The sequence below is a fragment of the Streptomyces sp. NPDC005878 genome (assembly GCF_040629815.1).
In the GTDB taxonomy this organism is placed as follows: Bacteria; Actinomycetota; Actinomycetes; order Streptomycetales; family Streptomycetaceae; genus Streptomyces.
On sequence record NZ_JBEXWK010000010.1, the window covers coordinates 57672 to 225967 of the forward strand.

The following is a 168296-nucleotide window of genomic DNA, read 5'->3' on the forward strand; positions in this document are numbered from 1 at the left end:
CACATCGCCCGGGAACAGGAGCCGACCCGATGAGCACCACCGACCTGGCCCGCCCCCGGGTCCGCACGGCCCCGCAGAGCACCCCCGCCTCCCGGATGAAGGCGCTCGCCCGCGCCGAACTCACCCTGCTCGGCCGCAACAAGGCGGCGATGTTCACCGCCCTGGTGCTGCCCGCGATGCTCACCTTCTCCATGAGCTCGGCGGTCGACGGCATGGACATGGAGGACAGCGGGCTGACCGTCGGCACGGTCCTGCTGCCCGGCTCGCTCGGCTACGTCCTGCTCTTCGCCGTCTACTCGGCCCTGACCGGCGTCTTCGTCGTACGCCGCGAGGAACTCGTCCTCAAACGGCTGCGCACCGGCGAACCCCGCGACCTGGAGATCCTGGCCGGTGCCTCGCTCCCGGCGGTGACGCTGGCACTCGTCCAGTGCGTGCTGCTGGCGGCCGGCTGCACCGTGGTCCTGGACGTCGCCGCACCCCGGGCGGTGTGGCTCGCGGTGGCCGGGCTGCTGCTCGGCGCGCTGCTGATGTGCGTCCTCGCGGCGGCGACCGCGGCCTTCACCCGCTCCGCGGAGGGCGCGCAGATCTCCGTGATGCCGATGCTGCTCCTGTCGATGGTGGGCTCCGGCATGGTCGTACCGGTGGACCTCATGCCCGACGCACTGGCCTCGGTCTGCGAACTGCTGCCGCTCTCCCCGGCGATCGACCTGATCAGAGGCGGCTGGACGGGCGCGCTCGACGGCGCCGACATCCTCGGCCGGCTCGCCACGGCGGTGGCCTGGACGCTGCTCGGCGTGTTTGCTGTACGCAAGCGGTTCCGCTGGGAACCGCGGCGCTGACACGGGGGGACGGACGGGGTGCTCGGTCGGATACGCCGGATGGGCGGCTGGCGACGGCGCTGGCAGGAGCGCAGCAGGATCCAGAAGATGGACCTGTACACGCGCAACACCATGAAGGCGATGCTCTGGTTCTTCCTGCTGACCTGGGGCGCCCTTCCCCTGCTCGCGGCCGGTCCGCGCGGTGCGCTGAACACGGCGCTCGGCGCGGCGCTGCTCGCCGTGAACGTCATCCAGTGCGTGGTGGGCACCCGCCGGATCGACCCGGCCTACGACGACTACCTGGGTCACAGCGCCTTCGCCCGCCGGCTGCTTGCCGCCCCGGCGGTCCTGCTCGGCGCCGGCACCGCACTGCTCACGGCGGTCGCCGCCACGGACGCGGACAGCGTCTTCCCGCTGCTCCTGGCCGATGTGCCGATCGCGCTGATGATCCCGTACGCCCTACTCGTGCCGGTCCGCACCTTCCTGCTGCACTGCCTGGGCTACGCGGTCCTGGTCGCCGCCTCCTTCGCGGCCGCCGGGGCGCGGGGCGTGGACCTGCTCGCGCCGCTGCCGACGGTGGTGATCGCGGGCGCCCTGATGCTGGTCACGGTCCGGCCCGGCGCCTGGGGGCTGCGCAACATGTGGCAGGCCGAGGAGGCCAGGGACGTCCAGGCGCGTCTCGCCGTCGCCGAGGAACGGCTGCGCTTCGGGCGGGACATGCACGACGTGCTCGGCCGCAACCTCGCGGTGATCGCCCTCAAGAGCGAGCTGGCCGTGCAGCTGGCCGAGCGCGGCCGGCCGGAGGCGGTGGCCCAGATGATCGAGGTCCAGCGCATCGCGCGCGAGTCGCAGCGAGAGGTACGGGAAGTGGTGCGCGGATACCGCGAGGCGGACCTGGGCGTCGAACTCGACGGCGCCCGGGGCGTGCTGGAGGCGGCCGGGATCGACTGCACGGTCACCGGCACGACCACCGGGCTGCCTCCCGGGGTGCAGTCGGCGCTCGGCTGGGTGGTGCGCGAGGCCACCACCAACGTGCTGCGGCACGGCAACGCGCGCGGCTGCGCCATCCGCCTCGCGGCCGAAGGACCCGCCGTCACCCTGGTCGTGGAGAACGACGGCGTGTCCGGCCTCGCCCCCACCGCCCCCGGCTCGGGCCTGGCGGGACTGCGCGAACGGCTCGCCCCGATGGGCGGCACGCTGGAGGCGGCCCGCTCGGGGACCCGCTTCCTGCTGACCGCGACCGTGCCACTGTGCGGCGCGGCGGATCCGGCCGAGGAGCTGACCGTATGACGACGGCCGAGGGGCGGGCGGTGGAGCCTGTCCGGATCCTGCTCGCCGACGACGAGCATCTGATCCGGGGCGCGCTCGCCGCGCTGCTCGGTCTGGAGGACGACCTCACCGTGGTCGCCGAGGCCGCCTCCGGGCCGGAGGCGCTGGCGATGGCCCGGGCCCACCGGCCCGATGTGGCCGTCCTCGACCTCCAGATGCCGGGGGCGGACGGTGTGAGTGTCGCCACATCCCTGCGGGCCGAACTGCCCGGCTGCCGCACCATGATCGTGACGAGCCACGGGCGGCCCGGCCACCTCAAGCGGGCGCTCGCGGCCGGGGTGCGCGGCTTCGTACCGAAGACGGTGAGCGCCCGCGGACTGGCGGAGATCATCAGGTCCGTGCACGCCGGAAACCGCTATGTGGACCCGGAGTTGGCGGCCGACGCGATCTCCGCCGGGGACTCCCCGCTCACCGCCCGCGAGGCCGAGGTCCTGGAGTTCGCGGCCGACGGGGCGCCCGTCGCGGAGATCGCGGAGCGGGCCGGGCTCTCCCAGGGAACCGTCCGGAACTACCTCTCCTCGGCCGCCTCGAAGCTCGGTGCGGAGAACCGTCACACGGCGGTGCGGCTCGCGCGCCGCCGCGGTTGGGTATAGTTAGCTGCGCGCTACGGCGCATGCGGACGTGGCTCAGTTGGTAGAGCATCACCTTGCCAAGGTGAGGGTCGCGAGTTCGAATCTCGTCGTCCGCTCAGTGAGAAGAAGCCCCCGGTCTGGTGGCCGGGGGCTTCTTCGTGCGCGCGGTCAGCTCCAGCTGGTGCCGGTCAGCTGCTCGTACGCCTCCAGGTACTTGGCCCGGGTGGCGTCCACGACCTCCTGCGGCAGCGGGGGCGGCGGCTGCTCGCCGTGGCGGTCCCAGCCGGAGGCGGCGGAGGTCAGCCAGTCGCGCACGAACTGCTTGTCGTACGAGGGCTGCGCGCGGCCCGGCTCCCAGGTCTCCGCCGGCCAGAACCGCGAGGAGTCGGGCGTGAGGACCTCGTCGGCCAGGACGAGCCGGTCCTCGCCGTCGACGGTCTCGAAGCCGAACTCGAACTTGGTGTCGGCCAGCACGATCCCGCGCTCCCGGGCGATGTCACGGGCCCGGCCGTAGACGGCGAGCGTCGTCTGGCGCAGCAGCGCGGCGGTCTCCGCGCCGACCTGGCGGGCGACCTCCTCGTAGCTGACGTTCTCGTCGTGGTCGCCGACGGCCGCCTTGGTGGCGGGCGTGAAGATCGGCGCGGGCAGCTCCGAGCCGTTGCTGAGCCCCTCGGGCAGGGCGAGCCCGCAGACCGTACGGGACTCGTCGTACTCCACGAGGCCGGAGCCGGTGAGGTAGCCGCGCGCCACGCACTCCACCGGGACCATCCGCAGCGACTTGCAGATCAGGGTGCGCCCGGCCCAGTCGGCGGGGGCGCCGTCGGGGAGGTCGGTGGAGAGCACGTGGTGCGGGACGAGGTCGGCCAGCCGGTCGAACCACCACAGCGAGAGCTGGGTGAGCACCCGGCCCTTGTCGGGGATCTCGGTCGGCAGCACCCAGTCGTACGCGGACATCCGGTCGCTGGCGACCATCACCAGGTCGCCGGCCTCGTTCCGGTAGAGGTCGCGGACCTTGCCCGTGTGGAGGTGGGTGAGGCCCGGGACCTGAATCGGCTCGGGCTTTTCTACAAATCCGGACACGGTTCCTCCGCGTAGATTGATCCAGGAGCGCTTCCGATTCTCTCGCACGCGACGAGTACCCGGCGACGGGGGTTCGTCCCGTCGCCGGTCCCGCCAGTCCCGCTGGTCCTGTTAGTCGCGTTTGCAGATCCGGTCGAGGAGATTGGCGGTGGCGCGCTGGATGCGGGGGTCGGTGTGGCCGGGCCGGTCGAGCGCCGGGGACCAGGCGAAGGTGCCGGAGGCGAAGACCAGCGCGCCGGAGGGGGCCCGGTAGAGCGAGGTCTCCTGGTGCCGGACGGCGCCCTCGCTGTCGCGGTACGGCGAGTGGGCGAGCAGGATGCGGTCCTGGTGCTCGGGGAGCGCGGTGCGCGGGTAGTAGCGGTCGGCCTCGCCCGCCACGAGCCCGTCGATCTCGTCGCCCTCGCCCGCGCCGGTGGCCTCCCAGAGCCAGTGCTTGGCGTTCCGCACGACCAGGGGGGACGGCTCGGGCACCCGTCCCGCGTACTGGATCCCGAGCAACTGCTGCTCGGCCCGGGCCACTTCGCGCCACAGCGCCGGCTTGCCGGGCCCGCGCCGCTTGCGGCAGGTCAGCAGCCGGTCGGGGACCCCGGAGGGCGAGGGGGCGAGGTCGACCTGCCAGTAGAGCGTGTTGGCGGAGAGGAACACCAGGGAGGTGCCGTGCTCACGGGCGAGCTCGACCGTGCGGCGCATGGGGGCCGACCAGTACTCGTCGTGGCCGGGGAAGACCAGGCCCCGGTAGCGGGTGGGGTCGACGCGTCCGGCGTGCAGATCGCGGGTGTCGGCGTAGGCGAGGTCGTATCCGTACCGCTCGGCCCAACGGATGAAGTCGTACGCGTGCCCCACGTGCAGTGGCAGGCCCGCGCCCGCGTAGGGCCGGTCGAAGGAGACGGTGACGGCCGCGTCCTCCTCTCCGAGGAGGCGCCCCTCGCCGTCCCACGCGTGGTAGAGCGAGGCGCCGGTGCGGCCGTCCTCCGGGAAGAGGTTGTAGGCCTGCCAGGTGATGTCGGGGAGCAGGAGCAGCAGATCGGCCGGGTGGTTGTCGCGCACGGTGAACGGGATGTGCGACCGGTACCCGTCGAGGGTGGTGAGCACGGCCACGTACGCGCCGAGCGCGGCGGACGAGGGGACCTGGTAGCGCCAGGAGAGCCACCAGTGGTGGCAGGAGACGGTCCGGTTGGCGGTGAGCGGCGCGGGCTGCACGATCCCGGCGAGCCGGGGGCTGGTCGCGACGTGGGCGGCGCCGTCACCCCCGTAGTGCCCGATGCGGTAGATGTCGACCGAGAACTGCTGCGGCGGGTCGACGGTGATGTGGAAGTCGATCGCCTCGCCGGGCGCGACGGCTCCCGTGGAGGCGAACCCCTTGATCTGCTTGCGTACGTCGTCGGCGGTACGGGGTCCGGACGCCCGCCCCAGACCGAGCCGGGCGGGCTCGACGTACCAGGGCACGACGTGCCCGGTGTCGTCGAAGTAGTGCTCCCCACCGCGCAGCCAGGGCAACGGCCCCTGTCCGAAGGGATCAGAGACCGCGTGCGCGAGCGCCCCCGACTCCCACCGCCGGATCTGCTCCGCCCCCATACCCCTTCCCTCCTTCACTCCCCCGCCTCCTTGACTCCACCGGTCAGCGGCCGGTCTCCAGCACATCACATAACGCACGCACTCCGTCACTGTTCGTCGCGAATTGACGGGATGTGGAGGTCGGGGTTCCGGATACGGCGGTCCTGGCGGGCGCCGGGCCCCGGGGATTGCGGGGCGGGGCCGTGGAGGGGCTGCGGCCCGCAGACCCCGCCCCGGGGCCGGGGCGCAGTCCCGGGGCGGGGTGCAGCCCCGGGGCGGGGTGCAGGGGGCGCCGCCCCCGTGAGGGGTGCGGGGCGGAGCCCGGTGCAGCGTGCAGGGGGCGGCCAGCCCGGTGCACGGGGGTTGCGGCGAAGTCCCGTAAGGGGACTGGGCCCGCAGCCCCCGGCCGGGGCCGAGGGCGCAGCCCCGAGGCGGGGTGCAGGGGGCGCAGCCCCCGCGCAGGGGCCCGGGCGGAGCCCCGTAAGCGAGCCCGGGCCCGGAGCCCCCAGCCGGGGCCGGGGGCGCAGCCCCCGAGGCGGGGTGCAGGGGGCGCAGCCGCCGCGAGGGGTGCGGGGCGGAGCCCCGGAGCAGGGGTGCAGGGGGCGCAGCCCCCGCTTGGGGGGGCCGGGGGCGTAGCCCCCGGGGGCCACCCTTGCCCCCGGAGGGTTTGGGGAAGGGGCGGGGAGGGGCCAAACCCCCCTCACACCAGCCGCACCGGCTTCTCCGCCCGAACCCCCACCCCCACCAACCACCGCCGCAACGGCTCCACATCCCCCTCCTCCAGCAGCGCCAGCACCCGCGCCCCCAGATCCCCCTTCCGCTCCCCGTCCACCAGCAGCGCGGGCCCGTCCAGCCAGTCCAGCCCGGGCGCCGCCCCGGCCGTGTCGACCGCCGCGCAGCACACCATCGCGGTGACGTGGTCGGCCAGCAGATCCCGTCCCGTACGCGGCGGCTGGAGCGGGAAGAGCGGGACGCAGTCGCCCCATAGATCGGCCGACGGCACCAACGGGCCTGCCGCCGCCGCCTCCACGGCGACCTCGGCCTCGATCCCGGCCGCCAGCGCCGCCCCGTCCTGCCCGGCGCCCGTCAGATGCTCCAGCACCCGCGCCAGCGTCGGCGCGGCGGGCGCGGCGGGCTCCGCGCCCGGTGCCGTACCCATCCCGTCCAGCACCCGGTGCAGCCGCGCCGCCTCCGCGCGCCACTTCCGGTCGACGACTTCCTCCGGGTAGTGCTGCCACTCCACCGGCGACCAGTCGGGCCCGGGCTCGGCCGGACCGCCGTGGAAGAGCCGGGCCGCCAGCAGCGAGGCCGCCTCGTCGGCCACCCCCGGCTCCTCCAGGAGATCGCACGCGGGCCGCTCCCCGAGTCGGGACGCGAACCCCTCCGCCAGCCGGTCCCGCCGCGACAGCTCGGTCAGCGCCGAGACCACCCCGGCGTCCAGCCGGGACGGCCAGCGCCCCATCCGCCAGGCCGGGACTGCCACCCGGGTGAGCAGCCGGTCCCAGCCCGCGTAGGCGAGCCCGACCTGCTCCTGGGCGACGATTCGCAGTCCGTAGTCCACGTCCTGGGCCCGCTCGGAGGCCGCCGCGGCGACCCCCCGCTCCATCTCGGCGGCGTGCGTCCGGCAGCCGCGCAGCAGCAGCCGGGCGACGGGCCCGACGAAGCAGAGCACCAGCCGCGCCCCCCGCCGCGCGCCGGGCCCGCTGGTCACGGCGACCGCCGCGTCCAGACCCCGGACGAAACGGCGGGCGGAGGCTATGTCGGGCTGCGCGGACGGTCCGGTGCCGGCGACCACGGGCGCCAGGATGGCCCGCAGCTCCCCGACCCGCATCCACCACAGGAACGGAGAGCCGATGACGAGGACGGGCGCGGCGTCGGTGCGGCGCCGCATCCCGGGTATGCCCCGCAGGGCACCCCGGATCCCGCGGGCGCCCGGCCCGCGCGCACCGGCGCCGCCGCGCCCGCCCCGTACGGAATGGGCCGGATGTGTGCGGTCCTCCAGCCAGCTGTCGCAGTCCGGGGTCAGCGCTATGGCCGAGGGCGCGGGCACGTCGAGCCGGTCGGCGAGGTCCCGCACCAGCCGGTACAGATCCGGCGCCGAGGACTCGGCCAGCTCGACCGTCGGGGAGAGGGCGGGCCTCGCCCGGACGATCACGGCCGTGACCGCGGCGGCGGCCAGCAGCACCACGGCCGCCGCGCCCGTCACCGCCCAGCGGGCCGTGTCCCAGCCGCGTCCGTCGATCCGGCCCTGCACGTCCGCGACGAGCAGGACCACGGCGACGGCGGCCGGCAGCAGAGCCAGGGCCAGCGCCCTGCTGCGTACCCGCAGCACGGCCAGCGCCCGCGAGCGCGCGGACCGCGCGCCCGCCTCATCACCCATCCCGGAACCGGACACGGCCGGACGTCACCCCCTCTGCCCTGCGTCGGCGTTGCTCACTCCCCCACTGTGGCACCCCCCACCGACATCGCAATGCCGGTGACCCAAGTGCCGGACCGCTCCCGCCGCACCCTAGTTGCGCCCCCGCCACCCGTCATCCGGATGGCCCACCCGTCACTCGATGGAATGGCTTTGGGGTGGGGTTGGGGTCGGGAACGAGCCTCGGGAAGGGGGTGGGCAAGGTCGGCAGGGCCGGCCATGGGGCCGGGGTTCGGGGGGCGGCGGGTCGCCGGCGCCGTCCACCGATGAAAAGGCCCGGGGCGCGGCCCCGGCGGGGTACCGCGCCCCGGGCCGGGGCCGGGGTGGCGGGCGCGTCACGCCTGCGCGTCGGCCGCCTTCCGGGCGATGTCCGTACGGTGCTGCGAGCCGTCCATCCGGATGCGTCCGAGCGCCGCGTACGCCCGCTCCCGGGCCTGCGCCAGGTCCGCTCCGGTCGCGGTGACCGAGAGGACCCGTCCGCCCGCGCTCACCACCGCGTCGCCCTCACGCCGCGTCCCCGCGTGCAGGACGTACGCGTGCGGCGCGTCCACCTCCGCGACCTCGTCCAGACCGTCGATCGGGTCGCCGGTCCGGGGCGTACCGGGGTAGTTGTGCGAGGCAACGACGACCGTGACGGCGGCGTCGTCGCGCCAGGCCAGCGGCGGCTGCGCGTCCAGCGTCCCGTTGGCGGAGTGCAGCAGGACGCCCGCGAGCGGCGTCTTCAGCCGGGCGAGGACGACCTGGGTCTCGGGGTCGCCGAAGCGGGCGTTGAACTCGATCACGCGCACCCCGCGCGAGGTGATCGCGAGACCCGCGTACAGCAGACCGGAGAACGGCGTGCCGCGGCGGCGCAGTTCGTCGACGGTCGGCTGGAGCACGCTCGCCATGACCTCGTCGACGAGCTTGGGGTCGGCCCAGGGCAGCGGCGAGTACGCGCCCATGCCGCCGGTGTTGGGGCCCTCGTCGCCGTCGAGCGCGCGCTTGAAGTCCTGCGCGGGCTGGAGCGGCAGCACGGTGACGCCGTCCGTGATGGCGAAGAGCGAGACCTCGGGGCCGTCGAGGAACTCCTCGATGACGACCCGGTCGCAGACCAGCGCGTGCGCCCGCGCGACCTCGACGTCCTCGGTGACGACGACGCCCTTGCCGGCCGCGAGACCGTCGTCCTTGACGACGTACGGCGCGCCGAACGCGTCCAGCGCCTCGTCGATCTCGGCCGGGGTGGTGCACACATAGCTGCGGGCGGTCGGCACACCGGCGGCGGCCATGACGTCCTTGGCGAACGCCTTGGAGCCCTCCAGCAGCGCCGCCTCGCGCGAGGGGCCGAAGCAGGGGACGCCCACCGCCCGTACGGCGTCGGCGACCCCGGCGACCAGCGGCGCCTCCGGGCCGACGACGACCAGGTCGGCGCGGAGCGAGGCCGCGAGGCGGGCGACCGCCTCGCCGTCCAGCTGGTCCACGGGATGGAGCTCGGCGACCTCCGCGATCCCGGCGTTGCCGGGGGCGCAGTGCAGCGCCGTCACGTCGGGGTCGAGGGACAGGGAACGGCACAGGGCGTGCTCGCGGGCGCCGCCGCCGATGACAAGGACCTTCACGGCAGCCAGCCTAGCCGCCGTGGCGGATCCTCCCTCGTACGGGTCGCCGAACCCCGGGCCGCTACTCGTTCGTATATTCCTCCACCACCGTCGCGCCGAGCTCGCGGACGATGAGGTCGTGGCCGGAGAGGGCGTTGTCCACCAGGTCCGGGTCGTCGTCCTCCGGGACGTCGTCCTCCGGGCGCACCGGCGGGGGCTCCTGGGCCATGGGCGCGGAGTGGGAGTCGTGCGGGGCCCGGGACCCCTGCGGTCTCGGGGGCGGGGAGCCCTGCGGCGACTGCTGTACGGGAGCGGGGGCGGCCGGGGCGGGGGCCGTGGGCTGCGGGCGGGAGGGGGCGGGGGCCGCGAAGCCGCCGCCCTGCGTCCCGTAACCACCGGGGTTGCCGCCGCCGCCCGAGCCGCCGAAGTTGCCCGCCGCGGCCGGGGGCTGGGAGCCGCCGGACGGGTCGATGATCGCCTCGACCTTCCACTGCACCCCGAAGCGCTCGCCGAGCACTCCGCGCAGGACTTCCTCGCTGCCGCTGCTGGCGAAGTTGTCCCGGGCCCCGGCGTTGATGAACCCGAGCTGGAGGGTGGTGCCGTCGAATCCGGCGACCTGCGCGTTCTGGCTCAGCAGGATCCAGGTGAAGCGGCGCTTGTTCTTCACGGCCTCCAGGATGTCCGGCCACATGTTGCGTACGTGGACGGCGCTGCCGGGGTTGGCGGCGGGGGTGGGCGCGGGGGCCGGGGCCGATGCCGGGGGCTGCGCGGAGGTGGCGGGGGCGGCGGGGCCCGCGCCGCCGGAACCGGAACCTCCGGCCCCGGGCCAGGCACCGGGACGCTGGCCCCCTCCACCCTGGGCACCTCCACCTTGACCGGTGCCGCCATGGCCGGTGCTGCCCTGTCCGGTACCGCTCTGTCCGCCACCACCGAGGGCGGCCGCACCGGGCCAGGCGCCCGGGGCGGGGGCCTGGGGGGCGGGCGCGGCGGCGGGTGCGGGCTGGGCCTGGACCGGCGGGGCGACGGGGGCGGGCGGCTGGTCCTGGACGGGCGCGGTCTGCGCCGGCGGGGCGGCCGGAGCGGGCGCCTGCGGGGCGCGCGCGGCGGCCCGGGCGGCTTCGGCGCCGCTGCCGGTGCCGGTGCCGGCCTGGACCGTGGGCGGCATCGGCGGATGGGCCCCGGCCCCCGGGACGTACCCGATCGCGGGGCCCGCTCCCGCTCCGGCCTGGAAGTGGGCGCCGCGCTCCAGCCGGTCGAGCCGGGCCTGGAGCGAGCGCTCGTCGTCGTACGCGGCGGGCAGCAGCACGCGCGCGCAGATCAGCTCCAGCTGGAGCCGGGGCGAGGTGGCGCCGCGCATCTCCGTCAGCCCCGTGTTGACGAGGTCGGCGGCGCGGCTGAGCTCGGCGGCGCCGAAGACGGAGGCCTGGGCCTGCATGCGCTCCACGACGTCGGCGGGCGCGTCGATGAGCCCCTTCTCCCCGGCGTCCGGCACGGCGGCCAGGATGACGAGGTCCCGCAGCCGCTCCAGCAGGTCGGCGACGAACCGGCGGGGGTCGTTGCCGCCCTCGATGACCCGGTCCACGACCTCGAAGGCGGCGGCGCCGTCCCCGGAGGCGAACGCGTCCACCACGGAGTCGAGCAGGGAGCCGTCCGTGTAGCCGAGGAGGGCGGTGGCCATGGCGTACGTCACACCGTCCTCGGCGGCGCCGGCGAGGAGCTGGTCCATGACGGACATCGAGTCACGCACGGAGCCGGCCCCGGCGCGCACGACGAGCGGCAGCACACCGTCCTCGACGGGGATGCCCTCCTGCCCGCAGACCTCGCCCAGGTACTCGCGCAGCGTCCCGGGCGGGACGAGCCGGAAGGGGTAGTGGTGGGTCCGCGACCGGATCGTCCCGATGACCTTCTCGGGCTCGGTGGTGGCGAAGATGAACTTCAGGTGCTCCGGCGGCTCCTCGACGACCTTCAGCAGGGCGTTGAACCCCGCCGAGGTGACCATGTGGGCCTCGTCGATGATGTAGATCTTGTACCGGCTGCTCGCGGGCCCGAAGAAGGCCTTCTCGCGCAGCTCACGGGCGTCGTCCACGCCACCGTGGGAGGCGGCGTCGATCTCGATGACGTCGATGGAGCCGGGGCCGTTGCGCGCGAGGTCCCGGCAGGACTGGCACTCGCCGCACGGAGTGGGCGTGGGCCCCTGCTCACAGTTCAGACAGCGGGCCAGGATCCGGGCGCTGGTCGTCTTTCCACAGCCGCGCGGCCCGCTGAACAGGTACGCGTGATTGACCCGGTTGTTCCGCAGCGCCTGCTGCAGCGGGTCGGTGACATGCTCCTGCCCGATGACCTCGGCGAAGGACTCCGGGCGGTAGCGGCGGTACAGCGCAAGGGACGACACACCTACGAGGTTATCGGGGCGGACTGACAACCCGCCCCGCGAAGCCGCCCCGGCCGCCCCGCGAAGCCGCCCGGCCGGTCCGGGGGGGCAACCCTGGCCTGTCCGGGAGCCACCCTGGCCGATCCGGGAGCCACCTCGGTCAGTGCCGCGAAGCCGCCCTCACCGGTCGCCCGGCCGCCGTCCCGCCCTGCGGGGGACGGCACTCCAGGGTTTCCTCCGCCGGATCCCGCCCCTGCCCCCGCACACGCAAGCGCCCCTCACGCACCCGCCAGAGCCGACCTACCCTTGCTGCCTTCCGGCCCTGGGGGAGTTCAGTCAGATAGCGCCACGTGAGGGGCTCCGCACAGGGTACCCGATCCCTGACCGGGGGACGAGTTCGCGAGCACCCCTCAGCGTCTTGTATTGTTTGCGGCGGAGGATTCGCCTAGTGGCCTAGGGCGCACGCTTGGAAAGCGTGTTGGGGGCAACCCCTCACGAGTTCGAATCTCGTATCCTCCGCCAGTGCCTCACCGGGCACGATGTCGAAGGGCCCCGCTGCTTGCAGCGGGGCCCTTCTTCGTTGTCCGGCTCACCGGCGACCCGTGAGTGGGACCCCTGACGGGGGCAAGGGCGAGAGTCTGTCGAGGCGCGTGCCATGGCCGCCGCGACCGACGTCCTCCGGGTGACCGCCCCGATCCGCCCTCCACCGGCCCCCTGTCACTCAAAGCTGCAATGACATCGACCGAGTGTTACGCATCGCTGTTATTCAGACAGTCTCAGAGGCATCATTAGGTCATGGACAACGGTGCTGGAGCCCCGTCTCCACCTCCGCCTTCGGCCCTGCCGAAACGGCACAACGCGGTGCTCCGGCTGTTCGACGGCCCTCTGTACCGGGACTGGATGTTCTGGATGGCCGTCGGCTGGGGGCTTTTGGCAGCGGTCTCGATCCCGACCAGCGATCGACCGAGCTCCATCCCGATCTGGCTGAACACCCTCCTTGCCGTGGTCATGTTCCTGATCCTGTTCGGCGTGCTGCCTGCCTGGCTCCGGTTGCTGTTCCGGCGGTGGCGGTGGCGGGTGCGGCAGCAGCACGATCGACGCGGGGATTCCTCACTGCCACCGGCCCGGACTGTGGGGCCACCCACGGCGGAACCCTTCGACGCCGGCAGACCGGCGCCGCCGCCCCTCGGTGACGCCTCGCAACGCTCGCGTCCTTCCAGGCAGTTCTCCCCGTCACGCCCCACCACCCCGCCTGTCGACCTCACACGGCCGGCAAGCCACGAGCGCCCTCCGCCTACGTTCCAAGCCCTGGCGACCGCTCGGGCAACCCTGCCCCACCCCGTCGCCCGCGCTGTACGCACGCTCCAGCGGGCGCATACCCCCAAGGACCAGTACGAGGCAGTCCTAGAAGCCGCCGAGATCCTTGCCATCACCCTGGCAGTCACAGGGGTGTCGCTGCTTCGAGGACAGATCGATGGCCGGGTCCCCGGCGACGACAGCCAACGCGAACGGGCGCGGCAAGGTCTGTGTGAGCTTCAAAAACGCATCGTCCAGGGACATGGCGCAACGTTCGGTACGTGGACGCACTGGCTCACTCATCACCTGGCACCCATCGCCGACACCCAGCCCGACCTCGTTCCGGGCCTGCGGAAGGCCCTTCGTGACGACGGGCAGATCCCGGGGATCCTGACAGACCTAAAAGCCCTGCAGGATGAACGCAACCGCGCATCGCACGGCGACAAACCCCGGAGTCCACAGGAGTCCGCCCTGCGCGTGACCGAATGCGCACCGCGACTTGAAAGGGCCCTGGGCAAGGCCGGCTTCCTCATCGCCACGCCGTGGCTTCTCAGCGTTTCGTGCAGCTATCGGCCCAGTTCACGAACCTTCCACGTAGACATGCAACGCGTGACGGGTGACCACCCCGACTTCGAGAGCCAGTCCTTCACCTGGGCAGAGCCCGTCGCCAATGACACGTTCTACGTCCTGAGTCCGGAGGGGCCGCCCCTGTCCCTGGCCCCCCTCGTAGCCAGCCGCCTGTGTACGCAATGCAGGCAGATGGAGGTCTGTTACGCCTCATCGGTCGACAGGAGGACAGGGACTCCGATATTCAAGAGTTTCGACCGGGGGCATGAGATCGCTGTCCCCGAGCTGGGCGATGAGATCCGCGCGCTGCCCTACTGCTGACGCGTAATGGCCATGACGTTCCCGCCAGGTCATTGGTCGCAGCAGGCGCGCGTCTCCGACAGCGACCGGCCCCACCGCCCGCACCGGTCGGCATCGCACAGGGCCTCCCCCGGCGGCCCCGAGAGGTCACGCCTCCGGTACGTGCAGCAGCTTGTCCGGGTTGCGGATCGCGTCCACGGACGTGATCCGGCCGCCGTCCACCGTGATCGCCACGATCGTGCGGGCCCCGTCCCAGTGGTGGAGGGCGAGGCCGGGCGCGCCGTTGACGTGGGCGAGGCGGAGGCCGTCCGGGGGTACGTGCGCCCGGGTGAGGGCGACGATGCCGCGTGCCACGCTGTCCGCGCCGCGCACGATGCCGTGCAGCGCCGTCACCTTGCCGCCGCCGTCGCCGCGCCAGACCACCTCGGGGTCGAGCAGCGAGACCAGCCGCTCCAGATCCCCCTCCTGGCAGGCCTTGCCGAAGGCGCTGACCAGCTCGCGCTGGCGGGCGTATCCGGCCGGGTGGTGCGGGCGGCTGGCGTCGACGTGGCGCCGGGCCCGGGAGGCCAGCTGGCGTACGGCCGCCGGGGTGCGGCCCACCACGCCCGCGACCTCCTCGAAGGGCAGCCCGAACACGTCGTGCAGCAGGAACGCGGTGCGCTGGGCGGGCGACAGCTCGTCCAGGACGATCATCAGGGCCATCGACACCGACTCGTCGAGCGTCACCCGGTCGGCCGGATCCTGCTCCGCCGGGGCGTGCTCCACCAGCGGCTCGGGCAGCCAGGTGCCGACGTACCGCTCGCGCCGCACGCGGGCGCTCCCCAGCGCGTCCAGGGCGAGCCGGCCCACGGTCGTGGTCAGCCAGGCGCGCAGATCGCGGACGGCGCCCGGGTCCTCCAGGCCCCGCAGCCGCAGCCACGCCTCCTGGACGCAGTCCTCGGCCTCCGCAAGGCACCCCGTCGTCGTGTAGGCGACCCGCAGCAGCCGGGGCCGCTCCCGCTCGAAGGCGCGGGCCAGTCCGTCCTCGCCGGACAGCGGCCCGCGCCCGGCCCCCGCGCTCACCGCGTCCCCGCGACGCTCGCCCAGACCTGCTCGGTCCGCAGCCACTCCCCGAAGGACATGGTGCCGCGCACGTCCGGCCGCTCGATGGTGAGCGCGCCCGCCCGCAGCGCCTGCCCCGTACGGCCGGGCAGCGGCACCGGCATCAGGACGGCCTTGCGGCCGGTGACCGCCCGCCACACCCGGGCCATCTCGCGCACATCGGTGTCCTCCGGGCCGCAGATCTCGATCCGCCCCCGGTGCGGCACCCCCTCGGCCACGTCCGCGACCACCCACGCGGCCTCCATACAGGCGACCGTGCGCAGCCGTGCCCGGGGCACCGGCACCACGCCCCACTTGGCGGCCGACGCCAGCGCCGAGGCGAGCAGCTCGTGGAACTGGGTGGCCCGCACGATCGTCCAGGGCACCCTGCCCTCCCGGACGACCCACTCCTGTTCGGCCTTGACCTGCAAATACCCCATCGGCACCATGTCGCAGCCCACGATCGAGACGCATACGTGGTGCTGTACGCCCACCGCCCGCGCGGCGGCGAGCAGCCGCCGCGTCCCGTCCACCAGCGTGCGGGACGCCCCCTTGGACGACCCGTGCGCGTTGGAGGCGTCCACCACGACGTCGCACCCCGCAAGGGCGTCGATCAGCCCCTCCCCGGTGGTCAGGTCGACCGGGTACTCCCGGGACCTGCGGCTCAGCACCCGTACGCGGTGCCCCCGCGTACGCAGCTCCTCGGCGACGCGGCTTCCCAGCGTCCCCGTCCCTCCCGCAATGGCGATGTCCATGTCCCTAGGACGACGCGCCGGGCCCGGATGTGACAAGGGCGTACCGCTCCCCCGGTCCGATGGCAAGCGTTCCACTAGCTGTGCAGTGCACCGGGCGTCTCGGAGTGCCCCTCGGGCTCCAGCTGGAGGGTCGAATGGGCCACGTCGAAGTGGCCGCCGACGCAGGCCTGGAGGCGGCCGAGCAGGTCGCCGTACCCGTGCGCCAGCGCCTCGTCGGTCACCACGACATGGGCGGTGAGGACCGGCATCCCCGAGGTGACGGTCCAGCCGTGCAGATCGTGGACCGCCAGCACCCCGGGCTCCTCCAGCAGATGCCGGCGCACCTCGGCGAGGTCCACGCCCCCCGGGGCCGCCTCCATCAGGACGTGCAGGGCGTCGCGGAGCAGTCCGTACGCCCTCGGCACGATCAGTACGCCGATCACCAGCGAGGCGACCGGGTCGGCGGCCTGCCACCCCGTCAGCAGGATGACCAGACCGCCGATGATCACCGCGACCGAGCCCAGCGCGTCGCCGAGGACCTCCAGATAGGCGCCGCGCAGGTTCAGGCTCCGGTCCTTGGCGTCCCGCAGCAGCCACAGCCCCACCAGGTTCGCCGCGAGCCCGCCCACCGCGACCGCGAACATCAGCCCGCCCTCGACCTCGACGGGCTCGCTGAACCGTCCGGCCGCCGACCACACCACCCAGCCGAAGACCGCCACGAGCAGCAGGGCGTTCAGGACGGCCGAGAAGATCTCCACCCGGACGAAACCGAAGGTGCGCCGGGGCGTGGGCGCCCGCTGGGCCAGGGTGACCGCGCCGAGCGCCAGCGCGACCCCGACCGCGTCGGTGAGGCTGTGCGCGGCGTCGGCGAGCAGGGCGAGCGAGCCGGAGAGCAGCGCGCCGGCCACCTGGATGAGGGTGATGGACGCGCTGATGCCGATCGTCCACAGCAGCCGGCTGCGGAACGTGCCGCTCAGGGTGCCCGCGGCCCAGGGCACCGGTTCGTGGTCCTGGCCCATACGGCAGAGTCGATCACGCCCCTGACGGCCCCGCCACCGGTGCCGCCGGGTGCCCCGCCACGAGCTGGGCGAACCGCAGCGCGGCCGTGCCGAGGCCGCCGGCGCCGAGCACCGAGGGGACCACGTTCGGCAGCGACCCGCCCCGCAGCGCCTCCTCGCCGTAGCGGCGCGCGCCCCGGTGCCAGTGGAGGATCCCGGCGATCCAGTCCTGCCACTCCCGGATGTAGGCGTCCAGCGCCGCCCGCCCGTCGGCGTCGAGCGCGAACTCCTCGTACAGCAGCGGGACCGCGTGCTCCTTGAGGTGCTGGAACTGGCGCAGCCGGGAGCGCACGAGGTCGTCCACGACACGTACGGCCGCCGGGTAGTCGCAGCCGAAGAAGCGCTGCACGACCAGGAGCAGGTTGTGCAGCTCCCCCTCGTACTCGATCTCCTTCTGGTACGAGAAGAAGTCGTTGATCAGCATCCCGTAGTCCATGACGGCGTTCTCCAGGGCCGTCATCGTGCTCGACCGGAACAGAGCCTCGGGCAGCGCGTCCCCCTGCCGCATCCTGCCCAGGGCGGCGGTGAGGTGGGAGCCGAAGGTGAACCGGCGCATCTCCAGGTAGTCGACCGGGTCGGGGATCCGGTGCTGGTGCTGGTTCAGCAGCTCCCACAGCCAGCTCTCCAGCATCGCCTCCACCGCCTCGCGGAACTCCTGCCGTCCCCGCGGTGACATCGGGTACGCCGTGCGCCGCCAGAGATCGGCGAGCGACCGTTCCATCGGGGTCACCGCGAGCGCCGCCCCGGCGGCCGGGTCCACGGGGTCCATCACCCGCAGCAGGCGCTCGTGCGCCAGGCGCGCTCCGGTGAGGTCGCCCGAACGCCCGTACCGCAGCGGGTAGTAGTCGTCCCCGTACGTCCCCCAGGTCAGCCACTCGGCGTGCAGTTCCAGCTCCTCGGGGGTGGCGTCGGGGTCGAGGCCGGCCGAGCAGAGCGCGAAGTCGTAGCCGAGGAGCTTCTGTTCGTCCCAGATGTCGTCGAGCAGTCCGTGCCGCCCGGCCCAGGCGACGGACCGCTCTCGCGCGTCCTTCCAGTGCGGGCTGAGGGTGAGGGGGAAGGGAACGTCGAAGTCGGGGAGCACGGACGGGCCGACGCGCTGGAACGGCACATGGGTGTGGCTGCGCAGCCGGGCCGCCGCGGGGCGCCCGAAGAGGTTCCGCACGTCCAGCGCGGAGGTGCCGAGGACCCCGGCGACCGCCGGCTCGCGCCCGCGCGCCTCCTCGTTCATGTACCGGCTGGAGCGCATGTGCCACTCGTGGCCGCCGGACTGCCAGTCCTGGAGGCCCTTCACGTACGCGGCGATCCGCGCGCACTCCTCGGGGTCGAGGCCCTTGTCCAGGCAGAGCGCCGGGACCTCGGTGAGCGCGGTGTTCTCGAACTGCTGGAGGCGGGAGGTCAGCAGGTCGTTGACGGTCTCGGCGGCCTCCTGGGTGGTGCACCCGAGGAAGGTCTCCAGGACGAGGACCCCGTTGCTCAGCTCCCCCTCGTCCTCCACCTCCCGCTGGTAGGAGAAGAGGTCGTTGCGCAGGTGGACGCCGTCGGCGAAGGCGTCGGTGAGCACGCGCAGGGGCCGGGAGCCGGCCACGGCGGACGGGATCTCGGCGTTGGCCGCGTACTCGACGATCCCCGCCGACCAGGGGGCGCCGCCGACCTTCCGCCGCATCTCGATGTACTCGACCGGGTTGGCGATCCGCCCCTCGTCGATGTTGACGAGCTCCCACATCGACTCGTCGAGGAGGTTGCGGGTGGACTCGGCGAACCGTTCCCGCCAGCCCTGCGACATGCTCGGCACGGTCCGCGCCCACAGGTCGGCGAGCCCCGCCTCCACCGGGTTGGCGGGCTCCGGGAAGCCGTCCGCGAGATCCATCGGCATGAACGCCGGCAGCCGGTCCAGATACGCCCGCGCCCCCGCGAGGTCCTGGGTCCGTTTGAACTCCTCCAGGAAGTGGTCGTCGAAGAAGAACACCCACACGTACCAGTCGGTGACGAGGGAGAGGGCTTCGGCGTCGCAGTCGGGGTGGGTGTACGAGCAGAGCAGCGCGTAGTCGTGGGCGTCGAGGTCGCGCTGCTCCCAGACGCCGGACCCCTCCAGCATGCCCCTCTCGCGGGCCCACGCGCGGGAGTGGACCCGGGCGGCCTCCAGATGGGGATTGAGCCGGGCCGGGTACGGCATGTAGAAGTCCGGCAGAACGAACGGCTGCGTCACGGGTTCCCCTCCTGATACGACCAGTTGGCCGACTCCAGCAGTACCCGGGGTGGCGGTCGGAAGTCCGGTGGGGCGGGGCCGCGTCATACGAACGTGTGAGTCCCCGCCGAAACCCGAACGGGGTGCGGATTCGGTGCGGGGGGCTGCTCGCGCAGGGCCCGGACTTCGACTGCGGCCCGGTGGACGGTTGCTCACGCAGTGCCCCGCGCCCCCTTTTGGGCCCGGACTTCGACTGCGGGCCGGTGGACAGCCGGTCGCGCAGTTCCCCGCGCCCCTGATCGGCCGGAGGTTCGACTGCGGGCCGGTGGGTGGTTGCTCGCGCAGTTCCCCGCGCCCCTGATCGGCCGGGGGTTCGACTGCGGCCCGGTGGACGGCTGGTCGCGCAGTTCCCCGCGCCCCTTGAGGGGTCGGTGGTCGTCTGGGGGTTGTCTGTGGCTTAGCGCGCAGTTCCCCGCGCCCCTGGGCCGTTAGGGGCGCGGGGAACTGCGCGAGCGGTCCGGGACGGTCCGCAGGGGGACGGCGGGCCCGGGGCGGAGCCCCGCTTCGCCCCGGGGCGGAGCCCCCTGTCGCCCCCGGAGGGTTTCGGGAAGGGGCGGGGTGGGGGCATCCAAACCAGTGGCTCAGCGGCGCCGCCTCCGCGTCCCGAACAGCGATCGCGTGATCTCCCGCCCCAACTGCGACCCCACAGACCGCGCCAGCGACCGGAACACCCCACTCCCCACCACCTGCTCCGCCAACGACTTCTCCCCCTTCCCCCGAGGCACCTCCGCCGTTTCCGGCACCTCCGGCACCCCCGCCGCAGGCGGCACCTCCGCCAGCTTCTCGAACGCCGACTCCCGGTCCACCGCCTCCGCGTACCGCCCGTACAGCGGCGAAGCCCGGACCGCCCGGTCGAGTTCCTCCTCCGGTACCGGCCCCATCAGCGACCCCGGCGCCCGCAGCCGCGTCGCCGCCACCGGCGTCGGCGCGCCCTTCTCGCTCAGGACCGTGACCACCGCCTCGCCCGTACCGAGCCCGGTGAGCACCTCCTCCAAGTCGTACGGCGACTTCGGGAACGTCCGTACCGTCGCCCGCAGCGCCTTCTCGTCGTCCGGGGTGAACGCCCGCAGCGCGTGCTGCACGCGGTTGCCGAGCTGGCCCAGCACATCGGAGGGCACGTCCTTCGGCGTCTGCGTCACGAAGAAGATCCCGACCCCCTTCGAGCGGATCAGCCGCACCGTCTGCGTGATCGACTCCAGGAACGCCTTCGACGCCCCGCTGAACAGCAGATGCGCCTCGTCGAAGAAGAAGACCAGCTTGGGCCGGTCCACGTCCCCCACCTCCGGCAGCCCGTTGAACAGCTCCGCCAGCAGCCACATCAGGAAGGTGGAGAAGAGGTGGGGCTTGTCCTGGACGGCCGGCAGCTCCAGTACGGACACCAGCCCCCGCCCGTCCGGCGCAAGCCGGAGCAGCTCGCTCACGTCGAACTCCGGCTCGCCGAAGAACGCGTTCGCGCCCTGCTGCTCGAAGGCGGTGATCGCCCGCAGGATCACCCCGGCGGTCACCGACGACAGCCCGCCGATCCCCTTCAGCTCCGGCTTGCCCACGTCGGAGACGAGGAAGGCGGTGACCGCCTTGAGGTCCTTCAGGTCGTACAGCTCCAGGCCCTTGGAGTCGGCGTAGTGGAAGATCAGGCCGAGCGACTGCTCCTGGGTCTGGTTGAGCTGGAGCACCTTGGACAGCAGCACCGGTCCGAAGCCGGTGACCGTGGCCCGCACGGGAATGCCGGTGCCGATGCCGCCGAGCGCGTAGAACTCGCAGGGGTAGCCGGCCGCCTCCCACTCCTGGCCCACCTCCGCCGCCCGCTGCCGCACCTTCTCGCCGTCCTGGCCGGGCGCGGAGATCCCGGAGACGTCGCCCTTCACATCGGCGAGGAAGACCGGCACGCCGTTCGCGGAGAGCTGTTCGGCGATGAGCTGGAGCGTCTTGGTCTTGCCGGTGCCGGTGGCCCCGGCGACCAGTCCGTGCCGGTTGAGCACGGCCAGCGGGATACGGACCGGCGCCTCCGGGTGGCAGTGCCCCTCCCAGAGCGCGGCGCCGAGCTCCAGGGCGGGGCCGGTGAAGGCGTACCCGGTGGCGATCGCGGCGACGGGAGGCGGAAGCGCGACGGAGGAGGCGTCGCCGGGGGGCGCGTCGCCGGACGGGGCGGCGGAGGCGGCGGCGTCATCGCTGTCGGTCATGGCGAGCCCCCAATGTCGGGAATGCGGCACTTGCCCAAGGATCGCACTCCCGCACCATGGCTGCGCCCGGAGCCGCTTGCCCGGTAGGCTTTCCGTGTGATCTTCAAGCGCATCGGAAGCGGGCGGCCGTACCCCGACCACGGCCGGGAAAGCACCCGGCAGTGGGCGGACGTCGCGCCGCGCCCGGTCCGGCTCGATCAGCTCGTCACCACGAAGGGTCAGCTCGACCTGGAGACCCTGCTCGCGGAGGACTCCACGTTCTACGGCGACCTCTTCGCGCACGTCGTGAAGTGGCAGGGCGACCTCTATCTGGAGGACGGGCTGCACCGGGCGGTACGGGCGGCGCTCCAGCAGCGCCAGGTGCTGCACGCGCGCGTCCTGGAAATGGACTGACGGGCCCTCTCCGGCCACCCGCCGAGGGCCCGCGCAGACCGTACGGACCGGTCCGTACTGATCCTTTCGGGCTCTTTACCGCTCATACGGGCGCTATCCATTGATCATTTAGTAGGCATCGTCACCGGGCCGCACTACGCTGCGCACATGAGCATGCTCACTCCCCCCGGCATGGGCGGAAAGTACCGCATCACGGGCGACAAGTACCCGCGGATGCGTCGCCCCCGCCGACGCGGCCGGCTTCTGCTCGCGGCCGTCGCCGCCGTCGTGGTCCTCGGGCTGATCGGCTGGGGGACGGTCCAGCTCATCGACGTCTTCGGTGGGTCGGACGGCGCGAAGAAGAAGACGGCCGGCGCGAAGCACGACTGCACGCCGCGTCCATCGCCCTCGTCCTCCCCCTCCGCCGCCCCGGCCGCGGCCGCCGCGCTGCCCAAGCCCGCCCAGATCACGGTGAACGTCTACAACGCGACACCGCGGGGCGGGCTGGCCAAGGACACCGCGGACGAGCTGAAGAAGCGCGGCTTCGCCATCGGCAAGGTGGGCAACGCCCCGGCCGAGTACGACAAGAAGGTCACCGGGAACGGGATACTGCTGGGCGCTCCCGGGGCGACCCGGGGTGCCTTCTCCGTCCTGGGGACGCAGCTGAAGGGCGCGGCCCAGAAGACGGACGCCCGGACGACTCCGGACGTCGACCTCATCCTGGGCTCCACCTTCCAGGCGCTGGACCCGGCCCAGCAGGCGGCGACGGCCCTGTCCGCCCTCGGCAAGCCCCTCCCGGCCCCCACCACCTGTTAGCCCCGCGCGCGGGCAGCGGAAAGCCCCCCGGACCGGTGAACGGTCCGGGGGGCCTGCCGGGGGCGGCGCCCCCGGGAAGAGCCCGGCCGGCCAGTCGGCCGTCCCGTACGTGCCGGCTAGTCGGCCGTCCCGTACATGCGGTCCCCCGCGTCGCCGAGACCCGGCACGATGTACCCGTGCTCGTTGAGCCGCTCGTCCACCGACGCCGTCACCACGGTCACCGGCGTCCCCGCCAGCTCCCGCTCCATGACCTCGACGCCCTCGGGCGCGGCCAGCAGGACGACCGCCGTCACGTCGTCCGCGCCGCGCCGGATGAGCTCCTTGATCGCGGCGACCAGCGTGCCGCCCGTGGCCAGCATCGGGTCCAGGACGTAGACCTGGCGGCCCGAGAGGTCCTCCGGCATGCGCGTCGCGTACGTGGAGGCCTCCAGGGTCTCCTCGTTGCGGATCATGCCGAGGAAGCCCACCTCGGCGGTCGGCAGCAGCCGGACCATGCCGTCCAGCATGCCCAGGCCGGCCCGCAGGATCGGGACGACCAGCGGGCGCGGGTACGAGAGCTTCACGCCCGTCGTCGGGGTCACCGGGGTCTCGATGTCGACCTGCTCGGTGCGCACGTCGCGCGTGGCCTCGTACGCGAGCAGGGTGACCAGCTCGTCGGCGAGGCGCCGGAAGGTCGGCGAGTCGGTGCGCTTGTCGCGCAGGGTGGTGAGCTTGTGGGCGACCAGGGGGTGGTCGACGACGTGGAGACGCATAACCCCACAGTAACCGGGCCGACGGCCCGCCCGCGCCGTGAGCGCTGGCATCAAACCACCCACCCGGGGGAAGGTGGGAGGGACTGACACACCCGGGGCGGTGCCCACTCATGACGGACAAGCAGCACGACAGGGACGAACACGGCGACGCGCGGCCCGAGACCGACGCGGAGCGGCGGCGCCGGCGCGCCCAGTTCCTGCGTGAGCTGCACGAGGCCAAGGCCCTGCGCGACCGCGTCCAGCCCCGCCGCGCCCGCGCGGCCCGTATGCGCCAGGCCATGCGCATGCGAACCTTCCGCTGGTGACCCAGAACCGGACCAGCGCGGCGCCGGGAGAAACGCAACCGCGGAAGAACTCTCGCAACGGCGTTGTTTCTGCAACGATTCCAGGGAAGCCACGGCCGGGGGGACCCCCAACCGGCACGCCTATGACCAGTGGGAGAGTCACGGTGTACTTCGCCGCACTGCTCGCGCGCACCGAAGACGGGTGGGAAGCGAGCGACACGGAGCTCGACGATGTGGAGACCCTCGCCGATCTCGCCGACCTGGCCCGGGAGGCCACGGCCGACGGGGCCGACGACACGGTGCTCGTCTTCATCGAGCAGGAGGATGTCTGGTTCGGCGTCGTTCGGGTGGACGGCGAGGAGGATCCGCGCATCTACGTCTCCAACGCCGCAGCCGCCGCCCGTTCCTCGTACGGGGAGATCCTCCTCACCGACGAACTGCTCGGCCGGGATCCGGCCGCCGACGACAGCGTCGTCGATCTGGACGCGCTGGACCTCGACGGCACGGAGGACGGCGACCTCGACGAACAGGAGGAACCGGACGACGAAGCCGTGGAGGCCCTCGACCCGGTGCCCGCGGGCCCGGTCGGGGACACCGCGATCCTCGCCGACCTCGGCGTGAGCGAGGGCCAGCTGCTCACGCTCGACACGGACGCGCTGGTGGAGATCGCCGACGTGCTCGGAGCGGCCGAGGTGCTGGAGGCCGTGCGCTAGTGGCCGAGGCGCACGATCCCGTACGCGACCCCTGGGCGGAGCCGATGCGGACCGCCCTGGGGGAGGCCGGGCGGGCCGCGCTGGCCGGTGACGTGCCGGTCGGCGCCGTCGTGCTGTCCGCGGCCGGCGAGGTGCTCGCCACCGCCCACAACGAGCGGGAGGTCACCGGCGACCCCACGGGGCACGCGGAGATCGTCGCGCTGCGGCGGGCGGCCGGGAGGACCGGCGAGTGGCGGCTGACCGGGTGCACGCTCGTGGTGACCCTGGAGCCGTGCGTCATGTGCGCGGGCGCGCTGGTGCAGTCCCGGGTGGAACGGGTCGTGTACGGGGCGCGCGACGAGAAGGCGGGCGCGGCCGGGTCCCTGTGGGACCTGGTGCGCGACCGGCGGCTCAACCACCGCCCCGAGGTGATCCAGGGCGTCCTGGAAGAGGAGTGCTCCCGTCAGCTGACGGCGTTCTTCCGGGAGCGCTGAGGGGCCGCCGGCCGGGCGCGGACGGGTCGTCGGCGGGGCCGCGGGAGGCCCGTGACCCACGTCTCACCCCGGCCGCCGCCCACGGATTTCAAACCACGGGCCACCTTGGGCTAAGCTCTCTCTCGGTAGCGTGTCCGAGCGGCCGAAGGAGCTCGCCTCGAAAGCGAGTGTGGCGCAAGTCACCGAGGGTTCAAATCCCTCCGCTACCGCTCTTGGAAGGGCCCCGACGGTGTCGGGGCCCTTCGTGCGTCCCGAGGGTCGTTCCCCCGGGGACGCGTGGTGCTCGTGGGCCGCGCGGGTCCTTGCGAACAAGGTGGGGACGGGGGAACGGGTGTTGGTTAGACTCACGCGAGCGCACAGGGGAGCCGGGGAGGGTGCACGCACGTGGACGTGAAGAAGGTGCTGCTCTACTGCGCGGTCGTCTTCGTGCTGTACACGATCATCACCTCGCCCGTGGAGGCCGCGGGGATGGTCCAGACGGGGTTCGTGGGGATCTCCTCCGCCGCCAAGGGCATCGGCCAGTTCATGACCGAACTGGTCCGCTGAGCCGCACCGCACGGCTCGTACGATCGGCGCGGGCGCTGACACGTACGTACGGCAAGGAGCACACATGATCCGCCATCTGGTCCTCTTCAAGCTCAACGAGGGCGTGGCCCGCGACGAGGCGCGGGTGGCCGCCGGGGTGAAGGCGTTCGAGGAACTGGACGGGCTCGTCCCCGAGCTGAGGTTCTGGGAGTGCGCCTGGAACATCACCGACCGGCCCATCGCGTACGACTTCGCCATCAACTCGGCGGTCGAGGACGCGGACGCGCTGAAGCGCTACATCGAGCACCCGGCCCATCAGGCGGCGGCCGCGCGGTGGCGCGAGTTCGCCACCTGGGTGATCGCCGACTACCCGTTCTGACCGGCCGCGCGACAGGGCCCCGCACCACCGGGTGCGGGGCCCTCCGCATGCCCGGGAACGGGCGCCGGGTGGGGTTTATGCCCAACTTGCCCCCAACACGTGGTTATACGGTGCTTGCACACAGTGGACATGTCTTGTGATGCTATGACCGCTTTTGACGGATGAGTCGACGATGGTTCGACCGAAGTTGACCGCGACCTTGACCACGCAGTGACCTCAAAGGGGTGGCGTTGACCGTGCCGGCCAGTACCGCACCTCAAGTGCCGCCCCAGAACGAGCCCCAGGAGGCCGTCGAGAGCCACCGGGTCCCCGTCCGCACCAGCAGCCGGGGCGCGGACACCCGGGCGCTCACCCAGGTGCTCTTCGGGCAGCTCAAGGGCCTGGAGCCGGGCACGCCGGAGCACCACCGGGTGCGCGGGGCGCTGATCGAGGCGAACCTGCCGCTGGTGCGGTACGCGGCGGCGCGCTTCCGCTCCCGCAACGAGCCGATGGAGGACGTGGTCCAGGTCGGCACGATCGGTCTGATCAACGCCATCGACCGCTTCGACCCCGAGCGCGGGGTGCAGTTCCCGACCTTCGCCATGCCGACGGTGGTCGGCGAGATCAAGCGGTACTTCCGCGACAACGTCCGCACCGTCCACGTCCCGCGCCGCCTCCACGAGCTGTGGGTGCAGGTCAACGGCGCCACCGAGGACCTGACGACGCTGCACGGCCGCTCGCCGACGACCGCCGAGATCGCCGACCGGCTGAAGATCGGCGAGGACGAGGTGCTCGCCTGCATCGAGGCCGGGCGCTCGTACCACGCGACGTCCCTGGAGGCCGCCCAGGAGGGCGACGGACTGCCGGGTCTGCTCGACCGGCTGGGATACGAGGACCCGGCGCTCGCCGGCGTGGAGCACCGGGACCTGGTCCGCCACCTCCTCGTACAGCTGCCCGAACGCGAGCAGCGGATCCTGATGCTGCGCTACTACAGCAATCTGACGCAGTCCCAGATCAGCCAGGAGCTGGGCGTCTCCCAGATGCACGTGTCCAGGCTGCTGGCCAGGAGTTTCGCCCGACTGCGATCCGCAAATCGAATCGAGGCGTAACCGGATCGGGTGATCCACCTTTGGGTGAACAATCCGCGAGTGAAATCGGCGCACCCCCTGCTAACTGCGCGTATCCGTGCCGGACTTGTCGACATGTCACTACAGCGTGTTGCCGACTTGTGACATTCTGCAGGAACCGCGTTTGCCGCAGCTCCGCCTCCGGTATTCAGGTGGAGGCTGCGTTCCTCCGATGGTCGTGGCCACCGCGACCGTCCGCGACCTCAAGGGGGTGGCATGTCCGCAGAACAGGGCAGCTCAAAGGTGCAGGTACTGACGCTCATGAAGAGCGTGCCCGCACCCGATGTGCCGATGAGCTCGGAAGTCATCGACATCTGCGCCGTGCCCGGCTCCCCCGAGGCGCTCGACTCCGCGGGCCCCACGGCCCCCCTCACCGCCCCCCGGCGGGAGGCAGCGGGCACCCCGGGCTCCCACGAACCGCTGGACACCCGCACGCTCTCCCGCTCCCTGTTCCTGCGGCTGGCCGCGCTGGGCAGCGCGGAGAGCCCGGAGCGTACGTACGTACGCGACACCCTGATCGAGCTCAACCTGCCGCTGGTGCGGTACGCGGCGGCGCGCTTCCGCTCCCGCAACGAGCCGATGGAGGACATCGTCCAGGTCGGCACGATCGGCCTGATCAAGGCGATCGACCGCTTCGACTGCGAGCGGGGCGTGGAGTTCCCGACCTTCGCCATGCCGACGGTGGTCGGTGAGATCAAGCGCTTCTTCCGCGACACCTCGTGGTCGGTCCGGGTCCCGCGCCGCCTCCAGGAGCTGCGTCTGGCCCTGACCAAGGCGAGCGACGAGCTGGCCCAGAAGCTCGACCGCTCCCCGACGGTTCCGGAGCTCGCGGCGGTCCTCGGCGTCTCGGAGGAGGACGTGGTGGACGGCCTCGCGGTCGGCAACGCGTACACGGCCTCCTCGCTCGACTCCCCCTCCCCCGAGGACGACGGCGGCGAGGGCTCCCTCGCGGACCGCCTCGGCTACGAGGACGCGGCCCTCGAGGGCGTGGAGTACCGCGAGTCCCTCAAGCCGCTCCTGGCCAAACTCCCGCCGCGCGAACGCCAGATCATCATGCTCCGCTTCTTCGCGAACATGACGCAGTCCCAGATCGGCGAGGAGGTCGGCATCTCCCAGATGCACGTCTCCCGTCTGCTGACCAGGACGCTGGCGCAGCTGCGGGAGGGCCTGATCGCGGACTAGGCACCGGCTGCCCGGCGGCTCCGTTCACCCGGGGCCGCTCCTGCGGGGCTGCTCCGGCCGGGCCGCTCCTGCGGGGCGCCCGGTCCCGGTCCCGCTGCCGTGTTCCCATTTGACGGGTCGTCAGCAACACTGGCCCGATGCGACGTGCTGCGTTGATCGGCGTATCGGCGGCGGCCACACTCGCCCTGGGCGGGGCGCTGGCCGCCTGCGGCGGGGAGGGCGGAAGGCCCTATGTGGCCGTGGGAGCGGCCGGTTCCGGACCGGAGGCCACGCCGAGCGGCCCCGTCCCGCCCCACGGCGGGGTGGAGCTCATCCCGCTGGACGGGGCCGGGGAAGCGGGCGCGCCCCGGCGGGACGGGGCCGCACCCGGCCGTTCCGCCCCCGGCGACCCCTCCGCCCGCGACGGCGGCCGCGCCCCGGCGCCCGGCGGAGGCACCAGGGGTGGAGGCGGCAGCGCCCCGGACGGGAGTACGACCGGCCCGGCACCCGGCGCGGGCGGTACGGGCACCACGGGCGGAGGCGGCACCAGCCGGACTCCCGGCGGAGGCGGCACGACCGGAGGCGGAGCCCCGGGAACCCCGACAGGCGCAGGCACCGGCGGCACAGGCACAGGCACGGGCGGCGGCACCGGCGGCCGCGCGGACGGCGGCACCGGAAGCACAGGGAGCACCGGGAGCACCGGGAGCACCGGGAGCACCGGAAGTACGGGGAGCACCGGAAGCACCTCCCCCGGCCCCCCGGCTCCCGCCCCCGCCGCCCTGACGGTCGGCGTCCCGACCCGGACCCCCGACCCCACCGCCCGCTGGTGCGAATCGGTCACCGTCCCGCTCCGCAACAGCGGCGGCACCCCCGTGGTCGCGGGCACGCTCACCTTCGCCACGCACGTCATCGGGCTGCTCGGCGTCGACTGGGCCACCCTCACCTCCACCCGGCCCCTCGCCCCCGTCCCGGCGGGCGCGGCGGCCTCCCGTACGTACCGGGTCTGCGTGGACGCCTGGCGCGTACCGCTGGGCATGCACATCGAGACCCGCTCGGTGACCGCCGACTGGCGGTGACCGAACGGGCCTCGAAGGGGTACCGGAAAGGGCGGACCCGGCCCGGAGCGGGCTCGGCTCCGCAGGGGCTCAGCCCAGCGCGAGCCAGGCGACGCCCGCCAGGACGGCGAGGACGAGGACGACGCCCACGATCAGGCCGACGCGCGGACCGGCCGGCGTCGCGGCGGGGGTGGCCGCCTGGCGGCCCTGCGGGGCGCCCTCGTCGACGAAGGCGCGGAACATCTGCGTGCTGCCCGCGGGGTCGTAGTTGCCCTCGGGGCCCGGGGTGTTGTGTGCCATGCACCGGACCCTAGCGAAGTCCCGGGGTCCGCCCAACCCCCGCCCCCGCGCACGCGGGCACGCACACCTCGCGCTCACCGCGCCCGCACACCGGCCGCCCACCCCCGCCGGAAGGCCCGCACCCGCACCCCGACCCGCCCTGACCTGCGCATTGACTTCCCACATGCGAACCCTTTGCGCTTACTTTGCCCGGTCCCCTGCCGATTCACTTGCCTTCAGCAACCAATCACCTCTATGGTTGCCCTAAGCAACAAGATCAGCGGAGCAGTGTCGCCCGGACCGGAGGAGCCCGATGGCCGCGCAGAGCCACTACGAGGAGCTCGCCCGACAGCTCAGCGCCATCGGGGCCGTCAAGCGCGGGCTCGGGCGGATCCTGCCGGCCGAGTGCCCGGCCGGCTCGGCCGCCGTGCTCACCCTCCTCGGCCGCCACGGCGAGATGCGCATCAGCAGGCTCGCCGAACTGCTCGACGTGGACATGTCGGTGACCAGCCGCCATGTCACCCATGTGGCCGCACGCGGCTGGATCGAGCGCGACCCGGACCCGCTGGACAAGCGCTCCCGCATCCTGCGGCTCACCCCCGCCGGCCGGGACATGCTCGACGAGCTCGGGCGGCGCACCGCGGAGATGTTCGCCCGGACCCTGCGGGACTGGTCCGACGAGGAGGTCGGACAGCTGAACGTCATGCTCGCGCGGCTGAGAGAGAGCTTCGACTGCCGCGAGGAACGTTTGATCCATCCCGCGCCGCTCACCCGTACACCCGCCGCGCGACAGGCGTAACGGCCCACCAGACGCAGAAGAGAAGGAAGTTCATGGCTACATCCACACCGGCCGGTGTGCGGGACGGCAGCACCGCCCAGGGCGGGCACCCCCACCAGGGGCCCGACGGCGGCGCGCCGATGACCCACCGGCAGATCATGGAGGCGCTGTCCGGGCTGCTGCTCGGCATGTTCGTCGCCATCCTGTCCTCGACGATCGTCTCCAACGCCCTTCCGCAGATCATCGGCGACCTGGGCGGCGGTCAGTCCGCGTACACCTGGGTCGTCACGGCCTCGCTCCTGGCGATGACCGCGACCACCCCGCTGTGGGGCAAGCTCTCCGACCTCTTCAGCAAGAAGCTGCTGGTCCAGATAGCCCTGGTCGTCTACGTCAGCGGTTCGGTGGTCGCCGGGCTCTCCCAGAACGCGGGCATGCTGATCGCCTGCCGCGTCGTCCAGGGCATCGGCGTCGGCGGTCTCTCCGCGCTCGCCCAGATCATCATGGCCGCGATGATCGCCCCGCGTGAGCGCGGCCGGTACAGCGGCTACCTCGGTGCCACGTTCGCGGTCGCGACGGTCGGCGGACCGCTGCTCGGCGGCGTCATCACGGACACCGAGTGGCTCGGCTGGCGCTGGTGCTTCTACGTGGGCGTGCCCTTCGCGGTCATCGCCCTGATCGTGCTCCAGAAGACCCTGAAGCTGCCGGTGGTCCGGCGTGAGGTCAAGGTCGACTGGGCGGGCGCGCTCTTCATCAGCGCGGCGGTCTCGCTGCTGCTCGTGTGGGTGACGTTCGCGGGCGACAAGTACGACTGGATCTCCTGGCAGACGGCCGCGATGGTCGGCGGCTCGGTGCTGCTGGGCGCGCTCTTCGTGTACGTGGAGTCGCGGGCGTCCGAGCCGATCATCCCGCTGCGGCTCTTCCGCAACCGGACGATCACCCTGGCGTCGCTGGCCTCGCTCTTCGTGGGTGTGGCGATGTTCTCCGGCACGGTGTTCTTCAGCCAGTACTTCCAGCTGGCCCGCGGCGAGTCCCCGACCATGTCCGGGGTCCTGACCATCCCGATGATCGCCGGTCTGTTCGTCTCCTCCACGGTCTCCGGGCAGGTCATCACCAAGACCGGGCGCTGGAAGGCGTGGCTGGTCAGCGGTGGTGTGCTGGTGACGGCCGGGCTCGCGCTGCTCGGCACGATGCGGTACGACACCGCGTACTGGCAGCTGGCGATCTACATGGCGCTGATGGGCCTGGGCATCGGCATGATGATGCAGAACCTGGTGCTGTGCACGCAGAACCAGGTCTCCGCGGCCGACCTCGGCTCGGCCTCGTCCGTGGTGACGTTCTTCCGCTCGCTCGGCGGTGCGGTCGGCGTCTCCGCCCTGGGCGCCGTGATGGCGAACCGGGTCACCCACTACGTCAAGGACGGCCTGGCCGACCTCGGCCCCAAGGGCGCGGCTCTCGCCCAGGGCGGCGGTGGCGGCGGCATCCCGGACCTCGACAAGATGCCCGCGCCGCTGCGGACGGTGGTGGAGAGCGCGTACGGCCACGGTGTGGCGGACGTCTTCCTCTACGCGGCGCCGTGCGCCCTGCTCGCCTTCTTCGTGACGCTGTTCATCAAGGAGGTCGCGCTGAAGTCCCGCGCGACGGCCCCGGCGGCGCCCGCGGAGCAGGAGAAGGCCCCGGCCTCCTAGAAGCTCGGGTGTCCCGAGCGGAGGCACCCGATACCGGGGCGGCGGGCAGGGGACGGCCCGTCGCCCCACTCCCCCGCGAAGGGGCCCACGCGCGATGCGCGTGGGCCCCTTCGTGCTACCCCTCCCGCTTCGCCTCGATCCCCGCGATCAGCAGGTCCAGCGCGAAGACGAAGTCCCGCTCGCGCATCTCCGCCACCGTGTCCCCGCCCCGGGCCTCCATGAGCTCCTCCGCCATGGCGAACTGCTCGTGCAGCTCGGGACGTTCGCGTACGGTGCCCATCGCCTGGGCGAAGTACTCGTCCTCGGTGACCCCGGCCTCCGCGCACCGCGCGACGAACTGGCCCTCGATGGTGCCGAATCCGTACACGAACTGGAACACCGCCGCCAGGCCGCCGGTCACCCCGTGCTGCGGCAGTCCGCTGCGGGCCATGACCGTCTGGGCGGCGACGGAGAAGGCCAGGAAGTTCGGGCCGATGTTCAGATAGCGGCCCATCAGCGGGGACACCCAGGGATGGGCGACGAGCATCGCCCGGTAGCCGACCGCCAGGGCGCGGATCTGGTCGCGCCAGTCGGCGTCCTCCTGGTCGACGTCCGGGACCGGCACCTCGGCGGCGACCGCGTCCATGGCGAGCTCAAGGAGGTCGTCCTTGGTGTCCACGTACCAGTACAAGGACATCGCGGTGACGCCGAGCTCGGCCGCGAGGCGCCGCATGGAGAACTTCGCCGCGCCCTCGCTGTCGAGGAGCCGGACCGACTCCGTGACGATCCGGTCCCGGTCGAGCGCGGCGGCCGGCTGCCCGGCCCGCCGGGTCCGGCCCGCGGACCTGCCGGCCGTCAGCCACACGCTGGTCCGCATCGGGTTCTTCGCGCGCTCGGCTGCCGACACCATGGCGTGCCCTCCTCGTCGGGTCGTCGGACTGTACGTACACCTGTCGTACGCCGTTCGTGCCGCATCGGCCACAGCGGCCGGCGGAATGTCATCCTCCGCCGGCCACCGCTCCGATGCTATGCCGCGGGCGCGGCCTGCGGCGCGGGCGCCGGGGCCCCGTCGCCGCCACCGCGTTCCGCCCGGGCCAGCAGGGCCGCGGCGAGCAGGCCGCCCGCGAGGACCGCCACCGCGCCGACCAGCTGACTGGTCTGCAGGCCCGAGGCGAACGCGTCCGAGATCCGGGCGCGCTCGGCGTCACCGTCGGCCGCCGCCAGCGCCGCGGGAAGCGAGGCCGCGCCCACTACGGACGGGACCAGCGCGGCGAAGCGGGAGTTGAGGACCGCGCCGAGCACGGCCACGCCGAGCCCGTTGCCGAACTCCGCCAGGGTGCCGTTGACGCCCGCGCCCACGCCCGCCTTCTCCGGCGGGATCGCGCCCATCAGCGTGTTGGCCATGGCGGGCATCGACACGGCGATGCCCGCGCCCATCACCACCAGGCCCAGCAGCATCCCGCTGTAGTGCTCACGGCCGAGCAGCGCTATCGCCGCGAGGCCCGCCGCGTTCGCCGCCATGCCCACCGCGATCGTGCGGGGCGTGCCCAGCTTGGGCAGCAGCCGCGCGCCCACCCCCGCCACGTTCAGCACGATCACGCTCAGCGCCAGCGGCGCCGTGCGCAGCCCCGCCTCCAACGGCCCGTAGCCGAGCACGAACTGCAGGTGCTGGGTGAGCAGGAAGAGCGAGCCGCCCATGCCGAAGGCGACCAGGATCGAGCCCGCGACCGCGCCGGTGAACCGCTGGTTGCGGAAGAAGTGCATGTCCAGCATCGGGTACGGGACCGACAGCTCCCAGCGGGCGAACGCGGCCAGGAAGACCAGGCCCACCACGGCCGGGACCAGCACGTGCGCCGAGGTCCAGCCGTGGCCGGGGCCGGAGATGATCGCGTACACCACGCCGGTCATCCCCACCGTGGAGAGCACCGCGCCGAGCAGGTCCGGCCGGTCGCCCAGCGGGTTCTTGGACTCCGGGACCAGGGCGAGCACGGCCACCAGGCCGATCGCCGCCACGGGGATGTTGACCAGGAAGATCGCGCCCCACCAGAAGTGGTCGAGCATGACGCCGCCGATCAGCGGCCCGGCGGCGAAGCCGAGCGAGTTGACCGTGGCCCACAGCCCGATGGCCTTGACCCGCTCCTCGTCGTCGAAGATCTGCACGACGACGGCGAGGGTGGTGGTCATCAGGAGCGCGCCGCCGACGCCCATGCCCGCGCGGGCGGCGATCAGCTGCCCGGCGCTCTGGGAGAGTCCGGCCGCCAGCGATCCGAGGCCGAAGAGGGTGAGCCCGGCCGCCAGCATCTTCTTGCGGCCGTACCGGTCGGAGGCGCTGCCCGCGGTGAGCAGCAGCCCGGACTGGACGAGCGAGTACGCGTTGATCATCCACTGGATGTCGGCGGTCGAGGCGCCGACCGAGGTGGTCAGGGAGGGGATCGCGACGTTCAGGACGGTGTTGTCGAGCAGCACGGTGAGCTGCGCCAGACAGATGACACCCAGGATCAGCCAGCGCTGCGGGTGCCTGGTGGGGGCGGCAGATGGGTCGGCGACCGGGGCCGTCATGCGGGGCTCCTAGGTGAGTTGTACAGCGTATGAGGACGTTGTCGTACACCGTAAGGGCGCTTCTTGTACGGCGTAAAGGGCTTTTCCGGGCCGGGGTGCCCACGGGCGCCCGGGCCCGGTCGCGCCCGTACGCCAGAACGCCGGTGGGTCGGGGTCCGCACCCCGGCCCACCGGCTCTTTTCCCGTACCGCGCGCTCCTACGTCACCGGCGCCGTCAGGTCGTAGAACGTGGCGGAGCCGACCGTCACCTTCTGGAAGGAGGCCTCCACCCAGGTGGCGATGGCACTGCCGGTCGCGGCGCCGCCGGGGCCGCCCCGGCCTCCCATACCGCCGCCGGAGATGAAGTAGTGGATCCTCCCCTCGGCCACGTACGCCTTGAACCGCGCGAGCGTGGGCGAGGGGTCGCTGCCGTTGAAGCCGCCGATCGCCATCACGGGCCTGGCGGTGGCGAGTTGGTAGCTCGCGGCGTTCTGGGAGCCGATCGCGGCGGCCGCCCAGGTGTAGTCGTCCGCGTCCTCCTTCAGCAGCGTCTTCGCCCGGGCACCGACCTGGGCGCCGTTGAGCAGCCCGCCCATCCCGCCGGGCCCCCCGCGCTCGCCGCGACCGGCCGCACCGCCGGGGAGCTGGGCGTTGCCGGGGAGCTGGGCGTTGCCGGGGAGCTGGGCGCCGCCGGGGGGCTGGGCCGGGCTGCCGTTCGGGCCGCCCTGGGGGGCGCCGCCCCTGGACGCGCCCGCCGGGCCCGCCGTGACGATCGAGCCGGTGTGGCCGGTGTCCAGGGTGCTCATCGTGTACGCGAACGGCCCGGCCAGCGAGGCCGCGAGCCCCACCCCCGCCGCCCCCAGCGCCAGCCTGCGGTCGAGCCGTCCCGCCAGCATCAGCCCGACGGCGGCGGCCAGCCCCGCGACCAGCACCGTCCGGCGCAGCCACGGCAGGTAGTCCGGCGTACGGCCGAGCAGGACGGACGACCACCACGCCGTCACCGCCACCGACGCCCCCAGCGCCGAGGCCGCGGCGATCCGGCTCCGCTCCTCCCACAGCACCGTGACCCCCATGCCGACCAGCGCGGCGATGTACGGGGCGAGGGCGACCGTGTAGTACTGGTGGAAGATCCCCGCCATGAAGCTGAAGATCCCGGCCGTCATCAGCAGCGCCCCGCCCCAGGCCAGGAACGCCGCCCGCGCCGTGTCGGTGCGCCTGCCGCGCCAGGTGACCACCAGGCCCGCGACGAGCAGCAGCAGCGCGGCCGGCAGCAGCCACGAGATCTGGCCGCCCACCTCGGCGCCGAACATCCGGCCGAGGCCGGTCGAGCCCCAGCCGCCGCCTCCCCGGCCGCCAGTCCCGCCGCCCACACTGCCGGTCTCGTCGCCGTTGATCCGGCCGAGGCCGTTGTAGCCGAAGGTCAGCTCCAGGAAGGAGTTGTGCTGCGAGCCGCCGATGTACGGACGCGAGGACGCGGGCCACAGCTCCACGGCCGCCACCCACCAGCCGCCGGACACCACGGCCGCCAGTCCCGCCAGGGCTAGCTGTCCGAGCCGCCTGCGCGGCGGCGCCGGCGCGCACACCGCGTACAGCAGGGCGAGCGGCGGCAGGATCAGGAACGCCTGGAGCGTCTTGGTCAGGAACGCGAAGCCGACGGCCACACCCGCCCACACCAGCCACTTCGTCCGCGCGTCCTCCAGCGCCCGCAGCACGCAGTGGACGGTGACGGTCATCAGCAGCGCGAGCAGCGCGTCCGGGTTGTTGAAGCGGAACATCAGCGCGGCGACCGGGGTGAGCGCCAGCACCGCGCCCGCGATCAGTCCCGCCGCCGGGCTGAACCGGCGCCGTACCGCCGCGTACAGCACCGCCACCGTGCCGACGCCCATCAGGACCTCGGGAAGCAGGATCTGCCAGGAGCCGAGGCCGAAGAGCCGCACCGAGAGCGCCATCGGCCACAGCGCGGCCGGGGGCTTGTCGACGGTGATGGCGTTCGCGGAGTCCAGCGAGCCGAAGAACATCGCCTTCCCGCTCTCGCCGCCCGCCTGGACGGCCGCCGAGTAGAAGGAGTTGGCGTAGCCGGAGGCGCTGAGGTTCCAGAGGTAGGCGAGGAGGGTGAGCAGGAGGAGGCCGAGGAAGGCGGGGCGCACCCAGGCCGGGTCGGTGGCGCGCCCGCGCCACAGCCGCACGGCGGCGGGTCCGGGCCGGACCGAGGCGAACCCCTCGTGCGCGTCGGCCGGGCGGGAGGTCGTGGTCATCGGGTGGCGTCCTTCTGGTGGGGGAGCACAGGGGCGCGGTCCGGGAAGACCCAGGCGCGGAAGAGCAGGAAGCGCAGCACGGTGGCGGCCAGGTTCGCCGCCACCAGGACGGCCAGCTCGGTGGAGTGCGAGGGGTCGCCGCCCGCCGCGTCCAGGGCCGCGAGGGAGCCGCTGGTCAGGGCGAGCCCGATCGCGAACACGACGAGCCCCTGCGCCTGGTGGCGCATCGCGCGCTCCCGGCCCCGTACGCCGAAGGTGAGCCGGCGGTTGGCGGCGGTGTTGGCGACGGCGGAGACCAGCAGGGCGGCTGCGTTGGCCCCTTGGGGTCCGGTGCCGGCCCGGAAGAGCGAGTAGAGGCCCAGGTAGAAGAGGGTGGAGAGCGCGCCGACCACGCAGAAGCCGACGAGCTGACGGGTGAGCCCGCCCGGAACGCCGCTGAGGGCACGGTCGCGCGGGTCGTCCCCGAAGGGGCGCGCGAGCCGGTCCAGGGGGAGCGCGCCGACGGCGAGGGCGCGCCCGATCCGCCACACGCCCTTGAGATCGTCGGCCGCCGTCCGGACCAGGTGGACGGTCGAGTCCGGGTCGTCCACCCAGTCCACCGGCACCTCGTGGATCCGCAGCCCGGCCCGCTCGGCCAGCACGAGCAGCTCGGTGTCGAAGAACCAGCCGGTGTCCTCCACCATCGGCAGAAGCCGCTCCGCCACCTCGCGCCGTATCGCCTTGAACCCGCACTGGGCGTCCGAGAAGCGCGCCGCGAGCGAGGACTTGAGGATCAGGTTGTAGGCGCGCGAGACGAACTCCCGCTTCGGCCCGCGCACCACCCGCGAGGCCCGGCTGAGCCGGGAGCCGATCGCCAGGTCGGAGTGGCCCGAGATGAGCGGGGCGACCAGGGGGAGCAGCGCGTTCAGATCGGTCGAGAGGTCGACGTCCATGTACGCGAGCACGGGCGCGTCCGAGGCCGACCACACGGCCCGCAGCGCCCGCCCGCGCCCCTTCTGCTCCAGCCGGACATGGCGTACGCCCGCGATCTCCCGGGCCAGGCGCGCCGCGATCTCGGGGGTGCGGTCGGTGGAGGCGTTGTCGGCGACGGTGATCCGGAACGCGTACGGGAAGGTGCGGGCCAGGTGCTCGCCGAGCCGGCGCACACACGGCTCCAGGTCCTTCTCCTCGTTGTGGACGGGGACCACCACGTCGAGGACGGGCCCGCCGGCCGCGCCGACGGGCAGGTGCTCACGGGCCGGCAAGGTGCCCACGGAGATGTCGGTTCGCATGCCCCCGACCCTCGCGAGGACCGCTGTCACACCTGTGTGGTGCGACTGTGGGAGGGCTGTGAGTGCGGCGGGGGATGGGGGGTGGGGTGGGCCGGGTTGGCGGCGAGGGCGCGGGCGGGGGCCGGGGCGTGGGCCGGGGTGGGGTCCGGGGTGGGGTCCGGGGTGGGGTCCGGGTTGAGGCGCGGGTGGTGGGCCGGGTCGAGGCGCGGGTGGTGGGCCGGGTCGTCGTGCGGGTGGTGGGCCGGGTCGTCGTGCGCCGGCAGGCATACGGTGAAGACCGTGCGGCCAGGAACCGAGCGCACCGCGACCGTGCCGCCGTGCGCGGCCACCACCGCCTGCACGATGGCGAGCCCGAGGCCGGTGGAGCCGTGGGCGCGGGAGCGGGAGGCGTCGCCGCGCGCGAACCGCTCGAAGACGTGCGGGAGGAGGGCGGGCGGGATGCCCGGCCCGTCGTCCTCGACGTCGAGGACGGCCCACGCGCCCCGGCGGGCCACGCGCGCGGTGACGGTGGTGCCGTCGGGCGTGTGCGTACGGGCGTTGCCGAGCAGATTGACCAGCACCTGGTGGAGCCGGGGGGCGTCGCCGAGGACGGAGACGGGGGCGCCGGGCTGGGATCCGGGCAGGGATCCGGGCAGGGATCCGGGCAGGGATTCGGGCAAGGATCCGGGCGGGGATTCGGGGTCTCCGGACAAGGGCAGGTGGCCGCGCGGCGCCGGGGCGTGGTCGGCGGGCGGAGCCGGGAGCTCCAGGCGCCAGTGGTGCGCCTGACCGGCCGCCCGGGCGTCGCTCACCGCGTCCACGACCAGCGGGGAGAGATCAGTGCTCTCGTACGAGAGCGGGCGTCCGGCGTCGAGCCGTGCGAGCAGCAGCAGATCCTCCACCAGCCCGGTCATCCGCCGGGCCTCCGCCTCGACGCGCCCGAGGGCGTGCCGGGTCGCGGGCCCGACCTCCTCGGTACCGCGCCGGGTGAGCTCCGCGTACCCCCGGATGGAGGCGAGCGGGGTGCGCAGCTCATGGCTGGCGTCGGCGACGAACCGCCGTACGCGCGTCTCGCTCTCCTGCCGCGCGGCCAGCGCCGAGCCGACGTGCCCCAGCATCCGGTTGAGCGCCGCGCCGACCTGTCCGACCTCGGTACGGGGGTCGGCCTGGGCATCGGGGACCCGCTCGTGCAGGGCCACCTCGCCGCTGTGGAGCGGCAGTTCGGAGACCCGGGTGGCGGTCGCGGCGACCCGGCGCAGCGGACGCAGGGCCACCCCGACGATCGCGGCACCCGCGATCCCGGCGGCGACCAGTCCGGCGGCGGTCACCGAGACGACGACCAGGATCAGCGTGTTGACGGTCGACTCAAGATCCTTCAACGGGAAGCCCAGCAGGGCCGAGCCGTCCCTCGACCACTGTGCCCGGTACGAGCCGAGGCCCGGCACCGAGACGGTGTGGACACGGTCGTCCCTGGGGACCGCCGCCAGCGCGGCGATCTGGTCGGCGGTGAGCGCCTTCGGGTCCGGCCGGGCCGACCCGGGCTCGCCCCGGACGCTGATGGCCCCGGCGGCCTGCCCCTCGGGCCCGGTGCGCAGCCCGACCGTGCCGAAGGGCTGGCCGGGCGCGGAGACGAAGCCCGCTCCGGTCCCGGCGTCGCTGGGCAGGACGTGGTGCGTGCGCTCGACCGCCGGCCGCAGCGCGTCGTCCAGCTGCCGCTGGAGGTTGGAGCGCATCCCGATGACCGTGACCGTACCGATCACGGCGGCAACGACCGCGATCAGCGCGACGGCGGAGACGACGAGGCGGGTGCGGAGGGTCCAGGGCCGGGAGGGACGGCGGGCGAGCCGGAAGGTCCGGCGGGCGAGCCTGGAAGGGCGGCGGCCGGACCGGGAGGGGCGGCCGCGCTCACTCACCGGGCTTGATGAGGTACCCGGCCCCTCGCCGGGTGTGGATCATCGGCGTCCGTCCCGCGTCGATCTTCCGGCGCAGATACGAGATGTACAGCTCCACCACGTTGGCCTGGCCGCCGAAGTCGTACGACCAGACCCGGTCGAGGATCTGCGCCTTGCTGAGCACCCGGCGGGGGTTGCGCATCAGATAGCGCAGCAGCTCGAACTCGGTGGCGGTGAGGTGGATGTTGACCCCGCCCCGGGTCACGTCGTGGCTGTCCTCGTCGAGGGTGAGGTCACCGACGACGAGCAGCGACTCGCTCCGTACGGCCGCGCTGCCGGAGCGGCGGATGAGCCCGCGCAGCCGGGCCACCACCTCCTCCAGCGAGAACGGCTTGGTGACGTAGTCGTCGCCGCCGGCCGTCAGCCCCGCGATCCGGTCCTCGACGGCGTCCTTGGCGGTGAGGAACAGCACAGGCACGTCGGGGAGTTCGCGCCGCAGCCGCCCGAGCACGGCGAGCCCGTCCATGTCGGGCAGCATGATGTCGAGGATCACCGCGTCGGGCCGGAACTCCCGGGCGGAGCGCACCGCAGCGGCCCCGTCCCCGGTGCTGCGCACCTCCCACCCCTCGTAACGCAGCGCCATGGACAGCAGCTCGCTGAGCGGAGCCTCGTCGTCCACGACGAGCACCCGGACGGCGGTCCCGTCCGGCCTCAGCAATTCGGTACGCCCCTGCGGGGAGGTGATGGTCATGCTCACCACCCTGTGAGCCGCCCCTGAGAACGTCCTTGCGCGTTCCTGTGAATTCCCTGAGAAAGAGGGGCGTTCAGGGGGCGGGGGCGGGGGCAGGACCGGGGGAGCCGGGGTCGGGGGAGCCGGGGCTGGGGTGGGCGGGGCTGGGGTGGGCGGGGTGGCTGGGGTGGCCGGTGTCCGGGAGGCCGAAGAGGCGCGCGCCGTTGTCGTGGCAGACGCCCCGCAGCCACTCCTCCCCGAGCCCGAGCCGTTCGAGGGACTCGAGCTGGTGGAGATAGCCGTACGGGATGTTGGGGAAGTCCGACCCGAGCAGCACCCGCCCGCCCAGGTCGCGCAGCCGGGGCAGCGCGTCCGCCGGGAACGGCGCGAACCGCTCGCCGAAGTCGGTGAACGCCATGGTCGTGTCCAGCAGGACCCCCTCGTACGCGTCGGCGAGCGCCAGGAAGTCCCGGTACTCCGGCATCCCCATGTGTGCCACGACCAGCCGCAGCCGGGGATGCCGGGCGAGCAGCCGCGCGATGGGCTCCGGCCCGGTGTGCCTGCCGGGCGCGGGCCCGGAGCCGCAGTGCACGACGACGGGCACGGCCGCCTCGGCGAGCACGCCCCACACCGGGTCGAGGAGCGGGTCGTTGGGGTCGTAACCCCCCACCTGGACATGCGCCTTGAAGACCCGCGCCCCGGCGCCGAGCGCCTCCTCGACGTACGCGCCCGCCCCCTCCTCCGGGAAGAAGGTGGCGGTGTGCAGACAGCCGGGCGTGCGCCGCGCGAAGTCGACGGCCCAGCCGTTGAGCCACCGGGCCATGTCCGCCTTGTGCGGATAGAGCATCGCGGTGAAGGCGCGCACCCCGAACTCCCGAAGGATCTCGATGCGCCGCGCCTCCTCCTCGCGGTACGCGATGGGCCACTCCACGCCGGTGAGGGGCCCGGCCGAGTCGAAGTAGGCCCACACCTTCTTCAGGACGGGCTCGGGCATGAAGTGCGTGTGCACGTCGACGAGTCCGGGCAGACCGAGCCGGGCGGAGAACTCCCGGACGAGAACGTCTTCGGCTTCACCGACCGGCAAGGCTGTCCCCGTCGCGTCCTGCCTCACCGCTGTCGCGCTGGAAGCTGTAGCTCCGCTCGACCTTGGCGACATGACAGCTGTAGCTCTCGTACCACTCGGCGCGCCCGCGCCGCTGGGCGCGCTGGTGCTCCAGGCGGGAGCGCCAGGCGGCGATGGCCTCCTCGTCGCGGAAGTACGAGACGGTGATGCTGAGGCCGCCCGGGTTGCGGGCGTTCTCGTGGCCGAGGTAGCCCGGTATCTCCTTGACGAGTGTGTTCATGAGGTCGGCGGTCTCGCCGTACCCCCCGTCGTCCTCGGTGCGCAGGGAGCTGAACACGACGACGTGGTAAGGCGGTTCGATGCCGGCGATGGGACGGGGCACAAGGTGATCGCTCATGGGCCCCACCCTCCGCTGTCATTGGTGAACGTGTCCATACCCCTTACTCGAAGGGATCCAAAAGGGATCCAAGTCTTGACCTTGAGACGTCAGAAGAGCTGGTCCTGCACGTCAGGGGGGCGCAGGACCCGCACGGGTACGGTGATGCCGCTGTCGGCGGGGGCGGCGGCGAGCCCCCATCCGCTCATGAGCCGGGTGTCGAGGACGAGGACGCGCCCGCCCGCCGCCTCCAGGTGGAGATCGGGCCCGGCGACGGCGAGCACCCGCCCGCCGACGACCCCGTCGGGCGCCAGCTCACGCACCACGCCGTGCGCGGGCACCAGGGCGTCGAGCCCGAACAGCGCCCCGTGGTCGACGACACGGCACGGCAGCGCTTCCAGCGACTCGGGCCACCCCCCGAGCGCGACGGCCCGCCCGTGCAGCGCGCACACCTCGTCCGCGCGCTCCTCGACACCGGGGAGCGAGGCCCGTACGACCCTCTTCTGCTCGTACGAGACACGATCGGGCACCCCGAGCGCGGCCCGCAGCAACTCCTCGCACCGCCGCGCGGCCATCAGCGGCCCGCGCCCCAGCCAGGAGAAGCAGACGGCCCCCTGCTCCCGCAGCCGCGCGCCTCCCCGCTCCTCAGCGGTGATCCCGACCTTGACGAGCCCGCTCCCGAACCAGGCGAGATAGACCCGGTAGACCCGGGGATCCTCCGGCACCCCATCGGCGGCGACGGACCCGACCCGATCGAGCCGCGCACACTCCGCACACCGTGCCTGAGCACTCCCCCGCCCCACGACGAGCCCCCCGGGACACGGATTCCCCCGCGCCCCCACACACCCCCGCTCCCCCACCACCCGAAACCCGACGCCCCCACCCCGCACCAGGGAACTGACCCGCCGATCCCCCCACTCCCCCACCCAAACGAGCCCAGCCCCACCGTCCCCCCACCGAACCCCACCACTACGCCAGACCCCAGCCATGTCATCGACGGTAGCCCGGCCCACTGACACCGGGGCGAGCCTGTGGACAAGCGGACACAAGCGAACACACGAAAAAGGCCCCCCGGATCTCTCCGGGGGGCCTTTCGCTGTGCACTCGGCAGGATTCGAACCTGCAACCTTCTGATCCGTAGTCAGATGCTCTATCCGTTAAGCTACGAGTGCTTGTTGCGTTGCTTCCCGGTTTTTTTCTTCCCGGTCGGCGTTGCGGGAACAACATTACATGACCTGCGCCGTCACGCGAAATCCATTAGCCCCACCCCCTCTGACCTGCGGAAATACCCTCACCGAGGCGTGGGCGGGGGAGCGGGCCCGGTGGGCTCGATGTGCCCGTAACAGGGGAAATGTGACCGGGGTCACCGGATCAGGTGGCCTGGAGCGCGGAGATCGGGTGTCGCGGTCGCATGGGGCGGGCGGCGAGCCGCGGGCTGGCAGAAGGCAGAGGGCAGAGGGCGGCGCAACCGAGCCCCGCCCATCCGGATACGGCGGCAGCCCTACCCGAGCACCCTCGCGGCCCCGCCCGGAAACGATCGAGCCCGGAAACGACCGAAGCCCCGGCCGTGGGGCCGGGGCTTCGGGTTGAGCTGGCGGAGGCGGAGGGATTTGAACCCTCGATGGGCTTTAAGACCCAAACCGCATTAGCAGTGCGGCGCCATAGACCGGACTAGGCGACGCCTCCAGCACACCCTCTCGCGTACGCGAGTGGTGCGTGCAGATGATGACACAGCCTTGCTCCGCGTCACCAATCGGACCCCACGGTACTAGGCAGGTGGGCGCCAGGGCAAAGCGTTAGGCGGCCCACGTTTTCCGGGTGCGGGAGCGCGGCCGACCTGCGGTCCGTCCCGGGACCGGGGGGCGAAAGGGCGGCGGTCCGGCGCGGTCTCGCGGGGCCGGCCACGCCGCCGGCCGGCGGTCCGGGCGCAACGCGCGGGGCTTCGGCGCGTTAGGCATGCCGAATCCGTCCCGCCCCGGTGGGGCCGGACCCACCCCGTCCACCCCGTGGAGCCCGCATGCTGCGTCGCCTCGTCGTCACCGCGCTCGCCACCGCCGCCACGGCGGCGCTCGCCACCGCGCCCCCGGCCCTGGCGTCCGCCCCCCTGCCGCTGCCCTCGCTCCCCCTCCTCGGTGGCCACGACCAGGAGCCCGTCCCGGACCACCTCACGGTGAGGATCGCGCACAACGGGGAGACGGACGGCACGTACGAGCTGGAGTGCCACCCGCCCGGGGGCGACCACCCGCAGATCCTCCAGGCGTGCGACCGGATGGAGAAGCTCACCGGTTGGGGCAAGGATCCGTTCGCGCCCGTCCCCCCGGAGGCGCGCTGCACGATGATCTACGGCGGCGACGCCACCGCCCGCGTCACCGGCAGCTGGGCGGGACGGCCGGTGGACGCCAAGTACAACCTGCGCAACGGGTGCGAGATCAGCCGGTGGAGGACCCTGGTCCCGGTTCTGCCCGGACCTCGGTGAGCTCCGGGTGACGGTGAGCCTCTCGGTAAAGCCCCCGGCGAGCGACCCGGTGCGCGTCTCCCTCGGAACCCCGATGAGCGTCCCGGCGGAAACCCCGGTGCGTGCCCGGTGAATGTTCCGTGAGGGCTCGGACGGCGAGACGGTGAGCGTCCCTACGGGGCGCCCGAAGCACGCGGCCCCGGCACGCCAGCCGGACGCGCCCCACACCGTCGGCGCGATCTCCTGGCATACGCCGTGGTCACAGAAGATTGGTGAGAGCTCCCCCTCATCCGCCGTCGCGCGCCCATCCCCTGCCTTTAGACTCCCTCCCAGTGACAGGCCGCAAGGTGCAGTGGTTCAGGGAGGAAGCGTCGTCGTGAGCAGCAGGCCATCCCGAGGCGCTGCTCGCCTCGCAGCCATACTTGACGCCCTTCCGGACGGGCTCGTGCTCGTCAACTGCAACGGCACGGTCGTCAACGCGAACACCATCGCCCTGGAGATGTTCGAGTCCCCGGGGACCGGGCTCGTGGGGCGGGGCGTGCTCGACCTGCTGCCCTCCTTCGACTCCAAGCTCATCCCGGGCTCGATGCGCCGCCCCGAGTCCGAGGACGAGCAGGGCCGCACCAAGCCGACCCGGATGGTGGCCCGGCGCACCGACGGCAGCGAGTTCCCCGTCGAGGTGACCAGCGCCAACCTGGAGGACGGACGCGACGCGTACGCCTCGCCGTCCTCCTCCTACGGAAGCGGCGGCGCGCACTACTCCGGCGACGAACTCCTCATGATCGTCGTCCGTGACCTCTCCGGCACCGTCGACACCGAGGCGGAGCTCGCCCGTTCGCAGCGGCAGACCGAGATGATCCTGCGCGCGGCCGCCGAGGGCGTGGTCGGCACCGACACCGAGGGCCGTGTCGTCCTGGTCAACCCGGCCGCCGCGCAGATCCTCGGCTACCGCGCCAGCGACCTCGGCGGCCAGGAGCTGCACCCGCTGGTGCTGCACTCGCGCGCCGACGGCGAGCCGTTCCCGTACGAGGGCAGCCCGCTCGCCGACACCCTGAAGTCCGGCCGCAAGCACCGGGTGCGCAACCAGGTGCTGTGGGCGAAGAGCGGCGCCGCCGTGCCCGTCGACCTGACGACCGCGCCCGTACGGGACGGGGATCTGCTGGTCGGGGCGGTGATGACGTTCACCGACCGCCGCCCGTACGAGGAGCAGGCCAAGAAGCACGCGGAGGTCCTGGAGCGCGAGACCTCCCGCTACGACGCGCTCTCCGCACGCCACCAGCAGCTGCTCTCGGTGCTCGGCGGTTCGCTGCGCGGGCCGCTGGACGAGCTGCGCCGCGAGCTGTCCACGCTGGCGGCCGACGACGCGGGCCAGCTGTGGCCCGAGGCCAATCAGGTGCTGCACCATCTGGCCGCCGGGTACGCCCGGATGACCACCCTCGTCGACAACGTCCTGGCCTTCCAGCGGCTCGACTCCGGTACGGAGGAGCTGAAGAAGGCGAAGGTGCTGGTCGGAAACGTGGTCGCGGCGGGCGTCGAGGGCGCCGTGGAGCTGATCGGGCCGGGCCGGGCCCAGTTCGCCGTCCACGCGCCCCCCATCGAGGCCGAGATCGACCCCGTACGGCTCTCCACGGCGCTGGCGCACCTGGTGGCGGACGTGGCGGGCGTCGACGCCACGGGCAACGCCCCGGTCGCCGCCGGGGGATACATGGACTCCACGGTCGTCGTCGCGGCGGCGGTCCGCGGCGACGTCGTACGCATCGAGGTGCGCGGGCCCTACGCCGGGGGCGATCCCGTCCACGAGCCCATCGTCCAGGGCATCGTGCGGGCCCACGGCGGTGTGCTCCAGACGGTCGAGGTGCCGGGCATGAGCGGCAGCGCGTACGTCCTGGAGGTCCCGCTGGGGCAGGGTGCGGGCTCGGTGCCCGAGCCCGCCGCGGCCGAGGTCGCCCTCGTCGCGGCGCCGGAGCCGGCCCAGCCGTCCGGCTCGGGCCGCCGCCGCGCCCGGCGGGCCTCCACGGACGCGTTCCTGGCGAGCCCCGTCGAGGAGGAGAAGTCCCCGACCGGCCGCCGCCGGGGCCGCGCCCAGGAGGACCAGCGGCCCGACCCGTCCGCCGCGTCCCCGGCCGCACTCGAACGCATCCCCGCGCAGCAGGCGGGCGAGGGCGGCGGTCCGGGTTCCGGTGAGGGTCCCGGCGGGGTTTCCGTTACGGGGCGGGGCACCCCGGGTGGGGGCCCGTCCGGCGGCCCGGGAGCGGGCGGTGCGCCGGCCGGCCCCGGTGCTCCGGTCCTGCCGGGCACCCCGGGCGTCCCCAATGCCCCGGGCGTGCCGGGTGCGCCCGTTGCCCCAGGTATGCCGGGTGCGCCCGGTGCCGGACCGGCCGGCGCCGTGCCCCACAACTCCGCCGGGGGTACGCCGGAAGGCGCTTCCGGCGCCCATCCCTTCGGGCCCGGCGGCCCGTCCGGCGGGACCCCGAACGGCCCGGCCGTCGGCATGCCCGGCACCGAGGCCGCCCCGGGCGGCGCGCAGCCGTACGCTGCTGGCAACGGTCCCACCGGCGCCCCCGGCGACGGGACTTCGGGCAGCCCGGCCGGACCCTCGGGCGACACGGGCGGCTCCTCCGGGACGGGGCGGCGGCGCGGGCGTCCCAGCCCCGCCGAGGGGAGCGCCGCGCCCTCCGAGGGCTCGATCGTCACCGCCGCCGAGAGCGCCCGCCAGCCCGGCACCGGGCGGCCGGCCGCGCTGAGCGAGACTGTTCCGCCGCAGGGCATGGCGACCGACCCGGCCGCTCCCTCGGGCCGCCGCGCCCGCCGCGCCCTGCCCGCCAGTGGCGGCGAGGCGGTCCCCGACGCGGACGGGCAACCGGGGGACGCGCGCGCCGCCGACGCGGGGCCCGGCGGCCGTCGTGCCCGCAGGGCTCTCGCGGCCGCCCCGGAGGCCGAGGAGGGGACCGTGCGCACGGCGTTCGCCCTCCCGCCCGCCGACGCCGACCGCCCGGTCCCGCCCGAGGGTTTCGCTCCGCACGGCCCGGACACCGCGCGGCCCGCCGGACCGGCCGACGCCGACCGCTCCCGTGCGGCCGGTCCCGGCAGGCCCCTGGGGCTGCCCGGAACGGCGCCCGGCCAGGGCACCGGCATCCCCGCGGACCCGAACCGGCCCGGGGTCCCCGACCCGCACCAGCCCCTCCCGGCCCCGTCGGCCCCGGCCCACCGCCCGCTGGCCAACGGCCCCGGCGCCGGACCCGCCCCGGCCCACCGCCCGTTGGCGAACGGGCCCGCCCAGGGCCGCCCCGCCGGCCGCCCGCACCACGGCGCCGTACGCAACGACGACGTCGACGAGCACACTCCGCCGCAGCCGCACCCCGTCGAACAGCCGCCCGCGTGGGCGGTCGGCGGGGCCGTTCCGGCGAACGGGCCGGAGACGGCGGGCGGCACCTCGCCGCAGCCCGCCCGTCAGCCGCTGCCCGCCGAGGCGGCCCCCCTGCCCGACGACGCCTCCCAGGGCCGCGCGTTCAGCGTGCGCACCCTCGGCCAGGGCGTGCCCTTCGTCCAGCAGCCCTCCGGCCCCTCCGGCTCGGGGCGGCGCCGCAAGCTCGGTACGCCCCCCGAGGGTGAGCGCCCCGCCGGGACCACCGAGGCCGAGCGCCCGGGCCCGTCCCCCACGTCGCTGCTCTCCCCGCCCTCGGAGGGGCAGGGGCGGGCGTACGCCATAGGGGCGCCGGACAAGGGCGCCGAAGGTCCCGAGCCGCTGGACGGGCCCGGGGGAGCCGTGGAGGTCGCCAACCGGCCGCACCCGCAGCCCGTCGACGACGAGCTGCCGCCCGAGCCGCTCGACAACCCGCGCCGGCTGCTCGTCTGGCCCGCGCCGGACGTCTCCACCCAGCAGGCGCTGAGTGACCGCGGCTATCGGCCGGTGGTCGTGCACTCCCGCGAGGAGGTGGACGCGCAGATCGCGGCGTTCCCGGCCGCGCTCTTCGTCGACCCGCTGACCGGGCCCATCACCCGTACCGCGCTCCAGTCGCTGCGGCAGGCGGCTGTGGCCGCCGAGGTGCCGGTGCTGGTGACGGCCGGTCTGGGACAGGCGACGCGCGAGGCCGCGTACGGCGCCGATCCGGCCGTCCTGCTGAAGGCCCTCGCTCCCCGCGACAGCGAGCAGCACCCGCCCCGGGTGTTGCTGATCGAGGAGCACGAGGAGATCGCGCTCGCCCTGACGGCCACGCTGGAGCGGCGGGGTATGCAGGTCGCGCGGGCCGCCACCGACACCGAGGCCGTGACGCTGGCGGGCCAGATGCGGCCGAACCTGGTCGTGATGGACCTGATGCAGGTACGCCGCCGCCGCGCCGGGATCGTCGACTGGCTGCGGGCGAACGGGCAGTTGAACCACACGCCGCTCGTCGTCTACACCTCGGCGGGGCTCAACCAGCCCGAGCTGCCGAAGCTGTCGGCGGGGGAGACGGTGCTGTTCCTGGCCGAGCGCTCGACGAGCGCCGAGGTCCAGGGCCGGATCGTCGACCTGCTGGCGAAGATCGGCACCAACTAGGGCCGGTACGGACAGAGGTGGGGGCCGGTGGGTGTTTCACGTGAAACATCGACCGGCCCCCGCCGCGTTCCGCCTCACCGGGGCTCACCGCCCGGACCCTCGGGACTCACCGGAACTCCCTGGGAATCGCTGGGAGCCGCTGGGAATCGCTGGGAATCGCTGGAGCTCACCGGGCCGCTCAGGGGGCATGTTTCACGTGAAACATGCCCAGGCGGCCCGGCTCGCCGGGCCGCCGTGTCAGCGCAGCTCGGTGATGTCCAGCTCCCCGTCCGCGTACTGCTTGCGGATCACCTTCTTGTCGAACTTCCCCACGCTCGTCTTCGGCACCGACGCGACGATCGTCCACCGCTCCGGCAGCTGCCACTTGGCGACCGACCGGGCGAGGAAGTCCTTGAGGGCCGCGTAGTCGGCGCTCGCCCCCGGCTTCAGGACGACCGTGGCCAGCGGGCGCTCGCCCCACTTCTCGTCGGGGACGGCGACGACCGCGGCCTCGGCGACCTCGGGGTGCGCCATCAGGGCGTTCTCCAGATCGACCGAGGAGATCCACTCCCCGCCCGACTTGATGACGTCCTTGGCGCGGTCGGTGAGCGTCAGATAGCCGTCCGGGCTGATCACACCGACGTCGCCGGTCTTCAGCCAGCCGTCCTCGCTGAACTTGTCGGCGGGCCGGAAGTCCTCGCCGCCCGCGCCGCCGTAGTACGCGCCCGCGATCCAGGTGCCCCGGACCTCCAGTTCACCGGCCGACTCGTTGTCCCAGGGCAGGATCTCCCCGCCGGGACCGGTCAGCCGCGCCTCGACGCCCGCCGGGAAGCGGCCCTGGGTGACCCGGTAGGGCCACTCCTCCTCGGCCGAGAGGCCGGCCGGCGGGTTGGCCATGGTGCCCAGCGGCGAGGTCTCGGTCATGCCCCACGCTTGACAGAGCCGGACGCCGAGCTTGTCGTACGCCTCCATCAGCGAGGGCGGACAGGCGGCGCCGCCGATGGTCACCTTCACCATCGAGGAGAGGTCCTTGGGGCGCGCGGTGACCTCGGCGAGCAGGCCCTGCCAGATGGTCGGTACGGCGGCGGCGTGGGTGGGCTTCTCACGCTCGATCATCTCGGCGAGCGGAGCGGGCTGGAGGAAGCGGTCCGGCATCAGCATGCTGACGCCGGTCATGAAGGTCGCGTGCGGCAGCCCCCAGGCGTTCACATGGAACTGCGGCACCACGACCAGCGTCGTGTCCTTGTCGGTGAGGCCCATCGACTCGGCCATGTTGACCTGCATCGAGTGCAGATAGACCGACCGGTGCGAGTAGACGATGCCCTTGGGGTCGCCAGTGGTGCCGGAGGTGTAGCACATGGCGGCGGCGGTGTGCTCGTCCAGCTGCGGCCAGTCGTACGAGGCCGGGCGGCCCGCGAGCAGCTCCTCGTACTCGTGCACCTGCGGCCCCGCGCCGTCGATGTCGTCGAGCAGCGAACGGTCGCCGGGCCCGGAGACCACGATGTGCTCGACGGTCGGCAGATGCGGCAGCAGCGGGGCGAGCAGTGGCAGCAGCGAACCGTTGACGATGATCACGCGGTCGGCCGCGTGGTTGACGATCCAGATCAACTGCTCGGCCGGGAGCCGCAGGTTCAGCGTGTGCAGGACCGCGCCCATGGAGGGGATCGCGAGGTACGCCTCAACGTGCTCGGCGTTGTTCCACATCAGGGTGGCCGTCGCCTGACCGTCCTCGACCCCGAGCTCGCGCAGGCCGTGCGCCAGCTGCGCGGCCCGGACGCCGATCTCGGCGAAACTGCGGCGCCGTGGCTCCGCCTCGCCGGTCCAGGTCGTGACCTGCGACTTGCCGTGGATCGTCGACCCGTGGGTCAGGATCCGCGAGATCAGCAGCGGTACGTCCTGCATGGTGCTCAGCACGGCGGCCTCCCGGGGGCGCTACGGTGCGCCACGTGGCGATAAGGGTGTGCCGATTCTGCTCACGTACCGCGCGGTATGTCACTACCCGGAGGTAAGGAATCACCCACGAGACCAAGGTCACGCGGTATGCGGACCCCCGCGCCCGCTACCGGTGGCCCGGATCCCGGTCAGCGGACCGGGGCGAGCTCCGGGTCCTCGCGGAGCTTGCCCAGCGCCCGCGAGACCGCGCTCTTCACCGTGCCGACCGAGACCCCGAGGACCTCGGCGGTCTGCGCCTCGCTGAGGTCCTCGTAGTACCGCAGCACGACCATCGCCCGCTGCCGGTCCGGCAGCTTCATCACGGCACGCCACATCGCGTCGTGCAGGACCTGCTGGTCGGCCGGGTCGGGCTCCGGCACCGACTCCGGCTCGGGCAGCTCGTCGCAGGCGAACTCGTCCACCTTGCGCTTGCGCCACTGCGAGGTCCGGGTGTTCAGGAGCGCACGGCGCACATAGCCGTCGAGGGCGCGGTGGTCCTCGATCCGGTCCCAGGCGACGTACGTCTTGGTGAGGGCCGTCTGCAACAGGTCCTCGGCGTCGCTCGGGTTCGCGGTCAGCGAGCGTGCGGTACGCAGCAGCACGGGGCCTCGGGCCCTCATGTACGAGGCGAACGACGGGTACGGCGTCGCCGCCCGGGAGGCGCTGTTGCAGACAGGCGTGGTCATACCTCCACGCTAGGAGCGCCCGCTACGCCACGGATCGGCCCCAGGTCGCGAAGCGGGGTCCCTCTCAGGTTGTACGGGTAGGGGTGGCTGGACCTCCTGAAGGTGGAGGAGGTCCCTGGGCTCCTCAGGGTCGGAAGCGGGCGACCGGGGCATCCACCGTGTTCCGGTCCACCACGAGCCGCCGCCCGCCGTGCGTCTCGGTCACGTTCCCCGCGTACTGGTGGATGCGCCGGTGCGGGCTCCACGCGTCCGCGTGCAGGGTCGGCTCCCCGTACAGGGAGGGCCCCGAGCCCCACCGCGCGAACCACATCACCGACGGCAGGTCGGACTGCCCGGCGCGCCGGGCCTGCTCCATGTGCCGTACTCCGGAGGCCGCGCTGCTGTAGAACCCGGGCAGGAAACCCCGGCCGCGCACCTCGCGGTTCCATGCCCGCACGAACGCCAGCGTCGTCCGGGCGCACGCCGCGTTGTTCGCGTCGTACGCCTCCATGTCCAGGTAGAGCGCACTGCCCTGCTGGATGCCCAGCTTCCCGGCCGCCTCGGCCGCCTCCCTCCCCTCTGCCCGGCCCTGGGGGGCCGAGTCCGCGCTCATCCGCACCTTCCGCTTCGCCTGCGACCGTACGCACGGCGACTGCGAGCCGACGAAGATCGGCAGCACCCGCCAGCCCATCCGGTCCACGTCCGTCAGCCAGCTCCGGTTGAGGTGGTGCTGGACGGGGCAGCCGCGGCCGCGCCCCCCGAAGTAGACACCGACCCCTCGGTACGACGACGAGGACCGCCAGGCCTTCATCGTCGCCAGCGGTGGCGCCTGGCAGGTGTCGAACGCCGCCCCCTGGTAGTGCACGGCACGCGCCAGCACCGCCGGGCTGTCCACCGAGTCCGCCGGAACGAAGGCGGCTCCGGCGACGTCGGCCGCGTCTGCCGCGTCGGTCGCGTCGGCCGCGTCGGTCTCCGGAGCCGTCGCGACCGGAGCCGTCGCGGCCGGAGCCGTCGCGGCCGGAGCCGTCGCAGCCGAGGCCGACGCCGCCGCCGCCGGGACGTCGGGTGTCGGCGCCGCCGACGCGGACGGACTCAACGTGAGCAGAGCGGCGAGCGTGGTGGCCACGGCGAGCGGTGGCGTGACGATGCCCAGATACCAGGGCCGGATCGATGTAAGGCTGTGCATAGGGTGAGTGAAAGGCCGTCAGCTCGCGACGGCCACCGCTCGCCCCCGTGTCTCAGCCGTCCGTGCAGGAGATCATCCTTCCGTGTACGGAAGTTCAGCCGTCCGCGCTCAGGATCAGCCCTGAAGTCGGCACACCCGTCCCGGCCGTCACCAGCACGCGTCCGGCGTCCGGTATCTGATTGGCCGCCAGCCCCCTGACCTGCCGGACGGCCTCCGCTATCCCGTTCATCCCGTGCAGATACGCCTCGCCCAGCTGTCCCCCGTGCGTGTTCAGCGGCAACGCGTCCGCCGCCACGAAATCCGCCGCCTCCCCCTCCCCGCAGAACCCGAACTCCTCCAGCTGCATCAGGACGAACGGGGTGAAGTGGTCGTACAGGATCGCCACGTCGATCTCCGCCGGAGTCAGCCCGGACGTCCGCCACAGCTGGCGCGCCACCACTCCCATCTCGGGCAGCCCGGTCAGGGAGTCCCGGTAGAAGCTCGTCATCCCCTCCTGTCTGCGACCGGCCCCCTGCGCGGCCGCGGTGATCACGGCGGGCGGCCGGCGCAGGTCCCGGGCCCGCTCGGCCGTGGTGACGACGATCGCCTGGCCGCCGTCCGTCTCCTGGCAGCAGTCCAGCAGCCGCAGCGGCTCCACGATCCACCGTGAGGCGGCGTGGTCGGCGAGCGTGATCGGCCTGCCGTAGAAGTACGCCGCCGGGTTGGTCGCCGCGTGGCGCCGGTCGACGACGGCCACCTGCCCGAACGCCTCCGGCGTCAGCCCGTACGTGTGCAGATAGCGCTGGGCGGCCATGGCGACCCAGGAGGCCGGGGTGAGCAGCCCGAACGGCAGCGACCAGCCGAGCGCCGCACCCTCGGCGGAGGGCTCACGGTGCCGCACCCCGGACCCGAACCGGCGCCCCGAACGCTCGTTGAACGCCCGGTAGCAGACGACCACTTCCGCCACCCCCGAGGCCACCGCGAGCGCGGCCTGCTGAACGGTCGCGCACGCGGCCCCGCCGCCGTAGTGGATCCGCGAGAAGAACGACAGCTCGCCGATGCCGGCCGCCTGCGCCACGGTGATCTCCGGGCTGGTGTCCATGGTGAAGGTGACCATGCCGTCGACGTCGTCGGGGGTGAGCCCGGCGTCGTCGAGCGCGGCACGCACCGCCTCCACGGCGAGCTTCAGCTCGCTGCGCCCCGAGTCCTTGGAGAACTCGGTGGCCCCTATCCCGACGATCGCCGCCTTCCCGCCGAGCGAGTCGGCCCGCCGCACGCTCATACCGCCGCCTCCCCCGCGCCGCCCGTCCCCGGCCGGGGGAGGGCGACCGTGACGGTCCCGGTGACGTGGGGGCCCAGCCGGTTCGCCCCCAGCACCCGCACCTCGGCCGTGCCATCCTCCACGGCGGTGACGGTGCCGGTCAAGGTCAGGGTGTCGTCCGGATGGTTGGGTGCCCCCAGCCGTATCCGTACCGCGCGCAACCGCGCCTCGGGGCCGAAGTGATCGGTGATGTACCGCCCGACCAGGCCGTTGGTCGTCAGGATGTTCATGAAGATGTCCGGGGCCCCCTTCTCCCGGGCGAGCACCGCGTCATGGTGCACGTCCTGGTAGTCGCGGGAGGCCACGGCCCCGGCGACGATCAGGGTCCGGGTGACCGGGATCTCCAGCGGTGGCAGCTCGTCTCCCGCCTTCATGCCGCGCCCTCCCCTCCCTCGACTCGTTGGGCTTCTTCGGTTCCTTGGCTTTCTTGGGCTCTTCGGTTGCTTGGCCTTGTTCCGCTTCTCCTGAGCCTTCTGATCCTTCCGGTCCCTCTGCTCCCTCTGCTCCCTCGACGAGCAATCCGCCCAGCTCCTCCAGCAGTTCGGCGCCGCACCCCAGATACGCGTCGATCTGGCGTCCCCAGAGGAAGTGCCGGTGCACCGGGTGCTCCAGGTCCGCGCCGAGCCCCCCGTGCAGATGCTGGCCCGCGTGGACGACCCTCCTGCCCGCCTCGGACGCCCACCAGGCCGCCGTGAGCGCGTGCGTGCGGTACGGCAGCCCCCGGTCGCGCCGCCACGCCGCCTCGTACGAAGTCACCCGTATCGCCTCGGTGTCCATGTACGCGTCGGCCGCCCTCAGCTGGACCGCCTGGAGGGTGGCGAGCGGCCGCCCGAACTGCTCACGGGTGTTGGTGTGCTCCACCGCGCGGGCCAGCGACCCCGCGCACACTCCCGTCTGGAGTCCGGCGAAGGCGGTACGGGCGGTCGCCAGCACGTCCTCGTAGGCGCCGGGTCCCGGGCCGCCGACCCGTTCGCCCCGGGCTCCCGAGAGCGTGAGCCGGCCGGCCGACCAGGGCGCCGTCGTCTCGACCCGTTCCGTCACGGTCCCGGGTGCTCCCATCCGTATCCACCACAGGGCCCCCTCCCCGTCCGCCACCAGGACGTGTGTGGCATCGCGCAGCCAGGGGACCACCGGCACCACTCCGGTCAGCTCGCCCCTCGGGCCGCCGTCGGTCGAGGCCCGCACCGCCGCGTGCGAAGGGAAGGCGCCGGTCGCCACCGCCGTACCGTCCCTCAGAGACGGGAGCAGCCGGTCGCGCTGGTCCGGGGAGCCGTGAGCGGCCAGTGCCAGGACTCCGTAGACGCAGCTCGCCGCGAACGGCGCCTGGGCGGTGGTCCGGCCCTGCTCCTCCAGCGCGAGGACCAGTCCGAGCAGCCCCGTCTCCTCGACGGCCCCGGGCAGCCCGGCACCGCACAGGGCCTTCCACAGCTCGGTGTCCGACCCGGTCCCGGCGGCGGTGAGGCGTTCATGGGTGGCGAGGTCTCCGAAGATCTCCCCGGCCAGCTCGCGGACCGCCGCCTCCTCCTCGGTGGGGGTGAAGTCCATCAGCCACCCTCACTCCCTCGGAACACCGGCAGTTCCAGGTCCTCGTCCACCCGGAGGAACTCCAGGCGCACGGGCATCCCGATGCGCACCTTGTCGTACGGCACGCCCACCACGTTGCTGATCATCCGCACGCCCTCGGCCAGTTCGATCAGGCCGACCGCGTACGGAGCATCACCGTCGGCCCCACCCGTGCCGGGCTCGGCGAATCCGGGGAAGCGGGGGTGGTGCATCACGACGTACGAGAACACCGTCCCGGCGCCGCTCGCCTCCACTGTGTCCCATTCCGCCGCCCCGCAGCCGTTGCACCCCGGCAGCCAGGGGAAGCGCAGTTCGCCGCAGCCGGTGCAGCGCTGGATCAGCAGCTTGTGGGCGGCGGCGCCGTCCCAGAATCCGGTGTTGTCCCGGTTGACGACCGGTCTCGGGCGCCGCCCCTCGGGGGTGCGGCGGGCCGGGGCGTACTTGAGGATCCGGAAGCGGTGCGTGCCCGCGAGCTCGCCGTTCGCGCGGACGTCCATCCGCGTGGTGACGAAGTGGCCCGTCCCCAGCTTCGTGGTCTTCTGCTCCGAGACCGTCTCGATCACCGCGTCATAGGTGATCCGGTCTCCCGGGCGCAGCTCCCGTAGGTACTCCTGCTCGCAGTCGGTCGCGACCACCGAGGTGAAACCGGCGCCGTCGAGCAGCGCGAACAGCTCGTCGTGGGCGCCCGAGCGGTCCGTGTGCCCCGAGAGGCCGCCCATCGTCCAGGCCTGGAGCATGGTGGGCGGGGCGATCGCGTCCGGCCCCCGGTACGCCGGGTTGGTGTCGCCCATCGCCTCGCACCAGTGCCTGATCATCGGCTCGTTGACCAGGTCCTTGCCGACGCCCTCGCGCGCCGCCGACCGGCCCTCGTACGCCTTGAGACGTCCGTACAGCCCACCCGTGTCAGGGGGCGCGGCCCGCTCGCCCGGGTCCGGGTGCACGGCCCGCTCGCCCGGGTCCGGGTGCACGGCCCGCTCGTCCGGGTCCGGGTGCACGGCCCGCTCGTCCGGGTCGGGGTGCACGGCCCGCTCGTTCCCGTCCGCGATGCGCCCCCGCGAGCGCGTGGACACGTCCTCGGCCATCTACCTGCGCCCCCTCTTCATCCCGAGCCGCATCGTCGCGACGATCTCCCGCTGCACCTCGCTCACCCCGCCCCCGAACGTGTTGATCTGCGCCGCGCGGTTCATCCGCTCCAGCTCCCCGTCCCCCACGGCGCCCGGCGACCCTCCCCGCAGCAGCGCCGTCTCCCCCGAGATCTCCTGGCACATTCGATACGTCTCGACCGCCGATTCCGTTCCCGCGAACTTCACCCCCGCGGCGTCCCCGGGGGCCGGTGAACCGGCCCCCACGTCCCCCACCAAACGCCAGTTGAGCAGGCGATTCGCCGCCAGCCGGGCATGTGTCTCGGCGATCCTGAAACGCACCCACGGCGCGTCAACCCTGCGCCGCCCAGTCACCGGATCGGGGGTACGGGCCCGGTGCAGCGCCGCCTCGAAGAACGCCTCGGCCTGCATGCCGATCGCGGCGAGCGCGACCCGCTCGTGGTTGAGCTGGTTGGTGATCAGACCCCACCCGCCGTTCTCCTCCCCGACCAGGTTCGCGGCCGGAACGCGGATCCCGTCGTAGTACGTGGCCGTCGTCGTCAGGCCGCCCACGGTGTGGACCGGGGTCCAGGAGAAACCGGGTGCGTCGGTCGGAACGAGGATGATCGAAATGCCCCGGTGCTTGGGCGCCGCCGGGTCCGTACGGCAGGCGAGCCAGATCCAGTCGGCGTTCTGGGCGTTGGAAGTGAAGATCTTCTGGCCGTCGATCAGCCAGTCGTCCCCGTCCCGTACGGCCCGGGTCCGCAGCGAGGCGAGGTCCGTCCCGGCGCCCGGCTCGCTGTACCCGATCGCGAAGACCAGCTCGCCGGCGAGGATCCGGGGGAGGAAGAACGCTTTCTGCTCCTCGGTCCCGTAGCGCATCAGCGTCGGCCCGACCGTGTTGAGCGTGACCATCGAGACGGGGGCGTCGGCGCGGTACGCCTCGTCGAAGAAGACGAACTGCTCGTCGGGCCCGCGCCCCTGGCCGCCGTACTCGACGGGCCAGCCGAGCCCCAGCATCCCGTCGGCGCCGATACGGCGGAGCAGGGCGCGTTGGGCCGCGGGGTCGTCGGCGCAGCCGGGGCCGGCCGGTCCGGGACCGGTGGGGCCGAGGCCGGTGGGACCGAGGCCGGTCGGACCGAGGCCGGTCGAGTCGGCCCCCGTGGGATCGCCGTCTTCACGGTCGCCGCCCTGCGAGGCTTCCGCCCGGCCCCTGCCCTCCGCCATGACGGTGCGGAAGTAGGAGCGGAGTTCGGCACGCAGGCGTTGCTGGCGTTCGGTCGGGGCGAGGTGCACGGCGGCGGCCTCCGGGGTCCGGACGTACGCGTACGAGTCGGGGTTTCTGACTGTCCGTCAGATACGACGCCCGTGTCAATGCCCGCGCTGCCGCGCCCCCGCCCCCATCGCACCCGCGCGGGCATCCACGCGCGCGTGGGCGAACTCACCCGGCCGCCCCCCGCCCGCGGACGCGCGACCGCCCGGGCAGCCGCGCCGCAGCGCCGCCACCCGGGCAGTCGTCACCCCACTGACCCCGACCCCGAGGGGCCCCGGCTCACCAGAGGTTGGTGAAGTTGACCGACACGTTGTCCTGACGGATCGCCGTGAAGGCGGAGCCGTTCACCTGGGCGGTATTGCTCTGGTTCGAGGCGCCCGACCCCACGGCCTGCTGCTGTGTGGTGGACGAGTTCCCGTTGTTGTTGTGCCCGACCCCGCTCCCGCTGATGGTCGCCACTGCCGCGTTCGATCCGTGGTCCGCAAAGGAGCCGTTGTCCGCGGTGGCGACTCCGGTGAAGAGCCCCACGGCGAGAGGCAGTGCGGCGGCGGCGGCGATGACGCGGGCGGTGCGGATGCTTGCCATGTCTTTTCCTCCAGGAACCAGAAGTACGGCTTTTTCCAGGGAAGTTGGCCGACCGCCCTGGAAGCTGCTGCGGCGTCGCGTCATCAGAGTTGCCCACCGAATCCCCGGCGAACCAGCCCAGTCGGCGCGTTTCGCCCGCAAGCGTGAGGACTTGTCGATAAACCACCAACTTGCTTTCAAAGGTCCCGGAAGATGTTTATCGGCCCAGGCGCACCCCGCCGCACACCGGCCCAGCAGGGAGGAGAACCGTTTCAGCACGCTTTCGGCCAAACTTCCGCGCCACCCGGCCGCCACCTGGGCGCCGGGCACGCGTTCCCCGCAGGCCACAGACCCACCACCCGCCCCGCCCGAATCGGCGTCCGTGCAGCCCAAGCCCTCATTTCCGGTCACGAGCCGATCCCGTCACCGTCCCGTCCCGGCCACCCTTCGGTCACTCTCCGCTCTCATCCGAACCCGGATCCATTCCCGCTTCCCTTTTTCGAACACTCGTACGAACATAGAAGGCATGGCCACCATCGACCGGCATGCCTCCACCCTGGCCCTCGCCCACGCTCTCTCCGTCGCCGAGCGCGGGCTCCCCGTCATCCCGCTGTCCCGATCGAAGCTCCCCGCGCTGCGTTCTCCGCACCACGGCGAGCCGCAGCCCGCGCTCTGCCGGGGCGAGTGCGGGCTGCCCGGGCACGGGGTGCACGACGCGACCACGGACCCGGTGGCCGTACGCGCGCTGTTCGCGGCCGCGCCCTGGGCCACCGGGTACGGCATCGCCTGCGGCCGCCCGCCCCACCACCTCATCGGCATCGACCTGGACACGACGAAGCCGGGCCACGCGGAACCGGGGCCGGCCGACGTTCCGGGGGGAGCGGCGGCGGGATCGGTCCCGGGGTCAGCTACGGGATCCGCTCCGGGTTCGGCTCCGGGGGCTGTCGCGGAGGCGCGCGTAGGGGCGGCTGAGGGGACGGCGGAAGAGGCTTCGGTCCCGCCCCAGCGCGACCGCCGGGCGGTGCGGCCATTGCCGCCTTCACCGCCTTCACCGCCCTCGCCGCCTTCGCCCTTCATGCCGCACACGGCCGATCCGCCGCCCGAATCGGTCGCGGCCCTGCAACACCTCGCCCTGCGGCACCTGTTCACGATTCCGGAGACCGTCGTCGTGATCACGCCGAGCGGGGGACGGCACATCTGGCTGACGGGACCGCCCGACCGGGTCGTCCCCAACTCCGCGAGCCGACTCGCGCCCGGGATCGACGTGCGGGGCGCCGGCGGTTATCTGGTCGGCCCCGGCTCGCTGACCAGCAACGGCGTCTACCGGCTCGCCCCGGGCACGGCCCATCTGGCGCCCGCCCCCTGCCCCGGCGCGCTCCTCGATCTCCTCACGCCCCCGGCGCGCGCCCACCACTCCCGGGCGCACGGTCCGGACCGGGGCCACGGGCTGGTCCAGTTCGTCCTCGCCGCTCACGAGGGCCAACGCAACACCCGCCTCTTCTGGGCCGCCTGCCGCGCCTACGAGAACGGCATCGGCGAGGCCCTGGCCGACCCCCTCACCACCGCCGCGGTCCGGACCGGCCTCACCGAGCGGGAAGCCCGGGCGACCATCGCGTCAGCGGCGCGGCTGACGACGGCGTACTGAGGACGAGGCGACGGTCCCGGACGTTACGGGTTAGGGGCGCTGCCCATGGGCCGACGCCCCTTACACGCCGACGCCGACGCTGGACCGGCATCTCAGCCCGTATGACCCGGGGCGCCCACCTGACGAGGTGCCGCGCGACGAAAAGAGGTGCCCCGGATGTCCGGGGCACCTCTTTTTCACGGGCCGTACGACCCGCGCACACGCGGTGGGTGTGGGATTTGAACCCACGGTGACATCGCTGCCACGACGGTTTTCAAGACCGTTCCCTTAGGCCGCTCGGGCAACCCACCCTCGCCCCGGGCCGGCCGACCGGCGGCGGGGCTGCTACAGCCTAGCGGAGGGGTCCTTATGGTGCGGAGGCCCGGCCGGGGGATGGACCAGGCCTCCTTGGGCGGTGCCGAGTTCGCCCCTCGGGCGGCGCGGTCAGCTGTCGCCCATGCGCTCGCCCAGGGTGACCGTGACCGTCGCCTCCTTGCCGTCGCGCTGGTACGTGAGCTGGACCTGGTCGCCCGGCTTGTGCGTCCAGATCTCACTGATCAGCGTCGGGCCGCTGTCGACCACCGTGTCGCCGAACTTGGTGATGACGTCACCGGGCTTGAGGCCCGCCTTGTCCGCCGGGCCGCCGGGCACCACGGCCGCGCTGCCGCCGGACGCCTGCGGGGAGATCTTGGCGCCCTGGCCCTTCTGGTCCATGGCGACGGTCGCGCCGATCACCGGGTAGACCGGCTTGCCGGTCTTGATGAGCTGCTCCGCCACGTTCTTCGCCTGGTTGACCGGGATCGCGAAGCCCAGGCCGATGGAGCCCGCCTGCGACTGGCCGAAACCGCCGCTGCCGGCCGACTGGATGGCCGAGTTGATGCCGATGACCGCACCGCGCGCGTCGAGCAGCGGGCCGCCCGAGTTGCCCGGGTTGATCGAGGCGTCGGTCTGGAGGGCGCTCATGTACGAGGCCTTGGAGTTGGCGCCGTCACTGGAGGACACCGGGCGGTTCTTGGCGCTGATGATGCCCGTGGTGACCGTGTTGGAGAGGCCGAAGGGCGCGCCGATCGCGATCGTCGAGTCGCCGACGGCGACCTGGTCGGAGTTGCCGAGGGCGAGCGGGACCAGGTTGGAGGGGGCGTTCTTGAGCTTGATGACCGCCACGTCGTAGCCCTGCGCGCGGCCGACCACCTCGGCGTCGTACTTCTTGCCGTTGGAGAAGGTCGCCGTCACCTTGCCGCTGGTGGCGGCCGACGCCACCACGTGGTTGTTGGTGACGATGTGGCCTTCCCTGTCGTAGACGAAACCCGTGCCGGTGCCGCCCTCGCCGTCACCGCCCTGCGCCTCGATCGTCACCACGCTCGGCAGCGCCTTCGCGGCGACCGCCGCGACCGTGCCCGGCTCGCGCTTGAAGTCCCTGGGGGTGTCGGAGGCCGAGACGGTCGTCGACCCACTGGAGCCGTCCTCGCGGTCCGCCGCCCAGTAGCCGATGGCGCCGCCGACGCCACCCGCGACCAGCGCGGCCACCAGGACGGCGGCGATCAGACCGCCGCGGCGGCGCGGGCGCTGCGGCTCGGGAGCGGGCGCGCCCCAGGCGGGACCGCCACCCGCGCCGCCGTACGCGGGCAGCGCGGGCGGGGGCGTCGGCCAGCCCTCCGCGGCCTGCGGATGCGCGGCGGGCGCCCCGTACGGCGGCTCGGCCGGGACCGGGCCGGGCAGCTGCGCGGTGGCGGGATCGGGCGCGGCCCCGTGCGCGGCGGCCGGGTCCTGCCCGTGCGGCGCCTCCGGCGCGCCCTTCGGCTCCGGCGTCGCGTGCGTGGCCCCGGTCCCCGCCCCGGCCCCCGTCCCGGCGTACGCGGCACCGGACTCCGGCGTCGCGTGCGTGGCCGTCGGCTCGGGGGCGGGCGGCCCGGCGGCCGGCGGCGCCGGACGGTCGGGCCTGGGGGACGGGGCCGCCGGGGACGGCGCCGCGGGCTCCTCGGACATCACGGGAGGGGCGGGAGGCGCGGGCGGTGCTGACGACGGGGCAGGCGGGACGGCCGGGGCCGCGGTGCCCTCGTTCTCGGTGCTCACAGCTCTCTCTCCTCGGTTCCACTCAGTCTCGGGGTCGGTATGGTTCGGCTGGGGGACGCGACACCGACCATGGTGCGTCAGGGGTCCGACAATCGCGTATCGCACGATGCGGACGTGTGCACATGTCAGCGCTCAGCTTTTCCCACAAGCTGTCAGGCCACTGTAAGCAGGAGCTGTGTATTCGTGCTCCCACCCGCAAGCCGCCCCTGTGCCCCGCCGCAGTGGCACGATGACGCGGTGACCCAAGCACGGCAGCACGACAGTCATACGCCCCACCGGGCCTCCGTCCGGGTGGTGGCCCACCGCGGCGCCTCCGAGGACGCGCCCGAGCACACCCTCGCCGCGTACATGAAGGCGATCGAGGACGGCGCGGACGCCCTTGAGTGCGACGTCCGGCTCACCGCCGACGGCCACCTCGTCTGCGTCCACGACCGCCGCGTCAACCGGACCTCCAACGGCCGCGGCGCCGTCTCCGCCCTGGAGCTCTCCGAGCTCTCGGCGCTCGACTTCGGCTCCTGGAAGGACAGCGAGGAGAGCCCGGACTGGGGCGACCCGTCCTTCACCTCCGTCCTCACCCTGGAACGCCTCCTGGCGCTCGTCGCCGACGCGGGCAGGCGCGTGGAGCTCGCCATCGAGACCAAGCACCCCACCCGCTGGGCCGGACAGGTCGAGGACCGGCTGCTCCAGCTGCTGAAGCGGTTCGGCCTCACGGATCCGCCGCCGGACGGCGAGACCTCGCCGGTACGGATCATGAGCTTCTCCGCGCGCTCCCTGCACCGCGTCGCGGCCGCCGCGCCGGACATCCCGACCGTCTACCTGATGCAGTTCCTGTCGCCCCGTCTGCGCGACGGGCGGCTGCCCGCGGGCGCGCGGATCGCGGGCCCCGGCATGCGGATCGTCCGCAACCACCCCGGCTACATCGACCGGTTGCACGCGGCGGGCCACCAGGTCCACGTCTGGACGGTGAACGAACCGGAGGACGTCGAACTGTGCGTACGCCTCGGGGTCGAGGCCATCATCACCAACCGTCCCAAGCAGGTGCTGCACCAGCTGGGCCGCCTCTGAGACAGCCACCGGGGGCCTTCGGGTCCTTTGGAAGCACCACTTCCGTACCCTCCCTCCTCCTCTGGCACACCAGGAAGGGCGGTGACAGGGAGTGCACCGGCGCGTTCGGTCCGTGTGCGGGCGTGACGAGTGCGTCACCGGACGCCGGTTGGCCGGTTTCCGGTCCAGTCCATTGGGGCATTCACACCTGGCGTGGGGTGAAGGAGGTCTCGGGGGTGGCGTTGGTGGTGGCACAGGAGGTGCCCACGTCGTCGAGCATGGCCGTGCCCCACGGCCCTGCGGGCGTGGGCAAGGCGAGACACCGGATGCGGGAGCAGCTGCTCGGCAGCGGTGTGTCCGAGCCGGTCGTGGACGATGCCGTACTGGTCCTTTCCGAATTGCTCAGCAACGCCTGCCGGCACGGCAGACCGCTGGGACGCGCGGACGTGGGCGACGGGGACGTCCGGGCCGCCTGGCGCGTCGACAAGGCGGGGCGGCTGATGGTCGAGGTGACCGACGGCGGCGGCCCGACCCGGCCGATTCCGGCCACACCGTCCGTCACCGCGCGCGGGGGCCGCGGGCTGAACATCATCAGCGCGCTCGCCCAGGACTGGGGCGTACGCGACAGCGCGTCCGGCGAGGTCACCGTCTGGGTAATCATCACGGCCGGGTACGACCGTGCGCAGGGGTGCGACAACGGCCTCGCTCCCGTCCCCGACGACTTCGTCGCGCGCGTGGCCCTGCCGAGCCTGGAGTTCGCGGACGCCTTCGACGAACTGGACTGAGCGCAGACGTCTTCGACGAGCTGGACTGAGCAACGAGCTGGACCGAGCGACGAGCTGGACTGAGCAACGAGCTGGACCGAGCGGCGGGGCGGGAGGGGCGAGTCCCGCGTCCCTTGTCTCCAGGGGCCGGGCCACAGGCCCCGACCCCCAGGCCCCAGTCCCCAGGGCAGCGGGCGCGGCCCCAGGCAGCGATCCGAGCGCGGCAGGCAGGCCTCGGCTCCCCCGGTCCCCGCCCCGCCGCGGACGACTTGTACCGAGCCGTACGCCGTATCCCGACCGGTACGACTAGGCTCGCGCCCGACCCAGCGACACCGCACCACCGCAGTCGGGAGAGCCACACCATGGCCAAGAAGCGCCCCCAGACGAAGGCCGCAGCGCCACAGCGCAAGAACGGGGCCGGCGCCGCAGGCGCTGATGTCGAGATTCCGGTCGTCGGAGCCCGCGAGCCCTGCCCGTGCGGCTCGGGCCGCCGCTACAAGGCGTGCCACGGCCGGGCCGCCTCGCACGCCGTGACCGAGCTGGTCCAGCGTCCGTTCGAGGGCCTGGCGGGCGAGTGCGACTGGGTCGCGCTGCGCGAGCTGGTGCCCGCCGCCACCGTCGAACTCACCCTCAAGGACGGCCTGCCCGAGGGCGTGCCGTCGGTGACGCTCGCGACCGTGCTGCCGATGGCGTGGCCCGCGCTGCGCCGTGACGACGGCTCGGTGCTGCTCGGCCTCCAGAACGACACGCCGTCCGGCGACATCAGCCGCGACCTCGCGGACACGCTCACGCGCGCGTTGACGGCCGAGCCTGGTACGCCGGTCGCCGCCCAGCGCGTCGACCCCCAGGGCCCCCGGCTCCAGGACCTGCTGGACCCGGCCGCCGCCTTCGAGCCCGCCGTGCACAGCGGGTTCGAGTTCTGGGTGCGGGGCGAAGAAGGCACGGAGAACGCCACTCCCGAGGTGACCGCCTCCCTGGAGCGCGCCAACGCCGCCGCCATCCCGACCGTACGGCTTACGTCGGTCGACTCGTCCTACTGGTGCGAGACGCCCGAGAAGAACCACCTGCGGTGGGTCATGCCGCACCCGGAGGAGCGCCTTCTGGACGCGCTCGCCCGGCTGCACGCGGCCGGCACCTCCTCGCTCGGCGAGGGCACCCGCCTGGTGGGCTCCTTCCGCGCGCACGGACTGACCGTCCCGGTCTGGGACCTGCCGAGCGCGATGACGGCCGAGGAGTGCGAGAAGCCGGCCGCCGCGTTCGCCGAGCGGCTGGCGGCGGCGCTGGCGGACGAGGCTCCGCTCACCCCGGACGAGCGCCGGGCGCGGGGCGGGCTCACCAACCGCCAGGTGACGTTGAGCTGAGCGTGACACTTTCTGTCACGGGACAGGTGACCCGCGTCACAACTCCCGGTAGTCGCAGATAAATCGGTGTCCGAATAACCGAGATCGAATTTGCGAATGACAGATCTCTTGTTACCGTTCTAAGAGCCCGGTCGCTGGTGCATCCCCCGTCGCCAGCGACCGGGCCCTTCCATTTCCTCTTCCGGTTCGCCGTATGCGCCCACGTGGCCGCTTGCCGCTCAACGAACCGTGGGTGCCGAGGAATTGACCGCCCCACCGTCGGGCGCATTGGACCCGGAACGCAGCAGCAGAGGCGCGTCCTGACTTGTTCCGGCGAACTCCGCGACCGCCGAGTACGCGCCAGGTTTTCCCCTCGCCGGTTCCCTCGGGGTCTCGCACACTCCGGGCTGATCTCCCGTGCCGACGGCGCAGTTCATCTGTACGGTGTGGGCGCCCGGCCCCATCAGAGTGAGCACGGAGCGCAACCGTCCGCCCGTGGCGTTGCGGTAGTAGGCGCGCGCCCAGGTGTCGCGCCCCTCGGTCAGCACACAGGTCTGTGCCTCGACGCCGTCGGGCGAGACGAGTTCGGGCCCGCAGTGGGCGGCCGGTTCGGCGGGCCCCCGCGCCACGCGCGCGTGGCCGGACGGCTTCGCGTCGCCCGGCACGGAGGGAAACCCCGATCCGGGCTCGGAGACGGAACCCGCATCCGGAGAGTCGGCCGCGGCCCGGCCGCGCGGACCGGGACGGGTGGCGTCGGACAGGGCGGGATCGCCGCCCGCCGACCCGGTGCCCGCCGGCTCCGGCTCCTCGACCTGGCCGGCCGAAGCCGCCAGCGGCAGCAGCACCGCGAACACCACCACGGCCCCGATACCGATCATGCGGAGGTTCACGGCGGCCCACCCATCCCAAGGAATTCCTGCGGTGGGCCGAAGATAGCGACGGAAAGCGGGCGCCCGGTCGTCCGCGCGCCCGTTTCCCGTACAACTGGGGCGCTCTCGCACCCGAACGAGTGACACCGGGTCCCGGCGGGAACTCGGCGCCCATCCCGTTCGCTGTCCTGGTAAGCGGACCGGGCCACCGGCTCAGTACGCGAGCCGGGACCCGCCGTCCGGTGCGCTGGTCGCCGCCGTGACCAGCGCGTCCACCACCGCCTCCACATCCGGCAGCCAGGGCCTGGCCGACCCCGGCAGCGGGGCCCGCTCCCAGCGCACCTGCCCCGTGCCCGTCTCGGACGGGGGCAGCACCAGATAGCCGCCCTCTCCGTGGAAGCGGAGTGAACTGGGCACCCAGTCCTTGGAGTAGAGGAGGTCACCCAGCCGTTCCAGCGAGTAAGGAGCGACCAGCAGCGACCACCGGGTGGGCGTCGCCACCACCGGGCCGAGCCGGATGCCCATGTCGTCGAGGACCGCGAGCGCCCGCGCCCCCGAGACGGCCGGGAGGCTCACCGCGCACGGCGCTCTGCCGCCCGTGGCGAGGAGCACCGGGGCGGCCGGGCGGTTGGTCCACCACCAGCGCACCAGGCGCTCGTCGGTCGACGCCGCCAGGAGGCCGGGGTCGAAGGGGTGCGCCCCCGGGACGGCGCACTCGGGGTCGGGACAGGCACAGCCGCGGTCCCGGCCGCCGCGGCCCTTGGCCGTCGTCAGTCCGACACCTGGAAGTACGGGCCATTTCCACTCGGTCGCGCAGGTCAGCGCGGCGCCAAGCCGAGCAGCCGTTTCACTGCGCCGGAACCTGAGCCTGCGTCGCCTTCCGAGGATCTCGCGCATGAGCGCTCGTTCCTTTCCGTTGAACGCCGAGGTCCACATCACACCATGTGTGCATCACTTCACTGCGCGTACATGATCGTTGAGCTCTGCGAGCCTGCGGTACGGGTAACCCGTCAGGACCGAGCGGGGGCTGTGACCATTAAAAGCATGGCGAGGGGTGGCGTGCGCGTGGCGCTTGCTGTCCCTTGTGCAAAAACCCCGCCACTCGGGGATGGGGCGCGGCCGTCGGTTGCTAAGACGCCCTGGCCCGCCGCCGGGTTCCGGGACACCGTCAACTGCCCCTGGCCATCACCGAGTACGTACCCAGCCCGCTCGATATGACGCGCTCTTGAATGCCCTCAGTCGACCCCAGAGATGGGCCACAGGGGGCAATTTTCCGCCAAGTTGAACACCCCCTGGACACCAATAATCTCGCCATGACAATGCTGGACATCCCCTTACTTGTGCGTGTACATCTGGATGCATTGATGGCGGCGCAGATTGACATGGGGGTTTGCGATGCTATTGAGCGAAACCGACCGGTCGGAAAGCCGACTGCCATGAGCGCCCCGCACCTGCCGAAAGTGGCTGGAATCGATCCATCCGTTCCGCCTCCCGCGCACACTTCCGCGCCTCTGCCCCCATCCGCCCCCACCGCCTCCGCAGCCCCGGGCGTGGCGATCCAGGACCGGCTGGCCGGGTGGGTCTCCGACCTGACCACCCTGCACGAACTGACCGAGCGCCTCGCCCGCACCTCCGTGCTCGACGAAGCTCTCGACGAATTGCTGCGGGCGGGTGCCGCGCTGGTCGGCGCGCGCCGCGGGCTGATCGTCCTGGAGCCCGCCGACGGACTGGGCCCGGCCGTCACCACCGGTCTCGGTCTCGCCCACGCCGACCTCGGCCACATCGAGACGGTCCCGCGCAGCGCCACCCCGTACGGCAGGATCCTCGACGGCCTGCCCGGCGCCGACGGCGGCTCCGACCTGGTCGGCGAGGCGGCCGGCGGCCACACCCCCGACCCGCGCCACCGCGAGGTCGCCACCCGGATCGGCTACGCGGCCAGCTACACGCTGCCCCTGACGACCGACGCGGGCGTCCGCCTCGGCGCGGTGGTGTGGCTCTACGACGAGCCCGCCGAGCCGGCCGAGCGCCGCCGCCATCTCATCGGGCTCTATCTGGGCCAGGCCGCCGAGCACGTCGACCGGCTGGTCGAGCTGGACCGTGCGCGCACCCGGCTCGCCACCGTCACCGAGGAGCTGCTGCCCAGCCGGCTCCCCCGGGTGGCCCGGGTGCGGCTCGCCGCCCGCCACCGCACCGGCCCGCGCGGCGGCGGCGACTGGTACGACGCGCTGCCGCTGCCCGAGGGCGCGCTCGGCCTCGCGGTCGGCTCCGTCACCGGGTCGGGGCCCAGCGCCGTCGCCGCGATGGGGCGGCTGCGCGCCAGCCTGCGGGCGTACGCGGTGATGGAGGGCGAGGACCCGGTCGCCGTCCTCTCCGACCTGGAGCTGCTGCTGCGGCTGACCGAGCCGGCCCGTTCGGCGACCGCGCTCTTCGCGTACTGCGAACCCGCGCGCGGAAAGATCGTGCTCGCCGGGGCCGGGCACGCGCCGCCGCTGATCGTCGGCGAGCGCCGCACCGAGTACGTGGAGACCTCCCTCTCCGCGCCGCTGGGGATGCTCGCGTGCTGGGAGGCGCCGAGCGTGGAGATCCAGCCCGCGGCCGGAGAAACGGTGCTGCTGTACACCGACGGGCTGCTCCACCGCACCGGCGATCCGATGGACCGGGCCTTCGCCCGCCTCCACGCGGCCGCCGCCAGCGTCCCGAGGGCCGCCCGCGACGACCCGGACGCGATCGCCGACCACGTGCTGCGGACCGTGCTGCCGGACGGGCTCGACGCCTCGGACGGCGGCGAGGACGTGGTGCTGCTGGCGGCCCGTTTCGCGTAGCGGCCGCCTACGGGGTGTAACAGGTCCTACGGCCCTGGACCCCTTCCCACCCGCCCGTACGATGGACGGAGGTCCAATGTCGTACTAAGTGGAGGCAGACCGTGGCCGAGCAGCTCACCCCGGAGACCCCGGAAGAGTCGGAAGAGCAGCCGATCAAGCAGCGCAAGAACGGCCTGTACCCGGGCGTGTCCGACGAGCTGGCCGAGAACATGAAGTCCGGCTGGGCCGACACCGAGCTGCACGGGCTGGAGCCGATCGCCCAGGCCGCGCACACCGCCGACCGCCGCGCCGCGCTGTCCGCGCGCTTCCCCGGCGAGCGTCTGGTGATCCCCGCGGGCAACCTGAAGACCCGCTCGAACGACACCGAGTACAGCTTCCGGGCCTCCACCGAGTACGCGTACCTCACCGGTGACCAGACCCAGGACGGCGTGCTGGTCCTGGAGCCCAGGGGCGACGGCCACGAGGCGACCGTCTACCTGCTGCCGCGCTCCGACCGGGAGAACGGCGAGTTCTGGCTGGACGGCCAGGGCGAGCTGTGGGTCGGCCGGCGCCACTCGCTGAGCGAGGCCGAGCAGCTGCTCGGCATCCCGGCCAAGGACGTCCGCGAGCTGGCCGCCGCGCTCAAGGAGGCCACCGGTCCGGTCCGCGTGGTCCGCGGCCACGACGCCGGCATCGAGGCCGCGCTCACGGACAAGGTCACCGCCGAGCGCGACGAGGAACTGCGGGTGTACCTGTCGGAGGCGCGCCTGGTGAAGGACGCCTTCGAGGTCGCCGAGCTGCGCAAGGCCTGCGAAGCCACCGCGCGCGGCTTCGAGGACGTCGTCAAGGTGCTCGACAAGGCCGAGGCGACCAGCGAGCGCTACATCGAGGGAACGTTCTTCCTGCGCGCCCGCGTCGAGGGCAACGACATCGGCTACGGCTCGATCTGCGCGGCCGGCCCGCACGCCACCACCCTGCACTGGGTGCGCAACGACGGCCCCGTGCGCGCGGGCGAGCTGCTGCTGCTCGACGCCGGTGTCGAGACCAACGAGCTCTACACCGCGGACGTGACGCGCACGCTGCCGATCAACGGCACGTTCTCGCCGCTCCAGCGGAAGATCTACGACGCGGTGTACGAGGCCCAGGAGGCCGGTATCGCGGCGGTGAAGCCGGGCGCCCCCTACCGCGCCTTCCACGACGCCGCCCAGCGCGTCCTGGCCGAGAAGCTCGTCGAGTGGGGCCTGTGCGGTGACCTGGACGTGGAGAAGGTCCTGGAGCTGGGCCTCCAGCGCCGCTGGACCCTGCACGGCACCGGCCACATGCTCGGCATGGACGTCCACGACTGCGCCGCCGCGCGCACCGAGACGTACGTCGCGGGCGACCTGGAGCCCGGTATGTGCCTCACGGTCGAGCCGGGGCTGTACTTCCAGGCCGACGACCTGACCGTGCCCGAGGAGTACCGGGGCATCGGTGTGCGGATCGAGGACGACATCCTCGTGACCGAGGACGGCAACGAGAACCTGTCGGCCTCGCTGCCCCGCCGCTCCGACGAGGTCGAGGCGTGGATGGCCCGCGTCAAGCAGGGCTGACGCCCGGAGCCCCGCCACACCGGGGCCCCGCTACGTACGTAGTACGCGCGAGTGCGCTCCCGCACCCGCTCTACGTATACGTGAGTGCCGCGGCGAAACCGGCCGCTCCCCGTGCGCGGGGAGCGGCCGCGCCGCGTCCGCCGCTTCCGGGGCGTGCTCACGAGGCGTGGAGGAGGGCACCTTCACGCCATTTCAGGATCTTGTCGAAGCTCACCACGGCGCCTCTGCCCGGCCGGTTGCCGAAGTGGACGTGGTCGGCGAGCTGTTCGATCAGGCAGAGCCCTCTGCCGTGCTCCGCCATGGTGGAGCCCAATGTGCTGTTCATCCGTGCTGCGGTGCGACGGCCTCGTCGTACGGGAAAGCCCGGCCCCGAGTCGGCGACCTCGATACGGCATTTCTCGCCATCCAGATACGCGGTCACCCGGTACGCCGCCGAGGTGCCGGACCCTTCGTCCCCTCCGTGTTCGACCGCGTTCGCACACGCTTCGCCGAGTGCGACCGAGAGGTCGTAGGAGATGTCCGGATCGACGCCCGCGGTCTCCATGGTGCCGAGCAGTAGACGACGTGCGAGCGGGACGCTCGCGGCCTCGCGCCGCAAATGGAGTGACCACCAGATGCTCATGCTCCGGCCTCCTGGTTGCGGCTCGACATACCCCTACGTATTGCCGTAACCCCCGCTCCGTAAGCACGGACTTGACGGGATAGCGCTCATTCGGCGGATGTGTGCCCTCCCGTCGCCGGTGTATGGACGCGGTACTCGCTCACCCGTCCGGTTTCCGGACAGCCGGGGACGGATGTGATCATCACAGGAATTCGGCACCTTGTGGACCTGCCGTACGGGACGGGGAGGGCTGGTGCGATGATGGCCCCGCCATGTCTGCCCGACACGCCCGACACACCGACGCAGGCGCCGGTCTCCGGCTGCTGAGGGCCGCGCTCTTCGCCGCGGTCTGCGTCGTGCTGTCCGCGCTCGGGCACGTCCTGGCCGCCTGTGCGACCGTCCCGTGGTGGACGCTGCTCGCCGGGTTCCTCGGGGTCTTCGCGCTCGCCTCGGTGCTCGCCGGCCGGGAGCGCTCGCTGCCGTCCATTGCGGGCGCCCTGGCCGCCGGACAGCTCGCCCTGCACGTCCTGTTCGGCATCGGCCAGCACACCGCGGCCGCCGCCACCGCCCGGCCCACCGGGGACGTCTCGCTGCTGCGGCTCGCCGCCAAGCTGGTCTGCGGCCCGGCCGCGACGGCCCGGCTGACGGCCTCGGACGCGCGACGGATCGTCACCGAAGCGGGCCTGCGCCCGCCTTCGGGGGCCCTCCCCGCTCCGCACGGCTCCATGACGGGCATGACCCCTATGCCCGGAATGACCGATTCTGCCTCGACGCACGGCGTCCTGGCCGGACTGCTCCCCTCGCTGCCCATGCTCCTCGGCCACCTGCTGGCCGCGCTGCTGACGGGCTGGCTGCTGCGGCGCGGCGAGGCGGCGCTCTTCGCCCTGGCGCGGCTCTCCGCCCAGGCCGCCACCGCCGCGGCCGAGGGGGCCTGCGTCCGCTCGCTGCGGGCCGCCGTCGCGTTCGTCACGGCGCTGCTGGCCGGTCTGCCCGGGGTTCCCGGAAACGGCCCCGGCCTCCCGGCGGCCCGTCTCGCCATCCCCCTGCCGAAGGCCGGGGAGGCACTCCAGCACTCGGTGATCAGGCGCGGGCCGCCCTCGGCGTACGCCCTCGCAGTCTGACGCGGCCCACTTCGTCACGGAGACGACACCCGTCCCGGGAGTGGCCCGCGGGGTCCGCGCGCATCCGTGCGCCGGACCGTCCTCACCCACCTCCCTGCTGACCGGAGTGTCCCAGCCATGAACGTTTCCCGCCGTTTCACCGTCGCCGGTGCCGTCGCCGCCTCGTCCGTCCTGATGCTGGCCGGCCCGGCCTTCGCGCACGTCAGCGTGCAGCCCGAGGGCGCGGCCGCGAAGGGCGGCTACGCCGTCGTCAACTTCAAGGTGCCCAACGAGCGCGACAACGCCCAGACCGTGAAGCTGGAGGTCAGCTTCCCGGCCGACCACCCGCTGGCGTCGGTGCAGCCCGAGGCGCTGCCCGGCTGGACCGTCGAGGTCACCAAGTCCAAGCTCGACAAGCCGCTGACCGTGCACGGCAAGCAGATCAACGAGGCCGTCACCAAGGTGACCTGGAGCGGCGGCAAGATCGAGTCCGGCTACTTCCAGAAGTTCCCGCTCTCCGTCGGCCCGCTGCCCACCGACACCGACAAGCTCGTCTTCAAGGCCGTCCAGACGTACAGCAACGGCGAGGCCGTCCGCTGGATCGAGGAGCAGAAGCAGGGCGCCGAGGAGCCGGCGAACCCGGCGCCGGTGCTCACCCTCTCCGCCGCCTCCGCCGACCACCACGGCGGTGCCGCGCCCGCGTCCGACGACAAGAAGGACGACATGGCCGGGCACGACGACAAGAAGAGCGAGAACTCCGCGGCCTCGTCGGACTCCAAGGACAGCGACAACACCGCGCGTGCCCTGGGCATCGTGGGCATCGTCATCGGCGTGCTCGGGGTGGCCTTCGCCGCGTTCGCGGTGCGCCGCCGGGCCGCGTGATCCCGCCAGGCCCCTCCCTGCGACCGGAAACTCTCCCCATGCGCACCAAGTACGTGCCGTCCGCCATCGCGTTCGCGGTGGCGGCGGCGCTCACCCTGACCGCGTGCGGCGGCAGCGACGACAAGGCCACGAGCCCCGTCACCGATGTCTCCGCCGACACCAGCAAGAAGGCCGGCACCGTGCTCGACCGGCCGTTCACCAAGCCGGACTTCGTCCTGACCGACACCCAGGGCAAGAAGTTCGACTTCCGTGAGCGGACCAAGGGCAGGCCGACCCTCATCTACTTCGGCTACACCCACTGCCCCGACGTGTGCCCGCTGACGATGAGCAACATCGCCATCGCCAAGAAGCGCCTGCCCAAGGCCGACCAGGACAAGCTCCAGGTCGTCTTCGTGACCACCGACCCCGAGCGGGACACCCCCGACTCCCTCGGCAAGTGGCTCACGGCGCAGGACCCGTCGTTCATCGGCCTGACCGGTGACTTCCCGACCATCCAGGCCGGGGCCCGCTCGATCGGCATCGGTATCGACCCGGCGACGAAGGACAAGGACGGGAAGGTCGTGTCCATGCACGGCGCCCAGGTCATCGCCTTCTCACCGAAGACCGACCAGGGGTACGTCCTGTACGGCGACACCACCACCGCGGAGGACTACACCCAGGACCTGCCGAAGATCATTCTTGGAGAGAACCCGTGAACCGCCGCACCACCCTCGCCGCCGTCATAGCCCTCACCGCGGGGCTCGCGCTGGCGGGCTGCTCGTCGGACAGCTCCGACGCCGAACCCGACCTGAAGATCGGCCAGGCGTTCATGCCGGAGCCGCTGAACGCGGACATGGCCGGCGGCTTCCTCGTCGTGAAGAACGAGGGCAAGGCCGCCGACAAGCTCACCAAGGTCACCAGCCCCCTCGCCGACGACGTCACGATCCACGAGACGAAGAACCAGAAGATGCGGGAGGTGAAGTCCTTCGACGTCCCCGCGGGCGGCGAGCTGGACCTCGAACGCGGTGGCAGCCACATCATGTTCATGGGTCTGAAGAAGAAGCCGAAGCAGGGCGAGAAGGTCTCCATCGAGCTGCACTTCGAGAAGGCCGGCCGGGTCGAGGTCGACCTGCCGGTCAAGGAAACCACCTACAACCCGAAGCACCACTGAGGGATGAGGGACTGAACAGACGATGACGGCCACCGCCCCACGCTTCGGAACCGCCCTGGCCCGGCTGCTGCTCGTCGCGGCCGCCCTGCTCGGCGCGGTGTTCGCGACCGCGGCCCCCGCCTCGGCGCACGCCGCGGTCACCGCGACCAACCCGAAGGACGGGTCGGTGGTCGCCACCGCCCCCGAGGACGTCGACATCACGTTCTCCGAGCAGGTCGCCATGGACAACAAGTCCATCCGGGTCCTCGACCCGAACGGCAAGCGCGCCGACACCGGCGAACTGCTCAACCTGTGCAGCGGCTCCGTCGTGAAGTACGGAGTGAACCTGCGCGAAGGGCTGCCCAAGGGCACCTACACCGTGGCCTGGCAGGCCGTCTCGGCCGACAGCCACCCGGTCGCGGGCGCCTTCACGTTCTCCATCGGCGCCCCGTCCAAGACCACCGTCTCGCTGTCCTCGCCGGACGTCGGTGGCGGTCTGGTCGGCGCGCTGTACGACACCATGCGCTACGCCGCGTACGCCGGCTTCATCCTCTTCACCGGCGGCGGCGCGTTCGTCCTCGCCTGCTGGCAGCGCGGCGCCTCGGTGCGCCCGGTGCAGCGCCTCGTCGTCGGCGGCTGGCTGACCATGACCGCGGCCACCATCGCGCTGCTGCTCCTGCGCACCCCCTACACCGGCTCCGGACAGCTCGCGGACGCCTTCGACCTGGACGGGCTCAAGGCGGTCCTCCAGACCAAGTCGGGCGCCGCGCTCAGCTCCCGGCTGCTGCTGCTCAGCGCCGCCGCGCTCTTCATCTCCGTACTGTTCGGGGCGTTCGCCAAGCGCGAGGACGAGGAGAAGAAGGACCTCACCTACGGGCTCGCCGTCGGCGGCTTCGTGGTGGCCGCCGGTATCGCCGCCACCTGGGCGCTCGCCGAGCACGCCTCGACCGGCATCCAGACCGGGCTTGCGATGCCCGTCGCGGTGCTGCACCTGCTGTCCGTGGCGACCTGGCTGGGCGGACTCGCGACCCTCCTGGTGGCGCTGCATCTGACGCCCGCGGTGGAGCGGTCGGCGGTGCGGCGGTTCTCCCGGATCGCCTTCTGGAGCGTGACCGTCCTGGTGGCGACCGGCCTCTACCAGGCGTGGCGGCAGGTCGGCTCCTGGTCCGCGCTGACCGGGACCGGCTATGGACAGCTGCTGCTCGTCAAGGGCGGGCTGGTCGCCGTACTGCTGTCCGCCGCGTACGTCTCGCGGCGCTGGACCGGGCAGCTCACCGAGCACGCGGCGCCCGAGGCGGAGGCGGCCACGGTCGTCGAGGAGCTGGCGCGGTCCGCCGAGGAGCCCAAGCCGGTGACCGTGCCGGACGACGCCGCGGACCCGGCCGACCGCAAGCGCGCCCAGCAGCTGGCCCGCCAGCGGGCGGCCATCACGGTCGCGCGCGAGAAGCGCATCCGCGACGCCGACCCGGAGCGCTCGGGGCTGCGGCGCTCGGTGCTCACCGAGGCCGGGATCGCGGTGGCGGTGCTCGCCGTGGCGACGATCCTGTCGTCGACCGAGCCGGGGCGTACGCAGGAGACGGCGGCCGCCGCCCAGGCGACCAGCCAGGTGGCCGTGCCGGACCGGCCGATCAGCATCCGGATCCCCTTCGACACCGGCGGCAAGAACGGCAAGGGCACGATCCGCCTCACCCTGGACCCGGGCCGCACCGGCGCCAACGAGCTGCACGTGTGGACGGACGACGCCGCGGCCGGGCCGCTGGACGCGCCCGAGGTGAAGGTGGCGTTCACGCTGACCGCCAAGGCGATCGGCCCGCTGCCCGTCACGCCCGAGCGCATCACCCGGGGACACTGGAGCGCGAGCGGTGTGCAGCTCCCGATGCCCGGCGAGTGGCAGGTGTCGGTGACGGTACGGACGTCCGACATCGACCAGGTCACCGTCGACAAGAACATCAAGATCGGCTGAGTACGGATCACATGACCGACCACATGACCGACCCCGTGTCGGACCAGATCAACGACCACGCTCCGAGCGCCGGCGCGCCTGCCGCGCTGACCCGCCGGCGCCTCCTCGGCACGGTGGGCGCGGCGGGTGCGGCCGGTGTCGCGCTGGGCGCGACGGGCGGCGCGCTCGTCCACGCCGCGGTCGAGTCGGACGGCTCGGGTGCTCCCGAGCTGTCCTCGGTCGGCACCGCCGAGGTCGCGTTTCACGTGAAACATCAAGCGGGGATCGCCACTCCGGTTCAGGCGTGCGGCCATCTGATCGCCTTCGACCTCGCACCCGGCGCCGGGCGCAAGGAGGCGGCCGCGCTGATGCGCCGCTGGTCGGCCACGGCGAAGGCGCTGATGGCGGGCGAGACGACGGGCGCGGACACCGGGATCGCCCTGGACGCGGGCCCGTCCTCGCTCACCGTCACGTTCGGCTTCGGCCGTACCTTCTTCGACCGTACGGGCCTGGTGGCGCAGCGCCCGGCCGAGCTGGACCCGCTGCCGGACTTCTCCTCCGACCGCCTGGACGCCAAGCGCTCCCACGGCGATCTGTGGGTGCAGATCGGCGCGGACGACGCCCTGGTCACCTTCCACGCGCTGCGGGCGCTCCAGAAGGACGCGGGGGCCGCGGCCCGGGTGCGCTGGCAGATGAACGGCTTCAACCGCACCCCCGGCGCCACGAAGAAGCCGATGACGGCCCGCAACCTGATGGGCCAGATCGACGGCACCGGCAACCCGAAGCCCACCGACCCCGACTTCGAGAAGCGGATCTTCGTCCCGGACAGCGGTAAGCCGGCCTGGATGGCGAACGGCTCGTACGCGGTGGTGCGCAGGATCAGGATGCTGCTCGACGACTGGGAGAAGGTGCCGCTCGCCCAGCAGGAGCAGGTGATCGGCCGCAGGAAGACGGACGGCGCCCCTCTTTCGGGGGGTACGGAGACCACCCCGATGCGGCTCGACGCGTTCGGCCCGGACGGCAAGCTCGTCATCCCGGACAACGCGCACGCCCGGATCTCCGCCCCCGAGCAGAACGGTGGCGCGGCGATGCTGCGGCGCGCCTTCTCGTACCACGACGGGATCTCGGCGGACGGCGTACCGGACGCGGGCCTGCTGTTCATCGCCTGGCAGGCCGACCCGCTGCGCGGCTTCGTACCCGTCCAGCGCAAGCTCGACCGGGGCGACGCGCTGTCGGCGTTCATCCGGCACGAGGCGAGCGGTCTGTTCGCGGTCCCCGGCGGCCCGCGCGCGGGCGAGTACGTGGGCCAGCTGCTGTTGGAGTCCTGACCTCCCCGTGGGCCCCTCGCCGGTGGCGGCGGGCCATTAGGGTGACGGGTATGTCCGCCACGCGATACACCTATCTGGGTCCCGAAGGCACCTTCACCGAGGCCGCGCTGCGCACGCTGCCGGAGGCGGCGACCCGTGAGCTGGTGCCGATGGTGTCCGTGCCCGCCGCACTCGACGCGGTACGCAACGGGGAGGCCGCCGCCGCCCTCGTACCGATCGAGAACTCGGTGGAGGGCGGGGTCACCGCGACCCTGGACGAGCTGGCCTCGGGCGAGCCCCTGATGATCTACCGCGAGGTGCTGCTGCCGATCGCGTTCGCGCTGCTGGTGCGGCCGGGGACGAAGCTGTCCGACATCAAGACGGTGACCGGGCATCCGGTGGCCCAGCCGCAGGTGCGCAACTGGCTGCGCGGGCATCTGCCCGAGGCGCTGTGGGAGTCGGCCGCCTCCAACGCGGACGGGGCACGCCTGGTCCAGGAGGGGCGCTTCGACGCGGCGTTCGCGGGCGAGTTCGCCGCGGCGACGTACGGCCTGGAGCCGCTGGTCACCGAGATCCACGACGCGGAGAACGCCGAGACCCGGTTCGTCCTGGTGGGCCGCCCGGCCCGGCCCGCGGCGCCGACCGGGGCGGACAAGACGTCGGTGGTGATCTGGCTGGGCGACGACCGTCCGGGCGCGCTGCTCGAACTGCTCCAGGAGTTCGCCGTGCGCGGGGTCAACCTGATGCTGATCCAGTCCCGGCCGACCGGCGAGGGCATCGGCAACTACTGCTTCGCGGTGGACGCCGAGGGCCACATCTCGGACCGGCGCGTGGGCGAGGCGCTGATGGGGCTGAAGCGGATCTGCCCGAACGTGCGCTTCCTCGGTTCGTACCCGCGTGCGGGCGTCGCGGTGGACGAGGTGCGCACCCTGCGGCCGGGGACCTCGGACGCCGAGTTCGTGGCGGCGGCGGAGTGGCTGGCGCGCAGCCAGGACGGCCGGGCCTGAGCCCTGCACGGCCGGTCCTACCTGCTGATTTTCACTGTCCACAAAGTTATCCACAGGCTTTCTTCTCGACCTGTGGGTAAGTCGACAACACAACCGGACAGAGTCGACAAATCCCTCTAGCGATGACTCATCCGTCCACAGAAGACCAGGGCGGGCGATGTCACCCCAATTCCATTGATCAACTCTTTAGAGCGAGCAATTCCCACCCGAAAGAGTGCGTAAGGGAGGGTTGAACCGGGAATCCTTGGCCGCACACCCGGCCCGGAAGAGGGGTTCGCCGCTGGTCCACAGCGACTCCCCACACCCTGTGGATAACTTTTCCGCTCCGCACCCCACTGTGGACAAGTTCCTTGGGGCGCAAGGGAGTCCGGTCAACCGAAGTCCGTAAAGCACCCCTTTTCAGGGGAAAGGACGGGCTTTATTGACGGCCACCCCTGAATTTCTCCACCAGATTTCTCAATACGGTCAATTCGGGCAAACCGACACGCGGGGCAGACGTGGCGGGGATATCCGGTGGGGTGCCAGGGATCCGCACCGGTAGCCTTGAGGGGTGATTGACCTTCGCCTGCTCCGTGAGGACCCCGACCGTGTTCGCGCCTCCCAGCGCGCCCGTGGAGAGGACGTCGCACTCGTCGACGCCCTGCTCTCAGCCGACGAGCGGCGCAGGTCGTCCGGCGTCCGCTTCGACGAGCTGCGCTCCGAGCAGAAGGCGCTCGGCAAGCTGATCCCCAAGGCCTCGCCCGAGGAGCGCACCGAGCTCCTGCGGAAGGCCGAGCAGCTCAAGACCGACGTCCGAAGCGCCGAGGCCGAGCAGAACGAGGCGGACGAGGCGGCCAAGCGGCTCCTGCTCCAGCTCGGCAACATCGTCCACGAGGACGTGCCGGTCGGCGGCGAGGAGGACTTCGTCGTCCTGGAGACGCACGGCACCATCCGCGACTTCGCGGCCGAGGGCTTCGCGCCCAAGGACCACCTGGAGCTCGGCGAGGCGCTCGGCGCCATCGACGTCGAGCGCGGCGCGAAGGTCTCCGGCTCGCGCTTCTACTACCTGACGGGTGTCGGCGCGCTCCTGGAGCTCGCCCTCGTCAACGCGGCGATCGCGCAGGCCACCGAGGCCGGCTTCATCCCGATGCTCACCCCCGCGCTGGTCCGCCCGCGCGCCATGGAGGGCACCGGCTTCCTCGGCCAGGCCGCGGAGAACGTGTACCACCTGGAGAAGGACGACTACTACCTGGTCGGCACCTCCGAGGTCCCGCTCGCCGCGTACCACATGGACGAGATCATCGACGCGGAGAAGCTGCCGCTGCGCTACGCGGGCTTCTCGCCGTGCTTCCGCCGCGAGGCCGGTACGTACGGCAAGGACACCCGGGGCATCTTCCGCGTCCACCAGTTCGACAAGGTCGAGATGTTCTCGTACGTCCACCCGGACGACGCGGAGAACGAGCACAAGCGGCTCCTGGACTGGGAGAAGCAGTGGCTGACCGGCCTCGAACTGCCCTTCCAGGTGATCGACGTCGCCACCGGTGACCTCGGCGCCTCGGCCTCGCGCAAGTACGACTGCGAGGCGTGGATCCCCACCCAGGGCAAGTACCGCGAGCTGACCTCGGCCTCCAACTGCGACGGCTTCCAGGCCCGCCGCCTGTCCGTGCGCATGCGCGACACCAGCGACGGCAAGAGCAAGGTCCAGCCGCTGGCCACGCTGAACGGCACGCTCTGCGCGGTGCCGCGCACGATCGTGGCGATCCTGGAGAACCACCAGCAGGCCGACGGCTCGGTGCGGGTCCCGGCCGTGCTCCGCCCGTACCTGGGCGGCCGCGAGGTGCTGGAGCCCCTCGCCAAGTGAGCACCGCCCCGGGAAAGCCCCTCCCGTACAAGCTGATCGCCACCGATCTGGACGGGACGCTGCTGCGCTCCGACGGGACGGTCTCCCGGCGCACCCGTGAGGCGCTCGCCGCGGCCACCGCGGCGGGCGCGGCCCACATCGTGGTGACCGGCCGTGCGGTGCCCTGGACCCGGCACATCCTGGACGACCTGGACTACCGGGGCCTCGCGGTGTGCGGGCAGGGCGCGCAGGTCTACCACGCGGGCGAGCACCGGCTGCTCACCTCGGTGACGCTGGACCGCCAGCTGGCGGGGCTCGCGCTGTCGAAGATAGAGGCCGAGGTGGGCCCGCTGGCGCTGGCCGCGAGCCGCGACGGGCTCGACGGCGAGGTGCTGGTCGGCCCCGGCTACCGGGTCCAGGAGGGCCCGCTGCCGGTCGTCGCCTTCGACGAGGTCGGCGCGTTGTGGTCGGCACCGCTGAACAAGGTCTACATCCAGCACCCGCGGCTCGGCGACGACGAGCTGGCGCGGATCGCCCGCCAGGTCGTCGGCAGCCTGGTCGACGTGGTGATGGCCGGCGAGGGCGTGGTGGAGCTGCTTCCGCTGGGTCTGAGCAAGGCGACGGGCCTGTCGCTCGCCGCACGCCGGCTGGGCTGCCGCAAGACGGACACCATCGCGTTCGGCGACATGCCCAACGACATCCCGATGTTCGCCTGGGCCGAGCACGGGGTGGCCATGGCCAACGCCCACGACGAGCTGAAGGCCGTCGCCCACGAGGTCACGGCGTCCAACGACGACGACGGGATCGCGGTGGTACTGGAGCAGTTGCTGGGCGCGTGAGCCCGCCCGGGCAACGTGCGAAGCCAGCGGATGTAAGGGGCGTCCACCATAGGTGGACGCCCCTTACCGATCCCCGTACCCCAAGGTGACCCGCGCCGAGGCGCGCTCGAAGTGGTCGCCCTGGGGCCCTCAACCACTGTGCACCGCACGCCCGTTCGGAGCCACTGATTTACCCCGGGTCAGGGGCCAGCAGGCCAGTCCGACGGCCAGCGAGACGGCGTGCCCGATGTCCGTGTAGGTGCCCCCGGTCAGCAGCGGCACGCCGAAGAACGCGACCACGCACACCAGGTAGCACCACCGCCACGGCCCCGGCAGCCGGTACATCAGCAGCCCCGCCGACGCGGCGAGCCCGTAGCTGACCCCGATGTCCACGACGTGCACCATCCGCCTGGGCACCTCGTGGTTGCGGATGCTCCACAGCACCATCTCCTGGCTGATCAGCGTGGCCGCGACATGCGCTCCGGCGACCGCGGCCACCCACCGCACCGTGCCGATCCAGCGCTCCACGGGCGCGTGCACGAGCTCGAAGAGGACGAGGTAGAGCAGGAACGAGGACGGGTTCTCGATCCAGAAGGCGCTGGTGAACAGCGACTGGGCGGGGTGCTGCGTGAGCTCGTGGATGTTGCTGCTGTTGCGGTGCAGCAGATAGTGCCCGAGGTCGCGGCTGGAGAGTTCGAGGACGACGCTGGTGATCGCGATGACCAGCAGCCAGAGGTGCGTCCCCGGCGAGGAGCGCACCCAGGCCCGCACCGGCCGGGCCGGCTCGGGGGGCCGGCGCGTGCCCGGACCGCGAAGCGTCGTCATCCCTCGATGATGGCCCGGACCGGCCCGAGGAGGCGCGGCGGTGAGGCGGGTGGACGAACAGGGCGGCGCCCGGCCGGAGGGGCCCCGGGGGCCTGTCCGGCCGGGCGCCGCTGCGGACCTCCGCCGCGGTTACGGGCCTCAGCGGCCAGTTCCGCCTCAGCCGCGGTTCCGGACCCCGGCCGTACCCGGACCTCGGCCGCCCCCGTGGATCACTCCTCCCCGGCCAGCTTCAGCGTCCGCAGCTTCTGGCCCGCGTACCAGGTCGCCAGGACCGTGACCGCGCTCAGCAGGACGACCGCGGCGGGCAGGCCCACGTCCGAGGTGATGAAGCCGTTGGTGCCGATCCGCTCCGCGAGGGCGAGCGACCACTGCTGGACGCTCAGCGTGCGCGCGCCCGGCACCAGGTTGCCGAAGAGGCTCTCCCAGACCAGCGCGTAGACCAGGCCGAAGACCACCGCGTGCCGGGTGACCGTGCCGAGCAGCAGGAAGACCGCCGCGTACGCGATGGAGGCGACCAGCGCGGCGACCGTGTAGGCGATGGCGATCTGCTGGCCGTTGCCGTTGAGGATCATTCCGGCGACGAAGGTGGGGACGGCCGAGAAGACCATGGTCACCGCGATCGCCACGATCAACTTGGTGAAGATGATCGTCGGCCGTTTCACCGGCTTGGCCAGCAGATAGACGATCGAGCCGTCGTCGATCTCGGGCCCAATGGCGCCGGTGCCCGCGATGACGCCGATCAGCGGGACCATCGTGGCCAGCGCGAAGCCGCCCAGGAGGTTGGCCGCGACCTGGTCGTCGGCGCCGCTGAAGGACCGTACCGCCGCCGCGATGACGATCAGCAGCACCGGCAGCACGCAGAGGATGGCGGCCCGGCGGCGGCCTAGCAGGGCCCGGTAGGTGAGCCGGGCGACTGTGGGGTTGTACATGACGCTCACAGCTCCTTTCAGGCCGCTACGAGGTAGGAGAAGACGGATTCGAGCGACTCGTCGGACGGCGAGACCGTCAGCAGACGGATGCCGTGCGCCTGCGCGACCTGCGGGAGCAGGGTCGTGAACCGCCCGAAGTCGACCGCCTGGACGCGCAGCGCGCCCTCCTTGAGGTCCACCTCGATTCCGGCCGTCGAGGGGTCGGCGATCAGCGCGGCGGCGAGCGCGCGGTCGTCGCTGGAGCGGATCAGATAGCGGTGCGGCCGGTCGGTCATCAGCCGGCGGATTTTGCGGAAGTCACCGCTCGCCGCGTGCCGCCCGGCCACGATCACCTCGATGTGCGCGGCGAGCTGCTCGACCTCCTCAAGGATGTGCGAGGAGAACAGGACCGTACGGCCCTCGGCGCCCATCCGCCGCAGCAGCTCCATCAGCTGCATGCGCTGGCGCGGGTCCATGCCGTTGAACGGCTCGTCGAGCAGCAGCACCGACGGGTCGTGGACCAGCGCGGACGCCATCTTCACGCGCTGGCGCATGCCCTTGCTGTACGTCTGGATCTTGCGGTCCTGCGCGTACTCCATCTCGACCGTGGCGAGCGCCCGCTGGGCCTCCTTCGCCCCGAGCCCGTGCAGTTCGGCGTTGGCGACGACGAACTCGCGGCCGGTCAGGAAGTCATACATCGCCTCCCGCTCGGGGACGATGCCGATCCGCCGGTAGACGTCCTCGTTGCGCCAGATGGGGCGCCCGTCGAGCGTCACGCTCCCCGTGGAGGGGGCGAGGAAGCCGCCCATCATGTTGATGAGCGTGGACTTCCCGGCGCCGTTGGGGCCGAGCAGTCCGGTCACACCGGGGCCGATCGACATGGTGACGTCGTTGACGGCCACCACGTTGCCGAACCAGCGCGAGGTGTGGTCGATGTCGATGGTCGTCACAGCCCGACCTTCCGATAGCGGCGCATCAGGACGGCGTACGAGCCGGCGATCAGCGCGAGGACGACGAGGAGATAGACCGCGCCTGCCCCGGTGCCCGGTCCCTCACGCCCCGGGAACGCCGAGGTCGCGCCGAGGAAGGCGGTCTGCACTCCGTCGATGAGCGTGATGGGGGAGAAGAGCCCGAACCACTTGATGGCCCCGGTGGACTGCTGGTCGAAGGCGACGCCCTGGATCGCGGAGACCGCCCCGTAGGAGATGGTCAGCACCGCGATGACGGCGGCGACACCGAAGCCGCGGCGCGGGGTGAGCGCCGAGACGACGAGGCCGATGCCGGCGAACAGGAGCGAGAGCAGTGCCACGGATACCAGTCCCTGGGCGAACCCCTTGGTCTGGTCCGCGAAGTCGAGTTTGGCGAGCAGCGCGCCGACGTAGAGCACGACGAGCGGTGCCGCGGTGAGGACGAACAGCGCCGACGCCATCGCCGCGAACTTGGCGAGCACGTAGTCCACGCGCTCGATGGGGCGCGAGAAGTACAGCGGCACGGTCCGGAAGCGCAGGTCGCGCGAGACGGTCTGGGGGGCCTGCGCGGCGATGAACAGGCCGATGACGGCCTGCATCAGGATCGCGTTGCGCGTGTAGTCCACCGGCAGGTCGTTGGCCTTGGTGGCGACGGCGACCGCGACCATGATGGCCGCGGGCAGGCACATCACCGCGAAGAGCAGCATCGGCAGCACCTTGGACTTGGCGCTGCGGCCCAGTCCGTACGCCCCGCGCAGCGACTGCGAGAAGAGCGAGCGCCGTGCGTACGCCCGGCCCAGCCGCGGCCCGTCGTAGCCGCGGTAGCCGATGTTGTGGATCTGGGTCTGGGCCGTCTGGTTCGGGCCCGACTGGTTCGGGCTCGGCTGGTTCCGGCCCGGCTGGTCCTGTGTCATCCGCGTCCCTGCGGTCTCAGCTGCCATGGGTGCCGCCTCCGTTCTGCTGCGCGGCGGCGGTCGCCCCCGCGGCGGGAGGCCGCTGATCGAACACAGCGGCGGCGCTCTCGGGGGCCGGCTCCGCCGCCTGCGCCGGGGTCTTGAAGACCTCGGCGATGTGGTGGCGGCGCTGCTCCATCCGGACGAGCCCGAGGCCGAGGCCGGCGACGGTGTCGCGCACCACGTCGTACGTCTCCTCGCCGGCCGCCTCCACCAGCAGGATGTGTCCGGCGCCCGGCAGGCCCGCCTCCACGCCCGCGTGGAGCGTGACCCCGGCCGCGACGAGCGCGCCGCGCACGGCCTCGGTGCCGTCCGGGTGCGCGTCGGAGTCGGTGACCTCGACGGCGAGGGTGGTGGTGGTCTGGGTGAAGTCGCTGGTGGAGCTGGACCGCAGCAGCTTGCCGCCGTCGATGACCACCACGTGGTCACAGGTGCGCTCCAGCTCGCCCAGGAGGTGCGAGGTGACCAGGACGGAGATGCCGAAGTCGGTGTGGATACGGCGGATCAGGCCGAGCATCTCGTCACGGCCGACCGGGTCGAGGCCGTTGGTCGGCTCGTCCAGCAGGACCAGTTGGGGGTCGTGGACGAGCGCCTGCGCCAGCTTGACGCGCTGCTTCATACCCGTCGAGTAGCCGCCGATCGGACGGTACCGCTCCTCGTAGAGGCCGACGTGGCGCAGGGTGTCGGCGGTGCGCTCACGGGCGGCGGTCACCGGAAGGCCCGACATCCGCGCCATGTGCACGACGAACTCGGTGGCCGAGACGTCGGGCGGCAGGCAGTCGTGCTCCGGCATGTAGCCGACGCGCTCGCGGATCGCCCCGCCGCTGGTGGCCACGTCGAGTCCGAGCACCGCGGCGGTGCCCTCCGTGGCCGGGGAGAGGCCGAGGAGGATCTTGATCAACGTCGACTTGCCGGCTCCGTTGGCACCCACCAGGCCGGTCACACCGGGCCCGATGTCCAAGGAGAGCCGGTCAAGCGCGGTCACCCGGGGGAACCGCTTGCTCAGGCTTTCGGTCGCGATCACATTCACCCTTCGACGGTAGTGGCGCAGCCCACACCGATCGTCAGACCAGGCGGCTGGATCCATGTCCGACTCCAGAGGTACGCGCCCCCCACGTGCCCCCTACGGAAGAGGGACGGGCATCAGGGGCTCGCCGACGATCGGGGGACGGAGTTGTCCACAACGCCTCCGTCGTCCACAGGCAGGGCCAGAACCCTTGACGTAGCCGCCGGGCATTGTCACATTCATCAGTGTCAAGTTACGCACGCGTACGGCGACAGGGGTGTGGGCGCGATGCCAACGGCGGTAGGGACGGAACCCGACGCGCGGCTCAGCGGGTTCAGGGAAGTGCAGCGGCTCGCCTATGCGTGCGCGGAGGCCGTCGCGGCCCAGCTCAAGCCGGGTGTGACGGAGCGCGAAGCGGCCCGGATGCAGCGGGAGTGGCTGCGCGAGCGCGGCGTACGGGACTGGTTCCATCTGCCGTTCGCCTGGTTCGGGGACCGGACGGCGTTCGTGAACTTCCGCGTCCCGCTCCAGTTCTTCCCCACCAGCCGGCGGCTGGAGGCGGGGATGCCGTTCATCCTCGACATGGCCCCGGTCTACAAGGGCTTCACGGCCGACATCGGCTACTCGGGCTGTCTGGGCCTCAACCCGGTGCACGACCGGCTCCTCGCGGATCTGGAGGCGCACCGCGCGCTCATCCTGCGGGAGGTCCGCGAACGGCGGCCGCTGCGCGAGATCTACGAGAACGTGGACCGGCTCATGGTCCGCCAGGGCTACGCCAACCGCCACCGCGCCTACCCGTTCGGCGTGATCGCCCACAAGGTCGACCAGGTCAAGGAGCGCCGCTGGTCGCCGCACCTCTTCGGGTTCGGCACCCAGTCCCTCAAGGGCCTGGCGAGCGACGCGCTGCACGGCCACCGCGACGGCTGGTCGCCGCTGTGGAGCCCCTACAAGTTCTCCGACCACCCGCCCCGGCCGGGGCTGTGGGCGGTCGAGCCGCACCTCGGATTCCGGGGTACGGGCGCGAAGTTCGAGGAGATCCTGGTCGTCACCGACTCCAGGGACCCCGAACAGAGCGCTTTCTGGCTGGACGACGACCTGCCGCATGTGCGGCGCTGGGCCGAGGAGAAGGCGGCGTGAGCGTGGGAGAGCGGACGGACAACGGCATGGAGGGCGCGCGCGAGCGCTGGGTGCGCACCGGAGGGATCGAGCTGTGCGTCGCCGAACTCGGCGACCCGGAGCAGCCGACCGTGGTGCTCGTCCACGGCTATCCGGACAGCAAGGAGGTGTGGTCCCACGTCGCCGTCCGGCTGGCCCAGCGCTTCCACGTCGTGCTGTACGACGTACGGGGCCACGGCCGCTCGACCGCTCCGGCCCCGCTGCGCGGCGGCTTCACCCTGGAGAAGCTGACCGACGACTTCCTGGCGGTCGCCGACGCGGTGAGCCCGGACCGGCCGGTGCACCTGGTCGGCCACGACTGGGGGTCCGTGCAGGCCTGGGAGTTCGTCACGGTCAAGCGCACCGAGGGCCGGATCGCCTCCTTCACCTCGATGTCCGGTCCGTCCCTGGACCACTTCGGCCACTGGATCAAGCGCCGGATGACCCGGCCGACCCCGCGCCGGGTGGGCCAGCTCCTCGGCCAGGGCGCCAAGTCCTGGTACGTGTACATGCTGCACACACCCGTGCTCCCGGAGCTCGTCTGGCGCGGTCCGCTCGGCAAGCGGTGGCCGGCGCTCCTCGAACGGGTGGAGAAGGTCTCCACCCGCGACTACCCCACGGCGTCCCTGCCCCAGGACGCGGCGCACGGCGCCTGGCTCTACCGGGACAACGTCCGGGCCCGGCTGCGCCGCCCCCGCGCCGACGCCTACGCGCACGCGCCGGTGCAGCTGATCACACCGACCGGTGACGCCTTCCTCTCCGAGCGCCTCTACGACGACCTGGAGCTGTGGGCGCCTCAGCTGGTCCGCCGCACCCTGCCCGCCAAGCACTGGGTCCCGCGCACCCGCCCCGACCGGCTGGCCGCCTGGATCACCGAGTTCGTCACCGCCAACGAGGACGGTGTCCCGGCCAAGGACACCGTGGCCACCGGTCCGTACGCGGACCGCTTCGGCGGCCAGCTGGTCCTGGTCACCGGCGCGGCCAGCGGCATCGGCCGGGCCACCGCCTTCGCGTTCGCGGAGGCCGGGGCGCGGATCGTCGCCGTGGACCGGGACGCGGAGGGGGCGGCCCGGACCGCCGACATGTCCCGGCTCATCGGGGCTCCCCAGGCGTGGGCCGAGACGGTCGACGTCAGCGACGAGCAGGCGATGGAGAAGCTCGCCGAGAAGGTCGCCGCCGAGTACGGCGTCGTCGACGTCCTGGTGAACAACGCCGGCATCGGCCTCTCCGGGTCGTTCTTCGACACCACCACCGAGGACTGGAAGAAGGTCCTCGACGTCAATCTGTGGGGCGTCATCCACGGCTGCCGCGTCTTCGGCAAGCAGATGGCCGACCGCGGTCAGGGCGGCCACATCGTCAACACCGCCTCGGCCGCCGCCTTCCAGCCCTCCAAGGCGCTGCCCGCCTACTCGACCACCAAGGCGGCGGTGCTGATGCTCAGCGAGTGTCTGCGCGCCGAGCTCGCCGGACAGGGCATCGGCGTCAGCGCCATCTGCCCCGGCTTCGTCAACACCAACATCACCTCCACCGCCCGCTTCGCCGGGGTCGACGAGACCGAGGAGAAGCGCCGCCAGAAGAAGTCCGCCCGGCTCTACGGCCTGCGCAACTACCCGCCGGAGAAGGTCGCCACGGCGATCCTTCGCGCGGTGGTGAAGAACCAGGCCGTGGTGCCGGTGACGCCGGAGGCGCGCGGCGCCCACCTCATGTCCCGCTTCGCGCCCCGCACCCTGCGCGCGATCGCCCGGCTGGAGCCCCCGCTGTGAGCACCGAGCCCCGGGAGGACAGGGACCCGGAGCACTACGGGATCACCCCGCGCCGGGTCTCCTTCGACTGGCACGAGACCCCTCTGCACTGGATACCGGGCGAGCCGACCGCCACCCATGTCATCAACGTCCTGCATCTGCTCCTCCCTGCGGGCGAGCGGTGGTTCGTGAAGGTCTTCAAGGAAGCCCTTCCGCTGGTCACCGATCCGGTTCTGCTCAAGGACGTCAAGGGCTTCATGGGCCAGGAGGCCACCCACAGCGTCCAGCACGCCCATGTCCTCGACCACCTCGCCGAGCAGCGCCTCGACACCGCTGCCTACACCCGCCACGTCGACTTCCTCTTCGACGGACTCCTCGGTGAGCGGCCTCCTTTCGGGGCGCCGATACCGGCCCGGGAGTGGCTGCTCTTCCGGCTCTCGCTGATCGCCGCGATCGAGCAGTTCACCGCGGTCCTGGGGGACTGGGTGCTGCACGCCGAGGCCCTCGACCGGGCCGGCTCGGACCCGGTCATGCTCGACCTGCTGCGCTGGCACGGCGCTGAGGAGGTCGAGCACCGAGCCGTCGCCTTCGACATGTACCAGCACTGCGGCGGCGAGGGCCTGCCCCGCTACGCCCGCCGACTGGAGGGCATGGCGGTGGTCGCGCCGGTGCTGCTCTGGCTGTGGGCGTGGGGCACCTCCTATCTGATCCGGCACGACCCCCAGCTGGCCGGCCGTCTCCGCTACTCGCTGCGCGAGCACAACCGTGCGGTCCGGCGCGGACTGCTGCCCAGCTGGAAGGAGCTCGGCGCGGCCATACCCCGCTACTTCCGGCGGTCGTACCATCCCTCGCAGGAGGGCTCCCTGCGCAAGGCCGTCGAATATCTCGCGACCTCGCCGGCGGCCCGTGCGGCAGCGGGTGCGGTGGGCCGCGCCGCCCTGGGGTAGAGGGAGACGGTTTTGTCCGGGCAGCCAGCAACAGAACCATCGGCGGCACGGGGCGCGCCGCCGGCGCCGGGCGGGCCCACGGGGCCGGACGGGACGAACGAGCCCCGTGGGTCGAACGAGCCCGGTGGGCCGAAGGAGCCCGGGGGGACGAACGAGCCGAGTGGAACGAACAGGCCCGGTACGGGCGGTTCGGTGACGGCGGGCGCCCCGGCGGGGCCGGGTCCAGCCGGCGAGGCGCCCCGCACCCCGGGGCCCACCGCCGCCACTGCCGTACCGGCCCAGCAGACCGCTGCCGCCGCGCCGCAACCCGCGGTGCCGCACCCCCTTCCCTCGTCCTGCGAGTACCGCATCGAGGACCTGGCGCACGCCAGCGGCGCCACGGTCCGCACGATCCGCGCCTACCAGGACCGCGGCCTGCTGCCCCGGCCCGAACGGCGCGGCCGGTCCAATGTGTACGGCGAGACCCATCTGGCCCGGCTGCGCCAGATCGCCGATCTGCTCGACCGCGGTTACACCCTCGCCTCCATCAAGGAACTCCTTGAAGCCTGGGACGCGGGCCGCGGTCTCGGCGGTGTCCTCGGCCTGGTCGCCGAGGTCAACGGCCCCTGGACCGACGAGGAGGCTGTCCGGATCTCCCGGGACGATCTCGACGCGACCTTCGGCGGTGAGCCCGACGACGAGGCCGTCGCGGACGCGGTCGAGCTGGGGATCCTGGAACGCATCCCGGGCAATGACCGCGAGTTCCTGGTCCCCAGTCCGCAGGAGCTGGCGGTCGCCGCCGAGCTGCACGCCGCCGGAGTCCCCCTGGACGCCATCTCCGGGCATCTGCGGGAGCTGCGCGGCCAGGTGGAGCACATCGCGGCCCGCTTCCTCGACTTCACCACCGAGCACGTCTTCGCCCGCTATCTGGACCACCGGCCGCCCACCGACGCGGAGGCCGCCGAGGCCGCCGGTCTGGTGCGCCGGCTGCGCCCGCTGGCCCAGCAGACCGTGGACGCCGAACTGGCGCGGGCCATGCGCCTGTTCGCCACCCGGCACCTCCAGCACCATCTCGGTGCCGCGGCCCCGGTGAGCCCCGCCGACCCCGAGCCCGGGCCGGTCACCCTGCCCGCGCACACCGTCCGGGCGGTGCAGGCGTTGGTCGGTCCGGAGAACGTCGCCGCGTTCGTCGCCGCGGCGGCCGAACGGGAGGTTCAGTCGCGTACGTTGGACGCCCTCACGGCCGCCCGGTTGTCCACAGAATAGCCACAAGACCTGTGGATAACCGCACTCCTCTGTGGATCAAACCTCACTGAGGGTCGTCATGACGTGATCGTGCTCACTTTGGCGGCCTGGGCAGTGCGCCGGGCGCGCTCCGGGTACTTGGCGGTGAAGAGGGCGGGCAGGGCGAACCCGGCGACCTGCACGGCTATCGCGGCGGCGCTGCCCAGCGACTCGGCGTGGACGACGGCGAGCGCGACGGCGGTGACGGTGAAGGCGGCGGCCCAGGCGGCGGTCAGCACGACGTTGACGCGGAGGAACACCGGGTTGTTCCACAGCTCGCGCGGCGCCTGCCGCTTGGCTATGCCGGTGGTGAAGGGGCGCCGGACGGCCAGCGTCGCCCACGCGGTCAGGGCCAGCCACCCGGTGGCCAGCGCCCCGCCGTACTCCCGCAGTCCGCTGTCCGGTGCCGCGAAGGCCACGACGCTCAGCACGGCGAAGAAGGCGATCGTCGACTGCTCCAGGATCAGCGAGTCGGCCGCAGCCCCGCGCTTGCGGTCGACGGAGAACAACCAGGCTCCCGCGGCGAGAGCGGTGACCGCGCCCCACTGCCAGTGCTCGCTGCCGACGGCGGCGAAGACGATCCACGGGACGAATCCGCGCAGGTAGTTCATGGGAGTCCCCCTTCGTCGGGCTCTCGCCCGCCCCACATTCCAACTTCGACATGTCAAAGGTAGAGGTTCCTCGATTGACGTGTCAAGAGTGGAATGTAGAGTGAAGGGCATGAGCCTTCGTCACGCGGTCCTGGGCCTGCTGGCCGAACGTCCGGCCAGCGGCTACGACCTGATGAAACTGTTCGAGACCTCGCTCTCCCACGTCTGGTCGGCGACCCAGAGCCAGGTCTACGGCGAGCTGGGCAAGCTCGCCGACTCCGGGCTTGTCGAGGTGGTGGCCGAGGGCCCCCGGGGCCGCAAGGAGTACGCCATCACCGATCCCGGCCGGGCCGAGCTGCGTCACTGGCTCACCGAGACCGAGCCCTCCCGCAGCCGCCGCAGCGACTCCCTGCTGCGCGTCTTCTTCCTGGGCCTTCTCACCCCGCTGGAGGCGCGGACGTACCTTCTGACCGAGGCCGAACGCTCCTCCCGCCAGCGAGCCGGCCTGGAGGAGGCGGAAGCCTCGATCGAGTGGGACGACGATCCGCTCTCCGTCCACGGCCGCCTGGCGCTGGAGTACGGCAAGCGGCTCAGCGCGATGCACGAGGAGTGGGCCCGCTGGGCGGCGGAACAGCTCAGGGCATGACGGCGAGGGCCACCCTCGGGGCGACGGGAGAAAAGCGGGTGCCGTGGCGCTCTCCGCCCGGCACCCTGACGGCATGACCGAAACACCGGACGACAGACGGACCGTGAAGGTGTCCAAGTATCTGTCGAAACACCTGCGCCACCAGCCCGAACGCCTCGGGCTCACCCTCGATCCGCACGGCTGGGTCGAGATCGACACCCTGCTGCGGGCGGCGGCAGAGCACCACTTCCCCATCTCCCGCGCCGAGCTCGACCATGTGGTCGCCGTCAACGACAAGCGCCGGTTCGCGATCGAGGGCGACCGGATCCGGGCCAGTCAGGGCCATACCGTCGCCGTCGATCTGGGCCTCCCGGCCGCCGAACCGCCCGCGTACCTGTACCACGGCACCGTGGCCCGCAACCTGGACGCGATCCGTGCCGAGGGTCTGCGGCCCATGGCCCGCCACCACGTCCATCTCTCCGCCGACCGCGAGACGGCGACCCGGGTCGGCGCGCGGCGCGGCCGTCCCGTCGTCCTGAGCGTCGACGCGGCGGCGATGCGGCGCGATGGTCACGTCTTCCACATCTCCGCCAACGGGGTGTGGCTCACCGACGCCGTACCGCCCGAGTACCTGCGCCTCCCCGAGTGAGCGTCCCCGCCGACGACGACAACCGCCGTGCCGTGGCCCCCGGCTGAGATGATCGACGGCATGGCACATCCGCGTCTTCCCAGCACCGAGAGCGCCGTAGCCGCGATCCACGAGGTCGCCCGCGCGCACCACCTCGCTGTGGAGGTCTCCCACGACATAGGCGCCGACCAGTCCTCGCGCCGCGCCTCCGCCGGGGCGTTCACCGTCCAGGACCCGGACGGCTCCCTTCCGCACGAGGCCTTCGTCGAGCTCGGCGGCTCGCCCGCCGTCACCGTGCAGCTCTTCGCGGAGGACGACGCGAAGATCACGGTCGACGGTGTGGAGTTCCATGACGTGCCGCGCGACGCCGTGCCCGCGTTCCTCCGGTCGGTCTACGGCGACCTGGCGTACGTCAAAGCCCGCTTCTTCCCACCGGGGTGGTGGCTGGTGGTGCCCCTGCCGGGCGACGAGACGTACAAGGAACTGGTCCTCGGCGGCACGCTCTCGCCCTGGCTGAGCCGACGCGTACGCGCCAAGAGCTGAGCCGAGGACGCCGTACGGACCCGGGAACGGGTGGCGATGCGGGGAGGGGAGGGGGCGGCACCCGGCTCGGCCAGTCGTCGGGCAGCCCCCACCGCTACCTCAGCGCAGCTGCGCCAGCCCCTCCACGGCTATCTGCTCGAACACCTTCCGGTCGGCCGCGAAGACCGAGTCCGGAATCGGCGCGTGCAGGACGATCTCCGTCACGCCGAGCTCGAAGTGCCTGCCCGCGAAGTCCACGAAGGCGTCGAGCGACTCCAGCACCCGCCGCGGCTCCGGCGTGAAACCGGTGAGCAGGATCTTGTCCAGCTCGTCCACGTCGCGCCCGATGTCGTCACAGGCCTCGCCGAGCTTCTTCATCTGTCCACGGATCGCCTCCACGGACTGCTCGGGCGTACCGCTCTCGAAGAGCTTCGGGTCACCGGTGGTCACCCACGCCTGCCCGTGGCGCGCCGCCAGCTTCAGCCCACGCGGACCGGTCGCCGCCACGGCGAACGGCAGCCGCGGCCGCTGCACACAACCGGGGATGTTGCGCGCCTCGACCGCCGAGTACACGGCGCCCTCGGAGGTCACCGCGTCCTCGGTCAGGAGGCGGTCGAGCAGCGGCACGAACTCGGCGAAGCGGTCGGCCCGCTCGCGCGGCGTCCACGCCTCCTGGCCCAGAGCGGTGGCGTCGAAGCCGTTGCCACCGGCGCCGATCCCGAGCGTGATCCGGCCGTTGGAGACGTCGTCGAGCGTTATCAGCTCCTTGGCGAGGGTCACCGGGTGCCGGAAGTTCGGTGAGGTGACCAGCGTGCCGAGCCGCATCCGGGTCGTGGCGGCGGCAGCGGCGGTCAGCGTCGGCACCGCGCCGAACCACGGACGGTCGCGGAAGGTCCGCCAGGACAGGTGGTCGTAGCTGTACGCGGTGTGGAAGCCCAGCTCCTCGGCGCGCAACCACTCGTCGCGACCGCCGTCGTGCCAGCGGCGTACCGGAAGAATCACAGTGCTCAGACGCATGCCTACGACACTAACGGCTGCCACTGACACTCCCGGCGTCCCGCAGGGGACCCGTTGGTCACACGACTCGCCGGGGCGGCCGGAGGGCTCGCAAAGGGGATGAGGCGGCGGCCAGGGCTACAGGCCCGGCAGAGGGGCGGTGGAAGGACCGCGGAGGAGCGACAGAGGGCGGCGGAACAGCTCGGATGGAGCCAACGCCCAGCTCGGGCGGATCAACGCCTCATGCGCCCCCTGCGCCCCGCACGCCCCAAGGAACACACTCACCTGTGCGCTCCCCCGCACGTCCGTGCACCCGTGTACAGGAGAATGGGTCTGTGACCTCAGCTACCGAGCCCGCCCGCGCCGGGCATCCCGCCCCCGCCGTCCCCCGGCTCATCGCGACCGACCTGGACGGCACGCTGCTGCGCGACGACAAGTCCGTCTCGGAGCGTACGGTCGCGGCGCTCGCCGCCGCCGAGGAGGCGGGCATCGAGGTCTTCTTCGTCACCGGCCGCCCGGTCCGCTGGATGGACGTCGTCAGTGATCACGTCCAGGGCCACGGCCTGGCCATCTGCGGCAACGGCGCCGTCGTGGTCGATCTGCACGACGGCGTCGCGGAGCACCGGTTCGTGAAGGTCCGTCCGCTGGAGCGCGCGGCCGCCCTGGCTGTCGTGGAGCTCCTGCGCGCCGCCGTCCCCGGCACCTCCTTCGCCGTCGAGCAGACCGGCGGGCTCCACCACGAGTCGGCCTATCCGCCGATGCTGATGAACGCCGCCGGCAGCATCGCGCCCGCCGAGGAACTGCTGGCCGACGACGCCGATACGGTCGCCGAGCCCATCCTCAAGCTGCTCGCCCACCACCCCGAGCTGCCGCCCGACGACTTCCTGGCCCTGGCCCGCAAGGCCGTCGGCGCGCGCGCCGAGATCACCCGGTCCAGCCCGACCGCACTGCTGGAGATCAGCGGTCCCGGCGTCTCCAAGGCGTCCACGCTCGAACTCTGCTGCGCCGAGCGCGGCATCCTCCCCTCCGAGGTCGTCGCCTTCGGCGACATGCCCAACGACGTCGAGATGCTCACCTGGGCGGGCACCTCGTACGCCATGGGCAACGCCCATCCCGACGTCGTGGCCGCCGCCTCCGGTCACACGGTCGCCAACAACGACGACGGTGTGGCGGTCGTCATCGAGCGGATCCTCGCCTCGCTCTGAGCGTCGCTGCCACGACCCCGACGGCCGGTGTCACGGCCCCGACCGCCGGCGCCACGACCCGTCCGCCGGTGCCAGGACCGTCCGCCGGTGTCAGGACCCGTCCGGATCCGGCTCGGCGGCGTTGCTGCCCAGGGGCACCCCGCGCTCGCTCAGCCAGCGCACCGGATCGACCGCCGAGCCCATCTCCGGAGTGAGCCGGATCTCGAAGTGCAGGTGGGGTCCGGTCGAGTTGCCGGTGGTGCCGGCCTGGCCGATCCACTGCCCGGTGCTCACGCGCTCTCCCTGGTCCACCGCGGCCGCCGCCAGATGCGCGTACTGCGAGTAGTAGCCGCCGGGGTGCCCGATGACCACCTCGATCCCGAAGCCGCCGCCGCACGACACGGAGACGACCCGGCCCGCGCCGACCGCCCGTACCGGGGTACCGATGTCGACCGCGAAGTCCTGACCCGTGTGCCGCTGGGCCCAGTGCTCGCCCGCGCTGTCGAAGCCCGCCGACAGCCGGTACGTCTCCACGGGGGCCGTCCACGCGCGCGCGGGGCGCGAGCCCGACGGCTCCTCCAGGCGTACGGCGCCACGGCACTGGCCCGCCGCGACGCTGCGGTCGGCCTCGCCCTGGAGCTCCCAGCGCGCCTCCTCCAGACGGGCCGAGAGGGACTTCTTGAGGTGTTCCAGCTGGTCCCTGCGGTCCGCGAGATCGCGCCAGGCGTCCTGTGCCCGGCGCTGCGCGGACGTGAGCCGCCCTTCCGCGCGTCGCGCCTTTCCGTAGAGCCGGGTCACCGCCATGTCGGCCTGCCAGGCCAGCCGCTGACCGTGCATCAGCTCATCGGGATCGTCCGCGAGCAACAGCTGTGCGGTGTAGGCGATGTCCCCGCCGGTCCGGTACTGCGCACGGGCCACCCGGCCCATGTCGTCATGGAGCCGTACGAGATCACGCCGCCGGTCGGTGAGCAGCCGGTCGAGCCGCTCGGCCTTCGTCCGCTGCTCATCCGCCGCGCGTCTGCCCCGCTCATACGCGGTGGTCGCATGGGCGGCGTCCAGGAAGAGCCGTGCCACCGTCGCGCTGGTACGGGGCACATCGGGCTCGTCGGCCGCCCTGGCGGCCCAGGTGAGCGGCCCGGCGAGCACACACAGGACCAGCACGAGAGCCCTGCACAGATGTCCGAGACGCATGCCCGGATCGTCGCGCGGCCGAGCCATGTTTCACGTGAAACACACCTCTGGCCCGGGGGCCGCTCCCCCCGACTGGCGTACAGACACGGGAAGAAGGCCACTCCGGGGCACCTCGTGTGCGCGGGCGAGGCAGGCGTGTCTCGCCCCTAAAGCGGCGCCTCCCACACCACCGTCGTCCCGCGGCCGTCCTTCCCGGTGCCCGGCCCATACGTACTGGAGCCGCCCAGCGCCTCCGCCCGCCGTTGGAGGTTGCGCAGTCCGCTGCGGCGGCCGCCCTCGGGCATGCCGACTCCGTTGTCCGCGACGGTGAGCCGCACGCCCGGACTCCCGTCCGGGAGCTGCACGGTGGCGTCCACGACGACCTCGATGGACGACGCCCCGGCGTGACGGAAGGCGTTGGACAGCGCCTCGCGCAGGGCCGCGATGAGGTTCTTGCCGGTCACTTCACCGACGAGGGCGTCCACCGGGCCGACGAAGCGGTGCGCGGGCTTGAAGCCGAGCGGCACCGCCGCCATGTTGATCTCCCGCAGGACCCGCGTGCGCAGCCCGGACGGCACCTCGGCGGGTCCCTGCTGGAGCGCGAAGATCGCCGTACGGATCTCCTGGATCGTCACATCCAGCTCGTCGACGGCCTTGCCGACGCCCCGCTGCACCTCGGGCACGACCGACTTGCGCTGAGCGCCCTCCAGCATCATCCCGGTGGCGAACAGCCGCTGGATGACCAGGTCGTGGAGGTCCCGGGCGATCCGGTCGCGGTCCTCGTACACGGCGAGCCGCTCCCGGTCGCGCTGCGCCTCCGCCATCATCAGCGCGAGCGCCGCCTGCGAGGCGAACTGGGTCGCCAGGGTCCGCTCCACCTCGCTGAACGGGCGGCCTCCTCGCGCGCGCGGGGTGGCGAGGGCGCCCATCACGCGGCCACCGCTGTGCAGCGGAAGCATCATGCTCGGGCCGTACCGCTCGGCGAGTCGGGTGATCATCCTGGCGTCGGTCGCCGCGTCGTCCATGAAGACCGCCTCGCCCTCCAGCAGCGTGGCGACCACCGGGCTCTCCGGCGGGATCACCACGCCGAGCATCGGACCGGGTTCGTCGGTGGAGACGGCGACGATCTCCAGGCCGCCCTCCTCGGCGGGCAGCAGCACGATTCCGGCCGCCGAGTCCGCGAGGTGGCGGGCCTGCTCGGCGACGACTTCCAGGGCGTCGTCCGCGTCGCCCCCCGAGAGCAGGGCGGTGGTGACGGCGACCGATCCGTCGATCCAGCGTTCTCGCTGCCGGGCCGCCTCGTACAGCCGGGCGTTGCCGATGGCGATCCCCGCCTCGGTGGCCAGCACCCGGACCATGTGCAGGTCGTAGTCGTTGAAGTCGGCCCCGCCGCTCTTCTCGGCGAGGTAGAGGTTGCCGAAGACCTCGCCCTGCACCTGGATGGGCGCCCCGAGGAACGACCGCATGGGCGGGTGGTGCGCGGGGAACCCGGCCGCGTGCGGATGGGCGGAGAGGTCCTTGAGCCGCAGCGGCTCGGGGTGCTCGATCAGCCGGCCGAGCAGCCCCCGGTGGCCGTCGGGGCGGCGCCCGATGGCGGCGGCCTCCTCGAAGCCGACGCCGTACGTCACGAAGTCGGAGAGGCCCGTGCCGGTCTCGTCGACGACGCCGATCGCCGCGTACCGGGCGTCGGCCAGCTCGGCGGCCGTCTCACAGATCCGGTCGAGGGTGGAGCGCAGTTCCAGGCCGGTACCGACGGAACGCATCGCCTCCAGCAGTTGCGGCACGCGCGCGGTGAGCTCGGTGGACAGCCCCTGGAGGCTCCGGGTGGCCAGGGTCGCCGCTTCGAGCGCGTCGCGGTCCTCGGCGTCCTCGGCGCCCCCTGTGTGCTCGGTGTGCTCGGTGTCCCACGTGTTCGGGGTGTCCTCGATGGCGCTGGCGTCCTGGGGGTCCTTCGGATCCGGCACTGGCATGCCCTTGAGCCTAGTTAGTCCCCTTTCGCGAGGAAAGTCGGTCCTGGCGGGACGGGGCACGGATCCGTGTACGGAATCTCAGGCCGGGCGGGCCTCCTGGAGGAGGTCGCCGGCGCGCTCACGCTCCAGCATCCGCCGCAGCTCCCCGTCGACCAGGGCGAGTGCGTCGTACGGGCCGCGCTGCACCACCCGGCCCTCGGAGAGGACCACGACCTCGTCCACGGCGTCGAGGCCGCGCAGCCGGTGGGTGATCAGCACCGTGGTGCGGCCCTCGGTCGCCCGCAGCAGATCCGCCGTGAGCGCGTCGGCCGTCGCCAGGTCCAGGTGCTCGGCGGGCTCGTCCAGGACGAGCACCGGGAAGTCGGCCAGGAGCGCACGGGCCAGCGCGAGCCGCTGGCGCTGACCGCCCGAGAGGCGGGCGCCGTGCTCCCCGACGAGTGTGTCGAGGCCGTCGGGCAGAGAGTCCACCCAGTCGAGCAGCCGGGCCGCCGCCAGGGCGTCGCGCATCGCGTCCTCGTCCGCGCCGGTACGGGCGAGGCGCAGGTTCTCGCGTACGGAGCTGTCGAAGATGTGCGCGTCCTGGGCGCAGAGGCCGACCAGCCGACGGACGTCGTCGCCCGCGAGCGCCGAGGCGTCCGTCCCGCCGATCCGGTACGTGCCCTCGCGCGCGTCCAGGAAGCGCAGCAGCACCTGGGCGAGGGTGGTCTTGCCGGACCCGGAGGAGCCGACGACGGCGACCCGCCTGCCCGGGGTGAGCGTCAGCGTGAAGCCGCTCAGCGCGTCCCGGGCCTGTCCTTCGTGGCGGGCGGCCAGTGCCCGCACCTCCAGGGGGAAGGGTGAGGCGGGTGCGGTGGCCGGGCGCTCCGGCTCCCGTACCGGCACGGGGGCGTCCAGCACCTCGTACACCCGCTCCGCGCTCCGCCGGACCCTCTGGCGCGCCTGTACGGCCAGTGGCAGCCCGCTGACGGCCTCGAAGGCGGCCAGCGGCACCAGGACCACGACGGCGAGCCGCACCCCGTCCAGCCGTCCGGCGGCGACCGCCTGCACCCCGACGAGAGCGGCGGCCACCACGGTCAGTCCGCAGGTCAGCGCGGAGAGACCGCCACCCAGCGCGGTGGCGGCAGCGGTCCTCGACGCGATCCGGGTGAGCACCGAGTCGGCGTCCTTCACCTCCCGCGTACGGCGCCCGAGCGCGCCGGCCACCGTCAACTCCCCGGTCCCGGTGAGCAGATCGGCCACGCGCGTGGCCAGGAGGCCCCGCGCGGAGGCGAGTTGGCGCTCGGCGCGGCGTGCGCAGGCGCCGCTGACCATCGGCACGGCCACTCCGGCGACCAGCAGTCCGATCGCGAGCACCAGCCCGGCCTCGGGCAGCAGCCAGGCGGTGAACCCGGCGCCGGCAACGGAGACCACCGCGGCCACGGCGGCGGGCAGTGCCCAGCGCAGCCAGTAGTCCTGGAGTTCGTCCACATCGGACACCAGCCGGGACAGCAGATCGCCGCGCCGGGCGGAGCGCAGCCCCGCCGGGGCGATCCGCTCCAGGCCCCGGTACACCGCGACGCGCACCTCGGCGAGCATCCGCAGGACCGCGTCGTGCGAGACCAGCCGCTCGGCGTAGCGGAACACCGCGCGCCCGATGCCGAACGCCCGGGTCGCCGTCACGGCCACCATCAGATACAGCACCGGCGGCTGCTCGGAGGCGCGCGAGATGAGCCACCCGGACACGCCCATCAGGCCGACGGCCGACCCGAGGGCCAGGGCGCCCAGCACCAGCGCCAGGACGAGCCGCCCGCGCAGCCCCCCGGCGGCCGCGCGCACCCGCGCGAGCACGTCCCGGGAGGCGGCCGGGGCCGAGGAACCGGGGACGGGAGTCTCAGCAGCCGGGCCGGGGACGTCGATACGGGGGGCCGTAGCGGCCGCGTCACCCCGTCCGTCCGCCGCGTCCCGTGCCACCGCTCCACCGCCCGGGCGGGGCCGCAGTTCCACCACGCTGTCCGCGAGCGCGAGGAGGGCCGGGCGGTGGACCACCAGCAGCACGGTGCGGCCCGCCGACAGCCTCCGTACCGCGTCGACGATGCCCGCCTCGGTCTCACCGTCCAGCGCGGCCGTGGGCTCGTCGAGCAGCAGCACCGGCCGGTCCGCGAGGAACGCCCGGGCCAGTGCCAGCCGCTGGCGCTGGCCGGCCGAGAGGCCCGCGCCGCCCTCGCCGAGTTCGGTGGCCGGGCCGTCGGGCAGCGCGGTGACGAACTCCAGCGCGCCCGCGTCCCGCAGGGCGTCCCGTACCGCCGCGTCGTCCGCGTCCGGTCGTGCGAGGCGTACGTTCTCCGCGATCGTCCCGGCGAAGAGATGCGGCCGCTGCGGCACCCAGGCGACCCGCTCGCGCCATTGCTCCAGCGACAGCGCGTCCAGATCGGTGCCGGAGATCCGGATCCGCCCCTCGTCCGGTGCCACGAACCCCAGTACCGCGCCGAGGAGGGTCGACTTCCCGACCCCGCTCGGCCCGGTCAGCGCCACCGTCCTGCCCGGCTCCACCGTCAGGGTGGCAGCGGCCAACGACGGCTCACCGCGCCCCGGGTGGCGGACCGTCACCCCGTCCACCTCGATCCGGACCGGGCCGGGCGGCACCGCTCCCGTCCCGCCCTCGGGCACCGGCGTCTCCAGGACCGCGAAGATCTCCTCTGCCGCGGCCAGCCCCTCGGCCGCCGCGTGGTACTGCGCGCCCACCTGCCGCAGCGGCAGATACGCCTCGGGGGCGAGGACCAGGATCACCAGCCCGGTGTAGAGGTCCATATCGCCGTGGACGAGGCGCATGCCGATGCCGACGGCCACCAGCGCCACCGATAGCGTCGCGAGGAGTTCCAGGGCGAACGACGACAGGAACGCGAGCCGCAGGGTCTTCAGCGTGGCCAGGCGGTACTCGGAGGTGATCTTCCGGATCGACTCGGCCTGCGCCTTGGCGCGGCCGAACACCTTCAGCGTCGGCAGCCCGGCGACCACGTCCAGGAAGTGCCCCGAGAGCCGGGAGAGGAGCCGCCACTGGCGGTCCGTCCGGGCCTGGGTCGCCCAGCCGATGAGCGCCATGAAGAGCGGGATGAGCGGCAGGGTGACGACGATGGTGGCCGCCGACACCCAGTCCTCGGTGACGATCCTGGCCAGCACCGCCACGGGCACCACGACGGCGAGCCCCAACTGCGGCAGATAGCGCGCGAAGTAGTCGTCGAGCGCGTCCACCCCGCGCGTGGCGAGCGCGACCAGCGAACCGGTCCGCTGCCCGCTCAGCCACTCCGGCCCCAGCCGCGCGGCCCGCTCCAGCAGCCGTCCGCGCAGTTCCGACTTGACCGCCGCGCTGGCCCGGTGGGCCGCGAGTTCGGTGAGCCAGGACACCAGCCCCCGTCCGACCGCCACCGCCCCGAGCAGCAGCAGGGGCGTCCGCAGCCCCCCGGCGCCGAGGCCGTCCTGGAACGCCCCCACCACGATCTCGGCGATGAGCATCGCCTGGGCGATGACCAGGCCCGCGCCGACCAGGCCGAGAGCGACCACGGCAGCGAGGAAGCGACGGGTGGCCCGGGCGTAGCGGAACAGTCGCGGGTCGATCGGTTTCACGTGAAACATCCCCTCGCAGGGTCAGGGGGCCGGGGGAGAGGGTGTGTTTCACGTGAAACACACCCTCCGTGCGGGCTCAGTGCGCGTCGGCGATGTGCTGGGTGCCGATCCGCTTGCGGAAGACCCAGTACGTCCAGCTCTGGTAGAGCAGCACCACCGGAGTGGCGATGCCCGCGCACCAGGTCATGATCTTCAGCGTGTAGGGACTGGACGAGGCGTTGGAGACCGTGAGGCTCCACTCGTCGTGCAGCGACGACGGCATGACGTTCGGGAAGAGCGTCAGGAAGAGCATCGCCACGGCCGCCGCGATCGTGATCCCGGACAGGGCGAACGACCAGCCCTCGCGGCCCGCCCGGATCGCCGCGATCGCCCCGAGCAGGGCCACGACCGCGATCACCATCGCGACCAGGCTCTTGGCGTCACCGCGCGATGCCTGCGTCCAGACCAGGAAGGCGAGCGCCAGTACGGCGGTGACCAGGCCCAGCTTCAGTGCCAGCGCCCGCGACCGCTCGCGGATCTCTCCGACGGTCTTCAGCGAGGTGAAGACCGAACCGTGGAATGTGAACAGGAACAGCGTCACCAGACCGCCGAGAATCGAGTACCCGTTGAGCAGGTCCCAGAAGGTGCCCACGTACTCCTTGTGCGCGTCGATCTTCACCCCGCGCACGATGTTGCCGAAGGCCACGCCCCACAGGAACGCCGGGACGAGGGAGGTCCAGAAGATGGCCTCCTCCCAGTTGCGCTGCCACTTCTCCTCGGGCCGCTTCGCCCGGTACTCGAAGCCCACACCGCGCACGATCAGACAGACCAGGATGATCAGCAGCGGCAGATAGAAGCCCGAGAAGAGCGTGGCGTACCACTCGGGGAAGGCCGCGAAGGTCGCGCCGCCGGCGGTGAGCAGCCAGACCTCGTTGCCGTCCCAGACCGGTCCGATCGTGTTGATCAGGACCCGCTTCTCGGCACGGTCACGGGCCAGCAGCTTGGTGAGGACGCCGACTCCGAAGTCGAAGCCCTCCAGGAAGAAGTAGCCGGTCCACAGGACGGCGATGAGTACGAACCAGACGTCGTGGAGTTCCATGCCTCTGTCTCCTCAGCCTCAGTACGAGAAGGCCATCGGCCGGTCGGGGTCGCGGTCGTCCCCGCCGATCCTGGTGGGCGGGTTGAGGTCGGACTCGGTGAGCTCGGGCGGTCCGGCCTTGACGTACTTCACGAGCAGCCGCACCTCGATCACCGCGAGCACGGCGTAGAGCAGGGTGAAGACGATCATCGAGGTGAGGACCTCGCCCTGGGAGACACCGGGGGAGACGGCGTCCCTGGTGCGCAGCACGCCGTAGACGACCCAGGGCTGGCGGCCCATCTCGGTGAAGATCCAGCCCCAGGAGTTGGCGATCAGCGGGAAGCCGAGGGTCCAGATGGCGATGAGCCAGTACCAGCCGGTCAGCCGGGTGCCGAGCGCCTTGTTCCGGAAGAGGACCAGACGCGGGACCTCGTCGTCACCGGTCCGCAGGCCGGGTGCCAGCAGGAACTTCCTGCGCGTGAGCCAGAGGCCGACGGCGCCGATGGCGAAGGACGCCATCCCGAAGCCGATCATCCAGCGGAAGCCCCAGAAGGTGACGGGGATGTTGGGCCGGTAGTCGCCGGGCCCGTACTTCTGCTGCTCCTGCTTGTTCACGTCGTTGATGCCGGGGACGTACGAGGAGAAGTTGTTGTCGGCGAGGAAGGAGAGTACGCCGGGGACCGAGATCTCGACGCTGTTGTGCCCCTTGGCCACGTCTCCGTAGGCGAATATCGAAAAGGGCGCCGACTTCTCCCCGTCCCAGAGCGCCTCGGCCGCGGCCATCTTCATGGGCTGCTGCTTGAACATGACCTTGCCGAGCTGGTCGCCGCTGACGGCCGTGAGCAGTCCGCCCACCACCAGCGTCACCAGGCCGAGCCGCAGCGAGGTGCGCATCACCGGGATGTGCTTCTTGCGGCGGAGGTGGATGGCGGAGACACCGACCATGAACGCGCCACCGGTGAGGAACGCCGCGGTGAGCGTGTGGAAGACGACGACCAGGGTGGTGTCCTGCGTCAGCACGTGCCAGAAGTCGGTGAGCTCCGCGCGCCCGGTGGCCTTGTTGATCCGGTAGCCGACCGGGTGCTGCATCCAGGAGTTGGCGGCCAGGATGAAGTACGAGGAGAGGATGGTGCCGATCGAGACCATCCAGATGCAGGCGAGGTGGATCCTCTTCGGCAGCTTGTCCCAGCCGAAGATCCACAGCCCGATGAAGGTCGACTCGAAGAAGAAGGCGATGAGCGCCTCGAAGGCGAGGGGGGCGCCGAAGATGTCACCCACGAAGCGCGAGTAGTCGGACCAGTTCATGCCGAACTGGAACTCCTGGACGATGCCGGTGACGACACCCATCGCGATGTTGATCAGGAAGAGCTTGCCCCAGAACTTCGTCGCCCTGAGGTACTTCTCGTTCTCGGTTCGCACCCACGCGGTCTGCAGCCCCGCGGTGAGCGCGGCGAGCGAGATCGTGAGCGGGACGAAGAGGAAGTGGTAGACGGTGGTGATGCCGAACTGCCATCGCGCCAGTGTTTCCGGCGCCAGAGCCAGATTCACAACGTCATCTCCTTACATCGCCGTGATCACAGCGGCGCTTTGCCCCTCTGATCCCACCGATTACGGGACGAAGCGGGACGCGCTTGTGAACGCGTTCACATTCACAAGCATTATGTCGCACATGCTTCCGAGATCTTCAATCGGGGGGTACCCCTGTGCGGGCGGGGGCCGCGGCGACGCCTGGTGAGACGCCTCTTCCCGACGACTTCAACATCTTGTTGAATCTCAGCCCATGCGGATACGGATCTCATGGCCCGGCGGGCAGCTCACCGCCACCCTCGACGACACCCCCACGAGCGCGGCGCTCGCGGGGGCCCTCCCGATCGTCTCCACCGCCCGCACCTGGGGCGAGGAGGTCTACTTCGAGACCCCGCTCTCCCCCGCGCTGGAGGCCGGCGCGCGCGAGGTCGTCGAGCCGGGCACGGTCGCGTTCTGGACCGAGGGCGGCGCACTGGCGCTGCCGTACGGCCCGACGCCGGTCTCGCGCGGTGACGAATGCCGTCTGGCGAGCGCGTGCAACATCGTGGGCCGGCTCGACGGGGATCCCCGGCTGCTCGCGACGGTCCGCACCGGCGACCGCATCCGGGTGGACCACCTCCAGGACCCTGCACGGGACCCGGCCCAGGCCTCGGAGACCACCCGGACCGGATCCGCGGCGGGCGGCTCTCCCGGCGCCGCGGCCGGGCCCGCGCAGCAGTCCTAGTACGCCTTGCGGAAGCCCTCGGCGACCTTCAGGAAGAGGTCGTTGGCCTCGGTCTCGCCGATCGTGACCCGCACGCCCTCGCCCGCGAACGGGCGGACCACCACGCCCGCCGCCTCACAGGCCTGAGCGAACTCCACCGTCCGCTCACCGAGGCGCAACCAGACGAAGTTCGCCTGCGTCTCGGGCACGGTCCAGCCCTGGCCAATCAGGCCCTCGTATACCCGGGCGCGCTCACCGACCAGCGAGCCCACCCGGCCGAGCAGCTCGTCCTCGGCGCGCAGGGAGGCGACCGCCGCGTCCTGGGCGAGCTGGCTGACGCCGAAGGGGACGGCCGTCTTGCGCAGCGCCGCGGCCACCGGCTCATGGGCGACGGCGAAGCCGATCCGCAGTCCGGCGAGCCCGTACGCCTTGGAGAAGGTGCGCAGCACCGCCACGTTCGGACGGTCGCGGTAGATCTCCAGCCCGTCCGGCACCTCGACGTCGCGGACGAACTCCTTGTACGCCTCGTCCAGGACCACCAGCACGTCGGAGGGCACTCGGTCGAGGAATCGTTCCAGCTCCGCCCGGCGGACCGCGGTGCCGGTCGGGTTGTTCGGGTTGCAGACGAAGATCAGCCGGGTCCGGTCGGTCACCGCCTCGGCCATGGCGTCCAGGTCGTGGACATCGCCGGAGGTCAGCGGCACCTGGACGGACGTGGCTCCACTGATCTGGGTGATGATCGGGTACGCCTCGAAGGAGCGCCAGGCGTAGATGACCTCGTCACCGGGGCCGGAGGTGGCCTGGAGCAGCTGCTGGGCGACCCCGACCGAGCCGGTGCCGGTGGCGAGGTGCGTGAGCGGCACGCCGAAGCGGTCGGCCAGCTCGTTCATCAGAGCGGTGCACGCCATGTCGGGGTAGCGGTTGAAGCTCCCGGCGGCGGCGACGGCGCTCTCCATCACACCCGGCAGCGGCGGGTACGGGTTCTCGTTGGAGGACAGCTTGTACGCGACCGGACCGCCGGCGGCCGCGGGCCTGCCCGGCTTGTAGGTGGGGATGCCGTCCAGCTCGGCGCGCAGCTTGGGGCTCGTCTCGCTCACCGCAGGTCCTCCTCGACCGGTCCGTCCGTACGAATACTGCTCACCCTATGAGGATTCGGCGCCCCTGCGAAGAGCCGTGGGCATCCTCCCGCTGCCGGCGGGCGCCTCCACCGAACCCGGGGAAACGTGAGCACGTGGGAGGGGGAGCGCTCCCTGGCGAAGCCGTGCGCCGGTGGCTCGCGCCGTGGCGCGCATCCCTCGTGCAGGTGAGTTGAGACCTCTTCGAAACATCGGGCATTCGCCAGCCGCCCACCGGTCGACAACCGCCACCAGAACGCCACCACCTCCAACTTCCATGCAAACCAAGGCCATTAGCCCCTAATGATCATGCAGAAACGTGCCTGTCAACGCGTGCATATGCACCCGGGCCAACTGTCTCCCCTCGCCCTACTATCGGCTCGCCATGACAGCAGCAGGGAAGCACCAGGTGAGCCGGTCGACCGGTCGCCGGCTGGGGCGGGCGGGCATTCGGGACGTGGCCGCCGCCGCCGGTGTCTCCATCACGACCGTCTCCGACGCGCTCAACGGCAAGGGCCGGCTCCCCGACGCCACCCGCCGCCACGTCCGCGAGGTCGCAGACCGGCTGGGCTACCGCCCATCCGCAGCGGCCCGCACGCTCCGTACCGGAAAGTCGGGCCTCATCGGCCTGACCGTGACGACGTACGGGGATGAACCTTTCACCTTCACCGAGTTCGCCTATTTCGCCGAGATGGCGAGGGCAGCGACATCCGCCGCACTCGCGCGCGGGTACGCCCTCGTCATCCTGCCCGCCACCTCACGCCGCAGCCCCGCGGACGTCTGGTCGAACGTCGCTCTCGACGGCACCGTCGTGATCGACCCCTCCGACCAGGACCCCGTGGTCACCGAACTGGTCCGCCAGGGCCTTCCGGTGGTCTCCGACGGCCGTCCGGCGGGTTCGCTGCCGGTGACCGCCTGGGTCGACAACGACCACGAGGCCGCCGTCCTCGAACTGCTCGACCATCTCGCCGACGCCGGCGCCCGCCGGATCGGCCTCCTCACCGGCACCACCACCGACACCTATACCCGGCTCTCCACCGAGGCGTATCTGCGCTGGTGCGAGCGGGTCGGGCAGGACCCGGTCTACGAGTCCTACCCCGCCCACGATCCCTGCGCGGGCGCCGTCGCGGCCGACCGGCTGCTCGCCCGCCCGGACCGGCCCGACGCCGTGTACGGACTGTTCGACCCCAACGGCACCGATCTGCTGGCGGCCGCCCGCAGATACGGACTGCGGGTGCCCGAGGACCTGCTGCTCGTCTGCTGCAGCGAGTCCACCGTGTACGCGACCACCGAACCGCCCATCACCACCCTCTCGCTCAAACCGCGGCGCATCGGCACGGCCGTGGTCCAACTGCTCATCGACGCCATCGAAGGCATTGACCACGGTCACCCGATCGAGCAGGTGATACCGACCGAACTCATCGTCCGTACGTCGTCGCAGCGCCGGTCGCCGCGGACGACGGTCAGTCCCCCGCGCTCCCCCGTCGCGGAACCCCGCAGGGGACTCAACCAGGACCCCAACGTGCCCGACAGGAGCCCCGACAGTGATGCGGACAAGGACTAGACCAACACATTGGGGACATAACCACCGGTGAACCAGTGCCGCGCCGGGATTCACCACCCCTGGTGCGTCACACAGCACGAGCCGCATTCCTATGATGGGCGCACGACACCACGGATCCCCGCCCGACCAGGGGGGTCCCACGGTGTACGGCGGCGCGACGGTGGTGGAGGGGTCGATGACTCAGGGGGCCGGTCAGGGACCCGAGCGGACGGAGACGTTGCGTGACTTCCGGGTGCCTCCGTACGCGCAGGCTCCCGCGCAGTCCGCGCCGGTCCCCCCGCCGCCCCCACCCGTGGAGTTGCCTCCACCACCACACCCTCCTGTGCCCGTGAACCCGGCGGAGACGTACCCTGCGGAGATCCACCCGGGGAACGCCTTTCCGGACGACGAGCCGCCCGAGGGCTACACGCCGACGGCACGCGACCTCCCGGTGATCAACCGGGGGGACACCGTGCAGGTCCGGGTGGAGAGCGACCCCGCTCCGGCTCCCCGGCCGGACGGCCTCGGCCCGCTCTTCGTCGTGGGCGACGTCCACGGCTACCTCGACGAACTCCTGGCCGCCCTGCGCGAACAGGGGCTGATCGACGTCGACGGCAACTGGGCCGCCGGCAACGCCCGCCTCTGGTTCCTCGGCGACTTCACCGACCGCGGTCCCGACGGCATCGGCGTCATCGACCTGGTGATGCGGTTGTCCGCCGAGGCCGCGGCCGCCGGCGGCTACTGCAAGGCCCTCATGGGCAACCACGAACTGCTGCTCATCGGCGCCAAGCGCTTCGGCGACACCCCGGTCAACTCCGGTGCGGGTACGGCCACGTTCCAGGCCGCCTGGCTGCTCAACGGCGGCCAGAAGGCCGACATGGACCGCCTCCAGGACGTCCACCTGCAGTGGATGTCCCGCCTCGACGCGATCGAGGAGGAGGACGGGCATCTGCTGATGCACTCCGACACCACCGCGTATCTGGACTACGGCGACTCCATCGAAGCCGTGAACGACACCGTGCACGCGCTGCTCACCCGCAACGACGCCGACGAGTGCTGGGACCTGTTCCGCAAGTTCACCAAGCGCTTCGCCTTCCGGGACGAGGACGGCCCGCAGGCCGCACGCGAGCTGCTCTCGGCGTACGGCGGACAGCGGGTGGTCCACGGACACAGTCCGATCCCCTACCTCCTGGGCGAAGTGGGCACCGAGGACGGCGAGGAAGACTCCCGTCCGGTCGTGGAAGGTCCGCATGTGTACGCCGACGGTCTCGCCATCGCGATGGACGGCGGGGTGACCATGGCCGGAAAACTGCTGGTCGTGCGGTTGCCTCTGCATGACTGACGTCGGAATCGGGAAAACACCGGCTCGTGCGGTCGCGAGGTGATTTCGGAAACACCCTGTCACCCCGTGCCGTAACCGCTCTACCATCGGCTTATCCGTAGCAGGCTCTCCTCCGTTTCCGCCCGATTGCCCGTTCATCAGGCGGGCTTTCCGGCCCTACGGAGCATCGGGGGATGCACATGAACAGCGCTCCGCACCTGCTGACCGAGGACCGCCCGGAGTTCGAGCGGATCCTCGACGACGCACTGCGCGCCGCGCCCGACCGGCCTGAGCTGGCCGGCGTGGGAGTACGGCTCAACACCGAGCAGTTGCGCACCATGGTGCTCAACGCCGGTGCTCTCGTCTCGGCTGCCGCGGCGGCCGAGTACGACCACTACGTCAGGGCGCGGGAGGAGCTGCGCGCGCCCTCCACCCCGGCGCTCACCTCGGAACGCGGTTCGGTGATGACGCCTCCGGTGGTCGACAGCCCGGATTCCACCTCGGGGGCGGGCGTCGGCGCGGTCGTCGCGGTGCTGGCGCCGGTCCTCGCCGGGACCGCCGCCGCGATCTTCCTGCTGGTGGGTTACATCCTCAAGATGCTCGACCCGCAGCCCGCGTTCGCCGACACTTTACTGACCGCTGGATGGTTCTTCGGCGCCCTCACCGCCGCCGCGATACTGGCCGCCGCGGTCAGCCTCCTGACCACCGCGATCCGCAACGGTGCCACCCAGGTCATCGCCGACCCCGAGGAGGGCGAGGTGGGCGACGAGCGAGCCCAGGAGGTGTCCCGGGCCCGCGAGGCATGGCGGCACGCCCTGGTGGAGCGGGGCATCTACCCGTTCCTGCGCGAGGCCCTGGCCGACCCCGGCACGGGTCCGGGCGCGTCGACGCGCCGCACCACGGGCCGGATACCCACGCTCGGCTACGGCCGGCCCGACTTCGACAGCCCGAGCGATCCGTCCACGGGGACCCGGCCCAGTTTCACCAGCCCGGACTTCACCAGTCCCGACTTCGGGGGCCCCGAACACCAGCCGGAGTAGGCGACTTCGCGATGCGGTGTTTCACGTGAAACCAACGGGACTTCGGCGCCCCGTTCGTTTCACGTGAAACCACGGCCGCGGGCGACTCCCGGGTCACACGGAGGGCTGTGGCCGCACGACAGCGCCACCGCACGCATGTTTCACGTGAAACACAGCTCCCGGACGGGTCCGTGTTTCACGTGAAACGTCGGGCTGGGTACGTCAGTCAGCGATCGGCAGATACACGCGGTTGCCCGCCGCCGCGAACTCCGCGGACTTCTCCGCCATTCCGGCCTCGATGTCCCCCGCCGCCAGATCGCCGCCGTGCTCGCGCCGGATGTCCTGCGAGATCTTCATCGAGCAGAACTTCGGCCCGCACATCGAGCAGAAGTGCGCGGTCTTCGCCGGCTCGGCGGGCAGCGTCTCGTCGTGGAACTCCCGCGCCGTGTCCGGGTCGAGAGCCAGGTTGAACTGGTCTTCCCAGCGGAACTCGAAGCGGGCGTCGGAGAGCGCGTCGTCCCAGTCCTGCGCGCCCGGGTGCCCCTTGGCGAGGTCGGCCGCGTGGGCCGCGATCTTGTAGGTGATGACGCCCGTCTTCACGTCGTCGCGGTTGGGCAGGCCCAGGTGCTCCTTGGGCGTGACGTAGCAGAGCATCGCGGTGCCCCACCAGGCGATCATCGCGGCACCGATGCCCGAGGTGATGTGGTCGTACGCGGGGGCGACGTCCGTGGTCAGCGGGCCCAGCGTGTAGAACGGCGCCTCTTCGCAGATCTCCTGCTGGAGGTCGATGTTCTCCTTGATCTTGTGCATCGGGACGTGGCCCGGGCCCTCGATCATCGTCTGGACGTTGTGGCGCTTGGCGATCGTGTTGAGCTCACCGAGGGTGCGCAGCTCGGCGAACTGCGCCTCGTCGTTGGCGTCCGCGATGGAGCCCGGACGCAGACCGTCGCCCAGGGAGTACGTGACGTCGTACGCCGCGAGGATCTCGCAGAGCTCCTCGAAGTTCTCGTACAGGAACGACTCCTTGTGGTGCGCCAGGCACCACGCCGCCATGATCGAGCCGCCGCGCGAGACGATGCCGGTCTTGCGGCGGGCGGTGAGGGGGACGTACCGCAGGAGCACACCGGCGTGGACCGTCATGTAGTCGACGCCCTGCTCGGCCTGCTCGATGACCGTGTCCTTGTAGATCTCCCAGGTCAGCTCCTCGGCGCGGCCGTCGACCTTCTCCAGCGCCTGATAGAGCGGCACCGTGCCGATGGGAACGGGGGAGTTGCGCAGCACCCACTCACGGGTGGTGTGGATGTTGCGGCCGGTGGAGAGGTCCATGACGGTGTCGGCGCCCCAGCGGGTGGCCCAGGTCATCTTGTCCACCTCCTCCTCGATGGAGGAGGTCACGGCGGAGTTGCCGATGTTGGCGTTGACCTTCACCAGGAATCGCTTGCCGATGATCATCGGCTCGATCTCGGGGTGGTTGACGTTGGCGGGGAGCACCGCCCGCCCGGCCGCGATCTCCTCGCGGACGACCTCGGGGGAGACGTTCTCGCGGATCGCGACGTACTCCATCTCCGGGGTGATCTCGCCCCTGCGGGCGTAGGCGAGCTGGGTGACGGCCTGACCGCCGCGGCCCCGGCGCGGCTGGCGCGGGCGGCCGGGGAACACCGCGTCGAGGTTCTTCAGGCCGCCGCGCGGGGAGGTGTGCTTGAGGCCGTCGTCCTCGGGGCGGACGGGCCGGCCCGCGTACTCCTCGGTGTCGCCGCGCGCGATGATCCAGTTCTCGCGGAGCGGGGCGAGGCCGCGGCGGACGTCCGTCTCGATGTTCGGGTCGGTGTACGGCCCGGACGTGTCATACAGCGTGACGTCCTTGCCGTTGGTGAGGTGCACCTGGCGCACCGGCACGCGGAGGTCGGGGCGCGAGCCCTCGACGTAACCCTTGTGCCAGCCGATGGACTTCCCAGCCTCGTTCTGGTTCGAGGCAGGCGTGCGTGCGTCCTGAATGGTCATGAGACCTACTCCCTACGCCGGCATTACCCGGTAACAGGTTCGGCGGTCGGCGCAGCCGCTTCCGTACGGTTCGTACGGCTTTCAGCGCCCTCTCAGCCCGGTGCTCCGAGCTCCCGCGTGTGCAAAGGTGCCACCACGCTAGCGTCATCCCCAGCGCGCTGAACAGAGGGGCCCCGCCGTTGTTGCGATGATCGGGCGGTGACGTCAGCAGAGCAGCACCCCGAAGGCTCCCACGGCCACCCGCCCGGTCAGGGCCATGGGCACACGCACAGCCACGGTCCCGCGACGCCCGTCTCCCAGCATCTGCGCAAGGTGATCGCCGCCGTGCTGATCCCGTTCTCGATCGCGGTGCTCGTGGGCCTGGCGGTGCTGTGGCCCGGTGGTACCCCCGCCCATCAGCGCACCGGAGTCGGCTTCGACCGCCAGACACAACAGGCCAAGGTCGTCGCCCTCCAGAAGCTCGACTGCCGGTCGGTCAACGCGGGTCAGGCCCCGCCGCCCGGCGACGCCTCGCCCTCCGGTGGCCGACGCGCCCGGCAGGGCCAGTGCGCCAAGGCGACCATCGAGGTCACCAGCGGCAAGGAGAAGGGCCGTACCTTCACCGAGATCGTGCAGCCGGACGCCCCGCGCCAACTCCACAAGGGGCAGGGCGTGATCGTCGCGTACGCCCCCGACGCCCCGCACGACCTCCAGTACTCGGTGACCGATGTGAACCGGCGGTTCCCGATGGCGCTGCTGGCGGGCATCTTCGCGCTCGTCGTGGTGGCCGTCGGCCGGCTGCGCGGGGTGATGGCGCTCGTCGCGCTGATCGTCTCGTTCGCCGTGCTGACGCTGTTCATCCTCCCGGCGATCCTCCAGGGCTCCAATCCGCTGCTGGTCGCGGTGGTCGGGTCGAGCGCGATCATGCTGATCGCGCTGTACATGTGCCACGGCCTCTCGGCGCGTACCTCGGTCGCCGTGCTCGGCACGCTGGTCTCGCTCGTCCTGATCGGGCTGCTGGGGTCGCTCTTCATCGGCTGGGCCTCGCTGACGGGCAACACCGACGACAACACCGGCCTGATCCACGGGCTCTATCCGGACATCGACATGTCGGGTCTGCTGCTGGCCGGCGTGATCATCGGCTCGCTCGGGGTGCTCGACGATGTCACGGTCACCCAGACGTCGGCGGTGTGGGAGCTGCACGAGGCCAACCCGGGCATGGGCCCGCGCGGGCTGTACAGGGCCGCCATCCGGATCGGGCGCGACCACATCGCGTCGGTGGTCAACACCCTGGTCCTGGCGTACGCGGGTGCGGCGCTGCCGCTGCTGCTGCTGTTCTCGATCGCGCAGAGCAGCGTGGGGACGGTGGCCAACAGTGAACTGGTCGCGGAGGAGATCGTCCGGACGCTGGTGGGCTCGATCGGTCTGGTGGCGTCGGTTCCGGTGACGACCGCCCTCGCGGCGCTGGTGGTCTCCGCCGACCGTCCGGCCGCGGCCACCCGGGGAGCGGGGCGGGGCGGCCGGGGCCGACGGCGAAAGAAGTAGGCCCGGGCGTCAAATGCGGGGAGCTCAGCCCGCGTTCTGCTCCTCGGCCAGGATCCGTCCCAGCGCCTCGTCCAGATGCCCGTCGAAGTCGCCGAGTGCGCGCTCCTGTCCGAGCGGGACGAGTTTGTCGGTGCGGTCGAGGAAGGCCACCAGCGGACCGGCCCCGGCCCGGAAGCTCGCCTGTTCGCCGCCCACCTGGAGGCGGATGTGGACATCGCGGAGCTCCTCGGCCCTCGCGGGCGCGATGTGCACATCGCCGTCACCGGTGGGGCTGTTGATGCCGTCCAGCAGGAGTTCCCGCCCGAACGTCCACGTCACGGGTTCGTCGCCGGGGAGGTGGAAGGTCATACGGACCGCGTACGGATCGTCGGCGCGGTAGGTGAGTTCCACCGGGATCCTGAAGGAGAGCTCCTCGGAGACGAGGAAGCTCATCATGACCTCTGCCAGGACCTCACGCATCGTCTACCCCGCTGTAGCTGAAATGGCCAGTAATGACCGTCCTGGCCCTCGTGACGCCATCGTGCTGGAAGCACTACGAGATCACAAGGAGTGAGTTTTCAGATACTGATAGAGAACGCGAGGGAACTGAGCAGGCGACCCACTTCGCCGCGGAGCTGCTCGATGGCTGGAATGAGTCGTTCTTGCTGGTGAAGCGGTAGGGAGATGGCCATCGTGGCGGCCAGGGACCCCGCCGTGATGGGGATCGCGGCACAGACTGTGCCGAGGGCATACTCCTGTCTTTCGACCACCGGTTGCCTACGCTCCGTAGCCGCGAGGCGGTCCAGCAGGGCGCGTCGGTCCCGTACGGAGTAGGGCGTGATCGAGCGGACGGGGTGTCGGTCCAGGTGGTCCTCGCGGGCCTTCTCGTCCAGCTGGCCGAGCAGGCACTGGCCGATGGCGTGCGCGTGTCCCGTCTCGCGGAAGTCGGCCCACTCCTCCACGGCCGGGGCCGACGGCGTGTCGGCCACTCCGGCGATCTCGATCTCCCCCTCGCGGTAGACCGCGAAGTAGACCGGGACCCCGATGGCATCCCGCCACTCCGCCAGAGACCGGCTGATCTTGGTGCGACGATTCTGCTGGGCTCCGCCGCTCGCCAGCCGCTCGGCCGCCTCACCGAAGACGAACACACCGTTCTCCCGGCGCAGATAGCCCTCGTGGGTGAGGGTGCGCAGCAGGTGGTAGGCGGTGGGGAGCGGCAGCCCGGCCTCCCGGGCCAGCTGTTTGGCAGGAGCGCCGTCCGCATGGGCTCCCACGGCCTCCAGCAGGCGCAGCGCCCGCTGGACCGAACCGATCAGGGTAGGGACACCGGCGTTCGCAGCCGTGGCCACAGGTCACCCCCAGGCGTGCTGACGGGCAAGGAGCCCGCCCGAGGCAGCAGAGGTTTTCACCTTAACGGCCGCCTCCGGCGCCATGAGGGGTTTGGCTTCGACGTCCCTCAGCCGGGCTAATCCCGTGACGTTCTGTACGAGTGCCGTGCCGTCGCGGGACCGCACCCGTCCCGCACGCGCGCCGCCTTCTACCAGTCGCCGCGCGAGGACGTGGAGGACATGAACCGCCGGACGACGTAGATGAGACCGCCGACCAGGGCCACGAAGACCAGGACCTTGAAGAGCAGTGAGAACAGGAAGCCGACCACGCTGGCGATCAGACCGCCGAACACGACCAGGGCGATGACGGGCACGGCGACCCACTTCACCCACCAGGGCATCCCCGCGAATATCTCCCGTGCCGCCATCGTCCGTACCTCTTCCGTGCTCGTGAATCTCCTGGAGTCTCGGGCCGCTGCCTCCGACACTCTCGATGCTAGGGGCGCGGGGGTGCCGAACGGGGCCGTCGCAGCCCTTGCTCTCCCCTGACCGGACCCCTAGGGAGACCCGGGGTCGGCCCTCAGCTCTCAGGCGGAGAGAACACGACCAGGACCCGCAGGTCCTCGGCGATGTGGTGGAACCGGTGGGCGACTCCGGCCGGCACGTAGACGACGCTGCCCCGCGCCACCTCGGTGGTCTCCAGGCCGACCGTGACGGACGCCCGGCCGCTCACCACGAAGTAGATCTCGTCCTGGGCATGCGGCTTCTGCGGGTCCTGGTCGCCCGCGTCCAGCGCGTAGAGCCCTGCCGACATGTTCCTCTCCCGCAGAAACTGCAGGTACGCGCCGTCGTTCGCGGCGCGCTCCGCCTCGAGTTCGTCAAGCCGGAAATGCTTCATCGCGTCCGCCCCTGCACTGGTACCGATCATGTCTGCCACGATCAGACACATGAAGAATTTCGTAGTCAAGACGCTCGCCAACGCGGCGGCCCTGGCCGTGGCCATCTGGCTACTGCACGACATCACCCTCACCGGGGACAGCACCGGCAAGAAGGCGCTGACGCTGATCCTGGTCGCCCTGCTCTTCGGCGTGGTGAACTTCGTCGTCAAGCCGGTGGTGAAGCTCCTTTCCCTCCCGCTGTTCATCCTCACGCTCGGCCTGTTCACCCTTGTGGTCAACGCGCTGATGCTGCTGCTCACCTCGTGGCTGGCCGGGAAGCTCGACCTCAGCTTCCACGTCGAGGGCTTCTGGACCGCTCTCCTGGGCGGCCTGATCATCTCGATCGTGTCCTGGGCCCTGCACATCGCCCTGCCGGACGACGAGGACTGAGGGGAACGCGGATGACCTCCGGGGTGAACCCTCCCCAGGCGCCGGGGGACGGCACCAGAGCGGTACGGGCCGGGCTCCCGGACCCCGTGGCGTACGAACCGTCGCTGCCGGGACCGGTGTTCGCCGCGCACTTCCACCTGCCGGGCGAGGCCGTGGGCCCCTACACCTACGGCCGCGACACCAATCCGACGTGGACCCATCTGGAGCGCGCCCTCGCGGAGCTGGAGTCCCCCGACGTGCCCGCCGAGGCCATCGTCTTCGCCTCCGGCATGGCCGCGATCTCGGCGGTGCTGCTCTCCCACGCGCGCGTGGGCGACGCCGTGGTCCTGCCGGACGACGGCTACCAGGCGCTGCCCCTGGTGCGCGAGCAGCTCGCGGCGTACGGGGTCGAGGTGCGCGGCGCGCCGACCGCCGGTGACGCCCAGCTCGGTGTCCTGGACGGGGCCGCGCTCCTGTGGATCGAGACGCCCTCCAATCCGGGCCTGGACGTCTGCGACATCCGGCGCCTGGCACGGGCCGCCCACGACACGGGCGCGCTGGTCGCGGTCGACAACACGCTGGCGACCCCGCTCGGCCAGCGCCCGCTGGAACTCGGCGCGGACTTCGCGGTGGCCAGCGGCACCAAGGGCCTCACCGGCCACGGCGATCTGCTGCTCGGCTACGTGGTCTGCCGGGACCCGGAGCTCGCGGCGCGCGTCCGCGGATGGCGCAAGGTCGTCGGGGCGATCCCCGGCCCGATGGAGGCCTGGCTGGCGCACCGCTCGCTGGCCACGCTCCAGCTGCGCGCGGACCGGCAGTCGGCGAACGCGCTGGCCGTCGCCGAGGCGCTGTCGCGGCGCCCCGAGGTGAGCGGGGTGCGCCACCCCGGGCTGCCGTCCGACCCCGCGCACCGGCAGGCGGCCGCGCAGATGCGCCGCTTCGGCTGTGTCGTCTCCTTCGACCTGCCCGACCGCGCCCACGCGGAGCGGTTCCTGGCGGCGCTGCGGCTGGTGGACGACGCCACGAGCTTCGGCGGGGTGCGCTCCACGGCCGAGCGGCGCGGGCGCTGGGGCGGTGACAAGGTCGCGGAGGGCTTCATCCGCTTCTCGGCCGGGGCCGAGGACACCGCGGACCTCGTGGCGGACGTAGGGCGGGCGCTGGACGAGGCCGCCGGGGCATGAGGCGGGCGGTCCGAGCCTCCCCCCTCGTGGTTCGGACCGCCCTCGGTTCCTGGCCAAGAACCGTGTGACCAAGGCTAGTTGACTCTGTGTCAGTGTCCAATCACGGTAGCGACAGAGACCTATCGACATATTTATAGTTGTGTCCGGCGGGGGATGTCGTGAGGCGGTTCCGGACGGGAGGGCACGCATGGACCTCGCCCTGCTGCGGACGTTCGTCACGGTGCACCGCGCGGGCTCCTTCACCCGCGCCGCCGCCCTGCTCGGCCTCTCCCAGCCCGCCGTGACCAGCCAGATCCGCACCCTGGAGCGGCAGTTGGGGCGGCCGCTGTTCCTGCGCCAGGCGCGCGGAGTGACACCGACGACCGTCGGCGACGAGCTGGCCCAGCGGGCCGCCCCGCATCTGGACGCCCTGGTCGAGATAGCGGAGTCCGGCTCGTACGAGGAGTCGGGTGTACGCACCCTGCACCTCGCCGGGCCCCCCGAGTTCACCTCGCTGCGCGCTCTGCCCACCCTGACCTCGCTCATCCCGCAGGGGATCGCCCTGCGGGCCTCCTTCGGCAATGCCGAGGAGACCCTGGAGGGTCTGGCCGCGGGCCACCACGACCTGGCGATCGCCACCGCCCGGCCGCGCGGGCGGCTGCTCTGCGCGACCCCACTCTGCGACGAGGAGCACGTACTGGTCGCCGGGGTGCGCTGGGCCTCGCGGGTCGCGCCGGGGGCGCTGCGGCGCGGGGGCCCCGGCGTACTGGAGCACATTCCGGTGGTGGAGGTGCACGAGTCGCTCCCGTTCGTCTCGCGCTACTGGGCCGCGGTCTTCGACACCAAACCGGCGGCGGCGGGCACGGTGATCGCGCCCGATCTGCGGGCGGTCATGGAGACGGTGACCGCCGGTGCCGGCCTGGCCGTGCTGCCGCGCTACCTGTGCGAGGGGACGCTGGAGCGCGGGGAGCTCGTGGCCCTGCTCGACCCGCCGGTACCACCGCTGCGGACCTACTTCCTGGCGGTGCGCACCGGCACGCTGGCCCTGCCGCACATCGCGCGGTCGCGGGAGTGGCTGCTGCGCGCCGCGGTCGACTGGAGCTGAGTGAAGTTTCGGGGCCGCCGCCACGGGCCACATTCCTCCCATGACCGTCCGACCCGTGGTCAAGCGCACCGCACGAGCCGTCCTGCTGGACGGCGACGACCTGATCCTGATCAAGCGCACCAAGCCCGGCATGGATCCCTACTGGCTCACCCCCGGTGGCGGCGTCGAGCCGGAGGACTCCACCGTCGTCGAGGCCCTGCACCGCGAGGTGCACGAGGAACTCGGCGCGAAGATCACCGACGTGGTGCCCTGTTTCGTCGACACCGTCGAGCACATCGGCGCCGACGGCGGCGCGACCGGCGTGAAGGTGCAGCACTTCTTCGTCTGCCGGCTCGAATCCATGGACACAACACTGCGGCACGGCCCGGAGGTGGAGGAGCCCTGCGGGGAGTACGAGATCGTCCGGATCCCGTTCACCCGCGTCGGCATCGCCTCTGTCCACCTCGTGCCGCTGTCGCTGCGGCACTACCTGGACGGCAACATCGAGGGCGTCCGCGCGATGCACGCGCCCGACCTGGGCTGATCCCCCGCCGGGCGCGGCACGCCTCAGTGGTTCGCCTCGACCAGCTCCTCGACGGAGTCGTACCGGATGCGGTCCGAGGGGATCCCGATGTCCCGGAGCGTGGTGACCCCGCTGCGGATCATCCCCGGCGGGCCGGAGACATAGGCGTCGTACGACGTCCACGGCCCGTACTCACGCACCGCGTCCGGAAGCCGCCCGTCGGGTCCCCGGCCCGGGCCGCCCGAGACCACCGGCCGTACCGACAGCCAGGAGTGCGTCTGCTGGAGCCGCATCAGGGTGTCGATGTCGTAGAGGTCGTGGTTGCTGCGGGCTCCGTAGAAGACCTCGACGGGGCGCCGCTCGCCGTACCGGGCGACGTCCTCGACCAGCGCCTTGATGGGCGCTATGCCGGTGCCGCCACCGAGGCAGAGCAGGCCGTTGTCGGTGCTGTGGTCGACCACCATCGACCCGGCGGGCGGCCCCAGACGCAGGGTGTCCCCGGGACGCGCGCGATGGACCAGAGCGCCGGAGACCCAGCCCGCCGGAACCGCCTTGACGTGCAGCGACAGCAGTCCGTCGGTGCGGGGCGCGGAGGCCAGCGAGTAATGCCGCCAGATCCGCGGCCACCAGGGCGTCTCCAGCGTCGTGTACTGCCCGGCCAGGAAGGGGTACGGCTGGTCGGGGCGGAGGGTGACCACCGCGATGTCCGGGGTCCGCAGGTCGTGCGAGACGACCTCGGCGTACCACCAGGCCGGCTGGAGCTGCTCGTCCGCGTCCGCCGCGTCGATCATGATCTGCGACATCGTCGTGTACGCCCGGACCCAGGCGGCCTGGGCCGCCTCGTCCCAGGTGGTCCCGGCGTACCGGGCCAGCGCCCCGATCAGCGCCTCTCCGACGGCCGGGTAATGCTCGGGCCGGGTGCCGTACTTACGGTGGCCCCGGCCCAGCTGGCGAAGATATTCAGTGAGTGCGGCGGTGTTCTCCAGATGCTCGGCGGCCGTGAGCAGCGCCTTGAGCAACCGGTCCCGCTGGGCGTCCATCGCTGCCGGGAAGAGCGTGCGCAGCTCCGGGTCGCCTATGAAGAGCAGAGCGTAGAAGTACGACGTGACCTTGTCCGCTAAGGGTGCGATCTCCGCGAGAGTGCGGCGTATCAGCACAGCGTCGGTCGACGTGTTGGTCGGAGCGTTCATCCTTGTGTCTCGCCTCGAACCTCTGGCCGCAGTTGCCGACGTCCGGGAGTTCCGTCACTCCCGTACCGGAGCATGTCAGCTTCGCGGCGGGTACGGGGCCACATAGCAGGAATACCGGGTATCCGAACCGGCTTTCCCGTTAGGCTCGTGCGACCTGTGCCAGCGCGTAGGCCTCACGTAGGCCGCCTCCGGAGTAGGTGTGCGTGGCGGAGTCGTCGATGTTTCACGTGAAACCACGCACCTGCTCCCCGGTTCATGTTTCACGTGAAACATCCAGGACGAAGGCTGACAGAGCGTGGCCGAAAGCAACGTGCTGTATGCGCAAAACGGTGGACGGAGCATGGGTTCATCGGACAGCCTGATCTCCATGCCCTCACCGCTCGACGAGCTCCCGATCCGCCGCCTGACCATTGACGACCTCGTTTCCTGCGCCGACCTCTCCGAGAACCGGGGCTGGGCACGCGAGGAACACAAATGGGGACTGCTGCTCACCGCGGGAACCGGCTACGGCCTCGACGACCCGGACGGCAAAGGGCTGGTCACCGCGTGTGTGGTCACCTCGTACGAGGATCTCGCAGCCATCGGAATGGTCCTGGTGGCCGAGAAGTACGCACGGCAGGGCGTGGGGCGCCGCCTGATGCGGCACGTGCTGGGGGAGCTGGGCGACCGGCCGGTCACCCTGCACGCCACGGCGTCCGGACAACCACTCTACGAACAGCTGGGCTTCGAGACCACCGGCCGCGCCGAGATGGTCCGCGGCCACTTCCGCCCGTCGGGCCCCGCCCCCACCGTGGCGACCCGCCCGGCGACGGCGGAGGACCTGCCCGCGCTGCTGCGCCTGGACGCCGAGGTCTTCGGCCGCGACCGGACGCATGTGATCACCAGGCTGCCCGCCTTCGCGGACCAGCTGCGGGTCGCCGAGGACTCCGGGGGCCTCATCGGCTACGCGGCGCTCTGGCCGAACATGGAGACCCACGTCGTGGGCCCCCTGATCGCCCGTGACACCGAGACCGCGAAGGCGCTGGTGGCCTCCCTCGCCGCGGGGACGGACCGGCCGCTGCGCACCGATGTCGACGTACGCCACGAGGAACTGCTCAACTGGCTGAAGGCGAACGGGCTGGAACCGCTCCCCTTCTTCAACGCGGTCATGACCCGGGGCATCCCCGGCCTGCCCGGCGACTGGACCCGTCGCTTCGCCCCCCTGACGGTCGCCGCGGGCTGACGCACGTCCGCCGTACGGAGATAGGCGAGGGGCCTCTCCGTACGGCGATGGGGCCGGCAGGGCTTCAGACCAGCCGCTGGACGGCCTGCGTGGCGAAGCCGTGGTCCTGCTCGGGGGAACCGCCGCCCACACCGACGGCCCCGATCAGGCGGCCGTCACGGTGAACGGGGACGCCGCCCGCGATGAAGAGCAGCGGGCGGTCGAGCGCGGTCGGCAGGGTGTGGAAGAGCCCACCGGGCTGGACCGCGTCGACGAGGTCGGCGGTGGCCGTGCCGAGCTGGAGCGCGGTGTACGCCTTGCGGGTGCTGGTCTCGCCCGCGATCAGGACGGCGCGGTCGTCGCGGCGGAAGGCCAGCAGATGGCCGCCCGCGTCCAGGACGGTGACGGCGACGGTGGCCCCCGCCTCCTCGGCCGCGGCACGCGCCGCCTCCACGAGGGCTTCGGCGTCCTGGATGGTGAGCGGGGCTACGGCGGTGGTGGTGCTCATCGGGGGTGACTCCTTGGTGCGTGCGGTGGAGCGGCCGGCCGGGGGGCCGGTTGCCGCGGGGGTGGTCAGTGGTGCGCCGCGGTGGCGCGGGCCGGCTCGGGCGCGCTGCCCGTGACGATCCGGCCGCCGGTGCCCGTACGCCTCTCCAGGGCGCTGGAGACGAGGGCGAGGACGAGCGCCGAGGCGGCGAGCGCGGCGCCGACCCAGTTCGGGGCGGTGTAGCCGAGTCCGGCGGCGATCACGATCCCGCCGAGCCAGGCGGAGAGCGCGTTGCCGAGGTTGAAGGCGCCGATGTTCACGGCGGAGGCGAGGGTGGGCGCACCCGCGGCCTGGTCCAGGACCCGCTTCTGCAGCGGCGGTACGGTCGCGAAGCCGAGCGCGCCGATCAGGAAGACGGTGACGGCCGAGGCCGCCTTGTCGTGGGCCGTGAGGGTGAACAGGGCCAGCACGACGGCGAGGCCGCTCAGCGACGCGTAGAGCATCGGCATCAGGGCCCGGTCGGCGAACCGGCCGCCGATCAGGTTCCCGGCGACCATGCCGAGGCCGAAGAGGACGAGCAGCCAGGTGACGGAGCCGTCGGCGTAGCCGGTGACGTGGGTCATCATCGGGGTGATGTAGGTGATCGCGGCGAAGACGCCGCCGAAGCCGAGCACGGTCATCGCCATGGCGAGCAGGACATGGACGTTGCGGAACGCGGCGATCTCGTGGCGCAGCCGGACGCCCTCGGCCTTCGGCATGTCGGGGACGAGCTTGGCGACGCCCAGGAGGCCGACCACACCGAGCGCGGCCACGACGAAGAACGTGGTGCGCCAGCCGATCTGCTGGCCGACCAGGGTGCCCAGCGGGACACCGATGACGTTGGCGACGGTGAGACCGGTGAACATCATCGCGATGGCCCCGGCCTTCTTCTCGGGGGCTACGAGATCGGCAGCGACGACCGAGCCGATACCGAAGAACGCGCCGTGCGCGAGCGAGGCGACGATCCGCCCGGCCAGCATCAGCCCGAAGACGGGCGCGACGGCGGAGAGCACGTTGCCGACGATGAAGAAGCCCATCAGCAGCATCAGCATGCGCTTGCGGGAGATCCGGGTGCCCAGGACGGTCATCAGCGGGGCGCCGAGGACGACGCCCAGCGCGTAGCCGGTCACCAGGTAACCGGCCATGGGGATGGTCACGCCGTAGGTGTCGGCCACTTCCGGGAGCAGCCCCATGATCACGAATTCGGTGGTGCCGATACCGAACGCCCCGATGGCCAGGGCTAGGAGCGCGAGTGGCATGGGATGGTCAGCCTTCCAGGAGATTGCGCGAGCGCCTTACGAGCGTACACAATAATTGCAGACGCGGGTTAATTGCAATCGCGGGCTATTGCAGTCGTGGCCTATCCTGGTCTCAAGCCGCTCCGGACGGAGGACAGACGCATGACCGCGACGGACCCCGCACTCACCGCCCTCTCGCAGGGCTGGTGCGCCCTCTCGCTGCTGCACGGCAGGATCGAGGCCCATATCGAGCGGGCCCTGCAGTCGGGGCACGAGCTGAGCGTGCGCGAGTACTCGCTGCTGGACGTCCTCGGCCGCCAGCACAGCGGCCCGGGCGGTCATCTCCAGATGAAGCAGGTCGCCGACGCCGTCGTCCTCAGCCAGTCCGCCACCACCCGGCTGGTCACGCGCCTGGAGGACCGCGGCCTGCTGACCCGCTATCTCTGCGACACCGACCGGCGCGGGATCTACACGGACGTCACGGAGGCCGGCCAGGAGCTGCTCGCGGCGGCCCGGCCCACCAACGACCGCGCCCTGCGCGAGGCACTCGACGAGGCCGCGCGGAACCCGGAGCTCGCCCCCCTGGTCAGGGCCGTCGAGCAACTCCGCGTCCCCGCCCAGCCCTCCCCGGCGGAGCTTTCCCCGGCGTAGTCTCCGGGCCATGAGCGATCTTGAGATAAGGCCCGCGACGGCCCAGGACATCCCGGCGATCGTGGCGATGCTCGCCGACGACCCGCTGGGCGCCCAGCGGGAGTCGCCCGGCGACCTGACCCCGTACCTCGCCGCCTTCGAGCGGCTGGCCGGCGACCCCCATCAGCACCTGGTCGTGGCCGTCCGCGACGACCGGGTCGTCGGCACACTCCAGCTGACCGTCATTCCGGGCCTGTCCCGGCGCGGGGCCACCCGCTCCATCATCGAGGGCGTCCGCATCCACGCCGATGAGCGCGGCGGCGGCCTCGGCACCCGGCTCATCGAGTGGGCCGTCGAGCAATCGCAGCACTTGGGCTGCCAGTTGGTCCAGCTCACCTCGGATGCCACGCGGATCGACGCCCACCGCTTCTATGAGCGGCTGGGTTTCGAGGCGTCCCACCTGGGCTTCAAGAAAGCCCTCTGACCCCCGGGGACGCTGGGCCGGTCGCCCCGGGGGCCGTGGAAGGTTTCACGTGAAACGGGGGCTGCCACGTTTCACGTGAAACATCAGACTCCGCGCCAGCCCTCGGGGTCGACCCCTCCCGGAACCACCTCGGCCGGTCCGTACGGCTCCCGGGTGAAGACGAACGACCCAAGGTCGAGATGGCTCACCGAGCCGTCCGGTCGGCGGACCGCCCGCAGGATCTCGCCCTGGTAGTAGCCGTTGAGCCCGACCCAGCCGCCGTCCGACCGCGCCTCGAACCTCGACGCGCGGCCCTGACCGCGCAACGGCTCCAGCGCCATCGTGCCGTCGGCGTTCAGCCGCAGGCCGTAGGTGTACGTCCCCCAGTACCAGGGGCCGGTGAGCTCCAGCAGAGCCGGGTCGACCTCGGACAGGGGCCGCCACGGCGCGGGGAGCTTCGGCTCGGCCTCGATGACGATCCGGATGAGATCGGCGGCGACCGACGGGGCCGTCCCCGACGTGGAGTTGGTGAGGACGGCCGCCCCGACCCCGTCCTCCACGCTGATCCAGAGTCCGGCGACGAAACCCGGCAGCGAACCGGTGTGACCGGTGAGGGTGCGGTGGCCGTCCTGGCGGCTCAGCTGGACCCCCAGCCCGTAGTTGTTCTGCCAGTCCCCCGCCTCGGGCGGTGCGGACGGGGTTCGCATCTCCCGTACGCTCGCGGCGCTCAGCACCCGGTCGTCCCCCTCGGCGAGGAACGCGGCGAAGCGGCAGAGGTCCGCCGCCGTCGACCACAGCTGGCCCGCCGGAGCCATCAGCCCCAGGTCCTCGGCCGGCTCGGGAAGCAGGGCGTCGGCCCAGGGGTGCACGGCCCAGCCGCCCGCGTGCGGGGCCACCGGCCGGGTGCTCGTCCTGGTCAGTCCCAGCGGATCGAGGACCTCGCTTCGCAGAGCCTCCTCCCAGGACACTCCCCGCACGGCCTCGATCAGCGAACCGAGCAGCGTGTAACCGGGGTTGGAGTAGTGGTGCAGCCTGCCGACCGGATGCGGCTGCGGGTTCTCCCCCAGCACGTCCGAGAGCTCCGGACGCAGCGCGGCCGAGCTCCGCTCCCACCAGGCCCCGGGCGTCTCGGCGGCCAACCCCGCGCTGTGGCCGAGGAGTTGGGCGATGGTCACCTCACCGACCCCGGTGCCGGGCAGATGCTTCTCCAGCGGGTCCCCGAGGTCCAGCAGCCCCTCGTCGCGCAGTCGCAGGACCAGCACGGCGGTGAAGGTCTTGGTGATCGAGCCGATGCGGTACTGGACGTCGGCGTCGGGGCCGTGGCCTTCGACGGAGGTGCGCGAGCCCGTCCACACGATCCGGCCCTCCCGGACCACAGCGGCGACCAGCGAGGGCAGCCGCCCCTCGGACTGGGCGACGGCCAGGCGGTGGATCAGGGCGCGTTCGGTACCGGGCAGAAGGCCGGCGGGGGCCGTGGTCATCGGCGGGGCGCTCGGCACATGCGGGGATGAGGTCATGCCCCAGGTGTATCCCCGCACTCCACAGCCGTCGAACGGTTTTCCCCCGACACGCACCGGACAGTACGCGTCGTACGGTCCATCCGTTCGCCACCGCCCCGGGGACGAACCCGGATCAGGTCTGCGCCATGTCCACGAAGCGCGAATAGTGGCCCTGGAAGGCCACCGTGATCGTGGCCGTCGGACCGTTACGGTGCTTGGCCACGATGAGGTCCGCCTCGCCCGCGCGCGGGGACTCCTTCTCGTACGCGTCCTCGCGGTGCAACAGGATGACCATGTCCGCGTCCTGCTCGATGGAGCCGGACTCACGCAGGTCGGAGACCATCGGCTTCTTGTCCGTACGCTGCTCGGGGCCACGGTTCAGCTGGGAGAGCGCGATGACCGGGAGCTCCAGCTCCTTGGCGAGCAGCTTGAGGTTTCGGGACATGTCCGAGACCTCCTGCTGGCGGCTCTCGGCGCGCTTGGAACCGCCGGACTGCATCAGCTGGAGGTAGTCGATGACGACGAGCTTGAGGTCGTTGCGCTGCTTGAGCCGGCGGCACTTGGCGCGGATCTCCATCATCGACAGGTTCGGGGAGTCGTCGATGTAGAGCGGGGCCTGGGAGACGTCCGGCATCCGGCGGGCGAGGCGGGTCCAGTCCTCGTCGGTCATGGTGCCCGAGCGCATGTGGTGGAGCGCGACCCGGGCCTCGGCCGACAGAAGACGCATCGCGATCTCGTTGCGGCCCATTTCGAGGGAGAAGATCACGCTGGGCAGGTTGTGCTTGATGGAGCAGGCCCTGGCGAAGTCCAGCGCCAGTGTGGACTTACCCATGGCGGGCCGGGCCGCGATGACGATCATCTGACCCGGGTGCAGACCGTTGGTGAGGGAGTCGAAGTCGGTGAAGCCGGTCGGCACACCGGTCATCTCGCCGCTGCGGGAGCCGATCGCCTCGATCTCGTCGAGCGCGCCTTCCATGATGTCGCCGAGAGGGAGGTAGTCCTCGCTGGTGCGCTGCTCGGTGACCGCGTAGATCTCGGCCTGGGCGGAGTTGACGATCTCGTCGACGTCACCGTCCGCCGCGTATCCCATCTGCGTGATCTTCGTGCCCGCCTCGACGAGACGGCGGAGCACCGCCCGCTCGTGGACGATCTCCGCGTAGTACGAGGCGTTGGCTGCGGTCGGGACCGACTGGACCAGGGTGTGCAGATACGAGGGGCCGCCGACGCGGGTGATCTCGCCCCGCTTGACCAGCTCGGCCGCCACGGTGATCGGGTCGGCCGGCTCGCCCTTCGCGTACAGGTCGAGGATCGCCGTGTAGACGGTCTCGTGGGCCGGGCGGTAGAAGTCATGGCCCTTGATGATCTCCACGACGTCCGCGATGGCGTCCTTGGAGAGCAGCATGCCGCCGAGGACGGACTGCTCGGCGTCGATGTCCTGCGGGGGGACCCGCTCGAACCCGGACGATCCGCCGCCGTCCCAGGACTCACTCTCGCGACCGCGGTCGTGCTGGTCGTCGCGGCCGCGGCCCCGTCCTTCGGCGCGGCGGGGGCGGGAGACGGGCAGACGGTCACCCGGACCGCTGTCGGCCCAGGGGTCGTCCAAGGGCTCGGGAATGCTCACCGGGCCACCTCCTCCCGTCCGCTCCGCGGACCTAGCCGTGCCACTCTTTCTACGGCACGGCACTGACAAAACGAGAAGCCCGACTCCGGTTCCGGCGCGTCGGGCGCCGGTCCACGTTAGGCCCGTCGGCACCTTCAGCCAATCTGGTTATCCACAGGCCATGTGGACGACGGACCAGATGCTGTGGAGAACTCCGCAGAACCTGTGCACGGACCGGGGGACAGCACTGTGGACAAAGTCATAGCCCACCCGGCACCACCCGCTTGACCTGCGGTTTTTCCGTCCACCGGCTGTGGGGGAGAAAAACTTTCTCGGCTGGCCCAAGATCACGACAAACGGCGCACAGCCGAACCGCACTCCGGTTCCAAGGTAAGGATCGCTCTGGCATTGCATCCATTACCTGTGGAAGATTAGATTGAGTTCATGACACAGGCCCCCGTGGCACCGAGGCACACCCGGCGCCGACACGACCGCGAGATCGTCTCGCTCGCCGTCCCCGCCTTCGGCGCCCTGGTCGCCGAGCCGCTCTTCGTCATGGCCGACAGCGCGATCGTCGGCCATCTCGGCACCCCGCAACTGGCCGGTCTGGGCATCGCCGCGGCCCTCCTCACCACCGCCGTGAGCGTCTTCGTCTTCCTCGCCTACGCCACCACGGCCGCCGTCGCACGCCGCGTCGGCGCCGGAGACCTGCCGGCCGCCATCCGCCAGGGCATGGACGGTGTCTGGCTCGCCCTGCTACTCGGTGCCGGCGTCATCGCCGTCGTCCTGCCCGCGGCCCCCTGGTTCATCGACCTCTTCGGAGCCTCGGACACCGCCGCCCCCTACGCCGTCACCTATCTGCGCGTCTCCTCGCTCGGTATCCCCGCCATGCTCGTGGTGCTCGCGGCCACCGGCATCCTGCGCGGCCTCCAGGACACCAGGACGCCGCTGTATGTGGCGATCGGCGGTTTCACCCTCAACGCGGCGCTGAACGTCGGGCTCGTCTACGGGGCCGGCCTCGGCATCGCCGGCTCCGCCTGGGGCACCGTGACCGCCCAGGTCGCGATGGCCGCCGTCTACCTCCGCGTCGTCGTACGCGGGGCCCGGCGGCACGGCGCCTCGCTGCGTCCCGACGCGGCGGGGATCCGCGCCAGCGCCCAGGCGGGGGTTCCGCTGCTGGTCCGTACGCTCTCGCTGCGGGCCGTCCTGATGATCGCCACCGCCGTGGCCGCCCGCCTGGGCGACGCCGACATAGCCGCCCACCAGATCATCCTGTCCCTGTGGAGCCTGCTGGCGTTCGCCCTCGACGCCATCGCGATCGCCGGGCAGGCCATCATCGGGCGGTACCTCGGCGCGGAGGACACCGAGGGCGCCCGCCAGGCATGCCGGCGCATGGTCGAGTGGGGCATCGCCGCCGGGGTGGTGCTCGGTCTGCTGGTGGCGGTGGCCCGGCCGCTGTTCATCCCGCTCTTCACCGGCGACGACACGGTCCGGGACGCCCTGCTGCCCGCGCTCCTGGTGGTCGCCCTCTCCCAGCCGGTCTCGGGGGTCGTCTTCGTCCTCGACGGCGTACTCATGGGCGCGGGCGACGGCCCCTATCTGGCGTGGGCGATGCTGCTGACGCTCGCCTGCTTCGCCCCGGTGGCGCTGCTGGTCCCGGCGCTCGGCGGCGGGCTCACCGCCCTGTGGTGGGCCATGGCCCTGATGATGTCGGTCCGCATGCTGACGCTCTGGCTCCGCGCCCGTTCGGGGCGCTGGCTGGTCACGGGCGCGACGCGCTGAGCACCTTCCGGCGGGGGGCGTGTTTCACGTGAAACATCGCTGCCGCCGGCAACGGCGAAGGGCCGCACCCCGGAGGGTGTGGCCCTTCTTATGCTCTGCTGAGCGATGCCCTTAGGCGGCGACGACCTCGACGCCAACCTTCGCGGCAACCTCGGCGTGCAGACGCACGGACACCTGGTGCGCGCCCAGGGTCTTGATCGGCGAGCCGAGCTCGACGCGACGCTTGTCCACGTCCGGGCCACCGGCAGCCTTGATCGCCGCAGCGACGTCGGCCTGGGTGACGGAGCCGAAGAGACGGCCGGCGTCGCCGGAGCGAACAGCCAGACGCACCTTCACGCCTTCGAGGCGGGCCTTGATCTCGTTGGCCTGCTCGATGGTGGCGATCTCGTGGATCTTGCGAGCACGACGGATCTGCTCGACGTCCTTCTCGCCGCCCTTGGTCCAGCGGATCGCGAAACCACGCGGGACCAGGTAGTTGCGAGCGTAGCCGTCCTTGACGTCGACGACATCGCCGGCGGCACCGAGGCCAGAGACCTCGTGGGTGAGGATGATCTTCATTTTTCGGTCACCCTTCCCTTATCGCGCGGTGGACGTGTAGGGCAGCAGCGCCATCTCACGGCTGTTCTTGACGGCCGTGGCGACGTCACGCTGGTGCTGCGTGCAGTTGCCGGTCACGCGGCGGGCACGGATCTTGCCGCGGTCGGAAATGAACTTCCGCAGCATGTTCGTGTCCTTGTAGTCCACGTAAGCGGTCTTGTCCTTGCAGAAAGCGCAGACCTTCTTCTTAGGCTTGCGCACAGGCGGCTTCGCCATGGTGTTTCTCCTGTGTGATCAAGAAGTGGGGGTACGGGCTGCCCTAGAAGGGCGGCTCGTCCGAGTAGCCGCCGCCGGAGCCGCCGGAGCTTCCGCCCCAGCCGCCACCGCCGCCACCCTGCTGCTGGCCGCCGCCGGCCGGTGCGCTGGAGGCCCAGGGGTCGTCGGCGGGAGCGCCGCCGCCCTGCGGGCCGCCACTGGGGGCTCCACCCCAGCTGCCACCGCCCTGCTGCTGGCCACCACCGCCGCCGTAACCACCCTGGCCGCCTCGACCGGTGGTCTTGGTGACCTTGGCCGTGGCGCTCTTGAGGCTGGGGCCGACTTCCTCGACGTCCAGCTCGTAGACCGTGCGCTTGACGCCCTCGCGGTCCTCGTAGGACCGCTGCTTCAGCCGGCCCTGCACGATGACGCGCATGCCTCGCTGGAGCGACTCGGCGACGTTCTCCGCCGCCTGACGCCAGACCGAGCAGGTCAGGAAGAGGCTTTCGCCGTCCTTCCACTCATTGGTCTGACGGTCGAAGGTGCGGGGAGTCGACGCGACACGGAACTTCGCGACGGCCGCACCGGACGGGGTGAAGCGCAGCTCGGGGTCGTCGACGAGATTGCCGACGACCGTGATGACGGTCTCGCCTGCCATGGGTGAACCTCTCGGCGGGGATTGCTGCTGGCTGCTGTGTTGCTACTCGGAACCCGATGACTTCTGAGCGGAAGCTCAGTGGGTCTCGGGACGGAGGACCTTGGTCCGGAGGACCGACTCGTTCAGGTTCATCTGACGGTCGAGCTCCTTGACGACCGCAGGCTCGGCCTGGAGGTCGATGACCGTGTAGATGCCCTCGGGCTTCTTCTTGATCTCGTAGGAGAGACGACGACGGCCCCAGGTGTCGACCTTCTCGACCTTTCCGTTGCCCTCACGGACGACGGAGAGGAAGTTCTCGATCAGGGGGGAGACAGCGCGCTCCTCCAGATCGGGGTCGAGGATGACCATCACCTCGTAGTGACGCATGTGGAACCCACCTCCTTTGGACTCAGCGGCCACGGTCGTTCCGTGGCAGGAGGGTCGTGATGCGTGAACAACGGTATCCGCCGCCACTGACAATCCCGCTCCGAGAGAGGGGGACCGCGTCCTGGCCAGGGCAGACACCGGTGCAGACCGTACAGAGTACCTGCACACAGGCTTCCGGTTGAAATCCGGCGGTCAGCGGCCGCAATCTGTACACATCGGGTGTGCGCGGCGCTACCCTTCGCCGCGCTCCGCTTCCGCCAGGAGGTGCCTCATGGCACAGGCAATGCGATCGAACTCGTCCGTCGTCTCCCTCTTCGCCACCGACGGCAAGCCCCATCCCCTTCAGGACGCCTTCATGGCGGTGACCGTCGTGCTCGGCGCACTGGCCTTCATCACGGCGTTCTTCCACAACCTGCACCTGCTCAGCTCCTGGGCGGGCCTGGTGGGGATCCTCACGGGCGCGTACGGACAGTTCATCTCGGTGACGACCCGCGAGCGGTTCCTGCTGATCCTCGGGCTCGGCGCCGCCGCCGTGGGCTTCTTCCTCGGCATGGCCCACGGCGGTCTCTTCGGCGGCGTCATCGGCCGCTGAGGACACCCCGCACCCGCTCAGGTCCGTACAGCCATCCGGGGCGCTCCCCGGGCGCAGTAGGCTTCGGCGCGAGAGCCGGAGCCCCTGTACCCATGGGGACACACCTGCCGAGGAGCGCCCCGCATGAGCCTGACCCTGAGGACCATCAGCCGTGAGCAGCATCTGGCGTACATCCAGAGCCTGCCCGCGGCTAGCCACTGCCAGGTCCCGGCGTGGGCTGATGTGAAGACCGAGTGGCGCTCGGAGAGCCTCGGGTGGTTCGACAAGACCGGTCAGATGGTCGGCGCCGGCCTGGTGCTCTACCGCCAGCTGCCGAAGATCAAGCGGTACCTCGCGTACCTGCCCGAGGGCCCGGTCATCAACTGGTACGCCCCGAACCTCGACGAGTGGCTCCAGCCGATGCTGGCGCACCTCAAGCACCAGGGCGCGTTCTCGGTGAAGATGGGCCCGCCGGTCGTCATCCGCCGCTGGGACTCGGCCGCCATCAAGTCCGGCATCCAGGACCCGGACGTCAAGCGTCTGCGCGACGTCGAGGCCACCCACATCGAGCCGCGTGCCTTCGAAGTGGCCGACCGGCTGCGGAAGATGGGCTGGCAGCAGGGCGAGGACGGCGGCGCGGGCTTCGGCGACGTGCAGCCGCGCTACGTCTTCCAGGTGCCCCTCGCCAACCGCTCGCTCGACGACGTCCTCAAGGGCTTCAACCAGTTGTGGCGCCGCAACATCAAGAAGGCCGAGAAGGCCGGCGTCGAGGTCGTCCAGGGCGGCTACGAGGACCTGGCCGAGTGGCAGCGGCTGTACGAGATCACCGCCGTCCGCGACCACTTCCGGCCGCGCCCGCTCTCGTACTTCCAGCGCATGTGGACGGTCCTCAACAACGAGGACCCCAACCGGATGCGGCTCTACTTCGCGCGCCACAACGGCGTGAACCTGTCGGCGGCGACGATGCTCGTCGTGGGCGGGCACGTCTGGTACTCCTACGGCGCCTCCGACAACATCGGCCGTGAGGTCCGGCCCTCGAACGCGATGCAGTGGCGGATGCTGCGCGACGCGTACGCCATGGGCGCGACCGTCTACGACCTGCGCGGCATCTCGGACTCGCTCGACGAGACCGACCACCTCTTCGGTCTCATCCAGTTCAAGGTGGGTACGGGTGGTGAGGCCGTCGAGTACGTCGGCGAGTGGGACTTCCCGCTGAACAAGCTGCTGCACAAGGCGCTCGACATCTACATGTCGAGGCGCTGACGGGTGCGCAGTCCCGTCCCTTCCCACCTCTGACACACCGCAGCCACCAGAAAGGTTCCGGAACCGGCCATGGCGCTCTCCCTGTACGTCGACACCGCGCGCTGGCGGGCGCACCAGAAGTCCGTGGTCGACCAGTTCCCGGGCATCGTCCCGGTCTGCAAGGGCAACGGCTACGGCTTCGGCCACGAGCGCCTGGCCGAGGAGGTGAACCGCTTCGGCTCGGACATCCTGGCGGTCGGCACCACCTACGAGGCCGCCCGCATCAAGGACTGGTTCGGCGGCGACCTGCTGGTGCTCACGCCGTTCCGCCGGAGCGAGGAGCCGGTGCCGCTGCCGGACCGCGTGATCCGCTCGGTCTCCTCCGTGGACGGGGTGCACGCCCTCGTGGGCGCGCGCGTGGTCATCGAGTGCATGAGCTCGATGAAGCGCCACGGCATCAAGGAGGAGGAGCTCGGCATGCTCCACTCCGCCATCGAGGACGTACGGCTGGAGGGCTTCGCCCTGCACCTCCCGCTCGACCGCACCGACGGCTCCGACGCCGTCGAGGAGGTCATCGCCTGGATGGACCGGCTGCGGGCGGCCCGGCTGCCGCTGCACACCATGTTCGTCAGCCATCTGCGGGCCGAGGAGCAGGCGCGGTTGCAGCAGCAGTTCCCGCAGACCCGGTTCCGGGCGCGTATCGGCACGCGGCTGTGGCTCGGCGACCACGAGGCGACCGAGTACCGGGGCGCCGTCCTGGACGTCACCCGGGTCGCGAAGGGGGACCGTTTCGGCTACCGCCAGCAGAAGGCCGCTTCGGACGGCTGGCTGGTCGTGGTCGCGGGCGGCACCTCGCACGGCGTCGGCCTGGAGGCGCCCAAGGCGCTCCACGGGGTGATGCCGCGGGCCAAGGGCGTCGCCCGGGCCGGTCTGGCGACCGTCAACCGCAACCTGTCGCCGTTCGTCTGGGACGGCAAGCAGCGCTGGTTCGCGGAGCCGCCGCACATGCAGGTGTCGATCCTCTTCGTCCCCTCGGACTCCCAGGAACCGCGCGTGGGTGACGAGCTGGTGGCCCATCTGCGGCACACCACGACGCAGTTCGACCGCATGGTCGACCGCTAGGCGCCGCGTCACCGCCCAGGACACGACGAAGGGCCCCCGCCACCGGCGGGGGCCCTTCGCGTCGCTACCAGCCGTCCTGGGCGCCCCGCTGCCCCGTTCCCCACTCCACCCGCGGCCCCTCCACCAGAGGAGCCGCGTGCCGGGGCGGATGCGCCGCCTGACCCAGGACGAAGACGTCCGGGGCGCCGTCGAGCACGCCTCCGGAGGGGTCGTCCGAGCCGTCGCGCCGTACGCCGTCCCGCTCCGGCATCAGGATGTCCCGCACGATCACCGCGCACAGGTAGAGCGTCGTCAGCAGATGGGCGGCGATGGCCAACTGGTAGCCCTCCGGCGGGAGTCCCTGGTGCTTCTCGCCGCTCATCGTGTACGCGAGGTACGTCCAGATCCCGAGGAAGTAGACGACCTCCCCCGCCTGCCAGATCAGGAAGTCGCGCCAGCGCGGCCGGGCGAGCGCGGCCAGCGGGATCAGCCACAGCACGTACTGCGGGGAGTAGACCTTGTTGGTCAGGATGAACGCCGCGACGACCAGGAAGGCGAGCTGGGCGAAGCGCGGCCGGCGGGGGGCCGTGAGCGTCAGCGCCGCGATGCCCGCGCAGAGCAGCACCATCAGCAGCGTCGCCAGGTTGTTCACCATGTCGACGTCCAGGGACTTGCCGGTGCGCTGCGAGATGATCAGCCAGAAGGACCCGAAGTCGACCGACCGCTCCTGGCTGAAGGTGTAGAACTTCTTCCAGCCCTCGGGCGCGAGCAGCATCACCGGCACGTTCACCGCCAGCCAGGCGCCCGCCGCCCCGAGCACGGCCGCCCCGTACTCCCGCCACTTCCCGGCCCGCCAGCACAGGAACAGCAGCGGCCCCAGCAACAGCACAGGGTAGAGCTTGGCGGCCGTCGCCAGCCCGATGAGGATGCCGAAAGCGAGCGGGCGGCCGCGGGACCACAGCAGCATGGCGGCGGCGGTCAGGGCGATGGCGAAGAGGTCCCAGTTGATCGTCGCGGTGAGGGCGAAGGCGGGCGCCAGGGCGACCAGCAGCGCGTCCCAGGGGCGGCGGCGGTGCGTCCGCGCCACACAGACCGCGATGACGGCCGTGCAGGCCATCAGCATCCCCGCGTTGACCATCCAGTACATCTGCTCGCGGTGCTGCATGCTGCCGCCGGACATCCATGACACCGGCCAGGAGGCCACCTCCATGAACAGCCCGGTCAGCACCGGGTATTCGAGGAAGTCCATGTCGCCGGAGAGCCGGTCGAAGTAGGGCACCTTCCCGTCGGCGAAGCCCCGGCCCACGTACAGGTGCGGGATGTCGGAGTAGCAGGCGTGGGTGTACTGGGAGTTCACGCCCCGGAACCACGCCCACTCGTAGCAGGGGGCCTTCTGCGCCATCCCGAGGGCGAACATGCCGATGGCGACCAGGGTGATCACCCGGACCGGGGTCAGCCAGTGGCCCGCTCCCGAGGCCCAGCGGCCCATGGGACCGCCCAGCACCTCGCTGCCGGCCGCGGCGACCTCGTCCTGCTCCGTGGGGCGCACGACGGGGCCGGCGGACTTCCCCGGCCGGGTCTCGTACGCGCGGGCACTGGTCTCGCTCGTCATGCCGCACATCCTGCCGTACACCTCCGGGGAAATGCCGAGGGGCGATGTTTCACGTGAAACACCGCCCCTGGTTTCACGTGAAACATCGCCCCTGGCGTTCAGCCGCGTGCGCCGGGCCCGCTAGCCGTTGGGTCCCCCGAAGATGCTCCCCTGGGGGCCGCTGCCCGGTTTGGACTTACTGGGCGACGGGCTGCCGGAGGGCCCGCTGATGTCTCCGTTGGTAGCGCCCTGGTCCGTACCCGCGTCGGTGCCCGCGTCCGTGCCGCCGGGGCCGCCGCCGCCGGGGCCGCCGCAGTTCCAGTCCCACTTGCCACAGGACTTGCTGGGCTTCGGGGTCGGGCGGGGGGTCAGCGACGGAGAGGGCGAGGGGCTGGCGGAGGGCGACGGCGAGTCCGACGGCGACGGGGAGGGGGTCGGGCTGGGCGACATGCCGCCGCCGAACACCTTCTCGCCGATCGGCTCGGGCGTCGGGAAGTCGACGGCCGGTACCCCGTTCAGCGCCTGCTCCATGTAGTCGTGCCAGATGGTCGACGGGAAGGACGCACCGTGGATCTTCTTCTGGCCGCCCGTCCCGAACATCGGCAGGAATTCGCGCTTCTTGCTGCTCTCGTTGTCGTCGAGGCGGTACATGCTGACCGCGGTCGAGAGCTGAGACGTGTACCCCACGAACCACGCGGAGCGGTTCTCGTCGGTGGTACCGGTCTTGCCCGCCACGTCACGGCCGCTGAGCTTGGCGTTGGTGCCGGTGCCCTTCTCGACCACGTTCTTCAGGACGTCCGTCACGTTGTCGGCGACCGCCGCGGAGAAGGCGCGGGACGCCTTGTCCTCGTGCTTGTAGATGACGCCACCCCGGCGCATGACCTTCTCGACCGAGTAGGCGTCGTGGTGCATCCCGCTGGTGGCGAAGGTGGCGTAGGCGCCCGCCATCCGGATCGCGCTGGGGGAGGAGGTGCCGATGGAGAACGACGGCACGGTCGAGGACGCGAGGCTGTCCTTGCGGAGCCCCACCGCCAGGGCGACGTCCTTCACCTTGTCCGTGCCGACGTCCATGCCGAGCTGGACGTAGGGCGTGTTCGCCGACTCCTGCATCGCGTACCGCAGATCGATCGCGTAGCTCGGCGGGTTGTACGACTGGTTGCCGTCGTTCGTCTGCTTCCAGGGATCGCCGTTCTCGTTGGTCCAGACACTCCCGTCGTAGTTCTTGATCTTCAGCTTGTTCATGCCGCTGTAGATGCTCTTCGGGGAGACCGGAGTGCGCTGCGACTCGCCCTGGTCCTTGGGACCCTTCGGGTCGCGCTTGCCGTACTCCATGGCGGCGGCCAGGACCAACGGCTTGAAGGTCGAGCCGACCTGCGCACCGGTCTGGTCGGCGTTGTTGGTGAAGTGCTTCGTCGCGTCCTCACCGCCGTAGATCGCCTTGATGGCGCCGGTCTTGTTGTCCACGGAGGCGGCACCGAACTGGACGAAGGTGTCGAGCGTCGGCCGCTTCTTCGTGTCGAGGTTCTCCTTGCGGACCTTCTTCACGACCCCTTCGAGCGCCTGGACCTTCTTCTTGTCGAAGGTCGTGTGGATCTCGTAGCCGCCCTTGTCCAGGTCGCTGGCGGTGATGCCCTGGGTGTTGTTGTTGACGAAGTACGCCTTGGAGAGGCTGACCAGATAGCCGATCTGCCCGCTGAGCTGCGCGTTCTTCTTGGGCTTGTCGGGCATCGGGAAGGTCTTGTACTTCGCCCGCTCCGCCGCGGTCAGATGGCCGTCCTTCACCTCCTCGTCGAGGATCCAGGTCCACCGGTTCATGGCGTTCTTGGTGTTCTGCTGCGGGGTGGCCGCCGGGTCGATCTCGGTGGCGCCGGCGGGGTCGAAGTAGGTGGCGCCCTTGAGCAGCGAGGCGAGGAACGCGCACTGGCTCGGATCGAGGTCCTTGGCGTCCTTGCTGTAGTACGTACGGGCCGCCGCCTGCAGGCCGTAGGCACCGCGTCCGTAGTACGCGGTGTTCAGGTAGCCCGCCATGATCTCGCTCTTCTTCTTGGTCGCGCCGACCTTGATGGAGATGAAGAGCTCTTTGAACTTACGGGTCAGGGTCTGCGACTGGTCGTCGAGGCGGGCGTTCTTCACGTACTGCTGGGTGATCGTGGAGCCACCCTGGGTGTGGCCGCCCTTGGCCATGTTCACCAGGGCGCGCGCGATGCCCTGGGGGTCGACGCCGGAGTCCGTCTCGAAGGTCTTGTTCTCCGCCGAGATCACCGCGTACCGCATGGCGGCCGGGATCTTCTCGTAGGCGATGATCTGGCGGTTGACCTCGCCACCGGTCGCGACCATCTGGGACCCGTCGGCCCAGTAGTAGACGTTGTTCTCGGCCTGGGCCGCCTGGGCCACGTTCGGGACGCTGACCGTCCAGTAGGCGATGCCGATCGCGATCACCAGGGTGCCGAGGAAGCCCAGGCACAGCCCGCTGACCAGCTTCCACGAGGGCGTCCAGCGCCGCCACCCGTGCTTGCCGCGGCGCGGGTAGTCGATGAAGCGCTTCTTCCCGGGCCCCCGGTCGCCGGGACCCGGTCCGCCGCGGCGCCCGGACCGCTGGGCGGCCCGTCGCGCCTCGGCTCGCCCACCGGCCTGCCGCTGCTCTCCGTACGCGCCGGAGGGGGACTCCGTGACGGAGTCCCGGGCGGAAGGCGCGCGGCGGCCGGACGGCTGCTGGGCAGCCCGCCGGGCCGCCGCGCGGCCCCCGCCTTGCGACTCCGGCGGTTTGCGACGGTGCTCGCTCATCGAACGACTACTCCTCGGGCAGGCGAGAGCGCCTGGAAGCGACTGGTGAGTTCCGGTCCCCCCGACAGACGGACCGGCCCTGCGCCGGGCCCGTCCGCCGTGCACCCGGTATGCCGATGGCGCGGTACGCGCCGACGCCCCCTGACGTCACTCGGCTCCCGGTGGTCTGCATGCCGCACAGACTACGCACGGTCAAAACCAGCCAGGGGCCGAAGTTCACCCCAAATCAGGCAACTTGCTTCCGATGAATTGACGATGTGACGCCGTTCACGATGCCCCCCCTTGTCGCAGGCGCTCCGCCGTTCTATCGTCAGGATGTATCGAGTCGATACATCAGCACGGCATAAAGGTCCGCGGCGGCAGAGGAGGCGAAGGGTGAGCAGACGCTCCGGCATCCTCGAATTCGCCGTTCTCGGCCTGCTTCGCGAGGCCCCGATGCACGGGTACGAGCTGCGCAAGCGGCTCAACACCTCACTGGGGATCTTCCGGGCCTTCAGTTACGGGACCCTCTACCCCTGCCTCAAGACGCTGGTCGCGAGCGGCTGGTTGATCGAGGAACCGGGCAGCGCTCCCGAGGACGCTCTCGCCGCTTCACTCGCAGGGCGCCGGGCCAAGATCGTCTACCGGTTGACGGCCGAGGGGAAGGAGCATTTCGAAGAACTGCTCTCCCACACCGGTCCCGACACCTGGGAGGACGAGCACTTCGCGGCACGTTTCGCCTTTTTCGGGCAGACGGAGCGCGAGGTGCGGATGCGCGTGCTGGAAGGTCGTCGCAGCCGGCTGGAGGAGCGTCTCGAGAAGATGCGCGCCTCCCTGGCCCGTACGCGCGAGCGCCTGGACGACTACACGCTTGAGCTGCAGCGGCACGGCATGGAGTCCGTGGAGCGCGAAGTGCGCTGGCTGAACGAGCTCATCGAGAGCGAGCGGGCGGGGCGGGATCAGCGATCCGGCCCGGCCACCGGCTCCGCTCAGCAGGACCACACATCAGGAGAGACGGGCGGCCTGCCCCGGCATCGGGACAGCACCCGGCCGGATCCGTCCGAGGACACCGCCAACTGAAGGCCCTGCGTCCGCAGGACTTCGTCGAGAACACACAGGGAGCAACCGGAATGGGTTCGGTTCGCGTAGCCATCGTCGGTGTAGGAAACTGCGCCGCCTCGCTGGTGCAGGGCGTCGAGTACTACAAGGACGCCGACCCGGCCGGCAAGGTGCCGGGTCTGATGCACGTCCAGTTCGGCGACTACCACGTCAAGGACGTGGAGTTCGTGGCCGCGTTCGACGTGGACGCCAAGAAGGTCGGCCTCGACCTCGCGGACGCCATCGGCGCCAGCGAGAACAACACCATCAAGATCTGCGACGTCCCGAACAAGGGCGTCACGGTCCAGCGTGGACACACCCACGACGGCCTGGGCAAGTACTACCGCCAGACCATCGAGGAGTCCGCCGAGGCCCCGGTCGACGTGGTCCAGGTCCTCAAGGACAAGCAGGTCGACGTTCTGGTCTGCTACCTCCCCGTGGGTTCCGAGGTCGCCGCGAAGTTCTACGCGCAGTGCGCCATCGACGCCAAGGTCGCGTTCGTCAACGCCCTTCCGGTCTTCATCGCCGGCACCAAGGAGTGGGCGGACAAGTTCACCGAGGCGGGCGTCCCGATCGTCGGCGACGACATCAAGTCCCAGGTCGGCGCCACCATCACGCACCGCGTCATGGCGAAGCTCTTCGAGGACCGCGGTGTCCGCCTGGAGCGCACCATGCAGCTGAACGTCGGCGGCAACATGGACTTCAAGAACATGCTCGAGCGTGAGCGCCTGGAGTCCAAGAAGATCTCGAAGACGCAGGCCGTCACCTCGCAGATCCGCGACCGCGAGCTGGGCGACAACAACGTCCACATCGGTCCCTCGGACTACGTGGCGTGGCTGGACGACCGCAAGTGGGCGTACGTGCGCCTCGAGGGCCGCGCCTTCGGTGACGTCCCGCTGAACCTCGAGTACAAGCTCGAGGTGTGGGACTCCCCGAACTCCGCGGGTGTCATCATCGACGCCGTGCGCGCCGCGAAGATCGCCAAGGACCGCGGCATCGGCGGCCCGATCCTCTCCGCGTCCTCGTACTTCATGAAGTCCCCGCCGGTGCAGTACTTCGACGACGAGGCCTACGAGAACGTCGAGAAGTTCATCAAGGGCGAGGTCGAGCGCTAAGTCGCTGCTACCGTCCGACTGTTGAGGGTCCCTGCGCCATGCCGGCGCGGGGGCCCTCCGCGTGTGTGACGCTTGCCCCCATGTCCGTCGTGCGTGATCTGCGCGTACTCCTGCGCCTGAGGAACTTCCGGCATCTGCTGGCCGTACGACTGCTGTCCCAGGCGTCGGACGGCGTCTACCAGGTCGCGCTCGCCACCCACGTCGTCTTCTCCCCCGAGAAGCAGACCTCGCCCGCGGCGATCGCCTCGGCCATGGCCGTGCTCCTGCTGCCCTATTCCGTCGTCGGCCCGTTCGCGGGCGTCCTGCTCGACCGCTGGCAGCGGCGCCAGGTCTTCCTCCACGGCAATCTGCTGCGGGCCCTGCTGGCCGGCTGCACCGCGCTGCTGCTGCTCGCCTCCGCGCCCGACGTGCTCTTCTACGCCTCCGCCCTCTGCGTCACGGCCGTCAACCGCTTCGTCCTGGCGGGGCTCTCGGCCGCACTGCCCCGCGTCGTGGACGAGGAGCGGCTGGTGATGGCCAACTCCCTCTCCCCGACCGCCGGAACGCTTGCCGCGACCGCGGGCGGCGGGCTTGCCTTCTGCGTACGGCTGGTGGTGCCGGTGGACGCCGCCGTCGTGCTGCTGGGCTCGCTCCTCTATCTGGCCGCTGCCCTGTGGTCGCTGCGGCTGCCGCCCGGGCTGCTGGGACCCGACCCGGACGTGGCACCGCCCGGGTTCGGCGCCGCGATCGGGACGACGGCGCGCGGACTCGCCGAGGGGCTGCGCCACGTGAGGGAGCGCCGGGCGGCCGCGCGCGTCCTGGCCGCGATGACGCTGATGCGCTTCTGCTACGGGGCGCTGACCGTACTGGTGCTGATGCTCTGCCGGTACGCCTGGGCCGACGGCACCTCGGACGGGCTGGCGCTGCTGGGGCTGGCCGTGGGCGTCTCCGGCGCGGGGTTCTTCGCGGCGGCCGTGGTGACGCCGGGGGCGGTGGCACGGCTGGGGCCGGTCCGGTGGATGGCGGTGTGCGCGGGGACGGCGGCGGTCCTGGAGCCCGCCCTCGGGCTGGCGTTCGCCCGCGGCCCCGTGCTGGTGGCCGCGTTCGTCCTGGGTCTCGTCACCCAGGGCGCGAAGATCTCCACGGACACCGTGGTGCAGTCCTCGGTCGACGACGCCTACCGCGGCCGGGTCTTCTCCCTGTACGACGTGCTCTTCAACGTCGCCTTCGTCGGCGCCGCGGCGGTTGCCGCGCTGATGCTGCCGCCTGACGGGAGGTCGGCGCCCCTGGTGGTCACGGTCTCCCTGGTCTACGCGGTGGTAGCGGTGTTTATGACCCGCTTTCAGCGCGGCTGAGTGTCACATCAGGGCCACAGAGTCCTTGCCGATGACGGGGATGTCAGCCGGGCCAGCTACCTTACGGGCGTCCTACATCATCTGTTTTCACCAAGGGGGAACCCCCACGTGTCCACTCCGCCGCCCCAGGGCCAGAACCCGTACGCGCCGCAGCCCAACGCTCCCTACGGACAGCCCCAGGGTGCAGCCCCGTACGGACAGCCGCAGGGCGGCGCACCGTACGGCCAGCCGGGTCAGCCGGGAGTCCCGCCGCAGCAGTCGCCCTACTTCAACCAGGACGGGATACCCCACGCGCCCGCGCCCGTCCCGCCGCGTCGCCGCAACATCAAGAAGATCGTCCGCATCGTCGTCATCGTCGGTGTCCTGAGCGCCGCGCTCGCGGCCTGGTACTCCAGCCGGCACGACGCCGACACCGCCAAGGTCGGCGACTGCATGAGCATCGGCAACCCCGACTCCACGACGAACCCGGACCTGAAGGTCGTGGACTGCGGCGACTCCAAGGCCAAGTTCAAGGTCGTGCAGAAGAAGGACGACGCCAGCGGCTGCGACACCACCAAGTACTCGCAGTACACGCAGAGGGGTGGCAGCAAGGACTTCACCCTCTGCCTGGAGAACTACAAGAAGTAGTCCCGGCGGCGGGCGAGGGGCGGTGTTTCACGTGAAACACCGCCCCTCGGCGTATCCGGACGCTCGATGTTTCACGTGAAACAGTGCGCGGGTTCCACGTGGGGGCACGGCCGGTGTTTCACGTGAAACCACGGCGCATGTTTCACGTGAAACATGGCACGGGCCGGCTCAGTTCTGCCCGGCCCACCACTCCTTGAGCGCCGCGACGGCCGCTTCGTGCTCCATCGGCCCGTTCTCCAGGCGCAGCTCCAGCATGTGCTTGTACGCCTGGCCGATCGCCGGACCGGGCCCGATACCCAGGATCTCCTGGATCTGGTTGCCGTCGAGGTCCGGGCGGATCGAGTCGAGCTCCTCCTGCTCCTGGAGCTGCGCGATCCGCTCCTCCAGCCCGTCATAGGCCCGCGACAGCGCGGTCGCCTTGCGCTTGTTGCGCGTGGTGCAGTCCGAGCGGGTCAGCTTGTGCAGCCGGTCCAGGAGCGGCCCGCCGTCGCGTACGTAACGGCGCACCGCGGAGTCGGTCCACTCGCCCGTGCCGTAGCCGTGGAAGCGCAGATGCAGCTCCACCAGGCGCGAGACGTCCTTGACCATGTCGTTGGAGTACTTCAGCGCGGTCATGCGCTTCTTGGTCATCTTCGCGCCGACCACCTCGTGGTGGTGGAAGGAGACCCGGCCGTCCTGCTCGAACCGGCGCGTCCTGGGCTTGCCGATGTCGTGCAGCAGCGCGGCGAGGCGCAGCACCAGGTCCGGCCCGTCCTCCTCCAGGGCGATGGCCTGGTCCAGGACCGTGAGCGAGTGCTCGTAGACGTCCTTGTGCCGGTGGTGCTCGTCGCTCTCCAGCCGCAGCGCGGGCAGCTCGGGCAGCACATGGTCGGCGAGGCCCGTCTCCACGAGCAGCCGCAGGCCCTTGCGGGGGTGCGCCGAGATCAGCAGCTTGTTCAGCTCGTCCCGTACGCGCTCGGCGGAGACGATCTCGATCCGCTCCGCCATCGCCGTCATCGCGGCGACCACGTCGGGCGCCACCTCGAAGTCGAGCTGTGCCGCGAAACGGGCGGCCCGCATCATGCGCAGCGGATCGTCGGAGAAGGACTCCTCCGGGGTCCCGGGGGTGCGCAGGACACGCTCCGCCAGGTCCTCCAGACCGCCGTGCGGGTCGACGAACTCCTTCTCGGGGAGCGCCACGGCCATCGCGTTGACGGTGAAGTCACGGCGGACCAGGTCCTCCTCGATGGAGTCGCCGTAGGACACCTCGGGCTTGCGCGAGGTGCGGTCGTACGCCTCGGAGCGGTACGTCGTGACCTCGATCTGGTAGCCGTCCTTCTGGCAGCCGACCGTGCCGAACGCGATCCCGACCTCCCAGACCGCGTCCGCCCACGGGCGGACGATCCTCAGCACCGCCTCGGGGCGGGCGTCGGTCGTGAAGTCCAGGTCGTTGCCGAGCCGGCCAAGGAGCGCGTCCCGCACCGAGCCGCCGACCAGGGCGAGCGAGAATCCGGCCTCCTGGAAGCGGCGGGCAAGATCGTCGGCGACCGGGGAGACCCGCAGCAGTTCGCTGACCGCGCGGCGCTGCACCTGGCTCAGGGCGCTGGGATTGTCTTCATTGGCGTTCGGCACAACAAAAGAGGGTACGTGCCCGGCCGACCCGGGGCGTCACCGTTTCCGCCCGCCCCCGCCCTCACCGGCTCGCGGGGTCCACGGAGCCCCGGGAGGCCGCCCCACCAGGCTCCCTGGCACACTCTTCCGATCATGTGGAGCAGTCCACGGCACTTCGCCACAGTCCACCTCGTTACCATGCGTGGACGCAGGAATCGACAACCACCGACACAGCTGACGACGACGAGGGACGGGCGACGCGTGGCCGAGGCGGCAGATTCTCAGGGGATGGGCCCCTCTCCTGCCCGCCGATGGTTGCGCCGCACAGCGGCGCTGCTCGTCGGCGCCCCCCTGATAGCCGGTCTGCTGTCCGGTACGGCCGCCACCACGGCGGCCCACGCCACCGCGGCGGCCGTACCGCACAAGGTGCCGCTCTCGCGCACGGTCCAGGTGACGCTCGACTCGATGGCCCCCAGCGCCCCCGTCAAGAGCGACACGCTGACGATCTCCGGCACGGTCACCAACACCGGCAGGCAGGCCGTCACCAGCGCCCATGTGGGTCTGCGGGTGGGCCAGCGGCTCAACGGCAGGACCGGCATCGACGAGGCCGCCCAGCGCGGCGGTGTCTCGCCGGGTCTGGACGGGGTGGAGGTCGACAAGTACACGGTCAAGTTCCCGAAGCTGGCCCCCGGGATCAGCCGTGACTTCACGCTCTCCGTGCCGGTGGCCAAGCTGGGCCTGGACGGCGACGGCGTCTACGCGCTGGGCGTCTCCGTCTCCGGGCAGACGGCGAGCCAGCCGTACGAGCAGGTCCTGGGCAGCCAGCGGACCTTCCTGCCGTGGCAGCCCGAGGCCGTCGACGGCAAGAAGTCGCAGCTCACCTACTTGTGGCCGCTGATGTCGTCCACCCACCTCACCGCCCAGACGGGCTCGGACGAGCAGCAGACGCCGGTTTTCGCCGACGACGAGCTGGCCGCGGAGCTCGCGCCCGGCGGTCGGCTGGAGCGGATGGTCGCGCTCGGCGACGAGCTGCCGGTCACCTGGGTGATCGACCCCGATCTGCTCGCCACCGTCGACGCGATGACCCGCAACTACCGGGTCAAGTCCGGCGACACCGACGTGCCCGGCTCCAACCAGGACGTCGCCAAGGAGTGGCTGGGCAAGCTGGAGGACGCGGTCCAGGGCCAGAAGGTCGTCGCCCTGCCGTTCGCCGACCCGGACCTCGCCTCGCTCGCCCACCGCGGCAAGGACGTCTCGGGCTCGCTGAGCCACCTCCAGGGCGCCACCGAGGTGGCCGAGAAGACCGTGGAGACCATCCTCCACGTGACGCCCTCGGTCGACTTCGCCTGGCCGGTGCAGGGCGCGGTCGACCCCTCCATCGTCGACGTGGCCACCTCGGCGGGCGCCCACAACGTGATCGCCCGCAGCGACAGCCTCCGCGAGACCGGCGGCCTCGCCTACTCGCCCTCGGCCGCCCGGCCCATCGGCGGCGGCACCACGGCCGTGGTCTCCGACGCCCGCCTCTCCACCGCGTTCGAGGGCGACATGTCCAGGGCCGGCACGTCCACGCTTGCCGTCCAGGAGTTCCTCGCCCAGACCCTGGCGATCACGCTCCAGGACACCGAGAAGCAGCGCAGCATCGTCGTCGCCCCGCAGCGGATGCCGTCCGCCAGCCAGGCCCAGACGATGGCGAGCGCCGTCCGCGCCCTGAGCGCGCAGCGCTGGACCCAGCCCCTCGACCTCACCGCCGCCGCCTCGGTCAAGCCGGACGCGCGCGCCACCGCCCGGGTGCCGTCCTCCTCCTCGTACCCCAGCTCGCTGCGCAGGCAGGAGCTGCCGGTGCAGGCGTTCCAGGACATGAAGAGCACCCAGGGCACCCTGGACAAGTTCCGAGTGGTCCTGACCGCCCCCGACCGCGTGGTCACGCCTTTCGGCAACGCCATCAACCGCGAGATGTCGACCTCCTGGCGCGACGACCGCGAAGGGGCCGTGATCTACCGGGCGGGGGTGCAGAGCTATCTCGACGGCCTCACCGGCGAGGTGCGGCTCATCCAGAAGTCCACGGCCACCATGTCGGGGCGCAGCGCCACGCTCGCCGTCACCGTGCAGAACCAGCTGGTCCAGCCCGTGGGCAACCTGGTGCTGCGCCTGGAGCCGAGCAACCCCTCCCGCCTCAAGGTGACCACCAACGAGGACGCCAACGGCGGGCAGCCGGTCAAGATCGACGGCGGCCACAGCCAGTCGGTGAAGTTCACCGCCACGGCGAACGCCAACGGCCCCGTACAGGTGACCGCCCGGCTCTACACGCAGGACGGCACGCCGTACGGCGATCCGATGGAGTTCACGGTCAAGGTCTCCGAGATCACCCCGACCGTGATGCTGGTGATCGCGGGCGGCGTCCTGCTGCTCGTCCTCGCGGGCATCAGGATGTACACCCACCGCAAGCGGTCGACGGCCCTGAAGGAGACCGGCGAGGCGGACGCGGCGGAGGCGGCCGACGGTGACGATCCCGGGCAGCCGAGTGACCCGACACCGGACACCGGTCCGGAAAGCGGGGCCTCGCCCGGCACGGGTGAGAAAGTGGAGCATTGAGCTATCGCAATGCACCGCGGCCGGCCAGGCCGGGGACGACGAGGTGGGGTAACCATGAACGCGCCGTACGACGGTGACCGCGGGCAGGGCGCGGGCGGCGGCTCCGCGTCCTCCGGGAACACGCCCCCGGTGCCCCCCTACGCCGAGCAGGTGCCGCCGGTGCCTCCCTACGGCGAGCAGGTGCCCCCGCAGCAGCCCGCGCCCGACCCGTACTTCCAGGACGCCTACGGAAACGATCCGTACCGGGCGCAGGATCTGTACGCCCAGGATCCGGTGACCGAGGCGCTGTACGACCGCGCCGCGCACCCGCCGCCGCCCCCGGGCACCTACGCGGAGCCGCAGCCGCTCTACCAGCAGCCGCCCGCGCAGCAGTACGCGCCGGACCCCCGGATCTGGGCCCAGACCCCGCCGCCCGAGCCGGACGGCCCCTCGCGCCATCTGCCGTACGGCGACACGGCCGGCACCACGCAGTTCGTGGGCGTCGACGACCTGGTCACCCAGGCGGGCGAGGAGCCGCCCGAGCAGGACGCCTTCGCGCACCTCTACCGCGACCAGCAGGGCTCAGGACCGGCCCCGGCCTCCCCGGAGCCCGAGCCGCTGCCCGCCACGCCGCAGCAGAAGTCCGGTGGCCGCGCCTCCGGGCTGCTCAAGTCGAGCGCGGTCATGGCCGCGGGCACGCTGGTGTCGCGGCTGACCGGCTTCGTCCGCAGCCTGGTGATCACGGCAGCGCTGGGCACCTCGGTGCTGGGTGACACCTACACCATCGCCTACACCCTGCCGACGATGATCTACATCCTCACCGTCGGCGGCGGCCTCAACTCGGTCTTCGTCCCGCAGCTGGTGCGGTCGATGAAGGACGACGAGGACGGCGGCGAGGCGTACGCCAACCGGCTGCTGACCCTCGTCATGGTGGCGCTCGGCGCCATCGTCGCCATCGTCGTCTTCGCGGCCCCGCTGCTGATCAAGCTGATGTCGGGGACCATCTCCGACGACACGGCCGCCAACAGCGTCGCCGTCTCCTTCGCCCGCTACTGCCTGCCCACGATCTTCTTCATGGGTGTGCACGTGGTGATGGGACAGATCCTCAACGCCCGCGGCAAGTTCGGCGCGATGATGTGGACCCCGGTCCTCAACAACATCGTCATGATCGGCACGTTCGGCCTGTTCATCGGGGTGTACGGCACCTTCGGCGAGACCAGGATGGGCGTCCAGACGATCCCGCCGGAGGGCATCCGCCTGCTGGGCATCGGCACCCTGCTCGGCCTGGTCGTCCAGGCGCTGGCGATGATCCCGTACCTGCGGGAGACCGGCTTCCGCTTCCGTCCGCGCTTCGACTGGAAGGGCCACGGCCTGGGCAAGACGGTCCACCTCGCCAAGTGGACCGTGCTGTTCGTCCTCGCCAACCAGGCCGGTGTGCTCGTCGTGACCCAGCTCGCCACCGCGGCCGGCAAGGCCTCCGGAGAGCACGGAGCCGGCTTCCTCGCCTACTCCAACGCCCAGCTGATCTGGGGCATGCCGCAGGCGATCATCACGGTCTCGGTGATGGCGGCCCTGCTGCCGCGCATCTCCCGCGCCGCGCACGACGACGACCCGGGCGCGGTCCGCGACGACATCTCGCAGGGCCTGCGCAACTCGGCCGTCGCGATCGTCCCGGTCTCGTTCATGTTCCTCGCGCTCGGCGTCCCGATGTGCACCCTGCTGTACTCCACCAGCGGCCTCGAGGCCGGCCGGACCATGGGCTTCATCCTCATGGCGTTCGCGCTGGGCCTCATCCCGTACTCGGTCCAGTACGTCGTCCTGCGCGGCTTCTACGCGTACGAGGACACGCGGACGCCGTTCTACAACACGGTCATCGTGGCGGCGGTCAACGCCGCCGCCTCGGCCGCCTGCTACGTCGTCCTGCCCGCCCAGTGGGCGGTCGTGGGCATGGCGGGCGCCTATGGTCTGGCCTACGCCGTCGGCGTGGGGGTCGCCTGGCGCCGACTGCGCAACCGGCTCGGCGGCGACCTGGACGGGGCGCGCGTGCTGCGTACGTACGCCAGGCTCTCCCTGGCGGCCGTACCGGCGGCGGTGGTCGGCGGCGCGCTCGGCTTCGTCGTCCTCAAGGCCGTCGGCCAGGGGGCGCTCGGCTCGCTGGCCGCGCTCGTGGTGGGCGGGGCGGCCCTGCTCCTGGTCTTCTTCGTCGCGGCGAAGAAGATGCGGATCGAGGAGCTCAACTCCATGGTCGGAATGGTGCGCGGGCGCCTCGGACGCTGAGTGCGGCAGCCCGCGCACAACCATCGTCCGCCGCCGCGTGTCGTGCATAGCGCCGGACTGTGGGCACAATTGGCAGGACTTTGCATGGCTGGCCGACAGCACGCAACGGATGGGGAGGCAGGAACGACGGTGGCGGAACGTAGCACGGCTGCCGTCGACGTGGCCGACAACAGCGGCGACAACCCGCTGACCGCCAAGGCGGACGGGGCCACGACCGACGGGGTGGCGGAATCCATCGACACGGCAGACACAGCGGAGCAGGGCACCGGCGACACGGGCGGTGAACGAAAGCCCGCCGAGCCCTCCATCGCCACACCGGAGCTGCACAGCGGCCACAAGCTCGCCAGACGCTATCGGCTCGAAGAGTGCGTCACCCGTCTGGACGGTTTCAGCAGTTGGAGGGCGGTCGACGAAAAGCTCCGCCGCGCCGTCGGCGTCCATCTGCTCCCGGCGGACCATCCGCGGGCGCGTTCCGTCCTCGCGGCCGCCCGTTCGTCCGCCCTCCTGGGGGATCCGCGCTTCGTCCAGGTCCTGGACGCCGTGGAGGAGAACGACCTCGTCTACGTGGTCCACGAGTGGCTGCCGGACGCCACGGAGCTGACGGCGCTCCTCGCCGCCGGCCCGCTGGAGCCGCACGACGCCTACCAGCTGGTCACCCAGGTGTCCCAGGCCATGGCCGCGGCCCACCGCGAGGGCCTCGCCCATCTGCGGCTGACCCCCGGCGCGGTCCTGCGGACCTCCTCGGGCCAGTACCGCATCCGCGGGCTCGCGGTGAACGCCGCGCTGCGGGGCATCACCTCCGACACGCCCCAGCGCACCGACACCGAGGCGATCGGCGCCCTGCTGTACGCCTCGCTGACCCAGCGCTGGCCGTACGACAGCGACGCCTACGGCCTGCACGGCCTGCCCAAGGGCGTCGGTCTCATCGCTCCCGACCAGGTGCGCGCGGGCGTCCACCGCGGCCTGTCCGAGCTCGCCATGCGGGCGCTGGTCAACGACGGTGCCACCGCCTCGCGCCAGGAGCCGGCCTGCACCACGCCGGACGAGCTGGTCAAGGCCGTCTCGGCGATGCCGCGCATCCGGCCGCCGGAGCCCGCCTTCACCGCGCCGCCCGAGTACCAGCGCACCACCTACCAGCAGGGCACCTACGGCCGCCCGCCCGCGGGCCCGCACCCTGCTGTCACCCAGGTCGTGCCCGCTCCGCCGCCCGCCCTCCAGGGGCGTACCGGCAAGGCGATCAAGTGGGCCGTCTCGGCGCTGCTGATCGCCGCGCTCGGCCTGGGCAGCTGGCAGCTCGCGGACTCGCTCCTGAGCCACGAGAAGGGCTCCGGCGAGTCCGGGACGACCCAGCAGCCGAACAAGAGCGAGGGCGACAAGCCGAAGGCGCCGATGCCGCTGCGCATCCAGGGCGCCCAGGAGTACGCCCCGGACGGCAAGCCGCAGAACGCCAAGGACGTGGGCAACACCTACGACGGTGACACCTCCACGTACTGGCGCTCCAAGAGCTACGTCGGCGGCCCCAGGCTCGCCCCCTTCAAGCAGGGCATCGGCATCGTCTACGACCTCGGGTCCGAGAAGGACGTCTCGACGGCCTCGATAGGGCTCCGGTACGAGGGCGACCACACGACGCTGACGCTCTACGCGGTCAACTCCCTGTCGCCGAGCACGCCGGTCGACTCCATGAAGCAGATCGCCACCACGACGACGAGCGGCACCTCCGCCGCTCTCAAGGCGAAGAAGCCGGTCAAGACCCGCTATGTCCTTCTGTGGATCACGGCGGCGCCCTACGCTGCCACCGACGAGTTCAGCGGTTCCGGTTTCAAGCAGGCCATAACGGACGTCAAGTTCACCGGCTGACCCTGCCGGGCCCGGTTCGGCGAACCGGGCCCGGCAGGGATATCCGACAGCGCGGGGAGGGGGCTCATCGTTGGACGACGCCGCGTACGGCGACACGAGCGACCAGGATCTCCTGGCACGCCATGTCGACGGTGACGCCGACGCCTTCGGCGAGCTGGTCCGTCGCCACCGGGACAGACTCTGGGCGGTCGCCCTGCGGACGCTGGGCGACCGCGAGGAGGCCGCCGACGCCGTCCAGGACGCCCTCGTGTCCGCCTACCGGGCCGCCCACACCTTCCGCGGCCAGTCGGCCGTGACGACCTGGCTGCACCGGATCACCGTGAACGCCTGCCTGGACCGGGCCCGCAAGGCCGCGTCCCGCAAGACCTCGCCGGTCGACGACGCGGAACGCCTGGAGCTGCTCCTGGAGCCCCATGAGTCGGCCGAGGCCCCCGCGGAGCGCCAGGACCTCCAGCGGCAGCTGGTGAAGGCCCTGGGGACGCTCCCGGCGGAACAGCGCGCGGCCCTGGTCCTCGTCGACATGCAGGGCTACCCGGTGGCCGAGGCGGCGCAGATCCTCGACGTGCCCGTCGGCACGGTCAAGAGCCGCTGCGCCCGGGGCCGGGCGCGGCTGCAACCCCTGCTCGGCCACCTGCGCGGTGATACGGACGACACCGGGGATAGCCAGGACGGTGGTGGGGGAAGGAACCGGACGCCGGGGACATCCGTCCCACCTGCGTCGGGACAAAGGGATGCGGGACCGCAAGATCCTGCAGCTGTGAAGGGCGGAGGTGGGCGCACGTGACATCCACGGCCGACATGACTCAGCACCCGGACGTCTCGGAGATCTCCGACCTCCACGAGGGCCTGCTGCCCCCCTCCCGGGCCGCCGCCGTGCGCCGGCACCTGGACGGCTGCGCCCTCTGCGCCGACGTCCACGCCTCCCTGACGGAGATCCGCGAACTCCTCGGCACCCTGCCCGGACCGCCGCGTATGCCCGCCGACATCGCGGGACGGATCGACGCGGCCCTGGCCGCCGAGGCGCTCCTCGACGCCACGGCGCCCACCGGGACGCCCGTTCCCGTCGGGGCGACGGCGGTGTCTCCCTCCATGAGCGAGTCCCCCGGGGCGGAGACGGGCGACGGCGCGGCGCGTGTTTCACGTGAAACATCGCTCGGCGGCGACCCGGCAGAGGTTCCCGCCGCGGACCGGCCGGCCGGGCATCCCAGGGCCGCCACCGGACCGGGCCGAAGGCGCACCCCCCGGCGGCGGCGCAACGCGGTGCTCGGAGCCGTCTTCGGTGCCGCGGCGCTCGGCGTGGGTGTCCTCCTCGTACAGACGTGGCAGTCCTCGGACGGCTCCCAGGCCGACAAGTCCGTCACCGCCTCACCCCGGGCGGACGGGCCCGACCTCTCCGCCGCCTCCCTCGCCGGGCAGGTGCGGACCCTGCTGTCCTCCCAGCCGGCCGGGCAGAGCGACGGGACCTCTCCGTCCGGCAAGAAGCCCGGTCTCGGGGTGACATCGGACTCACCGAAGCTCGCCACCGAGGTCTCCGTGCCGACGTGCGTCCAGGCCGGCACCGGCCGCAGCGCACAGGCCCCGCTCGCCGCGGAGACCGGTGACTACCGGGGGACCCGGGCGTACCTGGTCGTCTTCCCGCACCCCACGGACGCCTCGCAGGTCCAGGCGTACGTCGTCGACGCGGCCTGCGAGAGCGCGGGACCCGACGCCAAGGGCAAGCTGCTGCTGACCCACGTCTATCCCCGTCGGTGAGACGCTCCGGGAATGCTCGCCCCGTAGGATCCGTTGGGTGGGGTGAGAGTCCTGGACCGGGCCCCGGTAGGCAGTAGGCAGTCCGCAGAGACGAGGAAGAAACCCGTGAGCGACGTCCGTAACGTGATCATCATTGGCTCCGGGCCGGCCGGCTACACGGCCGCGCTCTACACCGCGCGTGCGTCGCTTCAGCCGCTGGTGTTCGAGGGCGCCGTCACCGCCGGCGGTGCGCTGATGAACACCACCGAGGTGGAGAACTTCCCCGGCTTCCGTGACGGCATCATGGGCCCCGACCTCATGGACAACATGCGGGCGCAGGCCGAGCGCTTCGGCGCCGAGCTCGTTCCGGACGACATCGTGGCCGTCGACCTCAGCGGCGAGATCAAGACCGTCACGGACACCGCCGGCACCGTCCACCGCGCCAAGGCCGTGATCGTCACGACCGGCTCCCAGCACCGCAAGCTCGGGCTGCCGAACGAGGACAAGCTCTCGGGCCGCGGTGTCTCGTGGTGTGCCACCTGCGACGGGTTCTTCTTCAAGGACCAGGACATCGCCGTGGTCGGCGGCGGCGACACCGCGATGGAGGAGGCGACCTTCCTCTCGCGCTTCGCCAAGTCGGTCACCATCGTCCACCGCCGGGACAGCCTGCGCGCCTCCAAGGCGATGCAGGAGCGTGCCTTCGCCGACCCGAAGATCAAGTTCGCCTGGGACAGCGAGGTCGCCGAGATCCACGGCGACCAGAAGCTCTCGCACCTGACCCTGCGCAACACCAAGACGGGCGAGACCTCCGAGCTCGCGGTGACCGGCCTCTTCATCGCCGTCGGCCACGACCCGCGCACCGAGCTCTTCAAGGGCCAGCTCGACCTGGACGACGAGGGCTACCTCAAGGTCGCCGCGCCGTCCACCCGCACCAACCTGACCGGTGTCTTCGGCGCCGGTGACGTGGTGGACCACACCTACCGCCAGGCGATCACCGCCGCCGGTACGGGCTGCTCCGCCGCTCTCGACGCCGAGCGCTTCCTGGCCGCGCTCGCCGACGGCGAGAAGGCCGGCGCGACCGCCGTCTGACCCCCCGCCCTTCCTCCCACCCCCTCACCCACACCCCGCAAGGAGGCTGCCGTGGCCGGCACCCTGAAGAACGTGACCGACGCCGACTTCGATGAGGTCGTCCTCAAGAGCGACAAGCCCGTCCTCGTCGACTTCTGGGCGGCGTGGTGCGGCCCGTGCCGTCAGATCGCTCCGTCCCTGGAGGCCATCGCGGAGGAGCACGGCGACCGGATCGAGATCGTCAAGCTCAACATCGACGAGAACCCGCAAACCGCCGCCAAGTACGGCGTGATGTCCATCCCGACCCTGAACGTCTACCAGGGTGGCGAGGTGGCCAAGACGATCGTCGGCGCCAAGCCGAAGGCCGCTCTGCTGCGCGACCTCGACGGCTTCATCGGCGAGTAAGTGGCGGCCGTTGTTTCACGTGAAACAACGGAGACGGGCCCGGTCCCCTCGGGGGTCGGGCCCGTTCGCTTTTCCGGGAGCCGTGGGGCTCCGCGGGGGCGGCTTCTACAGGGGCCGCAGGGCGGGTTCCTTCTGGACCGCTCCCAGCAGCCGGTCCAGCGCCAGTTCGACGTCTTCCTTCCAGGAAAGCGTCGTCCTCAGCTCCAGCCGCAGCCGGGGATACCGGGGATGCGGCCGTACGGTCTTGAAGCCCACCGCCAGCAGGTGGTCGGCGGGGAGCACACAAGCGGATTCGCTCCAGCGGGCGTCCCCGAACGCCTCGATGGCCTTGAAGCCCCGGCGCAGCAGGTCCTTGGCGACCGTCTGCACGATCACTCTCCCGAGCCCCTGCCCCTGGTACTCCGGCATGATCCACGCCGTGATCAGCTGCACCGCGTCGGGAGAGACCGGGCTGGTGGGGAAGGCGGTGGAGCGCGGTACATAGGCGGGCGGAGCGTAGAGGACGTAGCCCACCGGCACGTCGTCGACATAGACGACCCGGCCGCAGGAGCCCCACTCCAGGAGCACCGCCGAGATCCAGGCTTCCTTCTCCAGCTCGGGCGTGCCCGCCTTTATCGCTGCCTCTCCGCTGACCGGGTCGAGTTCCCAGAAGACACAGGCGCGACAGCGCTGGGGAAGGTCCGGAAGGTTGTCCAGCGTGAGCGGTACAAGCCGACGCCCCATGAAGGGTGTTCCTCGCTTCCCTCGCCTGCCGCCCCCTGGGCGGCTGCCAGTGCACTCCGCTCCCGGAGGAGACTGCCGACGAAACCACCGAACGCCCCGAGGCCCAGCCCCGCCGTCACCAGTCGGGTACGGCTCACCGTTCGCATGGCGCTCCGCCCTCCCTCCGAAGTGGCCCAAGGTGGATGTGCCATACCAGAACGCATCGTATCCACCCCCTGTCGGTGCGGATACCGCGCAACAGCAAAGGGCGGGCTGTGTTCCCGTATGCATCGGAACACAGCCCGCCTTCAACGACAACTGCCCTGGCCGAGCAGTGAGGAGATCACCGGCTCAGGCTTCGTCGCCCTCTTCGGACTCCTCGGCGAGGCTCTTGTCGAGGACCCGCCCCTCGCCCGGGGCGAGGGTGCCCAGGATCCGCTCCAGATCGTCTATCGACGCGAACTCGACGACGATCTTTCCCTTCTTCTGACCGAGGTCGACCTTGACCCGTGTCTCGAAGCGGTCCGAGAGCCGGGAGGCCAGATCGGAGAGCGCCGGCGAGAGCCGGGCCCCGGCACGCGGGCCCTTCGCCTTGGCGGCGCTCTTGGGCTCCGAGTTCAGCAGGGTGACGATCTCCTCGACCGCCCGCACCGAGAGCCCCTCGGCCACGATGCGGTGCGCCAGCCGGTCCTGCTCCTCGGAGTCGTCCACGGAGAGCAGCGCCCGGGCGTGGCCCGCCGAGAGCACCCCGGCCGCCACCCGGCGCTGCACCGGCGGGGAGAGCCGCAGCAGACGCAGGGTGTTGGAGACCTGCGGACGGGACCGGCCGATGCGGTCCGCCAGCTGGTCATGGGTGCACGCGAAGTCCCTCAGCAGCTGGTCGTAGGCCGCCGCCTCTTCCAGAGGGTTGAGCTGGGAGCGGTGCAGGTTCTCCAGGAGGGCGTCCAGGAGCAGCTTGTCGTCGTCGGTGTCCCGCACGATCGACGGGATCCGCTCCAGCCCCGCCTCACGGCAGGCCCGCCAGCGCCGCTCGCCCATGATGAGCTCGAAGCGCTCGGACGACAGCTGGCGAACGACGACGGGCTGGAGCAGCCCGACTTCCTTGATGGAGGTGATGAGTTCGGCGAGGGCGTCCTCGTCGAACACCTCACGCGGCTGGCGCGGGTTGGGCGTGATCGAGTCCAGCGGCAGCTCCGCGAAGTACGCCCCCGCGGGCGCCTTCAGCTGCGGCGCCGCGGGCTCGGGCGCCTGGACCGGCACCGGTGTTTCACGTGAAACAGGCGGCGCCGCGAGCGTGGCCACCTTCGCCGCCGCCACCCCGCGCTCGGCGGTCAGTACCGGTACCGCCGCCGGGGACGTGGATGCCGTCCCCACCGAAGGCACGGCCTGCTTCTCCTGCGGGGCGGCCGGGATCAGCGCACCGAGCCCGCGTCCCAGACCTCTACGTCGCTCACTCACTGGATCCCCTCCGACATGCTGTGCTGGTTGTTCTGAGTGCCCGCGGGGATGTGCGTCGTCGGGTCGTAGTTGATGCCGACCCCGCGCAGTGCGATCTCGCGGGCGGCTTCGAGATACGAGAGCGAGCCGCTGGAGCCCGGGTCATAGGTGAGCACCGTCTGGCCGTAGCTCGGGGCCTCCGAGATACGGACCGAACGCGGGATGCTCGTGCGCAGGACCTCGTGGCCGAAGTGGCTGCGCACCTCGTCCGCCACCTGGGAGGCGAGCCTGGTCCTGCCGTCGTACATGGTGAGCAGGATCGTCGAGACGTGCAGGGCGGGGTTGAGATGCCCGCGCACCAGATCGACGTTCCGCAGCAGCTGGCCCAGTCCCTCCAGCGCGTAGTACTCGCACTGGATGGGAATGAGAACCTCCGCACCGGCAACAAGAGCGTTGACGGTGAGGAGTCCCAGGGAAGGCGGGCAGTCGATCAGGATGTAGTCCAGCGGCTGCTCGTACGCCTGGATGGCGCGCTGCAGCCGGCTCTCCCGTGCCACCAAAGAGACCAGCTCGATCTCCGCGCCGGCCAGGTCGATCGTGGCCGGTGCGCAGAAGAGACCCTCCACGTCCCGGACGGGCTGGACGACCTCGGAGAGCGGCCTACTGTCCACCAGGACGTCATAGATCGAGGGAACCTCGGCGTGATGGTCTATCCCCAGCGCCGTGGAGGCATTGCCTTGCGGGTCGAGGTCGACCACCAGGACCCGGGCACCGTGCAGCGCCAGGGAAGCGGCGAGGTTGACCGTGGTCGTGGTCTTCCCGACGCCGCCCTTCTGGTTGGCGACCACCATGATGCGTGTCTGATCAGGCCGGGGCAGGCCCTCGCCGGCGCGGCCGAGAGCTTCCACCGCTAGCTGGGCAGCACGACCGATGGGGGTGTCGTCCATCGGGGGCGGTGTTTCACGTGAAACATCCTCCCCCGGCGACTCGGTACGGGGACCGGGGACCGGGTCGGTCATCGGTCCCGCGATGTTGGCGTCGGACCGCAAGGATTCACTCTCCTCGACTTCAGGCTCGCAATGCACAGAGCCTGCCATGCTTTCGGGGTCGTGAACCAGCGAGGCCCGTTGTTCTGTGGATGAATCCACCGTTGTGGACAACTCCGTAGCCCGTGAAGGGGACTCCGGGGCCCCGACCAAGGGCTTGCGGTCGCGCGGCGCGGCATTACGGCCGCGGCTGATGATTCCATGCAGCAAAGAGCGACGTTTCACGTGAAACACGATGCACGCGCCCTGCGATCAGATGGTCACGACACTCCGAAATGCGTACGTATCGCACCTTCTATGGAGCATCCGCCCCCGGGCGGGCCCCCGGTCAGCGGCGGCGCCTGGTGCGGCCGGTCCTGGCGGCCTTGGCGCGCTTCGCGGCGAACCGCACCCCGCCCGGGCTCTCCCCGACCTCGACGCGTACGACCGTGGACAGCGGGTCCACGACGCCCTCGCCGACGTGCAGCACTGAGGTGTTCACCACACCGAGCTTGCTCAGCGCGGCCCGCGCACCGAGGATCTCCTCCTCGGCGGTGTCGCCCTTGAGCGCCAGCATCTCGCCGTAGGGGCGCAGCAGCGGCACACCCCACCCGGCCAGCCGGTCCAGCGGGGCCACCGCACGGGCCGTGACCACGTGCACCGGCTGCACCTTGCCCAGCATCTCCTCGGCGCGGCCGCGCACCACGGTCACATGGTCCAGCCCCAGCAGCTCCACGACCTCCTGGAGGAAGTTGGTTCGCCGCAGCAGCGGCTCCAGGAGCGTGATCTTCAGATCCGGGCGCACCAGCGCCAGCGGGATACCGGGCAGACCGGCACCGGAGCCGACATCGCAGACCGTGACGCCCTCCGGAACGACCTCGGAGAGCACGGCGCAATTGAGCAGATGGCGCTCCCAGAGGCGGGGCACCTCCCGCGGGCCGATCAGACCGCGCTTGACTCCCGCGTCCGCGAGCAGCTCGGCGTACCGGACGGCTTCCGGGAAGTACTCGCCGAATACCGTGCGCGCCTCTTCGGGCGGCTGGGGAAGCTCTGCTGCTGCCTCCGTCACGGGGGACCGTCCTTCCGTACCGCGCTTCCCGCGCTGGGGTGGCTGACTATCAGGCTGACAAAGATCGGCCCCGTCTGCGAAACAGACGGGGCCGAGGCCGGGAATCCCGGGGGCGGGCCCCCGAGATCCCCGGCAGAGGACTACGGACCGCTCAGGCGGGGAGCACGATGACGAAGCGCTGCGGCTCCTCGCCCTCGGACTCGCTGCGCAGACCGGCGGCGGCGACCGCGTCGTGCACGACCTTGCGCTCGAACGGCGTCATCGGCTGGAGCTTCACCGGCCGGCCCGAGTTCTTGACCTCGTCCGCGGTCTTGGCACCCAGCTCGGACAGCTCCGTACGCTTCTTGGCCCGGAAGCCGGCGATGTCGAGCATCAGACGGCTGCGGTCACCGGTCTCCCGGTGCACGGCCAGCCGGGTCAGCTCCTGGAGCGCCTCCAGCACCTCACCGTCACGGCCGACGAGCTTCTGCAGGTCACGGCTGTCGGCATCGCTGATGATCGAGACCGCGGCACGGTCCGCCTCGACGTCCATGTCGATGTCGCCGTCCAGGTCGGCGATGTCGAGCAGGCCCTCCAGGTAGTCGGCGGCGATCTCCCCCTCCTGCTCCAGGCGGGACAGGGTGTCGACACCCTCGGCGGCCGGGATGGTGCCTTCCGTCACGGATGGACTCCTTCTTACTTCTTGGACGGGTGCTTGGGCCGCTGCTGACCCTTGCGCTGTCCTGACTGGGCCTTGCTGCGTGCGGTACCGGAGGCGGGCTTGCCCGCCGTCTTGGACTTGGCAGCCTGCGACGCGTCCTGCTTCGCCTCGGCACCCTCGTCCGACGTGCCCTTTTCCAGCGAGGTCCTCGCCGGCTCATCACCGTCGCCGCCACCCTGCGCGGCGGTCGCGGCGGCCTGGCGCTGGGCCTTGGTCAGACGCTTGGGCTGCTGGCGCCTGGCGCCGGCGGCCTCCGCCTCGGCCACGGCGGGGTCGCTCTTGACCACGCTGCCGTCGGCCTGGGCCGCGAAGCCCTGCTTGGCCAGGCCCGAGATGAACTTGCGCTCGTTGTCGTTGCGGTCCGGGCCCTTGGCCACGATCGCCTGCACGACGGCCCGGCGGCGCTTGCCCCGCACCTCGTTGTGGGCGGCGACGCTCTTGCTCAGCCGGTCCAGGTAGCTGGCCTGCGCCTTGGAGCCCGGCGTCGGGTTCTGGTTGATCACGTACATCTGCTGGCCCATGGTCCACACGTTGGTGGTCAGCCAGTAGACGAGGACACCGACGGGGAAGTTGACACCCATCACGGCGAACATGACCGGGAAGACGTACATCAGCATCTTCTGCTGCTGCATGAAGGGCGTCTTCACCGACAGGTCCACGTTCTTCGTCATCAGCTGGCGCTGGGTGAAGAACTGCGACGCGGACATCAGCACGATCATGATCGCGGTCACGACGCGGACGTCGGTCAGCGTGGCGCCCAGGGCATCGACCTTGGAGGCGCTGTCCGTGAACTTCGCGGCCAGCGGTGCGCCGAAGATGTGGGCGTTACGCGCGCTGTCGAGCAGCGACTGGTCGATGACGCCGACCTTCTTGTTGTTCGCGATGTTGCTGAGCACGTGGTACAGCGCGAAGAAGAAGGGCGACTGCGCCAGGATGGGAAGGCACGAGGAGAGCGGGTTGGTGCCCGTCTCCTTGTACAGCTTCATCATCTCTTCGGACTGACGCTGCTTGTCGCTCTTGTAGCGCTCCTGGATCGCCTTCATCTTCGGCTGGAGCGCCTGCATGTTCCGGGTCGACTTGATCTGCTTCACGAAGAGCGGGATCAGGCAGATCCGGATCAGCACCACCAGGGACACGATGGACAGTCCCCAGGCCCAGCCGGTGTCCGCCCCGAAGATCGCGCCGTACAACTTGTGGAACTGGACGATGACCCAGGAAACAGGCCAGGTGATGAAGCTGAACAGACTGGCAATCGTGTCCACTAATCAGGCTCCTTGAGCATTGGGCGAGGTCTCTGCGGCCGGGCTGGGCTCGGTCTCAGCGGCGGAGTGCCCGCCCTTGCTGCCACGCCAGGCGTTGCGCAGCGCCTCGTGCCAACGAGGGCGCTTGCGCTCGGGGACGTAGTCCACGCCGCCCGGCGACCACGGATTGCACCGCAGAATGCGCCAGGCGGTCAGTGCCGTGCCCTTCACCGCGCCATGCCGGTCAATGGCCGTGAATCCGTAGTGGGAACACGACGGGTAGTACCTGCAGACGGGCCCGAGCAGCGGGCTGATCGTCCACTGGTACAGCTTGATCAGGGCCAGCAGCGGGTACTTCATCGCGCACCCCCTCCCAGCAGCCGCTGGAGGGCGGCGTCCAGGTCTCGGGCCAGATGTGCATGATCGGCATCGCCCGCGCCGGGCAATGCTCGTACGACCACCAGGCTACCGGTGGGCAGCTGGGAGAGCCGATCGCGCATGAGATGGCGAAGCCTGCGCTTCACCAGGTTGCGGACGACGGCCACACCCACGGCCTTGCTGACAACGAAACCCGCACGCGTCGGGGGAGCGCTCTCCCCAGGCGCGTGCGGGTCCGTTGCACCGCTGCGTAGATGGACGACGAGGAGCGGGCGACCGGCCCGGCGTCCTCGGCGTACCGCGGTCGCGAAGTCTTCGCGCCGCCTCAGCCGATTCTCGGTAGGCAGCACGTCATGACCTGTATGCGATTAGGCGGACAGGCTGGCGCGGCCCTTGCCACGACGGTTCGCGAGGATGGCGCGGCCGGCACGGGTACGCATCCGCAGGCGGAAGCCGTGGGTCTTGGCACGACGACGGTTGTTCGGCTGGAAGGTGCGCTTGCTCACTCGGGGGCTCCAGAACTGATTCGGTGGTGGCGGGACATCGCCTGGCTGTCACCGTGCGCCCACGAGAAGCTCGCAATACACGAAGCTCGTACAACGCCCGAGTGCACCGCTTCACGATCACAGACCGTGATCTTTGCCCATCGGAGGCAGGCGGCAGCAGCCATCGACAACTCGACCTGGTTACGGTACGCGCGGCTACGCCATCCGGTCAAACCAGCGTCTTCCCGGGGCCCGCTGTGCACAGCCTGTGGACAACAACTTGAACCACGTCAGTCGCCGCGACTACCGTGGCTCGACCCCGACTCTTTTCCTTTCTGTCCTTGCCTGTCCTTCCATCCCGTCCCGAGAACCACACATTCGTGGGACCTGCGAGAGAGCGTGCCCTGTGGCTGACGTACCTGCCGATCTTGCCGCAGTGTGGCCACGCGTGCTGGAGCAGCTCCTCGGGGAGGGCCAGCAGGGCATCGAGCCCAAGGACAAGCAGTGGATCGAGCGCTGCCAGCCGCTCGCCCTGGTCGCCGACACGGCGCTGCTCGCCGTTCCCAACGAATGGGGCAAGCGCGTCCTGGAGGGCCGCCTGGCCCCGCTGATCAGCGACACGCTCAGCCGTGAGTGCGGCCGCACGATCCGGATCGCGATCACCGTCGACGACTCCGTGGGCGAGCCCCCCGGCGGCGGCCAGTCCGCGCCGCAGCAGCAGCCCCCGCGCTACCAGGACGACGCCTACGGCCGCCCGGCCGACGACGGCCTGCCGACCGTGCGCCCGGCCTACCCGGAGTACCAGCAGCAGCGCCCCGAGCCCGGCGCCTGGCCGCGCGCCCAGGAGGACCACTCCTGGCAGCAGCAGCGCCTCGGCGGCTTCCAGGAGCGCGACCCGTACGCGACCGCCCGCCCGCAGCAGCCGCAGCACGACTACCGGCAGCCGCAGATGCCCGAGCGTTCGCCGTACGAGCAGCATCAGCAGCAGCAGTACGAGCAGCAGGAGCGACAGCCCTACAAGCAGGAGCGCCACGAGCTGTCCGAGCAGCAGGGCCAGCAGCACCACGGCGGCCCCCAGCACGGCGGCGGGGGCCAGCACGGCGGCGGGGGCCAGCACGGCGGGGGCGCCCCGCGTCCGATGGGCGGCCCCTCGTCCTCCTCGGCGGCCCAGCCGGGCGGCCCCGGTGAGCCGCACGCGCGCCTGAACCCCAAGTACCTCTTCGACACGTTTGTCATCGGTTCCTCGAACCGGTTCGCGCACGCGGCGGCGGTGGCCGTCGCCGAGGCGCCCGCCAAGGCGTACAACCCGCTCTTCATCTACGGGGAGTCGGGCCTGGGCAAAACGCATCTGCTGCACGCGATCGGGCACTACGCCCGCAGCCTCTACCCCGGCACGCGGGTGCGCTACGTGAGCTCGGAGGAGTTCACCAACGAGTTCATCAACTCGATCCGCGACGGCAAGGGCGACACCTTCCGCAAGCGGTACCGGGACGTGGACATCCTCCTGGTCGACGACATCCAGTTCCTGGCGAGCAAGGAGTCGACGCAGGAGGAGTTCTTCCACACCTTCAACACGCTCCACAACGCCAACAAGCAGATCGTGCTCTCCTCCGACCGGCCGCCCAAGCAGCTGATGACCCTGGAGGACCGGCTGCGGAACCGTTTCGAGTGGGGTCTGACCACCGATGTGCAGCCGCCGGAGCTGGAGACGCGTATCGCGATCCTCCGTAAGAAGGCGGTGCAGGAGCAGCTCAACGCCCCGCCGGAGGTGCTGGAGTTCATCGCGTCCCGGATCTCGCGGAACATCCGTGAGCTGGAGGGCGCGCTGATCCGGGTGACGGCGTTCGCGTCGCTCAACCGGCAGCCGGTGGACCTCGGGCTCACCGAGATCGTGCTGAAGGACCTGATCCCCGGCGGCGAGGACTCGGCGCCCGAGATCACGGCCGGCGCCATCATGGCGGCGACCGCCGACTACTTCGGGCTCACCGTCGAGGACCTGTGCGGATCCTCGCGCAGCCGGGTGCTGGTGACGGCCCGCCAGATCGCCATGTACCTGTGCCGCGAGCTCACCGACCTCTCGCTGCCGAAGATCGGCGCGCAGTTCGGCGGCCGCGACCACACCACGGTGATGCACGCCGACCGCAAGATCCGCGCGCTGATGGCCGAGCGGCGCTCCATCTACAACCAGGTCACCGAGCTCACCAACCGCATCAAGAACGGCTGAGCAGACCGCTCACAGAGCCTCTCAGGGCGCCCGGGACACCGTCCCGGGCGCCCTTTTCGTCGCCCCGCGACGGACCTCCACGCGCGCGTACGCGGTCGTCCCCACCTCTGTGGACGGCCCGCGGGGCCGTTCCGTACGGCTCGCTCCGGCCGCCGGTGTTCGAATATGGGCCGGTCAGCGGGGGTTCTCCACAGATTCGGGGACTTTTCCCCGTCCACACCCTGGGGACTGTTCAGTTGTCCAGATTGCTTCCACAGGCCGGTGCCCTGATACTCCATCACCCCAGGTCACGTGGTTGTGGATTTGTGCGCGACCGTGCTCCACAGGCTGTGGACGAAATCTCTGTCCACAGCCTGTGGTCAACGTTGTCCACCGGCGGCCCACAGGCTGGGGCATGTTGCCCACAGCTTCTCCACAGCGCTGTCCACTGTTCGGCAACGCAACACCCCCCGTCACCGGGTCGAGTGAAAGGCGTCACACCAACGCGCCCGGTTGGGCTGTGGGGAACCGGGGTAAAGCTGGGGACAGCTCTGGGGAGAAGTGGGCCCTGCCTGTGCATCGGGTGTGCAGAACTTTCGGATGTCCACAGAACCGGTGGGTTTTCCACCGGCTCCACCCACAGGCACGGTGGACAAAAAATCGGGTCTGACCTGCGAAAACGGGGTTATCCACGGTTTCCACAGGCCCTACTACTACTGCCACTTAGAGTTAGCCCGGATTCCGCTTCGAAGTGGGGCCTGTGCACAACTCGGCCTCGGTGGCTCCCGGACCGCTCGGCACGACTTGACCCCGACTCGCACCGAGTGTCAGCGGCGTACGTCAGACTGGTCCCCGGCGATACAGCCGACGACGAAAGCCAGCAGGGCGAGCCAGCAACAGCAGGAGGCGGTTCCGGTGAAGATCCGGGTGGAGCGCGATGTTCTCGCGGAGGCGGTGGCGTGGGTGGCCCGCAGCCTCCCGGCCCGTCCGCCCGCGCCCGTGCTCGCGGGCCTTCTTCTGAAGGCGGAGGACGGCGCCCTCAGCTTCTCCAGCTTCGACTACGAGGTCTCGGCGCGGGTCTCGGTCGAGGCCGAGGTCGACGAGGACGGCACGGTGCTCGTCTCCGGCCGTCTGCTCGCCGACATCTGCCGCGCCCTCCCCAACCGCCCGGTGGAGATTTCCACAGACGGTGTACGGGCGACGGTGGTCTGCGGCTCCTCCCGCTTCACCCTCCACACCCTGCCTGTGGAGGAGTACCCGGCGCTGCCGCAGATGCCGACCGCGACGGGCACCGTTCCCGGTGAGGTCTTCGCCTCCGCCGCCGCCCAGGTCGCCATTGCCGCCGGGCGCGACGACACCCTGCCGGTGCTGACCGGTGTGCGGATCGAGATCGAGGGCGACACGGTCACCCTCGCCTCGACCGACCGCTACCGCTTCGCGGTCCGCGAGTTCCTGTGGAAGCCGGAGAACCCGGACGCCTCCGCGGTCGCCCTGGTGCCCGCCAAGACGCTCCTGGACACGGCCAAGGCCCTGACCAGCGGTGACACCGTCACGCTCGCGCTGTCGGGCTCGGGCGCCGGGGAGGGCCTGATCGGCTTCGAGGGCGCCGGCCGGCGCACCACCACCCGCCTGCTCGAAGGCGACCTGCCGAAGTACCGGACGCTGTTCCCCACCGAGTTCAACTCGGTCGCGGTGATCGAGACCGCGCCCTTCGTCGAGGCGGTCAAGCGCGTCTCCCTGGTCGCCGAGCGCAACACCCCGGTCCGGCTCAGCTTCGAGCAGGGCGTGCTCATCCTGGAGGCCGGCTCCAGCGACGACGCACAGGCTGTGGAAAGGGTCGACGCCAACCTGGAGGGCGACGACATCTCGATCGCCTTCAACCCGACCTTCCTGCTCGACGGCCTGAGCGCCATCGACTCCCCGGTCGCCCAGCTCTCCTTCACCACCTCGACCAAGCCTGCGCTGCTGAGCGGCAGGCCCGCGCTCGACGCCGAGGCGGACGACGCGTACAAGTACCTGATCATGCCGGTGCGCCTCTCCGGCTGACCCGGCTGACCGGTGCGGGGGCCGTGTTCGTCTGAGCGGCCGACCCCACAGGTGTGTGCCCGTGTCCGGGCGTAGTCTCGGTCACGGGTACGAACGCCACAACGTCAAAGGATCATGTGATGGAGCTCGGTCTCGTCGGCCTCGGCAAGATGGGCGGCAACATGCGCGAGCGGATTCGCCGCGCAGGCCACACCGTCATCGGTTACGACCGCAACCCGGACGTCGCCGATGTCCACAGCCTCGAAGAACTTGTGGGCAAGCTCAAGGGTCCCCGGGTGGTCTGGGTGATGGTCCCGGCCGGTGCCGCGACCCAGTCCACCATCGACGAGCTGGCGGAGCTGCTCTCCCCCGGCGACGTCGTCGTCGACGGCGGCAACTCGCGCTGGACCGACGACGAGAAGCACGCGGTCGAGCTGGGCCTCAAGGACATCGGCTTCGTCGACTGCGGTGTCTCCGGCGGCGTCTGGGGCCTGGAGAACGGGTACGCGCTGATGTACGGCGGCGACGCCGAGCACGTGGCGAAGGTCCAGCCGATCTTCGACGCGCTCAAGCCCGAGGGCGAGTTCGGCTCGGTCCACGCGGGCAAGGTCGGCGCCGGCCACTTCGCCAAGATGGTCCACAACGGCATCGAGTACGCGATGATGCAGGCGTACGCCGAGGGCTGGGAGCTCCTGGAGAAGGTCGACTCCGTCACCGACGTCCGCGAGGTCTTCCGCAGCTGGCAGGAGGGCACGGTCATCCGTTCCTGGCTGCTGGACCTGGCGGTCAACGCCCTCGACGAGGACGAGCACCTCGACCGGCTGCGCGGCTTCGCGGCGGACTCCGGCGAGGGCCGGTGGACCGTCGAGGCGGCCATCGACAACGCCGTTCCGCTGCCCGCCATCACCGCGTCGCTGTTCGCGCGGTTCGCGTCCCGGCAGGACGACTCCCCTCAGATGAAGATGATCGCGGCGCTGCGCAACCAGTTCGGTGGCCACGCGGTCGAGTCCAAGAAGTAATCCACAGGCTGTTGGCAGGGCCGGGGGAGGTCGGCGCACCACCATGCACGTCACGCATCTCTCGCTGGCCGACTTCCGCTCGTACGCCCGGGTCGAGGTTCCGCTCGACCCGGGCGTCACCGCTTTCGTCGGACCCAACGGCCAGGGCAAGACCAATCTCGTCGAGGCGGTCGGCTATCTGGCGACCCTCGGCAGCCACCGGGTCTCCTCGGACGCGCCGCTGGTGCGCATGGGCGCCGAGCGCGCCGTCATCCGCGCGGCCGTGACCCAGGGCGAGCGCTCCCAGCTGATCGAGCTGGAACTCAACCCGGGCCGCGCGAACCGGGCCCGGGTCAACCGGTCCTCGCAGGTCAGACCGCGTGACGTGCTGGGGATCGTGCGGACCGTCCTGTTCGCGCCGGAGGACCTGGCGCTGATCAAGGGCGACCCCGGCGAGCGGCGGCGCTTCCTGGACGAGCTGGTCACCGCGCGCTCGCCGCGCATGGCGGCCGTCCGCTCCGATTACGACCGCGTCCTCAAGCAGCGCAACACCCTGCTGAAGTCGGCGGCGATGGCCCGGCGCCACGGCGGCCGCGGCATGGACCTGTCCACCCTCGACGTGTGGGACCAGCATCTGGCGCGGGCCGGCGCCGAGCTGCTCGCCCAGCGGCTGGACCTGATCGCCGCGCTCCAGCCGCTCGCGGACAAGGCGTACGACCAGCTGGCGCCCGGGGGCGGTCCGGTGGCGCTGGAGTACAAGCCGTCGGCGCCGGGCGGCGAGACAACCCGCGAGGACCTGTACGGGCAGCTGATCGCCGCGCTCGCCGACGTCCGCAAGCAGGAGATCGAGCGCGGGGTGACCCTGGTCGGGCCGCACCGCGACGACCTGCTGCTCAAGCTCGGCCCGCTCCCCGCCAAGGGGTACGCGAGCCACGGCGAGTCCTGGTCGTACGCGCTGGCGCTCCGGCTCGCCTCCTACGACCTGCTGCGGGCCGAGGGCAACGAGCCGGTGCTGGTCCTGGACGACGTCTTCGCGGAGCTGGACGCCCGGCGCCGCGAGCGGCTGGCGGAGCTGGTGGCTCCGGGCGAGCAGGTGCTGGTGACGGCGGCCGTGGACGACGACGTGCCCGGCGTCCTGGCGGGGGCCCGGTACGAGGTCACCGCGGGAGAGGTGGCGCGGGTATGAGCGAGCACTCCGGAAACGAGACGCCGGCGCCCAGGGTTCCCGAGTCCTCCGGCGTCGACCTCGCGCGCGTGGCGCTGCGCGCCGCCAAGGAGCAGGCCAAGGCGCGGGGCGCCGCCGCACAGCAGAAGAAGCAGGCCCGCCGGGGCGGCGGCCTGCGCTCGGGCGCCCGCGCGGACGGCCGCGACCCGCAGCCGCTGGGCGCCGCGATCAACCGGCTGATCACCGAGCGCGGCTGGGAGACCCCGGCCGCCGTGGGCGGTGTGATGGGCCGCTGGCCGCAGATCGTCGGCGACGACCTGGCCAACCACTGCGTACCGCTGCGCTACGACGAGGACCCCGACGAGCGGGTCCTCACGGTGCAGTGCGACTCCACGGCGTGGGCGACGCAGCTGCGCCTGCTGGCGCCCCAGCTGGTGGCCCGGCTCAACGCCGACCTGGGCCAGGGCACGGTCCGGCTGATCAAGGTCCTGGGTCCGGGCGGACCGCCCACGCGGTACGGGCGTCTTCGGGCGCCGGGGAGCACGGGGCCGGGCGACACCTACGGGTGAGGCGGGGGTGCGGGCAGGGCCGTCCGCCGGGCTCGGCCCTGTAGCGGTACCGCCGCCACTCGCCCCGGCCCCCTACGTCCCGGGCCGTCCGCCGCCTCGGCCCTGTAGCGGCACCGCCGCCACTCGCCCCGGCCCCCTTTCGCCCTCTGCGCCCACGGCTCCCGCCGCCCGGCACCAAGGGGCCACCGAGCCCCTCGGAGCGCCCCTGCGCGCGCGCAGGGAAGCATCTCGCGGACGGTGGTCAGCTGCGCGTTGATCGAGTCGCGGCGGTTGGTGAGCGCCGCCAGCTCGCG

At 71.6% G+C, this 168296-nt stretch carries 144 protein-coding genes, 6 tRNA genes, 1 other RNA gene, 3 pseudogenes and 1 riboswitch (1 of these 155 only partly in view); of the genes and pseudogenes, 77 read left to right on the top strand and 77 right to left on the bottom strand.

What is annotated here, in order from left to right:
• The 5 genes from ABZ404_RS17515 to ABZ404_RS17535 form a co-directional block, all read left to right on the top strand.
• On the top strand, nucleotides 1-33 hold the end of the coding sequence (locus ABZ404_RS17515; RefSeq protein WP_358835781.1) for an ABC transporter ATP-binding protein. It extends 891 nt beyond the left edge of the window; the window shows 33 of its 924 coding nt (coding positions 892-924); its start codon lies beyond the left edge, outside the window; it ends in the stop codon at nucleotides 31-33.
• Complete coding sequence (locus tag ABZ404_RS17520) at nucleotides 30-839, top strand: ABC transporter permease (protein ID WP_358835780.1); 810 nt, start codon at nucleotides 30-32, stop codon at nucleotides 837-839. Before ABZ404_RS17515 ends, ABZ404_RS17520 begins: the two co-directional genes overlap by 4 nt.
• A gap of 87 nt (nucleotides 840-926) precedes the next feature.
• Nucleotides 927-2108 (top strand): histidine kinase, encoded by a 1182-nt coding sequence (locus tag ABZ404_RS17525; RefSeq protein ID WP_358835779.1) that lies wholly within the window; start codon nucleotides 927-929, stop codon nucleotides 2106-2108.
• Complete coding sequence (locus ABZ404_RS17530; protein ID WP_358835778.1) at nucleotides 2105-2740, top strand: response regulator transcription factor; 636 nt, start codon at nucleotides 2105-2107, stop codon at nucleotides 2738-2740. Before ABZ404_RS17525 ends, ABZ404_RS17530 begins: the two co-directional genes overlap by 4 nt.
• A 22-nt stretch (nucleotides 2741-2762) precedes the next feature.
• Nucleotides 2763-2835: transfer RNA gene (locus tag ABZ404_RS17535), tRNA-Gly, on the top strand.
• Nucleotides 2836-2887: 52 nt separating this feature from the next.
• On the opposite strand, the gene ABZ404_RS17540 is transcribed toward ABZ404_RS17535, so the two are convergent.
• The 6 genes from ABZ404_RS17540 to ffs all read right to left on the bottom strand — a co-directional run bounded on the left by ABZ404_RS17540 (nucleotide 2888) and on the right by ffs (nucleotide 12073).
• Nucleotides 2888-3799: a phosphoribosylaminoimidazolesuccinocarboxamide synthase gene (locus ABZ404_RS17540; RefSeq protein ID WP_358835777.1), complete on the bottom strand. Its 912-nt coding sequence runs from the start codon at nucleotides 3797-3799 to the stop codon at nucleotides 2888-2890.
• Nucleotides 3800-3910: 111 nt separating this feature from the next.
• Nucleotides 3911-5374, bottom strand: a complete 1464-nt coding sequence (locus ABZ404_RS17545) for a N,N-dimethylformamidase beta subunit family domain-containing protein (protein ID WP_358835776.1) — start codon at nucleotides 5372-5374, stop codon at nucleotides 3911-3913.
• Nucleotides 5375-6053: 679 nt separating this feature from the next.
• On the bottom strand, nucleotides 6054-7748 hold the full coding sequence (locus ABZ404_RS17550) for a hypothetical protein (RefSeq protein ID WP_358990529.1): 1695 nt from the start codon (nucleotides 7746-7748) through the stop codon (nucleotides 6054-6056).
• Nucleotides 7749-8104: 356 nt separating this feature from the next.
• Entirely contained in the window at nucleotides 8105-9361 is a 1257-nt protein-coding gene (gene purD, locus ABZ404_RS17555) for a phosphoribosylamine--glycine ligase (protein ID WP_358836143.1), read from the bottom strand.
• Between the two features lie 61 nt (nucleotides 9362-9422).
• Nucleotides 9423-11732 (bottom strand): DNA polymerase III subunit gamma and tau, encoded by a 2310-nt coding sequence (locus tag ABZ404_RS17560; protein ID WP_358836144.1) that lies wholly within the window; start codon nucleotides 11730-11732, stop codon nucleotides 9423-9425.
• A gap of 246 nt (nucleotides 11733-11978) precedes the next feature.
• Nucleotides 11979-12073: signal recognition particle sRNA small type (gene ffs, locus ABZ404_RS17565), an RNA gene on the bottom strand.
• Nucleotides 12074-12145: 72 nt separating this feature from the next.
• Here ffs and ABZ404_RS17570 point away from each other — a divergent pair.
• Nucleotides 12146-12233: transfer RNA gene (locus tag ABZ404_RS17570), tRNA-Ser, on the top strand.
• 273 nt (nucleotides 12234-12506) lie between these two features.
• Nucleotides 12507-13895, top strand: coding sequence for a hypothetical protein (locus ABZ404_RS17575; protein ID WP_358836145.1), 1389 nt, complete (start codon nucleotides 12507-12509; stop codon nucleotides 13893-13895).
• Between the two features lie 126 nt (nucleotides 13896-14021).
• Here ABZ404_RS17575 and sigJ read toward each other — a convergent pair whose 3' ends face one another.
• The 5 genes from sigJ to ABZ404_RS17600 form a co-directional block, all read right to left on the bottom strand.
• Nucleotides 14022-14909, bottom strand: a complete 888-nt coding sequence (sigJ, locus tag ABZ404_RS17580) for an RNA polymerase sigma factor SigJ (protein WP_358836149.1) — start codon at nucleotides 14907-14909, stop codon at nucleotides 14022-14024.
• 23 nt (nucleotides 14910-14932) lie between these two features.
• Nucleotides 14933-15709, bottom strand: coding sequence for an NAD(P)H-binding protein (locus ABZ404_RS17585; protein WP_358836146.1), 777 nt, complete (start codon nucleotides 15707-15709; stop codon nucleotides 14933-14935).
• A gap of 74 nt (nucleotides 15710-15783) precedes the next feature.
• A complete protein-coding gene (locus tag ABZ404_RS17590) occupies nucleotides 15784-16707 on the bottom strand; it encodes a cation diffusion facilitator family transporter (RefSeq protein WP_358836147.1) in 924 nt (307 codons plus the stop codon).
• Nucleotides 16708-16720: 13 nt separating this feature from the next.
• Complete coding sequence (locus ABZ404_RS17595; RefSeq protein ID WP_358836148.1) at nucleotides 16721-18952, bottom strand: germacradienol/geosmin synthase; 2232 nt, start codon at nucleotides 18950-18952, stop codon at nucleotides 16721-16723.
• Nucleotides 18953-19572: 620 nt separating this feature from the next.
• On the bottom strand, nucleotides 19573-21171 hold the full coding sequence (locus ABZ404_RS17600; RefSeq protein ID WP_358836660.1) for a helicase HerA-like domain-containing protein: 1599 nt from the start codon (nucleotides 21169-21171) through the stop codon (nucleotides 19573-19575).
• Between the two features lie 96 nt (nucleotides 21172-21267).
• Between ABZ404_RS17600 and ABZ404_RS17605 the strand changes: the two genes are divergently transcribed.
• Both ABZ404_RS17605 and ABZ404_RS17610 read left to right on the top strand, forming a co-directional pair.
• On the top strand, nucleotides 21268-21564 hold the full coding sequence (locus tag ABZ404_RS17605; protein ID WP_053725882.1) for a type II toxin-antitoxin system VapB family antitoxin: 297 nt from the start codon (nucleotides 21268-21270) through the stop codon (nucleotides 21562-21564).
• 147 nt (nucleotides 21565-21711) lie between these two features.
• Entirely contained in the window at nucleotides 21712-22359 is a 648-nt protein-coding gene (locus tag ABZ404_RS17610; protein ID WP_358836659.1) for a LytR C-terminal domain-containing protein, read from the top strand.
• Between the two features lie 116 nt (nucleotides 22360-22475).
• On the opposite strand, the gene upp is transcribed toward ABZ404_RS17610, so the two are convergent.
• Nucleotides 22476-23111, bottom strand: coding sequence for a uracil phosphoribosyltransferase (gene upp / locus ABZ404_RS17615; RefSeq protein ID WP_358836658.1), 636 nt, complete (start codon nucleotides 23109-23111; stop codon nucleotides 22476-22478).
• A 110-nt stretch (nucleotides 23112-23221) separates the two neighbouring features.
• Here upp and ABZ404_RS17620 point away from each other — a divergent pair, with 110 nt between their 5' ends.
• The 9 genes from ABZ404_RS17620 to ABZ404_RS17660 all read left to right on the top strand — a co-directional run bounded on the left by ABZ404_RS17620 (nucleotide 23222) and on the right by ABZ404_RS17660 (nucleotide 28828).
• Nucleotides 23222-23416: a hypothetical protein gene (locus ABZ404_RS17620; protein WP_358836657.1), complete on the top strand. Its 195-nt coding sequence runs from the start codon at nucleotides 23222-23224 to the stop codon at nucleotides 23414-23416.
• A 122-nt stretch (nucleotides 23417-23538) separates the two neighbouring features.
• Nucleotides 23539-24108, top strand: coding sequence for a hypothetical protein (locus ABZ404_RS17625; protein WP_358836656.1), 570 nt, complete (start codon nucleotides 23539-23541; stop codon nucleotides 24106-24108).
• Between the two features lie 44 nt (nucleotides 24109-24152).
• The gene (gene tadA / locus ABZ404_RS17630) at nucleotides 24153-24581 is read left to right on the top strand and encodes a tRNA adenosine(34) deaminase TadA (protein WP_358836661.1); all 429 of its coding nucleotides are present in this window, start codon (nucleotides 24153-24155) and stop codon (nucleotides 24579-24581) included.
• 124 nt (nucleotides 24582-24705) lie between these two features.
• Nucleotides 24706-24790, top strand: a tRNA-Ser gene (locus tag ABZ404_RS17635).
• A 175-nt stretch (nucleotides 24791-24965) separates the two neighbouring features.
• Entirely contained in the window at nucleotides 24966-25127 is a 162-nt protein-coding gene (locus tag ABZ404_RS17640; protein ID WP_358836655.1) for a hypothetical protein, read from the top strand.
• A gap of 64 nt (nucleotides 25128-25191) precedes the next feature.
• Nucleotides 25192-25485, top strand: coding sequence for a Dabb family protein (locus tag ABZ404_RS17645; RefSeq protein ID WP_358836654.1), 294 nt, complete (start codon nucleotides 25192-25194; stop codon nucleotides 25483-25485).
• A 236-nt stretch (nucleotides 25486-25721) separates the two neighbouring features.
• A complete protein-coding gene (locus ABZ404_RS17650) occupies nucleotides 25722-26573 on the top strand; it encodes an RNA polymerase sigma factor SigF (protein ID WP_358836653.1) in 852 nt (283 codons plus the stop codon).
• A 234-nt stretch (nucleotides 26574-26807) separates the two neighbouring features.
• Nucleotides 26808-27773 (top strand): RNA polymerase sigma factor SigF, encoded by a 966-nt coding sequence (locus ABZ404_RS17655; RefSeq protein WP_358836652.1) that lies wholly within the window; start codon nucleotides 26808-26810, stop codon nucleotides 27771-27773.
• A 137-nt stretch (nucleotides 27774-27910) separates the two neighbouring features.
• Nucleotides 27911-28828, top strand: a complete 918-nt coding sequence (locus ABZ404_RS17660; RefSeq protein ID WP_358990532.1) for a hypothetical protein — start codon at nucleotides 27911-27913, stop codon at nucleotides 28826-28828.
• Nucleotides 28829-28897: 69 nt separating this feature from the next.
• Here the strand turns inward: ABZ404_RS17660 and ABZ404_RS17665 are convergent, their stop codons facing one another.
• Complete coding sequence (locus ABZ404_RS17665) at nucleotides 28898-29107, bottom strand: hypothetical protein (RefSeq protein ID WP_358834851.1); 210 nt, start codon at nucleotides 29105-29107, stop codon at nucleotides 28898-28900.
• Nucleotides 29108-29399: 292 nt separating this feature from the next.
• Between ABZ404_RS17665 and ABZ404_RS17670 the strand changes: the two genes are divergently transcribed.
• Nucleotides 29400-29885: a MarR family transcriptional regulator gene (locus tag ABZ404_RS17670; RefSeq protein WP_358834852.1), complete on the top strand. Its 486-nt coding sequence runs from the start codon at nucleotides 29400-29402 to the stop codon at nucleotides 29883-29885.
• A gap of 32 nt (nucleotides 29886-29917) precedes the next feature.
• Nucleotides 29918-31549, top strand: coding sequence for an MDR family MFS transporter (locus ABZ404_RS17675; protein ID WP_358834853.1), 1632 nt, complete (start codon nucleotides 29918-29920; stop codon nucleotides 31547-31549).
• A gap of 115 nt (nucleotides 31550-31664) precedes the next feature.
• Here the strand turns inward: ABZ404_RS17675 and ABZ404_RS17680 are convergent, their stop codons facing one another.
• From ABZ404_RS17680 to ABZ404_RS17730, 11 genes are all read right to left on the bottom strand, one after another.
• The gene (locus ABZ404_RS17680; protein WP_358834854.1) at nucleotides 31665-32438 is read right to left on the bottom strand and encodes a TetR/AcrR family transcriptional regulator; all 774 of its coding nucleotides are present in this window, start codon (nucleotides 32436-32438) and stop codon (nucleotides 31665-31667) included.
• Between the two features lie 116 nt (nucleotides 32439-32554).
• Nucleotides 32555-34087 (bottom strand): MFS transporter, encoded by a 1533-nt coding sequence (locus ABZ404_RS17685; RefSeq protein ID WP_358834855.1) that lies wholly within the window; start codon nucleotides 34085-34087, stop codon nucleotides 32555-32557.
• Between the two features lie 197 nt (nucleotides 34088-34284).
• Nucleotides 34285-36321 carry a glycosyltransferase family 39 protein gene (locus ABZ404_RS17690; protein WP_358834856.1) on the bottom strand — a complete coding sequence of 679 codons (2037 nt, stop codon included), beginning with the start codon at nucleotides 36319-36321 and terminating at the stop codon, nucleotides 34285-34287.
• Complete coding sequence (locus ABZ404_RS17695) at nucleotides 36318-37592, bottom strand: bifunctional glycosyltransferase family 2/GtrA family protein (RefSeq protein WP_358834857.1); 1275 nt, start codon at nucleotides 37590-37592, stop codon at nucleotides 36318-36320. Before ABZ404_RS17695 ends, ABZ404_RS17690 begins: the two co-directional genes overlap by 4 nt.
• Nucleotides 37593-37618: 26 nt before the next feature.
• A complete protein-coding gene (locus tag ABZ404_RS17700) occupies nucleotides 37619-39352 on the bottom strand; it encodes a HAMP domain-containing sensor histidine kinase (protein WP_358834864.1) in 1734 nt (577 codons plus the stop codon).
• A 124-nt stretch (nucleotides 39353-39476) separates the two neighbouring features.
• Nucleotides 39477-40214 carry a response regulator transcription factor gene (locus tag ABZ404_RS17705; RefSeq protein ID WP_358834858.1) on the bottom strand — a complete coding sequence of 246 codons (738 nt, stop codon included), beginning with the start codon at nucleotides 40212-40214 and terminating at the stop codon, nucleotides 39477-39479.
• Nucleotides 40215-40287: 73 nt separating this feature from the next.
• The gene (locus ABZ404_RS17710; protein WP_358834859.1) at nucleotides 40288-41277 is read right to left on the bottom strand and encodes an amidohydrolase family protein; all 990 of its coding nucleotides are present in this window, start codon (nucleotides 41275-41277) and stop codon (nucleotides 40288-40290) included.
• Nucleotides 41264-41653 carry an antibiotic biosynthesis monooxygenase gene (locus tag ABZ404_RS17715; protein ID WP_358834860.1) on the bottom strand — a complete coding sequence of 130 codons (390 nt, stop codon included), beginning with the start codon at nucleotides 41651-41653 and terminating at the stop codon, nucleotides 41264-41266. Before ABZ404_RS17715 ends, ABZ404_RS17710 begins: the two co-directional genes overlap by 14 nt.
• An 89-nt stretch (nucleotides 41654-41742) precedes the next feature.
• Nucleotides 41743-42621 (bottom strand): DUF2797 domain-containing protein, encoded by an 879-nt coding sequence (locus ABZ404_RS17720; protein WP_358834861.1) that lies wholly within the window; start codon nucleotides 42619-42621, stop codon nucleotides 41743-41745.
• A 110-nt stretch (nucleotides 42622-42731) separates the two neighbouring features.
• A tRNA-Arg gene (locus ABZ404_RS17725) sits at nucleotides 42732-42804 on the bottom strand.
• A gap of 420 nt (nucleotides 42805-43224) precedes the next feature.
• Nucleotides 43225-43318 (bottom strand) — tRNA-Ser (locus ABZ404_RS17730).
• Nucleotides 43319-43649: 331 nt separating this feature from the next.
• Here ABZ404_RS17730 and ABZ404_RS17735 point away from each other — a divergent pair.
• Nucleotides 43650-44108 (top strand): SSI family serine proteinase inhibitor, encoded by a 459-nt coding sequence (locus tag ABZ404_RS17735; protein ID WP_358834862.1) that lies wholly within the window; start codon nucleotides 43650-43652, stop codon nucleotides 44106-44108.
• A gap of 355 nt (nucleotides 44109-44463) precedes the next feature.
• Nucleotides 44464-48624: a PAS domain-containing protein gene (locus ABZ404_RS17740; protein ID WP_358990535.1), complete on the top strand. Its 4161-nt coding sequence runs from the start codon at nucleotides 44464-44466 to the stop codon at nucleotides 48622-48624.
• 237 nt (nucleotides 48625-48861) lie between these two features.
• Here the strand turns inward: ABZ404_RS17740 and ABZ404_RS17745 are convergent, their stop codons facing one another.
• The 9 genes and pseudogenes from ABZ404_RS17745 to ABZ404_RS17785 all read right to left on the bottom strand — a co-directional run bounded on the left by ABZ404_RS17745 (nucleotide 48862) and on the right by ABZ404_RS17785 (nucleotide 58189).
• Nucleotides 48862-50517 carry a long-chain fatty acid--CoA ligase gene (locus tag ABZ404_RS17745; protein ID WP_358835629.1) on the bottom strand — a complete coding sequence of 552 codons (1656 nt, stop codon included), beginning with the start codon at nucleotides 50515-50517 and terminating at the stop codon, nucleotides 48862-48864.
• Nucleotides 50518-50684: 167 nt separating this feature from the next.
• Nucleotides 50685-51221, bottom strand: a complete 537-nt coding sequence (locus ABZ404_RS17750) for a SigE family RNA polymerase sigma factor (RefSeq protein ID WP_358835630.1) — start codon at nucleotides 51219-51221, stop codon at nucleotides 50685-50687.
• 124 nt (nucleotides 51222-51345) lie between these two features.
• The gene (locus ABZ404_RS17755; protein ID WP_358835631.1) at nucleotides 51346-52386 is read right to left on the bottom strand and encodes a DUF1906 domain-containing protein; all 1041 of its coding nucleotides are present in this window, start codon (nucleotides 52384-52386) and stop codon (nucleotides 51346-51348) included.
• A 94-nt stretch (nucleotides 52387-52480) separates the two neighbouring features.
• Entirely contained in the window at nucleotides 52481-53647 is a 1167-nt protein-coding gene (locus ABZ404_RS17760) for a lipid-transfer protein (protein ID WP_358835632.1), read from the bottom strand.
• A complete protein-coding gene (locus tag ABZ404_RS17765) occupies nucleotides 53644-54060 on the bottom strand; it encodes a MaoC family dehydratase (protein WP_358835633.1) in 417 nt (138 codons plus the stop codon). The genes ABZ404_RS17760 and ABZ404_RS17765 overlap by 4 nt, the downstream gene beginning before the upstream one ends.
• A gap of 139 nt (nucleotides 54061-54199) precedes the next feature.
• Nucleotides 54200-55231: pseudogene (locus ABZ404_RS17770) on the bottom strand (acyl-CoA dehydrogenase family protein); the annotation flags it as partial.
• Entirely contained in the window at nucleotides 55231-56331 is a 1101-nt protein-coding gene (locus ABZ404_RS17775) for a bifunctional MaoC family dehydratase N-terminal/OB-fold nucleic acid binding domain-containing protein (RefSeq protein WP_358835634.1), read from the bottom strand. The pseudogene ABZ404_RS17770 and the gene ABZ404_RS17775, both read right to left, overlap by 1 nt.
• Nucleotides 56332-57627, bottom strand: coding sequence for an acyl-CoA dehydrogenase family protein (locus tag ABZ404_RS17780; protein ID WP_358835635.1), 1296 nt, complete (start codon nucleotides 57625-57627; stop codon nucleotides 56332-56334).
• Between the two features lie 256 nt (nucleotides 57628-57883).
• Nucleotides 57884-58189, bottom strand: coding sequence for a hypothetical protein (locus tag ABZ404_RS17785; RefSeq protein WP_358835636.1), 306 nt, complete (start codon nucleotides 58187-58189; stop codon nucleotides 57884-57886).
• Nucleotides 58190-58694: 505 nt separating this feature from the next.
• On the opposite strand from ABZ404_RS17785, the gene ABZ404_RS17790 reads away from it, so the two are divergent.
• The gene (locus ABZ404_RS17790; protein ID WP_358835637.1) at nucleotides 58695-59813 is read left to right on the top strand and encodes a bifunctional DNA primase/polymerase; all 1119 of its coding nucleotides are present in this window, start codon (nucleotides 58695-58697) and stop codon (nucleotides 59811-59813) included.
• 203 nt (nucleotides 59814-60016) lie between these two features.
• On the opposite strand, the gene ABZ404_RS17795 is transcribed toward ABZ404_RS17790, so the two are convergent.
• Together ABZ404_RS17795 and ABZ404_RS17800 are read right to left on the bottom strand one after the other, a co-directional pair.
• Nucleotides 60017-60103 (bottom strand) — tRNA-Ser (locus ABZ404_RS17795).
• 133 nt (nucleotides 60104-60236) lie between these two features.
• Nucleotides 60237-61865, bottom strand: coding sequence for a trypsin-like peptidase domain-containing protein (locus ABZ404_RS17800; RefSeq protein WP_358990538.1), 1629 nt, complete (start codon nucleotides 61863-61865; stop codon nucleotides 60237-60239).
• Between the two features lie 237 nt (nucleotides 61866-62102).
• Between ABZ404_RS17800 and ABZ404_RS17805 the strand changes: the two genes are divergently transcribed.
• The 3 genes and pseudogenes from ABZ404_RS17805 to ABZ404_RS17815 all read left to right on the top strand — a co-directional run bounded on the left by ABZ404_RS17805 (nucleotide 62103) and on the right by ABZ404_RS17815 (nucleotide 65034).
• A complete protein-coding gene (locus ABZ404_RS17805; RefSeq protein WP_358834637.1) occupies nucleotides 62103-62930 on the top strand; it encodes a glycerophosphodiester phosphodiesterase in 828 nt (275 codons plus the stop codon).
• 129 nt (nucleotides 62931-63059) lie between these two features.
• A pseudogene (locus ABZ404_RS17810) lies at nucleotides 63060-63694 on the top strand (ATP-binding protein).
• Between the two features lie 341 nt (nucleotides 63695-64035).
• The gene (locus ABZ404_RS17815; protein ID WP_358834638.1) at nucleotides 64036-65034 is read left to right on the top strand and encodes a DUF5926 family protein; all 999 of its coding nucleotides are present in this window, start codon (nucleotides 64036-64038) and stop codon (nucleotides 65032-65034) included.
• A 218-nt stretch (nucleotides 65035-65252) separates the two neighbouring features.
• Here ABZ404_RS17815 and ABZ404_RS17820 read toward each other — a convergent pair whose 3' ends face one another.
• On the bottom strand, nucleotides 65253-65903 hold the full coding sequence (locus ABZ404_RS17820) for a hypothetical protein (protein WP_358834639.1): 651 nt from the start codon (nucleotides 65901-65903) through the stop codon (nucleotides 65253-65255).
• Nucleotides 65904-66095: 192 nt separating this feature from the next.
• Nucleotides 66096-66779 (bottom strand): bifunctional DNA primase/polymerase, encoded by a 684-nt coding sequence (locus ABZ404_RS17825; RefSeq protein ID WP_358834640.1) that lies wholly within the window; start codon nucleotides 66777-66779, stop codon nucleotides 66096-66098.
• 422 nt (nucleotides 66780-67201) lie between these two features.
• Here ABZ404_RS17825 and ABZ404_RS17830 point away from each other — a divergent pair, with 422 nt between their 5' ends.
• Both ABZ404_RS17830 and ABZ404_RS17835 read left to right on the top strand, forming a co-directional pair.
• Nucleotides 67202-68704, top strand: coding sequence for a PP2C family protein-serine/threonine phosphatase (locus ABZ404_RS17830; protein ID WP_358834653.1), 1503 nt, complete (start codon nucleotides 67202-67204; stop codon nucleotides 68702-68704).
• A gap of 101 nt (nucleotides 68705-68805) precedes the next feature.
• Nucleotides 68806-70272: an aminopeptidase P family protein gene (locus tag ABZ404_RS17835; RefSeq protein WP_358834641.1), complete on the top strand. Its 1467-nt coding sequence runs from the start codon at nucleotides 68806-68808 to the stop codon at nucleotides 70270-70272.
• A 157-nt stretch (nucleotides 70273-70429) separates the two neighbouring features.
• On the opposite strand, the gene ABZ404_RS17840 is transcribed toward ABZ404_RS17835, so the two are convergent.
• Entirely contained in the window at nucleotides 70430-70894 is a 465-nt protein-coding gene (locus ABZ404_RS17840) for an ATP-binding protein (protein WP_358834642.1), read from the bottom strand.
• A 251-nt stretch (nucleotides 70895-71145) separates the two neighbouring features.
• Between ABZ404_RS17840 and ABZ404_RS17845 the strand changes: the two genes are divergently transcribed.
• From ABZ404_RS17845 to ABZ404_RS17885, 9 genes are all read left to right on the top strand, one after another.
• Nucleotides 71146-71994: a hypothetical protein gene (locus ABZ404_RS17845; protein WP_358834643.1), complete on the top strand. Its 849-nt coding sequence runs from the start codon at nucleotides 71146-71148 to the stop codon at nucleotides 71992-71994.
• A gap of 117 nt (nucleotides 71995-72111) precedes the next feature.
• Nucleotides 72112-72855, top strand: a complete 744-nt coding sequence (locus ABZ404_RS17850) for a YcnI family protein (protein WP_358834644.1) — start codon at nucleotides 72112-72114, stop codon at nucleotides 72853-72855.
• Between the two features lie 38 nt (nucleotides 72856-72893).
• On the top strand, nucleotides 72894-73550 hold the full coding sequence (locus ABZ404_RS17855; protein WP_358834645.1) for an SCO family protein: 657 nt from the start codon (nucleotides 72894-72896) through the stop codon (nucleotides 73548-73550).
• On the top strand, nucleotides 73547-74005 hold the full coding sequence (locus ABZ404_RS17860) for a copper chaperone PCu(A)C (protein WP_358834646.1): 459 nt from the start codon (nucleotides 73547-73549) through the stop codon (nucleotides 74003-74005). The genes ABZ404_RS17855 and ABZ404_RS17860 overlap by 4 nt, the downstream gene beginning before the upstream one ends.
• A gap of 22 nt (nucleotides 74006-74027) precedes the next feature.
• The gene (locus tag ABZ404_RS17865; protein ID WP_358834647.1) at nucleotides 74028-75947 is read left to right on the top strand and encodes a copper resistance protein CopC; all 1920 of its coding nucleotides are present in this window, start codon (nucleotides 74028-74030) and stop codon (nucleotides 75945-75947) included.
• An 11-nt stretch (nucleotides 75948-75958) separates the two neighbouring features.
• Nucleotides 75959-77254, top strand: coding sequence for an iron uptake transporter deferrochelatase/peroxidase subunit (gene efeB / locus ABZ404_RS17870; RefSeq protein WP_358990541.1), 1296 nt, complete (start codon nucleotides 75959-75961; stop codon nucleotides 77252-77254).
• A gap of 50 nt (nucleotides 77255-77304) precedes the next feature.
• Nucleotides 77305-78240: a prephenate dehydratase gene (gene pheA, locus ABZ404_RS17875; RefSeq protein WP_358834649.1), complete on the top strand. Its 936-nt coding sequence runs from the start codon at nucleotides 77305-77307 to the stop codon at nucleotides 78238-78240.
• A gap of 550 nt (nucleotides 78241-78790) precedes the next feature.
• Complete coding sequence (serS, locus tag ABZ404_RS17880; RefSeq protein WP_358834650.1) at nucleotides 78791-80080, top strand: serine--tRNA ligase; 1290 nt, start codon at nucleotides 78791-78793, stop codon at nucleotides 80078-80080.
• On the top strand, nucleotides 80077-80898 hold the full coding sequence (locus tag ABZ404_RS17885; RefSeq protein ID WP_358834651.1) for an HAD family hydrolase: 822 nt from the start codon (nucleotides 80077-80079) through the stop codon (nucleotides 80896-80898). Before serS ends, ABZ404_RS17885 begins: the two co-directional genes overlap by 4 nt.
• 129 nt (nucleotides 80899-81027) lie before the next feature.
• Here the strand turns inward: ABZ404_RS17885 and ABZ404_RS17890 are convergent, their stop codons facing one another.
• The 5 genes from ABZ404_RS17890 to ABZ404_RS17910 form a co-directional block, all read right to left on the bottom strand.
• Nucleotides 81028-81702, bottom strand: coding sequence for a rhomboid-like protein (locus ABZ404_RS17890; RefSeq protein ID WP_358834652.1), 675 nt, complete (start codon nucleotides 81700-81702; stop codon nucleotides 81028-81030).
• A 209-nt stretch (nucleotides 81703-81911) separates the two neighbouring features.
• Nucleotides 81912-82631: an ABC transporter permease gene (locus ABZ404_RS17895; RefSeq protein ID WP_358831825.1), complete on the bottom strand. Its 720-nt coding sequence runs from the start codon at nucleotides 82629-82631 to the stop codon at nucleotides 81912-81914.
• 17 nt (nucleotides 82632-82648) lie between these two features.
• Nucleotides 82649-83560, bottom strand: a complete 912-nt coding sequence (locus tag ABZ404_RS17900; RefSeq protein WP_358831824.1) for an ABC transporter ATP-binding protein — start codon at nucleotides 83558-83560, stop codon at nucleotides 82649-82651.
• Nucleotides 83557-84492, bottom strand: coding sequence for an ABC transporter permease subunit (locus tag ABZ404_RS17905; protein WP_358831833.1), 936 nt, complete (start codon nucleotides 84490-84492; stop codon nucleotides 83557-83559). The genes ABZ404_RS17900 and ABZ404_RS17905 overlap by 4 nt, the downstream gene beginning before the upstream one ends.
• 16 nt (nucleotides 84493-84508) lie before the next feature.
• Nucleotides 84509-85555 (bottom strand): ABC transporter ATP-binding protein, encoded by a 1047-nt coding sequence (locus ABZ404_RS17910; RefSeq protein ID WP_358831832.1) that lies wholly within the window; start codon nucleotides 85553-85555, stop codon nucleotides 84509-84511.
• A 270-nt stretch (nucleotides 85556-85825) separates the two neighbouring features.
• Between ABZ404_RS17910 and ABZ404_RS17915 the strand changes: the two genes are divergently transcribed.
• From ABZ404_RS17915 to ABZ404_RS17930, 4 genes are all read left to right on the top strand, one after another.
• Nucleotides 85826-86674, top strand: a complete 849-nt coding sequence (locus ABZ404_RS17915) for a M24 family metallopeptidase (RefSeq protein WP_358831823.1) — start codon at nucleotides 85826-85828, stop codon at nucleotides 86672-86674.
• A 26-nt stretch (nucleotides 86675-86700) separates the two neighbouring features.
• Nucleotides 86701-88455, top strand: a complete 1755-nt coding sequence (locus tag ABZ404_RS17920) for an SDR family oxidoreductase (RefSeq protein WP_358831831.1) — start codon at nucleotides 86701-86703, stop codon at nucleotides 88453-88455.
• The gene (locus ABZ404_RS17925) at nucleotides 88452-89381 is read left to right on the top strand and encodes a metal-dependent hydrolase (protein ID WP_358831822.1); all 930 of its coding nucleotides are present in this window, start codon (nucleotides 88452-88454) and stop codon (nucleotides 89379-89381) included. Before ABZ404_RS17920 ends, ABZ404_RS17925 begins: the two co-directional genes overlap by 4 nt.
• Nucleotides 89382-89693: 312 nt before the next feature.
• Entirely contained in the window at nucleotides 89694-90626 is a 933-nt protein-coding gene (locus ABZ404_RS17930) for a MerR family transcriptional regulator (RefSeq protein ID WP_358831830.1), read from the top strand.
• A 56-nt stretch (nucleotides 90627-90682) separates the two neighbouring features.
• Here ABZ404_RS17930 and ABZ404_RS17935 read toward each other — a convergent pair whose 3' ends face one another.
• Nucleotides 90683-91255: a hypothetical protein gene (locus ABZ404_RS17935; RefSeq protein ID WP_358831821.1), complete on the bottom strand. Its 573-nt coding sequence runs from the start codon at nucleotides 91253-91255 to the stop codon at nucleotides 90683-90685.
• Nucleotides 91256-91364: 109 nt separating this feature from the next.
• On the opposite strand from ABZ404_RS17935, the gene ABZ404_RS17940 reads away from it, so the two are divergent.
• From ABZ404_RS17940 to ABZ404_RS17950, 3 genes are all read left to right on the top strand, one after another.
• Nucleotides 91365-91880: a PadR family transcriptional regulator gene (locus ABZ404_RS17940; protein WP_358831820.1), complete on the top strand. Its 516-nt coding sequence runs from the start codon at nucleotides 91365-91367 to the stop codon at nucleotides 91878-91880.
• A gap of 73 nt (nucleotides 91881-91953) precedes the next feature.
• Nucleotides 91954-92508 carry an RNA 2'-phosphotransferase gene (locus ABZ404_RS17945; RefSeq protein WP_358831819.1) on the top strand — a complete coding sequence of 185 codons (555 nt, stop codon included), beginning with the start codon at nucleotides 91954-91956 and terminating at the stop codon, nucleotides 92506-92508.
• 60 nt (nucleotides 92509-92568) lie between these two features.
• Entirely contained in the window at nucleotides 92569-93030 is a 462-nt protein-coding gene (locus tag ABZ404_RS17950) for a hypothetical protein (RefSeq protein WP_358831818.1), read from the top strand.
• Nucleotides 93031-93129: 99 nt separating this feature from the next.
• Here ABZ404_RS17950 and ABZ404_RS17955 read toward each other — a convergent pair whose 3' ends face one another.
• A complete protein-coding gene (locus ABZ404_RS17955) occupies nucleotides 93130-94026 on the bottom strand; it encodes an LLM class flavin-dependent oxidoreductase (protein ID WP_358831817.1) in 897 nt (298 codons plus the stop codon).
• Nucleotides 94027-94340: 314 nt separating this feature from the next.
• On the opposite strand from ABZ404_RS17955, the gene ABZ404_RS17960 reads away from it, so the two are divergent.
• Nucleotides 94341-95210: a Cof-type HAD-IIB family hydrolase gene (locus tag ABZ404_RS17960; RefSeq protein ID WP_358831816.1), complete on the top strand. Its 870-nt coding sequence runs from the start codon at nucleotides 94341-94343 to the stop codon at nucleotides 95208-95210.
• A gap of 90 nt (nucleotides 95211-95300) precedes the next feature.
• Here the strand turns inward: ABZ404_RS17960 and ABZ404_RS17965 are convergent, their stop codons facing one another.
• From ABZ404_RS17965 to ABZ404_RS17985, 5 genes are all read right to left on the bottom strand, one after another.
• On the bottom strand, nucleotides 95301-96380 hold the full coding sequence (locus tag ABZ404_RS17965; protein WP_358831815.1) for a peptidoglycan DD-metalloendopeptidase family protein: 1080 nt from the start codon (nucleotides 96378-96380) through the stop codon (nucleotides 95301-95303).
• Between the two features lie 146 nt (nucleotides 96381-96526).
• A complete protein-coding gene (locus ABZ404_RS17970; protein WP_358831814.1) occupies nucleotides 96527-98329 on the bottom strand; it encodes a GAF domain-containing protein in 1803 nt (600 codons plus the stop codon).
• Nucleotides 98330-98407: 78 nt separating this feature from the next.
• Complete coding sequence (cydD, locus tag ABZ404_RS17975) at nucleotides 98408-101929, bottom strand: thiol reductant ABC exporter subunit CydD (RefSeq protein WP_358831813.1); 3522 nt, start codon at nucleotides 101927-101929, stop codon at nucleotides 98408-98410.
• Nucleotides 101930-102005: 76 nt separating this feature from the next.
• Nucleotides 102006-103007: a cytochrome d ubiquinol oxidase subunit II gene (gene cydB, locus ABZ404_RS17980; RefSeq protein WP_358831812.1), complete on the bottom strand. Its 1002-nt coding sequence runs from the start codon at nucleotides 103005-103007 to the stop codon at nucleotides 102006-102008.
• Between the two features lie 18 nt (nucleotides 103008-103025).
• Nucleotides 103026-104534 carry a cytochrome ubiquinol oxidase subunit I gene (locus ABZ404_RS17985; protein WP_358831811.1) on the bottom strand — a complete coding sequence of 503 codons (1509 nt, stop codon included), beginning with the start codon at nucleotides 104532-104534 and terminating at the stop codon, nucleotides 103026-103028.
• A gap of 232 nt (nucleotides 104535-104766) precedes the next feature.
• Between ABZ404_RS17985 and ABZ404_RS17990 the strand changes: the two are divergent.
• Nucleotides 104767-105126: pseudogene (locus tag ABZ404_RS17990) on the top strand (cyclophilin-like fold protein); the annotation flags it as partial.
• Between the two features lie 107 nt (nucleotides 105127-105233).
• On the opposite strand, the gene hisC reads toward ABZ404_RS17990, so the two are convergent.
• Nucleotides 105234-106313, bottom strand: coding sequence for a histidinol-phosphate transaminase (gene hisC / locus ABZ404_RS17995; protein ID WP_358831810.1), 1080 nt, complete (start codon nucleotides 106311-106313; stop codon nucleotides 105234-105236).
• A 403-nt stretch (nucleotides 106314-106716) separates the two neighbouring features.
• Between hisC and ABZ404_RS18000 the strand changes: the two genes are divergently transcribed.
• The 3 genes from ABZ404_RS18000 (at nucleotide 106717) to ABZ404_RS18010 (ending at nucleotide 110235) form a co-directional block, all read left to right on the top strand.
• The gene (locus ABZ404_RS18000; protein WP_358831809.1) at nucleotides 106717-107895 is read left to right on the top strand and encodes a LacI family DNA-binding transcriptional regulator; all 1179 of its coding nucleotides are present in this window, start codon (nucleotides 106717-106719) and stop codon (nucleotides 107893-107895) included.
• A 175-nt stretch (nucleotides 107896-108070) separates the two neighbouring features.
• A complete protein-coding gene (locus ABZ404_RS18005; RefSeq protein ID WP_358831808.1) occupies nucleotides 108071-109216 on the top strand; it encodes a metallophosphoesterase in 1146 nt (381 codons plus the stop codon).
• A gap of 173 nt (nucleotides 109217-109389) precedes the next feature.
• On the top strand, nucleotides 109390-110235 hold the full coding sequence (locus tag ABZ404_RS18010; RefSeq protein ID WP_358831807.1) for a hypothetical protein: 846 nt from the start codon (nucleotides 109390-109392) through the stop codon (nucleotides 110233-110235).
• A 201-nt stretch (nucleotides 110236-110436) separates the two neighbouring features.
• Here ABZ404_RS18010 and thiC read toward each other — a convergent pair whose 3' ends face one another.
• Nucleotides 110437-112215: a phosphomethylpyrimidine synthase ThiC gene (gene thiC / locus ABZ404_RS18015; RefSeq protein WP_358831806.1), complete on the bottom strand. Its 1779-nt coding sequence runs from the start codon at nucleotides 112213-112215 to the stop codon at nucleotides 110437-110439.
• A riboswitch (TPP riboswitch) is annotated at nucleotides 112208-112342 on the bottom strand. Its footprint overlaps the gene before it by 8 nt.
• A gap of 71 nt (nucleotides 112343-112413) precedes the next feature.
• Between thiC and ABZ404_RS18020 the strand changes: the two genes are divergently transcribed.
• A complete protein-coding gene (locus ABZ404_RS18020) occupies nucleotides 112414-113739 on the top strand; it encodes a YibE/F family protein (protein WP_358831805.1) in 1326 nt (441 codons plus the stop codon).
• A 24-nt stretch (nucleotides 113740-113763) separates the two neighbouring features.
• On the opposite strand, the gene ABZ404_RS18025 is transcribed toward ABZ404_RS18020, so the two are convergent.
• The 4 genes from ABZ404_RS18025 to ABZ404_RS18040 form a co-directional block, all read right to left on the bottom strand.
• The gene (locus ABZ404_RS18025) at nucleotides 113764-114198 is read right to left on the bottom strand and encodes an SsgA family sporulation/cell division regulator (RefSeq protein ID WP_358831804.1); all 435 of its coding nucleotides are present in this window, start codon (nucleotides 114196-114198) and stop codon (nucleotides 113764-113766) included.
• A gap of 98 nt (nucleotides 114199-114296) precedes the next feature.
• Complete coding sequence (locus ABZ404_RS18030) at nucleotides 114297-115067, bottom strand: helix-turn-helix domain-containing protein (protein ID WP_358831803.1); 771 nt, start codon at nucleotides 115065-115067, stop codon at nucleotides 114297-114299.
• A gap of 188 nt (nucleotides 115068-115255) precedes the next feature.
• A complete protein-coding gene (locus ABZ404_RS18035; RefSeq protein ID WP_358831802.1) occupies nucleotides 115256-115474 on the bottom strand; it encodes a DUF5326 family protein in 219 nt (72 codons plus the stop codon).
• Between the two features lie 152 nt (nucleotides 115475-115626).
• On the bottom strand, nucleotides 115627-115944 hold the full coding sequence (locus ABZ404_RS18040) for a cupin domain-containing protein (RefSeq protein ID WP_358831829.1): 318 nt from the start codon (nucleotides 115942-115944) through the stop codon (nucleotides 115627-115629).
• Between the two features lie 49 nt (nucleotides 115945-115993).
• On the opposite strand from ABZ404_RS18040, the gene ABZ404_RS18045 reads away from it, so the two are divergent.
• From ABZ404_RS18045 to ABZ404_RS18060, 4 genes are all read left to right on the top strand, one after another.
• Nucleotides 115994-116374 (top strand): phage holin family protein, encoded by a 381-nt coding sequence (locus ABZ404_RS18045; RefSeq protein WP_358831801.1) that lies wholly within the window; start codon nucleotides 115994-115996, stop codon nucleotides 116372-116374.
• Nucleotides 116375-116385: 11 nt separating this feature from the next.
• Nucleotides 116386-117534: a cystathionine gamma-lyase gene (locus tag ABZ404_RS18050; RefSeq protein WP_358831800.1), complete on the top strand. Its 1149-nt coding sequence runs from the start codon at nucleotides 116386-116388 to the stop codon at nucleotides 117532-117534.
• Nucleotides 117535-117721: 187 nt separating this feature from the next.
• Nucleotides 117722-118618, top strand: a complete 897-nt coding sequence (locus ABZ404_RS18055; protein WP_358831799.1) for a LysR family transcriptional regulator — start codon at nucleotides 117722-117724, stop codon at nucleotides 118616-118618.
• A 40-nt stretch (nucleotides 118619-118658) separates the two neighbouring features.
• On the top strand, nucleotides 118659-119141 hold the full coding sequence (locus tag ABZ404_RS18060) for an NUDIX hydrolase (RefSeq protein WP_358831798.1): 483 nt from the start codon (nucleotides 118659-118661) through the stop codon (nucleotides 119139-119141).
• A gap of 23 nt (nucleotides 119142-119164) precedes the next feature.
• Here the strand turns inward: ABZ404_RS18060 and ABZ404_RS18065 are convergent, their stop codons facing one another.
• A complete protein-coding gene (locus ABZ404_RS18065; RefSeq protein WP_358831797.1) occupies nucleotides 119165-120310 on the bottom strand; it encodes a globin domain-containing protein in 1146 nt (381 codons plus the stop codon).
• Between the two features lie 367 nt (nucleotides 120311-120677).
• Here ABZ404_RS18065 and ABZ404_RS18070 point away from each other — a divergent pair, with 367 nt between their 5' ends.
• Complete coding sequence (locus ABZ404_RS18070) at nucleotides 120678-121532, top strand: GNAT family N-acetyltransferase (protein WP_358831828.1); 855 nt, start codon at nucleotides 120678-120680, stop codon at nucleotides 121530-121532.
• A gap of 64 nt (nucleotides 121533-121596) precedes the next feature.
• On the opposite strand, the gene ABZ404_RS18075 is transcribed toward ABZ404_RS18070, so the two are convergent.
• Entirely contained in the window at nucleotides 121597-122019 is a 423-nt protein-coding gene (locus ABZ404_RS18075) for a heme-binding protein (protein WP_358831796.1), read from the bottom strand.
• Nucleotides 122020-122084: 65 nt separating this feature from the next.
• Nucleotides 122085-123296, bottom strand: a complete 1212-nt coding sequence (locus ABZ404_RS18080) for an MFS transporter (RefSeq protein WP_358831795.1) — start codon at nucleotides 123294-123296, stop codon at nucleotides 122085-122087.
• Between the two features lie 141 nt (nucleotides 123297-123437).
• Between ABZ404_RS18080 and ABZ404_RS18085 the strand changes: the two genes are divergently transcribed.
• Nucleotides 123438-123926, top strand: coding sequence for a MarR family transcriptional regulator (locus tag ABZ404_RS18085; RefSeq protein WP_358831794.1), 489 nt, complete (start codon nucleotides 123438-123440; stop codon nucleotides 123924-123926).
• A 10-nt stretch (nucleotides 123927-123936) separates the two neighbouring features.
• On the top strand, nucleotides 123937-124389 hold the full coding sequence (locus tag ABZ404_RS18090) for a GNAT family N-acetyltransferase (protein WP_358831793.1): 453 nt from the start codon (nucleotides 123937-123939) through the stop codon (nucleotides 124387-124389).
• Between the two features lie 83 nt (nucleotides 124390-124472).
• On the opposite strand, the gene ABZ404_RS18095 is transcribed toward ABZ404_RS18090, so the two are convergent.
• Together ABZ404_RS18095 and dnaB are read right to left on the bottom strand one after the other, a co-directional pair.
• Nucleotides 124473-125849 carry a serine hydrolase domain-containing protein gene (locus ABZ404_RS18095; RefSeq protein ID WP_358831827.1) on the bottom strand — a complete coding sequence of 459 codons (1377 nt, stop codon included), beginning with the start codon at nucleotides 125847-125849 and terminating at the stop codon, nucleotides 124473-124475.
• Between the two features lie 151 nt (nucleotides 125850-126000).
• Complete coding sequence (gene dnaB, locus ABZ404_RS18100; protein ID WP_358831826.1) at nucleotides 126001-127470, bottom strand: replicative DNA helicase; 1470 nt, start codon at nucleotides 127468-127470, stop codon at nucleotides 126001-126003.
• A gap of 441 nt (nucleotides 127471-127911) precedes the next feature.
• Here dnaB and ABZ404_RS18105 point away from each other — a divergent pair, with 441 nt between their 5' ends.
• A complete protein-coding gene (locus ABZ404_RS18105; protein ID WP_358831792.1) occupies nucleotides 127912-129249 on the top strand; it encodes an MATE family efflux transporter in 1338 nt (445 codons plus the stop codon).
• A 111-nt stretch (nucleotides 129250-129360) separates the two neighbouring features.
• On the opposite strand, the gene rplI is transcribed toward ABZ404_RS18105, so the two are convergent.
• The 4 genes from rplI to rpsF all read right to left on the bottom strand — a co-directional run bounded on the left by rplI (nucleotide 129361) and on the right by rpsF (nucleotide 131065).
• On the bottom strand, nucleotides 129361-129807 hold the full coding sequence (gene rplI, locus ABZ404_RS18110; protein WP_067162187.1) for a 50S ribosomal protein L9: 447 nt from the start codon (nucleotides 129805-129807) through the stop codon (nucleotides 129361-129363).
• 18 nt (nucleotides 129808-129825) lie between these two features.
• A complete protein-coding gene (rpsR, locus tag ABZ404_RS18115) occupies nucleotides 129826-130062 on the bottom strand; it encodes a 30S ribosomal protein S18 (protein ID WP_005315025.1) in 237 nt (78 codons plus the stop codon).
• A 43-nt stretch (nucleotides 130063-130105) separates the two neighbouring features.
• Complete coding sequence (locus tag ABZ404_RS18120) at nucleotides 130106-130699, bottom strand: single-stranded DNA-binding protein (RefSeq protein ID WP_358831791.1); 594 nt, start codon at nucleotides 130697-130699, stop codon at nucleotides 130106-130108.
• Nucleotides 130700-130774: 75 nt separating this feature from the next.
• A complete protein-coding gene (rpsF, locus tag ABZ404_RS18125) occupies nucleotides 130775-131065 on the bottom strand; it encodes a 30S ribosomal protein S6 (protein WP_067162183.1) in 291 nt (96 codons plus the stop codon).
• 271 nt (nucleotides 131066-131336) lie between these two features.
• Here rpsF and ABZ404_RS18130 point away from each other — a divergent pair, with 271 nt between their 5' ends.
• The 3 genes from ABZ404_RS18130 to ABZ404_RS18140 all read left to right on the top strand — a co-directional run bounded on the left by ABZ404_RS18130 (nucleotide 131337) and on the right by ABZ404_RS18140 (nucleotide 134000).
• Nucleotides 131337-131657 carry a hypothetical protein gene (locus ABZ404_RS18130; protein WP_358831790.1) on the top strand — a complete coding sequence of 107 codons (321 nt, stop codon included), beginning with the start codon at nucleotides 131337-131339 and terminating at the stop codon, nucleotides 131655-131657.
• Nucleotides 131658-131780: 123 nt separating this feature from the next.
• Nucleotides 131781-132899, top strand: coding sequence for a peptidoglycan bridge formation glycyltransferase FemA/FemB family protein (locus ABZ404_RS18135; RefSeq protein ID WP_358831789.1), 1119 nt, complete (start codon nucleotides 131781-131783; stop codon nucleotides 132897-132899).
• Between the two features lie 69 nt (nucleotides 132900-132968).
• Entirely contained in the window at nucleotides 132969-134000 is a 1032-nt protein-coding gene (locus ABZ404_RS18140; RefSeq protein ID WP_358831788.1) for an alanine racemase, read from the top strand.
• A gap of 64 nt (nucleotides 134001-134064) precedes the next feature.
• Here the strand turns inward: ABZ404_RS18140 and ABZ404_RS18145 are convergent, their stop codons facing one another.
• Nucleotides 134065-135591, bottom strand: a complete 1527-nt coding sequence (locus ABZ404_RS18145; RefSeq protein WP_358831787.1) for a glycosyltransferase 87 family protein — start codon at nucleotides 135589-135591, stop codon at nucleotides 134065-134067.
• 120 nt (nucleotides 135592-135711) lie between these two features.
• A complete protein-coding gene (locus ABZ404_RS18150) occupies nucleotides 135712-138354 on the bottom strand; it encodes a transglycosylase domain-containing protein (RefSeq protein WP_358990545.1) in 2643 nt (880 codons plus the stop codon).
• Nucleotides 138355-138729: 375 nt separating this feature from the next.
• Here ABZ404_RS18150 and ABZ404_RS18155 point away from each other — a divergent pair, with 375 nt between their 5' ends.
• The 4 genes from ABZ404_RS18155 (at nucleotide 138730) to ABZ404_RS18170 (ending at nucleotide 142507) form a co-directional block, all read left to right on the top strand.
• Nucleotides 138730-139413, top strand: coding sequence for a PadR family transcriptional regulator (locus ABZ404_RS18155; RefSeq protein ID WP_188276669.1), 684 nt, complete (start codon nucleotides 138730-138732; stop codon nucleotides 139411-139413).
• Between the two features lie 50 nt (nucleotides 139414-139463).
• Nucleotides 139464-140546, top strand: a complete 1083-nt coding sequence (locus tag ABZ404_RS18160) for an inositol-3-phosphate synthase (protein WP_358833447.1) — start codon at nucleotides 139464-139466, stop codon at nucleotides 140544-140546.
• Between the two features lie 80 nt (nucleotides 140547-140626).
• Complete coding sequence (locus ABZ404_RS18165) at nucleotides 140627-141880, top strand: MFS transporter (RefSeq protein WP_358833448.1); 1254 nt, start codon at nucleotides 140627-140629, stop codon at nucleotides 141878-141880.
• Between the two features lie 108 nt (nucleotides 141881-141988).
• Nucleotides 141989-142507: a hypothetical protein gene (locus ABZ404_RS18170; RefSeq protein WP_358833449.1), complete on the top strand. Its 519-nt coding sequence runs from the start codon at nucleotides 141989-141991 to the stop codon at nucleotides 142505-142507.
• 168 nt (nucleotides 142508-142675) lie between these two features.
• Here the strand turns inward: ABZ404_RS18170 and ABZ404_RS18175 are convergent, their stop codons facing one another.
• Nucleotides 142676-144118 carry a CCA tRNA nucleotidyltransferase gene (locus tag ABZ404_RS18175; protein ID WP_358833450.1) on the bottom strand — a complete coding sequence of 481 codons (1443 nt, stop codon included), beginning with the start codon at nucleotides 144116-144118 and terminating at the stop codon, nucleotides 142676-142678.
• Between the two features lie 240 nt (nucleotides 144119-144358).
• On the opposite strand from ABZ404_RS18175, the gene ABZ404_RS18180 reads away from it, so the two are divergent.
• From ABZ404_RS18180 to trxA, 7 genes are all read left to right on the top strand, one after another.
• Entirely contained in the window at nucleotides 144359-146689 is a 2331-nt protein-coding gene (locus ABZ404_RS18180) for a DUF6049 family protein (protein WP_358833451.1), read from the top strand.
• A 54-nt stretch (nucleotides 146690-146743) separates the two neighbouring features.
• A complete protein-coding gene (gene murJ, locus ABZ404_RS18185) occupies nucleotides 146744-148945 on the top strand; it encodes a murein biosynthesis integral membrane protein MurJ (RefSeq protein ID WP_358833452.1) in 2202 nt (733 codons plus the stop codon).
• Between the two features lie 129 nt (nucleotides 148946-149074).
• Nucleotides 149075-150802 (top strand): serine/threonine protein kinase, encoded by a 1728-nt coding sequence (locus ABZ404_RS18190; protein ID WP_358833453.1) that lies wholly within the window; start codon nucleotides 149075-149077, stop codon nucleotides 150800-150802.
• Between the two features lie 70 nt (nucleotides 150803-150872).
• Entirely contained in the window at nucleotides 150873-151586 is a 714-nt protein-coding gene (gene sigM, locus ABZ404_RS18195; protein WP_358833454.1) for an RNA polymerase sigma factor SigM, read from the top strand.
• Nucleotides 151583-152554 carry a hypothetical protein gene (locus ABZ404_RS18200; RefSeq protein WP_358833455.1) on the top strand — a complete coding sequence of 324 codons (972 nt, stop codon included), beginning with the start codon at nucleotides 151583-151585 and terminating at the stop codon, nucleotides 152552-152554. Before sigM ends, ABZ404_RS18200 begins: the two co-directional genes overlap by 4 nt.
• A gap of 105 nt (nucleotides 152555-152659) precedes the next feature.
• A complete protein-coding gene (gene trxB / locus ABZ404_RS18205) occupies nucleotides 152660-153622 on the top strand; it encodes a thioredoxin-disulfide reductase (RefSeq protein ID WP_358833456.1) in 963 nt (320 codons plus the stop codon).
• Nucleotides 153623-153673: 51 nt separating this feature from the next.
• Nucleotides 153674-154006 (top strand): thioredoxin, encoded by a 333-nt coding sequence (gene trxA / locus ABZ404_RS18210; RefSeq protein ID WP_358833457.1) that lies wholly within the window; start codon nucleotides 153674-153676, stop codon nucleotides 154004-154006.
• A gap of 105 nt (nucleotides 154007-154111) precedes the next feature.
• Here trxA and ABZ404_RS18215 read toward each other — a convergent pair whose 3' ends face one another.
• The 9 genes from ABZ404_RS18215 to rpmH form a co-directional block, all read right to left on the bottom strand.
• A complete protein-coding gene (locus tag ABZ404_RS18215; RefSeq protein ID WP_358833458.1) occupies nucleotides 154112-154729 on the bottom strand; it encodes a GNAT family N-acetyltransferase in 618 nt (205 codons plus the stop codon).
• A gap of 330 nt (nucleotides 154730-155059) precedes the next feature.
• Nucleotides 155060-156166: a ParB/RepB/Spo0J family partition protein gene (locus ABZ404_RS18220; protein WP_358833459.1), complete on the bottom strand. Its 1107-nt coding sequence runs from the start codon at nucleotides 156164-156166 to the stop codon at nucleotides 155060-155062.
• Nucleotides 156163-157242, bottom strand: a complete 1080-nt coding sequence (locus ABZ404_RS18225) for a ParA family protein (RefSeq protein WP_358833460.1) — start codon at nucleotides 157240-157242, stop codon at nucleotides 156163-156165. The genes ABZ404_RS18220 and ABZ404_RS18225 overlap by 4 nt, the downstream gene beginning before the upstream one ends.
• 277 nt (nucleotides 157243-157519) lie before the next feature.
• Nucleotides 157520-158239 carry a 16S rRNA (guanine(527)-N(7))-methyltransferase RsmG gene (rsmG, locus tag ABZ404_RS18230; protein ID WP_358833461.1) on the bottom strand — a complete coding sequence of 240 codons (720 nt, stop codon included), beginning with the start codon at nucleotides 158237-158239 and terminating at the stop codon, nucleotides 157520-157522.
• A 151-nt stretch (nucleotides 158240-158390) separates the two neighbouring features.
• Nucleotides 158391-158900, bottom strand: a complete 510-nt coding sequence (locus ABZ404_RS18235; RefSeq protein WP_358833462.1) for a R3H domain-containing nucleic acid-binding protein — start codon at nucleotides 158898-158900, stop codon at nucleotides 158391-158393.
• Between the two features lie 14 nt (nucleotides 158901-158914).
• Nucleotides 158915-160201: a membrane protein insertase YidC gene (gene yidC, locus ABZ404_RS18240; RefSeq protein ID WP_358833463.1), complete on the bottom strand. Its 1287-nt coding sequence runs from the start codon at nucleotides 160199-160201 to the stop codon at nucleotides 158915-158917.
• 3 nt (nucleotides 160202-160204) lie between these two features.
• The gene (yidD, locus tag ABZ404_RS18245; RefSeq protein WP_358833464.1) at nucleotides 160205-160540 is read right to left on the bottom strand and encodes a membrane protein insertion efficiency factor YidD; all 336 of its coding nucleotides are present in this window, start codon (nucleotides 160538-160540) and stop codon (nucleotides 160205-160207) included.
• Nucleotides 160537-160908 carry a ribonuclease P protein component gene (rnpA, locus tag ABZ404_RS18250; RefSeq protein ID WP_358833465.1) on the bottom strand — a complete coding sequence of 124 codons (372 nt, stop codon included), beginning with the start codon at nucleotides 160906-160908 and terminating at the stop codon, nucleotides 160537-160539. The genes yidD and rnpA overlap by 4 nt, the downstream gene beginning before the upstream one ends.
• Nucleotides 160909-160926: 18 nt before the next feature.
• Nucleotides 160927-161064, bottom strand: coding sequence for a 50S ribosomal protein L34 (rpmH, locus tag ABZ404_RS18255; protein ID WP_006381191.1), 138 nt, complete (start codon nucleotides 161062-161064; stop codon nucleotides 160927-160929).
• Between the two features lie 385 nt (nucleotides 161065-161449).
• On the opposite strand from rpmH, the gene dnaA reads away from it, so the two are divergent.
• From dnaA to ABZ404_RS18280, 5 genes are all read left to right on the top strand, one after another.
• The gene (gene dnaA / locus ABZ404_RS18260; protein ID WP_358833466.1) at nucleotides 161450-163267 is read left to right on the top strand and encodes a chromosomal replication initiator protein DnaA; all 1818 of its coding nucleotides are present in this window, start codon (nucleotides 161450-161452) and stop codon (nucleotides 163265-163267) included.
• Between the two features lie 894 nt (nucleotides 163268-164161).
• The gene (gene dnaN, locus ABZ404_RS18265) at nucleotides 164162-165292 is read left to right on the top strand and encodes a DNA polymerase III subunit beta (RefSeq protein ID WP_358833467.1); all 1131 of its coding nucleotides are present in this window, start codon (nucleotides 164162-164164) and stop codon (nucleotides 165290-165292) included.
• Between the two features lie 119 nt (nucleotides 165293-165411).
• Nucleotides 165412-166290, top strand: coding sequence for a phosphogluconate dehydrogenase (NAD(+)-dependent, decarboxylating) (gene gnd / locus ABZ404_RS18270; protein ID WP_358833468.1), 879 nt, complete (start codon nucleotides 165412-165414; stop codon nucleotides 166288-166290).
• A gap of 43 nt (nucleotides 166291-166333) precedes the next feature.
• The gene (gene recF, locus ABZ404_RS18275; RefSeq protein ID WP_358833469.1) at nucleotides 166334-167455 is read left to right on the top strand and encodes a DNA replication/repair protein RecF; all 1122 of its coding nucleotides are present in this window, start codon (nucleotides 166334-166336) and stop codon (nucleotides 167453-167455) included.
• Nucleotides 167452-168003 carry a DciA family protein gene (locus tag ABZ404_RS18280; RefSeq protein WP_358833470.1) on the top strand — a complete coding sequence of 184 codons (552 nt, stop codon included), beginning with the start codon at nucleotides 167452-167454 and terminating at the stop codon, nucleotides 168001-168003. The genes recF and ABZ404_RS18280 overlap by 4 nt, the downstream gene beginning before the upstream one ends.
• Nucleotides 168004-168296 lie beyond the last annotated feature (293 nt).

Bases quoted from the DNA above. Each gene is read 5' to 3' on its own strand.
- ABZ404_RS17970 (WP_358831814.1), bottom strand. From the start codon at position 98,329: ATGCCAGTGCCGGATCCGAAGGACCCCCAGGACGCCAGCGCCATCGAG.
- ABZ404_RS17945 (WP_358831819.1), top strand. From the start codon at position 91,954: ATGACCGAAACACCGGACGACAGACGGACCGTGAAGGTGTCCAAGTAT.
- ABZ404_RS17600 (WP_358836660.1), bottom strand. From the start codon at position 21,171: ATGACCGACAGCGATGACGCCGCCGCCTCCGCCGCCCCGTCCGGCGAC.
- ABZ404_RS18095 (WP_358831827.1), bottom strand. From the start codon at position 125,849: ATGACCACGGCCCCCGCCGGCCTTCTGCCCGGTACCGAACGCGCCCTG.
- ABZ404_RS17575 (WP_358836145.1), top strand. From the start codon at position 12,507: ATGGACAACGGTGCTGGAGCCCCGTCTCCACCTCCGCCTTCGGCCCTG.
- ABZ404_RS18050 (WP_358831800.1), top strand. From the start codon at position 116,386: ATGACCTCCGGGGTGAACCCTCCCCAGGCGCCGGGGGACGGCACCAGA.
- ABZ404_RS17865 (WP_358834647.1), top strand. From the start codon at position 74,028: ATGACGGCCACCGCCCCACGCTTCGGAACCGCCCTGGCCCGGCTGCTG.
- ABZ404_RS17965 (WP_358831815.1), bottom strand. From the start codon at position 96,380: ATGCGTCTCGGACATCTGTGCAGGGCTCTCGTGCTGGTCCTGTGTGTG.
- ABZ404_RS18000 (WP_358831809.1), top strand. From the start codon at position 106,717: ATGACAGCAGCAGGGAAGCACCAGGTGAGCCGGTCGACCGGTCGCCGG.
- ABZ404_RS17750 (WP_358835630.1), bottom strand. From the start codon at position 51,221: ATGACCACGCCTGTCTGCAACAGCGCCTCCCGGGCGGCGACGCCGTAC.
- ABZ404_RS18160 (WP_358833447.1), top strand. From the start codon at position 139,464: ATGGGTTCGGTTCGCGTAGCCATCGTCGGTGTAGGAAACTGCGCCGCC.
- ABZ404_RS18065 (WP_358831797.1), bottom strand. From the start codon at position 120,310: ATGAACGCTCCGACCAACACGTCGACCGACGCTGTGCTGATACGCCGC.
- efeB (WP_358990541.1), top strand. From the start codon at position 75,959: ATGACCGACCACATGACCGACCCCGTGTCGGACCAGATCAACGACCAC.
- ABZ404_RS17680 (WP_358834854.1), bottom strand. From the start codon at position 32,438: ATGGTGTCGGCAGCCGAGCGCGCGAAGAACCCGATGCGGACCAGCGTG.
- ABZ404_RS18010 (WP_358831807.1), top strand. From the start codon at position 109,390: ATGCACATGAACAGCGCTCCGCACCTGCTGACCGAGGACCGCCCGGAG.
- ABZ404_RS17825 (WP_358834640.1), bottom strand. From the start codon at position 66,779: ATGCGCGAGATCCTCGGAAGGCGACGCAGGCTCAGGTTCCGGCGCAGT.
- ABZ404_RS17590 (WP_358836147.1), bottom strand. From the start codon at position 16,707: ATGGGCCAGGACCACGAACCGGTGCCCTGGGCCGCGGGCACCCTGAGC.
- ABZ404_RS17620 (WP_358836657.1), top strand. From the start codon at position 23,222: ATGACGGACAAGCAGCACGACAGGGACGAACACGGCGACGCGCGGCCC.
- gnd (WP_358833468.1), top strand. From the start codon at position 165,412: ATGGAGCTCGGTCTCGTCGGCCTCGGCAAGATGGGCGGCAACATGCGC.
- ABZ404_RS17935 (WP_358831821.1), bottom strand. From the start codon at position 91,255: ATGAACTACCTGCGCGGATTCGTCCCGTGGATCGTCTTCGCCGCCGTC.
- rpsF (WP_067162183.1), bottom strand. From the start codon at position 131,065: ATGCGTCACTACGAGGTGATGGTCATCCTCGACCCCGATCTGGAGGAG.
- ABZ404_RS18055 (WP_358831799.1), top strand. From the start codon at position 117,722: ATGGACCTCGCCCTGCTGCGGACGTTCGTCACGGTGCACCGCGCGGGC.
- ABZ404_RS18140 (WP_358831788.1), top strand. From the start codon at position 132,969: ATGGCGCTCTCCCTGTACGTCGACACCGCGCGCTGGCGGGCGCACCAG.
- tadA (WP_358836661.1), top strand. From the start codon at position 24,153: ATGCGGACCGCCCTGGGGGAGGCCGGGCGGGCCGCGCTGGCCGGTGAC.
- ABZ404_RS17645 (WP_358836654.1), top strand. From the start codon at position 25,192: ATGATCCGCCATCTGGTCCTCTTCAAGCTCAACGAGGGCGTGGCCCGC.
- ABZ404_RS18130 (WP_358831790.1), top strand. From the start codon at position 131,337: ATGGCACAGGCAATGCGATCGAACTCGTCCGTCGTCTCCCTCTTCGCC.
- ABZ404_RS17665 (WP_358834851.1), bottom strand. From the start codon at position 29,107: ATGGCACACAACACCCCGGGCCCCGAGGGCAACTACGACCCCGCGGGC.
- ABZ404_RS18165 (WP_358833448.1), top strand. From the start codon at position 140,627: ATGTCCGTCGTGCGTGATCTGCGCGTACTCCTGCGCCTGAGGAACTTC.
- rpsR (WP_005315025.1), bottom strand. From the start codon at position 130,062: ATGGCGAAGCCGCCTGTGCGCAAGCCTAAGAAGAAGGTCTGCGCTTTC.
- ABZ404_RS17950 (WP_358831818.1), top strand. From the start codon at position 92,569: ATGGCACATCCGCGTCTTCCCAGCACCGAGAGCGCCGTAGCCGCGATC.
- ABZ404_RS17610 (WP_358836659.1), top strand. From the start codon at position 21,712: ATGAGCATGCTCACTCCCCCCGGCATGGGCGGAAAGTACCGCATCACG.
- rplI (WP_067162187.1), bottom strand. From the start codon at position 129,807: ATGAAGATCATCCTCACCCACGAGGTCTCTGGCCTCGGTGCCGCCGGC.
- ABZ404_RS17890 (WP_358834652.1), bottom strand. From the start codon at position 81,702: ATGACGACGCTTCGCGGTCCGGGCACGCGCCGGCCCCCCGAGCCGGCC.
- ABZ404_RS17790 (WP_358835637.1), top strand. From the start codon at position 58,695: ATGGCCACCATCGACCGGCATGCCTCCACCCTGGCCCTCGCCCACGCT.
- ABZ404_RS17625 (WP_358836656.1), top strand. From the start codon at position 23,539: ATGACCAGTGGGAGAGTCACGGTGTACTTCGCCGCACTGCTCGCGCGC.
- ABZ404_RS17660 (WP_358990532.1), top strand. From the start codon at position 27,911: ATGCGACGTGCTGCGTTGATCGGCGTATCGGCGGCGGCCACACTCGCC.
- ABZ404_RS18025 (WP_358831804.1), bottom strand. From the start codon at position 114,198: ATGCGTGAGGTCCTGGCAGAGGTCATGATGAGCTTCCTCGTCTCCGAG.
- ABZ404_RS17920 (WP_358831831.1), top strand. From the start codon at position 86,701: ATGGAGGGCGCGCGCGAGCGCTGGGTGCGCACCGGAGGGATCGAGCTG.
- ABZ404_RS17955 (WP_358831817.1), bottom strand. From the start codon at position 94,026: ATGCGTCTGAGCACTGTGATTCTTCCGGTACGCCGCTGGCACGACGGC.
- ABZ404_RS18105 (WP_358831792.1), top strand. From the start codon at position 127,912: ATGACACAGGCCCCCGTGGCACCGAGGCACACCCGGCGCCGACACGAC.
- ABZ404_RS18085 (WP_358831794.1), top strand. From the start codon at position 123,438: ATGACCGCGACGGACCCCGCACTCACCGCCCTCTCGCAGGGCTGGTGC.
- yidD (WP_358833464.1), bottom strand. From the start codon at position 160,540: ATGAAGTACCCGCTGCTGGCCCTGATCAAGCTGTACCAGTGGACGATC.
- ABZ404_RS18040 (WP_358831829.1), bottom strand. From the start codon at position 115,944: ATGAAGCATTTCCGGCTTGACGAACTCGAGGCGGAGCGCGCCGCGAAC.
- ABZ404_RS18060 (WP_358831798.1), top strand. From the start codon at position 118,659: ATGACCGTCCGACCCGTGGTCAAGCGCACCGCACGAGCCGTCCTGCTG.
- ABZ404_RS17815 (WP_358834638.1), top strand. From the start codon at position 64,036: ATGGCCAAGAAGCGCCCCCAGACGAAGGCCGCAGCGCCACAGCGCAAG.
- ABZ404_RS18090 (WP_358831793.1), top strand. From the start codon at position 123,937: ATGAGCGATCTTGAGATAAGGCCCGCGACGGCCCAGGACATCCCGGCG.
- ABZ404_RS17785 (WP_358835636.1), bottom strand. From the start codon at position 58,189: ATGGCAAGCATCCGCACCGCCCGCGTCATCGCCGCCGCCGCCGCACTG.
- murJ (WP_358833452.1), top strand. From the start codon at position 146,744: ATGAACGCGCCGTACGACGGTGACCGCGGGCAGGGCGCGGGCGGCGGC.
- ABZ404_RS17915 (WP_358831823.1), top strand. From the start codon at position 85,826: ATGCCAACGGCGGTAGGGACGGAACCCGACGCGCGGCTCAGCGGGTTC.
- ABZ404_RS17830 (WP_358834653.1), top strand. From the start codon at position 67,202: ATGCTGGACATCCCCTTACTTGTGCGTGTACATCTGGATGCATTGATG.
- cydB (WP_358831812.1), bottom strand. From the start codon at position 103,007: ATGGAACTCCACGACGTCTGGTTCGTACTCATCGCCGTCCTGTGGACC.
- recF (WP_358833469.1), top strand. From the start codon at position 166,334: ATGCACGTCACGCATCTCTCGCTGGCCGACTTCCGCTCGTACGCCCGG.
- ABZ404_RS18045 (WP_358831801.1), top strand. From the start codon at position 115,994: ATGAAGAATTTCGTAGTCAAGACGCTCGCCAACGCGGCGGCCCTGGCC.
- ABZ404_RS18280 (WP_358833470.1), top strand. From the start codon at position 167,452: ATGAGCGAGCACTCCGGAAACGAGACGCCGGCGCCCAGGGTTCCCGAG.
- ABZ404_RS18070 (WP_358831828.1), top strand. From the start codon at position 120,678: ATGCCCTCACCGCTCGACGAGCTCCCGATCCGCCGCCTGACCATTGAC.
- ABZ404_RS17895 (WP_358831825.1), bottom strand. From the start codon at position 82,631: ATGTACAACCCCACAGTCGCCCGGCTCACCTACCGGGCCCTGCTAGGC.
- ABZ404_RS17845 (WP_358834643.1), top strand. From the start codon at position 71,146: ATGTCTGCCCGACACGCCCGACACACCGACGCAGGCGCCGGTCTCCGG.
- ABZ404_RS18215 (WP_358833458.1), bottom strand. From the start codon at position 154,729: ATGGGGCGTCGGCTTGTACCGCTCACGCTGGACAACCTTCCGGACCTT.
- ABZ404_RS17735 (WP_358834862.1), top strand. From the start codon at position 43,650: ATGCTGCGTCGCCTCGTCGTCACCGCGCTCGCCACCGCCGCCACGGCG.
- ABZ404_RS18225 (WP_358833460.1), bottom strand. From the start codon at position 157,242: ATGGCAGGCTCTGTGCATTGCGAGCCTGAAGTCGAGGAGAGTGAATCC.
- ABZ404_RS17675 (WP_358834853.1), top strand. From the start codon at position 29,918: ATGGCTACATCCACACCGGCCGGTGTGCGGGACGGCAGCACCGCCCAG.
- ABZ404_RS18075 (WP_358831796.1), bottom strand. From the start codon at position 122,019: ATGAGCACCACCACCGCCGTAGCCCCGCTCACCATCCAGGACGCCGAA.
- ABZ404_RS17850 (WP_358834644.1), top strand. From the start codon at position 72,112: ATGAACGTTTCCCGCCGTTTCACCGTCGCCGGTGCCGTCGCCGCCTCG.
- ABZ404_RS17585 (WP_358836146.1), bottom strand. From the start codon at position 15,709: ATGGACATCGCCATTGCGGGAGGGACGGGGACGCTGGGAAGCCGCGTC.
- ABZ404_RS18145 (WP_358831787.1), bottom strand. From the start codon at position 135,591: ATGACGAGCGAGACCAGTGCCCGCGCGTACGAGACCCGGCCGGGGAAG.
- ABZ404_RS17755 (WP_358835631.1), bottom strand. From the start codon at position 52,386: ATGCACAGCCTTACATCGATCCGGCCCTGGTATCTGGGCATCGTCACG.
- ABZ404_RS17765 (WP_358835633.1), bottom strand. From the start codon at position 54,060: ATGAAGGCGGGAGACGAGCTGCCACCGCTGGAGATCCCGGTCACCCGG.
- ABZ404_RS18080 (WP_358831795.1), bottom strand. From the start codon at position 123,296: ATGCCACTCGCGCTCCTAGCCCTGGCCATCGGGGCGTTCGGTATCGGC.
- ABZ404_RS17655 (WP_358836652.1), top strand. From the start codon at position 26,808: ATGTCCGCAGAACAGGGCAGCTCAAAGGTGCAGGTACTGACGCTCATG.
- ABZ404_RS18150 (WP_358990545.1), bottom strand. From the start codon at position 138,354: ATGAGCGAGCACCGTCGCAAACCGCCGGAGTCGCAAGGCGGGGGCCGC.
- ABZ404_RS17695 (WP_358834857.1), bottom strand. From the start codon at position 37,592: ATGCGAACCGACATCTCCGTGGGCACCTTGCCGGCCCGTGAGCACCTG.
- ABZ404_RS17940 (WP_358831820.1), top strand. From the start codon at position 91,365: ATGAGCCTTCGTCACGCGGTCCTGGGCCTGCTGGCCGAACGTCCGGCC.
- ABZ404_RS17520 (WP_358835780.1), top strand. From the start codon at position 30: ATGAGCACCACCGACCTGGCCCGCCCCCGGGTCCGCACGGCCCCGCAG.
- ABZ404_RS17530 (WP_358835778.1), top strand. From the start codon at position 2,105: ATGACGACGGCCGAGGGGCGGGCGGTGGAGCCTGTCCGGATCCTGCTC.
- ABZ404_RS17905 (WP_358831833.1), bottom strand. From the start codon at position 84,492: ATGACACAGGACCAGCCGGGCCGGAACCAGCCGAGCCCGAACCAGTCG.
- ABZ404_RS17705 (WP_358834858.1), bottom strand. From the start codon at position 40,214: ATGACCATCACCTCCCCGCAGGGGCGTACCGAATTGCTGAGGCCGGAC.
- ABZ404_RS17840 (WP_358834642.1), bottom strand. From the start codon at position 70,894: ATGAGCATCTGGTGGTCACTCCATTTGCGGCGCGAGGCCGCGAGCGTC.
- ABZ404_RS18005 (WP_358831808.1), top strand. From the start codon at position 108,071: ATGACTCAGGGGGCCGGTCAGGGACCCGAGCGGACGGAGACGTTGCGT.
- ABZ404_RS18135 (WP_358831789.1), top strand. From the start codon at position 131,781: ATGAGCCTGACCCTGAGGACCATCAGCCGTGAGCAGCATCTGGCGTAC.
- ABZ404_RS18120 (WP_358831791.1), bottom strand. From the start codon at position 130,699: ATGGCAGGCGAGACCGTCATCACGGTCGTCGGCAATCTCGTCGACGAC.
- ABZ404_RS18035 (WP_358831802.1), bottom strand. From the start codon at position 115,474: ATGGCGGCACGGGAGATATTCGCGGGGATGCCCTGGTGGGTGAAGTGG.
- upp (WP_358836658.1), bottom strand. From the start codon at position 23,111: ATGCGTCTCCACGTCGTCGACCACCCCCTGGTCGCCCACAAGCTCACC.
- ABZ404_RS17525 (WP_358835779.1), top strand. From the start codon at position 927: ATGGACCTGTACACGCGCAACACCATGAAGGCGATGCTCTGGTTCTTC.
- ABZ404_RS17690 (WP_358834856.1), bottom strand. From the start codon at position 36,321: ATGACCACGACCTCCCGCCCGGCCGACGCGCACGAGGGGTTCGCCTCG.
- ABZ404_RS17545 (WP_358835776.1), bottom strand. From the start codon at position 5,374: ATGGGGGCGGAGCAGATCCGGCGGTGGGAGTCGGGGGCGCTCGCGCAC.
- ABZ404_RS17670 (WP_358834852.1), top strand. From the start codon at position 29,400: ATGGCCGCGCAGAGCCACTACGAGGAGCTCGCCCGACAGCTCAGCGCC.
- pheA (WP_358834649.1), top strand. From the start codon at position 77,305: ATGTCCGCCACGCGATACACCTATCTGGGTCCCGAAGGCACCTTCACC.
- ABZ404_RS17760 (WP_358835632.1), bottom strand. From the start codon at position 53,647: ATGAGCGTGCGGCGGGCCGACTCGCTCGGCGGGAAGGCGGCGATCGTC.
- ABZ404_RS17685 (WP_358834855.1), bottom strand. From the start codon at position 34,087: ATGACGGCCCCGGTCGCCGACCCATCTGCCGCCCCCACCAGGCACCCG.
- ABZ404_RS17775 (WP_358835634.1), bottom strand. From the start codon at position 56,331: ATGGCCGAGGACGTGTCCACGCGCTCGCGGGGGCGCATCGCGGACGGG.
- ABZ404_RS17855 (WP_358834645.1), top strand. From the start codon at position 72,894: ATGCGCACCAAGTACGTGCCGTCCGCCATCGCGTTCGCGGTGGCGGCG.
- ABZ404_RS17715 (WP_358834860.1), bottom strand. From the start codon at position 41,653: ATGAGCGATCACCTTGTGCCCCGTCCCATCGCCGGCATCGAACCGCCT.
- thiC (WP_358831806.1), bottom strand. From the start codon at position 112,215: ATGACCATTCAGGACGCACGCACGCCTGCCTCGAACCAGAACGAGGCT.
- ABZ404_RS17720 (WP_358834861.1), bottom strand. From the start codon at position 42,621: ATGGCTGGGGTCTGGCGTAGTGGTGGGGTTCGGTGGGGGGACGGTGGG.